Raw genomic sequence first — 230,686 nt, 5'->3', positions numbered from 1 at the left:
CGACACCAGTTTGGGTTTTGGGCAGGATATCGTTTTCAAGAACGGAAAACAGAACATCAAGAAGATCTGTCTGCGAAGGTTCATGTGACATGATGGCGGCCCCTGATGAAATGGATACTTCGTTTCATCCATTTCACCGCGTGTGGGCCGCCATGCCAACTGCTTTATTGCGTATATTTGGGGAAAACAGCGTCTTGCGCGATTTCATAATCGCGCTAAGCAGACACTAGTTGCCACGCAATATCCCATCATTCTCGGGCATTTGGTGGTTTTCGGGTGCGACCGGCACATAAAAATCGCGGTTCAACAAAGTGGTCACCGCGATAAGGGTCGGCGATCGCATATCGCGCACTTTGACGATCTGGGCATGATCAACTGGTTTCATTTCACGGATTTTAACCACCATGAAAACCGGGCCGTTCGGTGTTGCAAGTTTGAACTGATCGCCAACCGCGACCGGGCCAAGGGACTGTTTGACCATTTTGGATTTCACCTGAATGATAGACGTTTGCTCTGAAATGGGCCTGCCGCGAACCGGTCATGATCCGGTCGTTTATTATTGCTTGGCAGGTGCCGCTGAAATCGACCATGGCAGCCATATCCGGCAATTGTGTGACAGAAGTGGATCATTTGCGGGCAATTCACCGAATTCCGCGGTGTGACGTCCTAAATACCTGCCAAGTAACAAATAAAAACACCCCGCCGGTAACCGACGGGGTGTTTTAAATTTTGACCTGATTAGGAAGATCAATCGATATCTTCGATTTCACCTGCTGAACCGGTGACTTTTGCTGCCAGGGCGGCTGCCATGAAAGCATCAAGATCGCCGTTCAAAACGCCTTGCGTATCAGACGTTTCCGTACCCGTACGCAGGTCCTTGATCATTTGATAAGGCTGCAGGACGTAAGAACGGATTTGATGGCCCCAACCGATATCGGTTTTGTTATCTTCAACAGCCTGTGCTTCGGCTTCGCGTTTTTTCAGCTCGGCCTCATACAAACGGGCTTTCAACATCTTCATCGCCGTTTCGCGGTTTTTATGCTGCGATCGGTCGTTCTGACACTGGGCAACAATCCCGGTCGGAATATGGGTCATACGCACTGCGGAATCGGTCCGGTTAACGTGCTGACCACCCGCCCCAGATGCCCGGTAGGTATCAATCCGAAGATCCTTATCGAGAATTTCGATCTGGATATCGTCATCGATCACCGGATACACCCAGACGGATGAAAAGCTGGTATGGCGACGCGCAGAACTGTCATAGGGCGAAATACGCACCAGACGATGCACACCCACTTCGTTCTTAAGCCAACCATAAGCATTGTGACCGGAAATTTTATAGGTCACAGACTTGATACCGGCTTCCTCGCCATCGCTTTCTTCAAGCATTTCAAGCTTGTATTTCTTGGACTCTGCCCAACGATAATACATGCGTGCCATCATGCTTGCCCAATCCTGTGCCTCAGTGCCACCGGCACCAGCATGGATTTCAAGATAAGCATCGTTGGCGTCAGCTTCACCTGAAAGCAGACTTTCAAGTTCACGCTGGGCGGCGATTGCCTTGATCTTGCGCAGGCCTTCTTCGGCCTCGGTGACAGTATCTTCGTCGCCCTCGGCTTCGCCAAGTTCGATCAGTTCGATATTGTCATCAAGCTCCTGCGCGAGCTTTTTATAGCCGTTAATCGCATCATCAAGCTGGGTACGTTCGCGCATGACTTTCTGCGCATTGGCTGCGTCGTCCCAAAGGGTCGGGTCTTCGGCCAGTGCATTCAGTTCGTCTAGGCGCCTAAGAGCGTTATCCCAGTCAAAGATGCCTCCTCAGCAGTGCCATTGACTGCTTGATTTCATCGACCAATGCCTGTGCTTCTGCGCGCATTGATGTCTCCGTTACTCATATGAAATTCCGTTAGGCCATACGTGACATATGGCTATGTAGGCCGCGCTTATAACAGTTTTTGTCCCACTTGAAACCCCTGCAACCATGCAAAAACCCGGCACGCGAAATGTGCCGGGTTCTGCAACCAAGACAAAGCCAACAAATCAACGACCAGCTATAAACCGGATCAAGTGTGACGGTGTAAAGTTCTTCATCGGCAAAATCGCAAGTTGGCAGAACGTCGACATGTGGAATGCGTACCGAATTTTTAAATCCTTCGGTGGTGGCAATTTCATTCACCATACGCGATGCACGGTCGGCGCCCCCCCCATAGGCACGCCGTATTCGCGGTCACGTCCCCACTTTGCACACCATGCGTGATCATCGGGCGATCAGCTGCACGGGAAATTGACGGCATGAAAAAACCGCACATGGTCGTCGCTGCACCTGCTGTTGCGGTGGTGGTCTGAAACTTTCGGCGGGAAAGACGGAACGTCATTTTGAACCTCGTTAAGGCGTGAACTGAAATCCCGTCCATCATGACAAATTCACATGACATCGCGATGTCACCGCGTTGATGGTTATGTCACTGTTTCGTGACACTGCGCCTTAAAATTTCACACCAAATGAACGCCTAATTTTTCGGGTGAAAGGTGTCAGAAAACAAAAAAGCCGGATGTTTTTCACATCCGGCTTTTCATCTATCAACAGTCACAAAAATCAAATCTGCGACTTTGGTTGGCAACGATTAGTAAATGCCGCCCGGTCCCGGGACCGATCCGCTATTGCCAGTCGTTCCGCCGTCAAGGCCAGTAGTTTCGTTATCCCCACCATCAATGACATTGTCATTCGAAGCGGGAATTGTGCCAGGTTTAAAGGCCTCCCAAATCACGTCCTGATCGCCAGGGCGTGCTGGAAGACCGGTGCGGGCCTCAACCCGGACCATACGAATGCCCGGTGGCGTCCGGAATGGAATGGCTTTGGTGCCCGCAAGAGCACCGCGCATGAATTCCTTCCAGATCGGGGCTGCGGCACTTGCGCCCTGTTCGTGATCCCCCAGTGAGCGGTTATCATCAAAGCCGACATACACACCAACCGCAAGGTCAGGCGAGAAGCCAACAAACCAAGCATCACGGGAATCGTTCGTCGTCCCGGTTTTCCCGGCCAACGGATAGCCAAGATCGGCAATGCTACGACCAGTACCCCGCTGAATAACGCCTTCCATGATGTGGACCATCTGGAACGCACTGGCCGGATCTGTGAGCTGTTCACGGTTATCTGGCAATTCAGGCGGCATTTGATTGCGGAACACAACGTTTTGACATTCCGCACAATCGCGCTCATCCCGGCGGTAAATCACCTTACCGCGGCGATCCTGAATGCGATCGACCAAAGTCGGGGTGATTTTCTTACCGCCATTGACTATTTCGGCATATGCCGCCGTAAGGCGCATGACCGTGGTTTCGGCGGCGCCAAGCGACATGGACAGGACTTCTGGCATGTCATCGACAATGCCAAAACGTTCTGCGTAATCAGCAACAATCGGCATGCCAATGGTTTGCGCCAGTCGCACCGTCATCAGGTTTCGCGACTTTTCAATACCAAGACGCAAAGTCGACGGGCCATAGAACTTGCCGGTGTAGTTACCCGGTTTCCATTTACCAAGGCCCCGCCCCTGATCAATCACAAACGGTGCGTCAAGCACGAGGGTCGAGGGGGTAAAGCCCTCATCGAGTGCCGCAAGATACACAAACGGCTTAAATGATGAGCCCGGTTGACGACGCGCCTGCGTCGCACGGTTGAATTTCGACAAATCATGCGAGAACCCGCCCGACATTGCCAAAACACGCCCGGTATGCGGGTCCATCGCCACCAAGCCACCATTCACATTGGGGATTTGGCGCAGGCCATAGGTATTGGGCGGAAGTTTCTCGCCATCCAGTTCGGCAAAGTGCTTCACGTAAACAACATCACCCGCGTTAATCACATCCGACGGCTTATTTACGGTTGGTCCCAATGTCTGGCCTTTTTTCCATGGGCGCGCCCAAGTCAGGAAACGCAGGGGAATACGCCCCTGATCGCCTGATGAAAATCCAAGGACCGCTTCGCTGGCATCGGTCGACAGGACCACAGCTTTATCCCACGGGATATCGGCTGGGGTTTCGACTTCACGTAATTTCTGCTGCCAATCACCGGAAAGATCGATGGTCGTGATTGGACCGCGCCAGCCGTGACGGCGGTCATAATCAACCAATCCTTCGAACAGGGCCTTATCCGCAACCGTCTGCATGCGCGGATCAACGGTGGATCGTACAGACAAACCGCCATCATACAGCATGCCTTCACCGTAAAGGTCGACCAGCTGGCGACGGACTTCCTCGGCGAAGAAATCAGCTTGATAGGTATCAACCGATTCACGGGTTTTACCAATCAACGGGGCTGCCCACGCTTGTTGTGCTTCGGCCTCGGTGATGTAATTTTCTTCAAGCATCCGGCCGATGACCCAATTACGACGTGCTTTGGCTTCGTCGTGGTTCCGGACCGGATCGTAATTGGATGGTGCCTTTGGCAGGGCGCCAAGATAAGCGGCTTCTTCGATGTTCAGTTCATCAAGTGATTTATCGAAATAACGCAACGCCGCGGCGGCAACGCCATAACTGCCACTGCCAAGGTAAATTTCGTTCAGATACAGCTCAAGGATATGCTCCTTGGAGAAGGCGCGTTCGATACGGAACGAAAGAATAGCTTCCTTAATTTTCCGCTCGTACGAAACTTCGTTGGTCAAAAGGAAATTCTTTGCGACCTGCTGCGTAATGGTCGAGGCCCCAACAGGACGGCGCCCGGTCCCCAAATTAACCACGTTGGTAACAGCCGCACGCAAGACCGATGCGAAATCAATACCCGGATGAGTCCAAAAGTTCTTATCCTCGGCCGCGACAAAGGCATCAATAACCTTGTGCGGGATGGCGGTGATCGGAACAAACACACGTTTTTCACGGGCGTATTCCGCAATCAATGCACCATCGGCGGCATGGACACGTGTCATGACCTCCGGCTCATAGTCTTCAAGCTGGGTATAGTCAGGCAAATCCTGACCATAGTACCAGAAAATCCCGGCAATACCGGCTACCCCGGCAATCGCCATCAAAAACAGAAAGCCGAAGATAATCGCTAAAATTCGCATATAAACAGGTCTTTTTCGTGTTGTTGGCCTGATGGAAAAGATCGCGCATCATTGTGCACAATCTATCCAAATGCAATCATCCCACAGGACGAAGCCACTGTTAAGGGAATCCCCACATACTTGCCGACATTATATTGGTGGAAAAGTGACAAGGTTGTGACGAACCTTACCACCGGTTATTTTTTCGCGTCCGCCCCCATGATACCGCAAAATACTGGGGAATTCAGGCAAAAGAAAAAGCCCAAAACGTATTGCTTTTGGGCTTTTGCAATCGCGATTGCATACGACGGAAACGGTTGAACCGATCAGAATTTGTGTTTCTCAAAGTAAATATCGATCGCACGCATGATTGCCTCGGCAATCTTTTTGCGATGTGCCGGGCTTTGCAGAAGCTTGGCGTCCGTTGCGTTTGAGATATAGCCCATTTCAAACAATGCTGACGGAATATCTGGCGCCTTAAGAACAGCAAACCCGGCAAACCGATGCGTTCTGCGTTGCAATTCAATGTTCCGCGCCAATTCACTGACCATATTCGCCGCTAGTGTTGCCGACAAATTCATGGTTTCGCGCTGTGCAAGATCGATCAGGATGCTTTGCACCAAGGAATTTTCCTCAGACAAATCCACCCCGGCAATCACGTCGGCCTTGTTTTCTTTTGATGCCAAAGCAGCGGCTTCTTTATCCGATGCATTTTCAGACAAGGTATAAACCGACGCACCGCGATGTTTTGGATTACCAATGGAATCGGCGTGCAACGATATGAACAAATCAGCACCGTTTTTGCGCGCAATTTCAACGCGCTGACGCAGTTTAAGAAAAACGTCCTTATCGCGCGTTAACAACACGCGATAGCGCCCTGATGCGGTCAGGGTATCGGCCAGTTGCCGCGCCGCTGCCAAAGTCAGGTTTTTCTCGTAAACGCCGTCGACACCGATTGCACCGGGATCAACGCCACCATGACCCGCATCAATCGCGATAAGGGGCTTGTTATCCCCAGGGCGACCGGACTTCACCGCCACGTCCGCACTTTGTTCGGTGGCACTGGTATCGTTACGGCTGCGCGCGGAATACGCCACCATGCTTTCGCGTGAGGCCTCCATAAAGGCTTCGCGCTTGGCTGGCTTTAAATCAACGACAAGTCGGTTCGGTTTATCGCCCGACGCGGGAAGCGCGAAAATCTTTGACACCAAGGATGGTTTGGCGACATCCAAGACAACGCGGAAGGTCCCCGGCTTAAACAGGCCATAGCGCAATCCGGAAATAAGCCCGCCGCCCGATGTGACATTGCCGGGAGGCGCGCTCCAATCGATTTCAGGTAGATCAATGATGATGCGATAAGGGTCAGGCAGCAGGAAATACGTAAAATCAACATCCCGATCCAGATCGATCACAAAACGGGTATAATCGGGATAAACGCCAAGGCGTGCGCCGAGCACTTTTGCACTGTCAGCAAACGCTGTCCCCATGGCAAAATAAAGCGAAAACAGGAACAAAAACAGCAGCGTAACCACCTGCCCGACTTTACGAGCAGCGTAAGTTAATCGTCCATTTTGTGCCGTGCACTGCACGTTTACTACTGATGATGCCATTTATCCTGCTGAGCCCATTTGCGCGGTTGGAGCCGATTGATAAGCGCTTATAGCAACGCGTTGGTTAACGGGCAATTGACCGAAGACGGAGTTTAAGCAAGTTGGTGATCACGCTTTCGCGAACAGTATGTTTTTAAAGCGTCCGATAAAAACTTCGCGTTTTCATAGATTTGCCTGACATTGGCAGCATGCCGCGAAATCCTGCGGAAATCCTTTGGGATTTTAAACAAAACACTAAAAACTCAACATAGGATGTAACAAAACTGTTTGTCGCAGACGCATAAACCAGATATGTTGCTCCCGAGATTCCTAATGCTTTGTGGTAAGACACTAAAAATCCACCAAGTTGAGGACGCGACTAGAGCAGTTCTTACGGTCGGTGTCTCGGTGACGCGGCAATTCCCGCTCCCGATAGAGCCCTCCTAAAAAAGGCTGTCTTGGCGCGCTCGAGAATACGCAACCAAGTTTTTTTTTAACACCAAGACCAGGTCCGAACCGGAAGAGCAGCCGACACGCGATGAACCAGAGACATACAGGACATATCGCGGACTTAACGTACGGCGCCTCCGGTCACGCCGGTTTGTTTGCATATCAGCACAACTACGCTTTAGGCATTGAACTGGCGGGGCCTCCAGGAACAGGTTCCGAATGGTTAAACGCATGCTCATCGATGCAACGCACGCGGAAGAAAGCCGCGTCGTTGTTATTAACGGAAATCGCTTAGAAGAATACGACGTCGAAACTTCGACGAAGAAACAGATCAAAGGTAACATCTATCTCGCGAAAGTGACGCGCGTAGAACCGTCATTGCAGGCGGCCTTTGTTGACTATGGCGGAAACCGCCATGGTTTCCTTGCTTTTAGCGAAATCCACTCCGATTATTATCAAATTCCGGTTGCCGACCGTGAAGCATTGACCCAAAGTCATGCGCGCCCGGTCAAGGATGCCGAAGTCGTCGAAGACACTACCGACGACAGTGAAGACAGCCCGAAAAAAGAAAAGAAACCAACGCGCTCTCGTTCGCGCCGCAAACCGCGCGCGAAAGACAAGGACGAGGCAACCGACAGCAACGAAGTCGCTGCCGACGCCACGGATAATTCCGATTCCGGCGCGTCTGATATCCCTGCCTCGGCAGGCGGCGCGCAGAACACCACTAATGGAACCGACGAAGAAGACGCCAAGCCACGTCGTCGTCGCACCCGCAATCGTCGCAAAAAATCCGATGAGACCGATGCGTCAACGGCAGATGCGAATGATGCATCTTCGTCCGACGATAACGCATCTGACACAAATTCCGGTTCTGATGGCGATGACACCCCGACGGGTGGCAATGCGGCCATGTCAGCCGAAATTACCGAGCTGACAGTCGACATTGATGACGACGCTGCTGACGGTAATGCGGTTGCAGAAATCGATGCCAAAACCGTCGAAGAAGACATCGAAGACATTGGCGGCGATGATGCCGACGAGTTTGTGGAATCGCACAGCCGTCAGCTTCAGAAACGCTACAAGATCCAAGAAGTCATCAAACGCCGCCAGATCCTTTTGGTACAGGTTGTTAAGGAAGAGCGCGGCAACAAGGGTGCTGCTCTTTCGACCTTCCTGTCGCTGGCCGGTCGTTATTGCGTTCTGATGCCAAACACCCCGCGTGGTGGTGGCATTTCGCGCAAGATCACCAATGCACAAGATCGTAAGCGTCTGAAATCCATTCTCGCCGAGCTGGAAATTCCAGATGGCATGGCTGTGATCGTTCGTACCGCTGGTGCAGAACGGACCAAAGCCGAAATCAAACGCGACTTTGATTATCTGATGCGTTTGTGGGATCGCATCCGCGAGACCACACTTCAAAGCCAGGCACCTTGCCTGATTTATGAAGAAGCCGATCTGATCAAACGGTCTATCCGTGACCTTTACGCACGCGATGTTGATGAAGTTTTGGTTGAAGGTGACGAAGGTTACCGGATCGCCAAAGACTTCATGAAAATGTTGATGCCGTCACATGCCAAACGTGTGCAGCCATACAAAGATCAGGGCGTTCCGCTGTTCCACCGTTTCCAAGTGGAAAGCCAGCTTGACGCCATGCTCAACCCGGTCGTTCAGCTTAAATCTGGCGGGTATATCGTTATCAACCCGACCGAAGCCTTGGTCGCGGTTGACGTGAACTCTGGTCGTTCGACCCGTGAACGCAATATCGAAGAAACCGCTTATAAGACCAACCTTGAAGCCGCAGAAGAACTGGCACGCCAGCTTCGTCTGCGCGATCTGGCCGGTCTGATCGTTGTCGATTTTATCGACATGGAAGACCACCGCAATCAGGGTGCTGTTGAACGCAAGCTTAAAGAAGCGATGCGCAATGACCGTGCCCGTCTTCAGATTGGCCGCATCAGCCCGTTTGGCTTGCTTGAAATGTCGCGTCAACGCCTGCGTCCGTCGCTGGTTGAAAGCGCATTTGAAGTTTGTAAGCATTGCCGTGGCGTTGGCCTTGTTCGCTCGGTCGAAAGTGCCGCCCTTCACTTGCTGCGTGTTCTTGAAGAAGAAGGCATGCGCCGCCGGTCGGGTACGCTTACGGTTCATGTCGCAAGCGAAGTCGCCCTTTATATCCTGAACCGCAAACGCGATACGCTTGCCGAGATTGAGCAGCGCTATGGCTTTACGGTGATGATCTTTGGTGATGACAGCCTGATTTCACCGGATCACCGCATCGAACGTTCGCGTGCGAAGAAAGGTGACGAGGTCGAAGATACCCCGGCTGTTCTCAATACCGACAGTGTATCGCTGACCGCGATTGAAAATCCGGTTGATACCGATGATGTCGAGGACGATGACGACGAAGACTCCGGCGCATCGGCCAAAGACAATTCGCAGGATGACGATGAACAGGGCGGCAAACGTCGCCGTCGCCGTCGTCGCCGTCGTGGTCGCAACGATGATCGTGATGACCGTAACGACGCGCAGCAAGATACCGCCAATACCGATGCCGGTGCTGACGATACTGCCGATCAAAACGGCGATAACGACGATGATGACGATGAAGAAAGCCAACGCAAACGCCGCCGTCGCGGCAAACGTGGTGGCCGCCGTCGTTCACGCCGTCAGGATTTTGAAGCCAACCGTACCCGTTCGCCAAATGATGATCCGGCATTGACCGCCGCACGTCGTAACCGTGATCATGAGGCACCTGACGGTGCCAATGAAAACACGGTGATCGACGCCGAAAGCGACGGTCAGGACGCGGACAGCTTTGATCAGGACGGTGTCCGCGAAGCACGCAGCCGGAGCACAACCGCACCGGCCCCTGCCCGCCCACGTCGGGATCGTCGCGACCGAAACGACAACCGTCGTAACCGTCGTGATCGCAATGACCGTCAAGGCAACAAGGATGACAACGCGGATCGCGCAGATGTGAAAAACATCCCGATCCAAACGGGTCCGGCACCAAAAGCCGACGCTGACAGCAAACCAGAAGCCAGCGCAGCAGCAGCAACACCAGCCTCTGCCCCGGCCGAAGTAACCGCCCCTGCCCCCAAGGAAGCCACACCGGCACCAAAGGCAGAGGAAAAAGCTCCGGCCAAAGCAGATAAGCCAGCGGAAACGCCGAAGGCCGCTGAGCCGAAGGCTGAGCCAGTTGCGGCACAGGCCTCTGCACCGGCACCAACGCCCGCAGCCGAGCCGGCAAAGGATGAAAAACCCAAGCCGAAGAAACGCGGTTGGTGGAGCCTGGGTCGTTAAGACCTTTGAGCTTGATACAAAAAAGGGCTGCCCATTGGGCAGCCCTTTTTCATTTAGTGCTTTCGCGTATGGGGCTTAACGCTTCCAGTTCTGCAATGCCTTAACTGCGCCGATCATGGTTTCTTCGCTGTGGGCAAATGAAAACCGCACATAGCCCTTACCGCGCAGCCGATCAAAATCGGTACCAGGCGTGGTGGCAACACCGGTTTGATCAAGCATCTGCTTACAAAATGCTTCGCTGTCATCGGTCAGGTCGCGGACATCGGCATAAAGGTAAAATGCGCCGTCTGCCGGGGCGAATTTATTAAAGCCAGCCTTGGGCAAACCATCCAACAGGATTTCACGATTGCGGGCGTAAGCCGCAATATTGGCCTGAAGTTCATCTTCACAATCAAACGCCACAACTGCCGCAATTTGCGACAATGCCGGGGCAGAAATGAACAAGTTTTGCTGTAAGCATTCCACCGCGCGCATCAAATCGGGCGGTACAATCGCCCAGCCCAGACGCCATCCCGTCATCGAAAAGTACTTGGAAAAACTGTTGATGATGATGGCCTCATCGCCAAATTCAAGGGCAGTACATTCCTTGACATCGCCAAAGGAAATCCCCTGATAGATTTCATCTGAAATCAGACGGATCCCATTTTCCCGGCAATAGGTTGCCAGTTCCCGGTAGGTGTCGACATCAATCATGCTGCCCGCCGGGTTGGATGGGCTGGCAACGATCAAACCATCGATTGGCTGATCAAGGTCACGCAGCATCGCAACCGTTGGCTGATAATGGGTATCTGGCCCGGCCGGAAGATTGACCGTCTCGATCCCAAGTGCACTTAGGATATTGTGATACGCTGGATAGCCCGGTGCAGCCATCGCCACACGATCGCCGGCATCAAATGCCGCCAGAAACGCCAAAACAAAAATCGACGACGACCCACTGGCAACACAAACCCGCGCCGGATCCACAGATACATCAAACTTGGTTTTGTAATGCCCTGCAATGGCCTCGCGCAGCGGATCGATGCCCATGGCGTTGGTATAGCCGATCAAATCGGCATCAAGCGCCTTGGCAGCGGCCTCGCGTACTTTGCGCGGTGCGGGTGTGCCCGGCTGACCAACTTCAAGATGATAGACAGCCTTGCCTTCTTTTTCGCGCGCATTGGCCGCACGCATCACGTCCATAACGATGAAGGGTGAAATTGCACCGCGAAGTGACTGTTTCAAAGCCATGTGTGAGGTCCTGCATTATCGTGAAAAGCAACAGGGCAAGAACGATGCCCTGCCCTGTGGTCTTATCTCTTTGTTTGTGTGGTTACCGCGTTCCCGCCATACCGCCGCCTGCCGGATCGGCAATGAAACGGCAACTTTCGGGATGGGGTGGTGTACCCTCAAGACAGCGGATGACATTCACAGAAGACTTGCCATCAGAATTCATCGCGATCCCGGATGCGGCATCTTCATCAATTAAATCCATCGCCATTGTGGCAATCTGTTTGGTCGCACCGGCGGGCGTTCCCGTGCCAGCAATGCCGTAATAGTATTCCCAAACATACGGGTTCACCATCAAGGCCGGGCCCATCAACGGCGTCGCGGCATGCGCCGGATCACCGGCCGCAAGATCAAGCCCAAACGACGGCGCACCGACCCCGGCACCAAACGGCTTATTCATCGTGGTCATGCAAGCAACTGCATTCGCCAAACGATCCATCACAACAAAACCGCTGCGCCCTGATTTTGCCTGTGCTGACGTATCACCCTTGGTGATATCGGCAAGGTAACGGTCCAAGATGGCGCCCAGTTCATCGCCCTCGGTGATGATTGATGCACCACTTTCTGAGCGCGGCGGATAGGCAAGATAAAGTGTTTCGTTACCGACTTTTACCTCGGTCGCGGTTTTCCATTGCGGGCGATAATTGCGCAAATCATCGGCGGTCAAGGTTCCGCCAGCGGCCTGAACCTCGTCTGCGACGCGCGCGCCAAGGGCACTGTTATAAAACTCACCTGGCCCCTGAACACGCAGAGATGTCAGCAATGCCGCAAGATTGACCGACTGGATGCGGTCACCGACCTTTAAAACCTGGCCGTTGGGGATAAACGCATCGCGCAGCATTGGGCTTGTGTTGATGTCATCGGCGTTGGCCTTAATGTCATTCACCAAGGACCGCGACACAGGCACACCAAGACGGGCATATTGTTCGGCTGAGCTCAGTAACGAACGCCATTCAAGACGGCCATAGCGCGCGCTTAAGGCATAAAGCCCGCGCGGCACGGCCGGAATGGTGGTTGCAGTTTGACTCGGCGCCGTTCGGGTGCCCGGACGCGGCCAGAAATCAAGAACTTCGACCTTTTTGGATTTCCGGTCATGCACAACGCAAACGCCACCGCCGCCGATTCCGGCAACGGATGGCTTGGTCACGGTCATGGTCGCATACAGCGCCACCGCCGCATCCGCAGCCGTCCCGCCAGCAGAAAGAACATCACGCGCATCGCGCACCGCACGTGGCTCGTCGGCGACCACGCCACCAAGAAAACCACTGACTGCCCCGATTTGACCAAGATTTTCCGGTTCATTCGAAGTACAAGCTGTCATACCAGCGGCCATTGCGATTGCGACCGCGATCCGCCATGATGGCTTGCCCGTCGGACGCGAACCGACATCAGATGCACGAAAAGATGGAACGCACATTTTGCTCAGACGCATTGTAACTCTCACTGCCATTTTCCTTGTTGCCCTGCCTAGCACGGTTTTCGCACAAGGTCGTTCTTTTATCCGCGATACCGAGATCGAGGAAACCCTTCGCATGTATGCGACGCCAATTTTTAAGGCCGCGGGTCTCGATCCAACTGGTGTTTCTGTTTATATCGTGTCTGATAACAGCCTGAACGCATTTGTCGCAGGCGGCCAAAAGCTTTTTATCAATACTGGGCTGCTGTTAAAAGCAGATACTCCAGAACAGGTTATGGGCGTCATGGCCCACGAGAGTGGCCATATCGCGGGCGGCCACCTTTCGCGCGTTCATGATCAACTTCGCAATGCATCTGCAATCTCCATTCTTTCGACCTTGGCGGGTGTTGCGGCCGGTGTTGCGGCCGGGCGTGCCGACGTGGGTGCCGCGGCGATCATGGGCGGCCAAAACGTTGCCCAACGTAATTTCCTGGCCTATTCGCGGACTCAAGAAAGCAGTGCCGACCAAGCTGGCGTCAAATTCCTGACCGAAGCCGGTATTTCATCGCGCGGGATGCTGAACTTTATGAAAAAGCTCGAAGGCCAAGAACTTCTGAGCACCTCAAGCCAGGATCCCTATCTGCGCAGTCACCCTTTGACCATGGAACGTGTTGATTTTTTGGCAAACTTTGTTGCCAATTCGCCGCTGAAGGACGCAAAAGTCTCGGCCAATTTGTATGAGCGTCATGCCCGAATGCGCGCCAAGCTTTACGCATTCACCAATCAGCTTCGAAATACGCTGCGGGCCTATCCGGAATCGGACACCAGTATCGCCGCACGCTATGCACGTGCGATTGCTTATTTCCGCGATTCGCAGCTTGAACCATCGCTTAAAATCATCGAAGGCCTGATCGCGGAAGAACCCAAAAATCCTTACTTTGAAGAACTTAAAGGTCAGGTCCTGCTTGAATTTGGTCGCGCTGCGGATGCGGTTCCCCCATTAAAAGAATCCGTTGAACTTTCCGGTGGTGCGCCGCTGATCCGCCTTTTATTGGCGCATGCGATGATTGAAACCGGTGATCCGTCACTTCTCGAAGATGCAAAAAGCAACCTGATCGGTGTCTTGTCGCGTGAACGTGGCAATTCATCCGCGTGGCGGTTCCGGGCGATTGTCGAAAACCGCCTTGGCAACGAAGGCGAAGCATCGCTTTCGCAGGCTGAATACAGCCTTCTGTCCGGTGACCGACAAGCTGCCAGCTATCACGCGGTTCAGGCAGAACGGAAACTAAAAAAAGGCACCGCCACGTGGCTGCGCGCGCAAGATATTCTGAATGCCACCAACCCGGAAGCCCAAGACAAGCAAGACGCCGCAACGGAAGCATCGCAGTGATGAATTCCATTGACCTCCAAGTCACCAACCATCCTTGGAGATCAGCATTCAAAGCAGGCTATCAACGCTTTTGCGTTTTTGGCCTGCTCCTTGCCGCAAGCATCCATTTGACCGGCTGTTCTTTACCCGGGTCCGGGGTTGATGTCGGCGGGGATCTAAAGCTTCTTTACGCGCCATTTTCGCTGACCAATCCGCCGCGATATTGGCATTACAGCGTTAAGCCACAAAATTCATCACCATCTAAACAGCCGCCCATCCCCGCCCTTGAATGGCAGGACAAAGATGGCAAAATCGCACTGGCTGCACACCCGGCTGCGGGATCGTTTGAGCTGGGGCGGCGCACCAATATCCTTGTGCTGGCCTCGCCCTACCTTTCGTTCGACTGGCAACAAAACAGTTCGGCCCAAACGGGCGATATCGAACTTGTTCTGGGCTTTCGCCGCCAAGATCAAGGCGACTGGCAGGAAAGTGATTTTGGCAGCGGCAAGCCATCAATAGACCAAACTGTGCGCATCCCGATCGGCAACCCACAGGTTACGTACGGCCAGTGGCAACGCGAATATTTTGATTTAGCAGGACTTTACCGCCGCTATTGGCCAGATGCCGAAAGTGACGAAATCAGGCTGGTCTGGATCGGCATCGCGTCTGGCAAGAACAAACCGGCGGCTGTGAATGGCATTACATACCTAACGCAGATTTTACTTTCCCGTTAGCAGCATGATCTCGTATCACAACAGCATGACCTCAAACGTCGGGTACGAATGCACCCTACTGACAAAAAGGACGTCCTATGAATTCTATGCTCATTAAACGCTTACTTGCCGGTACGGGTATTGCAGCGGCAATGCTGTTTACAGTTCCTTCCGCACAGGCCGATGAACAATTCAGCGCGGCGCAAAAAGCTGAAATCGATGGGATCATCGAAGAATATCTGATTAAAAATCCCGATGTTCTGTTGCGCGCAATTCAGAACGTCCAAAGCTGGCAAGCAGCCGAAAAATCACGCCAGCAATCAGAAGCCATCACCCCGGTCTGGGATGCACTGGTCGCAGATTCGTCTGTTCCGTCCGTCGGGCCTGCCGATGCACCTGTCACTGTGATTGAGTTCTTTGATTATCACTGCGGCTACTGCAAGCGCGCCCTTGATGGCGTGATGGAGATTGCCGAAAATTCAGACGGCAAGGTCCGCACCATTTTCGTCGAATTCCCGATCCTGCGTGAAGAAAGTGCGACTGCTGCACGCGCCGCCTTGGCTGCTTCCAAACAAGGCAAATACCTGGAAGTCCATCAGGCCTTCATGGGCAACCGTGGTTTGCTCGACGAAGAACGTATCAACGAACTGGCAGAAGCTGCCGGCGTTGATGTTGATCAGATGAACGCGGATATGAAATCGCCTGAAATCAACGGAATGCTGGCGCAATATTCCGCCATGGCGCGATCCGTTGGGATCAGTGGCACGCCAGCCTTTATCATTAACGGCACCCTGGTTTCCGGTGCGGATATGGAACGGGTCGATTCACTGGTGCAAGCTGGCCTTGAAAAGGCATCTTGATCAGAAGTCCAAAACGGCCTGACTACATTTGCAGTCAAACCGTTTCGTGAAGACAATAAATGCCAAAAGGCCGTTTCGATAATGAAACGGCCTTTTATTTGCCTAGCTCAAAGCACAAGAAATGCGATCAGATAATGCCGACCAACGGGGATGATGGGTCTGCATATTGTTTCTTTGGCATACGTCCGGCCAAGAACGATTCACGTCCGGCAATGATCGCATGTTTCATGGCCCGCGCCATCCGGACGGGATCTTTGGCCCCGGCGATGGCGGTATTCATCAAAACACCATCACAGCCAAGTTCCATCGCGAACGCAGCGTCCGACGCCGTGCCGACCCCGGCATCGACCAAGACCGGCACGCTGGCATTTTGCTTAATCAACGCAATATTCACCGGGTTAAGAATACCCATGCCCGACCCAATCAATGAACCAAGCGGCATGATCGCGCAGCAGCCCATATCTTCAAGCATTTTGGCCTGAATAGGGTCATCGCTGCAGTAAACCATGACATCAAAGCCATCCTTAATCAGGGCTTCGGCGGCCTTTAGCGTTTCAGGCATATTGGGATACAACGTTGCCTGATCCCCCAGAACTTCCAGTTTGACCAAGTTCCAACCGCCTGCTTCGCGCGCAAGTCGCAAAGTCCGCACCGCATCATCGGCGGTAAAGCAGCCCGCCGTATTGGGCAGATAAGTGTATTTTTTCGGATCGACATAATCGACCAGCATCGGCTGGTTCGGATCGCTCAAGTTCACCCGGCGTACAGCAACCGTGACAATTTCGGCACCGGATTCTTCGATCGCAATGCGGGTTTCGTCGAAATCTTTGTATTTTCCGGTCCCAACCAGCAAACGCGACGAGAATTTTTTACCCGCAACGACAAACCCGGCATCATCGGCAGCCGCCAGATCCGCTTCTTGTGACCCTCCGCCAATAAAATGGACGATCTCGAACTTATCGCCTTCCATTAGAGGGGTCTCGTCATACGCTGTTTTGGGAACGATTTCCAAATTGCGTTCGACTGCAACCTTGGTCGAGGCAATGCCAAGTTCGCCAAGAAGTTCGGAAACAGTACCAGCCGTTTCGATAGTGCGGTCTTCACCGTTGATGGTCAGGCGCATCTTTTCGCTCAATCCCTATGGTATCAAAATATTCACGATTGCCGCGCAGTATGCGCAGCAGGCAGGCCTGAGGCAAGCTGCGTTCCATGGTTTTTATCCAAGATCGCGTGCAAAGTTTCGTAAATGACGAAATACAGTTATTTATCAGCTGCGCACGCCCACCATATCGGACCAATGCAACGTTGCGTCAGAGTTTGCGCGTGGTATAAACGCACCACTCAATGTTGGACATGTGGGAACGAATGACGAAACCCGTCTACATTCTAAATGAGCCGAATTTGAACCTGCCGACCAATGTCGGTAAGGATGCCGATGGCACGATAAAATGCAATCAATCTGGAACGGCTGCAAAAACAGCTGCAAATCCCCTACTGATTGCAAAATTACGCTTTTTGACATCCCGAAATGGGGTTCGGTTGACGGGAATGAGCACGTCCAACAAGAAGATTCTGGTATTCTTAACCTTGCTGAGGCATATACGCACATATCGAATGCGCCCCTTGATGTATTTTGGGCATCAAAATTGCCGATCATCAGGGGCCATCTGTACAATATTTAAACGCGGGATGCCTTCAGACATCTTTATTACGTCTCGAAAGCTGCAAACGGCATGATCTACGGGTTTGGCTCCCAGAGCTATATACACGCTATATCCACGCCCTGGATGCCATGCGCGGATTGATCCACTCACCATCATAAAAGATATCGAAATGAGCAAGTTCAACATCGACAATGACGCCATTCGCCAGCTCGCAGAGCTGCTGGACGACACCAAGCTGACCGAAATTGAAGTTGCCGCTGGTGACAACCGCATTCGTGTTGCCCGCCAGGGCACCATGGTTGCCGCTGCCCCGGCACAAGCCGCAGTTTCTGCGCCCGCCGCACCAGCTGCCGCTGCTGCCGCCGCTCCGGCTGATTTGGGTGCCCATCCGGGTGCTGTTAAATCGCCAATGGTCGGCGTGGTTTATTTTGCGCCGGAACCAGGTGCAGCACCGTTTGTTTCTGTCGGCTCTACCGTTGCCGAAGGTCAGACCGTTATGCTGATCGAAGCGATGAAAACCTTCAATCCGATCCGCGCGCCGAAATCTGGTAAAGTGACGCAGATTGTCGCCACCGACGGCCATCCGGTTGAATATGACGAACCGCTGATCATTATTGAATAAGCCAGGGTAAGAACCGCATGTTCGACAAAATCCTGATTGCCAACCGTGGTGAAATCGCGCTCCGCATTCAGCGCGCCTGCCGCGAAATGGGCATCAAAACGGTTGCTGTGCATTCGACCGCTGACGCGGACGCCATGCATGTGCGACTGGCGGACGAATCGGTCTGTATTGGCCCGCCCTCGTCCAAAGACAGCTATCTGAATATTCCGGCCATTCTGTCTGCTGCCGAAATCACCGGCGCAAACGCCATTCATCCCGGATATGGCTTCCTGTCAGAAAGTGCTGACTTCGCCTCGATGGTTGAAGAACACGGCTTTGCCTTCATCGGCCCGACGCCGGAACATATTCGCACGATGGGTGACAAAATCACCGCCAAACAGACCGTCGAACGACTTGGCATCCCAGTCGTTCCAGGGTCTGACGGCGAAATCACCGACGTCGAAGAAGCCCGTAAGTGCGCCAACGATATTGGCTATCCGGTGCTGATTAAGGCATCTGGTGGTGGTGGCGGTCGCGGCATGAAAGTCGTGGAACGCGACGAAGAGCTTGCCGAAGCCTTTTCCATGACCCGCAAAGAAGCGTTGCAGAACTTTGGCAATGCAGCGGTTTACATTGAAAAATACCTTGGCAAGCCGCGCCATATCGAATTGCAGGTGATTGGCGACACCCACGGCAATGCCGTGCATCTGTTCGAACGTGACTGTTCGTTGCAGCGTCGCCATCAGAAGGTTCTTGAAGAAGCCCCTTCGCCGACCTTAACGGCTGAAGAACGCGAACGCATCGGCTCGACCGTGGCGAATGCCATGATCGGTATGGGCTATCGCAATGCTGGCACCATCGAGTTCCTGTATGAAAATGGCGAGTTCTATTTCATCGAAATGAACACCCGTTTGCAGGTCGAGCATCCGGTTACTGAGATGATTTCCGGTGTTGACCTTGTACGCGAACAGATCCGTGTCGCGGCGGGTCTTGAGCTGTCCTTTAAGCAGGAAGACCTTGAAATTCACGGTCATGCGATTGAATGTCGTATCAATGCTGAGGATCCGGAAACCTTCGTTCCGTCACCGGGCAAGATCACCGAATACCATGCACCGGGTGGCTTGGGCGTGCGCGTCGATAGCGGCATTTACACCGGCTATTCGATCCCGCCCTATTACGACAGCATGATCGCAAAATTGATCGTGCATGGTCGTGATCGCGAAGAATGCATGATGCGCCTGCGCCGTGCGCTGGCTGAATATGCAATTGGTGGCATTAAAACCACCATCCCGCTGCATCAGGAACTTTTGGCGAACCCGGACATCCAGAAAGGGGATTACGACATCCACTGGCTGGAAAAATTCATGGGCATGAAATAAGCCGTCACATGACTGCACGAAAAACGGGGACCTTTTCTGGTCCCCGTTTTTTTTATACCCACTGCACCGATATCAACGCCAAAACAACAGATCATGCAAATTTCATTTGTGTTACGGGCATTTGGGATCAACTATTTAATCAAACGCGCGTAAGATGATAATTCACGCTGACCAAACACTTAGGCGGCCTTGTCTGGCCGGTGTGACACCACATATGTACAGTGTCGTCAGATAGACAGGACGGAAAAGATTATCACTGCGATCATGTCAAACCAGCTGACCCCTGATTTATTGATCCGGGCATATTCTGTCGGGCTTTTCCCCATGGCCGAAAGCCATGACGATCCGACGCTTTATTGGATCGATCCGGAATGGCGCGGCATTTTGCCGCTGGACGATTTTCATGTTCCACGTTCTTTGCGTAAAGCAGTGCGCAAAGGCGGCTTTACAATCCATGTCGACAAAGCCTTTGCCGACGTCATTCGCGCTTGCGCAGAACAAACCGATGATCGTGATGACACATGGATCAACGACAACATCCAAGAAGCCTATTGCGCACTTCACAAAATGGGCTGCGCACATTCCATCGAAGCCTGGAAAGACGGCAAACTTGTCGGCGGCCTTTATGGGGTCAGTCTGGGCAAGGCTTTCTTTGGTGAAAGCATGTTTTCGCGCGCCACCAATGCATCCAAGGTTGCGCTCGTACATCTGGTCGCGCTGATGCGCCAAGGCGGCTATAGCCTACTGGACACCCAATTCGTCAATGATCACCTTAAACAGTTCGGGGTGCTTGAAATCCCGCGCGAACGTTACCGCAATGAACTGGCCAAGGCCTTGGCAGGGCGCGCAAACCTGCCCTTTGAAGTCGATCAAGAAATTCTTGAACAAACCCTGACGGGCGGCGATAACGCGCCACACATTCAACGAAGCCCAACATCCTAGAAGTTTGAGTTCCCATGCATATTCGCAAAGCGACCCCAAAGGACAAAGACGCCATTCTGGCCATTGTCGAACCGATCCTGCGTGCCGGCGACACCTACGCGATTGATCCTACCCTGACGCGCGATCAGATTGCTGATTACTGGCTGGGTCCGGACAAGGTCGCTCTGGTTGCAGAAGAAGACGGCAACATCGTTGGCACCTATTACATCCGGACAAATCAGGCCGGTGGCGGCGCACATGTGTGTAATTGCGGCTATATGGTTGCCCCAAACGCCAGCGGGCGCGGTATCGCACGTAAAATGTGCGAAGAATCTTTGATCCGCGCCAAGAACCTTGGTTACCGTGCGATGCAGTTTAATTTTGTCATCGCCAGCAACGCGGCCGCTGTCCATCTTTGGCCGACGCTTGGTTTTGAGATTGTGGGCCGCCTGCCCGGTGCGTTCATGCACCCAACATTGGGTGAAACAGACGCACTCGTCATGTATCGCAAGCTTTGACATTTTCCTGTGTGCCAAACGAAAACTGACGCCACACGGGCGTCAGTTCGTTAGATTGTCTGGCGTTTTGAATTGTACGACTATTGTTGCAAGCCCGGAAACGCCCAAATGCCCGATACACGCAGCATATCGCGATAGACGACAAGCTTTTCGCTGTCGCTAACTTTCGATGCTTCTTCGATGCTATCAAAATCAAGTGCGATCAATGGATGAACCGATGCATCCAGACCATATTGATCGAGCGCGTCCTGAAGCACCGTTTTGGCGCGGCGCATGTGGCTAGCACTGGTGACCAAAATGATGTCATCGGTCGTATGTCGGTTCAAAAGGTTCGCGATATTGAGCATGTTTCCGACGGTGTCTTTTGACTTGTCCTCGAGCATGATGCGATCTCGATCAACGCCCTGCTCAACCAGCCAGCGCATCATCATATCGCCTTCGGTGACGCCAGATTTCGGCTGACCGCCAGTGACCATCACACGCGCAGTCGGGTTTGCTTTGGCTGCTTTCAGCCCGACTTCAAGACGCTGCATCAAGGGATCTCGCATTGTGCCGTCGTCGGCAAGTGCATAGCCCAGAATCACGATGGTCGGTTTTTCACCGAGAACCGGTACGTCCTGATTTGGGGCTTCGGCCATGTTGGCATCAGCGCGCAAGAAGCGTTTACGGTAATCATCCGCCTTGTCGCGATCAATTCCGGCCATCGCGTCCATATAGTTGCGATACTGATCATCTTCGCCACGGATATGCGCCAACGCCGCCAACCACGTATAAGCATCAAAAGCATGCGGATCGACACGGGTAATACCGATATAAGTTTCCGCCGACTCATCGAGTTTCTTTTGCAGAATGCGCGCTGACGCAATCGCGTAACGCAAATCAATCCGTTCTGGTGCGAGCTTGGATGCCTCGGCAAAGGCCTGTTCGACGACATCGTATCGACCGTGCAGGGTGATGCCCTTGAACACCTCGGCCTCGGCCTTTTTGATGTCACCACCCGACCAGTAATAGTGCATCCCCGTATCGACCAGTTCGCGGATACGCGCGCCGTCCGTCGCATCCGCCGCCATTGCCGGTGCAAAGGCTGTCCCTGCCAAAATCAGCGAGACACCCAAACCGACGACCATTCTCTTTATTTTCATTTTTCTTCTCCTACTGTGAAGCCAACTAAACGTAGTTGGGCAATCCAAGCACGAAAGATACCTTTTGAATACCACAATGTTGAAAATATACGAAAATCCCCGAAATCTAGCATAATTGGTATTGTATGCTGTCACTTTTAGAATACCAAATTGACCCGGGCATAGAAAAAGGGCGGGTACCATATGGCACCCGCCCTTCTTAATTCAATCTATTACCCTTGCCCGATTAGAACAGGAAGCGAACCCGCAAGGTGCCGTCGATGGCTGCAAGTTCTTTACGAACACCAAGGCCCGGTTTGATTTCTTCGTCAACTTCAACGACCACATAACCAACCCCGCCCTCAGAGCGCAGATACTGGCCACTGATGTTCATGCCGCGTGTCGAGAATACATCGTTGATTTTCGACAAAACGCCCGGAACGTTGCGGTGAATGTGCATAAAGCGCGTATGGGTGCGATCCTTGACCGGCAGGGAAACTTCCGGGAAGTTCACAGCGCCCAAGGTCGAGCCGTTATCAGAATAAGTGATCAGCTTGTCAGCAACTTCAAAGCCGATATTTTCCTGCGCTTCCTGGGTCGAACCACCAATATGCGGCGTCAGGATAACGTTGTTCATACCACGCAGCGGGCTTTCGAATTTCTCATCCTTGCCTGCCGGCTCAACCGGGAACACGTCAAGTGCCGCACCAGCCAAATGACCGCTTTCAAGGGCGGCTGCCAGATCTTCGATCACGATGACATTGCCACGTGCAGCGTTAATCAGATGCGCGCCCGGCTTCATTTTGGCGATTTCTGCCGCAGTGATCATGTTCTTGGTCTGATCATTGGCCGGAACATGCAACGAAACCACGTCAGAGCTTGCAAGCAGCTCATCCATCGAACCACAGGTGGTTGCATTACCCATCGCAAGTTTGTTGATCACATCATAGTAAATGACGTTCATACCAAGCGATTCGGCCAGAACCGAAAGCTGTGAGCCGATATGCCCATAACCAATAATACCAAGCGTCTTACCGCGCGCTTCGTAAGAGCCCTTGGCATTTTTAAGCCAACCACCGTCATGGGCAGCAGCGTTGCGCTGCGGAATACCGCGCAGCAACATAATGACTTGACCCAAAACCAGTTCAGCAACCGAACGGGTATTGGAATACGGTGCGTTGAAGACCGGGATACCGCGCATCGCAGCAGCCGTCAGATCAACCTGATTGGTCCCAATACAGAAACACCCGATCGAGGTCAGCTTAGGCGCCGCATCAATCACTTCCTCGGTCAATTTGGTGCGAGAACGGATGCCAAGAAAATGCGCGTCTGCAACAACGGACTTCAATTCGTCCGCGTCGAGCGCAGCAGGGTAATGGTCGACATTTGAGTAGCCGGCCTGTTTGAACATCTTTACAGCGTTTTCATGGATACCTTCGAGCAGGACGATCTTGATCTTGTCCTTCTCCAACGAAAGTTTGCTGTTCACGGCGCACCATCCTTTTCTTCGCGAGGGCGACACGGGATTATCCCGAGCCGTTCATTGGAACCATTTCCTTATGGTCCGTGGCCCAATGAAATAGGACCTTGAAGCGCGTCCGTCAAAGGCTTTCCCTTGCGTAAATGCGCAATGCGCCTATCTTTTGAACGCATATACCGGCTACTGCGTATAAAAAAGGCCAACAGTGGCCATCCGAACGAAATCAGGGGACCGCACCTTGCCCGCCGAAATCAAGACCGTCACCGATATTCATGAGATTGGCCAAACCCAGTGGGACAAATGTGCTGGGTCAGATAATCCGTTTGTCAGCTTTGCCTTCTTATCGGCAATGGAAGACAGCGGCTCAACCCGCGCGGAAAATGGCTGGCAGCCCTTTCATCTTCTGCTAAGCGGCGATGATGGAAACGTTGCGGGAGTCGTGCCGCTTTACATCAAGGCCCACTCTTATGGCGAGTATGTCTTTGATTGGGCTTGGGCTGAGGCCTATGAACGTGCGGGCGGTCAATATTACCCAAAACTGCAATCAGCTGTCCCCTTCTCGCCGGTGCCCGGGCCCCGATTGCTGGTATCGCCCGATCATCCGGATCCCGAAAGCGTGCGCCGCATGCTGATCGAAGGTCTTTCGATACTCCCCGAAAAACTCGGCATGGCAACGTTACATGTCACGTTTTGCAGCGCGGATGAAAGCACGCAGATGCAAGATTCGGGGTTTCTAACCCGCACAGGCCTGCAATATCACTGGCATAATCGCAACTATCAGACATTTGATGATTTTTTGGGCGCGCTCGTTTCACGCAAACGTAAAAACCTGCGCAAGGAACGCAAACAAGTTCTCGAAGCTGGCTATACGTTCAAGGCCCTTCGCGGTGATGACCTTAAACCGGAACATTGGGACCGATTTTATCATTTTTATCGCGATACATCAGACCGTAAATGGGGCCAAGCATACTTAACCCGGCAGTTCTTTGAATTGCTGCATGAAAGACTGCGCGACAGAACCGTTTTGGTATCTGCCTTTCGCGATGGTGAAATGGTTGCCGGTGCGCTTAACCTGATCGGGTCGGAAACGCTTTATGGGCGGAACTGGGGTTCAGTGGACCGCACGCCGCTTTTGCATTTTGAAACCTGCTATTATCAGGCCATCGACATTGCCATCGAACATGGCCTTAAAACGGTGGAGGCCGGCGCGCAGGGCGAACATAAAATCCAGCGCGGCTATGAACCGGTCATTACCCATTCCGCCCATCTGATCAATGATCCTGGCCTGCGCCGTGCGGTTGCGCAATTCCTGCAACAGGAACAAGACCACATCACGCAGGACCAAGAATTCATCCAATCTGAACACAGCCCTTATCGCCAGGATTAACCCCACCACCGAAACGGGTTGATCGGCATAAGAAAAAGGCGCGATCCGAAAACCGCGCCTTTGTTGTGTTTAGGTCACATTCATCAGACCGTGCGGACATCCTCAAGGAAGCCATTCACGTGGGTCCGCAATTCGTCATTGGCCGCGGCCAATCGTCCCACGCTATCAAGCTGCCCGTTCGACAGATCGCCACTTTCGGTGGTTGCAACCGCAACATTTCGTACAGCATCTGTAATCGCCATGTTGCCATTGGCGGCACCTTCGACGCTGCGTGAAATTTCCTCGGTTGCAGCCCCCTGCTCTTCAACGGCACTGGCGACGACCGACATCAATTCATCGATTTTGTGAATGGTGTCAGCAAAGCCACGAACGGCCTCAGACGCCGCACCGGTTTCACTTTGCATCTCGGAAATCTTCGCCGTGATCTGTTCGGTTGCCTTCACGGTCTGCGATGCAAGGTTTTTGACTTCACCGGCAACAACCGCAAAGCCCTTACCGGCCTCACCGGCACGAGCCGATTCAATCGTCGCATTCAAAGCCAGAAGGTTGGTTTGATCCGCAATGTCGCTGATCAGGTTGACAACTTCGCCAACACTTTGTGCTGCTTCATTAAGCTTTCCAACCCGCTCGTTTGTACGTTCGGTTTCACCCACTGCAAGCTGGGTAATTTCGGTAACACGGGCGATTTGGGCCGAAATTTCTGAAATCGACGACGACAGCTGTGCAGTCGCAGATGCAACCGTTTCAATGTTGGTTGACGATTCTTCGGCCTGCTCGGCAACATTCTTTGCATCGCCATTTGCGCGTACCGCATGCGATGAAAGCGTTTCAGATGCAGATCGAACTTCATCAAGTGCCGCATTAACCGAAACAAGAACATCTTGAATTTTCTCGTCAAAGCCAGCTGCCAGAACGCCCATGCGTTTGCTGCGTTCGACCTGACGCTGGGCTTCAACTTGTTCTTGCTCGGCCATTCGGGCACGTTCACGGGCATTTTCACGGAACACTTCCAACGATTTGGCCATGGCACCAACTTCGTCTGCACGCTTCATATCGTGGATTTCAATATCAAGGTTGCCCGATGCCAAACTGCCCATCGCATCCGTCATTTTGCGGATTGGTGTTGCGATCATACGCGACAAAGTTCCGCCGAACAGCGCCGCCATCGCGATCAACAAAATGACCCCAAAGCCAAGCGTGATTTGGAAAATATTCATCGCCTGATTAACTTGCGCCTGAACATCCGCCACCATTCCATCAATAATCGCTGAAAGCTGATTGGCGATCTTGCTGACTTCGTTGGACAACGCACGTGGCTCGCCTGAGGCCTCGATCGCGCGTGCATGGTTCACCGTCAAATAGTGGCGCATCAAAGTCGCCTGCTCCTCGGCGATCGCTTCCCACTTATCAATCGCCGCATCCATATGCTCAATCAAGGTGGCGACTTCTGGACTGATGGAGCTGTAGCTCTTTAAGACATCAGTACGCGTATCAATCTCGGTCAACGCTTCTTGATAACTTTTCAGACCATTGCGATCCCCGGTGGTCAGGAAATAGACCAATTCCTGGCGCGCCTTAAGGTATGAACGATCAAGGCTGCGATAATCGCGTTCAAAATCCGACAAATAGTTACGTTGCTGGTTAGCCCCCTCTACCTTCATCGTCGAGAACATACCCGCGGCAGCAACCATCAAAATCACGACAATCATCACAGCAAAACAGGTCATCAACTTGGCTGGGATGGAAAGGTTCTTGAAGAAATTCATGGCACGTCTCCCTACTGGCTGCTGCGACGAGCAAGTTCTGTTAGATTGATTTCGATGGTCACAGCGCCGATTGGCTGACGATCTTCATCGCTCATGGTCATGCTGAGCTGCGAGCGCCAGGTATCAGAGTCTTCGTTATACTCTGCCTCATCGATAAAGACGGCGTTGGGGCCGTTCGGGAACGTCTTCTGGAATTTGGCTTCATCGCCCTGCCAGAAATCTGACGTGATTGAACTTTGTCCAACATTTAAGCCAACAGCATCCATCACAAAGATTTCGGCAAACAGTCCGCCGGACTGCGCCTGCACCTGCGTGAGGTACCCCGACAGCGGATTGGTGACGATGGCCGCGACTAGCGGCTGGTCATCAGCTTCGCGTTCAGCCCGCCACTGTTTATCGGCAGCGTCAATCGCATCCTGCGTCATATCTTTCCGCAGAAGGTTCTGCGAGGTGATCGACAAAGCCACAACAGGATTTGATAGCCACTCACGAACGCCTTGAATCATCTTATTGGTGATGAGTTCGGAAGGATCGCCCGGTAATTGCGATTTTGCCGTCGCAACCTGCGGCAAGAGGAGGGTTCCAGATGCCAAAACCCCTAAGCAAAGCACGTTTCTAAGAGACTTCATCAGCCCCACTCCTACTGCATATCGACGAAAAGCGAGAGAAAACTAACTTAAAGTATAGGTATCTATACCAAAGAAATATAATATCTACAACTTTTTTGCGAAATTTCGCAGGCAGCCCCGCCAAAAGGATAGTATCCCGCACTTCGCGTATATCGTTACGCGCACGCAGAAGAACCGGATAATCTCGTATTTTTTGGGGGATTTTGGGGAGCCGAATTTAGAATTCAGGCAAGAAAAAAGCGGCGGATAAAACCGCCGCTGAGTTTGGTTGGGACACGAGCAAACTGCAGAAGATAATGTTGTTCCAGGCGCGATACGCGCCCCTGCAAAGAACAACTGTCCACTCCACTATAAGCATGAAGCGTGCCAACTTTTAACATGGTCAAAAAACCCCTTATTTCTGGGGTTTTGGCCCTTTTATAATTTTGCTTTCAGCCGCACGCGCCGATTGCATTTTCATTTTGCAAAAAAATTATTTGCGTTTTGCAATTTGCAATCTTTGCATTTTGCAAAACGCAACATGAATAAAAATTCGCCCCTGTCTCAGACAAGGCCGGGCTGGTTACTTCTTCTTTTTCTTAGAGTCGCCGAAATTAAGCAAAGCTGGTGCGTGCTCGATGATTTCTTCGAGAATTTCCTTGGCCATTTCCAAGTCGTCCCGCGCAGACTCGTCAAGCTGACTGATATATTTCGGATCAGAAATCATCCGCTCAGCCTCATACAACGTGCGAAGTTCGCTCTGAAACATCTCACGCGCGCCCAATGGCAATACAGTCTTTGCACTCATCACAAAGAAGAATTTCATGCTGGTTTTGATCACAATGCGCAGCATCACAACTTGCAGCTTATGAAACTGCGCTTCCAGCTCTTCTTTTTTGGGATGTTTATCAAGCTTGGCGAAACGCTCTGAGATGACCAGCGACAGCGCCTTGAAGTTATCGACCTCTTCGCGGAACGGGCGATAACCAGTGACATCCGATGTATCAGCCTGCACTTCAAGCTCATCCGCCAAAGCCACCAGTATTCTTGCCCTGTGCTCAAGCCGAGACAGAAACTCTTCCACCTCTTCGCGGTATCGTCTTTGGGTAGATTGATTCATTTTACAATGGCGTCTTCATAAATTGGTGCCCGGGGCTATATCCCGGGCACCAACGTAACCTGCTATTTATTAACAACAAGCACAAAAAGTCTTCAAGCGTCGATCAACCCGCAAATTCTGGGTCTTTTTCCTCAAGCTTGCCGCCCTCGGTATGGTCAGGATACTTAAAGACAACGGCGTCATCTTCGATATCAACCAAGACAGCACCGCCTTTCGACAGCTTGCCAAACAAAAGCTCCTCGGCCAGCGGCTTTTTGACGTGCTCCTGGATAACCCGCCCGAGTGGACGCGCCCCAAAGGCAACATCATAGCCACGATCCGCAAGCCATGTCCGCGCGGCTTCCGTCAGTTCGATGGAAACATTTCGATCCTCAAGCTGCACTTCGAGCTGAAGAATGAATTTGTCGACAACCATCTTAACGACGTCAGCTTTAAGGTTGGCGAATGGAATAACCGCATCAAGACGGTTTCTAAATTCCGGACTAAAGGTGCGTTTGATCGCCTCTTCATCCTCGCCAGTACGCACATCGCGCTTAAAGCCAATCGGCGGCTTGGCCATATCCGATGCACCGGCATTGGTGGTCATCACCAACACGACATTACGGAAATCGACCGTTTTGCCGTTATTGTCGGTCAGCTTGCCGTGATCCATGACCTGCAACAGGATGTTGAACAAATCTGGGTGGGCTTTTTCAATTTCATCAAGCAACACAACCGCATGCGGGTGCTGATCAACAGAATCGGTCAACAAACCACCCTGATCAAAGCCAACATAGCCCGGTGGTGCACCAATCAGACGTGAAACGCTATGACGCTCCATATATTCCGACATGTCAAAGCGGATAAACTCAATCCCCATGACATTCGCAAGCTGCTTGGTAACCTCGGTCTTGCCAACACCGGTCGGGCCTGAGAACAGATAACTCCCAATCGGTTTTTCCGGTTCGCGCAACCCGGCACGCGCCAACTTGATGGCACTGGCAACTGATTCGATTGCTCGATCCTGGCCAAACACCACGGTTTTCAGGTCGCGCTCAAGATTGGCAAGTGCCTTACGGTCATCGGTGGAAACCGATTTTGGCGGGATGCGGGCAATCTTGGCGACGATTTCTTCGACGTCACGCTTGCTTACGGTCTTTTTACGCTTACTTGGCGCGACCAGCATCCGCGATGCCCCGACCTCGTCAATCACATCAATCGCACTATCTGGCCGCTTACGGTCACTGATATAGCGCGTGGCCAATTCAACGGCCGAGCGAATCGCCTCGTTGGTGTATTTGACCTTGTGATGCTCCTCGTAATAGGGCTTGAGGCCCTTAAGGATTTTGATCGTATCTTCTGGGGATGGCTCTTCGACGTCAATTTTCTGGAACCGACGCACAAGTGCCCGGTCCTTTTCAAAGTGACCTCGAAATTCCTTATAGGTGGTGGAACCAATGCAGCGCAGCGAACCGCTGGCCAATGCCGGTTTAAGCAAATTGGACGCATCCATTGCCCCGCCGGACGTCGCACCAGCCCCGATTACGGTATGGATTTCGTCAATAAACAGAACAGCCCCATCGTAATCTTCAAGCTCTTTGACGACCGCTTTCAGGCGTTCCTCAAAGTCACCGCGATAGCGGGTACCTGCCAGAAGTGCGCCCATATCAAGAGAGAAAATCGTCGCATCGGCCAGAACTTCAGGAACGTCACCGTCATTGATCCGGCGCGCCAGACCTTCGGCGATGGCCGTTTTACCAACACCAGGATCCCCGACATAAAGCGGGTTATTTTTCGTGCGACGGCACAAAACCTGAATGGTGCGTTCAATCTCGCTATGGCGACCAATCAGCGGATCAATCTTCCCGCCTTGGGCTTTGACATTCAGGTTCACGCAATAGGCCTTAAGCGCTTCACCTTCTGCCGCAACCGGCTCATCACTTTCGGGCGCCATACCAGAAACGGCTTCTTCATCAGCACCGCGCGGAATGCGCCGCTCATTAAGCTCGGACGCCTTGGCGATGCCATGGGAAATGTAATTGACCGCATCAAGACGCGTCATGTCCTGAAGCTGCAGGTAATAGACCGCATGCGACTCGCGCTCGGAAAACAGGGCGACAAGGACATTTGCGCCCGTGACTTCTTCGCGACCAGATGATTGAACGTGAATGGCAGCACGCTGAATAACGCGCTGGAAACCGGCTGTGGGTTTGGGATCAATAAGACGCGCACTGATCAAACCGGAAAGCTCGCTATCCGCGAATTCCAGCAAATCTGAACGCAGGCGATCAACATCCACCCGGCAGGCTTTCAGAACGGCAAGCGCGTCCTGATCCTCGGTCAGTGAAAGAAGAAGATGTTCAAGCGTAGCATACTCGTGTCGGCGCTCTGACGCATAAGCGAGCGCTCTATGCAGGCTTTCCTCAAGATTGCGCGATAACATACGTCACTCCTTCTCTAAGGTGCACTGCAGTGGATGCTGGTTTTGACGCGCCAGATCCATAACCTGATTTACCTTGGTTTCAGCGATTTCGTAGGTAAACACTCCGCATACGCCAACGCCCTTTTGATGGACCTGGAGCATGATCGCAGTGGCTTCTTCACGACCCTTTTCAAAAAACCGTTCCAGTACATGAACAACAAATTCCATCGGTGTGTAATCGTCGTTCAGCAATAACACCTTGTACATGGCCGGTTTTTTCGTTTTGGGCCGCGTTTTTGTAACGATCCCAGTGTTGGGCAGATCGGTGCCTTCGTTATCCTGTTCAGTCATCGTTTAATTACCGGAACCCTTATTTCCTGCGTTAACTCCATGATAGGTCATTGCCAGTCTGTTTCAAAGGCCGCAGCACAAATTGTGGCGACTAAATTACTGTTCATCCAGAATTTATGTAAGCCGTGAATACCCCACTGCAAGATCGGCGAACAAACTTCGTTGCTTTATCCTGATCAATACGGCGCAAAACGGCCAAAAGATTTAGACCGCGCACAAATAAAAAGGGCGGACATCGCCAAATGCCACGCCCACCCTTTTTGACAATACGTCGAAGACAGATGCTATTTCATCGCGGCATTGGCGGCCTTGGTCATCGCAGAAAAGCTATCGGAAATTGCCGCGAACATCATGTTCTGCATTTTCTCGCTTTCGGCGACACTGCTTTCAACGCAGCGGCTTAGAATGCGGGCATTGACCTCTTGGATGTCAGAAAGGCTTTCAACTTTTGAAAGCGCTTCGATATCAGCCTGTGATGCATCCATCTCACGCTGTGCCCACGCCACAAGCTCTGCACTCATGCCGCCACTTTTTTCCACCAAGTCCGATGAGGCCTGCCAAACGTCTTCCAGTTTCTTCTGCTGGATTTCGACCAATTCTTCATATTGGGCCACAACCCGAGAGCCAGCACCCGAAAACACGTCAGCCTGCCCGGTCATGGTTTCAAACCATTTGGCAAAGGCATCATTCGCGACCGACACACTTTCTTCCATGGCGTCGTTGCTCGCGGTGAAAATCGCGTCGACTTCTGGCGTCTTCCAAAGATCAAAGAACTGCTCCATCTTGCTGGGGTCCATAAACATGGCCCCCATCCCGAACACGTCATTTGACGGAATATTCGCCGCTGGTGCAGGCGATGATGAGACCTTTGGCGCAGGCGATCCCGCAGGTTTGGCTTCTGCTTTTGGTGCTGCTTTCGGCGCGGATGCAGGCTTCACCTTTGCTTTGGCTGCTGCCGATTTTGGAGAGGGCGTCGTTTTTTTGACGGCGGTCTTCTTGGCGGCGGCTGGCTTAGCCGAGGCCGCAGATTTAACTTTCTCTGTCACACTACTAACCTTTTCTGCTTTCGGGGTCGTTTTCGGGTCAACGGCCTTTGGCGTCGCAGCTTCCTTCGCGGCGACACTTTGGACTGGGCCCGGTTTTTCCGACGCGGCTAAAGCCGCTGACTTTGGCGCTGCGGGTTCCACTGCCTTTTTGGCAGGTTCTGCTTTGCCGGGTTCCTTTGCCTCCGAAACCACCTTCGTGGATGAGGATGACTTAGACTCGGCTGGCGTCGACTTCTCAGTCGCAGCCACAGATGACGACGATGCCACCGCCCCGCTTCCAGCAGATTTTGCTGGCTCAGCTTGCGGCGCATCCTTGGACGGCGGCGCAGCAGCTTTTTCGCCAGTGGCATTTGCTGACTTGGCGGCATCTCGGCTCTTGGCAGCCGCTTCAATTTCGGAAGATGTCATTACCGTGCGCTTTGCTGCGGCGGGCTCAGATGCCTTAGGCGGCGGATTACCCGGAGCCTGTACAGATTTACGCGCAGCGTTAGAGGGATTCCGTTTTTTCCCAGAAGCCTTCGGTTTGGAAACAGCCATTGCACCAACCTCCTGCTTATCGGGCTTCGCTGCCCAATATTATGTTGCATTGCAGCATAACCCTAGATGGAATACCCTTCCAACGTCAAGAACACTTTAGTGATAGTTTTCACAGCCGCAGTTTGAAAACTGTACATCGCGGAATAATTCGGAAACCGCATCTCCAAATGGCTTTCTAAAACGCTACCGATTACAAAACCTTAGCGATCTTTGTTTGAACCATAGACACGCAAAAAGGGCGCACCATCACTTGGCACGCCCTTTCAAAAAATCTTTGTTTGCCGACCTGATTTATCCAGAAATTCGATAACAAAGGCCGCAAACGGTGCTTAACGCAACGTATTGCCGCGCACTGTGCGATAGAAATGTCGGGAGTCGGAATTCCGTTCCTTGCTGCTCGAAACAGGATACGGGTTTGCCGGTGCCCCTGCTTCTGGCGGTTCCGGCAAATAGCGTTCGATACTCGAAAGAGACTGAAGAACAGCTGGGAAACCCAACGCGCTTAGATCGTCTTTCGCCGATGTCCAAGCCGCCAGCGTGATGTTCTTTGATGAACAGCCAATCGCGACCCAGTAGTAATCATCGGAATGAAGACGCAAACCATCGCGATCCTGATACCCAAAGCCATCTGCCTGAAGCGCGTCAGTGAGACGCAAGTAAGACGCACGGGTCAAAATGTCAGTAGCTTCCTGACCACCAAAAGCACCCAGTGGCGCATTTATATCAACATTGATCTGACTAACTTCAGCCGGACCAAATACGCGCGACACCATGTCAAATTGATCAAACCCGGCGATTGGCCGAACTTCATAACTACGCACTTCTTTGTAATAATTCGCATTGTATATCATACGAATCTGACCTTCGGCCTCTCCGGCAGAACAGGCAATACGCATGTCATCTGCATTAAGATATGAGAACCAAGATGCCTTACGTGTAAGGGGGTTTGAGATATCGCTTGTCTGCGTAAAGGCACAGCCCGCAAGCAAAGATGTGGCCAAGGTCACACCGGCAACACGGCGGAAAACGGCGGGTGCGGTTGCTATCTTATTGACAAATGGGGAAATTATTTTGCGCATTCAATCCTCGATTTTTTTCCGTTACACGGATATAACCTAAGACTGATGTAGAAATATGGCCAACTCAAGGCCACATATAAAATGTCATGTACTCTGACATTTGTTAAAGGTTTGTTTAAGCCTGTGATGCGACAATGATCGTATTTAGTTCTTGGGGACGATCAAAAGCCGAGTCCAATATAATGCATTTTATGACCCTTTCGGGGACTACCGCACTGGCCAAATCAATTCGATCACGCAGCCGTTTCCGACTGCGGGGCTTTGTTGTGGCGTTTATGTGCCTCACGGTACTGGCGCTCGCAGGCATCGTCACCCCGACAAATGCAGTCGCGCGAACGTATACAGCGATGGTCATTGATGGCGATACAGGCGAGGTTCTTCATCAATATCGCGCCGACCACAAAGTGTATCCGGCATCGCTGACGAAGATCATGACGCTTTATATGCTCTTTGATGCGCTTGATAATGGCAAAGTATCACTTTCGACCCGGATGAAAGTATCGAAGCGCGCCTGGGGGCAGGCGCCGTCGAAGCTGGGCCTGTCCCCAGGTTCAAGCATTACCGTAAAAGATGCGATCCTGGCCTTGGTCACCAAATCAGCGAACGACATTGCTGTTGTCGTGGCCGAGCATCTTGGCGGTTCGGAAGTGAAGTTTGCCCAGATGATGACCGCCGAGGCGCGGCGCATTGGCATGAAACGCACCACTTTCCGCAATGCATCTGGTCTTCCCAACCGTGGCCAGATGACCACGGCACGCGACATGATCACGCTGGCTGTGGCGCTGCGTAAAAACCATGCCAAATACTATCACTATTTCTCCACCCAGAAATTCCGCTATGGCAACCGGACCTATGGCAACCATAACAATCTTCTGGCGTCCTATTACGGAACGGACGGGATTAAGACCGGCTATATCAATGCATCGGGCTTTAACCTTGTCGCCTCGGTCAACCGTAACGGCAAACGACTGATCGCGGCCGTGTTTGGCGGTCGCACCGCCCGCACCCGCGACGACCAGATGAAGAAACTGTTGGACCGCGCATACTTGAAACTCAAAGAGGATGGCGAAATGGCGCCGCCACGCCCGCGTTTCAGCCCGGAAGACAAAATCTTGCCTGCGGATGCACAGCTTTTGATGGCCAAGCGCGAAACCAGACGCGAAGCAGAACAGCCAGGCCGCATCGACACCGAAACCGTCGTGTCGCGCATTAAGCCAGAAGCAAGTTCTGGCTGGGCCATTCAGGTTGGCGCCTTTAGCGATCAACGCCGCGCACAAGAAGCCGTCCTTGCCGCCGCGCGAACAGCGCCAGAGGTACTTCGGCTCACCCGTGCTGCTGTTGAGCAGCAAGCAAGCGAAACCGGTGTTCTTTACCGCGCCCGCCTGCTTGGCTTTGAGGGTGAAAACGATGCCCGGGCCGCCTGCGCCGCCCTTCGTCGTGAAAAGGTTGCTTGCATCCCGATTAACGCCGGTGGCGCTGGCTAATCCGCCAAACCATACAGATACACAAAAGGCCGTCAGAACTTTCTGACGGCCTTTTTTAATGTCTTATCGATCAAGGGATGACCGAAGTAACGGACTTAGTGTCCCCCACCCGGGGCAAAGAAATCATCCGATGACAGTCCGCTTTTAACCAACTGATCGGTGACCTGTGCCTTAAGGCGGGTCAATCCAGCCTCATCCGCCGCTTCACAGCGCGCAACGATCGCTGGCTGGGTGTTTGATGCACGCAGCAACCACCAACCATCGTCGGTGCTGACACGCACGCCATCGATGCCACTGACTTCTGCGCCAGCCTCGGCCAGACGGCCACGAACTTCCTCGATCAAATCGAATTTGCGATCATCTGGGCATTCAATGCGGGTTTCAGGCGTATTAACCGCAACGGGCATCGCGGCACGCCAATCGGCAAGGCTTTTGCCGCTTTGAACCAGAATGCGATACAGACGCACAGCCGCATAGGTCGCATCGTCATAGCCGTAATAACGCTCGGCAAAGAAAATGTGGCCACTCATTTCACCAGCAATCGGTGCTTTTTCCTCGATCATTTTGGTCTTGATCAGGGAATGACCGGTTTTCCACATGATTGCCTTGCCACCAAGCCGTGTCACTTCGTCAAACAAAGTCTGGCTGGCTTTAACGTCCGCAATGATTGCTGCACCAGGTTGGCGTTGAAGAACGTCTGCCGCAAAGATCTGCAACAACTGATCGCCCCAAAGCACATTGCCCTTGCCATCAATGACTCCAATACGGTCTCCATCACCGTCAAACGCAACGCCCCAATCGGCATTGTGTTTGGCGACTTCGGCCTTAAGGTCCACCAGATTGGCTTCAACCGTCGGGTCAGGATGGTGGTTAGGGAACGTTCCGTCGACCTCATCAAAAAGCAAATAATGGGTACCCGGAAGCTGCGCGGTTAGTTTGCGAACAACGTCGCCCGCAGCACCATTCCCGCAATCCCAAACAATGGTCATCGGCTTTACTACGTCGCAATCCAGCTCCTTCACCAGACGCTCAACATACCGGTCTTCGACATCCACATCGATTACCTCACCAGCACCGGTTTCAAAATCACCCTTTGCGGCAATCTGGCCCAGTTCCTGGATGGCCTCACCAAACACCGATTTCCCGGCATTTAGCATCTTAAAGCCATTATAGTTTGATGGATTGTGCGACCCGGTCACCATGATGCCGGCATCGGTTTTCTCGTCATAAACCGTAAAATACAGCATCGGGGTCGGACCACGCCCGATCCGCACCACATCACACCCGGTCGACAGAATGCCATCAATCAGGGCTTCGGCCAATTCCGGCGAACTGATGCGGCCATCGCGACCGACAGCAACCTTTTTCCCGCCGGACCGACGCACCATAGTACCAAAGGCCTTGCCAAGTGCATTGGCGTCCGCCGCATGCAAGGTTTCCCCCACAACGCCGCGCACGTCGTATTCACGCAGTACCGAGCTGTCAAATGTATGTCTGGCAGATAAACTCATGTTGGTATTAGCCTCCAATTGATGCACGTCCGACACAGGAATAGCTGAACCCGCTCGCAGCCATTTCGGCAGGATCATAAACGTTGCGCAAATCGACAACGATCGGGTGTTTGAGCAATTCCTTGATACGGTCAAGGTCAATGCCGCGGAACTCGTTCCATTCGGTCAGAACGACCATGGCATCGGCGTTTTCGATGGTATCATAGGCATTTTCACAATAGTTCAGACCATCAAGAAGCTTCTTAGCTTCTTCCATGGCTTCGGGGTCATAGGCCTTAACCGTTGCACCCGCCGCGATCAGGGCCGGAACGATATCAAGGCTTGGCGCATCACGCATGTCATCGGTATTGGGCTTAAAGGCCAGCCCCAAGATACCGATTGTTTTGCCTTCAACCGATCCGCCGCAGGCAGAGATAATGCGATCAGCCATTGCTTTTTTGCGGTCGGCGTTAACACTAACCACGGTTTCAATAATCCGAAGCGGGCTGTCATACTCCTGCGCCGTCCGCACAAGAGCGAGCGTATCTTTTGGGAAGCAAGACCCACCATAGCCCGGCCCAGGATGCAGGAACTTTTTGCCAATACGGCCATCCAGTCCTATGCCGCGCGCTACGTCATGCACGTCTGCACCCACTTTTTCACACAGATCAGCAATTTCGTTGATAAAGGTGATCTTTGCCGCCAAGAACGTATTGGCCGCATATTTGATCATTTCCGATGTTTCACGCGTGGTGAAAACAATCGGCGTTTCGATCAGATACAGAGGACGATACAGATCGGACATCACTTCGCGTGCGCGCTCATTACTCGTGCCGATGACGACGCGGTCCGGACGCATGAAATCGCCAATTGCCGATCCTTCGCGCAGGAATTCCGGGTTTGAAACCACCGCAAATTCCGCATCCGGGCGTTTGGCACGAATGATGCGTTCAACTTCACGCCCCGTTCCAACTGGAACTGTCGATTTGGTAACGATGACCGTAAAGCCTTCCATCGCCTCGGCAATTTCTTCGGCGGCGGCATAGACATAACTTAAATCAGCGTGACCATCCCCACGACGGGTCGGCGTGCCAACCGCGATAAACACCGCATCGGCATCCTTGACCCCTTCTTTAAGGTCAGTGGTAAAGGTCAGGCGGCCAGCTTTAACGTTGTTTTCGACCAGAACATCCAAACCAGGTTCGTAGATCGGCATGATGCCGTCTTCGAGGCGATTGATTTTTTCAACATCTTTATCGACACAGATTACGTCTGTGCCGAATTCTGAAAAACAAGCACCGGACACAAGTCCAACATAACCGGTGCCAATCATTGCTACGCGCATGGATGTTTATCCTAGTAAGGAGATTAGCAGCCGGGATGGAATGCCCCATCCCGGCTTAATATCATTGATTTAAAATATTATTCTGCGGCTTCGCCGTCGGCGAAGTCGCGAATAAGTTGACGTACATCGTCACGCATATCTTCGCGTGCCAAGGCAAATGACATGGTGGCTTTCAGGAAGCCAATCTTGTTACCGCAGTCAAAACGATGACCTTCGAAACGGTATCCATAGAACGGAACTTTGCCGATCATCGCAGCCAAGGCATCGGTCAGCTGAATTTCATTACCAGCTCCGCGCGGGATATTTTCAAGAACCTCGAAAATACCCGGGTCCAAGATGTAACGACCAATTGCCGAGAGCGTCGACGGAGCTTCTTCGGGCTTTGGCTTTTCAACCATGCCACATGCACTAACCAAACGGCCATTTGTACCTTCGACTTCAAGCACACCATAGCGCGCCGTCTCTTCGCGCGGCACATCCATAACAGCAACCATGTTGCCGCCCGTACGACCGTAACTTTCGACCATTTGCTTCATGCATGGCGTCTGCGACTGAATAAGGTCATCTGCCAGCAGAACGACAAATGGTTCATCACCAACAAGCGATTTGGCGCAAAGTACCGCATGGCCAAGGCCCAGCGGATTTCCCTGACGGGTATAGGTCACGCGACCATGATCAGGGATCATTTCAAGCGCCTTGGCCAGCGCGTCTTCTTTTCCGCGCTCGGTCAGGATGGCTTCAAGTTCGGCAGACCGGTCAAAGTGATCTTCGATCGCACTTTTGCCGCGGCCCGTAACAAAGATGAATTCTTCAATACCCGCAGCAATTGCTTCTTCGACAGCATATTGAATCAGCGGCTTGTCCACGACAGGCAACATTTCTTTCGGCATTGCCTTGGTTGCAGGCAAAAAACGTGTCCCCATACCTGCCACCGGGAAAACAGCCTTTTTGATTCGTTTCGACATTCAAAAATTTCCTTTTTCAACCGCTGCAGGCCAGTTCTTTCAAGAACTGTCTGCATAAATGCTTTTGCCACGATTCCAGAACGGTGATCAAGCAAGCGTAAGCATAATTCACGCTATTCTTTACATAGCCGTAACAAAAGGCTTCGTGCCGCATTAAGCCGCGATGCCAGATAGTCCGATCCCCCATGATCTGGGTGCACCGTCTTGATCTGTTCTTTATAGGCCCGGTTGATCTCCTTGCGGGTTGCATTTCTGCCAACCTTAAGGATTTTACGGGCCACATCGGCCGTCATGTCATCGGCGCCAGAAGTCCGTCTGTTATTCTGACCACTGTCGTTTTGGGTGCGGTCGCTTCCCCCTGCATAGGTGCCATTATCGCCCGGGTCTGTTTTGGGCCATCCCTGCCAATCAGCGCAATCTGGCCGACGGTCAAGATAAGCTTCCAAAACAGCCTGACTTTGATCAGTTGCACCGCAACATTGAACATAAAGCAACCGCAGGTCGTCAAGCCCCAAGCTGTCAAGATCGGCACCGGCATATGGTCCGTTATGCACGGAACCTTGCATTTGGCCGGTTTCAAGATCAAGCAGCATGTAAAGATAGTCCGTTCTGATTTCTGACTTTTTGCCGGCACCACCCCCGTGCTGACCAAAACCACCAGGGGGTGCTGTCCGACGCGACCAACCGAATATCTTGCGTAATAATGGCAACAAAAAGCCAATTTTAAGAAGACGTAACAGAAACGGAACGGCCGCTGCCAAAGCCCCGGCCATCACCGCAAGTTTGCCCGTCAAAAGCATCCAACCAGCGAAAATCACCAGCAGCGAGATTGCCACAATCATACCGATTTTTCGGATATCTTTTGGATCGGCTTCGGTCATCCAGCGGATGAAAAAACTAACCCCAACAAACAGTGCGATGCCAACCAGCAACCATTGCATTACGATTTTTTCCGCAATTTATTGCCCAGCAAAAGCACGTCTTTTGACCCTGTTTTTTCTTGATAAACCGACAGACCATTTTGGCCACCAACGGCGTAGCTTGCGACAGCGCCAAGCAAATCACGCAGTTTTTTGGCAGCACTGGCGTCAAACTGCATAAAGGCACCACCCGTAATACGGGCAATTTCCTCGAACGCAAATTGCGCAGTGCGGTCATGGCCTTCTTGGAACATGAATGCCTTCACACCCTTTAACGCCAATTCACCGGCTATCGGGGCAAGAATATCGGGGCTTTCTTCAATGCAGTCACCGACATAAATCAAGGCATCGATTTTCTTGCCTGCGGCTTCGCGTTCGACATGCGCCAAGACACGTTCAATCTGGGTATGCCCCGCCTGGCAGGTAACTTTGGTCATATAATTGCCAAGTGCCTTGGCATCTCGGCACCATGCACTTGCCTTGCATTCAGACAAACCGCGAAAGAACACAAGCTGGATATCAAGCGCGCCGAGCCCCGATACCGCGTCAAACATTTCTGCCTGAAGCATTGCGGCATTGTCCCAGCTTGGCTGGCGGCTGGCCGTGGCATCCATGGCAAAGATCAACCGCCCCTGTGCCGGGCCAGAGGCAGGCGCGCGCACCGACAGGTCGCGCGCCTTGCTTAGGAACTCTGCGACGTCCTGACTATTTGATGTATCCGAAACAATGTTTTTGCGCGCCAAGTAAATCTACCTGTTCAGCTTTGTGGTCAGGCACCATGATGTACCCTTACAGATATAGGCTGCAACAGGTCAGATCGGCAACTCTTCGCCTTCGGATGGTTTGAACCCGATCACTTCAAGCAACGAACGCACTTCCTGACGCGCCGCCATATGAGACATGCTCATTGGGATACCAACACCTTTTTCGCGCAAGTCCAAAAGGGTCAAGCCCTTTAGGAACAGTTCACGATAAATCACGCGTTCACCAAAGCCAGGTGCGGAGCGGAAGCGAATGCGATCAGCCAGCTTTTCCACGATTTCGGCGATATCGCGTTTGTTTCGGGCATCCAAATGTGACAATCGATTGCGCATGACAATCCAATCAATCGTCCCCCCATCGACACCTGCACGCCGCTTGCGCGCATCCCACACCATTTCGGCATAGATGCTTGGTCCTTTGATATCCAAGTTATCTGGATCAATCCGGGCCAACATATCAAGGTCGATGAAACTGTCATTGATCGGCGTAATCAGCGTATCCGCACAGGCATGCGCCAAACGTGACAGGTAATTGTCACTGCCGGGGCAATCCATCACAACGAAATCACATCCGACAACCATTTCGCCCAATGCGTTGGTAAATCGGTCGCGCTCATCAAGTTTGGCCTCATTGCCGTCCGAAACTTCACTGCGATAAATCGGACGATGATCCGGCGTCGGCAGGTTCAACCCTTTTTTGGCGTTAAACGCGACGCGGTTCTCGATATAACGGGTCAGCGTTCCCTGCCGGGCATCAATATCAAGCGATCCGACCTTGAACCCCATTTTCATCAGGGAAACAATCAGGTGCATCGCTGTTGTTGATTTGCCCGACCCGCCTTTTTCATTGCCAATGACAATCACATGGGCGCGGTTGGATTGCGGCTTTTTATCCGTTGCGGTCTGTTGGCCTGCGCTATCCCCGCCTGCGCTGGTCTCTTGCACCGTCATGGCTATTTGCTCCGTTCTTCAGGCATCTTTATATTGTCCCCAGGACCCGTCATTCCCAATGAGCCACTTTATCCCCAAAAATCAAGTTCAAAGGAACATTTTCGTCGTGGCGTCGTTTAACAAGTCCTCACGGTCAAGCCGCAAGCACATATGTATACCGACTTTCGGCACGCTTATGTAGATTGCGTCTTTACCCTAGGCAACTTACCATCGCAAAGGTAAACATAAGGGTAGCGCAAATCATAAATGCGCCTGAAAAACATAAAGAAAGGACGACAAGTGCAATATCGGGCGGCATTGATGAGTGGGGTTGTTGGGGGCCTCCTAATTGCAACAGTGCAATGTGCATCCGCACAGCAGGTCGGCGGGTTCGAACAAGTCCCTGCAGATCAAAGCCCAATGTCCTTTGCATCCGAAAATGACAGCCAAGCCGTATTTTTGCGTCAATACCGCGATAACACCACGGTTTTCGTCGGCCGCTGGTTTGCCCCGCGCGCAGAAAACGCCCCCGCACAATCGGGCAGTGATTTATTTTTGGAAACGGTTTTCACCACGTCATCAGCTGGTTTTAAGTTTAGCACCGCCATGGCGCCAAGCCAGCTTTTAAGCATGTTTGACGCGTTGGAAACTGGCACCCAGACCAATGGGGCGAACTTCGTACAGCAAACATCAATCGGTCCGATTTCAATGGTGCCGTTTATCCGCGACGGGTCACAATGCGTTTCGTTTGTGGGCCAGTGGGATCCGCAAACACAAACCGAACGCGCGAGCCGTCTGCTTGGATATTACTGTAACCCGGCTTCGCAGCAGGGTGAAAATGGTGCGATTGAAGCATCACCGGCCATCAGCATGATTGACGCCCAGGAATTCGGCGCGTCCTTTATCAAACGGTTCACCGTTCAACTGCCCGACGGCGTTGCAAAACCATCCCTCGCCGCGGCCAGTGCCCAACAACCCGAAGGCGAAGCAACAATCCCGCCGGAAGACGGCATTGCAATCACGACCAACTGGCAAGGTGTACGTGGTACCGGTGCTTTGAATTTCGACAAGCCATCAGGCGAAGGCACAATGGTTGTCGATGACGATCAGCGTCATTGCGAAGGCACTTGGCGCCACGAAGGTGGCTCCTATAACAGCGGCACCTTGCCGTTCGGCAGCTGGTATGTCTATTGTAATGACAGCAGCTTCGCGCGTGGCAATTACACCAGCGAAAATGCGTCATCAGTCACCGGCGACGGCAAAGACAATAGTGGACAGGCGGTTTATTTCCGCCAGCGCAACTAGTTAAACACGTCGTCGTAAGCCCCACCAAGAACACGACGAAACACACCAAATGACCACAGATATCCAAACCATTGTTATTGGCGCAGGCGTTGTCGGACTGGCCTGCGCCCGATCGTTGGCGCGCACAGGGCGCGAAGTTCTGATCATCGAACGCCATGACGCCATCGGTACCGAAACCAGCGCGCGCAACAGCGAAGTCATCCATGCCGGGATTTATTACCCCAAAGGAAGCCTGAAAGCACAATTGTGCGTCGAAGGCCGCGAACTTCTGTATCGCTATTGCGCTGAAAATGGCATCGATCACAAACGTACGGGCAAACTCATTGTCGCCACCAGCGATGAGCAAATCGACGCCCTGCGCACGATCGAGAAAAAGGCACGGGAAAACGGGGTCGATGACCTTGTCTGGCTAAGCAAAGCCGAAACCCTTGAGCGTGAACCAGCATTAAATTGCGTTGGCGCTTTGTACAGCCCATCCACCGGCATTGTGGATTCCCATCAATTGATGGTGACCCTGTTGGGGGATGCGGAAAATAACGGCGCCACCTTGGCGCTTAATACCGATGTGATTTCGGTGGATCACGAAAACGATGTTTACACCGTTCACACCCGCGATGCCGACGGCGAAGAAATGAGCCTGACCTGTGCGGAACTGATTGTAGCCTGTGGATTGCACAGCCAGACACTGGGCCGCAATTTTAACGGTATGGACGCAGCAACCGTTCCGGCGCAGCATTATGCACGGGGCTGTTATTTCACCCTGTCGGGCAAGGCACCATTTTCAACCTTGATCTACCCTGCCCCGGAACAAGCCGGGCTTGGTATCCATTTGACCCTTGATATGGGTGCTCAGGCGCGCTTTGGCCCGGATGTAACTTGGGTTGATGCACCAAACTATGACGTTCCAGAAGAAAGACGTCGTGATTTTGCCGATGCCATTCGCAAATATTACCCCGACCTTGACGAAGATGCCCTTCAGGCTGGCTATGCTGGCGTGCGCCCGAAAATTCAGGCACCGGGCGAAGCGGCACATGATTTCATGATTGCTGATGCAAAAACGCACGGCCTTAATGGACTTGTAATGCTCTATGGTATTGAATCACCGGGATTGACCGCATCGCTTGCGATTGGCGCATTGGTCTGTGACCGCATCACAGGCCAAAGCGATATGAGCATCGCCTCCTGATGGGCGCATCAAAAAGTCATTAAAGGCTTGCTCTGTGCGGGATGTATCGCGACAAGGCTCAAGAAAACAGCATGGGTAAGGAACGTCAAATGACGGCAAGAAACGGCAAAAAGGCGCACAACAACGCAGCGGCGCATACCGCGGCAAATGGCCTATCGCGCCGCCGTTTCATCGAAGGCGGCATCGCCGGACTAAGTGCCGCGTTGCTATCAGGAAGCCCAATGCTTGTCCATGCGCAAGCACTTGAACCCTTTACCCCACCGCCCAACAGCCTGACCGCGCCCAAAGGACTTGGCACTGACGATAACAAGCCAAAAGTCGACTTTACCCAAGCCATGCGCGATTACGTCATCGGGCTAAGCCGCTGGGCCAAGGGATATCGCAGTGATTTTTCGATCATTGCGATGAATGCGCTTGAATTGACCGAGTTTTTGGAAACCACATTGTTTGCCGCACGTGGCACGGCCGAACCAGCACGCGACTATCTGCGCGCGCTTGACGGCATCTTGGTCGAAGCACCGTTTTACGGTTACGACACCTATGGGGCGGCCACCGACAGCGAAGAAACCAAATACATTCTGGGCTATCTCGAACGGATAAAGCTTGAAGGCCTGCAGTATCTGATCGTCGATTACACCAATAAGACCGCCGACATGCAAAAAGCGCGTCGTCAGCTAAGCGATCTTGACGCGTTGTATTACGCGGCCCCACCGCCAGATAAACAATTATCATCGCTGGCATCGGTCCCAAGTAATCCGATTGGGTCCAACCCGCACATCATCGACAATATTCGCAATTCCAAGAACTTTGCCATGGTGCTCGACAGTTCGCCCTATGGAACGAAGGCTGCCTATATTGATGCGCTCACCGCGACCAATTACGACACCCTGATCATTGATCCATTCCACCGTGGCACCATCCCGCTAACCTATGACGATATGAAACGTCTGCGTTATAAACGGGTCGGTACACCACGGACCATTCTGGCCTATATCAATGTCGCAACGGCTGAGACATATCGTTATTACTGGCAAAGTGCATGGCGTGCCGGATCACCTGATTTCATCAGCGAAGGCAATTTGACAGCCCGCTGGGGCCAAGAACATCACGTTCAATATTGGTCCCCAGAATGGCAACGCCTGATTTACGGCAGCGAAGGAAGCTACCTTGGCGGCATCATGAAACTTGGCTTTGATGGTGTGGTTCTTGGCGGACTTGATGAATATTCATGGTGGTTGGATTACTAATCAAATACACCTAAAAGTTACCCAAAATTCACGGCGCCATTTGACGCCCCCTGTTGGCTCATGCACTGTAATAAGCAGCTAAAAACAAAATGCTGCCTATACAGCAACAGGAGGCCGAATTGTCTGGACCGATTATTCATTACTTCTTTGTGCAATCCCCATGGTCGTTTTTTGGGTTCCGTCGTGCGGTTGATATCGCCAAGAAAAACGGGGTGGAGATTATCCACAAACCGTGCCGCGCCGCAGACGTCTGGCAACATGGTGGCGGTGTTCCGGTTTCAAAACGCCCCAAACCGCGTCAAGACTACCGCCTGGTGGAGCTAAAAAGATGGTCAAAACACCTTAAAATCCCAATCCATCTGCATCCTGCCCATTTCCCAATCGATGAAACATTTGCCGCGCGCACCATTATTGCCGTTCAAGAAGACGGCAAAGACGTGACCGGCCTGACCGACACACTAATGGGCGATGTGTGGTTACGCGAACGCGACATCAGCGATCCCAACACCGTGCGCGAAGCATTGGTGTCAAACCACCTTTCTGTCGAATATCTTGAATATGCCGACATGCCCCATACCGCACAGATTTACGACGAAAACAGTCAATCCGCGCGTGAACGAAATGTTTTTGGCGTGCCGACCTATTTTGTTGGCGATGAAATGTTCTGGGGACAAGACAGGTTGGCCTTCGTCGATATGGCCCTTCGCACATGAGCACCAACTGCCAAATAACCCGTGGTGCTCTTGGCTGGCACCAGACGATCTTGGCACTTTTCCTTGTCTGATGCGTTCAATAGACACACAGACACAGGAAAAGACGCGAAAACATGACCAAAAAATCAGCCAAGTTCCGTGAAGAATTCCTCGCCCAACTCAAAGAAACCAATCCCAATCAGCCAGAGTTTCATCAAGCCGTCGGCGAAGTTCTTTGTTCGGTAACAGACTGGTATCTTGATCAAACCGATATGCGCAAAAATGCGGTCTTGGAACGGTTCACAGAACCAGATCGCAGCATCAAGTTTCGCGTCGCATGGGAAGATGACGACGGCCAAATTCAGGTCAACCGTGGTTGGCGTGTACAGTTCAACCAAACCATTGGCCCGTATAAAGGGGGCCTGCGTTTTGCCCCGTCTGTCAATGAAAGCGTTTTTAAATTCCTTGGGTTCGAGCAAACCTTAAAAAACAGCCTGACCCGCCTGCCGATGGGCGGCGCAAAAGGTGGGGCGGACTTCTCGCCAAAAGGTAAATCAAGGCGTGAAGTCGGTCGTTTCTGCCAATCGTTCATGCAGGAGCTTTATCGTCACATCGGAACGGATATCGATATCCCTGCCGGTGACATCGGTGTCGGCGCCCGTGAAATCAGCATCCTGTTTGGCCATTATCTGAAACTGACCAATAAATGGACCGGCGTTTTGACCGGCAAGGGATGCGATTTTGGCGGCAGTGCCGGCCGAACAGAGGCAACCGGATATGGATGCATCTATTTCCTGTGTCACATGCTTGAAGAAGCCAACTGCGAAATCGCCGACAAACGCATCGCCATTAGCGGTGCGGGCAACGTTGCCCTGCATGCCGCAAGCAAGGCCATCGAGCTTGATGCCAAAGTCATCAGCTTAAGCGACAGTTCTGGCACGCTTCATATCAAAGACGGTCTTGATCACGAAATGCTTGATAAGATCGAAGAATGGAAAACGACTAAGCGTGAATCCTTGGCTGATTTCAAAACCGGCAAAGGCGTAAAATTCCTATCCGATGAAAAGCCATGGTCGCTGGAATGTGACATCGCCCTTCCCTGTGCGACCCAGAATGAGCTTGAAGAAAAAGACGCCAAAAAGCTGGTTGAGCAGAAAGTCATGATGGTCTGCGAAGGGGCCAATATGCCCCTGACAGCCGACGCGCAGCAGGTTTTGCGCGATGCTGACATCCCGCATGCGCCGGGCAAGGCGTCAAATGCCGGTGGTGTCGCCGTAAGCGGCCTTGAACAAAGTCAAAATGCTCAGCGTTTGCGCTGGGATGCGGACATGGTCGACAAGCGCCTACGTGAAATTATGAAAACCATCCATGCCGACTGTGTCGAAAACAGTCCAAAGCGGAAAATTATCGATTATCGCGATGGCGCAAATCTTACCGGCTTCCGACGTGTTGCCGATGCCATGAATGCGTTTTGGCATTCCTGATCCGCAGATATATGAAAATAAGGAAATCACCATGAAAGTTGCTGACCTGACGATCAATTTATTGCGCGATTTGGGTGTGCGGCACGTATTTGGCATCCCCGGCGACGCCATCAATGATCTGACCTTTGCGCTGCGTGACAAAGATGACATCGATTTTGTTCTGGTCCGACACGAAGAAGCCGGTGCCTTCGCCGCATCGGCACAAGCCAAATTGTCGGGTAAAATTTCGTGCTGTGTCGGCACGGCTGGTGGCGGTGCGATCCATCTTTTGAATGGCCTATATGATGCTCGGCATGACCATGCACCGGTTCTGGCCATTACCGGCCAAGTCGATTCCGAATTTATCGGTACCGAATACCATCAGGAAGTCGATCTGGAAGCCTTATTTGGCGAGGTTGCAGTTTATTCACGCACCATCATGGATCCAGCACAGGCCCGACGTATCTTAAAAGAAGCCTGCAAGGCGGCGATTGAAAACAATGCCCCTGCCCATGTGTGTATCCCCAACAATATCGCAGGTGTCGATTGCGGCAGCGATGCGGTGAATGTCGCAACCTTACTTGCGACGTTGGAAACAGTACCATCAGACAGCGATCTTGATCGTGCTGCCGAAATTCTAAATGGCGCGATAAATCCGGTCATTTTGGCAGGCATTGGTGCGGCCGATGCCGCCGATGATGTGATTGAACTTGCCAAGCGGATCGACGCCCCCATCGTGCGGACGCTGCGCGCCAAGGATTGGATCGACGATGACCACGAAGGATGTATTGGTGGCTTGGGGCTTTTGGGCGGCAAACCTGGGCAAGATGCCATTGCCGACTGTGACGTTCTGTGTCTGATCGGTGCGGATTTCCCGTATATGGACTTTTATCCGAAACACGCGAAAACCATTCAAATTGACAGCAAACTGACCCAGATCGGCAAACGTCATGATATTGACGCCCCGCTGGTCGGCACGGCAAAGCAATCGCTGCGTGGCCTGCTTAGCCGGGTCAGTCAAAAAGACCACGATAAAAACAGAGTACACTGGGCAGACAAGGCGCAAGAACAGCGCGATGATTGGGCAAAGCTTGAAACATCTGACGATACGCCGATGCACCCCGCACGTGTCATCCGCGAAATCCAAAACCATGCGCCGGACGATACGATTTTCGTTGTTGATACCGGCACCACAACGGCGTGGTCAGCACGCCACCTTCACGTCAAAAAGAACCAGCGCCTGACCCTGTCATCGGGCCTAGGCACCATGGCCTTTGCCTTTTCTGGTGCCATGGGCGCGCAGCTGGCCCATCCCGACAAACCTGTGATCGCGATTGCAGGCGATGGTGCCTTTAACATGATGATGGGTGAACTTCTGACTGCGGCGAAATACAAGTTGCCGCTAACAGCCGTCATCTTTGACAACAGCGAACTTGGCTTTATCGCGCTAGAGCAAGAAGCAAAAGGCCTGCCCAAACATTCAATCGACTTTAACAACGCCGATATGGCCGCCGTCGCACAGGCCTGTGGGTGCCTTGGGCTTCGCGCCGACACACCAGCAGACTTGCAGTCTGCCTTAACTCAGGCGATGGCAAGTGACAAACCAAGCATCATTCAGGCGCGGGTCGATCCCGACGCCCTGATCATGCCGCCCAGTGTCACATTTGATCAGGCCCAGAAATTCGCCATGGCAAAAGGCCGGGAAATGTTTTCAAAGCTGCGCTAACCGGCACTTTGATCAACCCAAGAAAAACGCGGCGGGGATAACGCATCCCCGCCGCGTTTTTAAATCTTTGGCTGATTGGTGACCTTAAAAAAGGCGTTTGACCTGATCGACAACAAATCCATCACATGACGGATAGGTGTTTTCGATCATGGCAAGAGCCTTCCCTTCGTCACTTGCAGCAACTTCGTGGGTTTGTACATCGGCCCAACGATCGTCAAAGATGTCGTGGGAACGGTTTTCTTTGACGCATTCGCGAACGTCTTGATTGTGAAGTTCAACCTCGAACACTGTCTGGCTGTGATTTGTAAACGCAGACATTCCCCCGGTCTCCTTACTTTTTGTCCGGCGGCGCCACCCCAGACGCCGTCGTGTCCTGAACTGGGAATCTCAACCACAAGATACCCAACCATCACTCTACGTTTCGCGCCTTAACGAGCCGTAAATTATCCGGTTATTTTGACTTTCACGGTTAATTGCTCCGGTTTCAAGTCCAAATCTGTCATAGCGCCATACGCAAAACGCAGCCAACACCCCGTAGCAGGACAAACACAGGCAATTGCGCGCTGGCTCAGGATAAAGCACCAGAACATCGCGAACTTTCAGATTGGCGGTTTGTTTAGCGCAACCACAGCCGATTTAAAAAACTGAAAAAAGAATCACTTTGGCCACCTTTTTCATCCCAAATCACCTTTGGCAGCCATGGTGCAGCGCACAGGCCGCGCAATAATATTTCAAAGCACACTGTGGGGGATCATAAAGTTCCACGCCAATCATCCCCACCCAACCGAAACGTTCTTTTTATCTTCTTCCGTAAATTTCGAATTGATCAATTCGCCCGACAGTCAAACATAAAAGGATAAGCAAGCCCGTCTTGCATCAGAACAATTACGCCGCAAGGAGGCTTCTAAGGATGAACGTGTTTTCCGAAAGCGCATTTGATGGCCACGAACAGGTTGTCTTCGCCAGTGATGATGCCACCGGCCTGAAAACCATCATCGCGGTCCACAACACCAACCTTGGCCCGTCACTGGGCGGGTGCCGCATGTGGCCATATGCAACAGAACAGGAAGCCATTCACGACGTCCTGCGCCTATCACGCGGCATGACCTATAAATCAGCCCTTGCCAACCTGCCTTTGGGTGGTGGCAAATCAGTGATTATTGGTGATCCCCGCACACAGAAAACGCCGGAGCTTTTCCGCGCGATGGGACGTGCTGTCGAACAGCTGGGCGGGCGCTATATCGTGGCCGAAGATGTCGGCACCAGCACCGACGATATGGCCCAAATCGCAAGCCAAACAAAACATGTCGGCGGGATCAATGACGGCAAGGATCCCGAGCGCACCGGGGATCCTTCACCCTTTACGGCCTATGGCGTGTTTATTGGCCTAAAAGAAGCCGCACGGTTTGAAAACGGCCATAATGACCTAGCCGGTCTTCGGGTCGCAGTACAGGGGCTTGGACATGTCGGATACCATCTGTGTAAGATGCTCCATAACGCCGGGGCGAAGCTTATCGTGGCCGACCTGAACCCGGCGAGTGTTTCAAATGCCGTTACGGAATTTGGCGCGACCGCCGTTTCAGTTGATGAAATTCTGTCGGTTGATGCCGATATCCTTGCCCCCTGCGCACTGGGCGGCGTCATCAATGACCGCAGCATCGAAACCATGCGCGCAACGATCATTGCCGGGGCGGCCAATAATCAGCTTGAAGATGCCCGTCACGGCGACATGCTGCGCGAAGCAGGCATTTTATATGCCCCTGATTACGTGATTAATGCCGGTGGCGTGGTCGAAGTCCATTATTGCCGCAACGGCAAACCGGCCTCTGAGACCAACAAACATATCGAAGGCATCGGTGCGACAGTGCGCGAAATCTTTGAACGGGCCAAACAACAAAACCGATCCACAAGTTTTGTTGCCGATCGACTGGCCGAAGAACGGTTTGGTCCCCGCCAACACGCGGCTTAAAACGCAGCTTCGAAACCGCAGACAAAATAAAAGGCGAGGCCCATGATGGCTTCGCCTTTTTGCATTGATGTAAGTATCTGGAAAAACCCGGCGCGTTATTCCGCGGCAATCGGATTATAATTTGCCGTAACAGCTGCTGCATCATCGCAATCACAGTTGCCACAGGTTTTCGCCTGCGCGAGTTCAGCACGCATATGGCACGCGCATTTGCCACATTGCGGCGCACAGCCATGAAAGCGGAAAACTTCAGACGGACGTGTCGCCCCACCTTCTTCGGCGGCCCGACGGACGTCTTTTTCTTTTAACGCGTTACAGACGCAGACATACATGGTGCAAATGCAATCGGTTATTAATTACAACACGAAATCCTTACGGCAAATGCGAATAGTTTTCAAACACTTTTAGCATGATCCGAACAAAAAAATTCCCCGCGAACCGCCAGATTTGCAGGGAACTTCAAAAAAGTCGTTTAATCAGAAGGAGATCAGGCAAGCTTGATATAGCTTACAACGCGTTTAACACCCTTGATACGGCGTACAATCGAAAGCACCTTTTTAAGCTCAGGATCGGTTTGCGCTTCGCCCATGATGTAGACGATGTTGTTTACCGACTGCCAGCGGTAGTTCACCGAACTGACGCCTTTTTCCGCCAATAACAATGCTTTGATCTGCCCTTCGATCCAAACATCGGATACCGACTGTGTCGCCGAATCGGTTGGGACAGCATTTTTGCCGTGCTCGTCTTCAGCTTTACGGTACGCCTCGATCTTAGCGGCGTCGGCGACCTCAAGATGATCATGGATGGTTTTGATCCGCTTATCCTGCTTAATCAATGACATCACGTCATAATATTTTGCCTTGGAATCCACCATGCCGGTGACCAGAACTTCTTGTTTCCAGATATCGACATTCACATCCATCAGATAGGTGTGATCAAGCTTGGCAAACTCGCCAAGGATGCCGGACTTGATCTGGGTATCAAGCCACTGGTCGTTGCCTGTGCGGTCTTCAAGCGGCATCTGAAGCGGCCCACAAGCAGCCAAAGGTGTCGCTAGCAGCATACAAACCGAAACCGTTTTAAAAACACTGCGCCAGCCTTGGGAAACCTGAATCATTTAGGGACTCCTCATAATGCCCATCGGGCAATTTCAATTGTTGTTCGGATCATCGAACAGTCATGTTTTCGATAAACGCCATACCAACTGCTCTGTTCCGAGCCTTATCTATCGCAGTGAATTTTGACGAAAAAAAGCCCGAGACAGCGCAAAACCGCGCCAAGCACGCGAAATAAGCACGGCGGCACAAAAAATGGACCGGAACTTTCATTCCGGTCCATCGCAGAAACGTTTTCGAATGGGCACACTATCACCGGATTACACGGCATCGTACCCACTTCATCAGATCAATTTTCATCCATCGACATCAGGGATGCGTTACCACCCGCCGCCGTGGTGTTGATCGTGATGGTTTTTTCCGTTGCGAAACGGTGCAAGAACGCTTCATCGGGCAACGCACCATCATCCTCAGCTCCGCTATCAGAAATCAACGACAAGATCGCCCCATCGCGTTTGGCCAAAAGCTGCTTAAACGATGTCACCCGATCAAGCGACGCAATGCACGAAACACCGGCAATATCGCCATCATACATGGCACCAAGGCCCGTATTACCGCCGACCACTTTCACAAGTTTCTTGGGCAATCCAGCATCCGCCGCAAGCCCCGGAAGATCCACGAACCATTTATGGTCCCCCGCCAGAATGACCGCATTCCCCGCCGCAAGTGCTGCACCAACATGGCGGATCACACGTGCCGGTTCGGCGTCCTTATCGGCCTGCACCAGATAAACACCACGACCAAGGCAATAAAGGTCGTTGGTTTCACCCGTTGGTCCAGGCATCCGTTTTGGCGCGACAAAGCCATTTTCCGAAAGCGCGGCAAAATCAGCAACGTGGTCTGCGCCCGCAGCCAATTCTTGGTTTGACGACGCCGAAAGCCTCGATGCCAGCTTTTCAAGAATACCGACACGCGCATTACCATCAACCGCCTGCCATTCTTCCTGTGCTTTAAGCATGTCGGCATATTCGGCTTTGGACAGAACATCTTTCACAATGATCGGGGCGCGATCATCATCAATGGCAACGTCAGATGCGCTGTTTGCCGTAGAAATTGGTTTGGCAAAACGTTCGACATAGTGCGGGCCACCGGCCTTGGGACCGGTTCCTGATTTGCCCTGCCCGCCAAATGGCTGAACACCAACAACAGCACCGATCTGGTTTCGGTTCACATAGCAGTTCCCGACCCGCAGCTTGTGCGAGATTTCACGCACGGTGCTGTCGATCCGCGAATGAATACCAAGTGTCAGGCCGTAACCAGACGCATTGATCTGATCAAGGATCTTATCCATGTCACGCGCCTTAAAGCGCACAACGTGAACAACCGGCCCAAAGACTTCGCGTTCCAGAACGTCAATCGACGGAATTTCAAAGCAATGCGGCGCAAAGAATGTACCGTCCTTGCATTCCGGCAAGGTATCGCAAGCATGAAGAAGCTTGGCTTCTTTCTTCATCCGCTCTGCATGGTCTTGCAGGGTTTTGCGCGATTTTTCGTCAATCACCGGTCCGACATCGATATCAAGGAACTTCGGATCACCGACCTTAAGCTCCTTCATCGCACCGACCAGCATGTGACACAGCTTGTCGGCAATGTCTTCTTGGACAAACAGAACACGCAAGGCCGAACAACGCTGACCCGCCGATTGGAAACCGGAAATCACGGCATCCTGAACCACCTGTTCTGGCAAGGCGGTCGAATCAACGATCATCGCATTCTGACCACCGGTCTCCGCAATCAGCGGCAACGGAACACCCGGGCGCTTCGCCAAGGCCTGATTGATCAGCTGTGCGGTTTCCGTCGATCCGGTAAAGGCAACACCGGCAATCCGCGGATCATTGATCAACTTGTTACCAATGACACGTCCCGGTCCGGGAACAAGATGGAATGCCGATCCCGGAATACCTGCCTCAAGGATCAATTCGGCGGCACGCGCGGCAATAAGTGATGTTTGCTCCGCCGGTTTGGCGATTACCGCATTCCCGGCGGCAAGGGCAGCTGTCACCTGCCCCAAGAAAATCGCAAGCGGGAAGTTCCATGGACTGATGCAAACAAACACCCCACGCCCTTCAAGCGCACCCCCCTCGCGGAAGGTTTCTTCGGCACGGTTGGCATAATAGCGGCAGAAATCGACAGCTTCGCGGACTTCAGCAACACCATCGGAATAAAGCTTGCCTGCTTCGCGCTGACAAAGGGCGATGAACTCGTCCATATGCGCTTCAAGCAAATCACCAAGACGGCGCAAGGCCGCCGCGCGGTCAGCACCCGATGTTGCGTTCCAACCTTCATACCCCTTAAGGGCGGCAACAACGGCGGCCTCGATGTCGGCCTCGGTTGCCTGCACAAGGTCACCGACCTTTTCATCAAGCTTGGCCGGGTTCATCACGTCAATCGGCGTACCCGACACCAGTTTACCGTCAATCAACGGGGCTGCGTTCCACGTTTTACCCTGCATCGCGGCCAGCTTTTCACTCAGCGGCAAAAGCTTATTGGTATCGGTCAGATCGATGCCACGTGAATTAACACGCCCTGCGCCATAAAGGTCGACCGGTGCCGGAATTTTTGGATGGGCTTTACGCGGAAGGGCCGCCATTTTCTCGACCGGATCGGCGATCATTTCTTCGATCGGCAGCTGTTCATCCTGAATACGGTTTACAAAGCTGGTATTTGCACCGTTTTCCAACAGACGGCGCACCAAATACGCCAACAGGTCTTCGTGACTCCCGACTGGCGCATAAATGCGGCACGGTACATTTTCACCTTTTTCATCAACGATCTGCTCATACAGGGCTTCGCCCATGCCATGCAGGCGCTGGAATTCAAATGTGCGGTCATTGCCGGCCATCTCAAGGACGGACGCAACCGTGTGCGCATTGTGGCTGGCGAACTGGCAATAAAACGCATCGCGGCGCGACAACATAAATTTCGCACAGGCCAAATAGGAAACGTCAGTCGATGCCTTACGGGTAAAGCACGGATAACCGTCAAATCCGTTTTCCTGACTGAATTTAACTTCGGTGTCCCAATAAGCCCCTTTGACCAAACGCACCATCATCTTGCGGCCAACCTTGGTCGACAGGTCTGCCAACCATTCAAGAACGTAATAAGCACGCTTCTGATAGGCCTGCACCGCAAGTCCATATCCTTCCCACCCATCAAGGTCGGGATCAGCAAAAACAGTTCCGATCACATCAAGCGACAGGTCAAGACGGTTGGCTTCTTCAGCGTCAACGGTAAAGCCAATGTCATATTTTTTGGCCAACAGGGCCAGTTGCTTTAACCGCGGGGTCAGTTCGTTCATCACCCGATCATAATTGGCAAAATCATAACGCGGATGAATGGCCGAAAGTTTGACGGAAATGCCCGGGCTATCAATCGGACCACGTCCCTTGGCAACGCGGCCAATATCGTGAATGGCGTCTTCGTATGATTTGTAATAGCGATCAGCATCTTCCATGGTGCGGGCGGCTTCGCCCAACATGTCATAAGAATAGCGATAGCCTTTTTCTTCGTTTGCCTTGGCGCGCTCCGATGCCTCGTCAATGGTGCGGCCCATGACAAACTGACGGCCCATGATGCGCATGGCATGGTTGAACGCCTTACGAATAACCGGCTCGCCGGAACGTCCAATCATGCGTTTGATCAACCGGCCCGGATCAGCTTTTTCCGCCTTGCCAAATTTGATCACCTGCCCGGTCAGCATCAAACCCCATGTCGACGCATTGACAAAGAAGCTATCGGAATGGCCTAGATGGCTTTGCCAATTTGCATCAAACAACTTGTCCTGAATAAGCTTGTCGGCTGTTACCGCGTCGGGCACACGCAAAAGTGCCTCGGCAAGGCACATCAAAATGACGCCTTCCTTGCTCGACAGTTCATATTCATGCAGCAATGCATCAATACCGCTTTTGCCATTATCGGCCTTACGAACACGCGCAACCAATTGATACGCACGATCTTGAACACGTGCGGTTTGCTCTGGCGACAGGCGGGCTTTTTCGATCAAGCGCGCGACGGCTTCTTCTTCGTCGGCACGATACGCATTGCGAATTTCAGTCCGGATCTCGTTTGGTTGAGGCAATTGGGTGCGGAACATTGTGCTTATTTCTCCCTGCGGTTCGCATCCACGGTTTCCAGAGCGCCAATACAGTGATTTCGTCTCCAGAGCCTAATGGCACATCTATGGCAACAAAGAATAAGTGCGCTTAAGAAAAATGTGCTGCCATTTTTTCCGAAAATACGATATATCATCCATCAACTTGATGGTTTCATAGTTTTTAATACTGGCTTAGACCAAAAAATGCAGAAGAATCAAAAGCACCTCGACAAGATCGACACGCAGATCCTCAAAGAACTGCAAAGTGATGGCCGCATGTCGAATGTCGAACTGTCACGCCGCGTGAATCTAAGCCCGACCCCCTGTCTTGAACGAGTCCGCCGACTTGAACAGAACGGCTATATCACCGGCTATATGGCGATCATTGATCCGCGCAAGTTAAACCAATCATTGGTGGTGTTTGTCGAAATCACGTTGGATCGCACCACCCCGGATGTTTTTGACGTCTTTGCCGTAGCAATCCGTAAATTGCCCGAAATCGAAGAATGTCACATGGTTGCCGGTGGCTTTGACTATCTTGCTAAACTAAGGGTTGAAGACATGTATGCCTACCGTGAATTCCTTGAACGCTTGTCATCAGTCCAAGGGGTTAGCCAGACTCATACATATGTCGTTATGGAAGAAGTAAAAGTCCGCCCGGGCATCTCAATCCCCTAACCATCTGTTTTTAATTGCGTTTCAATGGTGCAACCGGCACTATCAAACACGGTTTAAACAGGCACCAGACCTGCACGACCAAGCTTTTGCGAAATGGCAATTAAAATCAATCAGGTGCAGGAACATGGCGGAAGTCCGTTTTTACTTCGATTTTTCGTCCCCATACGGCTACCTCGCGGCAGAACGGATGGATGAATTCGAATCGCGCGTGGGTGTTAAAGTCCTTTGGCGACCCTTTATGATTGGCGCGGCGTTTAAGCAAACCGGTCAAACCCCGCTTTTAGATCAACCGATCAGGGGACCGTATTTCCGCCACGACATGGAACGCTGTGCCCGGGCGCAAAACACGCCATTCTGCATTCCCGATAAATTCCCCTATGCAGCACTGATGCCCACCCGCGCATTTTACTGGCTGGAATCCCAATCACCGGCCTTGGCGCGCAAATTCGCCAAGGACATCTATCGCGGCTATTTCGCAGATGGATTGGACATGTCCAACCCTGAAAATGTTCTGGCCGCCGCCACACGTCATTCAATCAATGCATCGGAAATGCGCGTCGCTGTGGAACACGATCGCTGGAAAAGCCATACCCGCGATATCACATCCGAGGCCATCGAAATGGGTGCGTTTGGTTCCCCCTTCTTTTTCTATGAAGGCGAACCGTTCTTTGGCAATGACCGCCTTGATCAGCTTGAACAGTGGATTGCCCGAACCGAAAGCTAATCTGCGCAAAGCAGCGCAAGCATCCGTGTCGTCAACGGATTAACATGCCCCATTGCACAGCCATCTAGCACCCGATTACCGAACAATACAAAACGGCTCAGAACAGCCTCGAACCGGGTGTTGCTGGGAACCCACAGGCCATATGGATAATTTCGGTACTGAAATACCTATTTAATGTTGACGCTTACGTAAACTTCCCCCATAACAACAGCCATAACGTCATTCAACTCGGGCCCAAAACCCGCAACAAAATGGTGTAGCTGGACAATGACGGTACTGAAATCTGCGGTCAATTCACGCTCTGAAGACTTCCGCAACAATGCCGAACATATGGAAAAACTGGTTGCCGATCTGCGCGATCAAATATCGCAGGTAAAACTGGGCGGCGGCGACCGGGCGCGCGACCGACATACCGGGCGCGGCAAGCTTCTTCCGCGCGAACGCATTCGCCAATTGCTTGATGTCGGTTCTCCATTTTTGGAGCTTTCCCAACTGGCAGCGTACGGGATGTACGGCGACGAAGATGTCCCGGCCGCAGGCATCATTACCGGCATCGGGCGGGTTTCGGGTGTTGAATGTGTGATTGTCGCCAATGATGCGACGGTCAAGGGCGGCTCGTACTATCCCATGACCGTCAAAAAGCATCTGCGTGCGCAGGAAATCGCGCTGGAAAACAACCTGCCCTGCATTTATCTGGTTGATAGTGGCGGTGCCAACCTGCCGCGTCAGGATGATGTTTTTCCCGACCGCGACCATTTCGGACGGATTTTCTTTAATCAGGCCACCATGTCATCCAAGGGCATTCCACAAATTGCGGTTGTCATGGGGTCTTGCACTGCGGGCGGCGCCTATGTCCCTGCAATGTCGGATGAAAGCATCATCGTCCGCAAGCAAGGCACGATTTTCTTGGGCGGCCCCCCACTGGTTAAGGCCGCGACTGGCGAAGTTGTCTCGGCAGAGGATTTGGGCGGTGCCGATGTCCATTGTAAAACATCCGGCGTGACCGATCATTATGCCCAGGATGACACACACGCCCTGTCCATTGCGCGCGATGTGGTGAAAAACCTGAACTGGCATAAGAACCCCGGCCTAACTTTGACCAAGCCACAGGCCCCGGCCTATGATCCACGTGAAATTTATGGCGTGGTGCCAAACGACAGCAAGAAACCTTATGACGTGCGCGAAATCATTGCCCGCATTGTCGACGGGTCTGACTTTGATGAGTTCAAGGCACAATACGGCACCACCCTTGTCACCGGCTTTGCCCGCATTTTCGGATATCCGGTTGGCATCATTGCCAATAACGGCATTTTGTTTTCCAAAAGCGCGCTTAAGGGCGCACATTTCATTGAGCTTTGCGCCCAGCGTGGCATTCCGCTGGTATTCTTGCAAAACATCACCGGCTTTATGATTGGCCGCAAATATGAAAGTGGCGGCATCGCCAAGGACGGCGCCAAGCTTGTCACCGCGGTTGCCACGGCCAGTGTCCCAAAATTTACCGTCCTAATTGGTGGATCATTTGGGGCGGGTAATTACGGCATGTGTGGCCGCGCCTATGGCCCGCGTTTCTTATGGATGTGGCCCAATGCCCGTATTTCGGTAATGGGCGGCGAACAGGCTGCCAATGTCTTGACCCAAATTCGCGCCGATGCCGCCGAAAAACGCGGCGAAACATGGCCCGAAGAAGACCAAGAAGCCTTTAAGGCGCCGATCCGCGATCAATACGAAGAACAAGGCCATCCCTATTACGCGTCTGCCCGTCTTTGGGATGACGGCGTGATTGATCCGGCCGATACCCGCATGGTTCTTGGACTTGGTCTGTCCGCAGCCCTGAACAAACCGGTCGAGGAAACCCGGTTTGGCGTCTTTAGGATGTGAGGCCGTCATGAATAATGTAAACACCAATAACATTTCAGATGCCGCCATCTGCGCAATCGACACCGATGGCATCGCACGCATCACATTGAACCGTCCTGATATCCATAATGCCTTTGACGACGCCCTGATTGCCGACCTGACGGCCAAGATCGAAACACTTGATGCCGATCCGGCGGTGCGTGTTGTGATCCTGACCGGTGCAGGCAAAAGCTTTTCTGCCGGTGCGGACCTTAATTGGATGAAGCGCATGGCGAGCTATAGCCACAGCGAAAATTTGGCAGACTCTCGCGCACTGGCAAAGCTGATGAAGGTTTTGAACTTTACCTCAAAACCAACCATCGCGTTGGTCAATGGCGCGGCTTTTGGCGGCGGGGTTGGCTTGGCGGCATGTTGCGATATCGTGATCGCATCCGAACGCGCCAGCTTCTGCTTATCGGAAGTCAAACTTGGCCTGATCCCTGCTGTAATCTCCCCCTATGTGGTTGAGGCCATCGGGGTTAATCAGGCACGCCGATATTTCCTGACCGCCGAACGGTTTGACGCCCAAACCGCCAAGGATATTGGTCTTGTTCATGACATTGTGCCGGGTGATGACCTCATCACGCACGGCGATAATATGGCAAAAATCCTGCTGGCAAACGGGCCAATGGCAATGCATGCCGCCAAGGAACTGATTTACGCCGTCGCCAACACACCGATTTCCGATGCCGTGATTGATGACACTGCGCACCGCATTGCCGATCAACGCGCAAGCATTGAGGGCCGCGAAGGTGTCAGCGCCTTTTTGGAAAAACGTCCCGCGAACTGGAGCAAGAAATAACATGCCGCGCAAAATTCTGATCGCCAATCGCGGTGAGATCGCCTGTCGTGTGATCAAAACCGCCCGTCGCATGGGCATCCAGACCGTTGCCGTTTATTCCGACGCAGATGCCAATGCCCTGCATGTCAAATCCGCGAACGAGGCTTATCACATCGGCGCCCCCGCCCCCAAAGACAGCTATCTTCGCACCGACCGCTTGCTTGAGGTCATTGCCCAATCGGGGGCGGACGCCGTCCATCCGGGCTATGGCTTTTTGTCGGAAAACGCGGCATTTGCCGACGCCCTTGAAAAGGTCGGCTGTGTTTTTGTTGGCCCACCGGCAAGTGCGATCCGCGCCATGGGATCAAAATCCGAAGCCAAGAAAATCATGAGCAAAGCCGGTGTGCCGCTCGTGCCGGGCTATCACGGCACGGACCAAGACCCGGACGTCCTTGCGGCCGAGGCCGAGAAAATCGGCTATCCGGTATTGATCAAGGCATCGGCGGGCGGTGGCGGCAAAGGCATGCGCGCGGTTGAAAACGCATCTGATTTCAAAGATGCCCTGATAAGCTGCAAACGCGAAGCCGGCAGCAGCTTTGGCGATGACCATTGCCTAATAGAAAAGCTGATCACAAAACCACGCCATGTCGAAATTCAAGTCTTTGCCGACAGCCACGGCAACGCCGTTTATTTGTTTGAACGTGATTGTTCGCTGCAACGTCGCCATCAAAAAGTAATCGAAGAAGCCCCCGCCCCAAACATGAGCGCCGAATTGCGCGCCCAAATGGGCAAGGCCGCCGTCGATGCCGCCAAGGCAATTGGCTATCAGGGGGCTGGTACGGTTGAATTCCTGCTTGATGCGTCGGGTGCATTCTATTTCATGGAAATGAACACCCGCCTTCAGGTCGAACACCCGGTCACTGAAAAAATCACCGGCGAAGACCTTGTCGAATGGCAGTTGCGCGTTGCCGATGGGGAACATCTGCCAAAATCGCAGGACGAACTGACGATCACTGGTCACGCGTTTGAGGTCCGTATTTACGCCGAAGACCCACAGAACGATTTCCTACCGGCAACCGGCAAGCTTGTGCATATGCGCATGCCCCATGAATCCGATCATGTGCGGGTCGATACTGGCGTTTACGAAGGCGGCGAAGTCTCCATCCATTATGATCCGATGATCGCCAAACTGATCACGTGGGATGTCGATCGTACATCCGCACTGCGCCGCATGGCATCGGCCTTAAATGATGTGCAGATCGTCGGGGTCACCACCAATACCCGCTTCCTGGGCAACATTGCCCGCCATCCAGCGTTCGAAGCGGGCGAAGTCGAAACCGGCTTTATTCCGATGTATCATGACGATCTGATCCTGGCATCACTCAAGCCTGATAACGACGCATTGGCGTTTGCCGCCCTTAACATCCTGCGCAACCGGGATGCAGAGGCCGCCCGCTTTGCCGCACAAAGCAACGATCCCTATTCTCCTTGGCACAGCACGGCTGGTTTCCGACTTAACGACGACAATCATCATGACCTGATCTTACGTCATGACGGGGATGATCTTGCGGTCAAAGTCCATTATCGCGATCACGGCTATGTCATGGATATGCCCGATGGTAGCGCGATCATCGCCCATGCCGACCATGATCAGAACGGCGCCATCCACGCCAGCCTGAACAATGCACGCAAACGTGCCACCGTTCTGCGCGACGGCAATCGTCTGACGATTTTCCGTGATGGTTGCACCGACCAGCTTGAAATCTTTGATCCACTTGCCGCTGCTGGCGCGGTTGAGGGAACCGGGGGTGGCTTAACCGCCCCAATGCCGGGCAAGATCATTGCCGTCATGGCCGAAATGGGCCAATCTGTGACCGCAGGGGACAAGCTTGTAGTGATGGAGGCGATGAAAATGGAACACACCATTTCCGCACCCGTATCGGGCACCATCAAGGAAGTTTTCTTTGGCGTAGGTGATCAGGTCGATGACGGTGCCGAACTGATTGCGATTACGGAGGCCGAATAATGGCGCCCCTTTCCGGTTTACCATCGCAGGTCAAAATCGTTGAAGTCGGCCCACGCGACGGGCTGCAAAACGAAAAGACAATGGTGCCAACTGACACCAAAGTTGCGCTAATTAACCGTCTAAATGATGCGGGTCTTTCCGTGATTGAGGCCACCGCCTTCGTCAGCCCCAAATGGGTGCCACAAATGGCCGATGCCAGCGATGTGATGTCCAAAATCACCCGCAAATCCGGCGTAACCTACCCCGTCTTGGCCCCCAACCTTAAGGGCCTAGAAGCCGCCATTGCTGCTGGTGCGACCGAGGTTGCCGTATTTGGCGCCGCATCAGAAAGCTTTTCGCAAAAAAACATCAATTGTTCGATTGCCGAAAGCCTGGATCGTTTCCGCCCGGTGGTCGATGCTGCGCGTGACGCCGGGCTTTCGGTGCGTGGTTATGTGTCCTGCGTGCTCGGTTGCCCATACGAGGGCGACATCGCCCCCCAAAAAGTCGCCGAGGTCGCTAAGTCACTTTATGACATGGGCTGCTATGAAATCAGCCTGGGTGATACGATCGGCACTGGCACCCCGGCCAAGGCACAGGCGATGATTTCCAAAGTCGCCGCCCATGTGCCCATTGAAAAACTCGCCGCCCACTTCCACGACACCTATGGCCAGGCACTTGCCAATCTGTTGACGGCTATGCAAATGGGTGTTGCGACAATTGATAGCTCGGTCGCGGGGCTTGGCGGCTGCCCCTATGCCAAGGGGGCCAGTGGCAATGTCGCCACCGAAGACGTTGTTTACATGCTAAACGGGCTTGGAATTGAAACCGGTATTGATCTTGAAAAACTGGCCGCGACAGGAAGCTGGATTTGTGATCAAATCGGACGATCAAGCGCATCAAAGGCCAATTTGGCCCTTGCAGCAAAGCGCGAAAGCAATAAGGAATAGCGCATGAAGGGCCCGTCAAATTATAGCTTCCGACGGGCCACACCAAGCGACCTTTCCATGATCCGCCGCTGGCTATATTTGCCCGAAGTCACCCGCTGGTGGGGCGACCCGGTTGAGCAAATTGAAATCATCACTGAAGACATCGAACTGGCCGAAATCGCAACGTTGATTGTGTCTTATCGCAATCGGCCCTTTGCCTTTGTGCAGCATTACGACGCCCATCAATGGCCACAAGCCCATTTTGATCCCCTACCCGAAAGCACCCGGTGTCTGGATGCCTTTATCGGCGTGGCTGACATGATGGGCTGCGGCCATGGACGCATGTTTCTGCGCTTGCTTGTGGATATGCTGATTGAACGGGGCGCGCCCCTGATCGCAATTGATCCCGATCCGACCAACGAGGGAGCCATTCGCTGCTACGAAGCCATCGGCTTTGTCGGCCACCGCGAATATGAAACCAGCGAAGGGCCCTGCCTTTTGATGACCTTTGATCCCAAAAGGCAGGGATAGTTTATCTGACCTAAGCAGCCCGAACGTCGCTAAGGAACTGCGCAACCTTCTCGCGCAGAAGTTCTGATTGCTCCGACAGTTCGCCCGATGCGGCCAAAACCTGTTCGGCGGCGGCACCGGTTGATGCCGATGCCTCATTCACCCCAAGGATGTTTGACGACACTTCGCTTGTACCCGTCGATGCTTCTTGCACATTTCGGGTGATTTCGGCGGTTGCGGCCCCTTGTTGTTCAACCGCGCTGGCAATCGTTGATGCGATCTCGCTGATTTCGGCAATGGTTTCTGAAATCGCCCCAATTGCGCTAACCGCCCCCTCAGTTTCTTGTTGGATACTCGTGATTTGCGCGGTGATATCTTCGGTTGCACGTGACGTCGCGGTTGCAAGGTTTTTTACCTCGGCGGCAACAACCGCAAAGCCCTTGCCGGCATCCCCTGCACGTGCCGCCTCAATCGTTGCGTTCAGTGCCAAAAGGTTGGTTTGCTCGGCGATATCGCTGATCAATCCGACAACATCGCCAATCTTCTGTGCCGCCGCCGCAAGGCCACGCACCTGTTCATTGGTTTGCTCAGCATCGGCAACCGCGCGGCTTGCAACGGTGGACGATTGGCTGACCTGATGGGTGATTTCCGCAATCGATGCGCTTAATTGCTCTGCCGCACTTGCGACCGTTTGCACGTTGTTTGACGCCTGCTCTGCGGCGGCGGCAACGATGCTCGACTGTCGGCTGGATTCCTCTGCCGTGCTGGTCATGCTTGTGGCGGTTGCCTGCATTTCATTTGACGCGGATGCGACCGCCTCAAGGGCGGTGGAAACTTCCCGGTCAAAGCTTGACGTCAATTCGCCAATTTTCAACGCTCGGCGTTCACGCCCTTTAACGGCCTCAACCTCTTGGGCGGCCAGTTCTTCTGCCTTGATCATGTTTTCTTTGAAAACCAAAACAGCCGCGGCCATATCACCGATTTCATCGCGATGATCCTGTCCGGGAATTTCAACCTGCTTGTTACCAGCGGCAAGTTCATTCATGGCGTCGGTAATCGCGCGGATTGGACGCGAAATACCCACACCAATCATCCACGCAGCCGCAATCCCAAAGATAATCGCGACACCCGCGACAATCTCCGTCGTCAGAACCGCATTTCTCGCCTCTTTGGTTGCTCTTGGGCCAATTTCGTCCTGCTCGGCTTTGATCTCAAGCTTCATGTCTTCAAGCTCATGGGCGACCGCAGGACCAATTTCATCGAGGGTACCGGTAACAAGCTCGGTACGCGCCGGATCGCCCACCGGAAGCGCAACGACCGTCGCAAAGGCCTCAAGATACGCCTGAAGCTGGGAAGCAGATTTTTCCGCAACCGCGACATGCGCGGGATCAGAAAGCATCCCAACCAATTGATTGTTCAACTTAAGTGCGGTCTCAATGCGCTCTTGCACGTTCGCCGCAGACGTCGGGCTATTGCTTAACAGATAGTCTTTTACAGAAACACGTGCCTCAAGAAGGTTGGCCTGAACACGCCCGGCCTGATTGGATTGCAAGGCGATCTGGCGATACCTTACGAAATCATCACCAACATCACTGATCGAAATCACCGCCATCAGCGACATAAACGCCAGCAACACAAGTACAACGCCAAAACCGCCATACACCTTTGCCGAGATTTTCAAACGCTTAAACAAAGATCCCATGGTACCCCTCATCAGAAAAGCTGTGACTTTCTGATATGGGCACCGCGACACAACTTACTAGATATATGTGTAAAATAAATAAACCCAAAGTAGGCAAAGGCTTATTTTAAGAAGCTTTTCCGACCCAAGTACACGTTTTGCGGACAATAACCGCGAGGGCAAAGACCGAATTAGGCGTGCTAACCACCCAAAACAAAAGCAGCCCTGGAAACTTCCAGAGCTGCTTTGATCAACATCCAGCTTAGCAATATGTTGGAGTTTTTTGCGGCGCTAAGAGGCGCTTTTGTTTTGGCCGACGGTTAAGCTGCCGGGTAATCAGCAGCCACTCAAAATGCCTTTCCCGTCGCATTTGCGCGGCGTTCACGCAGCGATGCGGCGGTTGCCCGGCCATCGCCAGTTGGCTGGTAATAAACCGACATTTCCTTTAACGCGGCCCGAACCTTGGTCAAGGCCGTCTCGCCATCAACATTCAGATCATAAGAATCAAAACCGCAGCGATGCATATAAAGCAACTGATCACGCAACACGTCACCGACCGCACGAAGTTCGCCTTTGAACCCCATTCGTTCACGCAAAACACGGCCATAGGAATAGCCCCGCCCGTCGGTATAGGCCGGGAAATTCACCGTAATGATCGAAAGACGGTCAAGGTCATCGGCCAAATCTTCTGGGGCATCCCCGGGATTAAGCAAAACACCCAACCCGCCATTGCGACCGATTAGGTCTTCGCGCTGCTCCTTGAACCGTGCCAACGGCACAATCAGGTTTTCATCACTGGCCGGAAGGTCACCCTCGGCATCGACCGTAATCCATTCCTGTTCGATCACGGTGTCATTCTTAACGATCGCCATAAAGCACCTCTTTGAACGGGTCCATGCCAACACGGCGATAAGTATCGATAAAGCGTTCACCAGGGTCGCGAGTATCAATATATTTGGTCACCAAACTTTCAATGGCATCGACTACTTCCGCCTCAGAAAAACCAGCACCGGCAATCTTACCAATTGCGGCATTTTCGCTGGCGTCACCGCCAAGGGTAATCTGGTAAAATTCCTTGCCGCGCTTATCGAGACCAAGAATACCAATATGCCCGACATGGTGATGCCCACAGGCATTGATGCAGCCAGAAATCTTGATTTTCAGTTCGCCAATATCATGCTGACGATCCATATCACCAAAGCGTTCTGAAATACGCTGCGACAATGGGATTGAACGCGCAGTTGCCAGCGCACAATAATCAAGCCCCGGGCAGGCAATGATATCCGTCACATAACCAAGGTTGCCGGTCCCAAGACCAGCTGCATCCAATTCCGACCAAAGCGCAAACAGATCGGCCTTTTTAACATGCGGCAGAACAAGGTTCTGTTCGTGGGTCACACGCACATCGCCAAAGCTGTATTTTTCCGAAAGGTCGGCCACTAATTCCATCTGGACATCAGTGGCATCGCCTGGAATACCGCCAATCGGTTTAAGCGATACGTTGGCAATCGCGTAACCAGGCTGTTTATGAGCAATCACATTTGACTGCACCCAGTTGGCAAACCGGCGGTGCTCCGCCTTATGAAGCGCCAATTCCGGGCTGTCATCGGACAAGTCTTCAAACGCAGGCGGTGCGAACTGTTCGACATATTGCGCGATTTCTTCATCGCTAACACGCAGCGAACCGTCTTTAATCTGCGCCCATTCTTCTTCGACAAGGTCGCGGATTTTTTCGATCCCTTCTTCATGCACCAGGATCTTGATACGCGCCTTGTATTTGTTATCCCGTCGGCCAAAACGGTTATAAACCCGCAAGATGGCTTCGAGGTAGGAAAACAAATCATTCTTGCCGATGAAATCGCGCACAGTTTTGCCAACGAATGGCGTGCGCCCAAGGCCCCCACCAACGACAACCTCAAACCCGGTTTCGCCCGCTTCGTTGTGATGCATGCGAAGACCAATATCATGCACCTTCACCGCAGCACGGTCGTTGGGTGAACCGGTTACGGCAATTTTAAATTTGCGCGGCAAATAGGTGAATTCCGGGTGGAATGTCGACCACTGGCGGATCAGTTCGCAATAAGGACGCGGATCTTCGATTTCGTCCGCCGCGGCACCGGCATATTGATCGGTCGTGGTATTGCGAATGCAGTTGCCTGATGTCTGGATCGCATGCATTTCGACCTTGGACAGATCAAGCAACGCATCGGGAATTTCATCAAGTTTCGGCCAGTTATATTGAATATTCTGGCGCGTGGTGAAATGGCCATAGCCCTTGTCATACTTGCGTGCAATCCCGCCAAGGGCGCGAAGTTGATCCGCGCGCAGCGTGCCATAAGGAATGGCAACACGCAGCATATAAGCATGCAATTGCAGATACACACCATTCATCAGCCGCAACGGACGAAACTGTTCCTCGGTGATATCCCCGGCCAGTCGGCGCTGAACCTGTTCACGGAACTGTGCGGTGCGCTCTTCGACAAGCTGGCGGTCAAAATCGTCATAACGATACATCGGTCGTCTCCCTATACCGCCTGATAGCCAAGGTCTTGGCGGACACTCGGACCTTTGGTGCGCAGAACTTCACGGTATTTTGTCGGAACCAGCCCACCATCCTGCTGTTCCACATCGATCAAATATGGCCCAACGATCACAACGTCGAGTTCAGGTGCGCTGGCTTCTTGCAAAAGAACAGCCGCAGCTTCTTTTCCGTCTGCGACGCGGGAATCGTTGATGTTTTCGCTCCAACCGCCATTGGCCGTCAGGAACACAACCAACCCGTCATCCAGACGGTTTGCCGTGGCAACTTGCAGGGACATTCGGTTCTCTCAGCGTTTAAATCTCTCGGGTTTGATCCTGCGGGCGGACCAATTCTGCATAAGAATTTGGATGATTACCTATTATTGGTCAAGTTTTTTTGTTAATTAACATAAATAACACAAATATATGTGTTTAATAAATCCAGCCTTGACCATTGGCCGTACTGGACCTACGTCAAGTCACCTCGATCACCACCACAATAAAAAGCCTGCTTAAAAAATGTCGCTGAACATCATCAAGTTAAGTGTTGGAACCGAAACGCCAGACGGATTGCGCGAATGGCAATCGTCCTTTCAGGCCATTTATGGCCGCGTCTATCACACCACGCGGATGACGCCGAAGCGCAAGGACGAAATCCTTGCGGGCGGATCGATTTATTGGGTGATCAAAGGGGCAATACGCTGCCGACAGCAGGTGATCGACCTTGAAGAGTTCGTCAATGAAGAAGGCACGAAATACTGCCGCATTGTCCTTGATCCCGAAATCGTCGACACCCGCCCCTATCCGCACCGCGCATTTCAGGGATGGCGCTACCTGACCGAGGACAAATGCCCGCCAGACGACAAACAGGGTGGCGGCACCGAAGCCCTTCCTGATGACATGGCAGATGAGTTACGCAACCTTGGCCTGATCTGACCTAATCGGATGTGGACGAATGGGCTCAGAGGCGATGTGATTTCTTCTGAGCCAGCGCCCAAGCCAAAACTCCGCCCCTTCGCGCGGACATAGGGATTAAAGCTTTTCACAGCAGCAGTTATCTCTGCCTAAAACTATACTCATTTCATATTATGATATTGGCTGAGCCGGGGCAGAACCGTCTTCGTCGATTTCCTGCAGGGTCGCGGCAACCTCATTTTTAAGCCAATTCACAAACGCCAAAACCCGCGGTCGTTTAAGGTGATCTTCGGGATAAACAAGATAGTATGCCCCATTTGACGCGACACTTTGCGGAAATGGCCGAACAAGGTTGCCTGCCTTAAGGTCCAAGGCAGCCAAACTGGTTCTGGCCATCGCAAGACCCTGCCCGATCAGGGCTGCCTGAATAACCATATCGCCGGAATTAAACCGCAAACCCCGACTGACATCGACATCAGGTTCGCCAACAGCTTTTAACCAAAACTCCCAATCAGCTGCGTGTGGGTGGTCCATGATCAGTGTCGCATCATGCAGCAATTGATGCCCGACAATATCGGACGGCGTCTTTAGCTCTGGATGCGCATCAAGATACGCCGGACTGCAGACCGGAAATGATTCATCATGCATCAGCAATTCGCAATGAAGATTGGGGTATTTCCCGCTCCCAAACCGCACGGCCAGATCGATACTTTCGGTATGTAAATCCACAAGCCTGTCATCGGCGTGAATGCGCACATCGATATCCGGATATGCTTCGCGAAAATACCCAAGGCGGGGCACCAGCCATTTCACGGCAAAGCTTTGCAGCACACTGACCGTCACAACGCCAGTTTCCTCCACCGCCTTTAATCGTTCGATTTCATCAGCAATCTTTGAAAATCCAGCACTGGTCGCACGCGATAACCTTGCCCCTTCTTCGGTCAAATGGATTTGACGTGGTAATCGGTGAAACAACCGAAATCCAAGATACTCTTCCAACTGTCTGACCTGCTGACTAATCGCCCCTTGGGTGACAAACAGCTCCTCAGCCGCCCGGGTAAAGCTGAGATGGCGTGCTGCGGCGTCAAAGGCCCGCAATGACTGAAGTGGGGGTAACCGCATGACACGCTCCTTGGCAGAAATGAATTAGATTAACTAATACATATCGCCAGAATTAGTCGTTTGTCACGCCCTTCTTTTGCGGTGAACATGACATCAATGCGAAACAACGCATTAGATGAATTACACCAAGGAGGTTCAAATGGCACATATCGCAGGTCAAACGCCGTCCCTTTTGGAATGCTGCGAAAACCAGATTTCGTCACACGCGCAAAACGCGGTAAAAAGGCAGACAAACTGGGTAAAACACATCACCCATTTTGCCGACTTTATCGCAGGCATTTTACAACGTCGTGCTCAGCGCCGTGCATTAATGCGCCTGAGTGACAGCGCCCTTTCCGATATCGGGCTCTCACGCGCAGATGCCTACGACGAATATCAAAAGCCGTTCTGGCGGCCTTAAAAACCAATCACCAAACGCAAAATGCCCGCTCGCCCGACCAACCGCCATGCCCCACAGCACATTGCCAAGACAGCGCTAGGTCAATGAATGCCCCTTGCGCCGCCCGCAATCATCGCGCACTCTTGTCATTGAAAATTCTTTATAAGCTGCAGGGGCATGGCGGAATGGCATCGGACGAAAAATCAAACAAAGAAACGGATGACAAAGCTGATGAAGCGGGCAAAAATGGCGACACGATAGCAACCCTGCCATCCAGCATTGCCGACCAGCTTTCTGCCCAGCCTGAGACGTCTGATCTTCCGCCTGACGTCAGCCTTGATCCGCAAGAACGCGCGCCAAAGATGCGGTCAAAACAGTATCTGGAACTGATCACCCCCCTGCATATCCAGCTTTTGCGCCTTCAGAACTGGGTTAAGGAACAAAACATCAAATCGCTGGTGATCTTTGAAGGCCGTGACGCAGCAGGCAAAGGCGGCACCATCAAACGCTTTACCGAGCATCTTAACCCACGTGGTGCGCGGGTCGTTGCACTGGCAAAACCCAACGACAGCGAAGCAACGCAATGGTATTTCCAACGCTATATCGAACATCTGCCAAGTGGCGGGGAAATCGTGCTTTTTGACCGGTCATGGTATAACCGGGCAATGGTCGAACGGGTGATGGGGTTCTGTGACATGTTCGAAGTGACCGAGTTCTTACGATCCGCACCGGTCCTTGAACGCATGCTGATCCGGTCAAACATTCACATGACCAAGTTCTATTTTTCGGTCAGTAAAAAAGAACAGGCAAAGCGCTTTAAACAGCGCAAATCCGATCCCCTAAAACAATGGAAATTAAGCCCTGTGGATCTGGCATCCCAAGACCTTTGGGATGATTACGCTGACGCCAAGCGCGACATGTTTTATCACACATCAACCGCCGACAGCCCGTGGGTGATTGTTAAATCCGATGACAAGAAACGCGCGCGCCTCAACGCCATTCGCTATTACCTGTCAGGTTTCGACTATCCGGGAAAGCAGCCAGAACTTCTGACATATGACCGTCGGATCATCCACAGTGCCGCCGAAGAACTTGAAGATCATTGATTTTTCCCAAAACGGACGTTTAGGGCAAAATCCTTCCAGATCGTGAAAACATTGTCATGGTGGCACCTGTGCTCATTGACATTGCGCGCCTTGCCACCTTTACTTGCATCATCAAATAATTGGGAGGCAAACAATGGCTAAATGTGCATTTATCGGTTTAGGCGTCATGGGGTATCCCATGGCCGGTCACCTGCAAAAAGCAGGTCACGAGGTTACCGTCTATAACCGCACGACCGCAAAAGCAAAAAAATGGGTTGCTGAATATGGCGGGGCATCCGCCGCCACCCCGGCAGAGGCCGCCAAAGGCGCCGAATTCGTCTTTTGCTGTGTTGGCAATGATGACGACTTGCGCAGCGTAACCACCGGTGACGACGGCATGCTGGCAACCATGGACAGCGGCACCGTCCTGATTGATAACACCACCGCATCTGCCGACGTTGCACGCGAAATCTATGCGCAGGCAAAAGACAAGGGCATTTCGTTTATTGATGCCCCTGTATCTGGTGGTCAGGCTGGTGCTGAAAACGGCGTTTTGACGGTGATGTGTGGTGGCGATCAAGATGCCTTTGATCGCGCCGCCCCAGTGATTGACGCCTTTTCAAAATCCTGCAAATTGATGGGCGAAAGTGGTTCTGGCCAACTGACCAAAATGGTCAACCAGATTTGCATCGCCGGCCTTGTTCAAGGCTTGTCCGAAGGGGTTAATTTCGGGGTCAAAGCCGGGCTTGATATGTCAAAGGTCCTTGATGTGATTTCCAAGGGCGCGGCTGGCAGCTGGCAAATGGAAAACCGTGGCAGCACCATGGTTAAAAACGAATTTGATTTCGGCTTTGCCGTTGATTGGATGCGCAAAGACCTTGGCATTTGCCTTGAAGAATCCAAACGCAATGGCGCCCGCCTGCCCGTTACGGCATTGGTTGATCAATTCTATGCCCAGGTACAGGAACGCGGCGGCAATCGTTGGGATACCTCAAGCCTGATTGATTTGCTGTCTCGCGGCTAAGCTTCGCCGGACCGAACAAAAACAAAAAAAAACGCGGCACATTGGCCGCGTTTTTTCTTTTTTACTTACCTTCATCAGCATCCTCACCGATGAAGTGACGATGATTACAGACCTGCGCGCAAAAGCGGCTCAAGCTGATTGCGGTAATTGGCAAGTGAACCGCCTTCAAAATACCCGACAGCACATTCAAGGACGGAATCGCGGAATGCTTCTGCATCCGTCTCTTTGCCATCCTCGGTTTCTGCTTTTGCCTTTTCACGCTCCGCAGCACCACCGAACCGATCCATGGTGATGTCACGTTCACAACTTTTCGCGTCCACCGATGCCAATGACTGACGCGGATCACGGCGACGGGATGGCAAGGCATGGGCGAGGTCAATTTCGCGTTCGAACTCTTCTTCATCCGCACGCAAGACTTCGATATCTGGCACCACACCATTGCCCTGAACAATATGGTCTTCCGGGGTGGTGTAATAACCGGTGGTAATTTTGACACCACCGCCAGATGTCAGCGGCATGATGCGCTGCATTGATCCTTTGCCAAATGACCGTTCACCAATGATCACGCCACGTCCGTTCTCTCGCAACGCTGCGGCCATCAATTCCGCACCCGATGCCGATCCACGATCAAGCAGGATCACCATCGGAACACCGTCAAAGTAATCCGATACATCCGCTTCGTAGCGACGCAATTTGCGTTCGCCGCGGCCTTCGGTGGCAACAATCAAACCACCCGTCAGGAACTGATCTGCGATATCGGCAGCACTATCAAGCAGCCCACCGGGATTCCGGCGCAAATCAACAACGATCCCGCGCGGTTTCGCAATCTTGCTTTGCAATTGGGATAGATAGTCTTGGGTTTGCTCAAGCGTTGTCGCATCAAACCGCGACACACGGATATAGGCAATATCATTGTCGATTGTTGCAGCGGTGACAGATGGCACTTCGATGCGGGCACGCTTTACAGTAACATCGAAACTTTCTTTCCCGCGCATAATGGTCAAGGTCACCGGATCGCCGACACGCCCGCGCATGCGTCGAACGGCCTCGGATATCGGTTCCCCATTCATCTCATATCCGTCGATATGGGTAATACGGTCGTCTGGCTGCAGGCCTGCACGTGCTGCTGGGGTGTCATCAATCGGCGAAACAACGCGAATACGTTTTTCATCATCAAGTGAAATGACAATCCCAACACCGGCAAAGCTGCCTTCGGTGCTTTCTTGCAGGCGACGGAACATATCGGGCGTCATATAGGCACTGTGCGGATCAAGCGCATGCAAGTTTTCATCCAAAACCGCACCGACGACACCGGTTGGCGACGGGTCCTCGACCTCAAGGCCATCAAGTTCGGCAATGCTATTTTGAACAAAGACAGGAACATCAATCTGTTCGACATAGGTTTCAGACAAAACCTTTACTGCTTCTACATAAAGCTTGTCGGCACGCGCAAACTCATCATCGGTTGCATCAACCTTTACGTGATCGCGGTACGCATCAAGAAACAGTTGCTCTTCATGACTTGGCCATACCGGCCCAGCGCAGGCGACCAATCTTGTCCCGGCAAATGAAATCAGCACCGCAAACAAAATCGGTAATATTCCTTTGCGCAGCAATAGCCCACTCCTGTCTTGTCTTTTGGATTTTCGATTGAAACTCAGTTTCGCGCCATCCAAGTTTAGCTTGACCAGCGAAGGTTGGCGACCCCCTGACTGGATTTATCATCAAATTAATATGGACGCGCGCGCCTGCTTTGCCAGTGCTAACGGTGGTGCGGCCCATCGAACCAAGGCTGCGACCAATGTATGCGGCCCGTTTAAGGCCTATTTTACGAAACGGGCTGGTACTTCGCCGGTTGCGCGGTTATGGTGTTAGTTAACAAACAAAGTTGGCAAAAAGCTGACACTTCCGAGCGGGCGCCTCACATTTCAGGGAGACGTCTTTTTCCATGACTGACTTTACACCCCCACTACAAGATTTCCGTTTTCTGATCCATGACGTGATCGGAATAGACACCCTCGCCTCCTTGCCGGCATTTACCGAAATCAGCCCGGACCTCGTCGATGCCATCCTTGAAGAAGCCGGAAAGTTTGCTTCATCGGTGCTAGCTCCCCTGAACCGTGTTGGCGATCAAGAAGGTGCCACCCTTCTTTCTGATGGCACCGTTCGCACACCAACGGGCTGGAAAGAGGCCTATGCACAGTTTTGCGATGGCGGATGGCAGGGAATTTCCGCCCCAGAGGCCAACGGTGGCATGGGGCTTCCGATCCTTTTGGGCGCGTGCGTTGCCGAAATGTGGCAGTCGGCAAATATGGCCTTTGCGCTTTGCCCGATGCTGACAGCCGGCGCGATAGAGGCGCTTACCATTCATGGGACTTCTCAGCAGCGCGCCCTTTATCTTTCGCGCCTCGTCAGCGGCGAATGGACAGGCACTATGAACCTGACCGAGCCACAAGCGGGATCGGATCTGTCAAAAGTACGTACAATGGCCGTTCCGCAAAATGATGGAAGCTACGCCATTAGCGGGCAAAAAATCTACATTACCTATGGCGATCACGAGATGACCGAAAATATCGTCCATCTTGTCTTGGCTAGAACACCCGGCGCGCCAGATGGGGTTAAAGGCATTTCCCTGTTCATTGTGCCAAAGTTCCTTGTTTCCGAAACCGGCGAAATCGGAAAACGCAATGACGTTTCATGTGTCTCGCTTGAACATAAACTTGGAATTCACGCCAGCCCCACGGCGGTTTTGTCCTTTGGCGACCAGAGTGGCGCGATTGGATATCTTGTCGGCGAAGAAGGCAACGGCCTCGCCTGCATGTTTACCATGATGAACAACGCACGTCTGGCGGTTGGCCAACAAGGCGTTGCGATTTCAGAACGCGCTTATCAACAGGCGCTGGCATACAGCCATCAACGCAAACAGGGCAAAGCCAGCACCGGCGATGATGCACCGATTATCATGCATGGCGATGTTCAGCGGATGTTGATGCGCATGCGATCCTCGACCGAGGCCGCGCGCGCCCTTTCGCTCTATGCTGCAACCCAGCTTGATATTGCGCATCACGAGATCGATGAAAACCTCCGCACGGCAGCCAAGGCTCGTGCGGACCTTTTAATCCCGCTGGTAAAGGCATGGTCGACCGACCTTGGCGTCGATAACGCTTCCCTTGGCATTCAAGTGCATGGTGGGATGGGATTTATCGAAGAAACGGGTGCAGCTCAACATCTGCGCGATGCCCGTATTGCACCAATTTATGAGGGCACAAACGGCATTCAAGCCCTTGATTTCATCGGCCGAAAAGTACTGCGTGATCAGGCGCACGCATTAAACGCACTAATTTCCGATGCGCGCGCTACTGTCGAAACCGCACTTTCAACCGAACCGAACAACCGCCCCCTAAAAACTGCTGCAAACCAACTGAAAACTGCCCTTTCGCAGCTTGGTGAAAGCACCGATCTCGTTCTTGATCGCTGCAATAAAGATTCCGAAATGGCGCAAGCTTTGGCATCGCCTTATTTGCGTCAGGCTGCTCTTTGTATTTCTGGTTGGTTGATGCTTCGCGCCCTGATGGCTGCAAGCAACGCGCCGGAACCAAGCGATTTTCTCTGGCGCAAGATCTCGTCCTGCCACTTTTTCTTTTCTCAATTGCTGCCAGAGGCGGCATTTGTGGCGGCCCAAATTGCCAATTGTGACACGGCTGAGCTTCACGAAACGCAGCCACTATTTTGACAAACTCGATACCGAAAGTGCGTCCGCGCTGACACCTTACTGAGGTTTGACCAAAAGTGTCACAGTACGTTCGTTTCACCGCCCGATTTTCACCCCCAGATGAAACAGCTTGCTTAAACTGGCAACATTCGTAAATTCCGCACGATTTGCACGCTTTTAAAAGCAATTTACTGTTTCGGTTTCTGATTGCTTGTCTATAATCCGCCCGATGAATCGCTTAACCAGATATATGCTCAAGCAGCAGCTGATTTTGATGGTCTTTGTGACACTGGGTCTTCTCTGTGTCATTTGGCTATCGCAAAGCTTGCGTTTTGTGGAAATGATTGTGAACCGGGGCCTGTCGGTCTCGGTATTTTTGCAGCTAACCTCGCTGCTTTTGCCTAGTTTCCTTGCGATTATCCTACCGATCTCGCTGTTTTTCGTTGTGGTGTTTACCTACAACAAGCTTATTCAGGATCGTGAGTTGATTGTAATGCGCGCTGCGGGGTTAAGCCAATGGGCCTTGGTCAAACCGACCCTAATACTCGCGCTTATGACAGCGGCATTTGGTTATTTTTTGACCCTGTTTTATTTGCCTTATAGCTACCAACAGTTCAAAGAACTGCAATTTTCAATCCGAAATGATTTTTCATCGGTACTTCTGCAAGAAGGCAGCTTTACCGATTTGGACGGATTGACCGTCTATGTCCGTGAAGTTGGGCGCGACAACGAACTGCTCGGCATTCTGGTCCATGATGCACGTGATCCCAAAAATCAAAGTACCATGATGGCAAAACATGGTGCTCTGGTTCGTACCAACGAGGGTCCGCGCATTGTGCTTCTTGATGGAAATCGTCAGGAAGTAAATCCGGATGATGGCACAATGTCGATCCTCTATTTTGATCGCTATGCCGTTGATATTGCGCACACAGCTGAAGACCCAACATTGCGGTACCGCGACGCACGTGAACGCAGTGTCTTCAATCTGTTGACAGGTACGCCACCAGACATTTCGGCAAATGATATTGGCGCATTTCGCGCTGAGGGGCATGATCGCTTGATCTCACCCTTATATGCGATTGGTTTTGCCAGCATTGCTCTTGCTGTCCTTGTTTCGAGCAGTTTTTCAAGGCGCGGTCAAACCGGCCGCCTTTTGGCCGCGATTGGCGTTATGGTGATCAATCAGGCGATCGCGATTGCGATGAAAAACCTTGCGGCAAAAAACCCGGCCCTTATTCCCTTAATGTATATCAACGTCCTCCTGCCAATTGTATTAGGCCTTTACTGGACTCTCCGCGGACCACAAATCCGCGCTAAGCGCGCTACCAGTGAAGAGGCGAAAGCATGAGAATTTCTCCGACACTGACCTGGTATTTCGGCAAACATGTCCTAATTTCGATCTTAGGCATTTTGGCCCTTCTAATCGGCCTGATCATGATCGGTGACAGCATCGAATTGTTGCGCCGAGCGGCTGGAAAGCCAAATGCAACTGTAAGCATCGTCTTTCAAATGGCTGCTGGCCGCATTCCGTTCATGACGGAAAAGGTTTTGCCGTTTGCTGTGTTGTTTGGCTCGATGTTTTCCTTCTGGAAGCTCACGGGCAATCAAGAACTAATTGTCACCCGTGCGGCGGGAGTTTCAGCATGGCAGTTCCTTTTACCACCGATTGCGTGCGCACTGATCCTTGGTATTCTTCAGGTCACCGCACTGAACCCGCTATCGTCCATATTGCTTCAGCGATACGAAACGCTTGAAGCACGCTACCTTCAAAACAAAGTCAGCGTGATGAACCTATCATCAAGCGGGCTTTGGCTGCGCCAAGGGACACAAGACGGCCAAGCTGTGATTTATGCCCGCGATGTGCGTAGTCAGGAAAGTGACAGAATCGATCTGCGTAACGTAACTGTGTTTCGTTTTGAAAATTCTGATGTCTTCACCAAACGCCTGGATGCCAAACGCGCAATTTTGGAGCCGGGGATCTGGCACTTTTATGATGTCTGGACCTTTAACCCCGGTGAAGCCAGCACATTTTCCGACGAAGTCACGCTGCCAACAAATCTTACAGCGCGGAAAATTCAAGATAGCTTTGCCTCACCAGAATCCATGTCATTTTGGGACTTAAAGCCGTTTATCAATTTACTGGAACGCGCTGGTTTTAATGCCACCCGTCATCGTATACATTTCCACAGCCTGCTGTCTCGCCCTCTTCTTTTATGTGCGATGGTCCTGATCGCGGCGGCCTTTTGTCTTAAATTTTCTCGACGCCGACGCGCGTCTATTGTTGTCGGTGGTGGGGTTGCTACCGGTTTTATTTTATATTTTTGCACCGATGTCATTTCAGCGCTCGGCGTATCTGGCGGCATACCTCCAATTTTGGCGGCATGGGCACCAGCGGGTATCTCTTTATTGCTAGGGGTTTCAACATTGCTACATCTTGAGGATGGCTAGTTCGATGGCTACGACGGGGGACATGATCAAAAAACTCGCCACCAGCACTATAATGGGATGCGGCCTGCTATTCATTGGATACGGCATTAATTCAGCAAACGCACAGACTTCGTCCACTCAAGCAGAGCAAGACGAACAGGCTCTTCTGTTTAGCGCTGATGAAGTTGATTACAATCGCGAGCTCCAAACAGTAACCGCGCGCGGCAATGTCGAGATTTCACGCGACGGTCGCATTCTTTTGGCCGATACGGTCAGCTACGACCAATCACAAGACGTGATGACCGCGTCAGGCAATGTCAGCATTACCGAACCTAACGGCGAAGTGACATTTGCGAGTTATGTCGAACTCAGCGGCGACTTCAAAAATGGGGTTGTGAAAGACATTTACGTCCTGCTTGATGAGCACACGCGCATCGCGGGCACGGGGGCACGTCGCAGTAATGGCAATTTCACCGAAATTGCCAAAGCAGTCTATTCACCCTGCGAAGTCTGTGCGGACGATAGCGACCGTGCACCGCTTTGGCGCATTCGCGCCGCACGCGTTATCCATGACGCCGAGGCCAAAACAGTTGAATATAACGACGCCCGTCTAGAGCTGGGCGGCATCCCCGTGCTTTACTCACCTTATTTTCAGCACCCAGACCCTAGCGTCAAACGCCAGTCTGGCCTTCTTGCGCCAACATTTGGTAGCACGAGCTACGTTGGATCATTTTTTGCTCAACCTTACTACTGGGCAATAGACGACAGTAAAGACGCGACCTTAACACCGATCTATACCGTAGGTGAAGGCCCCGTACTCTCGGCTCAATACCGCCAAAGATTTGACAGTGGCAAAATGGAGTTCGATGTGAGTGCTACACAAGATAGCGATGATGACTTCCAGGGCCACATTGATGCAGAAGGCCGCTTTGACATAGATGAAACTTGGCGCTGGGGTTTTGATGCTGAACAAGCCTCAGAAAAGACCTATCAATCTCGTTATGGATTTGCTTCCCCATCTGTTTTGACCTCCAATCTATTCACAGAAGGTTTCCGTGGCGCGAGCTATACACGTGTTGACGGGTATTATTTCCAAGGTCTTAAAGACGATGACCGTAGAGACACTACGCCGGTTGTCCTGCCACATATGCAGTTCCATGGCCGGACAGAACCCGCTAATTACGGTAGCTACTCGACGCTCGACATAGACGGTCTCTCTTTGACTCGAGACGTGGGTGCTGACTCGCATCGCCTATCCGCCAAAGCCGGCTGGACCCTGCCTTATATCGGATCAATGGGGGATGTAACGAAGCTCAGCTTGTCTCTTCGCAGTGACAATTACATTGTTTCCGATGTCTCTCGAAACGGCAAAAGTGACTATAGCGGTTACACAGGACGTCTGTTGCCTTTAATCGCACTTGACTGGAACATGCCCTTTGTCAGCGATCAAGGCGAATATCACCAGATTATCAAACCGATGGCCATGATGGCCTGGTCCCCGAATGGCGGAAACCCCGACGAAATATCAAACGAGGATTCACAATCGTTTGAATTTGACGACATCAACCTAATGTCTCATGACCGCTTCGGGGGACTTGACCGAGCAGAAGATGGGTTTCGTGCCAGTTATGGTTTGGAATGGGGCATTTACGGGCAATCAGGCGGCTACACCAGCGCGATGTTTGGCCAAAGCTACCGTGCGAATGACAACGATACTTTCGCACCAGGATCGGGACTTGACGAACATTTGTCAGACTATGTTGGCCGCGTAACGGTATCACCAAACGAGTATCTTGATCTTACGTACCGCTATCGCCTCGATAGTGAAGACTTCTCCGCACGTCGAAACCAAGTATCGGCAACCGCCGGATCACTCAATACATTGCGCATCAACACCACATATGTTCATTTTACCGACGACGCAGGCAGCGAAGAGTTCAATGAACGCGAAGAACTGTACTTTATAGCTGAGCGCAAATTTAGCGATTTTTGGTCTGGCATGGCATATGCGCGTTATGACATTGATCAGTCTGCCCCACTTGAGTACGGTGCAGGGTTTGTATACGAGGATGAGTGCTTCCTCTTTGATGGTCAGGTCCGCCGTACCTTCTATCAGGATCAGGACTTGGGCCAGTCTGACGAATTTTTGTTCCGCCTCGTGTTTAAGTCATTGGGCGAATTTGCATCTGCAGCCGGATTATAAGATAGAATGATTTCAAAACTTTCGACTTTCACACTCAAGAACGTCTTTGTCATTCTAAGCACCATTATAATGGTGTCGGCAGTCGGCACTGCGCGTGCGCAGTCGCCAGTCGGTGTGGCAGCGGTGGTGAATGACGAGCCGATTTCGATTATTGATCTTGTCGAGCGCCTCAAACTCGTTGCCGTGTCGTCAAACATCGAGATGACAGCACAAAAAAGCAATGAAATGGCGCCGCAGATCCTGCAGCAGTTGATCAACGAAAAGCTGCAAATGCAAGAAGCCGAGCGACGCGGCATTGAGGTCAAGCAGAGCGATATTGACGTCGCAAAAGCGACGATCGAAAAAAACGCTGGGCTGCCAGACGGTATGCTCGATCAGTTTCTTGAGCAACGCGGGGTCGCACCTTCCACTATTGAAGAGCAGATCAAACCGCAAGTCGCATGGCAGAAGCTCCTTGGAACAATGCGCCGCGACGTTGAAATTTCTGATGCCGAGATCGATGAGAACCTTGCACGGATCGAAAGCAACCAAGGGAAACCGCGCAACCGCGTTCAGGAAATATTCCTGCCTGTTGATAATCCACAAGACAGTGCAAAGGTGTATCAGACCGCGCAAGAAGTTCTGCAAGCCCTGTCAAAAGGCGCTGATTTCGGTGGTCTCGCGCGACAAATTTCAGCAAGCACAAGTGCCGCAACCGGTGGTGACATGGGTTGGCTATATGCCGGCGAAATTTCAAGCGAGCTGCAGCAAGCCATTAACCAGCTTGAGCCCGGACAAGTCAGTGCGCCGATCCAAACCATCCGCGGATATTATATCATTAAGCTACTCGACCGTCGTCGTGGTGACGCGGCCGCCATTACCGACACCCGACTAGACCTTTATCAGCTGTTTGTTCCCGTTTCAGAGAGCGAGAGCGAAGAGCAAATAAAGGCAAAGCTTGATGTGCTTAACAACACCAAGCAAACCGCGGATAGCTGTCAGGCCCTGGCAAATGTTGCCGTAGACCTTGGTTCGGAACTGAGCGGCGAGATGAAAGGCATTTCGCCAAATGATCTGTCTGGTCCCGTAAGCCGCGCGGTCAGCGGTCTGGAAAAGGGGCAGGTTTCCGATATTATTCGTGTTGATGGTGGCGCGCTCCTGGTGATGGTTTGCGATAAAACCGAAAAAAGCAACCTGCCCGATCGCAAAAGCGTTGAAAACAGGCTGCTGATGGAGCGGCTCGATATTCTCGCACGCCGAAAACTCCGTGAGCTCCGCCGCGAAGCCTTCATTGATATCCGCATATAATAATCGGTTCAGAGGGGCAGTCACATGACCAAGATCGCGCCAATCGCCTTAACAATCGGCGAGCCTGGTGGCATCGGGCCGGAGCTCGCCCTTAAGGCATGGCTGCGCCGAACAGAAGACGCTCTGTTACCGTTTTGCCTTCTGGCCCCGATGAGGATCATCGAACAGACTGTCAAACAAACCGGGTTCAATGTCCCGGTTGTTTGCGTCTCCGATATTTCTGAAACGCATGACGTGTTTGCAAACGCGTTGCCGGTTCTGGATTTGGATGACGTCGATGCCCCGATTATCTCTGGCACGGCGTCCCCCGCAACAGCACAGATTGTCATTGATAGCATCACCCATGCGGTCACATTGACCAACGAAAACGCGGCCAGTGCAGTTGTCACCAACCCGATCCAGAAAAGTGCCCTTTATGCCGCCGGGTTCAAACACCCTGGCCATACAGAATTTCTTGCGGAATTGGCCGGTCCCGGCACAATCCCCGTGATGATGCTGGCCAATTCAAAACTTCGGGTCGTGCCGCTGACAATCCACATCGCCCTGTCTGAAGTCCCCAAACAACTCACCAGCACACTGATTGGACAATTGTGCCATATCACAGCGGACGCCATGAAACGCGATTTCGGGGTGGCAAACCCGCGCATCGCCATTGCTGGGATCAACCCGCATGCGGGCGAAGACGGCACCATTGGCCTTGAAGAACAGACCATTATGATCCCGGCGATCAAAAAGCTGCGCGACGAAGGGCTGAACGTGATCGGGCCCATGCCCGCCGATACCATGTTCCATGACGAAGCCCGCGCGGAATATGATGTCGCTCTGTGCCCCTATCATGATCAGGCACTCATTCCAGTTAAGACGCTTGATTTTCATGGTGGTGTCAATGTCACCTTGGGATTACCTTTTATCCGGACATCCCCCGATCACGGCACAGCACTTAACATCGCGGGCAAAGGCATTGCCCGCCCCGATAGCCTGATCGGCGCCCTTAAAATGGCGTCCGATATGGCCCATAAACGCCTTTCAACAGGAGCCTGACCGAACGTGTCAGAAGACAATTTCCCATCGGGCAAGCTCGCCAATGACGGTCTGCCGCCGCTACGCGACGTAATCGCGACCCATGATTTGTCGGCACAAAAGAAATTCGGCCAAAACTTCTTGTTTGACCTGAACTTGACCGGGCGCATTGCACGTGCGGCAGCACCGCTTGACGATGCCACTGTCATCGAAATCGGACCGGGACCTGGCGGCTTGACCCGGGCACTTCTGTTTAATGGTGCCAAAAACTTGACCGTGATTGAACGCGATCCGCGCTGCCAGCCTGTGCTCGCGCAGATTAGCAATCATTATCCCGGCGCCTTACACGTTATTGATGGCGATGCGTTGGAGGTCGATGTCACAACACTTGGCCCTGCCCCGCGCAAGATTGTCGCCAACTTGCCCTATAATGTTGGAACACAATTATTGCTGAACTGGTTGATGCAAATTGATCAGTTCGCCAGCCTGACCTTAATGTTCCAAAAGGAAGTCGCCGAACGCGTCGTCGCAAAGCCCAAAAGCAAAGCCTATGGCCGTCTTTCGGTGATATGCCAATACCTATGTGACTGCGATATCCTGTTTGACGTCCACCGAAGCGCCTTTACTCCGCCACCAAAAGTCACATCAGCAGTTGTGCAACTGCGGCCTAAGGCAGATCGCGGGACACAAATTAACCTTGCTAGCCTCGCCAAAATCACCCAAGCCGCATTTGGTCAGCGCCGCAAGATGCTACGCGCCAGTCTCAAGTCTCTCAACATAAATGTTGGGCGTCTGCTTGAAAGCACCGGTATTGTAGAAACAGCAAGAGCAGAAGAATTATCTGTCGAGGATTTTGTCCTGCTGACTGATTGTTATTCAAGACTATCGGCCAGTGAAGATAAGCAGTAATTCAGTCTCAAATAATACTTTAGAGGCGAATTAAAAGCCTATCTCCACAAACACTTTTTGGGCCTTATGAGATCATTCTGGTTTGATCCCAATTACTGACACGTAGCAGATGGATACTTTTCTAAGTAACTTTTCACGATGCGGTTTTCGAGATCTGTGTCCGTATGCTGCCACCATTCAAGCCCGAGACTACTACAACCATCTATAATATCTATGCCATTCAAGTTGTATTTGTTTTTGATTTCGACCAAATCGGATTTTTTAGAATCTCCCTCAACACGCATCAACATAGGGAGAGCATCGGCGTGTATACGACCGACATAGGTCGCTTTTCCTGATTCTACATTATAGGTTGGATATACTTCTTTTGGAGTACTTTGACCTTCAAAGAAACGATACCCCCACTCCTTAATCGAGTATTTTCCTGCTGGAATCTCTAAAGCAAAATACTTCCCGACCCTGTGTGCTTCCAAGATATCATTTGGCTGAGACATCAAGCCTCTGTCATATGTAGACAGTGCGGCTTCACGCTTGCCGGTGTTTTCATTAAAGAACAACACGTACAATCCGTGGGGTTGCGTCAAAAAATTCTCTACGACGCTTCCGACGAGCAGCCCACTTCCTCCACTCCGAGTTGCCTCAAATTTAGCGTCCGAGTCAGACATATGTGTTGGCGTGGTACACGCTGCCAATAGCAAAACTGACAAGCCTGAAAATATTTTTTTAAACAATTTAAGCCTCTTTCCTTCAAACACACAGAACAATCTAAGATTGTATTTCCATGCGCTCAGTCCGTCAAAAGCTTTTTAACAAAGTCCGGCAGGCCTGTCTGGCGTTCGCGTTTCATCCGCTCCGCCCCGATGATATGTTCAACATCGGCCAAACACCGATCAAGGTCATCATTGATCAGAACATAATCGAATTCTTCCCAATGGCTGATTTCAGCACCGGCCTTGGCCATACGTTTCATAATCACATCATCGGCATCCTGTCCGCGATCACGCAAACGGCGTTCCAGTTCGCCAGATGAAGGTGGCAAGACAAACACCGAAACAACGTCGTCACCGCCCTTTTCGCGCAACTGACGGGCACCTTGCCAATCAATATCAAACAGCACGTCACGCCCTTCTGAAAGGGCCTTCTCGACCGGGGCAGACGGCGTGCCATAGTAATTGCCAAACACTTCCGCCCACTCAAGAAGCTCATCATCGGCAATCATGTGCTTAAACGCATCGACCGACTTAAAGAAATAATGCGTACCTTCATCCTCGCCGGGGCGCGCTTCACGCGTCGTTGCTGAGACCGACAACGAAATCTTATGATCTTTTTCAAGAAGCTGACGGGTAATGGTTGTTTTACCAGCCCCTGACGGCGCACAGAAAACCAGCATCACACCACGGCGGTTATGTGGATCAATCATATCGCGTTTCCTTCCCTGCCCGCTTATTCGACGTTCTGAACCTGCTCACGGAGCTGATCAATGATCACTTTAAGCTCCATACCGCAATTGGTCAGTTCAATATCATTGGCCTTTGAACACAGGGTGTTGGCTTCGCGGTTAAATTCCTGACACAGGAAATCAAGCTTCCGGCCAATCGCCCCGCCTTTGGTCAACATGTCACGTGCGGCGATGATATGGGCTTTCAGGCGATCAATTTCTTCGCGAATGTCGGCCTTGGTGGCCAAAAGGGCGGCTTCCTGATGCAGGCGTTCTTGGTCAAATTTGCCCGCATCCATCAATTCATCGATTTGGCGTTTTAGGCGTTCCTTGATGGCATCGCCACGCGCTGATGCACAGTTTTCCGCCCGGGTCACAGTTGCTTCGATGTTATCGACGTGCCCACGCAGCATCGCGTCAAGCTTTGCCCCCTCCTCATTACGATGCGCGACCATCTGATCAATCGCATCATTCAGGCTGGCAAGAACCGCCCGATCACGGGCGTCGCGGGTGGCCTCGTCTTCCTGGGTTTCGACGGTTTCAAGCACACCGCGTACATTCATCAAATCAGCAATGGTCCCGGCCGAAAGGCTGGTGGCGCCGTCAAATTCCTGGGCGATCGAAACCAATTCAGTCAATAATTCGCGGTTCACCTGATAGGAGCCGCCCTCAGCCGCGCGCACAACATTTAAGGTAACGCCAATATTCCCGCGCTTGAACCGCTTTGACACGGCATCGCGTACCTTGGCTTCAAGGCGTTCAAAGCCGCCGTTTAAACGCACACGAACATCAAGGCCCTTGCCATTAACGCTGCGCAGTTCCCAGGTCCAGCCAAAGCCGTCCGCCGCACCATCAGTGCGCGCAAAGCCGGTCATGCTTGATACGGTCATATTTTCATCCAATTCGATTTCATGTTTGCGCGTTTATAACGGTTGTGCCCCATCACGCCAAGGCCGAACACCGATCAAGCATTGGCGCATCAAGGCATTTTCAACAATATGGTATCTGTGATGGCGTGGTTGGTCGACATTTCATAATGCTGCCCCAATGCTGCAGCATGGTCCGCGAAAATCATCCATCGACAAACAGAACTGCGTACGAGCAAACATGTCATTTCAATACCATGCGATCCTGATTACCGGTGCCAGTTCCGGTATTGGTGCCGCCCTTGCCCGCCAATTCGCCCGAACGGGTGTCACCCTGTTCATCAGCGGCCGCGATCAGACACGTCTGCGCTTGGTCGAAAATGAATGTCGGGCTGCCGGGGCCAACGTTTTTGCCGATGTGCTTGATGTCACCGAACGCGAAACCATGGCGGCTTATGTATCGCAGTGCGATGAAATCGCGTCCTTAAGCCTTGTCATTGCCAATGCCGGCATCTCGGCGGGCACGGGCGACGCAGGCGAAAGCCCCGATCAAGTCCGCGACATCTTTGCGACCAATGTCGCCGGTGTTCTAAACACCATCGACCCGGCAATTGAAAAGATGCGTGTACGCGGCCACGGTCAAATTGCGCTGGTATCGTCACAGGCATCCTGGCGGGGCTTGCCATCCGCCCCGGCATATTGTGCCAGCAAGGCCGCTATTCGCACCTATGGCGAAGGATTACGTGGTGCATTGGCACCCACCGGGATCAAGGTAAATGTCGTTTGTCCGGGCTTTGTCAAAAGCCGGATTACAGATGCCAATGATTTCCCCATGCCGTTCTTTATGCAGGCGGACAAAGCCGCACACAAAATCACCAAGGGCCTGACCCGCAACAAGGGCATGATCGCCTTCCCGTGGCAAATGAACATCATTGTCGGGATGCTTAAAATGACCCCGCAATGGCTTTTGGATTTGGCGGCATCACGGATCCCCAAAAAGTCATCTGGCATTAAGCAGCTCGAACATCGGGGCTAAACACAAAAAAAGGCGGTCGCGTTTAAAACGACCGCTTTTTTTTATTTAAATCACTACATCGCCAACGACGCTGAAACGCGAATGACCTTACTGGCTATCGCGCAGCCGCCGCCATTTGGCGACATTGCGATTATGCTCGTTTAGGGTCCGCGAAAAGGCATGCCCGCCCGTCCCATCGGCGACAAAATACAGTTCATCCGTCGGGTCTGGATGCAAAACCGCATAAATCGCATCGCGGCCCGGATTGGTGATCGGTGATGGCGGTAAGCCTGCCGTCACATAGGTGTTAAACGGGCTTTTGAACTGAAGGTCCTTACGCGTCAAAGGCCGATCAAGCCGTTCTTTCGGACTAACCGCATAGGCAACCGTCGGATCTGATTGCAGCCGCATGTTCCGGTTAAGCCGGTTAACAAACACGCCCGCAACACGCCCGCGTTCGGCGGCAACGCCTGTTTCGCGTTCAACGATTGACGCCAGAACAATGGCTTCTTCGACCGTATCAAATGGCAGGTTGGGCGCGCGACCGGGCCACAAATCACTTACCAGCGCATCATGAGCATCGCGCATACGATCAAGGATACCTTGCTTCGTATCGCCATATGAAAACTGATAGGTTTCGGGCAACAATGTGCCATCAGCCGGGATTTTGGTGATCTCGCCGGTTAAACCATCCACCAGATTGATCCGGTCAATGATTTCGCCAGAACGCAGGCCTTCTGGGATGGTGACGAACCGTCGCACGGTTTCACCATTCGCCAAAATTTCGGCCGCATGACGCGGGCTGACCCTTGCCGGGAAGGTGAACTCACCCGCCCGCAAAGACCGATCCAGGCCCGACGCACGAACGCCAGCCAAAAAGATCAGCGGCTGATCAACAATCTTTTCACGTTGGAAAATTTCGGCAATGCCGCGCACACCCGTCCCTTTGGGGATGATGATGTCGCTGCTTTGCGCAAGCTTACTGGGGGATGTGTATTGCACATAAACATACACCGCCGCCCCACCAATGGTGAGCGCGGCGGTGATGCATAAGACCCCAACAAAAAGCAGAAAACGCTTCAAGGGATGGCTCCCGTTAGGTTGGATCTGCTGTTTTAGACGCCTTTGAAGACCAAGGATGCGTTGGTACCGCCAAAGCCGAACGAATTCGACAGTGCGACGTTGACCTTACGCTGTTTGGCTTCAAGCGGAACCAAGTCGACACCTTTGCATGCTTCAGACGGATTTCGCAGGTTCAAGGTCGGTGCAACCGCACCTTCGTAGATCGCAAGGATCGAGAACACAGCTTCAATCGCGCCAGCCGCACCCAAAAGGTGACCGGTTGCTGATTTGGTCGAAGACATTGAAAGTTTAGATGCGTGATCGCCAAACAGACGCTTGACCGCACCCAACTCAATCTCATCACCCAGCGGAGTCGATGTACCATGTGCGTTGACATAGTCGACATCTTCCGGGTTCACACCAGCATTGCGCAAAGCATTACGCATCGAGCGGAAACCACCGTTACCATCAGAAGCCGGAGCCGTGATGTGATAAGCGTCGCCCGACATGCCATAGCCTGCAACTTCGGCATAAATGCGTGCACCACGTGCTTTGGCGTGTTCGTATTCTTCAAGAACAACACAACCCGCACCTTCGCCCATGACGAAACCGTCGCGCCCTTCGTCCCACGGACGGGATGCTTCGGTCGGGGTGTCGTTATAACCGGTCGACAATGCACGTGCCGCAGCAAAGCCAGCCATGCCAAGACGGCAAACAGCAGCTTCTGCACCACCTGCAACCATCACGTCGGCATCACCTAGCATGATCATGCGCGATGCATCGCCAATGGCGTGTGCGCCGGTCGAACATGCGGTCACGACTGCGTGGTTCGGGCCTTTAAGGCCATGCTTGATCGATACCTGGCCAGAGACCAGATTGATCAGGCAAGACGGAATGAAGAATGGGCTGACACGGCGGGTCTTGCCATTGTTAACCAAGTCGGATGCTTCGGAAATTTTTGGCAGTCCGCCAATTCCCGAACCAATCAGAACACCAGTGTTTTCCTGATCTTCATCGGTTTCAGGTTTCCAACCGGAATCGGCAAGAGCCTGATCAGCAGCGGCAATACCATAGACGATAAAATCGTCCATTTTTTTCATGTCTTTAACAGAAACATGATCTTCCGCGTTGAAAAGTCCGTCCCCTTCGCCGCGCGGCACAAGGCCCGCGATCTTCGCAGGGATGTCGGACACATCGAACGTGTCGATGTTCTTGATTCCAGATTGGCCAGCAAGCAGTTTCTGCCACGTATTCTGTGCGCCGCTAGCAAGCGGTGTAACAGCACCAATACCGGTAACAACTACGCGTCTCATCCCGCACTACGCCTTTATTTTATGAATAATCCAGCAAAGACGAAAAGGGCGCCTGAGGATGCCCTCTGGCGCCCATGTCTCACAGCAAAATTAGCTGTTAGCTTTTTCGATGAAGTCAATCGCGTCTTTGACGGTCAGAATTTTCTCAGCTGCGTCATCAGGGATTTCGCAACCAAATTCTTCTTCAAACGCCATAACCAGCTCGACAGTGTCCAGGCTGTCTGCGCCCAGATCGTCGATGAAGCTGGCGTTTTCAGTGACCTTGTCTTCTTCAACACCAAGGTGTTCGACAACGATCTTCTTCACGCGATCTGCGACATCACTCATAGTTCAAATCCTTCAATAGGTTTTCTGTCAGTTATCGTTTGCGTGGTCCCGGTCTGCTCCCCCTATTGAAGGAACTTCCTGGGACCGGAAACCGACAATACCTATTGCCGGTTTCAAGATTTTTTATAGCGGCCTCTTTTAAACAGAAAAGCAAGCAACCCGCAACGGGTTAAATCATCGCCATTCCGCCATTCACATGCAAGGTCTGTCCTGTGACATAAGAAGCTTCGTCACTGGCAAGAAACAGAACCGCTGCTGCGATCTCTTTGCTGTCGCCCATGCGACCGGCAGGAATACCTGCCAAAAGTTTTTCTTTCTGCGCGTCACCGATCTCATCGGTCATGGCCGTCGTAATAAAGCCCGGTGCCACACAGTTAACAGTAATACCGCGCGCCGCAACCTCTTGGGCCAATGATTTTGACCAACCGATCATACCGGCCTTGGCTGCTGCATAGTTCGTCTGGCCCGGATTACCGGTCACACCAACGATCGACGTGATGTTAATAATACGTCCGTGACGACGCTTCATCATGCCACGCAAAGAATTACGTGCAAGCTTGAATGCAGACGTCAGGTTCACATCCAGAACCGCCTGCCAATCGTCATCTTTCAAACGCATGGCAAGCTGGTCACGGGTGATGCCCGCATTATTAACCAGAATATCAAGCTGACCACCAAGCGCTTCTTCAGCAGCTTTGATCAAACCGTCAACCGATTCTGTATCGGCAAGGTTCGCCGGAACAACAACAGCATTTTCGCCGATTTCGGCGGCAACGGCTTCAAGACGTTCCGCACGGGTTCCCGACAGAGCTACCTTCGCACCGGCCTGCGCCAAAACTTTGGCGATTTCGCCACCAATACCACCTGTGGCACCGGTTACAAGGGCAGTTTTCCCTGCAAGATCAAACATAAATTTTCTTTCCCTTTTTGGGTTCTTAATCGTCACGCCACACTTACAACGCGGCGAGGAATGCTTCAATATCGGCCGGGCCGTTAACCGCAGTCCCTGTCAGGTCGCGATCAATACGGCGAACCATACCGGTCAAAACTTTGCCTGCGCCAATCTCTACAAGATCGGTAATACCCTGTTCTTTCATATAAAGAACAGACTCGCGCCAGCGCACTGTCCCGCAAACTTGCTCCACAAGGAGTTTACGAATGGTTTCCGGATTGTCAGTTTTTTCTGCAGTGACGTTGGCAACAACCGGTTTACCCGGCGCATTCATCGTTACTTCTGCAAGCGCTTCGGCCATACGATCGGCTGCTGGCTGCATCAAAGAGCAATGGAACGGTGCGGATACCGGCAAAAGAACGGCGCGCTTGGCACCTTTTTCTTTGGCGATGGCAATCGCACGCTCAACAGCGTCCTTATGACCAGATACAACAACCTGACCATTCGCATTATCGTTGGCCGCGGTGCAAACTTCACCCTGTGCCGCTTCTTCGGCAACCGCAACGGCATCAACGAAATCCAGCCCCAAAAGGGCGGCCATCGCGCCAACGCCAACCGGAACGGCGGCCTGCATGGCCTGACCACGGATTTTCAAAAGACGCGCTGAGTCAGAAACGGAAAAAGTACCCGCTGCACAAAGGGCTGAATACTCGCCAAGCGAATGCCCCGCAACAAGATCACACTTGTCGGTCAGGGCAAATCCGCCTTCATTTTCCAAAACACGTGCAACGGCAAGGCTGACAGCCATCAGTGCAGGCTGCGCATTTTCCGTCAGGGTCAGTTCGTTTTCCGGCCCTTCGAACATCAGCGCGCTTAATTTCTGCGAAAGCGCGTCATCAACTTCTTGAAAAACTTCGCGGGCAATCGGAAAGGCATCTGCCAGTTCCTTGCCCATACCTACCGCTTGCGACCCCTGACCGGGGAAAACGAGTGCGCGTGTCATTATACTTAATATACCTTTGTCAGCTTATGCGAAGGCTGCGCCGAATATCGGCCCCTCAAATTTGCGGCCACCTTGATACCGCGCCCGCTCCCACTGTCAAGAACAGATACGTATTTTTACGCTGTTGCTTCCGGCTCTGCCCCCGAAAGTGGCACGAAAAATCGTTATTTCAAGTTAAAAAGGCAGTGGGCATATATGACATGCCCACTGCCTTTCCCGAAGGATTTCTTATCATGCAGCGCACAAATTCGCACACGCTATGGATGTGTTAGCCAATATAATGCTGCATGCTTGAAACCACGCTATCGGCGATATGCGACTTCGTGATTACGCCCTGAACATCTTCCTGACGCGGCACACCGCGGCACGGACGGACCACAACCGCGGCCCTTGCCTTACGGCGCTCCATGCGTTTGATCACGTCATACATGTTCATATCATCGACCACGACGACGAAGTCCTCTTTGATCACTTCCTTAAGCGCCTTTTGCCCCTGATCCCCGGCAATCGAATAAAGCGCGGTCACATCAGGAATAACACCGGCAATACGGTCACCCGCCATCACAACAAGGGGCTTTGCCGCCGGTGATGGGCCGATTTTTTCAATCGCCTCGGAAACGCGCAAAGACGCATCAATATAGATCTGCTCGGATGTCATGATTTCACGCACCGGATGCACCATGAACATATTGCTGTGACGTTCTTTGGGGATATTACGCCCGCGCAACACCAGTTTCGACGTATAGATCGTCTCGCTGATGATCATGCGACGGAAACCAAGCGCAATCGCAACCGCCACAACCAGCGGCACAATGATATTATAGTCACGGGTCATCTCGAAAATCATGATGATTGCCGTCATTGCCGCACCAGTCCCTGCCGCAACAACACCGCCCATGCCCACAAGCGCAAACTCAACCGGCGTAATGCCAGCATCCGGGAAAATCAAGTTCCCGACAATACCGACAACCGCGCCAAGGGTCGCCCCAACAAACAGCGACGGCGAGAAAACGCCACCAGATGCCCCGGACCCGATACTGACCGACGTGGCATAAAGCTTGGCAAAGAACAGCATAATCAGCAACGGCAAGGACGTCATCGTCCCGCGCAGGATTTCCTGAATAACGCCGTACCCGACACCATCGACATAGTAATTGCCACCGGTCAGCAGCAAAACATACATCAGGATGCCGATCGACAGCATGCCAACCGCATGGCGGGTGTAATCATTGCCCGGCATCTTTTTAAACAGCGTGCTGGTCACCAGCATGGATCGGATCAAGGCCCATGCCGCAACACCACACAAAAGTCCCAGAACCACATAGACAATAAGCGCCTGAAGATCGACAGCCGATACTTGCGGCACGGCGGCCAAGGGCACTTCAAATGCAGGTGCCAAACCAAACGAAATGCGCCCGATATAGGTCGCCGCACCCGTTGCAATGACAACCGGCAAAAAGGTCCGTGTTGAAACTTCTGGCATCATAAGTTCGATGGCAAACAACACTGCACCAAGTGGGGTATTAAAGGTCGCGGCAATCCCGGCCCCTGCCCCGGCGGCAAGCAATGTAATGCGTTGTCCGGTTTGCAAATTAAACATTTGCGCAATGCTTGAGCCCAACGACGACCCGATCTGAATGATCGGCCCTTCGCGGCCCACCGATGCCCCGGTGCCAATCGACAGCGAAGATGCAACCGACTTGACCAACGCCACCATCGGGCGAATACGGCCCTGTTCGAAATAAATGGCGTTCATCACCTCGGGCACCCCGTGGCCTTTGGCTTCGGGTGCGAACGTGTTGACAAGGAAAACAACAAACATGCCACCGATCACCGGCACCAGAATAACCAACGGGCCCCAGGTGCTGGGCGCGGTCAGCAAGTTTGCATCATAGTCGATGGAAAAAACGCCATAAAAGGCGACGTTATGAATAAGGGCAACCAGCGCACGGAATGCGACCGCGCCGTAACCGGTGACAACACCAACCACAAGCGCCAACAAACAAACTGTTAGCATGGATGCCCTGCGCGAAGACGCAGCATCAATAGAAGGTTCTACCATTACAAAACCACAGGTAATAAAAGACAGTGTTTTGGTTCGCGATAAGAACACAAAAAGCCCGACGGATTTTGCCAGAAATTCACCCGCGATTTAAACGGGAAAACCAAGCAACAACCGGGCATTATCGAACCAACGAATGCTAACAGGCGTACTCTCTTGAACTTTTTGTTTCAAGTGTGAACCACTTCACGCATAACCGACCTTTGAAAAGTGCAACACTTAAAAACACGCTGATAATGGCCTGAAACAGATCAAAACCAACGCATAGCGCGCATTTGCACGGAAATGCGCCCGCCTGTGGAAAACATGCATTTGGCGTTGCACTAATGGGCGAAAAGTGTATATTCCGCCGTCTCACGGCTCCTTGCCGGGATTGCCCGGCTATGCCTGCATGACATGAGGTCATGTCAGGAAGAGATAAGCCAAAAGGAGTGATTAGGAGTATTATGAGCAAGTACGAAAGCGTGTTCATCGCACGTCAGGACTTCTCGACCGCACAGGTCGAAAGCCTGAACGAAAAGCTGGTCCAGACCGTTGAAGGTCTCGGCGGCAAGATTGCTAAAACCGAATATTGGGGTCTGCGTTCCCTGACATACCGTGTCAAGAAGAACCGCAAAGGCCACTATACTCTCTTCCAGATTGAAGCCGATCACGCAACGATCGCGGAATATGAGCGTCAGATGCGCCTGAACGAAGACGTTCTGCGTCAGATGACTGTCAAAGTTGACGAGTTCGAAGAAGAGCAGTCAGCAATTCTGCGTAACCGCGACGAGCGCGGCGGTCGTGGCGGTAATCGTCGCGGCGGTCCCCGTCAAAACGGCTAACAGATAGCGAGGAGATTATATCATGGCTGGACGTCGTCTGTTTTTCCGTCGTCGCAAAACCTGCCCGTTCTCGGGTGCGGATGCGCCGAAGATTGACTACAAAGATGTCAAACTGCTGCAGCGTTTCGTTTCCGAACGCGGCAAAATCGTTCCGAGCCGTATCACTGCGGTTTCGGCCAAGAAACAGCGCGAACTGGCAAAAGCCATTAAACGTGCACGTTTCCTGGCGCTGCTGCCTTACTCAGATCAGGTCTGAGGCAGTCGGCAAGAGACCCGTTTACTGGTCTCGGGCCGGGAGTAAATGATGCAACGTGACACCCTAATAGCTATTGGCGCAGGACTAGGCAGTGCCGTCCTGTTTCTTCTGGTTCTTTCGGGTAACCCGGTTGCGCTTTTGCTCTCATATTTCGGGCATCTGCCACTTCTCCTTACGGGGTTGTGGCAAGGGCCCAAACGCCTGCTGGTTGCGGCATTTGCCGCATGTAGTGCCCTTATTCTTTTGGGGGGATTACTGCCTTTCACGGTCTTTTTGGTCGTGTTTGCCGGACCGGCGATGTTGTTGACCCGCATGGCGCTGGTCATTCGGAAGGATCAAAATGGCAAAGTTGCCTTTCTGCCTTCCGGAATTGTCGTAAGCGTCATGGCCGTCATGGTCGCGACGGTGATGATTTTCATTACCGGAACACTGACGGCGGAAGGTCTGGATATTCAGGAATTCATTTCGCAATTCCTAAACCAGATGTACTCGGAAATGGGCGTCCCTATGACGTCCGATGTTCAGGGTCTGATTGGGATGTTCCAGACGTATTTCCCGGCGATTGCTGCGGTAAGCTGGCTTTTAATGCTGTTTGCCAATGCCGCAATCGCACAGGCAATTTTGGTACGTGCAGGCAAAAACCTGCGTCCGACACCAAAATTATCGGCTTTTGCCTTGCCTGGTTGGTCATTATTTGCGTTTGCCTTGGCTGGTTTTACGGTCGGCTTTGCCGATGGTTCACTGGCTTATGTGGCGCGAAACGTCGCGGTGGTACTGGCGGTGCCGTTCCTGTTTCAGGGATTGGCACTGGTACATGGGCAGGCAGCCCGATGGCCGCAAAAACGTATGATTCTGACGGTGTTTTACATCGTCGCGGTTCTGTCTAGTTGGTCGTTTGTTGCGATCACCGGACTTGGAATTGTTGAGCATTTAATCAGGCTGCGGGGGAAAGAACCGATGACCCGTAGCAATGAGGAGGATCGGTGATGGAAGTTATTCTGCTCCAGCGGGTAGAAAAACTCGGTCAGATGGGTGACGTAGTCACTGTCAAGCCGGGCCACGCCCGCAACCGCTTGCTGCCGCAGGGCATGGCCCTTCGTGCAACCAAAGCAAACCTTTCGGTGTTTGAAGCACAGAAAGCACAGCTCGAAGCTGACAACCTTGACCGCCGCAAAGAAGCCGAAGCGGTTGCCTCGAACATGGGTGAACTTGCTGTTACCCTCGTTCGTCAGGCATCCGACGTTGGCCAGCTTTACGGCTCGGTAACCGCGCGTGACATTTCAAACGCAGTAACCGAAGCAGGCTTCACTGTTGCCCGTACCCAGGTTGTTCTTGATCAGCCGATCAAAAACCTTGGTCTGCACCAGGTAAAAATCAACCTGCACCCGGAAGTCGCTGTTGAAGTGACCGCCAACGTTGCACGTTCCGAAGAAGATGCCGCTGAACAGCTCCGTAAAGGTTCTGCTGTCCTTGGCACCATCGAGGAAATGGAAGCGGAAGAAGAAGAAGCTCTTGAAGCTGCTGAAGAACTCTTCGAAGGGGAAGTCCCTGAAGAAGCGTCTGCAGATGCTCCGAACGAAGAACAAACCAACGCCTAAGCGCTGGTCTTTTTCGACGGCTTTTGGGAAACGGCATGTCCTAACGGATGTGCCGTTTTCTTTTGCCCGAATTTCACTGTATGCAAACAACCGGCGATCTGCCTGACATATCTCAAGACAAGGAAAATTGCTGAATGTATTTCGAAATGCGAACCTATACGATCCGGCCCGGCTGGATCGGCGCCTATATGGACCATTTTGAGTCCGTAGGCCTGCCGATCCTCAAACGTTACGCTGAACTGGTTGGTTACTGGTTTACCGATATCGGCGAGCTCAATCAGGTCATCCATATTTGGCGCTACGATAGTCTTGATCAACGCGCTCTCAAACGAAAAGCGCTCTATGATGACGCGGAATGGAAAACTGATTTTCTGCCCAAGGCCCTGGAGATGCTTGAAAAGCAGGAAACAAAAATAATGTATGCAACCAACTTCTCTCCAATAAAATAATTAACAATACCTCTCTCTGCATCAGGAAGCAGACACAGCACCTACTGTCTCAATTTCAGGAAGTGCTGGTCTGTGTTCAGATCCCTCGGTTTCACCGAGGGATGCAAAAGACAGTTGTCACGAGCAGCTATCAGACATAGACCAATCCTGCCCGGATTTTGCGTCCCATTTCGGTTAAAGGCAATTTGACGGTGCCTCTTATTCCCCTGTTTATTGCGCGGTCCATATCAATTTTCAGCGCTGAACCCGCCAAACAGATTATTCGATTGCGTATTCCAGGATTGTTTAAGAGTTGTTTTTCTATTTGCGACCCCTGCGCTGGCGGAATACCGGCTATGAGCAAACGCGATTAGCACTTTCCGGCCATGCGGATGCCTGCTACCTTTTCAGCCCATGACAGATCCCAACCTAGATGCCCTATTCGCGCCTCTTGATGTAGACCACGGTGACAGCTCCGATATGGTGCTCGAACGCATGGCGCCGCACAACTTCGAGGCAGAGGCAGCCCTGCTTGGCGCTGTGCTAAACAATAACGCCGCCTATGAGCGCGTTTCAGACATCCTGCGCCCGGAACATTTCGCGGATGCCCGCCACGGCCGCATCTTTGAGGCCTGCGGCAAGCTGATCGAACGTGGCCAACTGGCCAACCCGGTCACGCTCAAAGCCTTTTTCAAGCAGGACGAACACCTTGCTGAAATTGGCGGCGCGCAATATCTGGCCGAACTGTCAAACAATCTAGTGTCCGTGATCAACGCTGCCGATTACGGCAAGCTGGTCTATGACCTTTACCTGCGCCGCGAGCTGATTGAGCTTGGCGAAGACGTGGTCAATGACGCCTACCAATACGAACTTGATACCGACGCCACAAACCAGATCGAAAAAGCCGAACAAAAACTGTTCTCGCTTGCGACCTCTGGCTCGTCAGAATCGGGTTTTGTCGCCTTTGGCCCTGCCCTTGCCAAGGCGTATGAAAATATTGACCACGCCTATAAAAATGCCGGGCGTGTTGTCGGTGTGACCACCGGCTTGCGCGATATCGACCGTAAGCTTGGCGGTTTGCACCCATCAGATTTGCTCATCCTTGCGGGGCGTCCGTCGATGGGGAAAACCGCCCTTGCGATGAACGTCGCGTTTAATGCCGCGATTGCATCCCATCAAAACCGCGCACAAGGCGAAGATACCCGCGATGAGACCCGTACGGGTGCCGTTGCCGTTTTCTCGCTTGAGATGGCCGCAGAACAGCTTGCTGGTCGTTTGCTATCCCAGGCCGCCGAGGTTTCTGGCGATAACATGCGCCGTGGTGACCTTAACGAGCAGGATTTTGAACGCCTGCTTCTGGCGACCCAGGAGCTCAACACCGTTCCGCTATATATCGATGATACACCGGCGCTTCCGGTATCGACCCTGCGTACGCGTTGCCGCCGCCTAAAGCGTCAGCACGGCCTTGCCATGATCGTGGTCGATTACCTTCAGCTTCTAGCCCCACCGACCAACTTCCGCGGCGATGGCCGTGTTCAGGAAGTCTCGGAAATTACCCGTATGCTTAAGGCCATCGCCAAGGAGCTTGAAGTTCCTGTCCTGGCCCTGTCACAGCTTTCACGTGCCGTCGAACAGCGCGACGATAAACGTCCGCAGCTTTCTGACCTTCGTGAATCCGGCTCGATCGAGCAGGATGCCGACGTTGTGATGTTCATTTATCGTGAACAATATTATCTCGAACGTGCCGAACCGGCCCAACGCCCAGAAGAAGCGACCGATAAATTCGGCGAACGCTATTCGCAATGGCAAGAACGGCTGAACCACGTTTATAACACAGCAGAACTAATCGTCGCCAAGCAGCGTCACGGCCCGGTGGGTAACGTGCGCCTGTTCTTCGATGGTAACTATACGAAATTTGGCGATCTCGATCACATCGAAGAAGAATATGAATAAGGATAGTTTTTCTCAGTAATCTATCCATAAACGGACTCCACGGGGTAATTCGAATGACTGTTCTTCCCGCCGTCGGCCGTGCTGCCGAGTGTGCGGAACTGCAAATCAATATGAAAGCAGTTGCCGACAACTATAAAACTCTGACCAAGCGTTATACCGGCCGCACCTGTGGTGCCGTCGTAAAGGCCGATGCGTATGGGCTTGGCGCAGAAACGATTGTTCCCGTCCTCAAAAAGCAGGGCTGCCGACTGTTCTTTGTGGCACAAGCCAACGAAGCCGCCGAGCTGTTCCCGGTTTTACGCGGCGGCGGTCGCATCGCGGTGCTAAACGGCGTTTTACCCGGTGACGAAGAATTCTTTATTGAAAACGATGTCATCCCGGTCCTGAACGATCTTGAACAGATCGAACGGTGGTCGAACCTGTGCCGGAAATACGAACGCCCGGCCCCGGCATTCATCCATCTTGATACCGGCATGAGCCGCCTTGGCCTGTCGCCCCAAGATGTCAGCGATCTGGTCGATCGGTATTCATCGCTGCTGTATGGCTTTGAAAAAGCCGGTTACATGACCCATCCGGTCGCCGCGGACGAACATGGCAACCCGGTCACCAAAGAACAGTACGACCTGTTCATGAAATGGTATCGCCGTCTGCCGCCGTCACCGCGCGGTTTTTGTAATTCCTCGGCCATTTTCCGCGACGATGATTACCATCTGGAATTCTGCCGTCCGGGCTATGCCCTTTGGGGGGGCAATCCAACGCCCGAGACCGACAACCCGATGCGCGCGGTCGTGACACTAAACGCCAAGGTTTTACAAGTTCGTGAAATCCCGGCGGGTCAAGCCGTTGGCTATGGCGGGTCTTGGACCGCAAACCGTAAAACACGCATTGCCACCATTGCGGTTGGTTATGCCGATGGTTGGCTTCGTTCCTTGTCGAACAATGGAAAACTGCGTATCAAGGGACATGAAGTGCCCTATACCGGGCGCGTATCGATGGATGCCATCACGGTTGACATCACCGATGTGCCGGGTAAGCCGCTGAAAAGTGGGGACATGGTATCGCTGCTCGATGACGACATGACGGTTGACGATGTTGCATCTGCTGCTGGTACAATAGGGTATGAAATTCTAACTTCTCTTGGACATCGCTATCGTCGGGTCTATACAGAAAGCTAGATGATAAAAAACGGCCATCCGGTATCGGCGGGCCAATAATTAGGGGTAATCAAGGTTCCAATGCCGATCTTTGCGCCGGTTGGCCATATGTTTCTGTCGTTTTTGGCTCTTGTCGGGCGCGTAACGGTTTTTGCCGGGCGCACGATTGGTCACATGATTGCCCCGCCGATCTATTTCCGGCTTATTTTCAAACAGATGCGTGAAATCGGCTATTTCTCGTTGCCGGTTGTCGCCATGACAACGCTGTTTGCCGGGATGGTTTTGGCCCTGCAGTCTTATTCGGGCTTTTCGCGGTTCTCTGCCGAAAGTGCGGTTGCGACCGTTGTCGTCATTTCAATGACCCGCGAACTGGGCCCGGTCTTGGCTGGCCTGATGGTTGCAGGGCGCGTTGGTGCGGCAATTGCGGCTGAAATCGGCACCATGCGTGTCACCGAACAGATCGACGCGCTGGTCACCCTTTCGACCAATCCGTTTAAATATCTGGTGGTCCCGCGCGTTATTGCCGGTCTGCTTACCCTGCCCATCCTTGTGCTGATTGGCGATATTCTGGGTGTTCTGGGCGGCTATATGGTCGGCGTGAACAAACTTGGCTTTAACGAAGCCTCCTATATCCGAAGCACCTTCCAGTATCTTGAACAGCTTGATGTGGTTTCGGGTCTGGTGAAGGCGGCTGTGTTTGGCTTTATCATCACGTTGATGGGTTGCTATCACGGGTATAACTCACGTGGCGGCGCACAGGGTGTTGGTCAGGCGACGACGAACGCGGTCGTATCAAGCTCCATCCTGATCTTGATTGCCAACTATATCGTCACCGAACTGTTCTTCTCACGCTAAGGACAGCAAACAGATCATGAGCACCCCTGCCAAAATATCCCTGCGCGATGTCCACAAGGCCTTTGGCACCAAAAAGGTGCTGCAAGGTGTTGATCTTGATATTGCCGCGGGTGAATCTGTCGCCATCATTGGGGGGTCGGGCACGGGTAAATCCGTTACCCTGAAATGCATTCTGGGGCTTCTGACCCCCGATAAGGGATCGATCATGGTCGATGGCGTCGATATGACGCAGGCCAGCCGATCCGATCACGAAGACATGCTGGCAAAAACCGGCATGCTGTTTCAAGGCGCGGCACTGTTTGATTCGCTGTCTGTTTGGCAAAACGTTGCCTTTGGCCTGATCGAAGGCAAAGGCATGAAGCCAAAAGTCGCCCGTGATCTTGCGATTGCGCGCTTGTCTGATGTCGGCCTGTCGGCTGATGTTGCCAACCTGTCACCGTCATCCTTGTCGGGTGGCATGCAAAAACGTGTTGGCCTGGCGCGCGCGATTGCCACCGAACCGGAAATTCTGTTCTTTGACGAACCGACCACGGGCATTGATCCGATCATGGGCGATGTCATCAATGATCTGATTGTCAAATGTACCCGGGATCTAGGGGCCAGTGCTGTAACCATCACCCATGACATGGCCAGTGCACGCAAAATTGCCGATCGGGTCGCGATGCTCTATCAGGGCAAAATCATTTGGGATGGCCCGGTTTCGGAAATTGACCAGACCGACAATCCCTATTTGCAACAGTTCGTTGCCGGTGACATCGAAGGCCCGCTTGACCTTGATCTTAAGCACCTGTGATCTTAAACAGGTCGGATCTGGTCGGATCGGTTACACCTTACATCCACCTGACACCACGTTTTCACATGATTTGCGGAGCATTCAGTGGCCAAAACCCAAAGCCGTTTCGTCTGTACTAACTGCGGTGCTGAATACCGCAAATGGACCGGGCATTGTGACGCCTGCGGTGAATGGAACACCATCGAAGAAGAACGCGTGGAAAAAGGCCCCAAGGCCACCGGCGGCATTTCCGGCGGGGCCAAGGGAAAAACCATCGATTTTGTCGCCCTCGAAGGCGAAAGTGCCAGCCCGCCGCGCATGATCAGTGGCATTACTGAACTTGATCGCGCCTGTGGCGGCGGTCTTGTGCCGGGATCGGCCCTTTTGGTTGGCGGTGATCCGGGGATCGGTAAATCGACCATTCTTTTGCAAGCCGTCGGTGCGATGGCCGCAAAACATAAATGCGCCTACATCTCGGGCGAGGAAGCCATCGATCAGGTGCGCATGCGCGCTGCCCGCTTGGGCCTTTCCAAAACCAAGGTTGATTTTGCCGCGGCCACCAGCCTGCGCGACATTATCACAACCCTGGAAGCCAGTTCGCACGACGTCGTGGTCATTGACTCGATCCAAACCATGTATGCCGACACCCTTGATAGTGCGCCGGGCACCGTGTCGCAGGTTCGTGCCTGTGCGCTTGAACTGATCCGTCTGGCCAAACGTCGTGGCTTTGCCGTGCTTCTGGTCGGCCATGTCACCAAGGAAGGCCAAATCGCCGGCCCGCGCGTGTTGGAACATATGGTCGATACGGTCCTGTATTTCGAAGGCGAACGCGGCCACCAATTCCGTATTTTACGTGCGGTGAAAAACCGTTTCGGCGCGACCGATGAAATCGGTGTCTTTGAAATGGGCGATTCCGGCTTGGTCGAAGTCCCCAATCCATCTGCCCTGTTTTTGGCCGACCGCGACAGCCCGGTCAGTGGCACCGCCGTTTTCGCCGGGCTTGAAGGCACCCGCCCGATGCTTGTGGAAATTCAGGCGCTGGTCGCACAATCAGCCTTGGCAACCCCGCGCCGTGCGGTTGTCGGCTGGGATTCGGCACGTATGAACATGATCTTGGCCGTGCTTGATGCCCGTTGTGGCCTCGCCCTTGGTCAGTTCGATGTTTATTTGAATGTCGCTGGCGGATTGCGCGTGGGCGAACCTGCGGCCGATATGGCGGTTGCCGCCGCCTTGATTTCGGCGGTCGCCGATAAACCCGTCCCCAATGAAACCGTGATTGTCGGTGAAATTGGTCTTTCGGGTGAAGTCCGCCCGGTTGGTCAACTCGAATCGCGCCTCAAAGAAGCCACCAAACTTGGCTTTGGCAACGCATACACCCCTAAAACCGGCATGCAGGCCAAGAAAAAGATGTCGATTAAGGGCCTTAATCAGACCGAAATCGCTCATCTTCAGGATTTGGTAAACCTCTTCGGCGACGATGTGCGTGACAAAGTACGCCCGCGCGAAGGCATGTATTAACCGGCCTTTCGTCCTGTGACGTAACCGGGCATCAACCCCAGACAAAGACTGACAAGGTTTACCGATAGATGGATTTCTCCGCCCTTCCCGATCTTGGTGCACGTGATGTGTTTGACCTTGTGATTGTCGCCATTGTGCTGATCTCGGGGGTTTTTGCCTTTTTCCGCGGGTTTATCCACGAAATTCTGTCGATGATGGGCTGGCTTGGCGCCGCACTGTGCGCGCTTTATGGCTATCCGGTTGCCCGTCCCTATGTCCGCGAATTGATCCCGTCTGAACTGATTGCTGATCTTGCCACCGGCATTGGCCTGTTTTTGATTTCCTTCCTGATTTTCTCGTTCATCAGTGGGCGCATTGGCCGGGCGGTTCAAAATTCCGGCCTCGACAGCCTTGATAGTACGCTTGGCTTTGTCTTTGGCTTGTTGCGCGGCGGTGTGCTGGTGTGTGTGGCGTTTTTGGCGCTGTCATGGCTTCTGCCGCCGACATCCCAACCTGATTGGGTGCGCGATGCCCGAACCCGCCCGGTTCTCGAAGAAGGCGCGTTCCTGATTATGCGCCTCGCACCTGACGAAATGTTCGATACCACGGCCCAAGAACTTGAACGCGCACAGCGTGAAGCCGATGCAAACGAACAAACCTATCGTCAACTTCTGGGCCCGGAACCAAAAGGGACTGGACCCGCGCCCCTAAACGGGTATACAAGGCCCTCGCGCGATGATCTGGATCGCCTGATTGAGGCGACCACTAACGAGTGAGGCGTGTGGGTATCGCAAAGCGTGCGGCATCCCTGCGCCACCGGCGAGAGAGCGGAACCCACTCATGCTGACCACCAATCCATTTGATGACGACAAGCTGCGTGAAGAATGCGGCGTTTTCGGTGTTTTCGGATCCCCTGATGCCACGGCATTGACGGCCCTTGGCCTGCATGCCCTACAGCATCGTGGACAAGAAGCAGCCGGTATTGTGTCCTATGACGGCGAAGATTTCCCGGCACATCGGGCATCTGGCCAAGTCGGTGACATCTTCGGATCAGAAGATGTGATCAAAAGCCTGCCCGGCCACCGTGCTGTTGGCCATGTGCGCTATTCCACGGCGGGCGGTAAGGGCCTTCGCAATGTTCAGCCGCTATTTGCGGATTTTGAATTTGGCGGCCTGGCCATTGCCCATAACGGCAATCTGACCAATGCCCTTGCTGTGCGTGACCGTTTGGTCAAGCGTGGCTCGATTTTCCAATCCACGGCCGATACAGAAACCTTCATTCATCTGATCGCGACCAGCCTGTACGAAAAGATCGTTGACCGTCTGATTGACGCGATCCGTCAGGTCGAAGGGGCTTACAGCCTTGTGGTCATGACCCAGAAGAAATTGATTGGTGTGCGTGACCCGCTTGGTGTCCGTCCGCTGGTTCTGGGCAAGCTGAATGACGCCTATATCCTGTCGTCGGAAACCGTCGGCCTTGATATCGTCGGTGCTGAGTTTATCCGCGACGTCGAACCGGGCGAGATTGTCGAAATTACCGACGATGGCGTGCGGTCGATCAAACCGTTCAAACCACAGAAATCCCGTTTCTGCATTTTTGAACATGTCTATTTCGCCCGCCCCGACAGCATCGTCGAAGGTACGAGCGTTTATGACGTGCGCAAAAACATTGGCCGTGAACTGGCCCGTGAATCCGCGATTGATGCCGACGTTGTCGTGCCGATCCCCGATTCCGGTGTGCCATCCGCCCTTGGATACGCCGAAGAAAGCGGTATCCCGTTTGAGCTTGGCATTATCCGTAACCATTATGTTGGCCGGACTTTTATTGAGCCGACCGATCAGATTCGCCACCTTGGGGTAAAGCTGAAACATAATGCCAACCCGGGTAAGCTAAAGGGCAAACGCGTTATTCTGGTCGATGACTCGATCGTGCGTGGCACCACCTCGACCAAGATTGTTGACCTGGTCCGCAATGCCGGTGCCGCCGAAGTCCATATGCGCATCACCAGCCCGCCGACCATGAACCCGTGCTTCTATGGCGTTGACACCCCGTCCAAAGACAAATTGATGGCGGCCAATCACGACATCGAAAGCATGGCAAAGCTTATTGGTGTGGATAGCCTTGCCTTCGTTACCATTGATGGCCTGTATCGCGCGACCGGTCTTCCCGGCCGTGACGCCGAAAGCCCAGCTTTCTGTGATGCCTGCTTTACCGGCGATTATCCGATCCGTCTTAAGGATCATAATGCTGAAAACAAAGGCCGCAAGCTGAGCCAGTTGGTCGAAAGGCAGTCCGCATGAGTGACGCCAAACGTCTTGAAGGACGCGTCGCACTGGTCACCGGTGCGTCGCACGGGATCGGTCGCGAAATCGCCAAGCGTTTTGCTGCCGAGGGTGCACAGGTTGTTGCGGTTGGCCGCAATGTCGGCGCACTTGAAGAACTTGATGACGAAGTCCGCGAAGCCGGTGGCAAGCTTACCTTGCTGCCGCTTGACCTGACGCTGTTTGAAAAGATCGATATTCTCGGCCCGTCGCTGTATGAAAAGTTCGGCAAGCTCGACATCGTTGTTGGCAATGCCGCCCTTTTGGGCGAATTGGCCCCGGTCGGTCACATCGATGCGCAGATCTTCCAAAACACCTATGCCACCAACGTCACAGCGAACTTCCACCTGATCCGCACCACGGACAAGCTTTTGCAGCTTTCTGACGCGGGCCGGGCAATTTTCGTCACATCCAATGCCGCGGCCAAGGGCCGTGCCTTCTGGGGGCTTTATGCGTCCACCAAGGCCGCATTGGAAAGCTTGGTGCTGTCCTATGCCCAAGAAATGGAAGAAACGTCTGTACGGGTAAATTTGGTCAATCCGGGACGCGTCCGCACCAAGATGCGTGCAGAAGCCTATCCGGGCGAAGATCCCCAGACCTTAAAAGCCCCCGAAGACATCATGGATGTCTTTGTCGATCTGGCGGCAAGCGATTGCACCAAACATGGCGAAGTTGTCGACGCGTACTAAACACGCACACGTCACCAAACGCATCAAAGGCCGGGTCTTCCCGGCCTTTTTTATGTCAGATCGACGCACCAATCACGTGATGCATCCTGAAACGACATATCGGTGCATCCCCTACCCGACATCCAAGTCGACCAAAACGCTGGAACAACTGTTTGTTGCTGCTACCCTTTGGGCTTAATTTCTGTTAGCACAATCAATTAATTGCTTTCAGCACCTTCGGGTCGGTAGCATGCGCTTTCTGCCCACCACTTCGTCAAAGGGACGTCATATGAAATCGGCCATTCATCGCAAACAGCTTCTCTCACTTGCAGCCTTTTGCACGCTCGGTTTTGCGGCCCTAACCGCGCCTGTGACAGCCTCACACGCGGCAGAAGATGATTTGGGTCTGGTGCTCCCCAAAATGAGTTCAGAACGCGGCAAGGACCTGTTTACCGAACGCGGCTGCGTTGTCTGTCATTCGGTCAACAACGTGGGCGGCGATATCGCGCCCAGCCTTGATGCATCCAACCTGAACCAGTCGCGCAACCCGTTTGAATTTTTTGCCCGCATGTGGCGCGGCGCGGATGCAATGCTGCATCTTCAGCAGGCCGACCTTGGCTATCAGGTTGATTTCTCCGGACAGGATTTGGCCGACATCTTTGCCTTCACGCAAGATGCCGATATGCAAGAACGCCTCACCCAAAGCGACCTGCCCGAACATATCCGTGAAATCATTGATAACGGACCATCGATCCCGGGGCAGTAATCCCCGCAATCCGCTCAAAATTAATCCTCATACAAAACAAAACCGCCCGCGGAAACATCCGGGGGCGGTTTTGCATTGGGTCGAAAAGAACGACGCGCTTAGCGCTTCTTTTTCTTTTTGGCAAACGGGTTATCACTGCTGCGCAAATTGATGCGGATCGGCACACCCGGCATATCGAAATCTTCGCGCAACCCATTAATCAGGTAACGCGTATAGCTTTCGGGCAACTCAGCCGCCTTGGAGCAGTTGATAAAGAAGCTTGGCGGACGTGATTTCGCCTGGGTCATATAGCGCAGACGAATACGACGCCCGGAAATAACCGGCGGCAAGTGACGTTCGCTGACAACTTCAAGCCAACGGTTCAGCTTGGATGTCGGGATGCGGCGGCTCCAGATATCGTGAATATCCATAACCGTCGGCATCAAACGCTCGGTCCCGCGCCCGGTCAAGGCCGAGAAGGTCAGAACCGGAATGCCTTTGGCCTGCGCAAAGGACGTATCAAGCTTATCGCGCAGCGCCTGCATGACACCGGATTTATCAATCACGGTGTCCCACTTATTGACAGCAATGATCAAGGCACGGCCTTCTTCAAGCACCATACGTGCAATCGTCAGGTCCTGCTTATCAAGCGTGTTGGTCGCATCGAGCATCAAGACAACCACTTGCGCATAACGGATCACACGCAGAGTATCTGCGACTGAAAGCCGTTCAACGCGGTCATCAATCTTCTTCTTACGACGCATGCCCGCCGTATCGACCAGGCGAATAGGACGCCCCTCATAGGCCCAATCAACCGCGATCGAGTCACGGGTCAAACCGGCCTGCGGGCCTGTCATTACGCGGTTCTCGCCCAAAAGCTGATTAAGCAGGGTCGATTTACCGGCATTTGGACGGCCAACGATGGCCAACTGGATTTTCGAATTGTCGCGCGGACCTTCGTCAATCAGTTCGCCATTTTCATCTTCGTCATCTTCAAACAGCTCGATCTCGAACGACGGGAAGGTTTCACCATCATCATCAGGGAAATCGTCTTCGTGGTCGAAATCATCAAAGCTGTCATCGTCCTCGCCGGCTTCGGCGGCTGCCTCTTTTTGGGCATCAGCTTCGGCCTGCTTGGCTTTTTTCTTTTCTTCGCGAACGCCGTCTTTCCATTCTTTCCAGTGCGGTTCAAGAATGTCATAGAGCAATTCGATACCAAGGCCATGCTCGGCCGAGATTGGTGCAACATCGCCCAGACCAAGGCCATATGCCTCGTACAGGCCGGGGTCCTGCGCCACACCTTCGTGCTTGTTGGCAATGACATAGACCGGCTTGTGGCGCTTGCGCAGCCAATCGGCAAAGTGGTTATCAAGTGGGGTCAAACCCGCACGGGCATCAATCAGGAACAGCGCAACGTCGCATTCCTCAAACGCCATTTCACTTTGCTGGCGCATCATGCCTTCGACGGAGTTATCGAACACTTCTTCCAGACCGGCGGTATCAATGATGTCAAATGACATATGGCCCAAACGGCCCTTGCCATAGCGACGGTCACGGGTCACACCGGGTTGATCGTCAACCAAGGCCAGTTTTTTACCGACCAGACGGTTAAACAAGGTCGACTTCCCAACGTTGGGGCGACCGATAATGGCAACTTTTAGCGACATCTGACTTTCAGACTCTCGTTATAAACGGCGATATGCGCCGAAGGCATCAAGCCCACGGCGCACCGCAAATCTTGCAAGGAAACCTTGCGGAAAACTTCTGTTCTTACCTGATCAGCGATACGCGATAAGATCGGCATCCGCGGTCAGGAAGTAAAGGCTGTCACCGGCAACAGATGGCGGCAAAGTAATCGGTCCGGAAACTTCGTCCTTACCGATGATTTCACCGCTATAGGGGGAAACAGTCATTACCTCGCCCTGCTCGTTACCCACGATCAACCTGTCACCGACCAGCACCGGACCTGTCCACACAATCGGCTCATCCTGGTCTTCGGGATCGACAAAACGCGGCAGAACTGTGACCCATTTAACCTGTCCGGTCTTCCGACGCAAGGCAATCAGGTCATTTGTGTTGGTCAGGATATAAATATAATCCCCGGCAACCCAAGGCGATTGAATGCCACCGGCCTCCAATTCCCAAACCCGGTACCCGGTGCGAAGGTCAATCCCCACGGTCAGGCCAGAGTTACTGGTCGCCACCACAAGGTCATTGTCAATCACCGGCAAGCCCCGAATATCGGCAATTGCCGACACCGCATCGGTCCGCCCGGCTGATGCCAAGGCATCCGACCAAATCACCTGACCATTTTCAACACGAAGGGCATAAAGCTCCCCGGTGGAATAGGCCGAAATCACAACGCCCTGATCAACGGCCGGGCTTGCCCCACCGATAAAGGATGCGCCTTCGGATGCGCCGCGATGGCTCCAAAGCGTTTCACCGGTCCGGGCATTAAGCGCCACGGTCTGGTTATCAATCGTAATCGCAAAGACGCGCCCGCCGCGCACCGTCGGTGCCGACCGCATCGGCGCACTGACTTGCTGACGCCACAGAACCGTTGCACTTGCCGCATCAATCGCAATCACTTCGGCAAAGCCGGTGGTTGCGTAAATCACGCCCTTTTCATAGGCAAGACCACCGCCGAGCAACGTGCTGTCTTCATCCTCGTCCGAGGCCAGTTCAAGCGACCAGATTTCTTTGCCCGATGTCGCGGCAAAGGCACGGACCTCGGCACTGGCATCAATGGTAAAGATCACGCCACGTGCGACAATCGCCTGATTAAGCAACAGGTTATCATCCATCGACCCATCGCCGATGCTGACCGACCAGTCTTGTTCCATGATGTCATTATCAATGGCAACATGGCCAAGTGCGTGGCTTGCCAAACCGCCATTTTGCGGCCAATCGACCATCGGCTCGGGTTCTGGCAGGATCACGCGCTGATCGCTCAGGTCCAGATCAGGCTGAACCGTGCTTTGCAACGCCAGAACAGAGATACGCTCGCCCGGTAACGGTGGCGCTTCGTCTTCCCCAAGCCAGCCAGAACAGCCCGCCAGGAAAGTCGAAAGACCCATAACACAAACAAGTGACTTTAAAGCGCGTGACGTCAAAACCGTATCCTCTAGTTCAAGCTCGCATCGCATTGGCCCGTATATCGTCGGACCAAACCCGGCTTAGATCTGATTAGGCACCAATGGCCTTGAGAATTTCGTTTGCCCGTGCCCGCATGCCTGACGGTGCTTCGCTATCATCAGCAATATCGGTCAGAAGCGGCTTGGCAGCATCGATCTCGCCAGCGGCAACATGCAACATGGCAATCAGTTCACGTGCCGAATAATACCATGCATTTTCCGGAACCGCGATGGGGTCAAGACGCTTGATCAGGTCTTTGGCATTGCTTTCGGTCGCGCTGTTCATGGCGATTTCAACAACGGCAAGATCACGGTAAACCTGATCGATGTCGTCGTTGCCAGCAACCGCTTCAAGTTCGGTCACAGCCGACTCTTTGGCACCTGCACGCAGATAAACAGCAGCCTTTTGGAAATGACCAAGGGCAACAAAACCAGCGTCGCCATCGGCAATCACGCCATCAAGGGCGGCCAAGGCGGCGTCTTTGTTTTCGTCACCCGATTGGGCAAGTTCAATGGCATTGGCGAAACGCGTACCATTTTCGATGCTGGTGCTGTGTTCGTATGTTTTCCAGCCTTCGCGACCGGCCACACCCAGCACGATGACTGCGGCGACACCAATCACGTATTTACCGTATTTGCGCCACAGCGCTTCGCTGCGTTCACGCTTCAGGTCTTCTTCGACTTCCTGGAAAATATCAACCACGAAAACGGCTCCAATCCGGTCACAAGAAAGCGGGCAACTTGCCCGCTTATCAGAATTCATTCCGGAAAGGATTTAACGCGCCAGCATACAAGGGGTCAAGTCTACTCGACACCAATCACAGCTTTATGCCGATTATTTTCCCGCCTGGATGTTTTAAGCCCCGCAAATGCACGCTCTTTGCCCCGGTGACGGCGTTCACAAAGGCCCGGTAAGAATTGCCTGATCAGACGCAGAACGCGCGTTTACAGGGATGCTTTTCGCCCGATCGATCGTATTTTTCAAACTGATTCTAAGTCTGAGCCTCGACCATGTGTGCCCCCGCCGTCGTGCCAATACACCAACGCCCCCGCCGCCGCCCCTGCCCTTGACGGCTAAAAATCGTGTCATTGCCAACCATATGCATAACAGCATACCAAATACCGATCATTTCGGCACGCTACTTGCTTTGATTGGCGACAAGGGAACAGATTTTTAAATGTCATCGGTCAAAATTGCCCGGTGATCGGACGGAGACCACCATGAAACGTCGTGAAATTGTCCACAGCCGGACCGGTGCCAAGCGCGTCATTCGCCAACGCATCCTTGCCGGATTGTTTGCCACGCTGCTGGGGGGCGGCTTAACGGGATGTGGCACGACCATGTCTGACATTACGGGCACCCACGTCCTGACCGGCGCGGAATGGTATCTGGCGTTTGATGTGATCAGCATCATCAACAGTGACAAAACGCTGGTCGATCACGCGGTATCGCTGTCGACAGGCCGGGATTGCTCCACCATTCGCAAAATTGACGGCAAATCCTATTGCAAAAAAGATCCGGTGCCTGAGCCGCCACTTTATTGCTATCGGTCCTTGGCCGCGGTCAGTTGCTACCGCACGCCAGACCCGTATAACACCGGCGCACAGACAATTGATTGGCCGCCCACCCGGTCGCGCAGCCTGTAACCCGGTGCGAAAACAAAGGTCATCTGACTGTCATCTGGCCGTAAAACTGTTCATTGAAACTTGAGGCCCCGGCAAATCCGCGCTACCGTGTTAGACAGGCACTAAAACCAAATACCTCTATAGGTATCGGTATTGGGATTAGTTCTCGCCTAAGGTCAACGTCGCCGGAGAATAGCATGGTCGCATTGTTCGATTTGGCAAAATACCGCAAAGCCAAAAGCTTTGTTCATTTTGACCGAGCTGAACTGATGAAACTCATGAACACCTATTCCCGCCAAGTCGCCAGCGGCGCATGGCGCGATTATGCCATTGATCACCTTGATGGCATGGCCATGTTTTCCATCTTCCGTTCCACCCATGAAACCCCACTGTTCCAAGTCATCAAACTTGGCGCGGAACATAAAAACGCCGGGCAATATCTGGCCCTGCATAGTGGTGAACGGATCAAACAAAGTTCCGACATTGCCAACGTGATCGATGCCATCGAAAAACGCGCGCGCAAGGTCGTCCCACTTTTCAAATCCAATTCCTGATCGGTTAATTTATTGAAGTCCAGCCCCACTGAACGCCGCGGCATTATCGCGTCGGCCCTGACCGTAAGCTTATTGCTTTTTACCCCGCTGCTCGCCCCCTCTGCGCACGCCAACACGGCCACCCAAGACAGCGCCACCGAAGGCGACTACCAATTGGGGTACCGCGCCTATAAGGCGGGCAATTATGAAATGGCGCGCGCCCAATGGCGTTTGGCCGCACAGAAAGAAGACCCGCGTGCGCAATATGCGCTGGGGTTACTGTATTATCGCGGCAACACCGGCCCAGCCGATTACGAAGAAGCCGCCAAATGGTTCATGTATGCCGCACAGGCAAATCATGCGGGTGCGCTGTATTATATCGGAATTCTGTATTTTAACGGCTGGGGTCTAAATTACGATCAGTTCCGCGCGACCGAGTATCTGAAACGCGCGCTGCGCGCAGCCCCCAACAACAGCAACGCGGCCTATTTGATCGGATCACAGTATTTCCACGGGCGTGGCGCACGGCAAAACTACGCCGAAGCCGCCACCTATTTCGAACGGGCAGCAAAAAACAACATGCACGCCGCCCAATTTATGCTGGGTGCGATGTATGAACGTGGCTGGGGTGTAGCGCGCAATTACGAACAATCCTATTACTGGATCAACCGTTCGGCACGCGGCCCAATCACCTTCCCGCCCGGCGCCGAAGAAAAAGAAAAAATGGATCCCAAAAGCGCCCTTAAGGCCCTTGAAGATCGCCTCCGTCCCGAGGAAATCAAACGTGTCAGCGACCGTTTAACACGGGAATACGCGGGCTAAACCCAAGCGAAATACAATCATCAGACGAAACAAAGGCACCTGCGTTCACAGGTGCCTTTGTTGTTTCAAGTCATATGTACTGGGTTTATTTGGCCAGCTTATAGGCAATCACATAATCACCCGGCGTGGTTCCGATTGATCCATGCCCACCGGCAACGATCAGCACATATTGCGTCCCGTCATCGGTTTCATAGGTCATCGGGGTCGATTGACCACCCGCAGGAAGGCGTGCTTCCCACAACTGATCGCCCGTCGAAAGATCATAAGCCCGGAAATAGTTATCCACGGCCGCCCCTAGGAACGCGACACCACCCTTGGTGATGATCGGCCCGCCAATGCCGGGCACGCCCAGTTTAATTGGCAAGGGCAACGGGGTCATGTCTTCGACGGTGCCGTTTTTATGCATGTAGGCAATCTCGCCGGTGCGCAAATCCGCCCCCGCAACATAACCCCATGGCGGCGCCTGACACGGCACACCAAGTGGCGACAGGAATGGTCCCATGCTCACCGCATAAGGCGCACCTGTATTCATGTTGATGCCCATTTCGCTGGCTTTTTTCGAACCTTGCGGCGGCACCTCATCACGCGGGATCAGCTGCGATGTAAAGGCAAGATAGGTCGGCATGCCAAACATCACCTGGCGTTCCGGATCAACCGCGACACTGCCCCAGTTAAATGTCCCGAAATTGCCCGGATAGATCAGCGACCCTTGCAAGGATGGCGGCGTATAGCGTCCTTCATATTTAAGCTGATGGAACGCGATGCGACATGCCAACTGATCAAACAGGGTCATGCCCCACATGTCCTTTTCGGTCAGTGGGTCGGGCATAAAGGTCAAATCAGAAACCGGCTGGGTTGGCGATGTATGATCTTCGGGGATCGCCCCACCGGGTGCAGGTACTTCTTTGACCGGAATGATCGGCTCGCCCGTTTCGCGGTTAAGCACGTAAATATCACCCTGCTTGGTCGGACCAACAAGGGCCGGAACCGTTTGACCATTCGCATCGGTGATATCAAGCAATGCCGGTTGGGCCGGCACATCCATATCCCAAAGGTCATGGTGCACCGTCTGACGGACCCATTGGACCTGCCCGGTTTCAAGGCTTAGCGCAACGATCGAGGATGAATAGGTTTCGACATTCTCGCTGCGGTTCATGCCCAACTGATCAGGCACCTTGTTGCCCAGCGGCACATAAATCATGCCAAGTTTTTCGTCCGCACTGGATACCGACCAGCTATTCGGTGAATTGGCGGTATAGGTCTGGCCTTCCGGGATGGGCTCTGTCTGCTCTGGGTTGCCAGAATCCCAGTTCCAGATCAGCTCCCCGGTGTCAATGTCATAGGCGCGAATAACCCCTGACTGCGATTTCGTGGAATAGTTGTCATTCACGGCCCCACCAATAATGATCTTGCCTGCGGCGGCGACCGGCGGGGATGTTGAATAATAATAGCCCGCCGGGGTATAGGGCATCCCCTGTTCAAGATGGACCGTGCCCTCATCGCCAAAGGACGGGCAAATTTCACCCGTATCGGCATCCAGTGCGATCAAGCGCGCATCAGATGTCGGCAGGAAAACACGTGCGGTGCATTTGCCATTTTGGCTGACACCCGGGTCTTTGTAATAGGTTACCCCACGGCATGTCTGGTGCTGACGATCCGTGTTATCGGGAACCTGTGGATCGAATTTCCATTTTTCCTGACCGGTCTTTGCATCAATCGCAATCGCCCAGCTGTGCGGCGTACACAGATACAGTGTTTCACCGATCTTAAGCGGCGTCACCTGATAGGTGGTTTCGGGCACATCATCGACGCGCTTCATATCGCCGGTCTGATAAACCCACGCCTGTTCAAGGGTGTCGACGTTATCAACAGTGACTTGATCAAGCGGCGAATAACGCTGGCCATAAGGGGTGCGTCCATAATGGTGCCATTCATCGTTTGGCACAGTACCGCCATAGGACGGATCACTGACAACCGTCTCGGTTGGCAACTGCCCCTCAATGTCATGGGGATCATTAAGCATCGAAAAGACCGCGACGATGATCGCAATCACGACACTGCCTTCAAGTACAAATGACCGGGTTGGTTTGACTTCTGGTGCCGGTCTTCCCGACGTCAGGGTTTTGCGGAACATTGGCGTGATCAGCCACAAGCCGATTAGAACCGTAATGCCGCCGCGCGGTGCAAGTTGCCACCAGTCAAACCCGATTTCCCAAACAGCCCAAACCAGACTGACCAAAAGAAACACGGCATAAAACGGCAAAAGAACAGGTTTGCGTTTAAACGATAAAAAGGCGGCGACCAGAAAAGCCAGTCCCGCCAGCGCATAGTACCAGCTGCCCCCCAGCACAATCAGCCACACACCACCACCGGCAAGTGCAAGACCAATCAGCGCAAGAAGCCCTGATGTCAGGAAATTAAGCATGGAGTTCGCCCTCGTTTTGATTGAGGTCTATAAACGCAAATACAGTCTTTGCACTGTAATATGGCGCTTAAAAAGGCCTTAGCGATTCAACGCTCTATAAACCATCCGGTTCCATACAGCGCAAAACAAAAACCACCGGTTACGATAACACGGTGGTTTCAATTTCGAAATGTCGCGATTTTTTTTGATCAGTGATGGGTTTCGATGATCGTGCCGGTTTTCACCACTTCGGTAATGGTCACACCCAAATTATCATCGACAACAACCAATTCGCCGCGGGCGACCAAACGGTTATTGACGTAAATATCAACCGGCTCACCCACCCGTCGATCAAGTTCAAGCACGGCCCCACGCGTTAAGCGCATCAGTTGCGCCACCTGAATTTGGCTTTTGCCAATCACGGTCGATACGCGCACAGGAACGTCATAGGCCGCCCCTATTTCAGACCCATGACGGGCAGCAAACGGATCATCTTCTTTGTCAGCCATGATTTGAAAATCGTCCAATCAGATCGGTGAAACGCAAAGCATACCATATCAGGTTAACTTTGAAAAAAGTGTTAGCAAGCCTAATCTATTTAATTCGTGCGTTTTGCCAAAATGTATCGAGACAATTTCACGCTCGTTTTTTGTATTATAATCCCCTATCTAGGGTCAGAATCGACCGAGAAACCACCTCTCACCCCAAAAAACATTGTCTGGACGTTGCATGACATATGACTGCCAATGGGTTGCCGAAGCCATCAGCACCATCGAAGCCGACTTTAACCGTTCGGCCGACACCCATCTGATCCGGCTTGATTTGCCGCGCCTTGATGGAATTGGATTGTATCTTAAGGATGAATCCACCCACCCGTCCGGCAGTTTAAAGCACCGTCTGGCCCGGTCTTTGTTCTTGTATAGCCTGTGCAATGGCTGGATCACCAAGAACACCCCGGTGATCGAAGCATCAAGTGGATCAACCGCCGTCTCAGAAGCTTATTTTGCGCGCCTGTTGGGACTTCGCTTTATTGCTGTGATGCCCAAATCAACGTCCCAGCAAAAAATCGATCAAATCGCGTTTTATGGTGGCGAAAGCCATCTGGTTGATCACAGCGGTCAGATTTACGAAGAATCACAACGTTTGGCCCGTGAACTTGGTGGCCATTACATGGACCAGTTCACCTATGCCGAACGCGCCACTGACTGGCGCGGCAATAACAACATCGCCGAAAGCATCTTCGAACAGCTTAAACACGAACCGTTCCCTACACCGCGCTGGATCGTTGTTGGTGCGGGCACCGGTGGCACATCATCGACCATTGGCCGCTATATCCGGTATGGCCGCATTTTGGGTCAGGGCTGTGAACTGTGCGTCGCCGATCCTGAAAACTCGGTTTTCTATGATGGCTATGAAACAGGTGACTGCAGCGTCACCGGCGACAAGGGATCACGTGTCGAAGGCATCGGTCGCCCCCGTGTGGAGCCAAGCTTTAACCCCAACGTCGTCGACCGCATGTATCGCATTCCCGATGCTGCAAGCTTCGCCGCCCTGCAATATCTTGAAAAGCATCTGGGCCGTCGCTGTGGTGGGTCGACTGGCACCAACCTGATTGCGACATTGTCGCTGATCAACCAGATGAAAAAGGCCGGCGAAAAAGGCACGGTCGTCACCCTGCTGTGTGATGGCGGGGACCGGTATCGCGACACCTATTACAACCCCGATTGGATCAAGGCACACGGTTTCGACCTGACACCGTGGCACGACGCACTCAACCAGTTCGATCAAACCGGCATCTTTGACATGCCGCTTGAAAACTGTGCCCGTCATCCGTCGGTTTGATGGGTTTACGCGCCGGTTACGGGCTGCGCCAAACCTGATTGCCACACAAAAAAAGACGGGCGGTAAAAACCGCCCGTCAGGCAACACAGAGAAGACAAGTTTAGGTCGGATCAGGTAAGGCTTAGCCGCTAACGGTAATCTTGCGCGGCTCAGGCTTCTCTTCCACAACCTTTGGAAGAGTAAGTGTCAGAACACCATTTTTAAACGAAGCCGCGATTTTATCGGCATCAATGGTTTCTGGAAGACGGAAAGACCGTTTGAAGTGGCCATAGCTGCGTTCAACAACACGGGCCCCGTCATTGCTTTCACGGGTGGATTTCTTTTCACCGGTGACGGTCAAAACACCTTCAAGAACCGATACATCGACGTCGTCCTGTTCAACACCGGGAAGTTCGGCGGAAAGTTCAATGTGATCTTCGGTCTCATGAACATCGATACGCGGGCTTAAGAAGGTTTTCGCCTCCTGCTGCGCATCATCTGCCAACCGTGACGATACCGCGCGATCACCAAAGATCGAACCGATCATCTGGTCAAAATCGCGGCCCAGGCCACGGGAAATCAGGGTGAAAGGATCGGCACCGACCGGCACAGAAGAAAGACGGCGTGCGGAACCATTAAGATTTTGAAGTCCAGTCATAATAACCCTCCATTACAGACGAGTATTCTTGCGTCGTTGGTCCAGACCAGGCTGCAACCGTGACGCGTATCGGGGCACCATGCCCCTTTGCACCCTTGAGATAGATCGGCTGAAAATTTCTGCAAGTGATCGCATGCTTTTTTTTGAAATTTTTTCGAAAAACTTTTGCCCACCTTCCATTCCTTGAAAAAACACTTCTTGGGGCTGGCGCCGCTGCCGACGGGGGACTAGCTTCTTTTCATTGCTTGGCGGGACCTCCGCCGTCTTCATGATATCAAGGAACAGCTATGAGCACTTTATTCTCCCCCCTGTCGCTGGGGAAACTCACCCTCGACAACCGCATTATCATCGCCCCCATGTGCCAGTATTCCGCCGATAACGGCAACACCACGGCCTGGCACGACATGCATCTGGGCAACCTTGCCCAATCGGGTGCGGGCCTTTTGATTATCGAAGCCAGCGCTGTCGAACCCGACGGCCGCATTAGTTACGGCGATGTCGGCCTGTGGGACGATGAAACCGAGGCCAGCCTCGATAAGACCCTCAAGGCGGTCCGCAGCCACTCAGACATGCCAATCGCCATCCAGCTGGCCCATGCGGGCCGCAAAGCATCAACCCAAAAACCATGGGACGGCGGCGGTGCCATTGACCCGGACCACAAAAATGGCTGGCAGGTGGTTGCCCCATCGGCGATCCCGTTTCGACAGGGCGATCCAACCCCCGAAGCACTTTCAAAATCACGCATCGCCGAAATCGTTCAATCCTTTGCCGAAAGCGCAAAACGGGCGGTGCGTATCGGCTTTAACGCCATCGAACTTCACGGTGCGCATGGCTATTTGATGCATCAATTCCTGTCACCACACGCCAACAAGCGTGATGACGAATATGGTGGATCGCTTGAAAACCGCATGCGCTTTGCCATCGAAGTTTACGACGCGGTGCGTGCAGAAGTCGGCACCGATTTCCCGGTTGGTATCCGTATTTCGGCCAGTGACTGGGTCGATGATGGCTGGGACATTGATCAAAGTGTCGAACTTGCCAAGGTCCTGAAAGAACGCGGCTGCGATTTCATCCATGTGTCATCGGGTGGCCTGCATATCGATCAGAAAATCCCGGTCGGTCCGAACTATCAGGTCCCGTTTGCCGATCGCATTAAATCGGAAACCGGCATGACCACCATTGCGGTTGGCCTGATCACCGAACCAGAACAGGCAGAAGCCATCACCTTTACCGGTCAAGCCGATGCAATTGCCTTGGCACGCGGCATTCTCTATGACCCGCGCTGGCCATGGCATGCGGCGGCAACGCTTGGCGCTGAGGTCAAAGCCGCCAACCAATATCTGCGCTGCCAGCCAAGAGCGCTTAAAAAGCTGTTTGGCTGATCTGACAAAAATCAGCGAAACCAAAACAAAGCCCCGCCCAACATCGTTTGGGCGGGGCTTTTTGTGTCTGCCATTTTACTTTGCCAGTCAGGCAAAACAAAAGAGGCCCCGCAAATGCGAGGCCCCTTCCGTAGTCAGTAGGTCGGTTGGTTGGTAAGGCTTAGAAGCCCATACCGCCCATGCCGCCCATACCACCCATGCCACCCATGTCAGGTGCGCCGCCGCCAGCAGATTTCTCTTCTGGTTTTTCAGCGATCATGCATTCGGTGGTGATCAGAAGACCAGCAACAGAAGCTGCGTCCTGCAGAGCAGTACGAACAACTTTGGCCGGGTCAATGATGCCAGCTTTGATCAGGTTGGTGTACTCGCCTTTCTGGGCGTCGTAACCAAACTCAACGTCATCCTGCTCAAGCAGTTTGCCGGCAACAACTGCGCCGTCAACACCTGCGTTCTGAGCAATCTGGCGAACCGGAGCCTGAAGCGCACGGCGAACGATGTCCACACCGATGGTCTGGTCGTGGTTTTCGCCTTCAAGACCTTCAAGAGCACGGGTCGAGTACAGCAGAGCCGTACCACCGCCAGCAACGATGCCTTCTTCAACAGCAGCGCGGGTCGCGTGCAGAGCATCGTCAACGCGGTCTTTACGTTCTTTAACTTCGATTTCCGAAGCGCCACCGATCTTGATGACAGCAACACCGCCAGCGAGTTTCGCCAGACGTTCCTGCAGTTTCTCACGATCGTAATCAGAGGTGGTTTCTTCGATCTGTGCGCGGATCTGAGCAACACGTGCTTCGATCTGTGCTTTCTCACCAGCACCATCAACGATGGTGGTTTCTTCTTTGGTGATGGTGATCGATTTCGCGGTACCAAGCATGTCGAGCGTTACCGACTCAAGCTTGATGCCGAGGTCTTCGGAAACAACCTGACCACCGGTAAGGATCGCGATGTCTTCAAGCATTGCTTTACGACGGTCGCCGAAGCCCGGTGCTTTAACAGCAGCGATTTTCAGGCCACCGCGCAGCTTGTTGACAACCAAGGTTGCCAGTGCTTCGCCTTCGATGTCTTCAGCAATGATCAGAAGCGGTTTGCCCGACTGAACAACGGCTTCGAGAAGCGGCAGCATCGGCTGAAGCGAAGAGATTTTCTTGTCGAAGAGCAGGACATAAGGAGAGTCCATTTCTGCGATCATTTTCTCAGGGTTGGTCACGAAGTAAGGTGACAGGTAACCACGGTCGAACTGCATGCCTTCGACAACGTCGAGTTCAGTGTGCAGGCCTTTGGCTTCTTCGACGGTAATAACACCTTCGTTGCCAACTTTTTCCATGGCTTCAGCGATCATGTCGCCAACTTCACGGTCACCGTTTGCCGAAATGTTACCAACCTGTGCGATTTCATCGCGGCCGGAAACTTTACGCGAACGGCCCTGGATCGCTTCGATCACTTTGCCAGTTGCCAGATCGATACCGCGTTTCAGGTCCATCGGGTTCATGCCAGCAGCAACAGATTTGTTGCCTTCACGCACGATCGACTGAGCCAGAACGGTTGCAGTGGTGGTGCCGTCACCCGCCAGATCGGCGGTCTTGGAGGCAACTTCACGCAGCATCTGCGCGCCCATGTTTTCGAACTTGTCTGAAAGTTCGATTTCTTTGGCAACCGAAACACCGTCTTTGGTCACGCGCGGTGCGCCAAAGGATTTTTCGATAACAACGTTACGACCTTTCGGGCCGAGCGTTACCTTGACAGCATCTGCCAGGATGTCGACACCGCGCAGCATTTTTGCGCGCGCATCGGTCGAGAATTTTACTTCTTTAGCAGCCATAATATTCTTTCCTCTCTATGAGACGGATGAACGTGGAACAAAAGTCACCCAAAGGGCTGACTTATTCCATGATGCCCATGATGTCGGACTCTTTCATGATCAACAGCTCTTCGCTGTCAACCTTGACTTCGGTGCCTGACCATTTGCCAAACAGGACTTTGTCACCTGCTTTGACGTCAAGCGCGACGACAGAGCCGTCATCTTTACGCACGCCAGAACCCACAGCGACGACTTCGCCTTCCTGCGGTTTTTCTTTCGCGGTATCCGGGATAATGATGCCACCAGCAGTCTTGGTGTCAGATTCGACACGACGTACCAGGACGCGATCATGCAGCGGACGGAACTTCATTTTAGACAACTCCGTGTTAAAGCTAAAGGCTCGTTTAAAACTACGACTAACCGGGATGAGCCCGTATTAGCACTCACCCCCGGCGAGTGCTAACAGGATGTATTGGAGTGGGTGATTTTTGTCAATAGGATTGGCAACATCGTCGCAAAAATATCATGAATTCCGCGACATTGGGCAGCATTGGCCACATTCGGCCAGAGTTGCCTTAACCGTGACACAAACGGTCCGAAACAGGGCATCATGGGTAACACGCCCGGCCCAAATGGGCAAAAGGCAATAATGTGGCACGACAATCGCCGGTTTATCTCCGGTTTATCTGGGGCTGGAATAAAAAAGATTCGTTCGAACCAAATCATGCCAATACCAACGCCCAAACAGCCGACGCGCCAAATTTGCGCTGCATGACCAACCGCGCCGTGTCGTCACCGCACTGGCAACCACGCCCCTCGCCTGCCCGAAACCAACCCGCAAAATTACTCTGCCGCTTGGGCCAGTCTGGATGATGTTTGTTTATAAAGTGCCTGATGAATTCCCGATAACATCGACAGCGCGATGCTTTCAGGAAGCTGCCCGCCAATATCAAGTCCCGCCGGGCTAGAAACCGGGAATGGCAGGGCGTGTTCGCGCAGGCCCGCATGATCAAGCACATTGGCAAACCGATGGCGCGGCCCCAGTGCCGAAACATGCCTGATGTTTGATGCGCTAATGGCCTTTAACGCATCCGCATCAATCGAAACGCTGTGCGCCATCAAAACCACCGCGTCGACGCGCCGTTCATTGGCATAAACACCAAGCGACGCCACATCGCGGACGATATTGCTGACATTTGGGAAATGTTCCGGGCGCGCATTGGCCGGCCGTGGATCGGCCAAGCTGACTTTCCAACCCATTTCATGGGCGATATTGACCACCGGGCGCGCATCCAGACCACCACCCACAATCAGAATATGCGGTTCTGGCCGAATTGGGGTCACCAACCAATCATTGCCCTTTTCGTCGGGCATAAGGCGCGCAACCTGCTGCCCCGGCAGCACGTTTTCATCACTGCTAAAGCTTGCGACACATTCGCCAACCTTTTGGCGGTAATAGCCCGTTTGACGGGCGTGCAAGGCGTGGCGCAATTCACCAAGGCCAAGGTCATTGTCCGCACTTAACGGCTGCAACATGATGTACACCTTGCCACCACAACCAACGCCAAGCTTAAAGAACACGTCGTCTTCATCATTACCGTCATATTCAAGCATGACGACCTTGCCCATCACCATGGCTTTGCGGGCATTGCGCACAATGTCGGCCTCAAGACAGCCCCCGCTTAGCAAGCCATGCTGTTGGCCATGCCCATCGATCAGCATCATGGCCCCTGCCTTGCGATAGGCGGAACCCTCGGTCCGGTAAACCGTGCCAAGGACCCATTCCGTCTCGTCACGGCCGGACCACCAAATATTTAACATCTCGGATAATTGATGGCTCATATCCGGTTTCCTTTGGAACAATGATGCTGATCTTTGATGTGCATAGCTTTTCCGATCAACGCATCTGCAAGATGATCACATCGATGCTGGCCGGGTCTGTGTGACCACGCAGTTCGGCAACTTCATCCGCCGTGACCGCATCCCCGTGATTGCCCCAGGCTGACCGCGCATAGGTCAGAACATCTGCCATCTGCGCATCCGAAAGGTGCTCACGATAAGGGGGCATACGGTACGAATCCGGCACACCGTTCGACACAACACGGGTCGAACCGTTCAGGGTGACGTTGATGGCCGATTGCGCCTCTGGCGCAAGCATCGATGACACACCTGCAAGTGGCGGGATCCATTCGTTTTTGCCAAGGCCATCACGGCCATGACAGAACGCGCAATTGGCGGCATAAGTCTGTGCACCCGGCACCTTATCGGCCACGTCGCGGGTCAACTCATCTGCTGTGTCCGGATCATAGGACCAAACAGGCCCATCGTAATCCGGGTCGGCGGGCAGTGATTTCAGGTAATGGGCAATCGACATCAGATCATCATCGGTCATGAATTGGGTCGAATTGTTAAAGGCCTCGACCATCGAACCAAACACGACACCGTGCTGGTTACGACCGTTTTTCAGATACGCATAAACGTCTTCTTCGCTCCAACGGCCAAGACCAATATTCGGATCATTACGAAGGCTTGGCGCGTACCACCCGTCCAAAAGTGCACCGGACAGATACTCTTCGCTGCTTTCATCCAGCGCGACCTCGTTCATCGCCGGGCCACGCGGGGTGTGGCAACTGCCACAATGCCCCGGCCCCTGCACAAGGTAGGCCCCACGATTCCACATTTCATCATGGGCTTCTTTGGCTTGGTAAACTTCGCCCTCGGTAAAGACCACATTCCAAAGTGCAAGCGGCCAGCGCATATTCAGCGGCCATTCGATTTCACTTGGTTTGTTGGCCTGTTTCACCGGTTTCACTTCCGTCATGAAATAGGCATACAGCGCTTCGATGTCTTCATCGGGCATCTTGTCATAAGACGGATAAGGCATCGCCGGATACAGACGATGTCCATCTGCCGCGACACCTTCACGCAGGGCGCGGTCGAAATCGGCAAGGGTGTAATTGCCAATACCCGTTTCCGGATCCGGCGTAATGTTGGTGGTAAAGATGGAACCAAGCGGCGTGCCCATTTCAAGCCCACCGGCAAACGATTTACCACCCGGCACCGTGTGACAGGCAACGCAATCGCCAAGCCGCGCGACATATTCACCGCGCTTGACCAAATCAGCAGACGGCGGTGTCGCCGCCTTTTTATCGTCGAAGGGGGACGAGGGTGTATGCGTTGCAATCAATGCAACACCGGCCGCGCCAACAACACCTAGGCCCAAAACAGTCAGAAGAAACTTTTTCAACGGAAAACCCCGTTTTTGTTTAATTGCGTTTTTTGTTCAATACCCGAACGCAGATCCGATAACGGCGGGATGGACGACCCCATATTTTTATGGGATCGCCCCGTTATCTGCGTCTTGGGCCTAACTTTCGAAGCGAAGGTTCGACAGCGGCATGCTGCGGACACGTTGACCAGTAAGCGTCGACACCGCATTGGCCACCGCCGGCAGAACTGGCGGCAGGCCGGGTTCGCCAATGCCACCCATTTTCGCACCACTTTCGATGATGCGCACATGGATTTGTGGCATCTGATCGGGTCGCAGGATCGGATACAGGTCATAGTTCCGTGCGGTCGGTTCACCTTTTTCATAGATGACCTCTTCCATCAGGATCTGTGACAATCCCAATGCCGCCGCCGACTTCACCTGTGCCTCGATAATCGCCGGGTTCACGATGCTGCCCGGATCGATGGCTTCCCAAACGTCATGAACAATGACTTCGCCGTTTTTCATGGACACCTCGGCAATGGCCGCGGATTCTGTCCCAAACGGTGATGCCATACCAACACCACGTGCGCGCTGGCTGCCATCATCGGCGCTAAACGGCCCGCGTTTCCAGCCACCGGACAAGTCGACAACCGACTTAAGCAAGGTCGTCAGACGTTTATTGTCTTTAAGCAGCGCCAACCGCATTTCATACGGGTCCTGACCGCCTTTATCGGCCATTTCATCCAAAAACGTTTCATAGAAGAAATCGTTCATCGAATGGCCGACAGACCGCCAATAGGCCAACATCGCTGGCATTTCGACATAGTTTTGCGCGATCCGACGGTTGGCAATCGCATAGGTTTTCCCCGTCAGGCCCTCAACGGCAAAGGAATCCACCTTGTCCGGATCATGCCCGGAATTTGCTTCGCTCGGCCCTTCTGTCACGCTGATCGCCTCAAGTGCGACCGGCATGCCATCGGCGTCAAGACCACCGCGGAATTTCACCGCCGCCATTGGGCGCAATGGATCCCGCAGGAATTCTTCTTCGCGGCTCCAAATCACCTTAACAGGACGTCCGACTTCCTTGGCCAACTGGATGGCCTGCGGATACGGATTGGCTTCCGGATACAGGAAGTGACGACCAAAGAACCCACCCAACATTGGGGAATGCACTTTGATCTGCTCTGCGCTAAGCCCGGTCAGTTTTGCAATCTGTGCCTGGAACTGTTCGGGTGCCTGGTTTGGCATCCACATATCAAGCGTGCCATCGTCATTAAACCGCGCAAGGGTCGATGCCGGTTCAAGTTGCCCGTGATGAAGGAACTGACTGTGGTAGGTTGCCTCAACCGTGGTGGTCGCATCCGAAAAGGCCGATTTAATATCGCCTTCTTCTTCGGCGGCTTTGCCGTCGCCCGGCTCGTTGGCTAGGCGGTCAGAAAATGCCGCGGTCGAAAAGTCATCGGGCATATAGCGGAACTTGACACCATCCATGTCACGCTTGTTCCACTCAACCTGAAGCGCCTCTGCCGCAACTTTAGCATGCCACCAACGTTCGGCAACAACCGCCACCGCACCGGGCAGGCGATGAACCGACATCACACCCTTCATCGCGCGAACATCGGCCTCGTTGGAAATGCTGGCAACATCAAGGCCAAGGCGCGGCGCATGTTGAACCGCTGCATGCACCATGCCCTCAACCGAAATATCGATGGTGTATTCCGCCTTGCCGGTGGATTTCACATAGATATCCAGACGGTCGACGGGCTTGCCGATCCAGCGGAACGTGCTGGGATCGCGAAGCTTGACGCTGTCTGGATCGGGGGTTTCCAAATCAAGCGCATCTTTGGCCAAGCTGCCATAGGACGTTTTTTCGCCGGAACTGGTATTGATAACATAGCCAGGCTCGGTCGAAAGCTGCTCGACAGGAACGTTCAAACGGGTTGATGCCGCCTGAAGCAACATGTGGCGCGCCATCGCACCCAACTTACGCATGGTGGTATAGCTGCTGCGCACCGAGTTACTGCCACCCGTGATGCGCATCACGTTATTGATCACCAGATAATCTTGGCCCGCCGGGGCACTTTCGACCACAAAGCTTTTCGGGTCGGCATCCAGTTCTTCACCAACGATCTGCGCCATTGCGGTCCAGACACCCTGCCCGCCTTCAACGAACGGGCTTTGCAGGCGCACAGTGTTATCAGGGCGAATTTCAAGGAAGGCCGGAACACGGGTTCCCGGCGTTACCTTACCGCCATCCTGCGCACGCGCCTTGCCAAGCGGCAAACCAAAACCAAGAACAAACGCCCCTGCAGTCACCCCGGCTGACGACAACAGAAAACGACGACGCGAAATGTTTACCGGTTCACCGTTTGGAAAGCTGTCTTCGACTTTGTTTGAAAGCTTCTTGCTCATGACGCATCCCCTTCGTTCCCTGACAGGTCTTTAAGGGCGGCGTGAATGGCATTATAGGTCCCGCAACGGCAAAGATTGACCATTGCCGCATCGACATCATCCTGCGTCGGATTTTCGATTTCTTTTAGCAACGCGGTTGCCGCCATCACCTGACCAGACTGGCAATAGCCGCACTGGGGAACTTGATGCTCGACCCATTTTTCAACGACACGTTTGCCGACCGGGTCATTTTCAATCGCCTCAATCGTCGTGATTTCCTGACCTTCGACACTGTCGACCGGGGTGACACAGGACCGGGTCACAACACCGTCAACCATCACGGAACACGCACCACACTGCGCAAGGCCGCAGCCATATTTGGTGCCCGTCAGGCCAAGATTGTCGCGAATAACCCAAAGCAGTGGCGTATCGCCTTCTGCATCGACGTCATATGTCTTGTTATTGATGCTTAGTTTCATGGTTCTCTCTAAGTTCGGTAATTTTGGCTCTGCGACGGGACCGCATGCTTTTTACGCCACGCCCTATTTGCGGATCAGTTGTCTGATCTCTCCGAAAGGACAGCAGCATGTATTGATGAGTTTCTCATTTTGGATGGGATGAACGCGAACGCACGACGTCATAATTTTCCTCGCATTTTTACGCAAAGTTTTTTGACCGACCGCCGGCGTTCAGACGTTTCGAGGTTGGCGTTTTAGAATTAGTAAAAGATATAAGCACTCAACGCGCCTGCCACAAGCCCAACAAACCACAAACCAAGGCACAATCAGCGTCCTGACCAACAGACATGGCGTCACTCTCCAGCGTATTTCGTGTTGTCATCAACGCCCGAGCCACACCAAAGTTCCGGACAAAAACACCCTGTCCTAAGCACACCAATACGGCAGTTTTAGGCGGTCAATAAACGCATCCAAGCCATCCCTTCCCAGCACTGGTTCGTAAACCACTCAGAACACTCAGTGTTTGACGAAGTACCGATCCAAAAGGGCCGCTTCATCAAAATGGCGTCGTCCGACAAACGCGGTCGCGTGATGCCCCCATTGGCGCATAGCGCCGGGCTTATCCACGCCCATCGGCCACAGGATAAATCGCTCCATCCGCTCCGTACCGGGCACAAAACCATCTTCGTCATAAAGGCTTGCAGTACCCTGCCCATTTTGCAGCGGCAAATGATCAAGATCCTGTGCCCGCCGAAGGATTGCGGTGTGCTTGGTCATCTCGGTAGCAACTTTATCGTCCGTCGCAAGATCCGTGACATTAAGCAGATAATGGCTTGTTTTATCGATCCACAGCACCGGGTGGCTCAAAGTGGATGACGCGACATAGCCGGCGGGCATTTCCGCGGTTTCGCGAATGTCGTGATCCTCTGGCGCGCTGATCCGTTTCAACGCGTTGCTTGGGAAAAACATGTGATAACAGCCGCAGCCATGTATCGTATCGGCAATCAACGGCACCCCAGCATCATCTAACGTCACCCGCCAAATCACCGCATCCAGATGCCCGGCCAGAATATCAAACCGGCTTTGGGCCGGACGTTCCGGGAACCAGATTTCATAAACGATTTGTGGTCGCCACCGCCCGGCAAAATAGGTGTGGCTTAGTCGGTAATACACCGTCGGATTTTCTGTATCGATCTCGGACAATGCATCGCGCGATGGCAGAACTGGCCGACCAATCTTGTCACTTTCACTTAACGCACTTCCCCCACTTCCCGCACTTCCCGCCCGTACGCGAAATATCGGGGCATAGGCCTGTGCAAGTTGTTTAAGCTCAGCATCGCTTATCCGCAGTTGCCCAAAGGCGTTGCGGTCCATATCCGCAAGGTTTGCACGACCCGTATCTGGCGCCGCGACCGCATAATCGCGCCATGGCCCGGACGGCATAGCATCCTCGTCTTCAAAGCTTGCGAAATTCTCCTGCTTCCATCCCTCATACCCGAAATAGGCCGGAAAGGCGGTTATCGGATACAGCCCGGCAATACGTTGGAAATCAAGGTAATCATCGGGCACAAAGATCGCGGGTAAAAGGGTGCTGTATTGATCCGGCGTCAAGGACGCGGCCATGTCATTGGCACAGGTTTCCACCGCGTCAAACGAAACACCCGACGCTGCTGGAAGGTTGGCAATTTCGCTTTGCCGTGCGTCCCGATCAAGGCCGCGCATTTGCGAAATCAGCGCATCCCATTGATCAACCCGATCAACCTGCCCATCACCATCCGCATCAAGCTGGCGCGCCATTAAGACAGAATTTCGGTTGGCCCGAAGGAACGAATATCCAGCCACACGCGATGCGGACGCACTGTGCACCGCCCTGTCATCGACCAAGCGATCGACATCGGATAATCGCTGCGCGCAGGTCACATTATCGTGATTGCCCCTTTCCGGCAGCGACCCGGCACAGCCGCTTAAGCCCGCGATAAAAACAGCAAGGGCAGGATACAAAACGCGCTGCATGCTTACGAAAAACCTTCTATCTGGCCAATATCCCTACATTTTTTAGGGATAAAGACATTTGCGAAAGGCGACATCGTAATCGCCGTCCCGCAGAAGCCGAAGTCACCTTTCCGAGAGCAGTCTAGAAAACCCATAAAGTCGCCACCAAATAAAACCAGACAATCAACATCAAAATATTGTATGTCCCCGCATTCAACCACAACCTGGACTTTATAACCGGCCCTTAAACGGGGGTATGAAACGGCATCGCATGGGATGTCCGTGCTCGGAAGTGAAAGCATCGACAGGCACTAAATGACGTCACTCTCTTTTCGTAAACGCTGTCTTGGCGCGATTATTACACTGCTGATATGCCCAACAATGGCCGCCGCACAATCAGCGGACGACTGCCCGTCCACGCTTGCTTCCGTGTCAAACGACATCGACATCAATCCCGCCCCCCAGATTTTCACCGAGATTTATGAAAAGCTTGGCTGCCAGGTTGAAATCGTAGAACTGCCAACCCGACGCAGCGTCTATGCCTTCAATCATTCGACCGTCGATGGCGAGTTACTGCGCCGCGAGATTGTCGAACGGTTTTATACCCGCCCACTCGTGCGCTCGGAAACGCCGGTTTATACATTTGCCAACAGTTTGTGGGTTGCACCCGCAAGGGCACCGGATCCCAATGCACCAATTGGCTATGTGCTGGGTGCTGTGTGGCAGGAAGGATATATCAAGGATCGCAATCTGACGGGTCTGTCGTTTCGAAACATTGGTGAAATGTTTGACAAATTTTCCAACGGCGAAATTTCACGTTTCATCGCTGCGGACAGTACCGTCCACCAAGCAATCGCAGCAGGCGTGTTTCACAGGGGCGTCTACCCCACCAAGCTCGAAGCGTTACAAAGCGGCAAACTCTATCACTATCTGGGGGCTGAATTTGCGCCTTTCATGCAACGCTTTTCGGCATTCATCGCCACGAACGAAACCTTCCCCGACCTGTCCAATTAGATTAGGTCACGTCAGGACGCCTCAGCGCCCTGCTTGAACTCAGCGGGACAAACACCCCAAAAACAAAAAGCCCCGCCATCATAAGATGCGCTGGGCTTTGTAATGTTATGGTTCCGCCCTATTCCACCGTCACCGATGTGGCCAAGTTACGCGCTTCGCTTTCTTTATCCCGAAGGGCAAGATCAACGTGACAAAGGGTAGGCATAACGCCATCACATCCGTGTAGAACCAACCGCAATAGGTATCAGATTTATAGCCCGTTCACGGCGTCTTTATCATAATGTGCAAATGCTATAGGTCTTTTCAGATGATTGCTGTCATCTCAATTAATTACCGTCGCTGCATAAGGCCCAACTGATGAAGTTTGAAGCCCTCGAAATCCCAGATGTAAAACTTCTATACCCACGAAAGTTTGGTGACGAACGCGGTTTCTTCTCAGAAACCTATAGTCAGTCAACGTTCGCCGAAGCAGGAATTGACCAAGTCTTTGTTCAAGACAATCATTCGCTATCACGTTCGGTCGGCGTTCTGCGGGGCCTTCATTATCAGCGCGCCCCTTATGCGCAAGACAAACTTTTGCGCGTTGTGCGCGGCCGCATACTTGATGTCGCCGTAGACATTCGAAAAAGTTCGCCAACCTTTGGCAAATGGGTATCTGCCGAAATCAGCGCAGACGAATGGAACCAAATTTTCATCCCAAAGGGTTTTGCGCACGGATATCTCACCCTCGAACCGGATACTGAGGTTCACTACAAAGTGTCAGCACCCTATGCGCCAGATGCCGAAAAATCCATCATGTGGAACGATCCCGATCTTGATATTCAATGGCCTGTCACGGAAACTGCGGTAACCTTATCGCAAAAAGATCAGCACGCAATTAGCTTCGACGAATACCGCCATAATCCAGATTTTTAATCAGAATTTACATTTGATCATAGGTCCGCACGACAGTTTGCAGGTACGCGCGATAAGAACTTGCACCAAAGTCATCAATAAGCTTTTCAAATTGCGAAAGCGAAATCATACCGGTCCTCAGAGCGATTTCTTCAGGGCATGCGATTTTAAGACTTTGCCGACTTTCAACTGTTCGCACAAAATCGGCAGCATCAAGCATGGCTCCGTGCGTACCGGTATCCAGCCAAGCATATCCTCGCCCCATTTTTTCGACGCGCAGTAATCCACGCTGCAGATACGCCTTGTTTACATCCGTGATTTCAAGTTCACCACGCGCTGACGGTTTGATCGAACGCGCGATGTCAACGACGCTGGAATCATAAAAATACAATCCAGTAACCGCATAATTGGATTTTGGCTCTTGTGGCTTTTCCTCGATATCAAGAGCAACGCCCTGCCTATCGAATTCAACCACGCCATACCGTTCGGGGTCCTGCACGAAATATGCAAATACTGTTGCCCCAACCGTTTGCGTCATGGCATTGCCGAGCAACTCGGTCAAACCATGGCCGAAATAGATATTGTCGCCTAGAATCAAACAACAGGCGTCATCCCCGATAAAATCGGCGCCGACGATAAAGGCATCCGCCAAGCCACGCGGCTCTGTTTGAACTGCATACTCCAAACGCAAGCCCCACTGTGAACCGTCCCCCAACAATTCGCGGAAAAGCGGAACATCTCGTGGCGTGCTGATGATCAGAATATCTTTGATGCCTGCCAACATCAGTGTCGTCAGCGGATAATAGATCATCGGCTTGTCGTAAACCGGCTGAAGCTGTTTGGAGACAACCAGTGTTGAGGGATACAAACGCGACCCGGTGCCACCGGCAAGGATAATACCCTTACGCATGCGCATCCCCTTCTGCGAGATTTTGCAAAACCGCCATCAAACTCTGATCAAACTCGGGTAAACCAAACCCGAAAGTCGCCCTGAATTTTTCCGGCGCCATCACAGAATAGCTTGGTCGTCTTGCCGCCGTCGGGAACTTATCACTCGTAACCGCTTGGATCTCGCACGTTGCGCCAGGCCATTGCGCCCCAAAAATCTCGATCGCCTTTGCCTGTATTTCACTGCTAAAAGCGCACCATGTCATCTCGGCACCTGAAACCAGATGATAGGTGCCAAATTGATCAAAACCATGGCGGACAATGTCGGGCACGATGCGCAAAATGGCCGTCGCGAGATCAAGCGCACTTGTCGGACACCCTTGCTGATCATCCACCACAGAAATATGTGTTTGATCGCCCAACAACCGCAGCATGGTTTTGACGAAATTTTTGCCAAACGGGCTATAGACCCAGGACGTTCGCAAAATAAGATGCCGGTTCGTGATCGCCCGAATAGCCTCTTCGCCCGCCAGTTTCGTCGCACCATAGACACCCAGCGGTGCCACAGGATCTGTTTCACGGTAAGGTTTCTTTCCCTCACCGTCGAAAACGTAATCTGTTGAAATATGAATAAACGGTACCGAATGCCGCGCCGCGTTTTCAGCCATCTCCCGGACGGCATCACAATTTACACGCCGCGCCAGTTCAGGTTCATTCTCCGCAATATCCACGCCTGTGTACGCCGTCGCGTTAATGATGATATCGGGACGATATAGATCGACGACCTTGGTAATATTGCCTGACTGCGCAACGTCGCATTCATTGCGATCAAGGAACTGTATGCTTAAACCCGCAAAGGCCGAGCTTCGCCACGCAAGGCTCCGCGCCAATTGACCGTTCTTGCCAAAGACCAGAACCTTGATCATGCGACAGTCCCCCGGCCAAGCCGTTTTCCTGCATATTTTTCCGTAAGGATCGGATCCCACCACGCACGATGATCGACATACCACGTTACGGTTTGTGCAAGACCGGTTTCAAAGCTGTATTTCGGGCTCCAGCCAAGTTCGTCGCGCATTTTTGACGGATCAATCGCATAACGCCAATCATGCCCCGGACGGTCGTCAACGAAATCAACAACCTCATCGAATGACTTCCCCGCTGTTTCAGGGACAAGGGTCGTCACCGTGTTAAAAATACTTCGGACCACATCAATATTGGCAACTTCGTTACAGCCACCGACGTTGTATTTTTCGCCAATCCGGCCCTGTTTCAGGATGGTGAAAAGGGCCTCTGCATGGTCCTCGACATGCAACCAGTCGCGGGTATTGCGCCCATCACCATAAACTGGCAATTTTTTACCCTGAAGAACGTTCAGGATCATCAGCGGGATCAGTTTTTCAGGGAATTGATAGGGCCCGTAATTGTTCGAACAATTACTGATAATCACCGGCAGGCCATAGGTGTGATGCCACGCCCGCACCAAATGATCGGCGCCGGCCTTTGTGGCCGAATAAGGTGAATTCGGTGCATAGGCTGTTTGCTCGGTAAACAACCCTTCATCGCCAAGACTTCCATACACCTCGTCGGTCGAAACATGATGAAACCGAAAGGCCTGTTTGCGCGCATCGTCAAGACCATTGAAATAGTCCCGCGCAACTTCAAGCAGCGTAAAGGTTCCGACGATATTGGTCTGAATAAAATCCGCGGGGCCATCAATCGAACGATCAACATGACTTTCAGCCGCCAGATGCATCACCGCATCAGGCTGAAAGTCCGAAAGCACCGTCGCAACCGCATCCTTGTTGCAAACATCGACTTTCGCGAAACTATAGTTCGGTAAACCAGAAACAACCTCAACCGTGCGCAAATCGGCTGCATAGGTCAATTTATCGAGGTTAAGAACCTCGAAACCCTTTTTTCGAGCAAGTAGTCGACAGACAGCCGAGCCGATAAACCCTGCCCCTCCGGTCACCACAACCTTCATCGCAAACTCTTTCGATTTCAGTGTTCCGAACGCAAGAAATCACGCCCGACAGTCGACACCGAAGCAGGCGTCGAAAACAGCATCGTCGATTTTTGGTATGCAACTTTGGCGTTGATATGTCGTCTTTGGGGCAAAATGCTCTAAAACAGTTGTGGCCGCCAGAATGCCTCACAACATTCTGGCGGCCACAATAAAAAGCGCGAACTGTCTTATTCGACAGTCACCGACTTGGCCAAGTTGCGCGGCTGGTCAACGTCCGTGCCTTTATGCACCGCGACATGATACGCCAGCATTTGCACCGGCATGGTGTAAAGGATCGGTGCGACGAAGTCCGCGACCTTTGGCAGTTCAACTGTGGCCGACGCCATATCACCCAATTTCGAAAGTCCCGGCCCGTCAGAAATAAAGATCACCCGGCCCCCGCGTGCGGCGGCTTCTTGCATGTTCGATGCGGTTTTTTCAAACAGCTCGTCAGACGGTGCGATCACAATGATCGGTACGGACTGATCAATCAATGCAATCGGGCCATGCTTCATCTCACCCGCGGCATAGCCTTCGGCGTGGATATAGGAAATTTCCTTAAGCTTAAGCGCGCCTTCCATGGCAATCGGATAGCCAAGGCCGCGTCCCAGATACAAAACATCGCGCGCATCGGCGATATCAAGTGCCAGCTTTTTAATCGCTTCATCGTGATGCAGAACTTCGGCCGCATGTTTGGGCACTTCGATCAGCGCATTCACAATGGCGGCTTCTTCTTCCTTGTCCAATGTGCCGTTGTCGCGACCAATGGTTACGGCAAGGCAGGCCAGAACGGTCAATTGCGTGGTAAATGCCTTGGTCGATGCCACGCCGATTTCCGGCCCGGCATAGGTCAAAAGCACAACATCACTTTCACGCGCAATCGTGCTTTCGGGCACATTGACGATGGAAACGATTTTCTGGCCCTTTGACTTGGCATAACGCAGTGCCGCCAAGGTATCGAGGGTTTCACCAGACTGGGAAATAAACAGCGCAACACCACCCTTTTGAAGCGGCGGGCAGCGATAGCGGAACTCTGACGCCACATCAACATCCACGCCCAAACCGGCATAGCGTTCAACCCAATGCTTGGCCACAAGCCCGGCATAGAACGACGTGCCACAGGCAACAATCGTCAGGCGCGTTGCATCGGCAAAGGAAAACGGCATATCGGGCAGTTTGATGGTCTGGGTTGCCGGGTTGATAAACGCGTTTAGCGTATCGCCGATAACGGCTGGCTGCTCAAAGATTTCCTTTTGCATGAAGTGGTTATAGTTGCCCTTGCCCATCATCGCGCCCGAAACGGCCGACAATTTGGTTTCGCGGGTGACATCCACATCATTTTCATCACGGACCTGAACGTGATCGCGGGTCATTTCAACCCAGTCACCTTCTTCAAGGTAAATCAGCTTATTGGTCAGATGCGACAAGGCCATCGCGTCCGACCCCAGATACATTTCACCATCACCCAAACCAACGGCAAGCGGCGTTCCTCGGCGCGCGCCAAAGATCACGTCATGCTGCCCGGCAATCATGATCACCAAGGCAAACGCGCCTTCGATACGATGAAGCGTCGCACAGACCGCTTCGCGCGGTGACTTGCCCTGATCCAGGAAATCAGACACCAGATGAACAACCACCTCGGTATCGGTTTCGGTGGCAAATTCGCGGCCCTTTGCGGCAAGCTCTGCCTTGAGTTCCTGATAATTTTCAATAATGCCGTTATGAACAACCGCGACCTTGCCATCGGTATGCGGGTGGGCATTGTTTTCGGTCGGCACACCGTGGGTTGCCCAACGGGTATGACCAATCCCAACATCACCAGAAAGCGGGTTTTCGTCCAGACGGTTGGCAAGATTGATCAATTTGCCTTCGGCCCGGCGGCGTTCGATATCGCCATTCACAAGTGTCGCAATTCCGGCACTGTCATAGCCGCGATATTCAAGGCGCTTAAGCCCTTCAAGAATACGCTCGCTTACACTTTCCTTGCCGATAATCCCGATAATGCCGCACATATTCGCTGTCTTTCCCGCTTGTATTGTCTTGGCTTGTCACTGGTGCTGCCCGAAATGCTTTGCGCATCCTAGGGCCGCAAATTCGATTTATCTCTTTGATCGGTTATTTCTTGCCGGTCAACGCACGCATCTTTTCGCGAAACACTGCCGCCCAACCGGGTTTTTCGGTGCGCGCCGCACGGGTCAGGACAAGGGCATCTTGATCAACCTTGCCGGTCACTGTGCTGCCCGCCCCAACAATTGCGCCATCCCCGATTTCCACCGGCGCGACCAAGGATGAGTTTGATCCGATAAACGCACCCGCACCGATGTCGGTATGCTGTTTGCGATACCCATCGTAATTACACGTAATCGTGCCTGCACCGATATTGGCCTTGGCCCCAACCCGGGCATCACCGATATAACTCAGGTGATTGACCTTGGCCCCGTCTTCAACAATGGCCTTTTTAATCTCGACAAAGTTGCCAACCTTGGCGCCCGCGCCAATATCCGCACCCGGGCGCAGTCGTGCATAGGGCCCAATATCGGCCCCTGCCCCAACGACACAACTTTCAAGATGACTAAATGCCTTAATCACCGTGTTATCGCCAACCGTAACCCCCGGTCCGAACACAACATTGGGTTCAACAATCACATCGCGCCCCAATTTGGTATCCGCACTTAAAAACACGGATGCCGGATCAATCAGGGTCGCCCCCTCAACCATCGCATTGGTGCGCAGACGGTCCTGCAAAATTGCTTCGGCTTCGGCCAATTGGGTCCGTGAATTCACACCAAGGGTTTCGGCCTCGTCGACTTCGACCGCGACACAGGTTTTGCCGTTTTTACGCGCCACTTCAACCGCATCGGTCAGGTAATATTCGCCTTTGGCATTGACGTTATCAATCGCATCCAAGGTCGCGATCATGTCTTCGGCGCGGAAACACATCACGCCCGAATTACAGAAAGTAATCTGACGCTGGGCATCATCACATTCCTTATCCTCGACAATGGCGCTAAGCATCCCGGTTTGATCATCGGTAACAAGACGGCCATAGCCGCTTGGATCTTCGGGGCGGAATCCCAGAACTGCGACACAATGATCGCCCTCTTCGCGGGCCGCGACCAACCGTTTTAGGGTTTCCGCGGTAAACAGCGGACTATCGGCATACAAAACCAACACATTACCACTAAGGCCGGTCAGCGCGTCTTTGGCAGCCAGAACCGCATGCGCGGTGCCCAGACGATCGGTTTGTTCAAATGTTGGATGGGGGGCCACAGCTTCAATCAGTTTGGGCATGTCGGGCCCAACCACAACCATGGTTTTCACTGCATCAAGTTTGGCCGCGGCATCAATCACATGATTGACCATCGGCTTGCCGGCAACTTTATGCATCACCTTGGGCAATGCACTTTTCATGCGCGTGCCCATACCCGCGGCTAAAACAACAACACTTAGATCAGTCGACATTTAGTACCCTTTTGGCTGCACGTTACGTACAGCACCCCCTATTGATGCGGTCTGCAAAACCTTCTGCGCCGCAGATGAACCAATTTGCAGCAAGTCTTAGAACATATTCTTTTGCAGCAAAAGCCCATAAAGAATCACGTTTTGTTACCGCGTGTTAGCAGATGTTACCGTTTGTTAATGACACAAATTGGGTTAAGTTCCCCTAAAGCCCGCCCGCCTTGCGCGATGCCCCCTTCTTTCCATCTTCTCGGAGCCCCGATTTATGGCAAAATTCATTATGTTCGACCTTGACGGCACCTTGATTGACGGGGTGGATGATCTGCTTTATGCGATGAATGGATTGCTGGGTGCGCATGGCCTTGCACCGCTATCGCGTCACGACCTTGAAGCAATGTTGGGCGATGGCACATGGATGCTGACAAAGCGCGCCTTTGCCGCGCGTGGCAAAACACCAGACGACGCAACGCTTGATGAGCTGAATGTCGATTTCAATGCGCGCTATGTCGCCACCGATTACGCCCACACGCGTCTTTATGACAATGCCGAAACCACCCTTCGTGCTCTTGCCAAAGACGGCTGGACCATTGCGCTGGCGTCTAACAAGCCAACCGCCCCGTGCGAACGTATTCTTCATAATCTTGGGATTTCGGATTTATTTGCCGTCATCGCCGGTGGGGATGCCACCACGGTCAAAAAACCCGATGGAGGTCATCTACGATTTGTACTGGATAAACTTGGCTATGATGCCGGCAAGGGTGACATCGCGGTGATGGTCGGCGACCACGCCAACGATATTAATGCCGCACGCGATGCGAACACATACGCCATTGCGGTCGCGTTTGAAATTTCACCGGATCACGCCCACACATTAAATGCCGACGCGGTTGTCACCGACTATTGCGACCTTATGACCGCAATTGACACCGTCATCGCGCCAAAAGACTAAGGCCCATTGGCCCCAGCCTTTTCACGCCTGTAAACTTAGCCACCTATTTAATCGCCACCGCACCGGTATTGACGATTTCAAACGCCCAGTTTTCGGCCGCGGTGTCGTCAAGGTTTAAGTGCTCCACCAAATATGCAAGCCGTTCGGTATCATCGCCCTTGGCCGTGCAGAAACGATCCTGCTGGTAAAATGGCGGTGTCGCCTGATAGGAAACTTTCGCCCGGACGGATGCCGGTTTCCCCGACATATCCGAAAGCTTGATTTTATAGGTGACGTGATCCCCACCGGTCGGGCTTGGTTTGGTGTAATCGGGATCGTTATCGATGGCGGTAAACCCGGCATCTTCGGCCAAGTCATCCCCCGCGCCGAGCGCCTTGGCAATTGCTTTACGATCCTTCACATCAAGGTATCCTGCGGGCGGCAATCGGTTGTCTTTGACCTCCGCACAAATCGAAAGGAAGCTCGTGGTAAGTTGCCCTTTGGGCGCAACATTGTGGCCACAGCTATAGTTTTTGCTGTCATCAAGGGGCGGTGTGCTGACCAGTTCCTGATAAATCTGGGCCTGGTCTTGCGCGGTCACGGTTTGGTAATGGGGCTGATGGGCGCGTGTAAGCGGATCAATCCGTGCTTTGCACTGATCATCCCACCAAAGTTCGCCGTTAATCGGCTTATTATTTTCATCGACAATCACCCCGGCACCATTCACCCGGCCTGATGCCCAGATCACCTTTTCATCCTTATCAAGCACTTCAAAGGTGACAAACGCGCGCCGGAACCCAACACCGGATGGGAATTTATGACCCGTCAGGCTGGCAATCGCGACGGTGCTGGTCAATTCGCCGCCTTTAATCACAGTGTCTTTGATATCAATATTGACCGTATCGCTGCGCGCCTGTTTGACCATGGCGCGTTCGGTATAGGCCAGCGGATCAACACCCTTTTTGCCCAGCATCGGGTCCGCCGTTGGAATGCCCATGACCTCGGGGAATTGCTGGAACATTTCCACAAGGAACAGGTTCAAACCCACCAGCGTATGACGGGCAAACCCATCACGTTGCTCAAGATCAAGAAGCTCTGGCCCAAATGTATTGGCCGCTGCCGGGAAGTTTGAATATTCCTGGATCGAGGCAATCTTGCTGCGGAATTTGGCTGTGTCATCGCCCGATGGCATGTGACATTCCTGACAGCTAAGCGCCATTTTCCCCGGCCCGACGGGCAGTTCGCCATCAATGGTGTAGCCGGTGCGAAATGCACTAAACGCCCATTCGGCATAGGTTGTCTGTTCATAAACCGTACCAACGTTTTTGCCATCTTTCAGCACAGGCAAATGCACGGTATGGCACGTCCCGCACATTTCCGATGTTTTGATCGCATCGCCTTTGGCAGGTGTAATGCCAAGGGTATATTCCATCGGATGTTTTTGCGGTTTTCCAAACGGCCCATACAGTGTGTTGGCGTCACCCACAAGGAAACTGCCCGTAAAGGTTTTGGCAAAACCCTTTTCGTTGGGATTAAGCGTTGCTTGGCGCTGCAAGACGCAGGCATTTTGCGGTGCGTCTTTAAACTGCGCGGTTGCATCCTCACCCAGCACCATCTGATGGCAGGCCATGCACGAAATACCATCGCGCGCCAACGCCCCATAGGATGCATGCCCCGCCGCCGGATTGTTCGCCGGATAGGGAATCGCATTCACAATGTCGCGGGTAAAGTTACCGCAGGCATCCGCAACCTGCACGCCAGCATCACCCGTATCGCCCGTATTTTTGCCGCTGGCTGATTGCGACGCACGCGTGCCTTCGACCTTGGCCATATTGTGGTCAATCTGGAACTGTCGCTGCCCCATGATCCCATGACAGCCAAAGCAGGTATTTTGCACAAGGTCGGCACTATCACTGTGGAATGTTTGCACCTCGCTCGCCATTTGGGCAAAGAAGATCGGGTCACGCCCGGCAAGCCCCATCGGGGATGACCGCCACGTGGCATAGGGCGCCATGCTCAGCAACAAGTCGCCATCCGGACCGGGATACGGATCGGACATCGCCATATCAAACTGCAACCCGGTACTGCCCGCATCATGACACCCAACGCATTGATCACTTGTCATAAACTGGCTGTGCGGGGATGGGCCATCCGCATCCATCCAGACATTGTCATAGGTCTGCGATGGCATATCGACGGGCGATGGCAGGTTATAGTCAAACGGACTGCCTTTTTTGGCAAAGGCGGTTAAAATTGCCGCCATATCAGGATCCGCTTTGTCCCGTGGGGTGCCCAACGGTTCTGGCACTTTTTCAAACTGTGCGCGCAAACTGTGGATATCCGTCGGCGTCCCATTTGATGCCGCAATCTTTTTGACAGAGGGCGCAACGCCCCCATCTTGGCCGAGATACTGCCCGGCAAAGAAATCTTGCGACAAAAAGACTTCCGGCTGTCCTGGCTTCCCTTTAAGGTTCCGCAACTCGGCAAAGGTCATATCCTTTGCCGACCCATGGCAATTCACACAATATTGCCCAAAGCCCATATTGGGCGGACCGTTACTGGTCCCCGCGGGCCAATCCGCTGTCCATCCCGACGTCGGCCAGCCATACCAGCCCCAAAACCATCCATCAAACGACGCATCACGATCGCGCACCATGATCGCCGCACCGCTGGTCGGCCAAAGCTTGAGGGGATTTTCCTTGGCACAGGCGGCGGCGGGTTGCGGATACATTTCCTTGACCATGATCGCGCCGTCGGGGATTGCGGTCGGTTTGGCGGGGCGGGTTGCCTCGGCCCCGCGGTTTTTGGATAACCAGTCGACCATTTTTGGCGAATACCAAATCACGACGGGCGAATGCGTCCCGTGATAGGTGCCAACCCATTCGCCGTTCTTGCCCACTGTATCGCGGCTGGCGGTATAAGGGCCGGTATCGCGGACAAATTTGTCGCGCACCCAACCCGAACCGGTATCGCGGTGGCACCAGTTATCAAAGAATTTCGAAAGCGCATCTTCATATTCATTCAGCGGCAAGCCCGACGGATCGGCCACCGTCGCGCTAAGCGACTTACACAAGGCGGTATCGGTCGGAACAAGGGGTTTATCGCGTAACGCCGAACATGATTGCGCCCAGACCGCACCTGAAACGCAACAGCCCATCCCCGCCAAAACCAATGCACGCACAATACGGCTTACTGACCAGTCAAACATGGATCGCCCCCCATTTGCGTCTGCCCCCAAACGCGTTTTAACCTTACGATCAGTATGGTCTTTGACGATAAATACTCAACCCCTAATTGCTCAAAATTACCATAACTCACCCTTATGGATAGGCGATTTTCAGCTACAAAAAAACAAACCGGCTGGCAATTGCTTGCCAACCGGTTTGTATTGTGTCGGATGCCATGGCCCCCCAATTACATCCGACCGTTATTTTTAGATTTATCCGTGATCAATGGCTGTCTTTGGGGATCGCCTTGCCCCGATGCCCGACCAAGAAGTCGAAATCGGCCCCTTTGTCTGCACCAATGACGCTTTTATAATAGAGCGACGCATATCCGCTTTCCGGGACCGGAACGGTGCTCTGCCAATCGGCCAAGCGCTGCTTAAGCTCTTCATCGCTGATATCAAGATGCAGTTTGCGGTTGGGCACATCCAGCTCGATGATGTCGCCATTCTTCACCACGGCCAACGGACCACCGGCTGCTGCCTCGGGCGAGGTATGCAGAACAACCGTGCCGTATGCCGTGCCGCTCATGCGGGCATCGGAAATACGGACCATGTCGGTAATGCCCTTACGCAGCACTTTGGGCGGAAGGCCCATGTTGCCGACTTCGGCCATCCCCGGATAGCCTTTCGGACCACAGTTTTTAAGCACCATGATGCAGTTTTCATCGATATCAAGATCTTCGTCATAGATCTTGGCTTTGTAATCATCGATGTCTTCAAACACCACGGCACGTCCGCGATGGGTCAAAAGCTCCGGCGTTGCGGCGGATGGTTTAAGCACCGCACCATTCGGGGCCAAGTTGCCCCTCACCACGGCAATACCGCCACTTTCGGTCAGTGCTTTGTCGAACGGACGAATAACGTCATCGTTCCAATTGCGTACTTCTTTGACCTGATCCCACATGGTTTCGCCCGACACGGTCAACGCATCATTATGCAGCTTCCCGGCCTCGGCCAGCGCCTTGATCACCACAGGCAACCCGCCGGAATAGAAGAATTCCTCCATCAGGTATTTGCCTGATGGCTGCAAGTTGACAATCGTTGGGATATCACGCCCCAAACGATCCCAATCATCCAGGCTAAGATCAATTCCGACACGTCCGGCAATCGCCAACAAATGGATTACCGCGTTGGTCGATCCACCGATTGCGCCATTGACCCGAATGGCGTTTTCAAACGCTTCCTTGGTCATCACGTCAGATGGTTTGAGGTCTTCTTTGACCATATCAACAATCCGACGCCCGGTGATGTGCGCCATCACGCGACGGCGGCTATCGACCGCTGGGATCGCCGCATTGCCCGAAAGCGCCATGCCAAGCGCCTCGGCCATGCTGGCCATGGTCGATGCGGTGCCCATCGTGTTGCACGAACCGGGCGAACGCGACATGGCAATTTCCGCTTCAAGGAAATCTTCGGTGCTGATCTTGCCCGCCTTGCGGTCCTCGGAAAGCTGCCAAAGCGACGTGCCCGACCCAATATCCTGACCACGCCATTTACCATTGAGCATCGGGCCACCGGTGACCACAATCGCCGGGATATCGACACTGGCCGCCCCCATCAAAAGGGCCGGGGTGGTTTTATCACAGCCCACCATCAGAACCACACCGTCAAGCGGGGTACCACGAAGGGCTTCTTCGACGTCCATGGCGCACAGGTTGCGGAACATCATTGCGGTCGGGCGCAGCGTGCTTTCGCCCGGCGAGAAGACCGGGAATTCAAGCGGCAAGCCGCCTGCTTCGTAAATGCCGTGTTTAACCCGCTCGGCCAAATCGCGCAGATGCGCATTACATGGGGTCAGTTGCGACCATGTATTACAAATACCAATCACCGGTCGACCATCGAACAAATCAGATGGCAGGCCCTGGTTTTTCATCCAGCTGCGGTGATAGATGGCGTCTTTACTGCTGCCACCAAACCAGCCTTCTTGCGAACGCAGCGTCCGTGGCCATTTTGCCGGTTTAAACTTGGTCATGCCCGTTCTCCTTTTGGATTTATTATCGAGACGGGTCCTGTCACGCACAGATACGGGGCAAGTGCGCGGGACTGTAAAAGACGCAAATATCCGTGCCACACCGATTTAACTTGGCTGTGCCGTTGGATATCTGCGCCCTTTCTCGTCATCGTATTGTTACGCTTTGTTTTTGTTATAGACGTCAAAGATCACCGCTGCGAGCAGCACCAAACCTTTGATCACTTGTTGCCAGTCAATCCCGACACCAACAATCGACATGCCGTTATTCATCACGCCCATAATAAGCGCGCCAACAACAGCACCAATCACTTTACCAACACCGCCCGACATCGATGCACCGCCGATAAACACAGCCGCGATCACATCAAGCTCAAACGCAAGACCGGCTTTTGGCGTCGCCGTGTTCAAACGTGCGGCAAACACCAACCCGGCAAGGGCGGCCAACATACCCATATTGGCAAAGGTAAAGAAGGTCAGGCGTTTGGTATTAATACCCGAAAGTTTGGCGGCCTTTTCATTCCCGCCCAGCGCATAGATACGCCGGCCAAGGGTGGTGCTGTTGGTGATAAAGGTAAAGATCGCAATCAACACCGCCATAATGATCAAGATGTTTGGCAAACCGCGATAGGTCGACAAAAGATATGTCACAAACAAGATCGCCAAACCGGCAACCGCATGCTGGGTGACGAATACCGCCATCGGTTCATCAACAGCGGCAAACTTCGCCTGCTTGGCCCGCGACCGCAGGCCAAGGATCGGCAACAGTGCGGCCAATGCCACGCCAAGCGTCATCGAAAAGACGTTAAAGCGTCCTTCGAACAAACCGCCCATCAAGTCTGGCAAAAAGCCCGACGACATTGCCTGGAAACTATCGGGGAACGGACCAACCGACGCCCCGCCCAAAAGCGCAAGGGTCAGCCCCTTAAACACCAGCATCCCGGCCAAGGTCACGATAAAGGACGGAATGCGCCAATAGGCCACCCAATAGCCTTGCGCGGCGCCAATAATCGCACCGACCACAAGGCAGGCTGGAACAACAAACACGGTCGGCAAGTCCCAATGGACAATCATCACCGCGGCAAGCGCACCGATAAAGCCAACGACCGAGCCAACCGAAAGGTCAATATTCCCCCCGACAATCACCAGCAACATGCCAACGGCCATGATGATGATATAGCTGTTCTGAAGGAACAAGTTCGTCAGGTTGACGGGTTTGAGCATAATCCCGTCGGTAACAACCTGGAAGAAGGCCAGAATGGCGACCAGCGCAACAACCATGCCGTATTCACGGATATGGGTGCGCAAATAGTAACCAATTGATTTGTTTTCAGTATCCGTCATTCTCTGTTCCTCACGCCTTCAGGATCATGCGCATGATTGCTTCCTGACTTGCATCTTTTGCTGCAAGTTGCCCTTTGATCTCACCCTCGTTCATCACGTAGATGCGATCGCACATGCCCAGAAGCTCCGGCATTTCCGACGAGATCATAATGACCCCCTTACCGTCGGCTGCCAGTTGGTTGATAATGGTATAAATTTCGTATTTGGCCCCGACATCGATACCGCGTGTCGGCTCGTCCAAAATCAGAACTTCGGGGGCCGCAAACAGCCATTTTGACAAAACGACTTTCTGCTGGTTCCCGCCGGAAAGATTGACGACCTTTTGTTCAACATTCGGGGTCCGAATATTGATTTTCTGTCGGTAATCCTCGGCAACGGACCGTTCAGCCCCTTCGTTCAAAACACCGTGCTCAGACACGCCGCCCAAATTGGCAAGGGTGATGTTGGTCGTGATGCTTTCATCAAGGATCAGACCCATTTCCTTACGGTCTTCGGTGACATAGGCAAGCCCGGCCGCAATGGCCTTTTCCACGGTTGAAACATCAACCGGTGCGCCATTGATCAAAACTTCGCCGGAAATCTCGGTGCCATAGGATTTGCCAAAAATGCTCATGGCAAGTTCGGTACGCCCCGCCCCCATCAGGCCCGCAATCCCCACAACTTCGCCCGCGGCAACGTCGATATTGACGTTATCAACGACCTTACGTTCAGGGTGCAACGGGTGGGTGGCCGACCAGTTGCGCACTTCCATCAGCTTTTTCTCGCCGATATTGGGGGTACGTTCCGGGTACCGATTGGCCATATCACGGCCAACCATGTCTTTGACGATGTCGTCTTCGGTAATTTGGCCACCGCGCGCATCCAACGTCGAAATCGCCTTGCCATCACGGATCACGGTGATGCGATCAGCAACACGGTTAATCTCGTTTAGCTTGTGCGAAATCAGGATCGATGTGATGCCCTGCGCCTTAAATTCCAACAACAGATCAAGTAGCTTTTGACTGTCATTTTCCTGCAAACTGGCGGTCGGCTCGTCCAAAATCAGAAGTTTGACCTTTTTTGACAGCGCCTTGGCAATTTCCACCAGCTGCTGTTTCCCGACCCCGATATTGGTCACCAATGTCGCCGGGTTTTCTTTTAGGCCAACTTTTGACAGCAACTCGCCCGTGCGCGCAAAGGTCGCAGGCCAGTTGACGATGCCGTTTTCCGCCACTTCGTTGCCCAAAAAGATGTTTTCGGCAATCGACAGAAGCGGCACCAAAGCCAGTTCTTGGTGAATAATGATAATGCCGCGATCTTCGCTGTCGCGGATATCTTTGAATTCCTGCACGCCACCGTCATACAGGATATCCCCGTCATAGGTGCCGTGCGGATAAACCCCACTTAACACCTTCATCAGGGTCGATTTACCAGCACCATTCTCGCCGCAAAGTGCGTGGATTTCACCACGTTCAACCTTCAGGCTGACATCATCCAGTGCCTTTACCCCAGGAAAGGTTTTGGTGATGTTCTTCATTTCCAGGATGGTATCCATCCGGTCCTCCAACTGCCGCGGATAAACGGCGAAGCTTCTAGATACGTGTCGTATAAGTGTCTGGGATAAATTCTTGGCGGATCGTGCCCGGCCTTAAACCGCGTTAAGGCAACGCCTGCGCTTTGTGGGAAGGCACCCGCATCCGAAAATGTTCAGACATTGGAACCTGGCCAATCCGCCAATGACAGATCGCCAGGTTCCATTGCTAAAGCGTTGGCTTACTTCACTTCATCTTCGGTGTAGTAACCAGAACCAAGGATGATTTCTTTCCAGTTGGATTTATCAACCATCACCGGCTCAAGCAGGTAGGCCGGAACGACCTTCACGCCATTGTCATAGGTTTTGGTGTCGTTGATGGTCGGCTCGCGACCGGCAAGGACATCGTCAACCATCGACACGGTGACGCGGGCAAGTTCACGGGTATCTTTAAAGATCGTGGAATACTGTTCACCAGCAATGATCGATTTGATCGACTGCAATTCAGCATCCTGACCGGTTACGATCGGCATCTTCATATCGCCAGAACCGTAACCAACACCTTTGAGCGACGACAGGATACCAATGGAAATGCCGTCATACGGTGACAGAACGCCATCGACTTTGTCGTCGGTGTAATAGGCCGACAGAAGGTTATCCATACGTGCCTGTGCAACCGCACCGTCCCAACGCAGGGTACCGACTTTGTCCATGCCCATCTGGCCGGATTTAACCACAACCGTACCTTCATCGATCAGCGGCTGCAGGATCGACATTGCACCGTTATAGAAGAAATATGCGTTGTTATCGTCTGGCGAACCGCCAAACAGTTCTACGTTAAACGGCGGTTCACCCGATGCGAGCAAACCATCAACCAACGAGGTTGCCTGCTGAACGCCGACTTTGAAGTTATCAAAGGTCGAATAGTAATCGACATTGGCACTTTCGCGGATCAAACGGTCATAGGCAAAAACCTTAATGCCCGCTGCTTTGGCGTTTTCCAGCGCGTTTGAAAGGGTCGTGCCGTCAATTGCGGCGATCACCAATACATCAACGCCTTTAACGATCATGTTTTCGATCTGGGACAGCTGATTGGGAATATCGTCTTCTGCATATTGAAGATCGGTTTTGTAACCGGCATCTTCGAACTGCTTGACCATGGAATTACCGTCAGAAATCCAACGTGCCGAAGATTTGGTCGGCATTGCGATCCCGACATAGCCTTTTTCGTCGGCATGTGCGTAGCCGCCGGAAATCATCGGGCTCATCATTGCGGCCGCGCCAAAGGCGACCCCTGCCATTACGGCACCGAGACGTTTCATTGCTATCCTCCCTAAAAGACACGGCACAACAGCCATTTCTTTTGCCCGACTTTTCTCAGGCGTTTTTTTGCCTGCGCATGTCGTGTCTTTGTTTTCACTTAAATAATGTGCCCCATTTCCCAAAGGACACGGCCAGCATTATTCAGAGCATCAACATAACAATCAAATAACTAATTTCGAAACTTGCATATCAAAACTGATATATTAAAATCCGTGGCAAGGGAGAAACCAGCATGACCGAAACACGCAACAGCCATCCTCTAAGCTCTGCCAAATCCTTGTTATTTAGGTCTGGCAACCTGTTTCAGCGCGGATTAAAGCTCAGCCACCTGCGCATGATTGTCGCGATGGAGGAAACCGGTCAGATCAGTTTGGCTGCGGATATGCTGAAAACATCCCAACCGGCGGCGTCACGATTACTGTCGGAAATGGAAACGATCCTTGAGGTGCGCCTTTGTGTCCGCAGTCCGCGCGGCATTGAAATGACCAATGCCGGGCGCGCCCTTGCACGGCGTGCGCGCAGCATGTTGATCGAAATCCGCGAAGCCGAACGCGAAATCGAAGACATCAAACATGGCGGCGGCACGGTGTTTATCGGGGCGGTCACGGCGGCGGCGGTTGATTTGGTTGTCCCGGCCATTCGCACGGTTCAATCGGTCAATGCCCTGCTTGAAGCACATGTTGCCGTGGGGCCATCGCATCAGTTGATCAAGGATTTGCTGGCCGGTGATCATGACTTTGTCATTGGCCGTGTGCCTGCCGACATGAACCCGCGCCAATTTAACATCCGCGAAATCCGAAGCGAGAAAATCCGACTGATGGTCCGCTCTGGTCATCCGCTTTTGAATGGCAACAAACCGGTATCCCTGGAACGGCTTGCGATGTTTGAATGGATCTTGCCGCCACCGGGCAACTTGATGCGCCGAACCATCGAAGATGGCTTTATATCGCGCAATTTACCCCTGCCCCATTCAAGTTTGAACTCTGCGTCGCTTTTGGTTACACTGGCGACATTGGCCGATACCGATGCCATCGCCCCGATGGCCGAAGAAGTCACAAGCCTTCTTTCTAGCGGCGGGCTGATTACCGAACTTCCCTTTGACGGCTCCATCGAAATCAAACCTTACAGCCTGATTACCGCGCGTGGTCACCGATTGTCGCCATCGGCCCAATTGGTATCTGATCACATCTTGGCACGGATTGAAAAACCGGCTTTGGTGTCGGGCACTTAACGGCAATCAAACCGGGCGTCACATGGGCGCAGCATGGTTTTGGGCGCTCAGTTGCAGATGCAAGATGGGGAACGGACGACCTTCGCCGTCGGTTTCGGACCGGCCAACCACCTTAAACCCGACCTTTTGATAAAATGCCAAGGCACCGGGATTTTGTGCGTTCACATCAACCAACTTGGCACCGTGGTTTGAAATCGCAAAATCGATTAATGCCCGGCCAACGCCCTGTTTCATGGCCTTTGGATCGACAAAAAGCATTTCGATCTTTTGACCCTGCAGGCCGATAAAACCAACGATATTAAGGCCTTCATCGCGCCAAACATATAGATCCACCGCTTCGAAATACTGATCCAGGATCAGGGCGCGCAGGCCGGTGATATCATCCTGCGATAGAAAATCATGGGTCGCGCGAACCGCATTTTCCCAAATCTTGATCAGGCGGGGATAATCATCCTTTGTCGGCCTGTTGATCTGCATATTGACAGCCACTTTCGTTCTATTTATTCCCCGGCGTCTTACTACCCGCCTGACGGCCTCCTGAACAATAAAAATTGCCCCGATTGTGCCATCAGCGTGCCGCAAAGCCCGATCAGAAGGTCGGACTTCGCGCAGGAAACACGAATGCAAACGCCTTATACATCCAACCTTATTGTCATTACCGGGGGTCCCGGTGCTGGCAAAACCACATTGATCAATCATCTTAACCAACGCGGCTATGACACCAGCCCGGAGGCCGCACGCGCCATCATCGAAGAACAGCTCGAGCGCGGTGGCAACGCTGTGCCGTGGGAAGATAACGAAGCCTATGCCGGTTTGATGGCTCGGCGCTCCATCCGCGATTGGAAAAACGGCATGGAATGCCATCCGCGCACGGTGTTTTGTGATCGCGGCCTACCCGATACGCTGGCACACCGTTTGTTGTCAAAACTCCCGGAAGACAAGGGGCTTTTGAGTGCGATCAACACGTATCGCTATCGGCGCACGGCCTTTATCCTGCCGCCATGGGCGGAAATTTATAAAACGGACGATGCGCGAACACAAAGTTTCGCCGAGGCCGTCAGAACATATGTCGTTCTGTGCCGGACCTATCACCAATGCGGTTACGAACTGGTCGAAATCCGCAAAGGCCCGGTCGAACAACGTGCCAGTCAAATCCTTACACGGCTAAAGCTTTAGGCCGAGAAACGCCGCGTCCAACAACAAGACGGCCCAGACCATTCTTTAAAAACCGCGCACACACCCCAATTAGAAGTGCCCACCCAAAGACGAGTGACCCGAATTTATGATCTCCTGCCCCCGCAAACTTAAAACAACCAGTGCTGCTGCCCTTGGCCTTTTGTCGCTGATCACAACAAGCCTTCCGGCAAAGGCCGCGTGCTATGGCTGGCCGCTGCGTGAATATCGCGGTGAATATGCCTATGACGGGGATACGATTTATGTGGCTCTTCCGGGACTTCCGGGTGAAATCGCCAAGATGTCGGTCCGCGTGCGCGGGGTGGATACCCCCGAAATTCGTGGAAAATGCGAAAGCGAAAAACACCTTGCCAAACAGGCCCGCGATTATGCGCGTAACCGGCTGAAATCCGCCAAATCGGTGGAGTTTTGCGAACCCGAGTGGGGTCGCTATGGCGGGCGTGTTGTTGCATCCGTGCGCATTGATGGCAGCCCGCTTGATGTCGAGTTGATCGATAATGGGCTGGCACGCGCCTATGACGGCAAAACCAAACGCCAGCCTTGGTGTAACGGGTAGTCGCACCCCATCACTTTGATGTGTAGACCACATATCTATGCCGTGCTTGGGCTGGACAAATGCGATATTGCCGCCATCTTTTGGGCAATGACCTTTTACGGTGCCAAAAGACGGCAAGAGGATACGCATGAGCAAATACACCAAAGACCCCGACGCAATCGCCAATCTGTCATCAGATCAGTATCACGTCACCCAGGAAAGCGGCACAGAACCGCCGTTTCGCAACGATTTCTGGGATCATAAGGACGACGGGCTGTATGTCGATATCGTATCGGGTGAACCGCTTTTCACATCAAAAGACAAATTTGATTCCGGGTGTGGCTGGCCGAGTTTCGTAAAGCCGGTCGATAAGGACTATGTGGTTGCGCGCGAAGACAATACCCACGGTATGCGCCGCATTGAGGTGCGATCCAAGCATGGTGATAGCCATTTGGGCCATGTTTTCCCCGATGGACCGCAGGATCGTGGGGGTTTGCGCTATTGCATCAACTCGGCAAGCTTGCGGTTTATCCCGGTCAAAGACCTTGAGGCCGAAGGGTATGGCGATTACGCATCCCTTTTTGAATAATCACCGCGATTATTCATTTTAAGCGAAAAATCAAAAAGACCGGCGCATGGGTGATCATGGCCGGTCTTTTTTGTGGATTTTTATTTGTATGAGGATTTGAAACCGGACCCGAAAAATCCATGCCAAAGGCAGCAGGTTTTCAAACGCAATTTTTAAGCCCCAAAATCACGTTTGAGAAATCGCGTTTCAAATTCGCGTTTAAGAAATCCCGTGTAAGAAATCCGGTTTCAAAATCCGATTTACGAAACCCGGTTTGAGAATTCCGATTTACGAAACCCGGTTTGAGAATTCCGATTTGCGAGATCGCGTTTGATAATTCCAGTTTGATAATTCCGATTTGCGAAATCGAATTTCAAAATCAAGCTTGGACGTCTAGGTTCAAAATGCCGTCCCCAAATCCAGTTTCAAAATTCGGTTCCAGAACTCGGTTCCAGAACTCGGTTCCAAAGTTCGGTTTCAAAATTGGGTTTCAAAAGCGGCTTTTTGGAATTCCATTTTCTGAAACGCCGGTTTCTCGAATTCTGTTCTCTGAAACGCCGCTTTTGGGAATTTCGGTTTTGGGAATTCTGGTTTGCCGCCGGATCGGGAATTGGGGATCAGGCGGCATGCCCCCACATCACCGGTCCGACGTGTTTTTCGGGCGTTGCAGATTGAGTTGCCTAATCCAAAATCGCTGGTCAGAAATCGCCGCCGAGAACCCAACATCAAAACCCAAAAATCGCGGTTTAAAAATCGCCGGGGGCGCATTGCAGGCAGGTTAGGCCCATCTCGCGCCATTTATCGACGACGCGGCTGCGGTCATCGACGACCAGCCATGGGTCAAAGCCATCGGCACGGATTTGGGCCAGAAGGTCTTCTTTGACGTCTTCGTCGGTGCGGTGATCAGCGTCCTCTGGGCGCAGATACATGCCATCAAACGGGATGTTGTGCGCACGCAGCCATGCTTCGGAGCGGTGTTGCCAGCCGGCTGGGCGGCCAGAGCAAATGACGATGGCGTGGCCGGAGTCATGCAAGATGCGCAGCAAGCGTTCGATATTTTCAATCGGCTTGGCCAAATCCATTTCGTCGAAAAACGCGTCCCAGTGTTTTTCCACACCATGAACCAGATGCCCTAAACGGTCGGCATCAAAATGCGCCAAGGTGCCATCCATATCAAAGACCACCGCCTGTTTTGCAGGGGCAGCATCGGATGCCGGTCGGTTCGAGGCCGACGGGTTCAGTGACGGCGCATGGGTTTGCGGGTTCACGCAGAAATCTCCTTCATCAGTGTTTCGGTCAAATTTTCATAGTCCCAACCGTCTTTGGTCGGGCGGAACAACATCGGGGTGGCGTTGGGCACACGCGGCCCATCGGCATCAAAACCGGTCATATAGAGAATGCAGCGCGCCACACCGGAATGGGCGACGATGACGTTCAGATGGTCGGTGACCTCGGCCAGGGCCTGTTGCATGGCAAAGGAAACGCGCTGACACATGGCATCGAACCCTTCGCCGTTGGGCGGGGTGTCAAAGCGCGGGCACAATTCATCAATCGAGCGGCCTTCAAGATCGCCCCAATGACGTTCGCGCAATCCATCCAAAACGTGGGCGGTGTAATCAGGCAAGGCCAATTGCGCGGTTTTACGCGCACGGTCCTGTGGACTGACATAAACCGATTGCCACGTGCCTTTTGCCATAAGCGGCGCAATCGCAGCCGCCTGTGCGCGGCCGGTGGCGTTCAAAGGTGGTTCACTGGACCCGGCAATGATGCCCGCCAGATTGGCATCGGTTTCACCGTGGCGGATGAAAACAAAGGGCACCTTGGGAAATTCAAATTTTTCAGCGGCATAAATCATGACCGGGCATCACCGTTTTTGGGGAAAGAAAGCACATGCATTACAAATAGAACCGATCTGCAAGCTGTAAACGGCCATCAAAGCCATCGACAAGGCCAAAATCCTCTGGCCGGCTGTTAAACAGCGGCACGACCTGCATGGCGTGGCAATCATTGGCAACATCCACCACATGCTGGGCCAACGGATGCACATTCCAACGGCGGAAATGGGCATGGCCCTTTTCGACCATTTTGCGCGCATCGAGCGGCATGAAACCGGTAAAGATCACATGCGCACTGGATCCCATCCGCCCGGCATCCTGCCAACGGTCAATCAATTCACGTGCCTTGCCAAAGGTGGCACAGGGCGCATGACACAGCAGCAACCGCGCATCAGGGTTAAAATGCTTTGCCTTGTCCTTAAGGGCGCGGAGCTGGCGAATGGCATCGGCGTCGACATAATCGCCGCCACGGGTATCGAGCACCTGTTTGACCTGCCCATAGCAACGATCATCCATCGACCAATCGGTCAATCCATGACGTTCAAACAGCAAGGCCATTTCCGCCGCCCGGCCACTGGGCGGCACGGGAAACAGGATTTGACCATCCAGTTTGGTCATGGTGGTCAGCAAGCTGTCGATGCGGACATTTTGGGTAAGCCCCTCCATGCCATAAGAGGCATCCAGCAACACGGTGGCGGCATCGGGTGGCGCGTCATACAAAAAGTAGTTTGATTCCTGGCAATAATCGCCGGAATACAAAACCCCACCGGCAATTTCAAAATGTAGCCACACCCCGCCAAACGAATGGCCGGTGCGCCCGGTGGTGACGGTAACACCATCAACCTGTATTTCCCCATGGGGCGGCAAGGGAATAACATTCGCCCCCTTGGGCAGGGAGCGTGCGGTGACTTCGGTGCAGTAAATCGGCAATCCGGCGGCAATGATTTCATCGGCCGCACCAATATGGTCGATGTGATCGTGGGTGATGAAAACAGCGTTAACTTTGTTCAGCCATGCCGGATCAAATCCCTGATCACTTTCGGGGCCGACACCACAATCAAGCAACCAGCGCCGGTTAAAAAATTCAAGTCGCAAGCAAGCCGGGCCTTTTTCGCCCAAGCCAGACAGAATACGCATCCGGGCTGACATCAGGCGGCCTCGTCTTGCATGCGGTCAAATACCCAGCCGTCGGAAACCTTTAAGCCGACCTGTTCGCCGATGCGCGCCCGGCGATTGGCATAAACCGGCAAGGATTGATCCCGCCCGATCCGAACCGACAGCCGGAACCGCCCACCGAGATAAACGCAATCTTCGACCGAGCCGCGAAGCGCGCCCGCATCATCGACCCAGACGTCTTCGGGGCGCAGGCAAATGCCCGCCTGCCCGAGTTGTGCCGTATTGGATTTGCGCACCAGATTGGGGCAAATGCGGGCGGCGACATCGGCATCGCCCAAACGCACCGAACAGGTGCGGTCGTCATGGATCGAGACATTGCTGATCGGCAAAACCGCACCCGCCCCGACAAAGCCCGCAACCATCAAATCCGCCGGTTCACGGTACAGGGTTTCAGGGGCGGCCATTTGGCGAATATGGCCCTTATCCATCACGGCAATCCGGTCGGCCATTGCCATGGCTTCGGCCTGATCGTGGGTAACGTAAATCATGGTCGCCCCGGTGCGGCGATGGAAATCAAGAAATGCCTGCTGCATGGTTTCGCGCAAATGCACGTCCAAGTTGGCCAGCGGTTCATCAAGCAATACCGCGCGCGGTTCCATCACCAAGCAACGCGCCAAGGCCACACGTTGGCGTTGACCGCCCGATAGTTCCGACGGGCTGCGGTCGGCATAAGGACCAAGGGCAACGGTATCAAGGGCAGCCTTGATTTTGCAGTCGCGTTCGGCCCGGCCCAAACCGCGGACTTCGAGCGGATAACCGACATTGCGCGCCACCGACATATGCGGCCACAGGGCATAGGATTGAAACACGATGCCCAGATTGCGCATTTCCGGGGTGACCATGATGTTGCTTTGCGGGTCGGCAACCACCTGCCCGCCCAGCGAAATCACCCCATCATCGGGGGCCTCGAACCCAGCCAACAGGCGCAGCAATGTGGTTTTGCCACATCCTGACGGCCCAAGCAGGGCAACAAATTCACCATCGGCAATATCAAGCGAGACCTGATTAACCGCGCGATAATCGCCAAAGCATTTGCTAATGCGCGAAAGATTTATGTCTGCCATGGCACAACTCCCTTGGGCAGGCGACGTGATGCCAGTTGGAAACCAGTCATCAACGCAATCACCACCAGAACGACCAGTACCGCCACGGCCGAGGCCAGAACGGTGTCGCCACTGTCATCAAGATTGAAAATCAAAACACCGAGCGTTTCATTCCCCGCCGACCACAACAGGGCCGAGACGGTGAGCTCGTTAAAAGCAGTCAAGAACACCAAAAGCGCACCCGCCGCGGCCGCCGGGGCCACCAACGGCAACAAAATGTCGCGCAAGCGCCGTCCAAGCCCGGCGCCGCAGGCCTGTGCGGCTTCTTCCAGCGCGGGGTCAAGTTGGCTGAAACTGTTCATGACCGGACGCAGCGCAATCACAAGGAAGCGTGCGAGATAGGCAATGAATATGATGCCAAGCGTGCCATACAAACTGACATCCAAAAGCGGAATGCGGATGAACAGCAAGATGCAGGCAATCGCCAAGACCACGCCGGGCAAGGCATAGGGAACTTCGACCATCAGATTGATCAACTTGGTCAGGCGCGACGGACGGCGCACCATCACGTAGGCCAGTGGCAAGCAAACCAAAATCAAGGTCAACGAGGCCCCCACCGACAGCATGAAACTGTTTTGGAAGGCGCGCATGGTAGACGGTTGGACAAACAACACTTCGCGGAAGGCTTCGAAGCTGTAATTGTCGAAATTGAGTTTTACGCCAAAGGCCGGAACCAGCGAGGTCGCGATCAGGGCGAGTAACGGCACCACCAAAATGGCGACCAGAACCGCCCACAGGATGGCCTCGACCAAGGGACGGCGCGCACCAAGCGAGATATCAAGCGGACGGCCAACCATGCCCATCAAACGATAGTCGCGTTTGGACACAAGACGGTGATGCAGCGCCACGCCGCAAATCGCAATCGCGCCAATCAGCATGGCAAGAACAGAAACCTCGCCCAGAACGGACGGGCCAAAACCGGCCAGCTTTTGATAAATCAAGGTCGGCAAGGTCGCGTAATTTGCCGGAATGCCCAGCATGGCGGTGATGCCGAAATTACCAAGGGCGGTGACAAAGGCCATGGCGGTGCCGGCAATCAGGCCGGGGCTGGTCAGGGGCAAGATGATTTGCCACCACAAACGCCCACCGCGTGCGCCGGCCAAACGGGCGGCTTCGATTTGTTCGCGGGGTAACATGCGCAAATTGGCGCGCAAGGTCAGAAAGACGATTGAGGCATGCTGAATACCCAGCAGCAAGGCAATGCCTTCGGCGGAATAAAGCGGCTGGGGCGCGCCCATGGCCGGTGCGATGCCAAACGCGTTTAAAAGCGCGCTGCTCGGCCCGGTCAGCTGCACCCAGCTTAATGCGGTGATCTGTGGCGGGATCATCATCGGGATCATGAAGCAAAAGACCAATGCCGCCTTGGCCCGAACATCGGTCAGGGCCACCAAAAAGGCAAATGATCCGCCAATCAAAAGGGAAATAACGGTGCCAAGGCCCGCAGTATAGAGGCTGTTGGCGGTTGCCTGCCAGGTTGTGCTATTGCCCAGCACATCCTGGAAATAGCCCAAAGACGGCACGCCACCGACCATGACACCTTCGAAGCCAAGACGCATAATCGGCAAAATGGATACGACAAAGACCGGCAGAAGCAACCAGTACAGCAACCGGTCCGAAGACCGATTGCTGCTTGTGCTGGCTGTCATGCCGGGCAGAAAGCCGCGAAGGCGACCTGTTGCCTGCATTACTCAGCCCCAAAGATGTCTGCGAATTTCTTTTTGTTGGCATCGGCCTGTTTCAGCGCGTTTGCCGCATCGAAATCCATCAGTTTAATGTCTTTGCGGGCCGGGAAGCCGTCTGGCAGGTCCATGCCATCGCGTGCCGGGATATAGCCCATATCAAGCACCAGTTTCTGACCAGCGTCCGAGAGAACAAAATCAACAAACTTGTGCGCGGCATCGACGTTTTTGGCGTCTTTCATGATCGCGACCGGCTCGGTCACGTAGGTCACACCCTCGGTCGGGAAGACGAAATCAACCGGCGACCCTTTGGCCTTGCCACGGATGGCAAGGAAATCAACAACCACACCATAAGGTTTTTCACCCGACGCGACGGCCTTAAAGGTGCCGCCATTACCGCCCTGTGCGCGGGCATCATTATCGGCCAGTGCCTGATAGTAATCCCAACCAAGATCCTTGTTTTCGGTCAAGGTCGACAGGTGAATAAGGGCCGCACCGGAATAAAGCGGGCTTGGCATTGCGACCTGATTTTTAAGGGCCGGGTCGGCCAGATCTTCCCACGAGGTCGGGGCTTTGACACCGGTATTGTAAACGATGCCCGTCGTGATCAGTTTGGTCGAATAGTAATAGCCATCCGCGTCATAAAGCGCCGGGTCAAAAGCCGATGCTTCGTCGGATTTATAGGCCTGTAACTGACCGTCTTGTTTCATCCCTTCGAGGGTGACGGTATCAGCGATCAAAAGAACGTCAGGGCGCGGATCGCCCGCCGCGATTTCAGCGCGCAGCTTGGCCATCAGTTTGGTGGTGCCGTCACGGACCCATTCAACCTCGACATCGGGGTTGGCGGCCATGAAGGCATCAATCGTGGTCTGGGCATCTTTGGTTGGTTGGCTGGTATAGACAACCAGCTTCTCGGCGGCGTAACCGACAACCGGCAACATCATTGTGGCCGTTGCCACCGCAGCAAGAAGAACTTTACGCATGTTTGACATCCCTTGATCGAAAAGAAGGTTTCGTTCGAAAACTGTTCGATCGGGAAGCTATCGGGATTTCCGTAACAGTTGTGTGACAACACCAAGAATTAAATGTTTCAACAGGTGTAACGGGGTTCCCAGCCACAATCAGGCCTGTCTATACTCCGGCCAGAAACGAAACCGTACCTTTCGAACGAAAGTATTTGATGTGACTGAAATGCCCGATGCCGTGCCGCTTGACCGGCGACGTGACCGTATAGTGGCACTTGTAAAATCGTGTGGCTTTATGGCGGTCGAAGAACTGGCGCGCCGGTTTAATGTATCTGTTCAGACGATCCGGGCGGACCTGCGCGATTTGCAGGAACAGGGACGCGTGTTTCGCCGCCACGGGTTGGCGGGCCCCGCCCCTGATCCGGATAATTCGGCCTATGAAAAACGCGAAGTCTGGAACCGCACCGGCAAGCAGGCGATTGCGGCCAAGATCGCCGAGCTGATCCCAGAGGGCTGCACGATTGCGATTGGCACCGGCACCACCGCCGAACTGGCCGCCCAGCATTTATCATCGCACCGCAATTTAACCGTGCTGACGAATAATTTGCATGTGGTGATGACATTGCAAAACGCGCCCAACGTGACCCTGCGACTGGCGGGGGGCACGGTGCGCACCCGTGATCTTGATATTATCGGGGCCGATAGTGCCGATTTCTTTGCCAGCATGCGGGCGGATTTTGGCATTGTAAGTGTCGGCGGGATGTCAGATGACGGCGATCTTTTGGATTTCAATATGGATGAAGTCCGCGCGCGCCGTGCGCTTGTATCGTGCTGCGATCATGCGATTTTGATGGTCGATGAAAAGAAAATGGGCCGCAAGGCGCTGTGCCGTGACGGGCACGCCAGCGATTTTCAGACCGTGTTGCTGAATACTGCGCCGGGGGATGCGTTGCAGCGTGCATTGGTCAAGGCGCGGTGTCAGATTGTGGTGGTGTCCTAAACCCCAACGCCGTCAACGATCACACAGCCAGCGTTGCATCCTCGGTCACGGTCAGATTGGCATCGACATGCAGGGTGTGGTTTGGCGCGACGGCGACCCAGCTGTCGGTTTCGGTATCGAGCGGTTCGGAGACAATGATCACCTGATCGCCGCGTTTGCGCCAATAAAGCGAGGGCGGTTTATCGTCGCTGGCGTGGCGGATCGCACAGATGCTGTTGCCGTTGGAAAGGCAGGCGGTAAAGCGAAATGGCGCGGTTGCGCCGCGGGTTTTCATTTCGTTTTCGACGACTTCAATCGTGCGGCGGATGGCGCGGTGCGGATCATCCATCAAGCCAAGCGTCAGCATCAGGCAAAAGATCAGTTCACTGTCGGTTGAGCCGTGCCGTGCGTCATAATGCACATCGTCAATCATTGCTTCGAGGGCGCGGCGGACCAGCGGGTAATCGCCGATTTGACCGTTATGCATGAACAGATATTTATCATGAGAAAAGGGATGGCAATTGGTGCGGCTGGTATGCGTGCCGGTTGAGGCGCGGACATGGGCAAAAAACAGCCCCGACTGAATATGATGGGCAAGCGATCGCAGGTTTGGATCGTTCCAAGCGGGCAGGATTTCGCGGTACAGCCCCGGTGTTGGGCGGGCATCGTACCAGCCAATGCCAAAGCCATCGCCGTTGGTCGGTGTTTTGGCCTGCTCGGCATGCAAGCTTTGATCGACCAGGGAATGGCGTGGTTCAAACACCAGTTTTTCGAGGTAAACCGGCTCCCCGATATAGCTTAGCCAACGACACATGCGCGATCCTCAAAAAACGGTTTTGCCAAGAACGGTCATCTAATCGAGATATTACAGTATGGTCAATGTGATACTCTGTTGCGCGCTTTGGTTTTCATCCTATGGGGTGCATATGGCCTTTGTTGAGAAAAAGAACAATAACCTCTTGCCAACCGGGATGTTTGACCGTATTTTCCGCGCCACAAAATGAGTCGTGCTGGTGTAGCTCAGCTGGTAGAGCAACGCATTCGTAATGCGTAGGCCGTAGGTTCGAATCCTATCACCAGCACCATTTTGTTTTACAAAAAACCCCGTCGGGCTTCGTGCCCTGCGGGGTTTTGTCTTTTGGGCACATGCGCGGCTTTGCGTATCGTACGTCAAAAGTTTTCACATCCCCGATCCCGGTACGTCTGTTTGCAAGGAACTGTTCAATCCTTGCAGCGCATGAAAGACAGTCTGGGCGACAGCGCAAGCCCCCCGTCCGATTGCCATTTGCAAGGGCCACACTGGGGAATGCATCAATGTCAGACAGTGAAAAGCCCACAAATACCGCGAAACCGACAGCGCAAAACCCAAAAGCCGATGCCAGCAGCAAAAAGCCCGGCACGGCAAGCACCGATGCGCGCGCGGATGACGCCAAACGCATCCCCCCGGAGCATCAAGATGCGCTGGATGTCATGGCGGCGTTGTGCCGGGAATACGGGCTTGAGGAACTGGCACCGGATCTTTTGAACAGCAGTTCGATTTATACCGGCCATACAGGCAGCGGCCCCAGCGCCAGCCCTAGTCCGGGTACAAACCGCAACGAGCCGACCGAAACGGCGTTTTCGATCCTTCAGAAGTTTCTGTTTGAAGGCGATGCGGGCATGGCATCCGCACCGCAATCATCGGGGCTTGATGGGCATATTCCCGATCCGGTCAGCGTTCTGGCCAAATCGATGCAATCAAACACCACGCAACGTGCACATCAGCAGCCAGATCAAAAGCCAGATCGGCAGGCGCACCAGCACGCGCACAATCAAAAGGGATCCGACATGAACCAGTCTTCCGAGGCCGCAAGCACCCCTTCTTATGACAGTGCCAATGCGCAATGGCGCCTGACGACGACGCAGCGTGATGGCAGTGAAACCGATCTTGCCGGGGCGGTGATCAGCGATGACATGTTCCGCACCGCCATGCCGCACCTTCGGGGCAAGAACGGTGGTGTTACTGGCGATATGAATGGCGCGGATCGCGAGAACACGACCGATGCCGATCAGCCCGATTGGACGATTGATCTTGCCCAACGTCGGCCCCTGGCCGCCGCGCGAACCCATGCGCAAACGGCAATCGGTGCCAAACTTACCGCCACCGATACCCCGACCATGATCCAAGATTGGTCGTTAAGTGTTGGCGAAAAGGCAAGCCCGCATGCGGAACTTGCGACCGGCGTACCAGCATCCGCACCATCGCATTTGCGCGCCTTGTTGTTTGACACCACCGTGACCGATCCGGCGCATGAAACATATTCGGAAACGGCCAGTTATGGCGGCGGACCTTATGCGCTTCATATCGAGCAATCGATTGGCAGCGTGGCGCCCGATACCCTGCCCAATTTGGCGTTGATCCGGCTTATTTTTGCCAACCGCCCGGCGATCCCGGCCCAGTTGGAATATATCGGCCCCCTGCCCAGCCCGATCTTGCGCGGGGTTATTCCGGTATCGGCAAGCCTTTGCATTCCGTTTTGGATGCAAATCACCCCGCCCAGCGAAGGCGATAAGGGGGCGGCCTTGGTGATTTTGGTCGAGTATAATCAAGAAACCAGCTTTAACGTCACAGCCCAGCTTTTGACATCGAGCAAATCCTGCACCCCGACGGCGATTTTAAATTGCACCGGACAAAGCGACAACAGTGCGTGCCGCGCAGCCAGCATGGTCGCCAATAGCAATGGGCGGCTTGAAACCAGCCTGACGGGCTTGGCCAACGCCCCGAGACCGGCGGAATTGGCCGAGTATGGGTTTCGTGTCCCGGTGGTGAAACCAGTGGTGACAACGGAGCCAACCGTGCCAAATGCACAACCAACCGTGATGCCGAATGCGGATCAGAAAACAACTGGCAAACCAACCGGTAAAACAACGAGCAAACCAACTGGCAAAACAATCGACAAATCCACGGGCAAAGCGGATGGGTCGGTCGGCACAGACAAAGGAGAGGACTAATGTCAGGTCCGGCGCAAGCGGGCATTGATACGGCCAGCAATCGCAAAGACGCGGTCAGAAAGGCGTTTAATCAGGAATATATGGCCACCCAAGAAGCCATGACCCAAGCGGCCGAACGGGCCCGCGCCCAGGTTCTTGATCAGCGCTATACCATCAGTGCGCATGCCGACAGCGTCAAAGCCGGCACGCAGGCCCCGTTGGGGGCGCCCAATCGTGGGGGCGCGAACCCGGCTGCTCAGCCGCATGCCCAGCCGCAAACACAGCCACCAGCACAGGGAGCACCCTATATGAATGCACATCCGGCGGCCGGTGCGGCCAATCAGGTGATGTTTGATATTGCCAATGAACTTCGCAACATCATCAATCAGGAAATCGAACAGCGCATGCAGGTTCTTGCAGCGCGCGTGGAAGAAGCGATTTTGCAGTCCCTGCCCCGCGATGACGAAACCAACGAGACGGCGGAAAGCCAAGATGGCGCGGCGGGAAGCGATGGTGGTGCCAATGCCGGGGCGAACGGACATGCGAACGTGGACGCGAATGGCAATGTAAACGGCAATGCCAATACACACGTAAAGGGTGGCGGCGCGTAATCGACGGCCCGGACATGCACGACGCCGACGCACTCGCACGCCATCGCCTACACCGATCCAGCCCATAGAATGCTGGTCGGAATGCCCGGAAAAAAAGGGACGTTACACCTTTACCCCTCTGCCCCGTGATCGGCAGGCCGAGGGGAAGGACCGGGAAAGACTGGGAAGGACCGGCAACGACCGGCAACGACCGGCGAACTGCGGGCTTATGCCCGACATCACAGAAACCGCCACTTAAAACGTCCTCGCCCCTGATGCTGAGACGGTCACTTTGGCCGCTTGGGCTGTTTGGGCCGCGTGCGCCTGATCTGGATGCGTTCTTAAACTACAACCTTAAATAGTATTTAAATATTATGTTCACAATTTTTCAGATCACGCGTCATAATGGTTACGATAACCATCAATCAGCCTAAGGTTGCAATCGTCAACTGGAGGGATCCAACGTGCAAAATGAAAAGAATACGCGACAGGATGAGGTGAACTTCACAGAGGCAGAACTGCGGTTTGCGCGCAGTCTTGAGGAAACCTTGAATCACGCGCTGGGCGACGATGACAAAGTCACCCCGATTTGGTCACGCCTGAAACCTGACCAGCGCGCCCGCGTCGCCGAAGATTATCTTAGCAAGCTTCAGCACCTTAAAGCGCAACCCGATCCCGACATTGAAGACCTTTTGGCCGCCCCCGCACACGACGTGCCCCAAGCGCCCGAAATACCCAATGCGCCAAACACAGCCAAAACCGCGGATGCCGCGCCTGATTTTAAGGCGTCTTTGAACGCCCCGGCGCAGCCAACACCCGCACCACATTCTGCCAGCCCGCAGGCGCATCGCGGCCCACCGCCGGGCTATCCGGCCGATTTTAATCCGCTGGCGGGTTTTCCGGGACTGGAGCCATCACGCGGCGGTCCGCGCCCGGAAGACATCATTGCCAGTGCCCTGCCGGGCTATCAGGATGGATCGCAGGTCAGCCCGCTTGATGCGCTGCGCGGTTTGTTGCCGGGTGGATTGGGCTATGGCGATGTTTCGGCAACGCCCACGCCGCCGCAGCCAACTCAACCAAGCCAACCAAATAACCGCGCCCCATGGCCGAGCCAACCGACCACGCCGAACCTTGACCCGGATGGTGGCCGTGATGCTTTTTCCGATTTTGCCGACGAGCTTGGCGCGGAATTGGCGGCAGATTTGGCCGTCGAACTCGGACCGGCAGCGCCGAATTTCTGGCCACTTTGGATTGAGCAGCAGGATGTTTTGCTAAAACAGTGTTTGAAACTGATGTCGGGCAATATGGATGATGCGCAAGATGCCCTGTCCGAAGCGATGGTCAAAGCATCGACCAAGTTCGAAGCATCAATGGATGAAATCCGCAATCATCGCGCCTGGTTGTCGCGCATCGTGCACAATGCCTGCATTGATTTGCACCGGCAAAACCGCCGCAAAGCCGAATATAAAGAAGAAACCCACGGCGCCACCGAGGCCCCGGCATCGCCGATCAGCCCGCCCGTGGTCCCCAGCCCCGAAGAATCGTTTTTGACCAACGAGAAGCTGGATCAACTTGATACGGTTTTAGGGGATCTTCCGGAGAAATTACGCAAGCCGCTTTTGATGCGGTGCGTGCAAGATCGCAGCTATGACGACATCGCCAAGGCGTTGGGTCTAAGCAATTGTGCGGTCCGTAAACGCGTCCAACTGGCGCGCGACCACCTAAAAGATGCCGACATCCAATAAGGCACAAATAAATTTAAAAGACGCGTCACAACCCCAAACACCAAGCGTCTTAGTACTGAAAACGGGACGGCGAAACCCCGTCAGGATCACAACCCCGCAGCACACACAGCACAGTAGACGAAGGAGACTTTACAATGGCGATTCCGACCCCCGTAAATGGTCAGATCACTGATGCGGTCACGCAGGCAAATGTGAAAGTTTTGGGCGATGCGCCGGCAATGGCAATGGGCTCAATCTTCCAGTCTTTGGCCCACTCGACCGGCATCCTTTATGAGAACTCTGTCAGCGCACAGCAGCAGCTTGGCATTACGTCCCAGGCCGCAACCAACCAGGGCGTCATCCAGATCTATTCGGTCGATACGATGGCAGATTCGGTTGCAACCGCGAAAATCGCGAAAAGCGACGTGCCCGACAACATGCTGTCGCTTCTGACCGCGCTTCAAGCGACCAAAGGCTAATCGCGTTTCTGGGCCCGGCTGATGCCAGGGTGATCGCGAAACGGATTTCCCCCCAATGGATGAGCTTGAATCGGGCGGTCGCCTTCCATCAGCGACCGCCCGATATTCGTTGTCGACAGGCTTAAACGTCGACTGGCTAAAATCGCAAAGGCAAACGCCATATCGGCGAAATCGCACCGATCAGGTTTTTGCAAAGTTCCGTCACAACAGATCAGGCCCCCCGTCATCTGACTGATCCCGCAAACCAAGCGGAAAAGGGCCGGATTCCGGCACTTCTTTAGGCAACCAGGAGATACAAAATGGCTGATAACACTCCGGTCAATGGCATGATCACGGATGCAGTAACCCAGTCCAACGTTAAGGTCTTGGGTGATGCACCTGCCATGGCCATGGGCTCGCTGTTCCAGTCGCTGGCGCATTCACATGGCATTCTTTATGAGAACGCCGTCAGCACGCAGCAGCAGGTCGGCATCTCGTCACAGGCCGCAACCAACCAGGGCGTCATTCAGGTTTATTCGGTCGATACCATGGCCGGTGCCGTTGCCACGTCCAAACTCGCCGCAAGCGACGTGCCTGACAACATGCTTTCGCTGTTGTCAGCACTTAAGGCAACGACCGGTACCGCCGTGTCGTAACACCACATTGGGTTTCGCCGCCATACCGCCCGGCATGCGCAAGCTTGCCGGGCTTTTTTCATCACAAAACAACTGCGCGCGCGTCATATCGATAAGACCCAATTTCGCCAGCCAAGGAGAGGGCCATGCCATCCGCATCATCGGGCAAACCAGCGCGTAGCGGCACGCGCGCAAAGAAGACGCAATCGCCAAAATCCGCACCACCCCAGCAGCATGAGCACCACGAGGTGCACGAGACCTATGAAGCCCATGAGGGCCACCCAGCACAACCCCCAGAGTATCATTACGACTATGGTGATGAGCATCGTCATGAGCAGGAGCATTTCGAGCATTCTCATGCGGCGCACCCGCAAGAACATTATCCGCATCAGGGGCATCAGGCACATGCGCAGGGGCAATACGGGCAACACGGACAACATGCCCCACACCGCCAATCTGCACCGCCGCCCGAACAATCTTTTGGTCAGGGCCAGGGGGTAGAATTTTTGCCATCGCAGGTTTCAAGCCAGATCACCGATAGCGTCGCGCTGACCAGTGTTTCGACCATTGGGATCGGGCCGAGCTATGCGGCACTTCAATCCATGCTGGGACAAGTCCAATCACAAAGCGTTCTGATGGCCAACATGGTGTCTGGTCAAAAGCAAAACGCGATGATCGGCATGACCACCATGTCCAAAAGCATCGAGCAAATCATGAACCGGCGTAACCAGTAAGGATCACGACCATGTCACATCCCGATAAAGTCGACGAACAAATCACCGACAGCGTCACACAGACCAACACCACAATCATCGGATCTGGTGCGGCCATGGGCGCGATGCAGTCCTATCTGTCGCAAGCGCAAGCCCAGGGCATCTTGTTTGCCAATATGGTCAACGAGCAGCAGCAGCTGGCTGTGGCAAGTCTTGCCACCACCATGGAATGCGCGAAATCAACGCTTTCGATCCAGGAAGGTCAGCCAAATTTTTTTACCGAAGCGCCGATGAACGTGCGTCAAAAGACGACACGCGGCTCGGAGTAAATTTAAAAGGCAGCGCCTCGGTGGTGGCGGAAACGCAGGGCGAGGACGCAGACGAAGAAGTCAATTGGTATGACGGCCTTGACGCCCGTTTCATCGGTGACGGTACCGAAATTAGCGAACAAGCCGTAATAGATGCCGAAGGGGCCGACGGAGGTTAACCATGAATGACATCGTCAATGCACAAATTACCGACGCGGTGACCCAAACCAACGTCAAGGTTCTGGGCGAAGGCCCGGCCCAGGCGGTGGCCATGGCGTTGCAATCGCATTCGCATGCCACCGGCCTTGCGATGGAGAATGCATCGCTTGTGCAAGGCAATATGCAGCAAGTCGTCAACACATCGACATCCAAACTGGTTGCCTTGATCACGGCACAAGCAGGCTAGCGGCCGATCGGCACATAACCCGGCGAAATTTGATCACAATTCTTCTTAATTTGCGTCAAAAGATGTGCGGTCACACGGACCGCTTATTCGGAGGATAAAATGGCTATTCCAACCCCGGTAAACGGTCAAATTACCGATGCAGTTACGCAAACTTCGGTAAGTGTTCTTGGATCGGCCCCAGCCAATGCGATGGGGGCGATTTATCAAAGTGCTGCGCATTCGACATCCATTCTGTTCCAGAACGCAGTCCAGGCCCAGCAACAGTCATCGATCTGTTCGCAGGCGGCGACCAATCAGGGCGTCATGCAGCTTTATTCCGCCAACACCATGGCCGGTGCAATGGCGACAAAGAAGCTGGGGTCTTCTGATAACAGCAATACGCTTTTGCCCCTTTTGATTATTTTGGCAGCAACCCGCCGCTAGGCACCTGACCCGTCCGATCCATCATCGGGCCATGGTCACTTAAACTGAGGGCGTGCAGATGGCAGACAACACCCCTGTAAATTCACAAATCACGGACGCCGTGACACAAACCAACGTCAAGGTTCTGGGCGAAGCCCCAGCCCAGGCGATGGGACTTGTGTATCAAACAATGGCGCATTCCATCAGTCTTTCGATGCAAAACGCCATGCAAACACAAGGCGGCCTGCAACAGATTGGCAATGCCGTGACATCAAGCGCGTGCAAGATGATCCTTGATACATCGGGCGGCGGCATGGGCGGTGGCGGCAAGGAATAAGCCACTTGCCCCAACACCCTGATTACCCCAGCACGTAGACAGGCCAGACACCCCATTGCGGCCGGTCAGACAAAACGTTGCACGTAAAAGTGCCCACCTGCAAAGAGGTCCATTATGGCAGACGAAGAATCCGAAAACAAAACGCCCCCAAATAATCCGGCGTCCGCAGGTAATACCGGGGACGGAGACGCGGGAAACTCAGATGCGTCCGGCGCAGCAAGTGCAGGCGGCGCGTCAGGGTCGACAGAGCCAAAGTCAGCCGATGGTGGTTCGGATGCAGCCAAAGACGGTGGCGATGCGGATGGGGATGATGGCGGCAGCAAACCGGCAGCAGATAACAGCCCGCCGCTGAGTACCGCGTTGAACCCGCAAATCGTTCAAGCAGTTGGCACCACCAACCATGCGGTATTGAACGGTGCCATTCCGGGGGCCAACGGGGTTGCCTATCAAAAGGTGGCGCAAGCGTCAGCCTATGCAGTGCAGGATTCAACCGATTATTTGCGCAGCATCATGTCGATGGCGTCCGCCACAACCGGTGTCGCCATGCAAAAGATGCTGGCGACCAAGGAAGTCGAACCCTATAGCGACATCATCGCCGCCGCCGCCAAGGCGGTTGCGGATGCGCAGGATACGTTTACCAAGGTCGGGACCGCGGCAAGCAGTGTTGTGAAGGATTTTGACAGTATGGCGTGATGGCCTGATCGCATTGATCATGTGCCATCTTAGAGCCTGCTCGATGCTAATAGGCGGCTGGGGTTAGCCCGCACGCATCAGTTCAAGTCGATGACAGGCTTCGGAGAAGTCGGGGGCAAACAGTTTTACACTGACCCCGGTGCCATGCAGTTCATGCGCGCCCATTTCCGTGGTCGGACAGGAAATGAAATTCGCCACCGCCTGGCTGACCAACACGCGTTTCCCCAGTTGTTTGGTAAGTTGTTCGATGCGGGCGGCTTCGTTGGCCGCCTGCCCGACCACGGTAAAATCAACCCGGTCTGGCACGCCGACATTGCCGTAAATCACATCGCCCACATGCATCCCAAGCCCATAATCAAAGGCAGGTTTGCCAACTTCTTCGCGGGCGGCGTTGAGTTTATCGATATTTATCTGGGCCTCAGCCGCGGCATACAGGGCGGCAAGACAGGCGGTTTCAAGATTGCCGTCATCATCGCCAATCGGGAAAATCGCAAGTGTGGCATCGCCGATATAGCGCAATACCTGCCCGCCATGTTTGAGCACAGCCCCCGCAGTTGCCGAAAAGAAATCATTCATTTCGCCAAGGAACGCATCATCGCCGACATGGGTTGCCACCGAACTTGAATTGCGCATGTCCGAAAACCAGATGACGGCACGGGTTTTGGTACTGTCGCCCAATTTGATCTGACCGTTGCGCACGCGACTTCCGGCGTCTGAACCCAGATAGGTTTGCAGAATGGTTTTGGTTTCTTCGTGGGTGATACGCATTTTGCACGACACGGCGAAACGACGCTGAATGCCCGCAAGCGTTGCGAGGTCTTCGTCGGAAAAGCCACTGGGGCGGCGCGTCATATAGGTCATGAAAATGCGGTTGGCCCCCATGGTGCTGTCACGATCCGTGACAAACGGGGTCATCAAGGCATAGTAATCCGTGCCGCGATTGCGGCGAAAACTTTCAAGGATCGGAAAATCAAGAACAGCGCCCGGACCAATCAAATGGCGGCGCATGAAATTGATGTCTGAATCCGACATCCATTTAAGCGGGCTGTCTTTCCAATCCGGGTCATCTTCGCGCACCCCCATATGAGTCGCACGTTCGATCGAGTTGGTATCTTTGGACCAGACGTAAGAAATGCCTTCATAGAGCGGATGGAGGGTTTTAAACGCCACCATCACCCGATCAACCGGAATACCCGCCGCGACCAGACGACGGACCATGCCCGTCAGGATTTCGGAAATGTCGGTATCGTCAAGCGCGCATTCCATCAGCCAGTCATTGACCGAGCGCACAAATCCGCGCGCCGCCTGGGCCGAATTGGTCCCGGGCAGTGATGTGACCACCGATGATGGTTCTGGGGTATCGGCCATTGCGCGCTCCGTCGAAAGATGGCCCTAAGTATCGCATTGCCGCGATAGAACAGCAATAAAATACAACAATCTCAAATTGGGAAAGGGCACGGTTCCCGCCCACAAATGACTACTAGTCATCAGAAGCGCAAGGGCGAAGTTTAAAAAAACTGTCACACGGCGTGTTTTAATTCCTTATGGCCGATAAGGTTAGCTGGCAACGGGGGGAAGATATATCCGTGCGCGCAAACCGCCCATCGAAGAATCATCAAGATAAATTTCCCCACCATGGGCACGGATGGCGGTGCGTGCGATGGCCATGCCAAGGCCAATGCCGCCGGTATCGCGGTTGCGTGATTCTTCAAGGCGGAAGAACGGTTCAAACACCTGTTCGCGCTGATCGGATGGGATGCCCGGGCCATCATCGGATATTTCGATCCAAAGCCCACCATCATCGGCATCAAAAAGGGTCACATCGACATTGGTGCCATATTTAAGCGCGTTGGAGACCAGATTGCCAAAGGCCCGCTTGATCGACAGGGGCCGGCATGGATAGACCCGTGTGCGCACATCCCCGGAATAGGCAATCGGGCGGCCGGTTTCAGCCAAATCTTCGACTGCGGATTCCACCAAGGCGGCCAGATCGATTTTGCGGGTGTCCTCGTTGGCGGTTTCTTCGCGGGCAAAGGTCATGGCCGCTTCGACCATTTGTTCCATTTCATTGAGCGTTTCAATGATCCGGGTGCGGTTTTCGGGATCTTCGACAAATTCGGCGCGCAACCGCAACGACGTGATCGGGGTGCGCAGATCGTGCGAAATCGCGGCCAGCATTCTGGTGCGGTCTTCGACGAAGCGTTTAAGGCGTGCGGTCATGCGGTTAAAGGCCTTGGCCGCGCGGCGAATTTCAAGCGGCCCGGTTTCCGGCACGGGTTCGGGATAATCGCCCCGCCCGACCCGATCCGCCGCCCGGGTCAACACCGCCCAAGACCGCGCCATGCGCCGGGCCAAGATGAAGGTGATGATGACAATGACAAGGGCGGAAATGCCCACGCGGATTGTGGTATCAAACACAAACCACGGTGGGGGCGTGACGCCGCCAATGACGGCCTCAAGCCAGATATTGGGACGCCCATCGTTGGAAACCTGACCCGGTACGGTGGAAAAGATCGGCACGGCAAGCTGCATCACCGGCGCGCCGTTGCAATCAAACCGATCAAGGTAACGCAATTCCCACGGTGCTTTGTGGCGCGCATGATGGTGTTCGTGATCGGGTTTTTCACCGGGTTTCGCATCCGGTTTTGCATCAGGTTTGCGCGGGGCATCAGCGAGGTTTTGTTTATCAAAATCCTTGCGCAGGTCTTTGAGCGTACGCTTTTGCGCGTCACAGGTGTCCTGTGACAGGATATCGACCCTGGCCTGGGCGTTTGGCGATGTTTCAAGGAAGCCGTTTAACCGGTCCGTCAGGCCCTTGGCCATCAGGGTATCGGCATTGACAACGTTTGAGGTTTCAACCAAGCGCAAGCGGGTTTGCGGCGATTGCGCCACGCGCAAAACATCGCCCCAACTATCCGAGGTGGTGGTGGATAAAATGCGTGAAATCGCCGCCACACGCCAAAGCGCATTGCCGCGCCGTTCGGATGCGACCGCATCACGGCGTTCCTCGGCCAGCATGAGGCCCAAAACCACATGGGTTAAAATGATCGCGCCCAACAATAAGCACACCAATTGCCCGGTCAGGGTACGGGGCCACAGACGCAGGGTGAACGGGCGGCGTTTCGTTTTCGGGTTACTCATTTCGGGCTACTCATTTCGGGTTACCCATTTCGGATCATTCATTTTCCGGTCACCTCGCAGGTGAACATATAGCCCCCACCCCAGACGGTTTTAATCAGGGTTGGATTTTTTGGATCGTGTTCGATTTTCTTGCGCAGGCGGCTGACCTGATTATCGATGCTGCGATCAAAGGGAATGGCATCACGCCCACGTGTCAGGTCCAGCAGCTGATCGCGGTTCAGGACCATATTGGGATGTTCGACAAAGGCACTGAGCAAGCCGTATTCGCCGGCACTGAGCGGCAAGACAACATCGGTATCATCGCGCAATTCATGTCGGGTGCGGTCGAGCACCCAGCGATCAAAGGCAACTTCGCCCAGTGCCGAAGGCCCCTTACGCCCGACGGGAAGGCTTTGCGCGCGGCGCATGACGGCCTTAATGCGGGCAAGAAGTTCACGCGGGTTAAAGGGCTTGGCCAGATAATCATCGGCCCCCATTTCCAAGCCAATGATGCGGTCGGTTTCTTCGCCAAGGGCGGTCAGCATGACGACGGGTACATCATGATTTTCGCGCAACCAACGGCACAGGCTGAGCCCATCTTCGCCGGGCATCATTAAATCGAGCACGATTAAATCGGGATGCAGATTATCGCCCATCAGGCGGCGCAATTCGCGGCCATCGGATGCCAGTGTGACACGGTATTCATGTTGGCGCAGGTACCGTCCGATCAAATCACGGATATCGCGGTGGTCATCAACAACAAGAATGTGGGGCTGATCGCTCATGAAGAACTACCGATGTTTAAAAGATATGGTTCCCAACCTATCGCGTTGGCGGGCATAGCTAAAACCTGAATTTGTATCAAATTGTCGCATTTGGCCGTTTTGATAATTCTTGCGACCAATTTAGCCGAAATTTGGGATCATTTCGCGACAAACAGGCGTCATAACGGACCTCAGAACATAACGCATCTTGGATTTATCTGATGCTTTCCCCACCCAAGCGAGGTTTACGATGAAACGCAAAACGACCCTTAAACTTGCCACGGCCTTGATTGCATCCTCCTTGATTGCGATGCCAATCGCATCGGCCTATGCCCAACCCGATGGCCCGAAAGGCCAAAGAATGTCCGAGCATGGCGATTTCAAAGATTGCCAGTTTGGCGGCAAACATCACGGCCCCGGAAAACACGGCAAACATGCTAAATGGGGAATGCGCGATCATGACCGCGCCCGTTCGACCCCGCTTAGCGTCGATGAAGCCCGCACCCTGATCGATAGCATGTTGATCCGATCAAACGCAGAGAACATCAAGATCAGCGATGTGACCGCGTCCGAAGACGGTGAAAAGATCAATGTTGTGGTCGCCAACAAAGCCGGCGATGTGGTTGAGGTTGTCAAATTTGACGCCAAGAACGGCCGTCTGGAGCGTGGTGATCGTTGGTCGTTGCGCAAGCTGATGCCGCGCCCGGACAAGAAAGCACGGCTTGAGCGCGCCTTTGACGATGCGCAGATGAAAACATTGGCGCAGGCGATGGTGATCCGATTTGGCCAGGGCGACCTTAAACTTGGCGAGATTTCCCAAACCAAGCGGGGCACGTATCTTGCGACGGTGACCAATTCCAAGGGCGACATTGTGCGCGAAATGGAACTGAGCCGCGTGACCGGCCGCCCGATCAGCTAAGCGCGTTTTTACGATACCACCCAAAGGTTCGGGGACTTTCTTTTCTGGTCCCAACAGATACCCCGAGCCTGATTTGCCCCCTTAAGGTGATCCTTAAGGGGGTTTTCGTTGGTGGGTTATGAGTGGTTTTAAGGGGGGCCGTTCGGACATGGCAGAGGGTTGAGAAACATATCGATTTGTCTGAATTATTTCGATTTGACCAGCCATGAGGCGCGCCGCATTGTGTTTGGCTGTTTCACCTTAAAGACGCTGATCATGACGCATTCGAACACACAGCCTTCTGCATCCACATCCTCCGCCACCGCCGCCAAGGCAGCACCGCGGACCGCAACCAAGGATGATATTCCCGCCATTACCAAAATTTGGCAGGAAACCGGGCTTTATCGACCGTATAATCCGCCGGAATGGGATGTGACATTTGCCCTTTCATCCCATGACGCGACCTTGTTCGTTTGGGAAGATAACAGCGATAACATTATCGGATCGGTGATGGCCGGGTTTGATGGCCATCGGGGGTGGATTTATTATGTTGCCGTCGCACCAAGTTTGCAGAAAACCGGGCTTGGCCGGGCCTTGACCGAGGTTGGCGAAGGGTGGCTTCGCGATCATGGAGTGTGGCGCATGCAGTTGATGGTGCGGTCCGAAAACAGCAAGACGCAGGATTTTTACCGCAATATGGGCTATCGCGCTTTGGATGTGACGGTGATGCAAAAAGACATCGCCACCCCACCCGCCGAGCGCGAGGAAAGTGCGTGATCTTTAAGGGGTTTGGGCAGCGCTTTGCAGCGACTTTCCCGCCATGACGCGGGATGCCGGTTATGGCACCTCGCGCAGGACAGGTTTGGGGCAATAGCGTAAGGGCTTAGGGCTTGGCCTATGCCCTACGCGGCGTTGCTCGCCATTACTCGGCGGCAATCTTGTTGTGGGTTTCGTTGGCGAGACGTTGTTTCAGGGCATCCTTTTGATCCTGAGTTAACCGCAACCCCAACTTGGAACGACGCCAGATCAGGTCATCCAGATCCCGCACCCATTCCTGATCAATCAGGTAGCGAAGCTCGGCCTCATACAGGTCATGGCCATAGCAGGTACCAAGATCGGACAGGCCCTTTGCCGTGCCCAAAATCGCCTCGATCCGGGTGCCGTAGCACCGCAGAAGACGCTTGAGCATCTTGGCGGGTACCCAGTCATAGCGTTTGGCATAGACACTTTGGGCGTCATCGGCGGATGCATTGGGGAAATCACCCCCCGGAAGCGGTGCGGATGCGGTCCAAGGTTGATCATCGCGGCCAAGCTGGTCGGTGATGATTTGAAGCGCGTGTTCGGCCAATTTGCGATAGGTGGTGATTTTACCGCCAAAGACATGCAGGGCCGGTGCATCGCCGCTGTTGGCTTCGAGTTTGAGGGTGTAATCGCGTGAAATTTTCGACGCGTTTTGCGTTTCGCCATTGCCGGCATAAAGCGGACGCACCCCGGAATAGGTCCAGACAACGTCATCGCGACGGACCGGCTTTTTGAAATAGCCACTGGCGAGTTTGCACAGATAGTCGATTTCATCCTGATCGATTTTGACCGAGGACGGATCGCCGTTGAAATCCACATCGGTGGTGCCGATCAGTGTAAAGTCATCTTCATACGGAATGGCAAAGACAATCCGGCCATCGCCGTTTTGGAAGATATAGCAATATCCATGATCAAAGATTTTCGGCACGACGATGTGGCTGCCCTTGACCAGACGAATGTTGGCCTTGGTTTTGGATTGCACCACGCCGCCATCAGATTTGATCAAATCCGCACACCACGGCCCGGCGGCATTGATCAGCATTTTACCGGTGACAATCCGGTCGTTCTGATCGCCGTGATTATTGGCCCCGCGCAGAGTCACGTTCCATTGCCCCTTGGTTTGGGTCGCACCAACGCATTTGGTGCGGGTCAGGATTTCGGCGCCTTTTTCGCGGGCATCCATGGCATTTAACACCACCAAGCGCGCATCATCGACCCAGCAATCGGAATAAACAAAGCCCTTGGTCATGTCGCTGCGCAGCGGATCGCCCGCCACGTGGGAGGCAAAGGAAATGCCCTTGGACGCCGGGAGTTTTTTACGCCCGCCCAGATGGTCATACAAAAACAGGCCCAAACGGATCAACCATGCCGGACGCAAATCTTTGCGATGGGGCAAAACAAAGCGCAGCGGCCAAATGATATGGGGCGCATTATCCAACAGCACTTCGCGTTCGGTCAGGGCTTCGCGGACCAGACGGAACTCATAATGTTCGAGATAGCGCAATCCACCATGGATCAGTTTGGTACTGGCTGAGGAGGTTGCACTGGCAAGGTCGTTTTGTTCACACAGCAAGACTTTAAGGCCCCTGCCCGCCGCATCGCGCGCGATCCCGGCACCATTGATGCCACCGCCAATCACGATCAGATCATAATTGGATGTGCCTGAGGCTGATGTATCCGAATGTGATGAAGCCGACATTGCGATTCTCGCTGTGTTTGAAGGGTGCGTACCCTTAAAATAGTTCATTTGCGAAAATTTACAAGTTTCAAATTATGACATTTTTACGATCCGGCATGCGATACCGAACGCACACAGATGCCTAGTGCGCGATAAATGCGGCACCTTTTTTGAATTTCGCGAATGAAAAAATGCAAAAAAACCCGCCTGAAAAACAGACGGGCTTGAACGCACATCAGAGATGGATAAGTGATTAGGTGGTTATTTCAGCCAGCGTTGCTGCCAATCAGACAACATCGAAATGGTCCAAAGCTGATGGCCCCAATTGCGCCGCCCTGACATATGTTCTTGATGCAGGCGGTCAATATATTGGCGATCGAGCCCCAAATCAGTATAGAGCGCCTCGTTGGCCAGAAGGTCGCCCATCCATTCACGTAAGGGCCCCCGCAGCCATTGCGCCAAAGGCACACCAAAGCCGGTTTTGGGTCGGTCGATCATTTCGCGCGGGACGTATTTATACAAAATCTGACGCAGGGCGTATTTGCCAACCGATCCATTGAGCTTGAGATGGGCCGGAAGACGCCAGCCAAATTCAATCACCCGGTGATCAATCAGCGGGACGCGGACTTCAAGCGAATTGGCCATCGAAGCGCGATCAACCTTGGTCAGCACGTCATCGACCATATACATCATGGTGTCCATGACCTGCATGGACGACACGTAATCGAGATTACGGTTGCGGCAGAATTTTTCACCCGGCACACGGATCTGTTTGCGGCCATTGCGTGCGCCCAGCAACTTATCGGTATCAAACAAGGACAGCAGCGCGTGATAGCGTTCCAGATCATCCTTGATCGCCAAAAGTGGTGCGGCCTTATGGATTTTATCGCCAATCGCACTGGTGGCGTGCTTGCCCGGCATCAGCCCACACAGCTTTTCCCACTGTTCGGGCGAAAGTGCGGTCAGCATGCGCGCAACCATGGAGGCGCCAAACGGAATGCAGCCCGCCGCCTTGCTCAGTTGCTTGGCCCATAAATAGCGGGTATAGCCGCCAAATGTTTCATCGCCACCATCACCCGACAGGGCCACGGTGACTTCCTTACGCGTTAAGGCCGAAATCAAATAGGTCGGAATGGCGGAGCTGTCAAAGAACGGCTCGTCATAGGTTTCCGAAAGCTTCGGCACCAGATCAAGCGCGTCCTGCGGGCTGACATAAAGCTCGGTATGATCAGTCTTAAGGTGCTTTGCCACATCGCCGGCAAAGGTCGCCTCGTTAAAGGCGGCATCATCAAAGCCGACAGTGAATGTTTTCACCGGCCGGTCCGAGACCGATTGCATCAGCGACACGATCAGCGAAGAATCAATCCCGCCCGACAGGAACGCGCCCAATGGCACGTCAGCAACCATGCGCCGTTCAACCGCGTCGCGCAGCAAATCTTCGAGCGCGTCAATCGCACTTTGGTCATCGCCACTCCAGGCGTGGTTCTGCGCGGTGAGGACCGCATCCTCGACCGACCAATAGGCAAATTCGGATGCCTGATCATGGGCGGTGATTTCAAGAATATGACCGGGTTTGAGCATTTTGGCGTGGGCATAGATCGAATGGCCCGACGGCACATAGCCAAACCGTAAATAGGCCTCTAGCCCGGAATGATTGACTTCGCGTGAAATTGCATCCCCGGCGAGCAATCCTTTGACCTCGGACGCGAAGCCGATATTGCCGTCATAGCGCGACCAATAAAGCGGCTTGATGCCCAGACGATCGCGCATGAGGGTCAGTTTTTTGGCGTGCCGGTCCCAAAGGGCAATGGCAAACATGCCGATCAAGCGTTTAAGCGTTTCGCGCACGCCCCAATGGGCCATGCATTCAAGGATCACTTCGGTGTCGGAATGGCCGCGCCACGCGATATTGGCCCCGGAAAGCTTTTGACGCAGTTCTTCGGTGTTATAGATTTCGCCGTTATAGACCATGACATAGCGGCCATCGGCCGAATGCATCGGCTGTTTACCGGCATCTGTCAGGTCAATAATCGCCAAGCGGCGCTGACCAAGGCCCAGCCCGTTTTCAGAATCACACCAAACATCGCCGCCATCCGGCCCGCGATGATGCAATGCAGTGTTCATGCGCGATACGGTATCGTGCAATCGGCTGGCATCGCTCTGTTCAGAAAGCCATAAACCGGCAATTCCACACATAAAATAATCCTGTAATTTCCTCAGGCTACTTAAAACAATATCGACCTATTCTACAATGAAAACATTCGCAAACCGGCAATAAACCGTACCCAAAACGCGCTTTTTGTCCATACCACCGAAAAGTCGCAAAAACCGGCAGCAGGCCGCCAACACAAACGCAAACTGCCACGCACCAAGGCGTGGCAGGGCAGATCATAGATCAGAAGGCGTTAGGGTCGAAGTGGCGACAGAGACGCGGTGACGGCACCCCGGTGATGGCAATCCGGTGATGGCACCCCGGTGATCGCAACCCGGCGATGGCAAAGCGATGATGGCAACGCGGGAGCGGGAACGCGGGGGCGGCAATTGGATAGCGTGCCTAATGCCGCCGCGCGGTTGGGGTCTTTTCAATGCCAAGCCGGGCCATGCGGCGATAGAGCGTATTGCGGCCAATTCCGAGTGCCTTGGCGGTGTTGCTGATATGCCAATGATGATCTTCGAGAACTTGGCGCAAGGCGGCCCCTTGGGCGCGTTCCATGGTTTGTGCCGATGTCATCGGGCCATCGTTATCGTTATTATCATCGCCATAGCCCGTCTCAGTGCCGGTGTCATTGCCGTTGCCGAAAGCATCCCCCTCCGCGACCGTAAAATCATCGGGCAAATGATGGATGCCGATCACGCCGTTTTCGGCAAAGACGCAGGCATATTGCAACACATTGAGCAATTCCCGCACATTGCCGGGCCATTGATGGGCGGACAGCATGGCAAGTACATCGTCATCAACACCAATGCCCGGCCCCATGACATGCAGTAAGCGCGCAATCAAATCAGGCAGATCGATGCGGTCACGCAAGGCCGGAACGGCAAGACGTGCGCCCTTGATCCGATAGAGCAAATCTTCGCGGAAGGTGCCATTTGCCACCGCCTTGGTCAGATCGACATTGCTGGCACAGATCAGGCGGAAATTCACCGGCACGGATTTTGTACTGCCGAGCGGTTCAATCGTGCGGTTTTCAAGCACCCGCAACAGACGGCCTTGGGCGGAAAGCGGCATGTCGCCAATTTCATCAAGAAACAGCGTGCCGCCATTGGCTTCGCGGATGCGCCCGCCAAACCCGTCCCGCGCAGCCCCGGTAAATGCCCCACCGGCATGCCCAAACAATTCGTTTTCAATCAATCCTTCGGGCAAGGCCGCACAGTTGATCGCAACAAAACTGCGCGATGTGCCGATTGCGGCATCATGGATATGGCGTGCGAGATATTCCTTGCCGCTGCCGGTTTCGCCCGACATCAGAATATTGATGTCACGCGCATGCAAGCGCGACCCGATGTCAAAGATGCGGCGCAAAGCCGGATCCCGGTCGGCCAGTTCAACAGTCGGCGCAGGTGTTGCGGGGGGCGTCGCACGGGTCACAGTCGGTTTTGACATGCGCGTGCCCGGTACGGACAACTTCGGCGGGGTTGCCCGGCCAACGAATTGTCGGCGGAGCTTTTCGGGCAAAGTGATGCTGCCAAACAAAACGCCGCCGCCGGCAATATTCACCGCCAAGGCCGGATCGCTTTGCGACCCCGAACTGTGCGCATGGGGATCGGTGCGGCCATGATTTTGATCGGTAAATTTCGCCAGTAAGCTGTCGACATCCATTTCAAAAATGTCGCGGATATCGTGGATATCCCCCGATTGCCGCGCGGCATTTAAAATGCGCCGCGCCATGGATGTCGCACCACTGATTACACCATCCGGGGTGATGGAAATCATCGCATCGCGGGTGGAGCCAACATGCTGGGCATCGGGGTGCAGATGCAAAATAATGTCGCCTGCCCGTTCATCAAAAAACAGGATGCGTTCAAGCGCGTCGGCATAATCGGCAATCATACCGCGCACCCGCAGGCAATCAGTGCGTTTGATGTCTTCGCGCACGGCGGAAACATCGAGCACCGAACAGACTTTGCCATCGGGGCTAAAGACCGGGGCGGCCGTACAGGTCAGGACAGAATGCTGGGAAAGGAAATGTTCATCCTTATGGATGGTGATCGCGCGGCCTTCGACCAGACAGGTGCCAATGCCGTTTGTGCCTTCGCGTTCCTCGGTCCAGACGGCACCGGGTAACAGGCCGTTGGTTTGAAAAGACGGCAAGAGGGAATGGGCGGCAACACTGTCGAGAATGACGCCCTTATTGTCGGTTAAAAACACCGCATAGCCCGATGCATCAATCTTGCGATAGAGGGTGCGCACAAGATCGTGGGCATGATGATAAAGCCGTCCATTGCGGTCACGTAACCGCCGGGTTTGGCTTTCGGGCATGATTTCAGGTCGGCGAAATGTATCGTGGGCCAGACCAAAGCGTTCTTCACAACGCTGCCAGCTTTCAAGGACTGCGCGGTTTTGCGCAGCACCGCTTAACTGTAAGGCGGCTTCAATCCGTCCGCCGGGAAAGTTTCCAGACATTGACGCTATCTCCCTTGTGTCGGCGTTTTAACCCGGATTTTCCGGTGTGGGGCTTGTGCCCCGTCCGATCACAATCATCATCGTATCACATCGGGCCCCGGTCACACCAACCCGTTTCACCGCCAAAAGCCTGCGTCCTTTGAACTGTTCCAAAAATTGAACAGTTTGCGCCACATGCGCCAGAAAAACCAAAAGGCCGGGCAAAGCCGACCATAGATCCCCCGCCCTCCAGCTTTTTGAAATCATGGTGCTTTTTGCGCACCCAAGGACGCCCCGCCAAATTGGCATGACCTTTGCGGGTGTTGGAGCGTCACAATCAAAAACCGGTGAGAAAATCACCCGTCGATCTCGGAGGAAGCGAAATGATCTATAAGAATCCAAATGATGCTGGCAGCGTGGTGAGCTTTAAATCCCGCTATGACAACTTTATTGGCGGTGAATGGGTTGCCCCGACCAAAGGCCAATATTTTGAAAATGTATCGCCGGTCAATGGCAAGAAATTCTGCGATATCGCCCGGTCGACAAGCGAGGATATCGACAAGGCGATTGATGCCGCCCATAGCGCAGCAGACGCATGGGGCAAAACGTCCGTGACGGAACGGGCCAATATCCTTAATAAAATTGCCGACCGCATGGAAGACAACCTTGAAATGCTGGCCGTTGCCGAAACATGGGACAATGGCAAGGCGGTGCGCGAAACAATGGCCGCCGACATTCCGTTGGCGATTGATCATTTCCGGTATTTCGCCGGTGCGATCCGTGCACAAGAAGGATCATTGGGCGAGATTGACGACAATACGGTTGCCTATCACTTCCACGAGCCGCTTGGCGTGGTCGGGCAAATCATCCCGTGGAACTTCCCGATCTTGATGGCGGTTTGGAAACTTGCCCCGGCCTTGGCCGCCGGCAACTGTGTTGTTCTTAAACCGGCCGAACAAACCCCCGCATCGATTTGCGTGTTGCTGGATCTGGTCGGCGATTTGTTGCCCGCAGGTGTGTTGAACGTTGTGCAGGGCTTTGGTGTGGAAGCCGGTAAGCCGTTGGCGCAAAGCAACCGGATTGCCAAAATTGCCTTTACCGGGGAAACCACCACGGGCCGTTTGATCATGCAATATGCCAGTGAAAACATCATCCCGGTGACCCTTGAGCTTGGCGGTAAATCGCCAAACGTGTTCTTTGAAGATGTGATGGCGCAAGACGATGATTTCCGCCAAAAAGCTGCCGAGGGCCTGACGATGTTTGCCCTTAATCAGGGGGAAGTGTGCACCTGCCCGTCGCGGGCACTTATTCAAGAAAGCATCTATGACAAGTTCATGGATACGGTGCTGAGCCGTGTGGCCAACATCAAGCAGGGCAACCCGCTTGATACCGACACCATGATCGGCGCGCAGGCATCGACCGAGCAGATGGAAAAAATCCTGTCTTATCTGGATATCGGCAAACAGGAAGGGGCGGAAACCCTGTGTGGTGGGGATCGCGCCGACCTTGGCGGCGATTTGTCCGACGGGTTCTATATCCAGCCGACCATCTTTAAGGGCCATAACCGCATGCGGATTTTCCAAGAGGAAATCTTTGGCCCGGTGGTGTCGGTCACGACCTTTAAGGACGATGACGAGGCGCTGCATCTTGCCAATGATACGCTTTATGGACTGGGTGCTGGTGTGTGGACCCGTGATGGGACACGCGCATATCGCTTTGGCCGCAATATCAAGGCCGGGCGTGTTTGGACCAACTGTTATCACCTGTATCCGGCCCATGCGGCGTTTGGTGGCTACAAACAGTCCGGCATTGGGCGTGAGAACCACAAGATGATGCTGAACCATTATCAGCAGACCAAGAACCTTTTGGTGTCTTACGATCCCAAACCAATGGGCTTCTTCTGATCTTACGGGGATTAACACGGGGATGACGTGAAGTATCCCCACATGACCGGGCGGGTATCCTCCCTGTACGCGTCCGGTCACCTTTCCCGATCAAGGCGGTAAAGATGACACGATCAGAGCCAGACCAAATACCCGATAGGGTCACGGCAACCGATGCGGCCATTGCCCTTATCGATAAGCTGAAATCACTTCATGGGCCGGTGATGTTTCATCAATCGGGCGGTTGTTGTGATGGCAGTGCGCCGATGTGCTTTCCCGATGGCGAGTTTAAAACCGGCGATCAGGATGTGTTGCTGGGTACGATTGATGGCTGTCCGTTTTATATCGGACGCGCCCAATTTGAATATTGGCGTCACACACAGCTGATCATTGACGTCGTAGAGGGACGTGGCGGCATGTTTTCGCTTGAGGGCCCGGAAGGCAAACGCTTTTTGACCCGATCACGCGTGTTTAGCGACGCGGAATGGCAGGCCTTAAAGACCGCCGAGGAAAAGGAACCAATAGAACCTGTACAGCCCAAAGCAGGAGAAACGTAAACAGCCGTGATCCCAGCCGGATATGACGGCACCGGATTTTAGAATTTTCGGTTAAACCGACTTTTTGGAAAACCTCCCTACCCACGGCGTTGTGCCGGTATCATTGCTACCCCGATGATATCAAGCAATGCCAGAAGATGCTGCTTGGTGTTTCCGTGGCATCTTCTTCCTTGCTCGCTGCCTCCCCCCGGATTGGCAGCGGGCATTTTTTTATGCGCTGCCCAGCAAGGCCAGCACCCCGGCACTGAGCGCACATAAAAACATCAAGGACAGCAAGGCGGCGATAATCACCCGCCCGCCGACATGCAAAACATGACGTACATCGACACTAAGCCCCAAGCCCGCCATGGCAAGGATGGTCAAAAATGATGATGTGGTTTCCATGCCGCCATGAATAACGTCGGGGATCAGGCCAAATGACCGGGCGGCCATCATCGCGATAAAGCCAATGATGAACCACGGCACGACCTGGGCGATGGGCAGTTTGGTTTCCCGCGCCCGCCCGCCAATCAGGGCCAAGGTAAAGATCACCGGCCCCAACATCAAAACACGGACCAATTTGACCAAGGTGCCGACCTGTACGGCCAACGTCCCGGCAGGTGCGGTTGCGGCCAATACCTGTGGCACGGCGTAAACGGTTAAGCCCGAAAAGATGCCATATTGGGTGGCAGATAAGCCAAACCCGGCATAAAGCATCGGCAAGATGAACACGAACACCACGCCCAAAACCGCGGTAAAGGAAATTGCCGCGGCGACATCATCGGCATCGGCATCAATCACAGGTGCGGTTGCGGCAATGGCCGAGTTGCCGCAAATCGAATTGCCGCACGCCACCAACATCGCCAAATGTTTTGAAAGTCCAAGGGCGCGGCCGATATGGAAACTGAAAAACAGGCTGATACAGACGGTTGCGATGATCGCCGTGATCAATCCACCGCCCGCATTGCCAATGGCCTGCGCGCTGATCGACGCGCCGAGCAACACAATGGCGACTTCCAAAACGGTTTTGCCACAGAACTTCACCCCGGCGCAAAAATGCGGCGCCAAGCCAAACAGGGAGCGCACCACCACACCGATCAAAATCGCAAAGACCAAACTTTCGATCCAGCTGCCGCCCAGCCAGACATGTTCAGCGTGTTCGGCCAGTTTGGCGGCAACAGCGACCAGAAGTGTGACCAAAAGTCCGGGCAGGATGGATTTAATGCGTGCGGTAAAAAACATGTTTTGCCTGTGATTTAACAACAGGCGGAAAATCACACAGCCGACCATTTACTTCCATCGAATAAAAATGCACATTTCATTCGATTAAATCGTACAATTCATCCGTGATGCAAAAACCAAGCAGGCCCCTGTCATGATGACGCTTGAACAGCTTCATATCTTTGTCGCCGTGGCAGAGCGTGAACACCTTACCCGCGCGGCAGAGGCGATTGGCCTGACGCCATCGGCGGTAAGCTCGGCGATCAAGAACCTTGAAGGGTTTTACGGCGTGGCGCTGTTTCACCGGGTTGGGCGGCGGATTGAACTGACCGAAACCGGGCGGTTGTTTTTGGATGAAGCCAAGGCAACCTTGGCCCGCGCACGGGCGGCTGAATTAACATTGGCCGAGTTGGGCGGCATGCAGCGCGGCGAGCTTAATGTCTATGCCAGCCAGACGATTGCCAGTTATTGGTTGCCGCCGTTTTTGATGAAATTCCATGATCAATATCCCGGCATTGAAATCCACCTGACGATTGGCAACACCAAAACCGTGTCCGACGCGGTGCGCGGCGGGGCAGCAGATATCGGCTTTATCGAAGGCGATATTGATGAACCGATTTTGGCCAAGCGCGAAGTGGCCGAAGATGCCCTGATGATTGTGGTTGGGCCGCGCCATCCGTGGGCCGATGGTCGCCCGTTAACACCGCAAGCATTGGTCACCCAATCAAGCTGGATTTTGCGCGAAGCCGGATCTGGCACACGATCAGAATTTGAGGGTGCCTTGCGTGATTTGGGGGTTGATCCCGCCCGATTGAAAGTCGCCCTGACCCTGCCCAGCAACGAAGCGGTGATTACCGCGGTTGAAAGCGGATCGGGGGCGACGGCGGTATCGCAATTTGCGGTCAGTTCCCTGATCGCCCAAGGCCGTCTTGCACGTGCGGGATTTCATATCCCACCGCGCAAATTCATGGTCCTGCGCCACAAAGAACGCCAACAGACGAAAAGTTCTTTGGCGCTTGAAAAACTCTGTCTTTCAGACCGGCGAGATTAGATCGCAAAAGGCATTTCTTGAAGTGGTATTCAATCAAGTCTTTTCAGCAGGGCCGACGCGGCGGAACTCAGCTTGGCTGTGAACATTTCTGCAATGATGGACTTTGGCCGATGAGCCGGTGTCATCAGCGACATATTCAGGGTTATTCTTGGCTCAAACGGCTTGAAAACAACGTTGGACTGGCTCCCCATGCTCTGCTCGTAACTGTGCACGGTAAATCCATCGCAAATCGTATAGCAAAGACCGCCTTCGACCAGATGCAAAGAAGGCAAGAACGTCTGCAACTCGAAACGCTTCACCAGGCGTGCGCCTGAATCCTGGAACGCCTTTCGTGTCTGGATCGTCGTCGTGTGTTCTTCGTAAAGCAGGGCAGCCGACCGGCCGTCAAGATCGTGCGGTGTTATGACAGGTTTCAGAGCAAGCGGATCGTTTTTTGGCAAGGCGCAAATACAAGGGAGCGCAAAATCCTCAGACAGGATTGTCGATCGCGGCTCTGAAGATTCTGCAAAACCGATGTCATATTGTTGCGAGGCAATCCAGTCGGTCACGATCCGAGAGGACCGCATCATGAGGGATGCCTCGATTTTCGGTTTGCCCTTCAAGAATTCCGCAAGCAGCTGTGGCATGAAAAAATTCGACGAAGCCGGGTTACAGGCAATTCTAAGCCTGCCCTTTTCAAGGTTGCCAATTTCCCGAAGAGTCCGCGACGATTGCGTCAATCGGTCAAGCACGTGCTCGGCTTCTTCCATGAAATAATGTGCTTCTGGTTTGGCAACCAGACGCCCGCGTTCGCGCTCAAACAAAAGAAAACCAATCTCGTTTTCGAGGTTGGTGATCATGGCGCTGATTGCAGGCTGGGTTCGCCCCAAAGAACGACCTGCTTCCGAGACGGACCCGGTGCGCATGACTTCAACAAATGTCTGCAATTGGCGGAATGTGAGATTCATGATCAAAGCTATAAAGTAAATCTATGGGTTCAACAATATTTCTAATTTGCCTTTATGTACTACCAAAATCAATATCGGCGTCATAAAAATCACAAATCTATGCTCTCAGGGAGCTGCACATACAGGGGGCCCCGTTTTGGACCGAATTGCGCAGTACTTATTGGCTGGGCTTATAAGCATCGTTGCGCTCAGCCAATTTGTTCAAGTTGTCACACGTTATTTCCTTCAGGTTCCCGTTATGGGGCTTGAAGAAAGCATCCTTTATCCCACGCTTTGGCTCTACATACTGGGTGCTGTCAATGCCTCGCGCGAAGACACCCATATCCGGGCCAACGTGCTGGAAATCTTCCTTAAAACGAGACGGCAGCACACCATCCTCGCTATCGTTGGGGAATTGATCAGTCTGGTGGTCGGGCTTTGGCTTCTGTACTGGGCATGGGACTTTACCAGCTACGCTTGGCGGGTGTGGAAAGAAAGCCCAACCCTTTATATCCCTACATTTTATTCGGATGTCGCACTGATGATCGGCATCATTCTGATGATGATCTATACGGTCGTTCATCTTTCCCGACATGTTCGGAAACTATCCGTCGGGAGCCAGAAATGATCGAAATTGCACTTCTTGCGATTGCCGTACTCGTACTCACCCTGACACTCGGCGTGCCGTTGCCATGGTGTTTTGGCGCCTCATTGATGGTGATGTATTTCGTCGGTGGCGTTCCGATGAAAGGCATGATGCTGTGGGGTTTCCAGCAACTTGGTAATCCGGCCCTTCTGGCTATTCCTCTTTTCGTGCTTGCCGGCACAATTATGTCTGAGAGCGGCATTGCAGCGTCGTTGTTAAGGCTGGTCAATGCGTTCATCGGGCATGTGCGCGGCGGGCTTGGGATTGTTGCCGCCATCAGCTGTGCTCTGATCGGGGCTATTTCCGGGTCCGGCCTGACAGGGGTTGCTGCCATTGGTCCACTTCTGATCCCTGAAATGGAAAAACGTGGTTATCCACGGGAATATGCAACCGCGCTGATTGCCAATTCTTCCATTCTCGGCCTGCTCATTCCGCCGTCAGTGACGATGATCATTTACGGCTGGGTCACAGATACATCGATCCTGGCCTGCTTCCTTGCGACGCTTGGCCCGGGCCTGCTGATCATGACGAACTTCTCGATCGTCAATCTTTGGATGTCGCGCAAATTCAATCTTATTCTGGATGACAAGCCGACAATTACCGAGCTTGGCAGCGAAGTCACAAAGCGCGGCATTCATGCATTCCCGGCACTTCTGATGCCGGTCATGATCCTGGGCGGCATTTACGGCGGCATCATGACGCCAACAGAGTCCGCAGCGCTTGCATTAATCTATGCTGTCCCAATTGGCTTCCTTGTTTATCGCGGTTTGCGCTGGAACAACTTTTTGAGCGCATGCAAAGAGGCCGGCACGGCTGTCGGCACGATCATGTTCATGATCCTGTTTTCGATGATCCTTGGCCAAATGTTCGTGTTCGAGGGCATCCCGCAAAAATTGGTCGGTGCGATCTTTGGCATTACTGAAAACAAAGTTCTGCTGCTGATCTTCATCAATATCCTGCTGTTTCTGGTTGGCATGGTTGTCAATGACGCAACCGCAATCATCCTGGTTGCCCCGTTGCTGTTGCCCCTTATGCAGGCCATTGGCGTCGATCCCATTCAGTTTGCGGCAATCATGGGCGTTAACACCGCAATGGGCGGGGTAACGCCGCCATATGCCTCAATTCTGTATCTCGGGGCCCGGATCGGGAATGTGAAAGTCACCAAAGTGATCCCGCCCGCAATGATCCTGATCGTGACCGGGTATCTGCCGGTCGTGTTCCTGACATCGTTCTGGCCGGACCTTTCACTCTATCTGCCCAGACTATTTGGCTACTGATTCTCACAAACGAAATCATAAGGGAGACTTCAAATGAGAAAACTACTTGGTATGACTGCGGTTGCAGCAATTCTTGGCATGGCAAGCTATGCACAGGCAGCCGATCTTAAAATGAGCCACGTCCGCCCTCAGGGTGCGACCATCGATGTTGAACTCCGTGCCTTTGCCGATGAGATAAAGTCGGCAACAGGTGGCGACGTAAATATCGAAATTTTCCCGGCATCGGCACTTGGTGACTATACCACGGTGCAGGAACGGGTTTCTGTTGGCATGGTTGATATGGCGACACAGCCAGTGGCGACCGGCGTAGACCGCCGCATGCAGATATCTTCGCTGCCCTATCTGGTGACAAACTGGGAACAGGCCCAAAAAGTTTATGGCCGCGGCGGTATTCTTCACAACACCATGCAAGAGCTCTATGCCGAGCAGGATATCACAATGCTGGCAGCCTACCCTGTTTACTTCGGCGGAATTTCGTTGAATGTCGACCCGATTAATCCGGGTGACCCGAGCAAGTCGAACGGCATCAAAGTACGTGTACCGGGTATCAAGGCATTCCAGCTCGAAGGTGAGGCACTTGGTTACATTCCGTCACCACTTCCGTTTTCAGAAGCCTTCTCGGCAATTCAGATCGGCGTTGTCGATGGGGTTATGGGTTCCGGTGCGGAAGGCTATTACGCCTCCTTCCGTGATGTAACCAAATCCTACATTCCGGCAAATACCCATTTTGAAGTTTGGTACATGCTGATCTCGAATGAGAGCCTGAACCAGCTTGATGCGGATGACGTTGCTGTACTTGAAAAAGCGGCAGAAGCGTTCGAAACCAAGCGCTGGGAAGTTGCCAAACAAGACCAGGCGAAATGGGAAAAACGTCTTGCAGACGAACTGGGAACCAATGTCGTCAAGTTGACCGACGATCAACTGGCCGCAATGAGCGCAAAAGTTCAGAAGGAAGTCTGGCCGGAAATTCTCAATGACCTGGGCCAAGAGTGGGGCCAGGCAATTCTCGACAAAGTCAGCCAGCAATAGGTTTCGCGACGGGTGGCATTCGTCACCCGTCTTTCCTGAAAATGTCGAGAACGGTTATGGAATCTGATTACGTTATTGTGGGTGGCGGTGTTGTCGGGCTGTCTGTTGCCTGGGGACTGCTCAGTCGCGGGAAATCCGTCACAGTAATTGACGGTGATGATGGAAGTTTCCGCGCAAGTCGTGGAAATTTTGGTCTTGTATGGGTTCAGTCCAAAGGCCTCAATCAACCAAGATATGCCCAATGGTCGCAGCAATCAGCAGCAATCTGGAACAGCTTTGCCGACGATATTCATGGCAATACCGGGCACCGCGTGGCTCTGGAGCAAAAGGGTGGCTACAGCTTTCATTTCAGTGAACAGGACCTTTATGAAACAGTAGAACAATATAACCGCCTCAAAAGTCAGCTTGGCGGAAACTACCCGTTTGAAATATTGGGCCACAACGAACTGAAAAAAGAAGAACCGGAAATCGGTCCATCGGTTGCCGGTGCCATCCTTCACCATCAGGATGGGCACGTTAATCCGCTTAAACTTCTAAAAGCACTTGCGCAGGGCGTGCGCAATCAGGGTGGACACATTGTAAATGGCCGCAAAGTTCAGTCTGTTACCCATGACACAAGCTTTCGGCTGCGCTGCGACGATGGATCGGTCATTGAAGGCAGCAAAGTCGTTCTTTGTGCCGGATTGGGAGCAGCGGAACTTGGCCCTCAATTGGGGTTCAAGGCGCCCGTGCGCCCGCAACGCGGGCAAGTGATCATTACGGAAAAACTTCCGAAATTCATGAACCGTCCGTCCCTGATTGCCCGCCAAGTTGATGAAGGCGGCATTCAGATCGGGGCAACCAATGAAGAAGTCGGATACCAGGACAATGTGACAGGGGGCGGTATTGCCGAGATCGCTGAACAAGCGGTGAAAACCTATCCCATACTTTCGCGCGCTCAGATTGTCCGCACCTGGGGGGCTCTGCGTGTGCTTTCCCCGGATGGTTTGCCGATCTACCAGAAAAGTAAAACGATGCCCGGTGCTTTCCTTGTGACCTGTCACAGCGGTATTACGCTTTCGGCAGCGCACGCAAAAATTCTTCCCGATTGGCTCGAAGGTGCGTCCGACGCCCCCGATTTGGAGGTCTTCAATGAAGATCGCTTCTGATTTTCGGGCATTGGAACCGTCAGATACCACGCAGGTCGCGGTTCGCTTCAACGACGCGCCCCTAAAACTCACAAAAGGTGAAAACCTTGCGGCACAGCTTCTGGCGGCCGGTGTGCTTCAGTTCCGTAAAACAGCCGTTTCCGGAAAACCACGCAGCCCCTATTGCATGATGGGAGCCTGTTTTGAGTGCCTCGTTTTTGTCAATGGAACCGCGCGTCAAGCCTGCATGACGGAGGTAACAGAAGGAATGGAAATTGTCATGCACACGGTCGGGAATGGTGATGATGCGTGATTTTGATCTTGTTGTCATTGGCGCGGGACCAGCCGGGATCTCCGGCGCGATAACCGCTGCGAATGAAGGCCTTTCGGTTTTGCTGCTCGATGAACAGCCGCGCGCCGGTGGTCAAATTTACCGCAATGTGGAACGCACAAACCAGTCACGCTCAGAAATACTGGGATCGGATTACACAAAGGGGCTTGGACTTGTTCAATCCCTTAATCGTGCAGATATCGAGCATATCCACGGTGCAAATGTTTGGCAGATCGAAAACCAAAACACGGTTTACTATTCGGTCAACGGCACCGCTTCGGTCTGTCGAGCCAAATGCATCCTTTTGGCGACCGGAGCGATTGAACGGCCAATGCCTGTTCCTGGCTGGACATTGCCCGGGGTCATGACGGCCGGTGCAGCGCAAATTTTGCTAAAGCAATCTGGCATTGTCTGTGAAAACGCTGTCATCGCCGGATCAGGACCGCTTTTATATTTGGTGGCCGCACAGATGGTTCGTGCAGGGACGCCACCACTGGCCCTTTTGGAAACACAAACCAAGACGGATTTCCTTGCCTCCATGCGTTACGTCACAGGGGCGCTGCGCGGTGCAAGCTATCTGGTGAAGGGACTTTCGCTGTTGGCGGAAATTCGCAAGGCACGCGTGCCGCGTTACGTCGGCGTGACAGATATCGCCATCGACGGACACGACAAAGTCGAAGGCATTTCCTTTAACGACGGCAGGAAAAAACACACTATTCCCTGTGGCACGGCGCTTTTGCACCACGGTGTTGTGCCCAACACCCAGGCGGCACGTTCGGTTGGTGTTAAACACCAATGGAATGATCAGCAGCACTGTTTCGTGCCGGAAGTCGACCTGTGGGGACACACCGCGTCGGACGGGATTTATGTTGCAGGCGACGGGGCTGGCATCGGCGGCGCCAACGTCGCAGCGTTAACAGGTGAACTGGCAGCCTTGGACATTGCGCGCACACTGGGGGCTTTGTCAGAAAGCGAACGTGATAAAAAAGCCGCCCCCATTACCCAAAAACGCAACCGCGAACTGGCGGCACGTCCCTTCATAGATCGGGCATATCCGCCATATGCCAATGCCCTGGCACCAGAAGACAGCACGATTATTTGCCGCTGTGAAGAAGTCACCGCTGGCGACATCCGGCAATATGCCAAACTTGGATGCATCGGCCCTAATCAGACCAAGGCATTTGGCCGCTCAGGCATGGGCCCCTGTCAAGGACGTTACTGCGGGCTGGCTGTGACAGAAATTCTTGCGGCGGAAAATCAAATATCGCCAGACCAGACTGGCTACTACCGCATTCGTCCACCAATCAAGCCGGTCACCCTTGGTGAATTGGTCGGACTGGAACTTACTGAGGAAAAGGAATCAGCTGAATGATAGAGCGTATCGAGACCGGAACGCGAATGAGCAAAATTGTCAAACATAACGGGACCGCTTATTTATGTGGTCAAGTTGGCGACGGCGATACGGTTGCGGCTCAAACACGCGATTGTCTTGCCCGAATTGATGATTTGCTGGTTAAAGCAGGATCTTCGCGCAAACAACTTCTTCAGGTCACGATCTGGTTAGCAGATATGAGCGACTTCGCAGAAATGAACGAAGTGTGGGACGCATGGGTTCCAGAAGGATGCGCCCCGGCCCGCGCCTGTGGCGAGGCCAAACTCGCCCGTGAAGCGCTCAAGGTGGAAATGATCGTCACCGCAGCTTACGACTAAGCGGTGGCCTTATCCGTTAATATTTGACGATCTTCAAGCTTGATTTTGCGCGAAGCCGGGTCCGGCACACGACCAGAATTTGAGCCAGAATTTGAGGGCGCCTTGCGTGATTTGGGTGTTGATCCCGCCTGACTGAAAGTGGCCCTGACCCTGCCCAGCAACGAAGCAGTGATTACTGCGGTTGAAGGCGGATCGGGGGCAACGGCGGCATCGCAATTTGCCGTCAGTTCCCTGATTACCCAAGGCCGTCTTGCGCGTGCAGGGTTCCCGACCCCACCGCGCGAGACGCCCCTGCGCCACAAAGAACGCCAACAGACGAAAAGCTCATTGGCGTTGGAGAAGCTTTGTCTGGCGTAATGGTCGCGTGCCCCCTGCCCCTGTTTCCTGGCCCTGTTTCCTGGCCCCGTTTCCTGCCCCAAGTTACCTACCCTGAATGCGTGGTGGGACTTGGCAGCTTGAACTATTTTATTCTTTTCCAAATACAAATTGCGATTACGCAATGCACAATTTCCCATTCGGTTTTAGAAGGCCTCCAACAATGCAGGTCGCGGCTGACGGTGATTGTGTTAGGATAGAGCACGCATAAAAAGCCGTTGTGATACGCACACGCCCATTGGGCGACGGCGATATCCATCAAGACCGATGACCGCATGTGGGGCTTCGCCACCGTAAAGGATCTTCGCCAATGCTTGATGCAGAAATATTGGCACGTATACAGTTCGCCTTCACCGTTTCATTCCACATCATTTTCCCGTCCTTTACCATTGGACTGGCCAGCTATTTGTTTGTGCTTGAAGCGATGTGGCTGCGCACACGTGATGAAACATATCTTTCGCTGTTTAAATTCTGGCTGAAAATTTTCGCGCTTGCCTTTGGCATGGGCGTGGTATCGGGCATTGTGATGTCCTATCAGTTCGGGACCAACTGGGGCCCGTTCGCAGAATTTAGCGGCGGTGTTTTGGGGCCACTTCTGGCTTATGAAGTGCTGAGCGCCTTCTTCTTGGAAGCCGGTTTTCTGGGCATTATGTTGTTTGGCCTTAACCGGGTTGGACCCAAATTGCATTTCACCGCGACCATAATGGTTGCGGTTGGGACGCTGTTTTCGGCGTTCTGGATTTTGTCTGCCAACAGCTGGATGCAAACCCCTGACGGGTTTGTCATCGAAAATGGCCGTGCGGTTGTGACATCGTGGATTGATGCGATCTTTAATCCAAGCTTTGGCTATCGCCTTGTTCACATGGTTCTTGCGGCCTATTTGACCACCTCGCTTGTTGTTGGCGCGGTTGGGGCGTGGCATTTGCTGCGTGATCGCGATAACCGGGCGGCACGGATCATGTTTTCCATGGCAATGTGGATGGTGGCGATTGTTGCCCCGATCCAGATCATTGCAGGTGACATGCATGGGCTGAATACCCTTGAACATCAGCCCGCCAAAGTGGCGGCGATGGAAGGGCATTTTGAGACCCAAAATGGTGCGCCGCTGATCCTGTTTGGTTGGCCGGACATGGACGCGCAAGTTACCAAATACGCCCTTGAAATCCCCAAACTTGGGTCGCTGGTTCTGACCCATGATTGGGATGGCAAAATTACCGGGCTGAATGATTTTGCCCCGGAAGACCGGCCCAATTCCACCATCCTGTTCTGGACGTTCCGGGTGATGGTTGGCATCGGTATTTTGATGGCGTTGCTTGGCTTTGCCAGCCTGTTTGGTCGGTGGCGGAAGTCGCTCTATAGCTGCACATGGTTGCATCGGTTTGCGCTTGTCATGGGGCCAAGTGGCTTTATCGCCATTCTGGCCGGGTGGTTTACCACCGAAATCGGGCGTCAGCCGTGGGTGATTTATGGCGTCATGCGCACATCAGAAGCCGGATCGCCGATTTCGATGACCATGATTGCCGGATCGCTGGCAGCCTTTGTTGCGGTCTATGCCATCGTGTTTGGTGTCGGGACGGCTTATATCTTCCGCGCCATGGCCAAAGACCCGCGTTTTGCCCATTCGCCCAAGGGTGAAGTCCTTCGCGCCGGGAGCCGCCCGGTTGCCGACAGCACCAATCAGGCAGGAGAATGATCATGGATTATCAATTGATCTGGGCGCTACTGATTGCCGTTGCCGTGTTTGCCTATGTCACGCTTGATGGCTTTGACCTTGGCATTGGCATTCTGTTCCCGTTCATCAAAGACCCGGCAAAACGTGGCCGGATGATGAACACGGTCGCACCGGTTTGGGATGGTAATGAAACCTGGTTGGTTCTAGGGGGCGGTGGTTTATATGCCGCCTTCCCGCTGGCCTATTCATTGCTGTTGACCGCGTTTTACATTCCGGTCCTGACCATGTTGCTGGCACTGGTGTTTCGCGGTGTTGCGTTTGAATTCCGGTTCAAAAGCATCAAGCATCAAAAACACTGGGACTTTGCCTTTTCCACCGGATCGATCATTGCCGCAGCCATGCAGGGTGCGATGCTTGGTGCCTTTATCGAAGGGATTGCGGTTGAAAACGCCAAATTCGTTGGTGGTCCGTTTGATTGGCTGAGCCCGTTTTCGATCTTTTGTGCGTCGGCGGTTGTTGTCGGATATGCGCTTTTGGGGACCGGCTGGTTGATCATGAAAATGGAAGGCAACTTCCAAGGAAATTTGCGCCGTTTGGCCAAACCGGCCGTGATCTGGATGGCGGCCAACCTTGGCGTGGTGTCGCTGATGACAAGCTATATCAATCCAAGCTATGCCGCGCGGTGGTTTGATATGCCAAACCTGCTTTATCTTGCCCCGATCCCGATCATTACCGCCGGGTTGCTGTTTTGGCTTTGGCATGCGGTCAAGCACCGGGAAAAGACGGTCTTTGGCATTACGCTTGGTATCTTTTTCCTGAGCTACCTTGGGTTTGGCATTACGCTTTATCCCAATATCGTGCCGCCGATGATTGATTTTAGAACGGCTGCCGCACCGGAAAACAGCCTGGCCTTTATGCTGGTGGGGGCGGCGATCCTGCTTCCGATCATTTTCGCCTATACCGCTTATGCCTATTGGGTATTCCGGGGCAAAGCCAGCGATGAAGGGTATCATTGATGGCCTTTAATCCCTCCCCCAAAAGCCGACGGGTCCTTTGGTTTATTGGGCTTTATGTTGGCGGTGTTGTGGTTCTTGGGGCGGTGTCGCTTTTGCTGCGCAGCCTGATGGGAACCGCGTGATCCCCTGATCAAGTCCCCCCTTGATCATGGAAAAAGCCCGGCAGATGGTTTTCACCGCTGCCGGGCTTTTGCATTAACAGGACTTGGGCCAATCCGAGACTGATTACGCCTCAGTCAGGTAATCGGCGTCAGAAACATGCTCCAGCCAGTCTACGGCTTTACCGTCGACAGCCTCGGCAATGGCGATATGGCTCATGGCGGTGGTGGCCGTGGCCCCGTGCCAATGCTTTTCCCCCGGTTCGAACCACACCACATCGCCGGGGCGGATTTCTTCGCGCGGGCCGCCGTCGCGCTGTGCCCAGCCAAGGCCGCTGGTGATAATGATGGTCTGCCCCAGCGGATGGGTATGCCATGCGGTGCGGGCACCTGGCTCAAAGCTTACGGTTGCGCCGCCGACCCGTGCCGGGGCGGTGGTTTGAAACGGGTTATCAAGGCGCACCGATCCGGTGAAATAATCGGCATTTCCGGGGGCGGATGGCTTTGCGCCATTGCGCTGGATGTTCATAGTGCTTCTCCGATTGCCGAAACTTGGGATTTCTTACTGATTGTGCACACGCTTGATCAGCAGTGCCAAGCGTTCAATCCCATCACGGATGCGTTCGGGCTTTTCGGTGGCGAAGCTCAGCCGTGCGGTGTTGCAGCCCGTATGATCACAAAAGAACGCCTGCCCGGGGACAAAGGCGACCTTGGAGTCTTGCAGGGCCAGTTCAAGCAACTGGCGGCTATCGATATTCTCGGGCAAGGTCAGCCAGATGAACATGCCGCCTTCGGGCCGGGTATAAGACACGCAATCGGGCATGAATTCATCCATCGCGGCCAGCATCGTATCGCGTTTATGGCGATACGCATCGCGCAGGGTTTCCAGATGGCCCGGAAACAGATCGCGCGCGGCACGATAGGCGACTTCCTGATTAATCGTCGACACGTGAAGGTCGCTTGCCTGCATCATCAAAACCAACCGTTCGATCACCGAGCGCGGCGCACAAACCCAACCAATTCGAAGGGCCGGTACGAGCGTTTTGGAAAAGGTGCCGAGCTGAATAACGGTTCCGGCATCTGGATCGCCATTAACTTCATCAAGGGCCAGCAAGGATGGCAAGACGTCCCCTTCGTAAGCCAGTTTGGAATAAGCGGCATCTTCAAAGATCACCGCGCCATATTTGCGCGCCAGCTCCAGCACCGCCAAACGACGTTCAAGCGAATAAGACCGACCGGTCGGATTTTGAAAATCCGGGGCCAGATAGGCAATGCGTGCGCCGCCCGCAAAGGCCGCGTCAAGCTCTTCCAAAACCGGGCCTTCTTCATCCATATTCACCCCGACATAGGTCGGACGGCGCATGGAAAAGGCCTGCATCGCGCCAAGATAGCTTGGCTTTTCGACAATGATCTCACGCCCTGGTTCTAGGAACATGCGCGCCAGCATATCAAGCCCTTGCTGCGCACCTGATGAAATCAGGATGTTCTCGATGCCGCGTTTTGCGCCGGATGCGGCCAGATCATCGACAATCCACTGGCGCAGGGTCGGCAAACCCTCGCTGATGGAATATTGCAGGCTGCGACGGCCAGCGGCCTCATCCGTGGTTAGGTCGGCATAAATCGTCTTAAAGGCATCAAGTGGAAATAACGAAGCGTCGGGCACCCCACCGGCGAATGACGTAATTTCAGGGCGGTCCGTGACTTTAAGCAAATCGCGAATTTCAGATGCGGTCAGGGCACGGGCATCACGAACAATCAGGTCATTCCATTGAACAGTCATCATACTTCTCTTTTAGGTCAGCTTCGTTGCCCTTATTTGGCAAGTAACACTGACCTAAATCAAGTTTATTTTATTAAATTTGTTAATTTTGAAATAAAATTACCCAAAATAACCCCTGCTGCAGTCAGAAGAGGCGCGTCCTCAACGAGGCGCACAATGCTGATTTTCAGCTTTGAGATAAGCGCGTGAAATAATGACCGAGACCAGCAACAACGTCCAAATGCCCACGACACTTCCGACAAGGGCCCCCACAAATGCAATCAACACAAGCAGCCCTTCCCCAACGCCGCCCAATGCGCCCAGAAGGTAAATCAGGGTCTCGATCGATAGCATCGCGAGGACTGAATATAGAATCCAAACCGGTACAGGACCGATCATGGATCGGGACGCCACATACCAGATCGTGCGCCATCCTCGGCGCAAAGCTTGAACAATTCCACCGCTGTCTGAGGTTAAAGCAGCGGGTAGCCATGTTGCGAACAACAGGATCACCACGCACCTCAGCGCCCCGTCCGTCAGGGCCTTAATCCAATAGATGGACTTTTCGACTTCCACATCGCCTTGCGAAAGGATTGCGACATGACTGGGAAGCAACGCAAGGGAACCAATGTCCGCAAGGAAATAAAGCTGCGCAGGAAGAATGATCAACAGTTGTAAGATAAATGCCCTCAGCACAAATTTCAGTAGGTTGGGCAGGTCAAACCTGATGGCACCGTAGAGAGCCCAGCAACACCCGACATACAGAACTAAAATTTGTAGGGTGCCCAAAATGAACATCGTCACCCAATCCAAGTCCACCCCGGTCGTCATTGAAAACAGAACTAAAACTTGCAGGGTGCCAAAAATTACCGTCTTCACCCAATCCACGTCCACCCCGGTCATCATTGAAAGCGGCACCTTCAGACAGGTCTCCGTCAGCACCAAAATCAACATGATGCGCCAGTTTTGGCGCAGAACCTGAAAGCTTTCTTTCCATATTCCGAACGGGCTATTGGCAATCGAAACGCCGGACACGTTCAGGTGGCCTCCGGCTGTTGGGCCTCTGCATCGGGGGCGCTGTCGCTCGGCAAGCGCGCCTCGCCAAGTTGATAGGCGCGCGACAGAACAACGGCGATCAGGACGGTTCCGGTTGCCCAAACCACATTGCCAAACCCGTTCAGCAGAATATCAAACGGCACGAACTGCAAATAGCCAACGTGTATCGTGTAGAAGAGAACGGCGTCGGGAATCTCCAGCGGCAAGAGAAAAAGGCTGATCAAGAACAACGCAACATTCGCACCCGGACCAATGATCAGGCGCGACACCGCATAGCCCATTGTTTTACGCCCGCGCGCCAAGGCACGCCCGATGGACGAACCATCCCCAACCACCGCCGCAGGCAACCAGGTGCCAAATAGGCCCAGCGCCACCAGCATGACAATCCCGTATGCCACCGCGGCAATCAGCATTGAGAAAATAAATCTGGCGTCTTCGCCATATGCTTTGACTTCCGGGGAGCTCATGACCGCGATCATCGCGATAACGGCGGGGACAAAGCCCATCAATGCAATGGCCCCGGTACGCAATAAGAAACGCGGCAAGGTTTTGTTTTCCAGACTGCCGATTGCCTTAAAGCCACTGATGTTTCGCAACACTGTCGCGTGGGAGGCAACAGCCAAATAAGCCCCGGCAATAAATGTCAGATAGATCGGCGTTTGTCCGTCGGGATCAAAGGCCATGATCATGGTATCGACAAGCCATATTGCGATGACGACCGTCGCAAAGATGTTTAGGTTTTGGCGAATGACACTCACCGCCCCGCCCCAGATACTTTGATCGAATTTCATGCCATTCCTTCAAGCCGGTTCAAAATCACATCCTGTTGGACAATGCTGCTTTTGGGCGCACCATCTTACATGTGATAGCAACCACATCTTTCGGGCGGAGTAAACGGCCAACCGACGAACCGTTTGCAGCACGTATCTTGAGGCAGCTTTGACTTTGACTTGCCTTATCTTTACGAACAAATTAAACACCCCCTGAATGTATAATATTATTCGACTACAAAAATTTGTGTAAATATAGAAATCACACTTGCCTTGCGGCTCATTCCGCATTACCCATCAAAGACAAGTGAAATACTTTTATAAACACAAAATTTTGTGTTGATTGATCATCAGGAAAGAGAATGCAGCCTAATCTGACCCATCTTCGCCAGCTTGAGGCGGAGAGTATTCATATCATCCGCGAGGTGGCGGCATCGTTTGAACGTCCGGTGATGCTTTATTCCATCGGCAAGGATTCGTCTGTTTTGCTGCATTTGGCGCGCAAGGCCTTTTACCCGGCCCCACCGCCCTTTCCGTTAATGCATGTCGATACCACCTGGAAATTCCGCGAAATGATTGAGTTTCGCGATAAGGTGGCGGCCGAGTATGGCTTTGAGCTGATTGTTCACATCAATCAGGACGGTGTCGATCAGGGCATTGGTCCATTCACCCATGGGTCGAGCCTGCATACCGACGTCATGAAGACCCAATCGCTGAAACAAGCACTGAACAAATACAAGTTCGATGCGGCCTTTGGCGGGGCGCGCCGCGACGAAGAAAAAGCGCGCGCCAAGGAACGTGTGTTTTCGTTCCGCACAGAAAGCCATCGTTGGGACCCGAAGAACCAACGCCCGGAATTGTGGGATATCTATAACGCCCGGATCAACAAGGGGGAAAGCATCCGTGCTTTCCCGATCTCGAACTGGACCGAGCTTGATATCTGGCAATATATCTATCTTGAGCAAATTCCGATTGTGCCGCTGTATTATTCGGCCAAGCGCCCGGTGGTTGAGCGCGATGGCACGCTGATCATGGTTGATGATGACCGTATGCCGCTTAAGCCAGGTGAAAAGCCCGAAATGAAATCGGTGCGGTTCCGGACCCTGGGCTGTTATCCGCTGACCGGGGCGGTTGAGTCCGAAGCAACCACGCTTCCCGACATTATTCAGGAAATGCTGCTGACCCGATCCAGCGAACGTCAGGGTCGCATGATTGACCATGACGAAGCCGGGTCGATGGAAAAGAAAAAGCAGGAAGGGTATTTTTAGATCATGGCACATCAATCCGACCTGATTGCCGATGACATTCTCGGCTACCTGAAATCCCAGGAAGAAAAAAGCCTGCTGCGGTTCATCACATGCGGCAGTGTTGATGATGGCAAATCCACCCTGATTGGCCGTTTGCTTTGGGATTCCAAAATGATCTTTGAAGATCAATTGGCGGCCCTTGAATCTGATAGCCGCAAAGTCGGCACCCAAGGCGGGGAAATTGATTTTGCCTTGCTGCTTGACGGGCTTCAGGCCGAACGCGAACAGGGCATCACCATTGATGTCGCCTATCGCTTTTTCTCGACCGATAAACGCAAATTCATCGTCGCCGACACGCCCGGTCATGAGCAATATACCCGCAACATGGCAACCGGTGCATCGACCGCCGATGTCGCGGTGATCCTGATTGATGCGCGCAAAGGCATTTTGACCCAGACGCGCCGCCACAGCTTTATTACCTCTCTTTTGGGGATTAAGCATGTGGTGCTGGCGGTCAATAAGATGGATCTGGTCGATTATGATCAGGCAACATTTGATGCCATCGTTGCCGAGTATCAGGAATTTGCCAAAGACCTTGGCTATGCCTCGATCACGGCCATTCCGTTATCGGCCCTTCGCGGCGATAACATGATCGATGCCAGCCCGAACACCAGCTGGTATGACGGCCCGACATTGCTGGCCCATCTTGAAACGGTTCAGGTCGAACAAGATGCGATTGACAAGCCATTCCGCCTTCCGGTGCAATGGGTCAATCGTCCGAACCTTGATTTCCGGGGATTTTCGGGCACCATCGCGTCGGGCAGCATCAAGCCGGGTGATGAGATTATTGTCACCGCATCGGGCCAGACCAGCACGGTCAAAGAGATCGTGACCTATGATGGCAACCTAGACCAAGCCATTGCCGGACAAGCGATCACCCTGACCCTGACCGATGAAATTGATATTTCGCGCGGTGATGTTTTGGCCCAAGCCGATGCCAAACCCGATTTTGCCGATCAATTCGAAGCGCGCATCATCTGGATGCATGAAGACCATTTGCTGCCTGGGCGCCCCTATTTGATCAAGATGGGCGCACAGGTCACCAATGCGCAAATCAGCGACCTTAAATACAAGGTCAATGTGAATACGCTTGAACATATGGCCGGCAAGACGCTTGAGCTTAATGAAGTTGGCATTGCCAATATTTCAGCCGATAAGGCGCTGGCGTTTGATCCCTATGACGAGAACCGCCATTCCGGGCGTTTTATCATTATTGACCGCTTCACCAATGCGACGGTTGGGGCGGGCATGGTCAACCATTCCCTGCGACGTGCGACCAACATCAAATGGCAGGAAATGGACATCAACAAGGGGGCGCGGGCCTATCAGAAAGGTCAGAAATCGGCCATCCTGTGGTTCACCGGCCTGTCGGGTGCGGGGAAATCAACCGTCGCCAACCTGGTGGAAAAAAAGCTGCATGCGATGGGCAAGCACACCTATACGCTCGATGGCGATAATGTCCGTCATGGCCTGAACAAGGATCTTGGCTTTACCGATGCGGACCGGGTGGAAAACATCCGCCGGGTTGGCGAAACCGCCAAGCTGTTTGTCGATGCAGGCGTGATCACATTGGTATCCTTTATCTCGCCGTTTAAAAGCGAACGTCAGCTGGCGCGGAGCCTGGTCGAGAAAGGCGAGTTTATCGAAGTCTTTGTCGATACCCCGCTTGAGGTGTGTGAGCAGCGTGATGTGAAGGGCCTTTATAAAAAAGCCCGTGACGGAGAAATCACCAACTTTACCGGTATCGACAGCCCCTATGAGCGGCCCGAAAATGCTGAGATCGTGGTGAACACCACCAATCAAAGCGCAGAACAAGCCGCCGAAACCATTGTCACCAAACTCGAAGAATTCGGTGTTTTGGGTGCGTGGTATCCGGAAATCTGATCCCGGATCAGATCCCGTTTTAGAAAACCCGGCGTTTGCGAATGTCGGGTTTTCTTTTATCCCAAACACCTAGCCGATCTTTCGCCAAAATCCTCCGCCTGCACCTTACCGATACACCTTGACTCCCGTTCCTGTTTGACCACATAAAAAGAACAAATCAGGAACATTGGTGATGTCAGACAGACGTATTCATCAGGCCCGTGCAGCATTGGCCCGGGCCGAGCAGCAATGGAAAATACAGGTTTCCTGTCTTTCGGGCGGGATTGATGGGGTGATTGCGCGTGGATTTGGCGGGGTGCCGTTGGCCAATCATATCAGCATCGGGGGCATTGCACCGGTGGGGTTGCATGAAGTGATTTGTGGTCATGATGATTGCGCCGCGTCGCTTTTGGCGTGGTATTTGGCCCATCTTGATGCGCCGGGTCATCGTCCTGCGCAAAAGCCGATTTTCTGGGTGCGCCAACGCAGGGCACTGGATCAGGGCGGGTTTTATGCCCTGTCGACGCCGCACGGTGTGTCGGGTCATGAGACGTCAGATCGCGACATGTCGGGCAGTGACTTGTCGAATAGTGACAGGCCCGGCGGTGACATGCTTGCCGGTGACACGGCCACTGATGCGGTTCATTCGGGGCTTTCGGGTCATTCAGGCCATCGCCCCAATCCGTTGATGATGGTGGTCGATCAGCAGATGACCGCCCTTTGGACCGGGGAAGAAGTCGCCAAATCCGGGCAGGTTCGATCGATCATTATCGAGACAACCGATTATGACCTGACCACGGCGCGCCGGCTGCAACTGGCCTGCGAGGCCGGGGGGACGCGCATGATCATACTGCGCCCGGCATCGCGCCAAGGGCGTCTGCCACCATCAAGTGCCTGGACCAGATGGCAGATTACGCCGACCGCGAAACCCACTGAACCTGAAAATGTAAACAGCGAAAACATCACAACACGAGCAGATCAAAACGATCCAACAGGAAATCACCATTATCTCAGCCTGATCGGGGGACGCGGGGTCCGACCGGGAAGCTGGAAAGTAAAGACCGATGCAGCAACGTTTTCTTTATCTATGGCTGACCCATTGGAAAAGCGATTGTCAGACGATCAGCATATCCACGCCTGATCATCCCCGTACGTCTGATGCAACAGGCACATCATCCGCCCACGAGGTGCCGGAGGTGATTACCCGTGCGGATCATAAAGGAGTTCTGGTGTGTGGGGTGAATGAAAGCGCACAACAGGCCGGGCTTTATGGCGGCATGCGGCTGTCAGACGCGCGCAGCATTTTGCCGGACCTTAAAAACACGCCCGAAGACCCCGATCTTTATCACGCCCATCTGGCCCGCATGATCCGGGCGATGGACCGTTATAGCCCATGGGTCGCGCCCGACCGAACCTTGCAAACGCAAAGTTTGGAGGGCGATACGGGCATGTGGCTTGAGATCACCGGGGGCAGCCATTTGTTTGGCGGCGAAGGCCAACTGATTGCGCGCATCCTGCGCGATGTTACAGAGCGCGGATATCGCGCGCGCGCCGCCATTGCTGATACCGCCGGCGCGGCATGGGCAAGTGCGCGCTGCCATCGGGCCCCGGATGAAGACCGCCGTTTGTCCCTGCCCGCCGATCACGCCATTGCGGCGGGGTTTCCTGTATCGGCCTTGCGGTTGTCCGAAGATATCATCGCGGTTTTATCGCGATTGGGACTTAAACATATTGGGGATATTACCCCGCTTCCACGGGCAAACATCACAACCCGACTTGGGCCGGATGTGTTGCACCGCCTTGATCAGTTTTATGGCCGCCTGCCCGAACATCTTAATTTCGAGTTGCCCGATCACCCGTGGCTGATCCGTCAAAACTTTGGCGAGCCCTTGGGCGATGCGGCCAATTTGGCACATGCCATAGAGCGCATGATGGAAAAGCTGTGTGCCGATCTGCGCGCCGAGAACCTTGGCCTGCGGCGGTTGATCCTGCGCTGTATTCGGGTTGATGGCCACGCCCATACCATCACCACGACCACCGGCACCCCATGCCAGTCCGAGGCGCATATCCTGCGTCTGATGGCGGAAAAAATGCCCGGTGTGGATACCGGATTTGGTATCGAGCAGGTGATTTTATATGCGCCGTGGGTCGAGCATGTGGCCTTTCGTCAGGCCCGGCTGGACCGGCAGCAAAATGACACCCAAGACGATGTTGCCCTGGCGCAATTGCTGGATCGGATCAGCCATCATTTGGGGCCGCGCGATGTTTTGTTTCGCCCGGCCCATCACGCCAGCCACCTGCCCGAACGTGCCGCCATTCGCCAAGCGCCAACAGGGCCAACAGGGCCAAGTGCCCAAACCAAACCGGCCCGGCTGGATGACATCAAGCTGCCCCGTCGCCCGGTCCGCCTGATTGATCCGCCAGAACCGGTGGATGTGGTGGCGCGCAACGCGGCAGGGGCACCGACCAAGCTTCGGTGGCGGAAAATGCTGATTGATGTGCTGCGGGCCGATGGGCCCGAACGCATTTGCCCGGAATGGTGGGATCATCTGGATCGGGATAATTATGCCCTGTCGCAGAATACCCGCGATTATTTCCGCATCTGTGATCAAAAAGGCCGGATGTTATGGCTGTTTCGCAGTGGCCATAGCGGGCAGGATATCTGGTCGGTGCATGGATTATTTGCCGGATGAGCCAGCACATGCAGAACACCCAAAGCCCCAAAATCCCCCAAAGTGCGCACACCAGCGCACCAGATGCGCAGAATGCACAGATGGATACCCAGCCCGACATCGCGGTCGGACCACCCCGCTATGCCGAATTGCAGGTCAGCAGCAATTTTTCATTCCTGCGCGGTGCATCCCATGCCGAGGAACTGGTCCTGAGTGCGGCGACCAAGCAATTGCATGCCATTGCCATCACCGATCGCAATACGGTGGCCGGGATTGTGCGCGGCCATACCGCCCATGCCCCTTATAAAGACCGGCTGAACTATGTGGTCGGATGCCGGTTGGACCCGATGGATGGGCCGTCGCTGTTATGTTATCCGACGGACCGGGCGGCTTATGCCCGGTTATGTCGGCTTTTGACCCTTGGCAAACGCCGCGCGCCCAAAGGATCGTGCGAGATTTATCTGACCGATATTTTTGAACAGGCCAACGGGTTGCTGTTTATCGCCGTGCCGCCCCAAGTCCCCGATGAGACGTTTCGAGAACAGCTTGTGCAGCTTAAAACGCATCTTGATGGGCAATTGTGGCTGTCGGTCGGACGGTTCATGGATGGGTTTGACAGCGAAAGATTAAGCTTTGCCGAAACCATCGAGGCGGAACTTGGCATTCCGGCAGTTGTCACCAATGATGTGCATATGCATCTGAGGTCGCGCAAACCGTTGCAGGATGTCCTGACCTGTATTCGGCATCATTGCACGATTGAGGATGCCGGGTATCGGTTGTTTCCCAATGGCGAACGCCACATCAAATCACCGCGCGAAATGGCGCGTTTGTTTCCCGATCATCCGCACTGGTTGGCGCGGACAGTGGAGATTGCCGATCAATGCACATTTGATCTGAGCGAGCTTCGCTATGAATACCCCGATGAAAATGATGGGTCGGGCGAAGGCACGCAAGAACGCCTGATCCGCCTGACATGGGAAGGGGCGCAAAAACGATACCCGAACGGCGTGCCCGAGAAGGTTAAAAACCTGATCGAGACCGAACTAAAACTGATCGACGAGCTGGGCTATGCGCCCTATTTCCTGACGGTGCATGACATTGTTGCCTTTGCCCGGTCGCGCGGCATTTTGTGCCAAGGGCGCGGATCAGCAGCCAATTCATCGGTGTGTTTTTGCCTGCATGTTACATCGGTGGACCCGGCCAAGGTGGAATTGCTGTTTTCACGCTTTATCAGCAATGCGCGCAGTGAGCCGCCCGACATTGACGTTGATTTTGAACATGAACGCCGCGAAGAAGTCATTCAGTTCATCTATGAACGCTATGGTCGGGAGCGCGCCGGACTGACCGCGACGGTGATTTCATACCGATCACGCAGTGCCATGCGCGATGTTGGCAAGGTGTTTGGCCTGTCAGAAGACACCATTGTCAAATTGACCAAAACCATTTGGGGATCAAGCAGCAAGGGCGCGCATGACAACATGATGCGCCAATCGGGCATCCATCCCGATGAGCCGCGCCTTAAAGCGGTGTTGGATTTGGCGGGCGCGTTGACCGGTTTCCCGCGGCATTTATCGCAACATGTTGGCGGTTTCGTCATTACGCGCGGGCCGCTTTCGGAATTGTGCCCGATTGCCAATGCGGCCATGGCGGACCGCACCACCATTGAATGGGACAAGGACGATATTGATGCGCTGGGCATTTTAAAGGTCGATATTCTGGCGCTTGGCATGTTGACCTGCATTCGCAAGGCGCTTGATGAACTGCGCGATCATAAGAACATTGATTATGATCTGGCGACCCTGCCCCAACGCGATAAGGCGACCTATCGCATGTTGGGCAAGGCCGATAGCATCGGCACGTTTCAGGTGGAATCACGCGCCCAAATGAGCATGCTGCCGCGCTTAAAACCCCAATGCATTTATGATTTAACCATTCAGGTGGCGATTGTGCGCCCCGGCCCCATTCAGGGCGGCATGGTGCATCCGTTTTTGCAACGGCGCATGGGCCGCGAAAAGGTGGCCTATCCGTCCAAGGAACTTGAAGCGGTGTTAAAACGCACCTGTGGCGTGCCGTTATTTCAAGAACAGGCCATGCAAATCGCCATTGTTGCGGCGGGATATTCCGGCGGCGAGGCCGATAACCTTAGACGGGCCATGGCAACCTTTAAGCGCACCGGGACCATTGGCGAACACCGGGATAAATTCATCAATGGCATGCTTAAAAACGGCTATGAGATGGAATTTTCCGAACGGTGTTTTAAACAGATCGAAGGGTTTGCCGATTACGGTTTTCCCGAAAGTCACGCGGCGAGTTTTGCCATTCTGGCCTATGCGTCATCCTGGCTGAAATGCCATCACCCGGATGTGTTTTTATGCGCGCTTTTAAATTCCCAACCGATGGGATTTTACGCCCCGGCGCAATTGGTCAATGATGCGCGCAATCATGGGGTTCGGGTCACCGAAATCGACATCAATTACAGTTTCTGGGACAACCGGCTTGAACGCGAACAGGGCCGTTCAAGCGGGTATCTTTCCGTCCGGCTGGGCTTTCGCCAGATTAAGGGATTTGGCGAGTTGGATGCGCTGGCGTTGATTTCCAATCGCCCGATTGGCGGGTTTCAGGATGTGTATCTGATGGCGCGTCAAACCGGGCTTTCGCCCAGTGCGCTTGAAAAGCTGGCCGAGGCGGATGCATTTGGCAGCCTTGGCCTTTCGCGGCGCGAAGCGTTATGGGCGGTGCGCCGGTTTGGCAAGGGCCGCAAAGCCCCCGCTGCCCTGCCCTTGTTTGAAGCCGCCCAGAACTTTAACCACAATATGGGGGTGTCAGCCGAATTTGGCGCCGAAGCCCCGGTGGATTTGCCGATCATGGGACCGGGCGAAGAAGTCATCGAAGATTACGCCAGCCTGCGCTTGTCACTTAAGGGGCATCCGATGGCGATGATCCGTGATGCGCTGAAACTGGCGGGGGTGTGCTGTGCCGGGGATCTTGCCAATATCCGTGATGGGGAGAAGCTTACCCATGCGGGATTGGCGATTGTTCGCCAGCGTCCGGGTACCGCATCGGGGGTGGTTTTCATCACGCTGGAGGATGAAACCGGTGTCGCCAATTTGGTGGTCTGGAGCAAGGTGATGGAAAAATACCGCCGCGAGGTTATGACCGCCACGGTCCTGGGTGTGACCGGCAAACTGCAACGCGAAGACGGTGTAACCCATATCATTGCCGATAAACTGGTCGATCTGACCCATATGTTACAGGCACTCAGCGACAACACCAAAATCGCCCGTGATGCCAACAACCATCCGCGCAACCTGCGTTGGGCCAGTGCGCGCAATGCGTTGCCGCCCCAAAACGCGCAAAATCCGCAATCGCCGCAAGAAACCCAAGCCGATCCGCTTGAAGATTTGGGACGGGGCAACGACAAAGCCCCCCACCGCCAAAAGCAGCTTAAGATCGACAGTCATGATTTCCATTAATGCGGATGTATCGCGCACGAAAAAACACCCGGTCAGAAGCGAACGCCAAAACAGGTGATTTCGTATTTTTAAGGCTTAAAAAAATTTCGAGGACCGATCAAAACCCCATCAAAAACGCACCTGATCTGACGGGCAAACCAAGCACGAATGGGAGGGTGCGAACCAATTTTTGCTATAAATAACCGTAGGATAGCGGGAAATCATATCCGACATATTGCCCGCAAAACGGCAGAAAATTCGACAGATCGTTGATTAGATGTCGAAACGTTGACAAAACGTCAAATAAATGATGATAATATGTATAAATTATAAAACAAAAAGCCGTCATCAGGGTCGTTCATCGTTCTCGCCTACAAATCTAGCCTGACGCGTCGTGTGCCTGCACGCGATATGTTCGGGTTTCTTGTACAGACGACTGCGAACCCGATTCCGGCCAGCCCGGACGCGCCACCCCGCGTTCCGACACTTGATAGTCGAGGATAATCGCGTGACTGAACATGCCCCGATCCTGCGTATTGAGGATCTGTCTGTCGAGTTTGGCGCATCGCGCGTCATTGAAAACCTGAACTTCTCTGTTGCGCCGGGCAAGACCCTTGCCATTGTTGGCGAGTCAGGTTCGGGCAAATCCGTAACATCGCTTTCGGTGATGCGTCTGGCTGAAATGGTCGGTGCCACCTACCCATCGGGCAAGATCATTTTTGATGGCCCGGACGGCGAAACCGATTTGCTGTCGCTTCCGCAAAAGAAGATGCGTGCGATCCGTGGCCGTGACGTCGCCATGATCTTTCAGGAGCCGATGACGTCGCTTAATCCGGTTTTCACCATTGGCGATCAAATTGCCGAAACCCTGATTTTGCACGAAGGCATGTCAAAGGCCGACGCCCTTAAAGAGGGTGAGCGTCTTTTGGATATGGTGCGTTTGCCCGATGCCAAGCAGCTTTTGAAACGCTATCCCCATCAGCTTTCCGGGGGGATGCGCCAGCGCGTGATGATTGCGATGGCGCTTGCCTGCCGTCCGAAAGTTTTGATTGCCGATGAACCAACCACCGCCCTTGATGTGACCATTCAGGCGCAGATCCTGAACATCATTCGTGATCTGCAGGCCGAACTTGGCATGGCGGTGATTTTCATTACCCATGACATGGGGGTTGTTGCCGAAGTCGCCGATGACGTCGTTGTCATGTGGAAAGGCAAAAAGGTCGAAGAAGGTCCGGTCAAAGACCTGTTTGCCAATCCAAAGCATCCCTATACGCAAACGTTGCTTTCGGCTGTTCCGCAACTGGGATCGATGAACGGGGAAGAATTCCCCAAACGCTTCCCGGTCGTGATTATGGACGGCGAAACCCCGCGTCTTGTCGGCAGCGAAGAAATCCAGAACACCGCACATTATGACGCGGAGCCGCTGTTAAAGGTCAATAACCTTGTCACCCGATTTGATATCAAAAAGGGGATTTTTGGCGGGGTTACGCACCGGGTGCATGCGGTCGAGAATGTCAGTTTTGATATTTATCGCGGCGAAACATTGGCGTTGGTTGGGGAATCCGGATCGGGTAAATCGACCATCGGGCGCACGATCCAGCAATTACAAAAAGCCACCAGCGGCGACATCACCTTTAACGGGCGGACCTTTGCCAGCATGGGCAAAGGCGATCAACAACGGTTGCGTCAGGAAATTCAGTATATTTTCCAAGACCCGTTTGCGTCGCTGGACCCGCGTAAAAAGATCGGTTTTTCCATTGCCGAACCGATCCATACCCATGGTTTGATGGACAGTTCCAAGCAGATTAAAATCCGCATTGATCAGTTGCTTGAGCGTGTTGGCCTGACATCGGCACATGCGGATCGTTATCCACATGAATTTTCCGGTGGGCAGCGCCAGCGTATCTGTATCGCGCGTGCATTGGCATCGAACCCGAAACTGATCATCGCCGACGAAGCGCTTTCGGCCCTTGATGTGTCGATCCAGGCACAGATCATCAATCTGTTGATGGAACTGCAAGAAGAACACGGTCTGGCCTATTTGTTCATCAGCCACGACATGGCGGTTGTTGAAAAAATGAGCCACCGGGTCGCGGTTTTGTATCTGGGGCAAATTGCCGAACTGGGATCGCGTCAGCAGGTTCTGGAAACCCCGACCCATCCATATACCAAACGTTTGTTAAGTGCCGTTCCGGTTGCCGACCCGACGCGCGAACATCACCGCGTCATGCTGGACGGCGAAATTCCAAGTCCGGTCCGCCGGGTTGGGAATGAACCCGCCCTTCTCACCTATCAGGAAATTGCGCCCGGTCATCTTGTCGCGGACGCTGTCTGAACCGGCTTTGGGGCATCCCACACCCGAGAAACCGACGCATAAGAACACCGGTTTTTCGCACCAACCCAAACGCCACACGACCAACAAAAACGGAGAAAACTTTATGATTAAACAGGGAATGCGTACGGCTTTCATGGCACTGGCAGTTGCCGGTGGCATGCTGGCAGCTTCGCCGGCATACGCAGATGGCACATTGACCGTATCCTCGCCGCAGGATCCGGGCAGCTGGGATCCGGTTGATACCTTTTTGGTTAACTGGTCATCGGTTGCAACCAACATTTTTGATGGCCTGACCTATCGCGGGCCGGATGCGAAACTGGTACCTGGTTTGGCAACGTCGTGGGAAGTGATGGATGAAGGTACGCGCATCCGTTTCAAACTGCGTGAAGGTGTGACCTTCCACAATGGTGAGCCGTTCAACGCCGACGCGGTGAAATTCACCTTTGACCGCCTGATGGGCGAAGAAGGTAAAAAAGGCCCGCAGCGTTCAAACTATGCCGCGATTGATCATATCGAAGTGATCGATGACAGCACCGTCGACATGCATTTGACCCAGCCCGACCCGGTTCTTTTGACCAAGCTTGCGGGTTATGGCGCGATGATCGTGCCGCCAAAATACATCGCGGAAAAAGGCGAAGACTATTTCAACGCCCATCCGGTTGGCACCGGCCCGTTCAAAATGGTTTCCTATGAACCAAAAGTGGGCGTCAAACTTGAAGCCTATGACGGGTTCTGGGGCGAGAAAGCCAAGCTTTCCAATCTTGATTATCGCTTCATCAGCGAACCATCAACCGCGGTTGCCGAATTGCAGGCCGGTCGTGTTGATCTTGTGATCCCGCCGACCATTCCAATTGGCATGATCCCGACAATCGAAGAAGCCGACAACATCAAGGTTGTCACCACCGCAAGCCCGACGGTTTATGCCCTGCGCTTTAACACCGCAAACGGCATCACCAAGGATGAACGCGTCCGTAAAGCAATGATTTACGGCGTTGACCGTAAGGCGATCATTGACGCGGTTCTGGGCGGCCAGGCAGCCGAAATTGCAAGCTTCCAGGGTGAATTGTCATTTGGCTTTGACCCGGACATGAAGCCGCTGCCGTATGATCCGAACAAAGCCAAGGAACTGCTGAAAGAAGCAGGCGTTGCACCGGGCACCAATATTCAGATCGATATTCGCGGCAACAACGCCACCTTTAACGAGGTTTCGCAGGCCGTTGCCAGCTATCTTCAGATTATCGGCCTGAACGCGACCATTAAGCCGTATGAAACCAACGTGATGCTGAACGACATCATCCCGCAGGGTAAAACCGGCGAGATGTTCCAGCAGTCTTGGGGCGGTTGGACGCTTGATTTCGATAACACGGCATATTTGATGTATCACACGGGCGAAAAATGGAACCCGTATGACAGCGATGAAAAATTGGACGCGCTTCTTGAAAGCCAGCGTGCCATTACCGATCAGGCCAAACGCGAAGCAATCCTCCAAGACATCGCGAAATACGCCGCTGATCGTGCGCTTGAAATGCCGCTTTATAACCTCAATGCCATCTTTGGCGTGTCTGACCGGGTCAAGAACTTTACCCCGGTCCCGGACAGCCGTCTGCGTCTGAACGAAGTTTCGGTAGACTGATCTAGCAGGGGATGCCGCCTGCCCCAAACACGGGCGGCATCCCACCTTCTGTTTGCTTAAGGAATTAAGACCTTGGCCGGATTTCTGATTAAACGCTTTTTACAAGCCGTCTTTGTGATCGTCGCCGTCACACTTGTGGTGTCCTTTGCCATTCGCCTGACCGGTGATCCGGCATTGATGCTTGCGCAGGGTGCAGGCAGCATCACCGAAGATGACCTTGCCCGTATTCGCGAAGCACTGGGCGTCAACAAGCCATTTTTCGTGCAATATGCCGACTTTTTCATTGGCATTTTCACGCTTGATTTCGGGCGTTCATTTTTGGGCGGCACCCCGGTTATCGACCTGATTAAAAGTGCGCTGCCAGCCACATTGATGCTGGCCTTTGCGTCGATGTTTGTGTCAATCGTGGTTTCGATCCCGCTTGGCATCAAGGCAGCTGTTTCGCGCGGCAAATGGGCCGATCAGTTCATCCGGATTATTTCGCTGGTTGGGCTGTCATTCCCGAACTTCTGGCTGGCGATCATGCTGGTTCTTTTGTTTTCCATTACCTTCCAGTTGTTGCCGCCAAGCGGCATGGATGGATTTGCAAGCTTCTTGATGCCGGCCCTGACCATGGGCATCATCCTGACCGCGACCAATGTGCGCCTTGTTCGGACATCGATGCTTGAAACCATGCAATCGCAATACATCATGGTCGCGCGCGCCAAGGGGCTTTCGGAAACGACGGTGCTGTATAAGCATGCGTTGCGCAACTGTGCGATCCCGCTGATCACGTATTTCGGCCTGCAATTTGGTGGGCTTTTGGGCGGCATTGTTGTGGTTGAGCGCGTGTTTAACTGGCCGGGTCTTGGCACGCTTGCCTTTGACGCGGTTGGCGGACGTGACTATCCGGTCTTGCAGGCCGTCATTACGGTTCTGTCCTTGTTGATTGTTGGTGTGAACCTTCTGGTCGATATTGCCTATGGGCTGATCGATCCGCGGATCAGAACGGAGTAACCCCGATGACAGCCATTGCCAAATCCGCGCGTTTCAAGCGGTATAAAAATCTGGAATTCATTCTTGGTGTGTTGCTGACCGGTGGGATCTGCCTTGCGGTTTTGTTTTCCGGCCTTCTGTTCCCAGATGGCGGCGACAAAATCAATCTGATGGCCCGGCTGACCGCCCCCTTTACCGATCCGGCCCATATTTTTGGCACCGATCCGCTTGGCCGCGATGTTTTGGCCCGTGTGGTAATGGGCGGTAAAATATCGCTTCAGGTCGGCGTTTTGTCGGTTGCGGGTGCCGTTGTGATCGGTGTGATCATGGGGCTTGTCGCGGGCTATTACCGCGGGTTCTGGGACATGATTGTCATGCGCTTTGCCGATGTGCAACTTGCCCTGCCCTTTATCCTGCTGGCGATTACGTTTATCGCCATTGTCGGGGGCGGTTTGACCAACATGATCATTTTGCTGATCATTTCGCAGTGGGTGCAATATGCGCGTCTGGTGCGTGGGTCGGTTTTATCCCTTCGTGATCGGGAATTTATCCAGTCAGCACAGGCGATCGGGGTTAAGGATATTCATATCCTGTTCCGTCATTTGCTACCGAACTTGATCGGGCCGGTGATTGTTTTGATGACGCTGAATGTCGCCAATAACATCCTGCTTGAAAGTAGCCTGACGTTTTTGGGTCTTGGCGTTGATCCGCTTATTCCAAGTTGGGGCGGCATGCTGGCCGATGGTCGGACCTATTTGCAAAATGCGTGGTGGGTTTCGGTATTCCCCGGCCTTGCCATTCTTTTGACGGTGCTTGGCCTGAACCTTTTGGGGGATTGGCTGCGCGATAGTCTTGACCCGACTGGCAGGACATCACGATGACCCGTATTTTCGCCACCAGCCTACCACGGACCATCGACATCCTGATCAGTGACCTTTCAACCCCGGCCCATCAGGGCTGGGGGATTGAGGCATGGGTGTTTAACGATGCCCCGACTCGCCGTGCCGCCGAGGCCGCCTTTGCCAAGCACGGGATCAAGGCGCAGATCAGAAGTGCCTATAAGCCGCTTTTGCATTTCTTCCTCGAAGAAATTGATATCGCGGCCCAATCTTATACCGACATCCGGGTGACCTATCCGCGCAATGATGCGGCGGCCGATAATCGGTTTTTGCTTGAAACCTATCCCTTGGCGGCCCTTGTTGGGGATGCCAAGATCACGTTCGTCGCCGGAACGCGCACCGATGGTATTTATGATGTCAGCCTGACACAGGCCGATGGCACAACCACCACCCACGAGGTGTTTGCACCAAACCGCCTGCATCAAGACGTCATCAATGAAACCCACCTGTCGCCGACCGGCTGGCTTCGGATGACCGATAGTGATGGCACGGTTATTCGTGATGATCAGATTGATACGGATTACGAAACCCTGTTTGCCCAAACCATGCAGGCGATTGCGGCGCACGATTGGGGATCAACCGAGCCGTATTTTGATGAACTAAACATCACGGTCGAGCTGCCCGGTCAGGATCACGTCATCGCCCATGGGCATGAAGAAATCAGCCTGCACGAAGCCCTGCATGAAGATTTCTATTTCGCGCTGCTTGAACTGTTTCAGGTAAAATCAGGTCGTCCGCTGGGCGATCGTGGTTTGCAGCCCGGTCAGATCGTACCGGAAATCAAAACCGGCACAGACCAATTGACCGTCACGGTCGAAAACCGCCCGCTTGTCACCGGTGAAATCACAGGTCCGCGTCAAGACCTTGATACCGCGACCGATCCGTTGACCAGCGCACAGATCGCCGAAGAACTTGGCAAAATTGACGGCGAGATCTTTAGCGCCCAATCACGATCCGGGCGCATCATCAATGCCCGTTACCGAACCGGGACCGATATCCCGATCATGATCAGTGGTGGGCAACATCCCAACGAAATCACCGGCCCGTCCGGTGCGCTTCGCGGGGCGCAGAAACTGGCCCTGCGCGATGGGGCGCATTTCACGATTTCGCCATTGGAAAACCCGGATGGCTATGCCCTGCATCAGCGCCTGATTGTTGATAACCCGCGCCATATGCATCATGCGGCACGCTATACAGCGCTTGGCGATGATCTGGAATACCGAACGGCGGCCAACAACAAGCCGCTGTTGGAAAAGGAAATCCGCCAAAAGGCGCAGGACATCAGCAAGGCGCAACTTCATGTCAACTTGCATGGTTATCCATCACATGAATGGACCCGTCCGTTGTCGGGGTACGTTCCGCGTGGCTTTGGCATGTGGACCCTGCCCAAGGGGTTCTTCCTGATCATGCGGCACCATGAAGCATGGACCGATCATGCGATGGCATTCATTGATCTGGTGACCAAGCACCTTGCAACCGTGCCGGGATTGCTGGATTTCAACAATGCCCAGATTGACCTGTATCGCACCCATGCGGGCGACACCGGCTTTGACATCATTAATGGTTTCCCATGCATGATTTCGGTTGATGATCGTCATGATGTTCCGCTGACGCTGATTACGGAATATCCAGACGAAACCATCTATGGCGATGCGTTTATCGCCGGGCATACCGCACAGATGGAAACCGTTGTCGCCGCCTATGACGCCCATCAAAAATTGATGGCGGCATCGGCCTGATCGATTAGGTAACCGGACGCTTCGCACCCACCATATCGGCCCCCGCATTACACAATGCGGGGGCTTTTTTGTGGGCACATTTTGTACGCACCTTTGATCGGCCGTTTTTATTGGACCGATGATGTTTGCAAAACTGGTACTGGATTAGGTGGGCGATTTTCATCATGCTGATCACATTGCCCCAACAACCAGAAAAAGTGCGCCCCATGACCACGCCCCACAAAGACGAATTTGGTAACCCAGTTGGCCATCCGGTTGAAAACTGGCACGGCTGTGAGACGCCACCCCGCAGCGACATGGTTGGTGATCATGTGATTGTCAGCCCGATTGATGTGGCACGCGATGCACGGCATCTGTTTGAGGCCAACAAGGTGGCCACGGATGGCGGTCGATTTACCTATCTTTCGACATCCGCGTTTGACGATTTTGAGGCTTATAAGGCATGGCTTGAAGGTATGGCAGCAGGGAATGATCCGATGTTGCATGCGATTATTGACAAGGCCAGCAACAAGGCCGTGGGGCTTGCCGCCTTTATGCGCATTGATACGACCAATGGCGTGGTTGAGGTTGGCAACATCAACTATGCCCTGGCCCTGTCGCAGACCATTGGCGGGACAGAGGCCATGTATCTGATGATGAAACGGGCCTTTGATGAGTTGGGCTATCGTCGGTACGAGTGGAAATGCGATGATCAAAATGCCCCGTCACGGGCGGCGGCGACGCGATATGGCTTTACCTATGAAGGGACGTTTCGCAACGCGATTGTCTATAAGGGGCGCAACCGCGACACCGCATGGTTTTCGATCATCGACACCGAATGGCCCGCAATCCGCGCGGCGTTTGAAGCCTGGATGGCGCCGGACAATTTCGATGAAAACGGCAAACAGCGCCAACGATTGCAAGATCTACGCGGATAAAGCCATTCGTTAAGGTACGGGCTTATATCTTTGGGGGCATCCGCCCGGACATGCGTTCGTTTATACCCCAAGCCGTCCGATGTTTGGCGTGATCACGGCGCAGTTACATCCTGTCATTTTCAATTCGGTTGCGTTGCGCTTATAGTCGCGCAGCAAATGGTTTAACCGGATGATATTTTGATGTTTGATGCCCGTCTGCGCCCACTGATTGATAAGCCGCTCAATGCGGTTGCCAGAACCCTGTCGGGGACCGGCATCACGCCAAACATCGTAACGGGTTTTGGCTTTTTCCTGGGCCTTTTGGCGGCCTGTGCGCTGGTGCTTCAGCTTGATTACGTTGCCCTTGGGCTTATCCTTGCCAGCCGTATCATGGATGGGTTGGATGGGGCGGTTGCGCGCCATGCGGCCCCGCGGTCGCGCCATCCACAGGCCAAAAGCCAGGAAAGCGATCTTGGCGGCTATTACGACATTGTTGCCGATTTCCTGTTTTATTCGGGCATCATCCTTGCGTTTGCCATTGGACGGCCCGAACACGCGCTTATGGCGGCGTTTTTGATTTTCTGTTTTGTCGGCACGGGATCAAGCTTTTTGGCCTATGCGATTGTTGCCGCCAAACAAGGCCGCAATCACGACGCGCAAGGCAAAAAGAGCTTCTTTTACCTGACCGGGATCACCGAAGGCAGCGAGACCATCCTTGTTTTATGCCTGATCTGTGTGTTTCCGAAATGGTTTCCGCAGATTGCCGGGGTGTTTGGGGCTTTGTGCCTGATGACGACATTTGGCCGCGTATTACAAGCCCGCCGTGATTTTGGCTAAGCCGTGTTTGGCACTATTTCTGCCACGATCACCCTTGAACCACCCAAGGTAGAATGCCATATCGAACAACTGTCGGGTAAAAGAAACATTGCAGATTACCCGACAGCATCCTGATGGGGATTGGGATGCAACAACAATAACAACGATAAGTGTAAGGCGTGGAATGAAGTTTATCAGGAACGTGGTTGCCCTTTTTATCGGGTGTTTTCTTGTTACGGCCTGTGATGAGTCCGGGCCGATTAAAATTGGTTTCATTGCCGAATTAACCGGTGCGGGTGCCGATACCGGAACGACGTCGTTAAACGCGCTGAAACTCGCGGCGGCACAGATCAACGATGACGGCGGCATTGATGGCCGGATGATTGAAATTTTCCCACGTGATGACCTTAAAGACCCCAAAGAAGCACAAAAAATTGTGCGGGAATTTAAGGATATTGGCGTTGATGCGATTGTCGGCCCGATTATCAGCTCCATCGGGATGGCGATGCTGCCGGTGATTAACGAGCTTGATATCGTGACCGTGTCGCCCACGGTTTCGGCCGCCGAATTTGCCGGTTACCGCGACAATTTGTTTCGCATGAACACGACAACCCGTGAAAATGCCCGCGCCTATGCAAGGCGCAATATCGCACTTGGCCGCGAACGGGTTGCCACGGTGCTCGATGGCCAGAACGAGGCCTTTACCGAAAGCTGGTATCAGGAATTCTTGCTTGAATTTGATGGCCTTGACGGGCGGGTGATTTCCAAAATCTGGATCAACACCGATGACACGCCGCTTTCCGATGTGGCGCGCGACCTTTTGGCGGATGATCCCGATGCGATTGTGCTGATCACCAATGGGGCCGATAGCGCAAAACTTGCCAAGGAAATCCGCAAAATTTCACCTGATATCCCCCTATCCGCAGCCGAATGGGCCGGAACAGAGGGGCTTATTGCCCAAGGTGGCGAAGCGGTCGAGCGGATGGAACTGGTTCAGGCCTATGACCGATATGATACCAATCCGCGTTTTCAGAAATTCATTGCCGATTACAAAGCGATGTTTGATGAGGTGCCGGGCTATACATCGGTTTTGACCTATGACGCGGCAACGGTTCTGTTTGCGGCGATGAAAACCAAACATCCTGATCAAACCCTTGCCGATGCGCTTGAAAAACTGCCTGCACAACCGGGTCTTAATCAGGACTTGGAATTTGATCAGTTTGGCGATGGCAACCGCGATATCTATTTCGTGACCATCCAAGACGGCAAATTCATTCGGGTGAAATAACATCCCCCCTTCCCGTTAGACCCGTTACGCAAAAAGCCCCGCAACTGCGGGGCTTTGTCGTATCAGAAACCGGCGTGATCGGCTTAGTGATCGCTTTCTTCGAGGAAATGATCGCCAAGGCCGGTGTCATATTCCATGCCTTCCTTGGTCAGAACGAGGCTGCCCGGATAGCCTTCCTTGACCAGACCTTTGCGGGTCAGGGCCACCCAAACGGCCGGGTTTTCAAAACCGCTGGCGTCGCGGGCAGAAACCGTGAACTGCCCCACATGGACGTGATCGCCATGGGCATGGGGAACACGCAACAGGGTGCCTTCGCCGGTGGCCTCGTCAATCTTGCCTGAATTGGGATCCTTGGCGATGATCTGTGCCAGCACAAGAGTACGAAGCTGCAGCTTGTTGAGTTTCAGCGGATTTTTACGAACGATGGCCATGACGGATCTTACCCTAGTTAAAAGACGATATTTGCAAGGACATATCTGTTAGTTGGCGCGATGATGCAAGTCCTGATTTGAACGACGGTTTGAATGACAGTCGCGCGCTCCGTTTTGTAAAGCGGTTTAACCGCCTGCCAGCACCTTGCGCAATTTGCGATCGCGTTTTAGGTGCCATTCGCGGCTCATGGCTTGCCCGAACGTTCGGAACCGCTCGACATAGACCAATTCCCATTGTCGCCCCCGCGTGGTTTTCGCCCCCTTGCCGCTGTTATGGGTGGCAAGGCGCGCCTCGACATCGGTCGACCAGCCGACATAGGTCCGGGGCAATTTGGTGCGGCGGTTTGCGGGATCAAAGCCCAATTCACGCAGCACATACACAAAAGTAAAGGACGCCATGCTAGCCCCACCCTTTGTGTTGGGTACATGATGATGTGTTGGATTTCGTTACAGGACGTGTCGAAAACGCGTATTTGCGAGAACCGGCGCGCAGCGTACTTAATGTACGTGAGCACCGGAAGCGCAGAAAATGGGCGTTTGCAGACCGCCCTGTGACGAAAGGCGACATATCAGCCCATGGTGGAATTAAACGCACCGCCGTCAAGCAACACATTCTGCCCAACCATGAATTTCACATGCTCGCTGCACATAAAGGCACAGGTCGCGCCAAAATCAACTGGATCACCAAAGCGCCCAGTCGGAAGGCCGGCCTGAGTTTTCGCACGGGCTTCATCAAGGCTGATATTTTCGGATTTGGCGCGATTGGTCATCAGCGCATTGATGCGATCCGTGTCATGCTGACCGGGCAGCAAGTTATTCATAATCACACCGTCCTTGGCGACCTGACGGGCAGTACCGGCGACAAAGCCGGTCAAACCCGCACGGGCGGCATTGGACAGGCCAAGATGGGGGATCGGTGATTTCACAGAACCAGACGTGATGTTCACGATCCGGCCCCACTTGCGCGAAATCATGCCGGGCAAAACGGCAGTTGCCAGCAAGATCGGCGTCAGCATGTTAGATTGAACGGCGGCTTCCCATTCGGCCTGGCCCCAATCGGACCAGACACCCGGGGGCGGACCACCGGCGTTATTGACCAGAATATCAGGCGCGCCTTCGGCGGCGAGGACCTTGTTACGGCCATCTTCGGTGGTGATGTCGCACGCGACCGTGGTGACATTGACGCCAAAGGTATCGCGAATATGTTCCGCCGTTTCATTAAGCGGCCCTTCGGAACGCGCATTAAGCACAAGGTCAACACCGGCTTCTGCCAGCTTGATCGCACAGCCGCGGCCAAGCCCCTTGGATGACGCACAAACGATGGCCTTGCGGCCCTTGATTCCAAGATCCAATGGATCCTCCCATTTTCAGGAATTCAGACAATGGCTGGAATTTAGCCCGCACCGAACCGCCCGGTCAAACCCGATCGCGGTTCTTTTTCATGAAATGGGGCATACGGTCTTTTTGCGGCAGGGCATACCAGAGCACATCACACCCCATACGAACATGCTATTGGTAGATGTTGCCATAACACTTCCTCTACTATAGAGAGTTTATTCTAAACAAATGCTCTGGCAGGATATCAGGGCTGGGGAACGTCTTTTAGCCTTTTGGAGACGGCAAAGACGAATAGGAGGGATTTGTATTTGAACAAGCAAACTCTAAGCTGCGTGGTGATTGCAACATGTGCTGTGTTTTTGATGACCGCAGACAAATGCCATGCACAGGATAACAGCCGCCAGAAGTGGGGCGCGCATCTTGATGTCGAAGGCAAAGCTGGCACCGACCGTTCCCTTGGTGAGGCGGATTTATTCGTCCCGATGCTTCAAAACGACGACACATTGCTGTTTACCAGTCTGCGGACCCGATTTGATGACAGCAACAGCCGCGAAGGCAATTTCGGCCTTGGCGTCCGACACATGCATGAAAGTGGCTGGAATCTGGGTGGCATTGCCTATTTTGATCGCCGTCAAAGCGAATGGGGCAATCACTTCAATCAAGTAACAATTGGGGCGGAAGCGCTTTCAACCGACTGGGATTTTCGTACCAACGCCTATATCCCGCAGGGCAGACGTGTTCGCAACGTTGACGCCTTGAGCGAAGCCAGCCTGTCGGGCACAACCATCAGCTTCCGTGGCGGCGAAGAACGCAGCATGGCCGGCTATGATGTTGAAATCGGCTGGCGTCTTCCGGTCTATGAACCAGAAGAACCGCGGCAAATCCGGTTGTTTGCCGGGGGATATCATTTCTTTGCCGACAAAGTCGCCGACGTTACCGGCCCGCGATTGCGATCTGAAATGACATTCGACGAGGTACCCTGGCTTTGGAACGGATCGCGCTTTTCCATAGGCAGCGAATGGCAACATGACAAACCACGTGGCTCTCAGGGATTTGTTACAGCACGCTTGCGCATTCCGCTGCAATTCTTTGGCGCAGGCCGCAAACGCCTTTCACCGATGGAACGGCGCATGACCGATCCGGTGGTCCGCGATATTGATGTTGTCACTCAGGCTGGCGCGTTTGGCCCAACTGAAACCGCAACCGGAACCGCCGATGGCCAAGCTTTGACGGTTATCACCGCATCATCGGTGGCCGATACAGATGACTTGAATAATGCCCTGACGACAGCAGGTGCCAGCACGGTTATCATCGGCGGGGCAATTGCTGTAGATGATCAGGTAAATATGGTTGCCGGTCAAACTCTTGTCGGGTCCGGCAATATCACTGTTAAATCCCCTTCCGGTCGGGAAGCGGTCCTGACCGTCTCTGGCGGCAAAATCGCGGCGACGAACCAAAATAACCCCTACACACTGCTGATGAGAGATAATACCAAACTGATCGGCATGACCGTCAGCAATTCGAATAATGGGATTGGCACTTTTGCCGTTCGCGCTGACAACACAACCGGTGTCACAATCGAAAACAGCACACTTACGTCCTTTGATGGGACAACGAGTAGCGTTGCCATCGCAGCCAGTGGCTCAACAAATCTGGTCGTTCGTAACAACACGTTATCGGCATCATCCAATACCGCCACTACGAGCGGAATTGTTGTTGGAAACGCCACCAATGCGACCATTGCCAACAACAGGTTTTCAGTTTCAACCGCCGGCACCAACAGAGTTATTACCGGTAACGGAGGAACAAGTTTCAACGACGCATCAACCGGGAACACGACCAATGATGGTAGCTGTTTCTTTTCTGCGGCACCGACAGGTTCTGTAGGCTTTAGCACCATCAATTGCCCTTAGAATAAGCGGCGAATTGACAGCAAAAACCTCAGCCAAACACCGCATCATGTGCGGTGACATAGGCGACGGCGGCGTTTGACACGTCATCGACGGTCATGCCCGGTTTAAAAATGCCTGAGCCAAGGCCAAAGCCATCGCAGCCCGCCTTGGCGTAGACGCTAAAATCATCCGGACCGACACCGCCAACCGCGTAAACCGGGGTTTCTTTGGGCAGAACCGCGCGCATGGCCTTGATGCCCTCTGCCCCGATGATGCTGGCCGGAAAAATCTTAAGGCCATCTGCACCGGCCTTGATCGCGGCAAAGCATTCGGTGGGGGTCAAAACACCCGGCCAAGAGCCCATACCAAGTTCCTTGGTTTTTTTGATCACGTCGGTATCGCAATTGGGCGAGACAACAAATTCGCCGTTGGCGGCTTTGACATTGGCAACGTCATCGGGGGTAAGGACTGTGCCAGCACCAATCATCGCCGCGTCGCCAACTGCCTCTTTCATCGCGGTGATGCTTTTCAGCGGTTCCGGCGAGTTTAGCGGTACTTCGATCATGGTGATGCCAGCCGCAACCAACGCACGCGCCATGTCAGCGGCCTCATCCGGGGTGACCCCGCGCAAAATCGCGATCAGGCTGCGATGGCGCGTCGGGGCAACCGCATCTGTGATCTGCCCATTAACCGGTGTTGGAATTGCCATCGTCATTGTTCCTTTTGTGACTGCGCGGCCCTGTTTTGGGAAATCGCGCTGGAATAAGTATCAACCTATTGCGGCACTTTTTATGCCAGACATGTTTATGCCGGTCCTGTAGGTCGCACATTTACAAATCGCATTTATCCGCCCGACCCCGGACGGTCTTTAACCCTTGCCTTGCGCCGAAAGCACCTCATGCGCCTGCGTTAAGCCGGCCAGTGTGATGGCTTCGCCGTCAACCGCCTTGGCTTCTATGCCATGCACGGCCAAGGCCGCACGATACAGCCCGGCAAGCTTGCCATCGCCGACCAGTGCAATCGCCTCGTTGGGTTTTAGCATACCAATCACATCCGCGATTTCCGCACCGATCACCGTGCCCGACAGAACAGACACACCAGACGGCACTGCATGGCCATTGGCCACCAATCCCGCCGCACGCACGGTAAAGAGGGTATGTAAAAATCCATTTGGCGCGGCATGGGCGGCGCGCACCGCATCGGCAAAGGACGCGTCATCCCAAGCATCGTCTGTCACCGAATGGCGCAGGATCGAGTTTTGCGACAGCAGAGCAAAGACCTCCCCGCTCATATACGTGCGAAAACCGGTGATTTGGCCCGCATCAATCCGCGCCCATTTTGAATGGGTGCCGGGCAGGCAAACCCAACCGGCGAAATTGCGGTGTGCAGCCATAAAGCCGACAAGCTGGGTTTCCTCGCCGCGCATCACGTCAGCATCGTCGCGCTGACACAAGCCGGGCAGGATCGATACGGCAATGCGCGGATCGGATGTTTTGGGGGCTGCGGCACCTTGTGCCAAATCAGATGGGCGGGCGGGCACATCGCAATAGGGTGCCTCAACCCAGCCTTGCTTTGCCCCGGCCATGCCGCAGATAACGACGGAAATTGGGGCGGCCTTGGCGGCATCCGTTTCCTTTGGCAGCCAATCGTCGATCAAGCCGATCAGAACCCCTTCGAAAGACAGGGCATCGTCACCGGCAATCGCGTTCATGCCAAGCGGGCTGCTTTGGGTAGCAAGGATGTTCGCGTTGTCATCCATCGCCCAAACCCGAAGGTTCGACGTCCCCCAATCAACGGCAATCCATGTGGGTAATGTGGCTACTGTGTTGATATCCATATCCGATCGGCCCACCCTTGCGATGTTTTTGTTTGTCTTTTCATTCCTCATACTATTGCAAAGGCGGGTGGTCAATCACCCGCCCTGCAATAATCGGAAATGTTATGAAGCCATCCTTTTTTGGCATGTGCCCAGCCGACATGCCGGGCACTGCCGCAAAGGGAAGACGGCAGATTAGCTAGGTGCTTGTGCCTCTGTCTGGGCCTCTTTGGCTTGGCGGACTTGATCAAGCAAATCCTGATGCGACAGCCAGTTTTGCGCTTCGATAAAGACCTTGGACACTTCGGGCACGGCCTTACGGATATCGGTTTCAATCCGCGAGACGGATTCCTCTACCTGCGGGGAATTGAGCTTATCGAGGAAATCAAGGCTAACACAGACAATCAGGTCCTTGGGACCAAGATGCAAGGTGATGATCTCGTTGACGCGCGATACACCGGGGATCGCGGCAACAATCGCATCGATCTTTTTACGGCTTTGGGCATTGGCACTTTCGCCAATCAAAAGGCCCTTGCACTCGACCGCCAGGAAAAAGGCCGTGATTGCCAAAATAATCCCGATCAAAATCGAGGCCACGCCATCCAAAACCGGCATTTCCAAAATATAGGCCGCGGCAATCCCGATACAGGCCACCATCAGGCCGAGCAACGCCGCCGAATCTTCGAACAAAATTACGAAAACCGTCGGGTCCTTGCTGCGATGGACCGCTTCTATGATCGGCATATTCGGATGCTGTGCGCGGAACGTGATATAGGCCGTGCGGAATGCCGCCCCTTCAAGGCCAATGGCAATCAGAAGGATCGAAAACACCACGTGATAGGTGCGGATATCAAACCCGAAGAATGTCGCGACCACATGCACATCAAGTGCGTGGGGATGAATGACCTTATCCACCCCTTCCCAGATCGAAACCCCAGCACCGAGACCGAAAATCATCACCGCGACCAGGAACGACCAGAAATAGGTTTCCTTGCCATATCCCAGCGGATGTTTTTCATCGGGTTCTTTGGTGGAAAGTTTCAACCCCAGCAGCAACAGCCCCTGATTACCGGTATCGACCAACGAGTGAATGCCTTCTGACATCATCGCCGCCGAGCCCGTAATCATTGCACCGCCAAACTTTGCCACAGCAATCAACAGATTGGCCGCGGCTGCCATATAAATGGCCCCCTTGGAAGAATGAGACATGCGTTAATAATATCCGTTTTGTGCCGTGTACGGCCAAAGGCACGCACCCAGCGAAAATAAAAAAGCCAACAGGCAAATGAGTTAGCCAGCAGTCTAAACGGTTTTGCAAAAAAGTCACGTGGCAGCACTGGAGCAGCACTGTGGCAACGCTCCCCCTCCCCGCACTAACTCCCCAATAAACGCAACGCCGACCCATAAATCGACAAAAACTATTAAAAATACAAAAAATAACTATTTCAACTATCACAGGCCCAGCTGCTACCTTTACTCATCGATGGCATACACCATCGACACAAGATTTAAACAGCCGTGCCTCGTTGCACTCTTTGAGTTGATGATTACCTTTTAGGATAAGGCCTGTTGCGTGCGCTGATCGGGTTTTGCACCAAAATTTGCGATCCCCGACCGTGCCGCTGCGCAATCAGGCCCAAGTCCAAACATCCGCGCCCGCCAAAGGGTCACGCAATCGCCTTTGACGCATATAGCAGCAAATAAACCGCTTGAACCATCCAAGCCACGACGGAGAGAGAAAAATGGACGGAAAACAATCAACAGGGAAATGTCCGGTCATGCATGGCGGTCAAACCGCCTTGGGCACCACGGTGACCGATTGGTGGCCCAATTCGCTGAATTTTGACATCCTGCACCAGCATGACACCAAGGTTAATCCACTTGGCGAAGATTTCGATTACGCCGAAGAAGTCAAAAAGCTCGACGTTGAGGCGGTTAAAAACGATCTCCGCGCGCTGATGACCGAAAGCCAGGATTGGTGGCCCGCCGATTGGGGCAGCTATGTCGGCATGTTTGCCCGCGTTGCGTGGCACGCCGCAGGCTCCTATCGCTTGGCTGATGGCCGTGGTGGTGGCGGTACTGGCAATCAGCGCTTTGCCCCGCTGAACTCCTGGCCCGATAACGTCAATACCGATAAGGGCCGCCGCCTTTTGTGGCCGATCAAAAAGAAATACGGCAACAAAATCTCTTGGGCCGATTTGATAATTTTGTCGGGCACGATTGCCTACGAAGTGGCCGGCCTTAAAACCTTTGGCTTTGCCTTTGGCCGTAAAGACATCTGGCACCCGGAAAAAGACATTTACTGGGGTGCGGAAAAAGAATGGCTCGCGCCAAGTGACGAGCGCTATGACGATGTGTCCAAACCCTCAACCATGACCAATCCGCTTGCCGCGGTTCAGATGGGCCTGATCTATGTGAACCCAGAAGGTGTCAACGGGCAGCCAGACCCGGCCAAAACCGCCGAGCAAGTCCGCGAAACCTTTGCCCGCATGGCAATGAATGACGAAGAAACCGCGGCCCTGACCGCCGGTGGTCACACCATTGGTAAATGTCACGGCAATGGCGATGCGGCGAACCTGAGTGAAGAACCAGAAGCCGCCGACGTCACCGCCCAAGGCATGGGCTGGATGAACACCAAGGGCCGTGGCATTGGCCGAGATACCGTGGTGTCTGGCATCGAAGGCGCCTGGACCAAAAACCCGACCCAGTGGGATATGGGCTGGTTTGACCTTCTGTTTGGCTATGAATGGGAATTGAAAAAAAGCCCGGCTGGCGCATGGCAGTGGGAACCGATCAACATCAAAGAAGAAGACATGCCGGTTGACGTCGAAGACCCGTCGATCCGCAAAACCCCGATCATGACCGATGCCGACATGGCGATGAAGGTTGATCCGACCTATAACGCGATCTGCCAGAAATTCATCCAGGACCCGGAATATTTCTCCGAAACCTTTGCCCGTGCTTGGTTCAAACTGACCCACCGTGACCTCGGCCCGAAAGCCCGCTATATCGGCCCGGACGTGCCGGCAGAAGACCTGATTTGGCAGGACCCGATCCCCTCGGTCGATTACACCCTGTCAGATACCGAAATTGCCGACCTTAAGGCGAAATTGCTCTCCTCTGGCCTTTCCTCGGCGGAGCTGATTGCAACCGCGTGGGACAGTGCGCGCACCTATCGTGGTTCTGACATGCGCGGCGGAGCCAATGGCGCACGGATCCGCCTCGCCCCGCAAAAAGATTGGGCGGGCAATGAACCCGACCGTCTGGCGAAAGTCATCAAAACCCTGGAAGGCATCCAGTCTGGTCTGGCCAAGAAAGTCTCGATCGCTGATTTGATCGTCCTTGGTGGCTCGGCCGCGGTTGAAAAGGCCGCCCATGATGCCGGTGTCACCATCACCGTCCCGTTCGCACCGGGTCGCGGGGATGCCACCGACGAAATGACCGACGCCGACAGCTTCGACGCCATGGAGCCTTTGGCCGATGGCTTCCGCAACTGGGCCAAAGAAGACTATGTCGTCAGCCCCGAGGAAATGATGCTCGACCGCGCGCAGCTCTTGGGCCTCACCGCGCCTGAAATGACCGTGCTGGTCGGCGGCATGCGTGTGCTTGGCACCAACCATGGCGGCACCAAACACGGCGTCTTCACCGACCGTGTCGGCCAATTGACCACCGACTTCTTCGTTAATCTGACCGATATGGCCTATAGCTGGAAACCGGCGGGGCCGAATGCGTATAACATCGTGGATCGCAAATCGGGCGACACCAAATGGACCGCAACGCGCGTTGATCTGGTGTTTGGCTCAAACTCGATCCTGCGGTCTTATGCCGAGGTCTATGCCCAAGACGACAACCACGAGAAGTTTGTCAAAGACTTCGTGGCCGCGTGGACCAAGGTGATGAATGCGGATCGGTTTGATCTCGCCTGAGGTGATGCGCCTTTAGGATGGTTTTGAAAGGAGCTTTTGGGCTCTGAGATGGGAACACCCCCGGTTTTTTTGGCTGGGGGTGTTTTTTTGGGGCTACAGCTCCTGAACAACTTTTTTCCATTGCTCGTTTTCCAGCAACGTGGACCTGTAAACTCTCAAACCTGCACATCCATCAATCTGCTCTAATGTTTTCTTAACAGAATTTTTTAATGGCACGGGAAGCCAAGGACTCAGAGTAATTCGCTGTATTGCTGATAACTCAATTGGCAGATCAAAAGTGGGAAATTTTTCTTTTTCGCTCTCATAAATGATCCTAATTTCTTTCTCCGCATTATACGGATATCTTTTGGTAAAGGGGAGTTGATCAAGTTCTGGAGGGAATTTCCTAGCATCTTTGATCTGAACATAGTTCACAGGAGAGATCTGTATTCCCGTCACTTTGCTTGCAGCATCGTCTAGGGCACCTCTATTGAATTCGATACAAACTCCCTCTCCCCCTGATGAAAACACTTTCCAGTGATGGAAGGTTTCACTCTCTTCACAAAGGCACAGCGCGACTAAGGTCTGCAGTCTTTTCTTTTTCTTATACATTTCCATGAAGTATCGGTCATTACGATCATCCCATCCACTTGGGTCTAGCAGAGTTAACTTTCGTTCGAGCAATATGTGAACCAGTGATGCCAAACTTGTGTACCGGCGTAAACTCTTTGTTCCCATTTTATAAAACTCCCCCTCACGACACTTAAAAGTTGCTTTCTGGCAATAATTGCATGCAAAAATAGACATCATTAGTCCAATACATCAATCTTGGTAGCCCCCTGCCTAATGACGCTTTAAAAAGGATGCATAGTCTTGCCTGATAAAAGGAAGCATCGTGTCAGCCCTCCTAAATCGGTGGTGTCATCTGTATTGATAAAAGCATTCTACCGATGTGCAGTTTGTCCTGAACACCGTAAAATTGCCGACATACACCACATAGACAAAGATCCATCTAACAACGATGAGTGCAACCTAATTGGGGTTTGCAAAGAGTGTCATGCCGACATCCATGAAACTTCAACTATGCGTCGTAAAATCGCTCATGGTGATCTGATAATAATGAAGGAAAACTGGCAAGAAAAATGCACGAGCTTGGCAAATCTAATAAGCAGAGACCTAACTCCCCATCAATGGTTATATGCACACCTTCATCGCCTAGGGCCACTATACAAGCAGATCACCGGTAAGAATATATTGAGCGCATTAAGCCATCGATTTAAGAGTAATGGCAAATGCCTAAACACCCTTTGGCACAATGAAAAAAGTTCGATTTCTTGGACAGATCATATGGAAATGCGGGATTCAATAGATGACTGTATATCTATTGTGATTAATTCCACCCAAACGATTGACTTAGCACTTATTGAGACTGGCGCAGTTGATCCTCGCTCCCATTTAGGTAGCTATGTTTGTTTTACAGGTGAGTTTAGTGGGAAAGATATTCCTGACCAAAATGAGTTCGTTGAAAGTGATGGGCAAATTTTTGGCCCTCAACCAACTTTACGGCGCGAAGTCTACGATGGAGAAGACCCATACGAGAAAATATACATTGAAACCTGCCTACTACTCGATGCGCGCTATTTTTATAGCACTAGTGCCTTTCTTCATTTGGGAGAAAGAGGTCGCTGGACAGGAATTGGGCTTTTACACTCATATCAGAGTATAAACTCAGAAAACGGAATACACATACGTTACCAACTAAACATAACCCCACTTTGTATCGGCTCCACGGCACAGACCCCTGCTATTCCAGACAATGGAGATCTTTATACCTTCTTTCAAACAAACAATTCCGACTTCAATTACAGGGAACTTTTAGACCCCATACGAAATGATATTTAAGTAATTTTAGATACGAAAAGATATGACTATTGCACCCGTAAAAAAGCCCGTCACAAGGGCGAGCGGATGATGATGGATGTTTTGGAGTATGCGGCGTGACGCAGTCTGCGCGCGGCTTCGCCGTGCTCGACCTTCGGCTTAAAATCGCTCCACTGGAGCGATTTCTTAACAGCCTCAGCCTTCAAGTTATGAGCACAGGCTCATAACGCAGGAAGATCGTAGGTTCTTTGCGAAGCTGGCGTAAGCCTAAGACTATCGCTGCGGGCAATAAAAAACCCTGCCACCGAAGGTGACAGGGTCTTTTTATTGGTTGCGGGGGTAGGATTTGAACCTACGACCTTCAGGTTATGAGCCTGACGAGCTACCGGGCTGCTCCACCCCGC

201 protein-coding genes, 1 tRNA gene and 1 pseudogene (1 of these 203 cut by a window edge) are annotated in these 230,686 nt (G+C 53.4%); 110 read left to right on the top strand and 93 right to left on the bottom strand.

The features are described 5' to 3' along the window. The 5 genes from HCZ99_RS17675 to HCZ99_RS17655 form a co-directional block, all read right to left on the bottom strand. Window positions 1-91: the 5' portion of a nucleoside deaminase gene (locus HCZ99_RS17675; RefSeq protein WP_167448327.1), read on the bottom strand. Its footprint begins 515 nt before the window's first position; the window shows 91 of its 606 coding nt (coding positions 1-91); the start codon lies at window positions 89-91; its stop codon lies beyond the left edge, outside the window. 135 nt (window positions 92-226) lie between these two features. Next, window positions 227-481: a hypothetical protein gene (locus HCZ99_RS17670; RefSeq protein ID WP_167448326.1), complete on the bottom strand. Its 255-nt coding sequence runs from the start codon at window positions 479-481 to the stop codon at window positions 227-229. A 266-nt stretch (window positions 482-747) separates the two neighbouring features. Then, window positions 748-1,876 (bottom strand): peptide chain release factor 2 gene (gene prfB / locus HCZ99_RS17665; RefSeq protein ID WP_167448325.1). Its coding sequence is split into 2 segments (ribosomal slippage): window positions 748-1,806 and window positions 1,808-1,876, totalling 1,128 coding nucleotides; the frame shifts between segments, so codons are not numbered across the junction. 748 nt (window positions 1,877-2,624) lie between these two features. Beyond that, on the bottom strand, window positions 2,625-5,060 hold the full coding sequence (locus tag HCZ99_RS17660) for a penicillin-binding protein 1A (RefSeq protein WP_167448324.1): 2,436 nt from the start codon (window positions 5,058-5,060) through the stop codon (window positions 2,625-2,627). 305 nt (window positions 5,061-5,365) lie between these two features. Next, window positions 5,366-6,649, bottom strand: coding sequence for an N-acetylmuramoyl-L-alanine amidase (locus HCZ99_RS17655; protein WP_167448323.1), 1,284 nt, complete (start codon window positions 6,647-6,649; stop codon window positions 5,366-5,368). Window positions 6,650-7,297: 648 nt separating this feature from the next. Here HCZ99_RS17655 and HCZ99_RS17650 point away from each other — a divergent pair. Further along, window positions 7,298-10,378 carry an Rne/Rng family ribonuclease gene (locus tag HCZ99_RS17650; RefSeq protein ID WP_167448322.1) on the top strand — a complete coding sequence of 1,027 codons (3,081 nt, stop codon included), beginning with the start codon at window positions 7,298-7,300 and terminating at the stop codon, window positions 10,376-10,378. Between the two features lie 75 nt (window positions 10,379-10,453). On the opposite strand, the gene HCZ99_RS17645 is transcribed toward HCZ99_RS17650, so the two are convergent. Continuing rightward, window positions 10,454-11,605, bottom strand: coding sequence for a pyridoxal phosphate-dependent aminotransferase (locus HCZ99_RS17645; RefSeq protein WP_167448321.1), 1,152 nt, complete (start codon window positions 11,603-11,605; stop codon window positions 10,454-10,456). 82 nt (window positions 11,606-11,687) lie between these two features. Then, a complete protein-coding gene (locus tag HCZ99_RS17640; protein ID WP_254869712.1) occupies window positions 11,688-12,965 on the bottom strand; it encodes a gamma-glutamyltransferase in 1,278 nt (425 codons plus the stop codon). Window positions 12,966-13,062: 97 nt separating this feature from the next. Here HCZ99_RS17640 and HCZ99_RS17635 point away from each other — a divergent pair, with 97 nt between their 5' ends. The 3 genes from HCZ99_RS17635 to HCZ99_RS17625 all read left to right on the top strand — a co-directional run bounded on the left by HCZ99_RS17635 (window position 13,063) and on the right by HCZ99_RS17625 (window position 15,982). Next, window positions 13,063-14,430: a M48 family metalloprotease gene (locus tag HCZ99_RS17635; protein WP_254869711.1), complete on the top strand. Its 1,368-nt coding sequence runs from the start codon at window positions 13,063-13,065 to the stop codon at window positions 14,428-14,430. Further along, window positions 14,430-15,143, top strand: a complete 714-nt coding sequence (locus HCZ99_RS17630; RefSeq protein ID WP_254869710.1) for a hypothetical protein — start codon at window positions 14,430-14,432, stop codon at window positions 15,141-15,143. The genes HCZ99_RS17635 and HCZ99_RS17630 overlap by 1 nt, the downstream gene beginning before the upstream one ends. Before the next feature lie 77 nt (window positions 15,144-15,220). Beyond that, entirely contained in the window at window positions 15,221-15,982 is a 762-nt protein-coding gene (locus tag HCZ99_RS17625; protein WP_167448319.1) for a DsbA family protein, read from the top strand. Window positions 15,983-16,109: 127 nt separating this feature from the next. On the opposite strand, the gene thiS is transcribed toward HCZ99_RS17625, so the two are convergent. Then, window positions 16,110-17,105, bottom strand: a complete 996-nt coding sequence (thiS, locus tag HCZ99_RS17620; RefSeq protein ID WP_167448427.1) for a sulfur carrier protein ThiS — start codon at window positions 17,103-17,105, stop codon at window positions 16,110-16,112. A 574-nt stretch (window positions 17,106-17,679) separates the two neighbouring features. Between thiS and HCZ99_RS20945 the strand changes: the two are divergent. The 5 genes and pseudogenes from HCZ99_RS20945 to HCZ99_RS17595 all read left to right on the top strand — a co-directional run. Continuing rightward, a pseudogene (locus HCZ99_RS20945) lies at window positions 17,680-17,787 on the top strand (hypothetical protein); the annotation flags it as partial. 28 nt (window positions 17,788-17,815) lie between these two features. After that, a complete protein-coding gene (gene accB / locus HCZ99_RS17610) occupies window positions 17,816-18,268 on the top strand; it encodes an acetyl-CoA carboxylase biotin carboxyl carrier protein (RefSeq protein ID WP_167448318.1) in 453 nt (150 codons plus the stop codon). Window positions 18,269-18,285: 17 nt separating this feature from the next. Further along, the gene (accC, locus tag HCZ99_RS17605) at window positions 18,286-19,626 is read left to right on the top strand and encodes an acetyl-CoA carboxylase biotin carboxylase subunit (RefSeq protein ID WP_175581569.1); all 1,341 of its coding nucleotides are present in this window, start codon (window positions 18,286-18,288) and stop codon (window positions 19,624-19,626) included. Between the two features lie 264 nt (window positions 19,627-19,890). Next, entirely contained in the window at window positions 19,891-20,568 is a 678-nt protein-coding gene (gene aat / locus HCZ99_RS17600) for a leucyl/phenylalanyl-tRNA--protein transferase (RefSeq protein ID WP_167448317.1), read from the top strand. A 14-nt stretch (window positions 20,569-20,582) separates the two neighbouring features. Next, complete coding sequence (locus tag HCZ99_RS17595) at window positions 20,583-21,065, top strand: GNAT family N-acetyltransferase (RefSeq protein ID WP_167448316.1); 483 nt, start codon at window positions 20,583-20,585, stop codon at window positions 21,063-21,065. An 80-nt stretch (window positions 21,066-21,145) separates the two neighbouring features. On the opposite strand, the gene HCZ99_RS17590 is transcribed toward HCZ99_RS17595, so the two are convergent. Next, a complete protein-coding gene (locus HCZ99_RS17590) occupies window positions 21,146-22,207 on the bottom strand; it encodes a YdcF family protein (RefSeq protein ID WP_217701524.1) in 1,062 nt (353 codons plus the stop codon). Between the two features lie 226 nt (window positions 22,208-22,433). After that, complete coding sequence (serA, locus tag HCZ99_RS17585; protein WP_167448315.1) at window positions 22,434-23,675, bottom strand: phosphoglycerate dehydrogenase; 1,242 nt, start codon at window positions 23,673-23,675, stop codon at window positions 22,434-22,436. 229 nt (window positions 23,676-23,904) lie between these two features. Between serA and HCZ99_RS17580 the strand changes: the two genes are divergently transcribed. Continuing rightward, window positions 23,905-25,053: a GNAT family N-acetyltransferase gene (locus HCZ99_RS17580; protein ID WP_167448314.1), complete on the top strand. Its 1,149-nt coding sequence runs from the start codon at window positions 23,905-23,907 to the stop codon at window positions 25,051-25,053. An 83-nt stretch (window positions 25,054-25,136) separates the two neighbouring features. Here HCZ99_RS17580 and HCZ99_RS17575 read toward each other — a convergent pair whose 3' ends face one another. The 6 genes from HCZ99_RS17575 to HCZ99_RS17550 form a co-directional block, all read right to left on the bottom strand. Then, complete coding sequence (locus HCZ99_RS17575) at window positions 25,137-26,819, bottom strand: methyl-accepting chemotaxis protein (protein WP_167448313.1); 1,683 nt, start codon at window positions 26,817-26,819, stop codon at window positions 25,137-25,139. Window positions 26,820-26,830: 11 nt separating this feature from the next. Beyond that, complete coding sequence (locus tag HCZ99_RS17570; RefSeq protein ID WP_167448312.1) at window positions 26,831-27,448, bottom strand: hypothetical protein; 618 nt, start codon at window positions 27,446-27,448, stop codon at window positions 26,831-26,833. Between the two features lie 562 nt (window positions 27,449-28,010). Further along, window positions 28,011-28,547 carry a hypothetical protein gene (locus HCZ99_RS17565; RefSeq protein WP_167448311.1) on the bottom strand — a complete coding sequence of 179 codons (537 nt, stop codon included), beginning with the start codon at window positions 28,545-28,547 and terminating at the stop codon, window positions 28,011-28,013. A 103-nt stretch (window positions 28,548-28,650) separates the two neighbouring features. Beyond that, window positions 28,651-30,969, bottom strand: coding sequence for an ATP-dependent Clp protease ATP-binding subunit ClpA (gene clpA, locus HCZ99_RS17560; protein WP_167448310.1), 2,319 nt, complete (start codon window positions 30,967-30,969; stop codon window positions 28,651-28,653). A 3-nt stretch (window positions 30,970-30,972) separates the two neighbouring features. Then, a complete protein-coding gene (gene clpS / locus HCZ99_RS17555) occupies window positions 30,973-31,299 on the bottom strand; it encodes an ATP-dependent Clp protease adapter ClpS (protein WP_167448309.1) in 327 nt (108 codons plus the stop codon). Window positions 31,300-31,583: 284 nt separating this feature from the next. Continuing rightward, the gene (locus tag HCZ99_RS17550) at window positions 31,584-32,102 is read right to left on the bottom strand and encodes a phasin family protein (protein ID WP_167448308.1); all 519 of its coding nucleotides are present in this window, start codon (window positions 32,100-32,102) and stop codon (window positions 31,584-31,586) included. Between HCZ99_RS17550 and HCZ99_RS17545 the strand changes: the two genes are divergently transcribed. Continuing rightward, window positions 32,101-32,982: a hypothetical protein gene (locus tag HCZ99_RS17545; RefSeq protein ID WP_167448307.1), complete on the top strand. Its 882-nt coding sequence runs from the start codon at window positions 32,101-32,103 to the stop codon at window positions 32,980-32,982. The two genes, HCZ99_RS17550 and HCZ99_RS17545, sit on opposite strands and share 2 nt — an antisense overlap. Before the next feature lie 229 nt (window positions 32,983-33,211). Here the strand turns inward: HCZ99_RS17545 and HCZ99_RS17540 are convergent, their stop codons facing one another. Further along, complete coding sequence (locus tag HCZ99_RS17540) at window positions 33,212-33,961, bottom strand: hypothetical protein (RefSeq protein ID WP_254869709.1); 750 nt, start codon at window positions 33,959-33,961, stop codon at window positions 33,212-33,214. A gap of 182 nt (window positions 33,962-34,143) precedes the next feature. On the opposite strand from HCZ99_RS17540, the gene HCZ99_RS17535 reads away from it, so the two are divergent. Next, window positions 34,144-35,445, top strand: a complete 1,302-nt coding sequence (locus HCZ99_RS17535; protein WP_254869708.1) for a D-alanyl-D-alanine carboxypeptidase family protein — start codon at window positions 34,144-34,146, stop codon at window positions 35,443-35,445. A 95-nt stretch (window positions 35,446-35,540) separates the two neighbouring features. Here HCZ99_RS17535 and pgmG read toward each other — a convergent pair whose 3' ends face one another. The 6 genes from pgmG to HCZ99_RS17505 form a co-directional block, all read right to left on the bottom strand. Further along, entirely contained in the window at window positions 35,541-36,956 is a 1,416-nt protein-coding gene (gene pgmG / locus HCZ99_RS17530; RefSeq protein ID WP_167448306.1) for a phosphoglucomutase/phosphomannomutase PgmG, read from the bottom strand. A 7-nt stretch (window positions 36,957-36,963) separates the two neighbouring features. Beyond that, a complete protein-coding gene (locus tag HCZ99_RS17525; RefSeq protein WP_167448305.1) occupies window positions 36,964-38,280 on the bottom strand; it encodes a UDP-glucose dehydrogenase family protein in 1,317 nt (438 codons plus the stop codon). Between the two features lie 77 nt (window positions 38,281-38,357). Beyond that, the gene (gene galU / locus HCZ99_RS17520; RefSeq protein WP_167448304.1) at window positions 38,358-39,245 is read right to left on the bottom strand and encodes a UTP--glucose-1-phosphate uridylyltransferase GalU; all 888 of its coding nucleotides are present in this window, start codon (window positions 39,243-39,245) and stop codon (window positions 38,358-38,360) included. A 113-nt stretch (window positions 39,246-39,358) separates the two neighbouring features. Further along, window positions 39,359-40,186 (bottom strand): molecular chaperone DnaJ, encoded by an 828-nt coding sequence (locus HCZ99_RS17515; RefSeq protein WP_167448303.1) that lies wholly within the window; start codon window positions 40,184-40,186, stop codon window positions 39,359-39,361. Then, window positions 40,186-40,908, bottom strand: a complete 723-nt coding sequence (locus HCZ99_RS17510) for a VWA domain-containing protein (protein WP_167448302.1) — start codon at window positions 40,906-40,908, stop codon at window positions 40,186-40,188. The genes HCZ99_RS17515 and HCZ99_RS17510 overlap by 1 nt, the downstream gene beginning before the upstream one ends. A 69-nt stretch (window positions 40,909-40,977) precedes the next feature. Further along, the gene (locus HCZ99_RS17505; protein WP_167448301.1) at window positions 40,978-41,877 is read right to left on the bottom strand and encodes a division plane positioning ATPase MipZ; all 900 of its coding nucleotides are present in this window, start codon (window positions 41,875-41,877) and stop codon (window positions 40,978-40,980) included. 399 nt (window positions 41,878-42,276) lie between these two features. On the opposite strand from HCZ99_RS17505, the gene HCZ99_RS17500 reads away from it, so the two are divergent. The 6 genes from HCZ99_RS17500 (at window position 42,277) to HCZ99_RS17475 (ending at window position 49,475) form a co-directional block, all read left to right on the top strand. Next, window positions 42,277-43,161, top strand: a complete 885-nt coding sequence (locus HCZ99_RS17500) for a hypothetical protein (RefSeq protein WP_254869706.1) — start codon at window positions 42,277-42,279, stop codon at window positions 43,159-43,161. A gap of 49 nt (window positions 43,162-43,210) precedes the next feature. Next, a complete protein-coding gene (locus HCZ99_RS17495; protein WP_167448299.1) occupies window positions 43,211-44,347 on the top strand; it encodes an NAD(P)/FAD-dependent oxidoreductase in 1,137 nt (378 codons plus the stop codon). Between the two features lie 89 nt (window positions 44,348-44,436). Continuing rightward, the gene (locus tag HCZ99_RS17490) at window positions 44,437-45,594 is read left to right on the top strand and encodes a hypothetical protein (protein WP_254869704.1); all 1,158 of its coding nucleotides are present in this window, start codon (window positions 44,437-44,439) and stop codon (window positions 45,592-45,594) included. Window positions 45,595-45,713: 119 nt separating this feature from the next. Further along, a complete protein-coding gene (locus tag HCZ99_RS17485) occupies window positions 45,714-46,307 on the top strand; it encodes a 2-hydroxychromene-2-carboxylate isomerase (protein WP_167448297.1) in 594 nt (197 codons plus the stop codon). Between the two features lie 113 nt (window positions 46,308-46,420). After that, window positions 46,421-47,770, top strand: a complete 1,350-nt coding sequence (gdhA, locus tag HCZ99_RS17480; RefSeq protein ID WP_167448296.1) for an NADP-specific glutamate dehydrogenase — start codon at window positions 46,421-46,423, stop codon at window positions 47,768-47,770. 31 nt (window positions 47,771-47,801) lie between these two features. Continuing rightward, window positions 47,802-49,475, top strand: a complete 1,674-nt coding sequence (locus HCZ99_RS17475) for a thiamine pyrophosphate-binding protein (protein ID WP_167448295.1) — start codon at window positions 47,802-47,804, stop codon at window positions 49,473-49,475. Between the two features lie 84 nt (window positions 49,476-49,559). Here the strand turns inward: HCZ99_RS17475 and HCZ99_RS17470 are convergent, their stop codons facing one another. Then, window positions 49,560-49,793: a hypothetical protein gene (locus tag HCZ99_RS17470; protein ID WP_167448294.1), complete on the bottom strand. Its 234-nt coding sequence runs from the start codon at window positions 49,791-49,793 to the stop codon at window positions 49,560-49,562. 592 nt (window positions 49,794-50,385) lie between these two features. Between HCZ99_RS17470 and HCZ99_RS17465 the strand changes: the two genes are divergently transcribed. After that, a complete protein-coding gene (locus HCZ99_RS17465; protein WP_167448293.1) occupies window positions 50,386-51,444 on the top strand; it encodes a Glu/Leu/Phe/Val dehydrogenase in 1,059 nt (352 codons plus the stop codon). Between the two features lie 95 nt (window positions 51,445-51,539). Here the strand turns inward: HCZ99_RS17465 and HCZ99_RS17460 are convergent, their stop codons facing one another. The 3 genes from HCZ99_RS17460 to putA form a co-directional block, all read right to left on the bottom strand. After that, window positions 51,540-51,773 (bottom strand): (2Fe-2S)-binding protein, encoded by a 234-nt coding sequence (locus HCZ99_RS17460; protein ID WP_167448292.1) that lies wholly within the window; start codon window positions 51,771-51,773, stop codon window positions 51,540-51,542. Between the two features lie 155 nt (window positions 51,774-51,928). Further along, window positions 51,929-52,558 carry a BON domain-containing protein gene (locus tag HCZ99_RS17455; protein ID WP_167448291.1) on the bottom strand — a complete coding sequence of 210 codons (630 nt, stop codon included), beginning with the start codon at window positions 52,556-52,558 and terminating at the stop codon, window positions 51,929-51,931. Window positions 52,559-52,845: 287 nt separating this feature from the next. Beyond that, a complete protein-coding gene (gene putA, locus HCZ99_RS17450) occupies window positions 52,846-56,649 on the bottom strand; it encodes a bifunctional proline dehydrogenase/L-glutamate gamma-semialdehyde dehydrogenase PutA (protein ID WP_167448290.1) in 3,804 nt (1,267 codons plus the stop codon). Window positions 56,650-56,853: 204 nt separating this feature from the next. Between putA and HCZ99_RS17445 the strand changes: the two genes are divergently transcribed. The 7 genes from HCZ99_RS17445 (at window position 56,854) to HCZ99_RS17415 (ending at window position 64,193) form a co-directional block, all read left to right on the top strand. Further along, complete coding sequence (locus HCZ99_RS17445; RefSeq protein WP_167448289.1) at window positions 56,854-57,327, top strand: Lrp/AsnC ligand binding domain-containing protein; 474 nt, start codon at window positions 56,854-56,856, stop codon at window positions 57,325-57,327. A gap of 124 nt (window positions 57,328-57,451) precedes the next feature. Then, complete coding sequence (locus HCZ99_RS17440) at window positions 57,452-58,051, top strand: 2-hydroxychromene-2-carboxylate isomerase (RefSeq protein WP_167448288.1); 600 nt, start codon at window positions 57,452-57,454, stop codon at window positions 58,049-58,051. Between the two features lie 267 nt (window positions 58,052-58,318). Next, window positions 58,319-59,929 carry a carboxyl transferase domain-containing protein gene (locus HCZ99_RS17435; RefSeq protein WP_167448287.1) on the top strand — a complete coding sequence of 537 codons (1,611 nt, stop codon included), beginning with the start codon at window positions 58,319-58,321 and terminating at the stop codon, window positions 59,927-59,929. Window positions 59,930-59,936: 7 nt separating this feature from the next. Beyond that, window positions 59,937-60,749: an enoyl-CoA hydratase/isomerase family protein gene (locus HCZ99_RS17430; RefSeq protein ID WP_167448286.1), complete on the top strand. Its 813-nt coding sequence runs from the start codon at window positions 59,937-59,939 to the stop codon at window positions 60,747-60,749. 1 nt (window position 60,750) lies between these two features. Then, complete coding sequence (locus tag HCZ99_RS17425) at window positions 60,751-62,754, top strand: acetyl/propionyl/methylcrotonyl-CoA carboxylase subunit alpha (RefSeq protein ID WP_167448285.1); 2,004 nt, start codon at window positions 60,751-60,753, stop codon at window positions 62,752-62,754. Beyond that, window positions 62,754-63,683 (top strand): hydroxymethylglutaryl-CoA lyase, encoded by a 930-nt coding sequence (locus tag HCZ99_RS17420; RefSeq protein ID WP_167448284.1) that lies wholly within the window; start codon window positions 62,754-62,756, stop codon window positions 63,681-63,683. Before HCZ99_RS17425 ends, HCZ99_RS17420 begins: the two co-directional genes overlap by 1 nt. Before the next feature lie 3 nt (window positions 63,684-63,686). Then, window positions 63,687-64,193, top strand: coding sequence for a GNAT family N-acetyltransferase (locus HCZ99_RS17415; protein ID WP_167448283.1), 507 nt, complete (start codon window positions 63,687-63,689; stop codon window positions 64,191-64,193). A 10-nt stretch (window positions 64,194-64,203) separates the two neighbouring features. On the opposite strand, the gene HCZ99_RS17410 is transcribed toward HCZ99_RS17415, so the two are convergent. From HCZ99_RS17410 to HCZ99_RS17395, 4 genes are all read right to left on the bottom strand, one after another. Next, the gene (locus tag HCZ99_RS17410) at window positions 64,204-65,874 is read right to left on the bottom strand and encodes a methyl-accepting chemotaxis protein (protein WP_167448282.1); all 1,671 of its coding nucleotides are present in this window, start codon (window positions 65,872-65,874) and stop codon (window positions 64,204-64,206) included. A 326-nt stretch (window positions 65,875-66,200) separates the two neighbouring features. Continuing rightward, window positions 66,201-66,725, bottom strand: a complete 525-nt coding sequence (locus HCZ99_RS17405) for a DUF934 domain-containing protein (protein WP_167448281.1) — start codon at window positions 66,723-66,725, stop codon at window positions 66,201-66,203. Further along, a complete protein-coding gene (locus tag HCZ99_RS17400; protein ID WP_167448280.1) occupies window positions 66,712-68,367 on the bottom strand; it encodes a nitrite/sulfite reductase in 1,656 nt (551 codons plus the stop codon). The genes HCZ99_RS17405 and HCZ99_RS17400 overlap by 14 nt, the downstream gene beginning before the upstream one ends. An 11-nt stretch (window positions 68,368-68,378) precedes the next feature. Next, window positions 68,379-68,672: a DUF2849 domain-containing protein gene (locus HCZ99_RS17395; RefSeq protein WP_167448279.1), complete on the bottom strand. Its 294-nt coding sequence runs from the start codon at window positions 68,670-68,672 to the stop codon at window positions 68,379-68,381. A 220-nt stretch (window positions 68,673-68,892) separates the two neighbouring features. Here HCZ99_RS17395 and HCZ99_RS17390 point away from each other — a divergent pair, with 220 nt between their 5' ends. Then, entirely contained in the window at window positions 68,893-69,309 is a 417-nt protein-coding gene (locus HCZ99_RS17390) for a DUF1489 family protein (protein ID WP_167448278.1), read from the top strand. Window positions 69,310-69,459: 150 nt separating this feature from the next. On the opposite strand, the gene gcvA is transcribed toward HCZ99_RS17390, so the two are convergent. Beyond that, complete coding sequence (gcvA, locus tag HCZ99_RS17385) at window positions 69,460-70,410, bottom strand: transcriptional regulator GcvA (protein WP_167448277.1); 951 nt, start codon at window positions 70,408-70,410, stop codon at window positions 69,460-69,462. Window positions 70,411-70,549: 139 nt separating this feature from the next. Here gcvA and HCZ99_RS17380 point away from each other — a divergent pair, with 139 nt between their 5' ends. From HCZ99_RS17380 to HCZ99_RS17370, 3 genes are all read left to right on the top strand, one after another. After that, the gene (locus HCZ99_RS17380; RefSeq protein WP_167448276.1) at window positions 70,550-70,810 is read left to right on the top strand and encodes a DUF1127 domain-containing protein; all 261 of its coding nucleotides are present in this window, start codon (window positions 70,550-70,552) and stop codon (window positions 70,808-70,810) included. A 164-nt stretch (window positions 70,811-70,974) separates the two neighbouring features. Then, a complete protein-coding gene (gene ppk2 / locus HCZ99_RS17375) occupies window positions 70,975-71,895 on the top strand; it encodes a polyphosphate kinase 2 (protein WP_254869702.1) in 921 nt (306 codons plus the stop codon). Window positions 71,896-71,998: 103 nt separating this feature from the next. Next, window positions 71,999-72,898 carry an NAD(P)-dependent oxidoreductase gene (locus HCZ99_RS17370; RefSeq protein ID WP_303047859.1) on the top strand — a complete coding sequence of 300 codons (900 nt, stop codon included), beginning with the start codon at window positions 71,999-72,001 and terminating at the stop codon, window positions 72,896-72,898. Window positions 72,899-73,002: 104 nt separating this feature from the next. Here the strand turns inward: HCZ99_RS17370 and HCZ99_RS17365 are convergent, their stop codons facing one another. After that, a complete protein-coding gene (locus HCZ99_RS17365) occupies window positions 73,003-74,514 on the bottom strand; it encodes a S41 family peptidase (RefSeq protein ID WP_254869701.1) in 1,512 nt (503 codons plus the stop codon). 332 nt (window positions 74,515-74,846) lie between these two features. Here HCZ99_RS17365 and HCZ99_RS17360 point away from each other — a divergent pair, with 332 nt between their 5' ends. The 7 genes from HCZ99_RS17360 (at window position 74,847) to rsmA (ending at window position 84,456) form a co-directional block, all read left to right on the top strand. Beyond that, a complete protein-coding gene (locus HCZ99_RS17360) occupies window positions 74,847-76,631 on the top strand; it encodes an acyl-CoA dehydrogenase (protein ID WP_167448274.1) in 1,785 nt (594 codons plus the stop codon). 229 nt (window positions 76,632-76,860) lie between these two features. Beyond that, window positions 76,861-77,958 carry an LPS export ABC transporter permease LptF gene (lptF, locus tag HCZ99_RS17355; protein ID WP_167448273.1) on the top strand — a complete coding sequence of 366 codons (1,098 nt, stop codon included), beginning with the start codon at window positions 76,861-76,863 and terminating at the stop codon, window positions 77,956-77,958. Then, window positions 77,955-79,058 carry an LPS export ABC transporter permease LptG gene (gene lptG / locus HCZ99_RS17350; RefSeq protein WP_167448272.1) on the top strand — a complete coding sequence of 368 codons (1,104 nt, stop codon included), beginning with the start codon at window positions 77,955-77,957 and terminating at the stop codon, window positions 79,056-79,058. Before lptF ends, lptG begins: the two co-directional genes overlap by 4 nt. 22 nt (window positions 79,059-79,080) lie before the next feature. Then, window positions 79,081-81,240 carry an LPS-assembly protein LptD gene (locus tag HCZ99_RS17345; RefSeq protein ID WP_254869700.1) on the top strand — a complete coding sequence of 720 codons (2,160 nt, stop codon included), beginning with the start codon at window positions 79,081-79,083 and terminating at the stop codon, window positions 81,238-81,240. 6 nt (window positions 81,241-81,246) lie between these two features. Next, window positions 81,247-82,527, top strand: a complete 1,281-nt coding sequence (locus HCZ99_RS17340; protein WP_167448270.1) for a peptidylprolyl isomerase — start codon at window positions 81,247-81,249, stop codon at window positions 82,525-82,527. 24 nt (window positions 82,528-82,551) lie between these two features. Further along, on the top strand, window positions 82,552-83,568 hold the full coding sequence (pdxA, locus tag HCZ99_RS17335; protein WP_167448269.1) for a 4-hydroxythreonine-4-phosphate dehydrogenase PdxA: 1,017 nt from the start codon (window positions 82,552-82,554) through the stop codon (window positions 83,566-83,568). Between the two features lie 6 nt (window positions 83,569-83,574). Continuing rightward, window positions 83,575-84,456 (top strand): 16S rRNA (adenine(1518)-N(6)/adenine(1519)-N(6))-dimethyltransferase RsmA, encoded by an 882-nt coding sequence (gene rsmA / locus HCZ99_RS17330; RefSeq protein ID WP_167448268.1) that lies wholly within the window; start codon window positions 83,575-83,577, stop codon window positions 84,454-84,456. Between the two features lie 92 nt (window positions 84,457-84,548). Here the strand turns inward: rsmA and HCZ99_RS17325 are convergent, their stop codons facing one another. The 3 genes from HCZ99_RS17325 to HCZ99_RS17315 are packed head-to-tail and all read right to left on the bottom strand — an operon-like array spanning window position 84,549 to window position 86,784. Next, a complete protein-coding gene (locus tag HCZ99_RS17325; protein ID WP_167448267.1) occupies window positions 84,549-85,211 on the bottom strand; it encodes a hypothetical protein in 663 nt (220 codons plus the stop codon). A gap of 32 nt (window positions 85,212-85,243) precedes the next feature. After that, window positions 85,244-85,876, bottom strand: a complete 633-nt coding sequence (gene gmk / locus HCZ99_RS17320; protein WP_167448266.1) for a guanylate kinase — start codon at window positions 85,874-85,876, stop codon at window positions 85,244-85,246. Between the two features lie 23 nt (window positions 85,877-85,899). Beyond that, window positions 85,900-86,784 carry a YicC/YloC family endoribonuclease gene (locus HCZ99_RS17315; protein WP_167448265.1) on the bottom strand — a complete coding sequence of 295 codons (885 nt, stop codon included), beginning with the start codon at window positions 86,782-86,784 and terminating at the stop codon, window positions 85,900-85,902. 217 nt (window positions 86,785-87,001) lie between these two features. Here HCZ99_RS17315 and HCZ99_RS17310 point away from each other — a divergent pair, with 217 nt between their 5' ends. Beyond that, on the top strand, window positions 87,002-87,796 hold the full coding sequence (locus HCZ99_RS17310) for an SDR family NAD(P)-dependent oxidoreductase (RefSeq protein WP_167448264.1): 795 nt from the start codon (window positions 87,002-87,004) through the stop codon (window positions 87,794-87,796). A gap of 87 nt (window positions 87,797-87,883) precedes the next feature. Here the strand turns inward: HCZ99_RS17310 and mltG are convergent, their stop codons facing one another. The 6 genes from mltG to HCZ99_RS17280 form a co-directional block, all read right to left on the bottom strand. After that, entirely contained in the window at window positions 87,884-88,858 is a 975-nt protein-coding gene (mltG, locus tag HCZ99_RS17305; protein ID WP_167448263.1) for an endolytic transglycosylase MltG, read from the bottom strand. A 32-nt stretch (window positions 88,859-88,890) separates the two neighbouring features. Continuing rightward, the gene (gene fabF / locus HCZ99_RS17300) at window positions 88,891-90,150 is read right to left on the bottom strand and encodes a beta-ketoacyl-ACP synthase II (protein ID WP_167448262.1); all 1,260 of its coding nucleotides are present in this window, start codon (window positions 90,148-90,150) and stop codon (window positions 88,891-88,893) included. 90 nt (window positions 90,151-90,240) lie between these two features. After that, entirely contained in the window at window positions 90,241-90,477 is a 237-nt protein-coding gene (locus HCZ99_RS17295; RefSeq protein WP_022730267.1) for an acyl carrier protein, read from the bottom strand. Window positions 90,478-90,646: 169 nt separating this feature from the next. Continuing rightward, the gene (gene fabG / locus HCZ99_RS17290) at window positions 90,647-91,387 is read right to left on the bottom strand and encodes a 3-oxoacyl-[acyl-carrier-protein] reductase (protein WP_167448261.1); all 741 of its coding nucleotides are present in this window, start codon (window positions 91,385-91,387) and stop codon (window positions 90,647-90,649) included. Window positions 91,388-91,430: 43 nt separating this feature from the next. Further along, window positions 91,431-92,372, bottom strand: coding sequence for an ACP S-malonyltransferase (fabD, locus tag HCZ99_RS17285; protein WP_167448260.1), 942 nt, complete (start codon window positions 92,370-92,372; stop codon window positions 91,431-91,433). Between the two features lie 268 nt (window positions 92,373-92,640). After that, the gene (locus tag HCZ99_RS17280) at window positions 92,641-94,434 is read right to left on the bottom strand and encodes a chloride channel protein (protein WP_167448259.1); all 1,794 of its coding nucleotides are present in this window, start codon (window positions 94,432-94,434) and stop codon (window positions 92,641-92,643) included. A gap of 446 nt (window positions 94,435-94,880) precedes the next feature. Between HCZ99_RS17280 and rpsF the strand changes: the two genes are divergently transcribed. From rpsF to HCZ99_RS17210, 14 genes are all read left to right on the top strand, one after another. Next, window positions 94,881-95,258, top strand: a complete 378-nt coding sequence (gene rpsF, locus HCZ99_RS17275) for a 30S ribosomal protein S6 (RefSeq protein WP_167448258.1) — start codon at window positions 94,881-94,883, stop codon at window positions 95,256-95,258. Between the two features lie 22 nt (window positions 95,259-95,280). Beyond that, window positions 95,281-95,514: a 30S ribosomal protein S18 gene (rpsR, locus tag HCZ99_RS17270; RefSeq protein WP_007090355.1), complete on the top strand. Its 234-nt coding sequence runs from the start codon at window positions 95,281-95,283 to the stop codon at window positions 95,512-95,514. A gap of 48 nt (window positions 95,515-95,562) precedes the next feature. Next, the gene (locus tag HCZ99_RS17265) at window positions 95,563-96,501 is read left to right on the top strand and encodes a DUF2232 domain-containing protein (RefSeq protein WP_167448257.1); all 939 of its coding nucleotides are present in this window, start codon (window positions 95,563-95,565) and stop codon (window positions 96,499-96,501) included. After that, entirely contained in the window at window positions 96,501-97,112 is a 612-nt protein-coding gene (gene rplI, locus HCZ99_RS17260) for a 50S ribosomal protein L9 (RefSeq protein ID WP_167448256.1), read from the top strand. Before HCZ99_RS17265 ends, rplI begins: the two co-directional genes overlap by 1 nt. A gap of 134 nt (window positions 97,113-97,246) precedes the next feature. Beyond that, window positions 97,247-97,561, top strand: a complete 315-nt coding sequence (locus tag HCZ99_RS17255; protein WP_167448255.1) for an NIPSNAP family protein — start codon at window positions 97,247-97,249, stop codon at window positions 97,559-97,561. Between the two features lie 393 nt (window positions 97,562-97,954). Beyond that, window positions 97,955-99,493, top strand: coding sequence for a replicative DNA helicase (locus tag HCZ99_RS17250; protein ID WP_167448254.1), 1,539 nt, complete (start codon window positions 97,955-97,957; stop codon window positions 99,491-99,493). Window positions 99,494-99,546: 53 nt separating this feature from the next. Then, complete coding sequence (gene alr / locus HCZ99_RS17245) at window positions 99,547-100,668, top strand: alanine racemase (RefSeq protein WP_167448253.1); 1,122 nt, start codon at window positions 99,547-99,549, stop codon at window positions 100,666-100,668. 60 nt (window positions 100,669-100,728) lie between these two features. Continuing rightward, window positions 100,729-101,502: an MlaE family ABC transporter permease gene (locus HCZ99_RS17240; protein WP_167448252.1), complete on the top strand. Its 774-nt coding sequence runs from the start codon at window positions 100,729-100,731 to the stop codon at window positions 101,500-101,502. A gap of 16 nt (window positions 101,503-101,518) precedes the next feature. Next, window positions 101,519-102,295, top strand: coding sequence for an ABC transporter ATP-binding protein (locus HCZ99_RS17235; RefSeq protein WP_167448251.1), 777 nt, complete (start codon window positions 101,519-101,521; stop codon window positions 102,293-102,295). Window positions 102,296-102,379: 84 nt separating this feature from the next. Further along, window positions 102,380-103,792, top strand: coding sequence for a DNA repair protein RadA (gene radA / locus HCZ99_RS17230; RefSeq protein ID WP_167448250.1), 1,413 nt, complete (start codon window positions 102,380-102,382; stop codon window positions 103,790-103,792). A 68-nt stretch (window positions 103,793-103,860) separates the two neighbouring features. Further along, window positions 103,861-104,547, top strand: coding sequence for a CvpA family protein (locus HCZ99_RS17225; RefSeq protein ID WP_167448249.1), 687 nt, complete (start codon window positions 103,861-103,863; stop codon window positions 104,545-104,547). Window positions 104,548-104,611: 64 nt separating this feature from the next. Then, window positions 104,612-106,072, top strand: coding sequence for an amidophosphoribosyltransferase (purF, locus tag HCZ99_RS17220; RefSeq protein WP_167448248.1), 1,461 nt, complete (start codon window positions 104,612-104,614; stop codon window positions 106,070-106,072). Further along, on the top strand, window positions 106,069-106,782 hold the full coding sequence (locus HCZ99_RS17215; protein WP_167448247.1) for an SDR family NAD(P)-dependent oxidoreductase: 714 nt from the start codon (window positions 106,069-106,071) through the stop codon (window positions 106,780-106,782). Before purF ends, HCZ99_RS17215 begins: the two co-directional genes overlap by 4 nt. A gap of 229 nt (window positions 106,783-107,011) precedes the next feature. Continuing rightward, the gene (locus tag HCZ99_RS17210; protein WP_254869697.1) at window positions 107,012-107,527 is read left to right on the top strand and encodes a c-type cytochrome; all 516 of its coding nucleotides are present in this window, start codon (window positions 107,012-107,014) and stop codon (window positions 107,525-107,527) included. A gap of 98 nt (window positions 107,528-107,625) precedes the next feature. Here HCZ99_RS17210 and der read toward each other — a convergent pair whose 3' ends face one another. The 3 genes from der to HCZ99_RS17195 form a co-directional block, all read right to left on the bottom strand. Then, window positions 107,626-109,173: a ribosome biogenesis GTPase Der gene (gene der / locus HCZ99_RS17205; RefSeq protein ID WP_167448246.1), complete on the bottom strand. Its 1,548-nt coding sequence runs from the start codon at window positions 109,171-109,173 to the stop codon at window positions 107,626-107,628. 111 nt (window positions 109,174-109,284) lie between these two features. Beyond that, window positions 109,285-110,619, bottom strand: a complete 1,335-nt coding sequence (locus tag HCZ99_RS17200; RefSeq protein WP_254869696.1) for an outer membrane protein assembly factor BamB family protein — start codon at window positions 110,617-110,619, stop codon at window positions 109,285-109,287. Between the two features lie 73 nt (window positions 110,620-110,692). Next, complete coding sequence (locus HCZ99_RS17195; RefSeq protein ID WP_167448245.1) at window positions 110,693-111,343, bottom strand: tetratricopeptide repeat protein; 651 nt, start codon at window positions 111,341-111,343, stop codon at window positions 110,693-110,695. A 518-nt stretch (window positions 111,344-111,861) separates the two neighbouring features. Between HCZ99_RS17195 and HCZ99_RS17190 the strand changes: the two genes are divergently transcribed. From HCZ99_RS17190 to HCZ99_RS17180, 3 genes are all read left to right on the top strand, one after another. Continuing rightward, window positions 111,862-112,287 (top strand): hypothetical protein, encoded by a 426-nt coding sequence (locus tag HCZ99_RS17190; protein ID WP_167448244.1) that lies wholly within the window; start codon window positions 111,862-111,864, stop codon window positions 112,285-112,287. A gap of 176 nt (window positions 112,288-112,463) precedes the next feature. Beyond that, window positions 112,464-112,820: a DUF2794 domain-containing protein gene (locus HCZ99_RS17185; RefSeq protein ID WP_167448243.1), complete on the top strand. Its 357-nt coding sequence runs from the start codon at window positions 112,464-112,466 to the stop codon at window positions 112,818-112,820. Between the two features lie 12 nt (window positions 112,821-112,832). Continuing rightward, on the top strand, window positions 112,833-113,621 hold the full coding sequence (locus tag HCZ99_RS17180; RefSeq protein ID WP_254869695.1) for a tetratricopeptide repeat protein: 789 nt from the start codon (window positions 112,833-112,835) through the stop codon (window positions 113,619-113,621). Window positions 113,622-113,706: 85 nt separating this feature from the next. Here HCZ99_RS17180 and HCZ99_RS17175 read toward each other — a convergent pair whose 3' ends face one another. After that, the gene (locus HCZ99_RS17175) at window positions 113,707-116,046 is read right to left on the bottom strand and encodes a glucose/quinate/shikimate family membrane-bound PQQ-dependent dehydrogenase (RefSeq protein WP_167448242.1); all 2,340 of its coding nucleotides are present in this window, start codon (window positions 116,044-116,046) and stop codon (window positions 113,707-113,709) included. A 188-nt stretch (window positions 116,047-116,234) separates the two neighbouring features. After that, on the bottom strand, window positions 116,235-116,534 hold the full coding sequence (gene fliN, locus HCZ99_RS17170; protein ID WP_167448241.1) for a flagellar motor switch protein FliN: 300 nt from the start codon (window positions 116,532-116,534) through the stop codon (window positions 116,235-116,237). Window positions 116,535-116,754: 220 nt separating this feature from the next. Between fliN and HCZ99_RS17165 the strand changes: the two genes are divergently transcribed. After that, complete coding sequence (locus HCZ99_RS17165) at window positions 116,755-117,867, top strand: PLP-dependent cysteine synthase family protein (RefSeq protein ID WP_167448240.1); 1,113 nt, start codon at window positions 116,755-116,757, stop codon at window positions 117,865-117,867. Between the two features lie 121 nt (window positions 117,868-117,988). Here the strand turns inward: HCZ99_RS17165 and HCZ99_RS17160 are convergent, their stop codons facing one another. Further along, on the bottom strand, window positions 117,989-118,504 hold the full coding sequence (locus HCZ99_RS17160) for an Hsp20/alpha crystallin family protein (RefSeq protein ID WP_167448239.1): 516 nt from the start codon (window positions 118,502-118,504) through the stop codon (window positions 117,989-117,991). Between the two features lie 287 nt (window positions 118,505-118,791). Here HCZ99_RS17160 and HCZ99_RS17155 point away from each other — a divergent pair, with 287 nt between their 5' ends. After that, the gene (locus tag HCZ99_RS17155; RefSeq protein ID WP_167448238.1) at window positions 118,792-119,886 is read left to right on the top strand and encodes an NADH:flavin oxidoreductase/NADH oxidase; all 1,095 of its coding nucleotides are present in this window, start codon (window positions 118,792-118,794) and stop codon (window positions 119,884-119,886) included. 160 nt (window positions 119,887-120,046) lie between these two features. Here HCZ99_RS17155 and groL read toward each other — a convergent pair whose 3' ends face one another. From groL to HCZ99_RS17120, 7 genes are all read right to left on the bottom strand, one after another. Further along, window positions 120,047-121,705 carry a chaperonin GroEL gene (gene groL / locus HCZ99_RS17150; RefSeq protein WP_167448237.1) on the bottom strand — a complete coding sequence of 553 codons (1,659 nt, stop codon included), beginning with the start codon at window positions 121,703-121,705 and terminating at the stop codon, window positions 120,047-120,049. A 61-nt stretch (window positions 121,706-121,766) separates the two neighbouring features. Further along, the gene (groES, locus tag HCZ99_RS17145; protein WP_167448236.1) at window positions 121,767-122,054 is read right to left on the bottom strand and encodes a co-chaperone GroES; all 288 of its coding nucleotides are present in this window, start codon (window positions 122,052-122,054) and stop codon (window positions 121,767-121,769) included. Between the two features lie 473 nt (window positions 122,055-122,527). Continuing rightward, window positions 122,528-123,526, bottom strand: a complete 999-nt coding sequence (locus HCZ99_RS17140) for an XdhC family protein (RefSeq protein WP_167448235.1) — start codon at window positions 123,524-123,526, stop codon at window positions 122,528-122,530. 55 nt (window positions 123,527-123,581) lie between these two features. Beyond that, window positions 123,582-124,931: a c-type cytochrome gene (locus tag HCZ99_RS17135; RefSeq protein ID WP_167448234.1), complete on the bottom strand. Its 1,350-nt coding sequence runs from the start codon at window positions 124,929-124,931 to the stop codon at window positions 123,582-123,584. Between the two features lie 120 nt (window positions 124,932-125,051). Next, window positions 125,052-127,307 (bottom strand): xanthine dehydrogenase family protein molybdopterin-binding subunit, encoded by a 2,256-nt coding sequence (locus HCZ99_RS17130; protein WP_167448233.1) that lies wholly within the window; start codon window positions 127,305-127,307, stop codon window positions 125,052-125,054. Then, entirely contained in the window at window positions 127,304-127,765 is a 462-nt protein-coding gene (locus HCZ99_RS17125) for a (2Fe-2S)-binding protein (RefSeq protein ID WP_167448232.1), read from the bottom strand. The genes HCZ99_RS17130 and HCZ99_RS17125 overlap by 4 nt, the downstream gene beginning before the upstream one ends. A gap of 495 nt (window positions 127,766-128,260) precedes the next feature. Beyond that, window positions 128,261-129,757: a hypothetical protein gene (locus tag HCZ99_RS17120; protein WP_167448231.1), complete on the bottom strand. Its 1,497-nt coding sequence runs from the start codon at window positions 129,755-129,757 to the stop codon at window positions 128,261-128,263. Window positions 129,758-130,051: 294 nt separating this feature from the next. On the opposite strand from HCZ99_RS17120, the gene HCZ99_RS17115 reads away from it, so the two are divergent. Both HCZ99_RS17115 and rfbC read left to right on the top strand, forming a co-directional pair. Further along, on the top strand, window positions 130,052-130,750 hold the full coding sequence (locus tag HCZ99_RS17115) for a hypothetical protein (RefSeq protein WP_167448230.1): 699 nt from the start codon (window positions 130,052-130,054) through the stop codon (window positions 130,748-130,750). 357 nt (window positions 130,751-131,107) lie between these two features. Further along, window positions 131,108-131,665 (top strand): dTDP-4-dehydrorhamnose 3,5-epimerase, encoded by a 558-nt coding sequence (rfbC, locus tag HCZ99_RS17110; RefSeq protein WP_167448229.1) that lies wholly within the window; start codon window positions 131,108-131,110, stop codon window positions 131,663-131,665. Between the two features lie 7 nt (window positions 131,666-131,672). On the opposite strand, the gene rfbA is transcribed toward rfbC, so the two are convergent. The 5 genes from rfbA to glmU form a co-directional block, all read right to left on the bottom strand. Next, window positions 131,673-132,554: a glucose-1-phosphate thymidylyltransferase RfbA gene (gene rfbA / locus HCZ99_RS17105; protein WP_217701523.1), complete on the bottom strand. Its 882-nt coding sequence runs from the start codon at window positions 132,552-132,554 to the stop codon at window positions 131,673-131,675. Continuing rightward, window positions 132,547-133,458: a dTDP-4-dehydrorhamnose reductase gene (rfbD, locus tag HCZ99_RS17100; RefSeq protein ID WP_167448227.1), complete on the bottom strand. Its 912-nt coding sequence runs from the start codon at window positions 133,456-133,458 to the stop codon at window positions 132,547-132,549. Before rfbD ends, rfbA begins: the two co-directional genes overlap by 8 nt. After that, complete coding sequence (gene rfbB, locus HCZ99_RS17095; protein WP_167448226.1) at window positions 133,455-134,516, bottom strand: dTDP-glucose 4,6-dehydratase; 1,062 nt, start codon at window positions 134,514-134,516, stop codon at window positions 133,455-133,457. Before rfbB ends, rfbD begins: the two co-directional genes overlap by 4 nt. A gap of 209 nt (window positions 134,517-134,725) precedes the next feature. Further along, window positions 134,726-136,549, bottom strand: coding sequence for a glutamine--fructose-6-phosphate transaminase (isomerizing) (glmS, locus tag HCZ99_RS17090; protein WP_167448225.1), 1,824 nt, complete (start codon window positions 136,547-136,549; stop codon window positions 134,726-134,728). A 103-nt stretch (window positions 136,550-136,652) separates the two neighbouring features. Next, a complete protein-coding gene (gene glmU, locus HCZ99_RS17085; RefSeq protein ID WP_167448224.1) occupies window positions 136,653-137,999 on the bottom strand; it encodes a bifunctional UDP-N-acetylglucosamine diphosphorylase/glucosamine-1-phosphate N-acetyltransferase GlmU in 1,347 nt (448 codons plus the stop codon). 262 nt (window positions 138,000-138,261) lie between these two features. Between glmU and HCZ99_RS17080 the strand changes: the two genes are divergently transcribed. Next, on the top strand, window positions 138,262-138,945 hold the full coding sequence (locus tag HCZ99_RS17080) for an HAD hydrolase-like protein (RefSeq protein ID WP_167448223.1): 684 nt from the start codon (window positions 138,262-138,264) through the stop codon (window positions 138,943-138,945). Window positions 138,946-138,988: 43 nt separating this feature from the next. Here HCZ99_RS17080 and HCZ99_RS17075 read toward each other — a convergent pair whose 3' ends face one another. The 5 genes from HCZ99_RS17075 to chvE form a co-directional block, all read right to left on the bottom strand. Continuing rightward, window positions 138,989-142,132, bottom strand: a complete 3,144-nt coding sequence (locus HCZ99_RS17075; RefSeq protein ID WP_217701522.1) for a hypothetical protein — start codon at window positions 142,130-142,132, stop codon at window positions 138,989-138,991. Window positions 142,133-142,373: 241 nt separating this feature from the next. Further along, complete coding sequence (gene araD, locus HCZ99_RS17070) at window positions 142,374-144,122, bottom strand: L-arabinonate dehydratase (RefSeq protein ID WP_167448222.1); 1,749 nt, start codon at window positions 144,120-144,122, stop codon at window positions 142,374-142,376. A 156-nt stretch (window positions 144,123-144,278) separates the two neighbouring features. Then, complete coding sequence (gene mmsB, locus HCZ99_RS17065) at window positions 144,279-145,463, bottom strand: multiple monosaccharide ABC transporter permease (protein ID WP_167448221.1); 1,185 nt, start codon at window positions 145,461-145,463, stop codon at window positions 144,279-144,281. A 10-nt stretch (window positions 145,464-145,473) separates the two neighbouring features. Beyond that, window positions 145,474-146,997 carry a multiple monosaccharide ABC transporter ATP-binding protein gene (gene mmsA, locus HCZ99_RS17060; protein ID WP_167448220.1) on the bottom strand — a complete coding sequence of 508 codons (1,524 nt, stop codon included), beginning with the start codon at window positions 146,995-146,997 and terminating at the stop codon, window positions 145,474-145,476. Between the two features lie 218 nt (window positions 146,998-147,215). Further along, window positions 147,216-148,295, bottom strand: a complete 1,080-nt coding sequence (chvE, locus tag HCZ99_RS17055; protein WP_167448219.1) for a multiple monosaccharide ABC transporter substrate-binding protein — start codon at window positions 148,293-148,295, stop codon at window positions 147,216-147,218. Window positions 148,296-148,528: 233 nt separating this feature from the next. On the opposite strand from chvE, the gene HCZ99_RS17050 reads away from it, so the two are divergent. Further along, window positions 148,529-149,527 (top strand): LysR family transcriptional regulator, encoded by a 999-nt coding sequence (locus HCZ99_RS17050; protein WP_167448218.1) that lies wholly within the window; start codon window positions 148,529-148,531, stop codon window positions 149,525-149,527. Between the two features lie 18 nt (window positions 149,528-149,545). Here the strand turns inward: HCZ99_RS17050 and HCZ99_RS17045 are convergent, their stop codons facing one another. Then, entirely contained in the window at window positions 149,546-150,004 is a 459-nt protein-coding gene (locus HCZ99_RS17045) for an acetyltransferase (RefSeq protein ID WP_167448217.1), read from the bottom strand. 144 nt (window positions 150,005-150,148) lie between these two features. Between HCZ99_RS17045 and HCZ99_RS17040 the strand changes: the two genes are divergently transcribed. From HCZ99_RS17040 to msrB, 3 genes are all read left to right on the top strand, one after another. Next, a complete protein-coding gene (locus HCZ99_RS17040) occupies window positions 150,149-150,703 on the top strand; it encodes an AAA family ATPase (RefSeq protein ID WP_167448216.1) in 555 nt (184 codons plus the stop codon). A 106-nt stretch (window positions 150,704-150,809) separates the two neighbouring features. Beyond that, window positions 150,810-151,277: a thermonuclease family protein gene (locus tag HCZ99_RS17035; protein ID WP_167448215.1), complete on the top strand. Its 468-nt coding sequence runs from the start codon at window positions 150,810-150,812 to the stop codon at window positions 151,275-151,277. A 127-nt stretch (window positions 151,278-151,404) separates the two neighbouring features. Continuing rightward, a complete protein-coding gene (gene msrB, locus HCZ99_RS17030; RefSeq protein WP_167448214.1) occupies window positions 151,405-151,845 on the top strand; it encodes a peptide-methionine (R)-S-oxide reductase MsrB in 441 nt (146 codons plus the stop codon). A 725-nt stretch (window positions 151,846-152,570) separates the two neighbouring features. Here msrB and HCZ99_RS17025 read toward each other — a convergent pair. The 6 genes from HCZ99_RS17025 to HCZ99_RS17000 are packed head-to-tail and all read right to left on the bottom strand — an operon-like array spanning window position 152,571 to window position 158,600. After that, complete coding sequence (locus HCZ99_RS17025) at window positions 152,571-153,092, bottom strand: phosphatase domain-containing protein (protein ID WP_368484278.1); 522 nt, start codon at window positions 153,090-153,092, stop codon at window positions 152,571-152,573. Then, window positions 153,089-153,679: a histidine phosphatase family protein gene (locus HCZ99_RS17020; RefSeq protein WP_167448213.1), complete on the bottom strand. Its 591-nt coding sequence runs from the start codon at window positions 153,677-153,679 to the stop codon at window positions 153,089-153,091. The genes HCZ99_RS17025 and HCZ99_RS17020 overlap by 4 nt, the downstream gene beginning before the upstream one ends. 40 nt (window positions 153,680-153,719) lie before the next feature. Continuing rightward, window positions 153,720-154,808: an MBL fold metallo-hydrolase gene (locus HCZ99_RS17015; RefSeq protein ID WP_167448212.1), complete on the bottom strand. Its 1,089-nt coding sequence runs from the start codon at window positions 154,806-154,808 to the stop codon at window positions 153,720-153,722. Then, window positions 154,808-155,899, bottom strand: a complete 1,092-nt coding sequence (locus HCZ99_RS17010; RefSeq protein WP_167448211.1) for an ABC transporter ATP-binding protein — start codon at window positions 155,897-155,899, stop codon at window positions 154,808-154,810. Before HCZ99_RS17010 ends, HCZ99_RS17015 begins: the two co-directional genes overlap by 1 nt. After that, a complete protein-coding gene (locus HCZ99_RS17005; RefSeq protein WP_167448210.1) occupies window positions 155,887-157,623 on the bottom strand; it encodes an ABC transporter permease in 1,737 nt (578 codons plus the stop codon). Before HCZ99_RS17005 ends, HCZ99_RS17010 begins: the two co-directional genes overlap by 13 nt. Further along, a complete protein-coding gene (locus HCZ99_RS17000; protein WP_175581567.1) occupies window positions 157,623-158,600 on the bottom strand; it encodes an ABC transporter substrate-binding protein in 978 nt (325 codons plus the stop codon). Before HCZ99_RS17000 ends, HCZ99_RS17005 begins: the two co-directional genes overlap by 1 nt. A gap of 208 nt (window positions 158,601-158,808) precedes the next feature. Here HCZ99_RS17000 and HCZ99_RS16995 point away from each other — a divergent pair, with 208 nt between their 5' ends. Next, on the top strand, window positions 158,809-159,582 hold the full coding sequence (locus HCZ99_RS16995; RefSeq protein ID WP_167448414.1) for a DeoR/GlpR family DNA-binding transcription regulator: 774 nt from the start codon (window positions 158,809-158,811) through the stop codon (window positions 159,580-159,582). A 19-nt stretch (window positions 159,583-159,601) separates the two neighbouring features. On the opposite strand, the gene HCZ99_RS16990 is transcribed toward HCZ99_RS16995, so the two are convergent. Beyond that, window positions 159,602-160,375 carry a class II glutamine amidotransferase gene (locus HCZ99_RS16990; protein ID WP_167448209.1) on the bottom strand — a complete coding sequence of 258 codons (774 nt, stop codon included), beginning with the start codon at window positions 160,373-160,375 and terminating at the stop codon, window positions 159,602-159,604. Between the two features lie 195 nt (window positions 160,376-160,570). Between HCZ99_RS16990 and HCZ99_RS16985 the strand changes: the two genes are divergently transcribed. The 13 genes from HCZ99_RS16985 (at window position 160,571) to HCZ99_RS16930 (ending at window position 168,797) form a co-directional block, all read left to right on the top strand. Next, a tRNA-Thr gene (locus HCZ99_RS16985) sits at window positions 160,571-160,646 on the top strand. A 229-nt stretch (window positions 160,647-160,875) separates the two neighbouring features. After that, entirely contained in the window at window positions 160,876-162,552 is a 1,677-nt protein-coding gene (locus HCZ99_RS16980; protein ID WP_167448208.1) for a hypothetical protein, read from the top strand. Then, a complete protein-coding gene (locus tag HCZ99_RS16975; RefSeq protein WP_167448207.1) occupies window positions 162,552-163,142 on the top strand; it encodes a hypothetical protein in 591 nt (196 codons plus the stop codon). Before HCZ99_RS16980 ends, HCZ99_RS16975 begins: the two co-directional genes overlap by 1 nt. Window positions 163,143-163,585: 443 nt before the next feature. Continuing rightward, a complete protein-coding gene (locus tag HCZ99_RS20940; protein WP_167448206.1) occupies window positions 163,586-164,866 on the top strand; it encodes an RNA polymerase sigma factor in 1,281 nt (426 codons plus the stop codon). Between the two features lie 134 nt (window positions 164,867-165,000). Then, window positions 165,001-165,324: a RebB family R body protein gene (locus tag HCZ99_RS16965; protein WP_167448205.1), complete on the top strand. Its 324-nt coding sequence runs from the start codon at window positions 165,001-165,003 to the stop codon at window positions 165,322-165,324. 299 nt (window positions 165,325-165,623) lie between these two features. Next, window positions 165,624-165,959: a RebB family R body protein gene (locus HCZ99_RS16960; RefSeq protein ID WP_167448204.1), complete on the top strand. Its 336-nt coding sequence runs from the start codon at window positions 165,624-165,626 to the stop codon at window positions 165,957-165,959. A 125-nt stretch (window positions 165,960-166,084) separates the two neighbouring features. Further along, window positions 166,085-166,672: a RebB family R body protein gene (locus HCZ99_RS16955; RefSeq protein WP_167448203.1), complete on the top strand. Its 588-nt coding sequence runs from the start codon at window positions 166,085-166,087 to the stop codon at window positions 166,670-166,672. Window positions 166,673-166,683: 11 nt separating this feature from the next. Beyond that, window positions 166,684-166,980, top strand: coding sequence for a RebB family R body protein (locus tag HCZ99_RS16950; RefSeq protein WP_167448202.1), 297 nt, complete (start codon window positions 166,684-166,686; stop codon window positions 166,978-166,980). A 23-nt stretch (window positions 166,981-167,003) separates the two neighbouring features. Next, window positions 167,004-167,138: a hypothetical protein gene (locus HCZ99_RS20850; protein ID WP_303047857.1), complete on the top strand. Its 135-nt coding sequence runs from the start codon at window positions 167,004-167,006 to the stop codon at window positions 167,136-167,138. A gap of 2 nt (window positions 167,139-167,140) precedes the next feature. Further along, window positions 167,141-167,365, top strand: a complete 225-nt coding sequence (locus HCZ99_RS16945) for a RebB family R body protein (RefSeq protein WP_167448201.1) — start codon at window positions 167,141-167,143, stop codon at window positions 167,363-167,365. A 99-nt stretch (window positions 167,366-167,464) separates the two neighbouring features. After that, window positions 167,465-167,788: a RebB family R body protein gene (locus tag HCZ99_RS16940; protein WP_167448200.1), complete on the top strand. Its 324-nt coding sequence runs from the start codon at window positions 167,465-167,467 to the stop codon at window positions 167,786-167,788. 58 nt (window positions 167,789-167,846) lie between these two features. Further along, window positions 167,847-168,104 carry a RebB family R body protein gene (locus HCZ99_RS16935; RefSeq protein ID WP_167448199.1) on the top strand — a complete coding sequence of 86 codons (258 nt, stop codon included), beginning with the start codon at window positions 167,847-167,849 and terminating at the stop codon, window positions 168,102-168,104. Between the two features lie 114 nt (window positions 168,105-168,218). After that, complete coding sequence (locus HCZ99_RS16930; protein WP_254869690.1) at window positions 168,219-168,797, top strand: hypothetical protein; 579 nt, start codon at window positions 168,219-168,221, stop codon at window positions 168,795-168,797. 63 nt (window positions 168,798-168,860) lie between these two features. On the opposite strand, the gene HCZ99_RS16925 is transcribed toward HCZ99_RS16930, so the two are convergent. From HCZ99_RS16925 to HCZ99_RS16915, 3 genes are all read right to left on the bottom strand, one after another. Next, window positions 168,861-170,165 carry an adenylate/guanylate cyclase domain-containing protein gene (locus HCZ99_RS16925; RefSeq protein ID WP_167448198.1) on the bottom strand — a complete coding sequence of 435 codons (1,305 nt, stop codon included), beginning with the start codon at window positions 170,163-170,165 and terminating at the stop codon, window positions 168,861-168,863. 189 nt (window positions 170,166-170,354) lie between these two features. Beyond that, window positions 170,355-171,938, bottom strand: coding sequence for an ATP-binding protein (locus HCZ99_RS16920; RefSeq protein ID WP_167448197.1), 1,584 nt, complete (start codon window positions 171,936-171,938; stop codon window positions 170,355-170,357). Window positions 171,939-171,976: 38 nt separating this feature from the next. Next, on the bottom strand, window positions 171,977-172,702 hold the full coding sequence (locus tag HCZ99_RS16915) for a response regulator (RefSeq protein ID WP_167448196.1): 726 nt from the start codon (window positions 172,700-172,702) through the stop codon (window positions 171,977-171,979). Window positions 172,703-172,931: 229 nt separating this feature from the next. On the opposite strand from HCZ99_RS16915, the gene HCZ99_RS16910 reads away from it, so the two are divergent. After that, window positions 172,932-173,600, top strand: a complete 669-nt coding sequence (locus HCZ99_RS16910) for a hypothetical protein (RefSeq protein ID WP_167448195.1) — start codon at window positions 172,932-172,934, stop codon at window positions 173,598-173,600. A gap of 255 nt (window positions 173,601-173,855) precedes the next feature. Then, entirely contained in the window at window positions 173,856-174,356 is a 501-nt protein-coding gene (locus HCZ99_RS16905; protein ID WP_167448194.1) for a GNAT family acetyltransferase, read from the top strand. Window positions 174,357-174,501: 145 nt separating this feature from the next. On the opposite strand, the gene glpD is transcribed toward HCZ99_RS16905, so the two are convergent. From glpD to HCZ99_RS16890, 3 genes are all read right to left on the bottom strand, one after another. Beyond that, window positions 174,502-176,079, bottom strand: a complete 1,578-nt coding sequence (gene glpD / locus HCZ99_RS16900) for a glycerol-3-phosphate dehydrogenase (RefSeq protein WP_167448193.1) — start codon at window positions 176,077-176,079, stop codon at window positions 174,502-174,504. Between the two features lie 240 nt (window positions 176,080-176,319). After that, window positions 176,320-178,254, bottom strand: coding sequence for an asparagine synthase (glutamine-hydrolyzing) (gene asnB / locus HCZ99_RS16895; protein ID WP_167448192.1), 1,935 nt, complete (start codon window positions 178,252-178,254; stop codon window positions 176,320-176,322). Window positions 178,255-178,612: 358 nt separating this feature from the next. Beyond that, a complete protein-coding gene (locus HCZ99_RS16890; RefSeq protein WP_167448191.1) occupies window positions 178,613-180,682 on the bottom strand; it encodes a sigma-54-dependent Fis family transcriptional regulator in 2,070 nt (689 codons plus the stop codon). A 362-nt stretch (window positions 180,683-181,044) separates the two neighbouring features. On the opposite strand from HCZ99_RS16890, the gene adh reads away from it, so the two are divergent. Beyond that, window positions 181,045-182,565: an aldehyde dehydrogenase gene (adh, locus tag HCZ99_RS16885; protein WP_167448190.1), complete on the top strand. Its 1,521-nt coding sequence runs from the start codon at window positions 181,045-181,047 to the stop codon at window positions 182,563-182,565. 104 nt (window positions 182,566-182,669) lie between these two features. Further along, complete coding sequence (locus HCZ99_RS16880; protein ID WP_167448189.1) at window positions 182,670-183,101, top strand: DUF779 domain-containing protein; 432 nt, start codon at window positions 182,670-182,672, stop codon at window positions 183,099-183,101. A 210-nt stretch (window positions 183,102-183,311) separates the two neighbouring features. Here the strand turns inward: HCZ99_RS16880 and HCZ99_RS16875 are convergent, their stop codons facing one another. Further along, the gene (locus HCZ99_RS16875) at window positions 183,312-184,322 is read right to left on the bottom strand and encodes a YeiH family protein (RefSeq protein ID WP_167448188.1); all 1,011 of its coding nucleotides are present in this window, start codon (window positions 184,320-184,322) and stop codon (window positions 183,312-183,314) included. 133 nt (window positions 184,323-184,455) lie between these two features. Between HCZ99_RS16875 and HCZ99_RS16870 the strand changes: the two genes are divergently transcribed. Next, window positions 184,456-185,352 carry a LysR substrate-binding domain-containing protein gene (locus tag HCZ99_RS16870; RefSeq protein WP_368484277.1) on the top strand — a complete coding sequence of 299 codons (897 nt, stop codon included), beginning with the start codon at window positions 184,456-184,458 and terminating at the stop codon, window positions 185,350-185,352. A gap of 29 nt (window positions 185,353-185,381) precedes the next feature. Here the strand turns inward: HCZ99_RS16870 and HCZ99_RS16865 are convergent, their stop codons facing one another. Beyond that, on the bottom strand, window positions 185,382-186,299 hold the full coding sequence (locus HCZ99_RS16865) for a LysR substrate-binding domain-containing protein (RefSeq protein WP_167448187.1): 918 nt from the start codon (window positions 186,297-186,299) through the stop codon (window positions 185,382-185,384). Window positions 186,300-186,435: 136 nt separating this feature from the next. On the opposite strand from HCZ99_RS16865, the gene HCZ99_RS16860 reads away from it, so the two are divergent. The 11 genes from HCZ99_RS16860 to HCZ99_RS16810 all read left to right on the top strand — a co-directional run bounded on the left by HCZ99_RS16860 (window position 186,436) and on the right by HCZ99_RS16810 (window position 195,583). After that, window positions 186,436-186,906, top strand: a complete 471-nt coding sequence (locus tag HCZ99_RS16860; protein WP_167448186.1) for a TRAP transporter small permease — start codon at window positions 186,436-186,438, stop codon at window positions 186,904-186,906. Beyond that, complete coding sequence (locus tag HCZ99_RS16855) at window positions 186,903-188,201, top strand: TRAP transporter large permease (RefSeq protein ID WP_167448185.1); 1,299 nt, start codon at window positions 186,903-186,905, stop codon at window positions 188,199-188,201. Before HCZ99_RS16860 ends, HCZ99_RS16855 begins: the two co-directional genes overlap by 4 nt. Window positions 188,202-188,234: 33 nt before the next feature. Then, entirely contained in the window at window positions 188,235-189,230 is a 996-nt protein-coding gene (gene dctP / locus HCZ99_RS16850; protein WP_167448184.1) for a TRAP transporter substrate-binding protein DctP, read from the top strand. Between the two features lie 56 nt (window positions 189,231-189,286). Beyond that, window positions 189,287-190,378, top strand: coding sequence for an NAD(P)/FAD-dependent oxidoreductase (locus HCZ99_RS16845; protein ID WP_167448183.1), 1,092 nt, complete (start codon window positions 189,287-189,289; stop codon window positions 190,376-190,378). Next, entirely contained in the window at window positions 190,362-190,670 is a 309-nt protein-coding gene (locus tag HCZ99_RS16840; protein WP_167448182.1) for a (2Fe-2S)-binding protein, read from the top strand. The genes HCZ99_RS16845 and HCZ99_RS16840 overlap by 17 nt, the downstream gene beginning before the upstream one ends. Beyond that, window positions 190,660-192,060, top strand: coding sequence for an NAD(P)/FAD-dependent oxidoreductase (locus HCZ99_RS16835; RefSeq protein WP_217701521.1), 1,401 nt, complete (start codon window positions 190,660-190,662; stop codon window positions 192,058-192,060). Before HCZ99_RS16840 ends, HCZ99_RS16835 begins: the two co-directional genes overlap by 11 nt. After that, on the top strand, window positions 192,057-192,398 hold the full coding sequence (locus HCZ99_RS16830) for a RidA family protein (protein ID WP_167448181.1): 342 nt from the start codon (window positions 192,057-192,059) through the stop codon (window positions 192,396-192,398). The genes HCZ99_RS16835 and HCZ99_RS16830 overlap by 4 nt, the downstream gene beginning before the upstream one ends. A 138-nt stretch (window positions 192,399-192,536) precedes the next feature. Beyond that, a complete protein-coding gene (locus HCZ99_RS16825; RefSeq protein ID WP_254869685.1) occupies window positions 192,537-192,755 on the top strand; it encodes a hypothetical protein in 219 nt (72 codons plus the stop codon). Window positions 192,756-193,083: 328 nt separating this feature from the next. Then, entirely contained in the window at window positions 193,084-194,466 is a 1,383-nt protein-coding gene (locus HCZ99_RS16820) for a cytochrome ubiquinol oxidase subunit I (protein WP_167448180.1), read from the top strand. Window positions 194,467-194,468: 2 nt separating this feature from the next. Further along, the gene (gene cydB, locus HCZ99_RS16815; protein WP_439654661.1) at window positions 194,469-195,461 is read left to right on the top strand and encodes a cytochrome d ubiquinol oxidase subunit II; all 993 of its coding nucleotides are present in this window, start codon (window positions 194,469-194,471) and stop codon (window positions 195,459-195,461) included. After that, window positions 195,461-195,583, top strand: a complete 123-nt coding sequence (locus tag HCZ99_RS16810; RefSeq protein ID WP_167448178.1) for a DUF2474 family protein — start codon at window positions 195,461-195,463, stop codon at window positions 195,581-195,583. The genes cydB and HCZ99_RS16810 overlap by 1 nt, the downstream gene beginning before the upstream one ends. 103 nt (window positions 195,584-195,686) lie before the next feature. Here HCZ99_RS16810 and HCZ99_RS16805 read toward each other — a convergent pair whose 3' ends face one another. The 4 genes from HCZ99_RS16805 to HCZ99_RS16790 all read right to left on the bottom strand — a co-directional run bounded on the left by HCZ99_RS16805 (window position 195,687) and on the right by HCZ99_RS16790 (window position 199,165). Then, window positions 195,687-196,088, bottom strand: coding sequence for a (R)-mandelonitrile lyase (locus tag HCZ99_RS16805; protein ID WP_167448177.1), 402 nt, complete (start codon window positions 196,086-196,088; stop codon window positions 195,687-195,689). Window positions 196,089-196,121: 33 nt separating this feature from the next. Then, window positions 196,122-197,339: a PLP-dependent aminotransferase family protein gene (locus tag HCZ99_RS16800; RefSeq protein WP_167448176.1), complete on the bottom strand. Its 1,218-nt coding sequence runs from the start codon at window positions 197,337-197,339 to the stop codon at window positions 196,122-196,124. Between the two features lie 141 nt (window positions 197,340-197,480). Further along, a complete protein-coding gene (locus HCZ99_RS16795) occupies window positions 197,481-198,353 on the bottom strand; it encodes a hypothetical protein (RefSeq protein WP_167448175.1) in 873 nt (290 codons plus the stop codon). 2 nt (window positions 198,354-198,355) lie between these two features. Next, a complete protein-coding gene (locus tag HCZ99_RS16790; RefSeq protein WP_167448174.1) occupies window positions 198,356-199,165 on the bottom strand; it encodes a hypothetical protein in 810 nt (269 codons plus the stop codon). 353 nt (window positions 199,166-199,518) lie between these two features. Between HCZ99_RS16790 and cysD the strand changes: the two genes are divergently transcribed. From cysD to HCZ99_RS16760, 5 genes are all read left to right on the top strand, one after another. Next, window positions 199,519-200,412 carry a sulfate adenylyltransferase subunit CysD gene (gene cysD / locus HCZ99_RS16785; RefSeq protein WP_254869732.1) on the top strand — a complete coding sequence of 298 codons (894 nt, stop codon included), beginning with the start codon at window positions 199,519-199,521 and terminating at the stop codon, window positions 200,410-200,412. Window positions 200,413-200,415: 3 nt separating this feature from the next. After that, window positions 200,416-202,335: a sulfate adenylyltransferase subunit CysN gene (gene cysN, locus HCZ99_RS16780; RefSeq protein WP_167448172.1), complete on the top strand. Its 1,920-nt coding sequence runs from the start codon at window positions 200,416-200,418 to the stop codon at window positions 202,333-202,335. Window positions 202,336-202,507: 172 nt separating this feature from the next. Beyond that, window positions 202,508-203,455 (top strand): ImuA family protein, encoded by a 948-nt coding sequence (locus HCZ99_RS20520; RefSeq protein WP_175581566.1) that lies wholly within the window; start codon window positions 202,508-202,510, stop codon window positions 203,453-203,455. Next, window positions 203,379-205,007, top strand: coding sequence for a Y-family DNA polymerase (locus HCZ99_RS16765; RefSeq protein WP_175581565.1), 1,629 nt, complete (start codon window positions 203,379-203,381; stop codon window positions 205,005-205,007). Before HCZ99_RS20520 ends, HCZ99_RS16765 begins: the two co-directional genes overlap by 77 nt. A gap of 80 nt (window positions 205,008-205,087) precedes the next feature. Next, the gene (locus HCZ99_RS16760) at window positions 205,088-208,459 is read left to right on the top strand and encodes an error-prone DNA polymerase (protein WP_167448410.1); all 3,372 of its coding nucleotides are present in this window, start codon (window positions 205,088-205,090) and stop codon (window positions 208,457-208,459) included. Window positions 208,460-208,817: 358 nt separating this feature from the next. Here the strand turns inward: HCZ99_RS16760 and HCZ99_RS16755 are convergent, their stop codons facing one another. Beyond that, window positions 208,818-208,958 carry a hypothetical protein gene (locus tag HCZ99_RS16755; RefSeq protein ID WP_167448171.1) on the bottom strand — a complete coding sequence of 47 codons (141 nt, stop codon included), beginning with the start codon at window positions 208,956-208,958 and terminating at the stop codon, window positions 208,818-208,820. On the opposite strand from HCZ99_RS16755, the gene HCZ99_RS16750 reads away from it, so the two are divergent. The 8 genes from HCZ99_RS16750 (at window position 208,947) to HCZ99_RS16715 (ending at window position 219,019) form a co-directional block, all read left to right on the top strand. Continuing rightward, window positions 208,947-210,773: an ABC transporter ATP-binding protein gene (locus tag HCZ99_RS16750; RefSeq protein ID WP_167448170.1), complete on the top strand. Its 1,827-nt coding sequence runs from the start codon at window positions 208,947-208,949 to the stop codon at window positions 210,771-210,773. The two genes, HCZ99_RS16755 and HCZ99_RS16750, sit on opposite strands and share 12 nt — an antisense overlap. A gap of 103 nt (window positions 210,774-210,876) precedes the next feature. Further along, entirely contained in the window at window positions 210,877-212,406 is a 1,530-nt protein-coding gene (locus HCZ99_RS16745; protein ID WP_167448169.1) for an ABC transporter substrate-binding protein, read from the top strand. Between the two features lie 72 nt (window positions 212,407-212,478). Then, entirely contained in the window at window positions 212,479-213,402 is a 924-nt protein-coding gene (locus HCZ99_RS16740) for an ABC transporter permease (protein WP_167448168.1), read from the top strand. A 5-nt stretch (window positions 213,403-213,407) separates the two neighbouring features. Further along, on the top strand, window positions 213,408-214,262 hold the full coding sequence (locus tag HCZ99_RS16735; protein ID WP_167448167.1) for an ABC transporter permease: 855 nt from the start codon (window positions 213,408-213,410) through the stop codon (window positions 214,260-214,262). Continuing rightward, window positions 214,259-216,019 carry a M14 family metallopeptidase gene (locus HCZ99_RS16730; RefSeq protein WP_167448166.1) on the top strand — a complete coding sequence of 587 codons (1,761 nt, stop codon included), beginning with the start codon at window positions 214,259-214,261 and terminating at the stop codon, window positions 216,017-216,019. The genes HCZ99_RS16735 and HCZ99_RS16730 overlap by 4 nt, the downstream gene beginning before the upstream one ends. Before the next feature lie 206 nt (window positions 216,020-216,225). Continuing rightward, window positions 216,226-216,936: a GNAT family N-acetyltransferase gene (locus HCZ99_RS16725; RefSeq protein WP_167448165.1), complete on the top strand. Its 711-nt coding sequence runs from the start codon at window positions 216,226-216,228 to the stop codon at window positions 216,934-216,936. 180 nt (window positions 216,937-217,116) lie between these two features. Beyond that, window positions 217,117-217,752: a CDP-alcohol phosphatidyltransferase family protein gene (locus HCZ99_RS16720; protein WP_167448164.1), complete on the top strand. Its 636-nt coding sequence runs from the start codon at window positions 217,117-217,119 to the stop codon at window positions 217,750-217,752. Between the two features lie 163 nt (window positions 217,753-217,915). Beyond that, window positions 217,916-219,019, top strand: a complete 1,104-nt coding sequence (locus HCZ99_RS16715; protein WP_167448163.1) for an ABC transporter substrate-binding protein — start codon at window positions 217,916-217,918, stop codon at window positions 219,017-219,019. Between the two features lie 83 nt (window positions 219,020-219,102). Here HCZ99_RS16715 and HCZ99_RS16710 read toward each other — a convergent pair whose 3' ends face one another. The 3 genes from HCZ99_RS16710 to HCZ99_RS16700 form a co-directional block, all read right to left on the bottom strand. Further along, a complete protein-coding gene (locus HCZ99_RS16710) occupies window positions 219,103-219,450 on the bottom strand; it encodes a hypothetical protein (RefSeq protein ID WP_167448162.1) in 348 nt (115 codons plus the stop codon). A 126-nt stretch (window positions 219,451-219,576) separates the two neighbouring features. Next, entirely contained in the window at window positions 219,577-219,849 is a 273-nt protein-coding gene (locus HCZ99_RS16705) for a GIY-YIG nuclease family protein (RefSeq protein WP_167448161.1), read from the bottom strand. A 170-nt stretch (window positions 219,850-220,019) separates the two neighbouring features. Beyond that, window positions 220,020-220,802 (bottom strand): SDR family oxidoreductase, encoded by a 783-nt coding sequence (locus HCZ99_RS16700; protein WP_167448160.1) that lies wholly within the window; start codon window positions 220,800-220,802, stop codon window positions 220,020-220,022. A gap of 294 nt (window positions 220,803-221,096) precedes the next feature. Between HCZ99_RS16700 and HCZ99_RS16695 the strand changes: the two genes are divergently transcribed. Beyond that, complete coding sequence (locus HCZ99_RS16695) at window positions 221,097-222,701, top strand: inverse autotransporter beta domain-containing protein (protein ID WP_254869680.1); 1,605 nt, start codon at window positions 221,097-221,099, stop codon at window positions 222,699-222,701. 28 nt (window positions 222,702-222,729) lie between these two features. Here the strand turns inward: HCZ99_RS16695 and HCZ99_RS16690 are convergent, their stop codons facing one another. From HCZ99_RS16690 to HCZ99_RS16680, 3 genes are all read right to left on the bottom strand, one after another. Then, window positions 222,730-223,389, bottom strand: a complete 660-nt coding sequence (locus tag HCZ99_RS16690) for a 2-dehydro-3-deoxy-6-phosphogalactonate aldolase (protein ID WP_167448159.1) — start codon at window positions 223,387-223,389, stop codon at window positions 222,730-222,732. Between the two features lie 159 nt (window positions 223,390-223,548). After that, window positions 223,549-224,517: a 2-dehydro-3-deoxygalactonokinase gene (locus HCZ99_RS16685; protein WP_167448158.1), complete on the bottom strand. Its 969-nt coding sequence runs from the start codon at window positions 224,515-224,517 to the stop codon at window positions 223,549-223,551. Between the two features lie 174 nt (window positions 224,518-224,691). Next, window positions 224,692-225,705, bottom strand: a complete 1,014-nt coding sequence (locus HCZ99_RS16680; RefSeq protein WP_167448157.1) for a cation diffusion facilitator family transporter — start codon at window positions 225,703-225,705, stop codon at window positions 224,692-224,694. 533 nt (window positions 225,706-226,238) lie between these two features. Between HCZ99_RS16680 and katG the strand changes: the two genes are divergently transcribed. Continuing rightward, window positions 226,239-228,422, top strand: coding sequence for a catalase/peroxidase HPI (gene katG, locus HCZ99_RS16675; RefSeq protein ID WP_167448156.1), 2,184 nt, complete (start codon window positions 226,239-226,241; stop codon window positions 228,420-228,422). A gap of 93 nt (window positions 228,423-228,515) precedes the next feature. On the opposite strand, the gene HCZ99_RS16670 is transcribed toward katG, so the two are convergent. Next, window positions 228,516-229,019: a DUF2971 domain-containing protein gene (locus HCZ99_RS16670; RefSeq protein ID WP_167448155.1), complete on the bottom strand. Its 504-nt coding sequence runs from the start codon at window positions 229,017-229,019 to the stop codon at window positions 228,516-228,518. Window positions 229,020-229,274: 255 nt separating this feature from the next. Between HCZ99_RS16670 and HCZ99_RS16665 the strand changes: the two genes are divergently transcribed. After that, window positions 229,275-230,303, top strand: coding sequence for an HNH endonuclease signature motif containing protein (locus HCZ99_RS16665; protein WP_167448154.1), 1,029 nt, complete (start codon window positions 229,275-229,277; stop codon window positions 230,301-230,303). Window positions 230,304-230,686 lie beyond the last annotated feature (383 nt).

It is taken from the genome of Thalassospira lucentensis, from assembly GCF_011806425.1.
Classification (GTDB): Bacteria; Pseudomonadota; Alphaproteobacteria; order Rhodospirillales; family Thalassospiraceae; genus Thalassospira; species Thalassospira lucentensis_B.
This window is presented reverse-complemented; position numbering and strand designations above follow the sequence as displayed.

What these genes read in the sequence shown, in the direction of transcription:
- HCZ99_RS17430 (WP_167448286.1), top strand. Translation starts at nt 59,937, where the DNA reads ATGAATAATGTAAACACCAATAACATTTCAGATGCCGCCATCTGCGCA.
- HCZ99_RS17280 (WP_167448259.1), bottom strand. Translation starts at nt 94,434, where the DNA reads ATGGTAGAACCTTCTATTGATGCTGCGTCTTCGCGCAGGGCATCCATG.
- HCZ99_RS17080 (WP_167448223.1), top strand. Translation starts at nt 138,262, where the DNA reads ATGGCAAAATTCATTATGTTCGACCTTGACGGCACCTTGATTGACGGG.
- HCZ99_RS17295 (WP_022730267.1), bottom strand. Translation starts at nt 90,477, where the DNA reads ATGAGTGATGTCGCAGATCGCGTGAAGAAGATCGTTGTCGAACACCTT.
- HCZ99_RS17550 (WP_167448308.1), bottom strand. Translation starts at nt 32,102, where the DNA reads ATGTTTATGGACCCCAGCAAGATGGAGCAGTTCTTTGATCTTTGGAAG.
- HCZ99_RS17250 (WP_167448254.1), top strand. Translation starts at nt 97,955, where the DNA reads ATGACAGATCCCAACCTAGATGCCCTATTCGCGCCTCTTGATGTAGAC.
- pgmG (WP_167448306.1), bottom strand. Translation starts at nt 36,956, where the DNA reads ATGAGTTTATCTGCCAGACATACATTTGACAGCTCGGTACTGCGTGAA.
- msrB (WP_167448214.1), top strand. Translation starts at nt 151,405, where the DNA reads ATGAGCAAATACACCAAAGACCCCGACGCAATCGCCAATCTGTCATCA.
- HCZ99_RS16855 (WP_167448185.1), top strand. Translation starts at nt 186,903, where the DNA reads ATGATCGAAATTGCACTTCTTGCGATTGCCGTACTCGTACTCACCCTG.
- HCZ99_RS17215 (WP_167448247.1), top strand. Translation starts at nt 106,069, where the DNA reads ATGAGTGACGCCAAACGTCTTGAAGGACGCGTCGCACTGGTCACCGGT.
- HCZ99_RS16905 (WP_167448194.1), top strand. Translation starts at nt 173,856, where the DNA reads ATGACGCATTCGAACACACAGCCTTCTGCATCCACATCCTCCGCCACC.
- HCZ99_RS17340 (WP_167448270.1), top strand. Translation starts at nt 81,247, where the DNA reads ATGATTTCAAAACTTTCGACTTTCACACTCAAGAACGTCTTTGTCATT.
- mmsA (WP_167448220.1), bottom strand. Translation starts at nt 146,997, where the DNA reads ATGGATACCATCCTGGAAATGAAGAACATCACCAAAACCTTTCCTGGG.
- HCZ99_RS17395 (WP_167448279.1), bottom strand. Translation starts at nt 68,672, where the DNA reads ATGTCCCTGCAAGTTGCCACGGCAAACCGTCTGGATGACGGGTTGGTT.
- purF (WP_167448248.1), top strand. Translation starts at nt 104,612, where the DNA reads ATGCTGACCACCAATCCATTTGATGACGACAAGCTGCGTGAAGAATGC.
- dctP (WP_167448184.1), top strand. Translation starts at nt 188,235, where the DNA reads ATGAGAAAACTACTTGGTATGACTGCGGTTGCAGCAATTCTTGGCATG.
- HCZ99_RS17570 (WP_167448312.1), bottom strand. Translation starts at nt 27,448, where the DNA reads ATGAAGTCTCTTAGAAACGTGCTTTGCTTAGGGGTTTTGGCATCTGGA.
- HCZ99_RS17310 (WP_167448264.1), top strand. Translation starts at nt 87,002, where the DNA reads ATGTCATTTCAATACCATGCGATCCTGATTACCGGTGCCAGTTCCGGT.
- HCZ99_RS17410 (WP_167448282.1), bottom strand. Translation starts at nt 65,874, where the DNA reads ATGGGATCTTTGTTTAAGCGTTTGAAAATCTCGGCAAAGGTGTATGGC.
- fliN (WP_167448241.1), bottom strand. Translation starts at nt 116,534, where the DNA reads ATGGCTGACAAAGAAGATGATCCGTTTGCTGCCCGTCATGGGTCTGAA.
- HCZ99_RS17210 (WP_254869697.1), top strand. Translation starts at nt 107,012, where the DNA reads ATGCGCTTTCTGCCCACCACTTCGTCAAAGGGACGTCATATGAAATCG.
- rfbA (WP_217701523.1), bottom strand. Translation starts at nt 132,554, where the DNA reads ATGCGTAAGGGTATTATCCTTGCCGGTGGCACCGGGTCGCGTTTGTAT.
- HCZ99_RS17390 (WP_167448278.1), top strand. Translation starts at nt 68,893, where the DNA reads ATGTCGCTGAACATCATCAAGTTAAGTGTTGGAACCGAAACGCCAGAC.
- HCZ99_RS16930 (WP_254869690.1), top strand. Translation starts at nt 168,219, where the DNA reads ATGGCAGACGAAGAATCCGAAAACAAAACGCCCCCAAATAATCCGGCG.
- HCZ99_RS20520 (WP_175581566.1), top strand. Translation starts at nt 202,508, where the DNA reads ATGTCAGACAGACGTATTCATCAGGCCCGTGCAGCATTGGCCCGGGCC.
- HCZ99_RS17455 (WP_167448291.1), bottom strand. Translation starts at nt 52,558, where the DNA reads ATGATTCAGGTTTCCCAAGGCTGGCGCAGTGTTTTTAAAACGGTTTCG.
- HCZ99_RS16745 (WP_167448169.1), top strand. Translation starts at nt 210,877, where the DNA reads ATGATTAAACAGGGAATGCGTACGGCTTTCATGGCACTGGCAGTTGCC.
- asnB (WP_167448192.1), bottom strand. Translation starts at nt 178,254, where the DNA reads ATGTGTGGAATTGCCGGTTTATGGCTTTCTGAACAGAGCGATGCCAGC.
- galU (WP_167448304.1), bottom strand. Translation starts at nt 39,245, where the DNA reads ATGTCGAAACGAATCAAAAAGGCTGTTTTCCCGGTGGCAGGTATGGGG.
- HCZ99_RS17155 (WP_167448238.1), top strand. Translation starts at nt 118,792, where the DNA reads ATGAGCACTTTATTCTCCCCCCTGTCGCTGGGGAAACTCACCCTCGAC.
- HCZ99_RS16690 (WP_167448159.1), bottom strand. Translation starts at nt 223,389, where the DNA reads ATGGCAATTCCAACACCGGTTAATGGGCAGATCACAGATGCGGTTGCC.
- HCZ99_RS16940 (WP_167448200.1), top strand. Translation starts at nt 167,465, where the DNA reads ATGGCTATTCCAACCCCGGTAAACGGTCAAATTACCGATGCAGTTACG.
- groL (WP_167448237.1), bottom strand. Translation starts at nt 121,705, where the DNA reads ATGGCTGCTAAAGAAGTAAAATTCTCGACCGATGCGCGCGCAAAAATG.
- HCZ99_RS16820 (WP_167448180.1), top strand. Translation starts at nt 193,084, where the DNA reads ATGCTTGATGCAGAAATATTGGCACGTATACAGTTCGCCTTCACCGTT.
- rpsR (WP_007090355.1), top strand. Translation starts at nt 95,281, where the DNA reads ATGGCTGGACGTCGTCTGTTTTTCCGTCGTCGCAAAACCTGCCCGTTC.
- HCZ99_RS17130 (WP_167448233.1), bottom strand. Translation starts at nt 127,307, where the DNA reads ATGAGCAAGAAGCTTTCAAACAAAGTCGAAGACAGCTTTCCAAACGGT.
- groES (WP_167448236.1), bottom strand. Translation starts at nt 122,054, where the DNA reads ATGAAGTTCCGTCCGCTGCATGATCGCGTCCTGGTACGTCGTGTCGAA.
- HCZ99_RS16880 (WP_167448189.1), top strand. Translation starts at nt 182,670, where the DNA reads ATGACACGATCAGAGCCAGACCAAATACCCGATAGGGTCACGGCAACC.
- rfbC (WP_167448229.1), top strand. Translation starts at nt 131,108, where the DNA reads ATGAAGTTTGAAGCCCTCGAAATCCCAGATGTAAAACTTCTATACCCA.
- HCZ99_RS17190 (WP_167448244.1), top strand. Translation starts at nt 111,862, where the DNA reads ATGAAACGTCGTGAAATTGTCCACAGCCGGACCGGTGCCAAGCGCGTC.
- HCZ99_RS16760 (WP_167448410.1), top strand. Translation starts at nt 205,088, where the DNA reads ATGGATACCCAGCCCGACATCGCGGTCGGACCACCCCGCTATGCCGAA.
- HCZ99_RS16720 (WP_167448164.1), top strand. Translation starts at nt 217,117, where the DNA reads ATGTTTGATGCCCGTCTGCGCCCACTGATTGATAAGCCGCTCAATGCG.
- HCZ99_RS17515 (WP_167448303.1), bottom strand. Translation starts at nt 40,186, where the DNA reads ATGCAATGGTTGCTGGTTGGCATCGCACTGTTTGTTGGGGTTAGTTTT.
- HCZ99_RS17670 (WP_167448326.1), bottom strand. Translation starts at nt 481, where the DNA reads ATGGTCAAACAGTCCCTTGGCCCGGTCGCGGTTGGCGATCAGTTCAAA.
- HCZ99_RS16685 (WP_167448158.1), bottom strand. Translation starts at nt 224,517, where the DNA reads ATGGATATCAACACAGTAGCCACATTACCCACATGGATTGCCGTTGAT.
- HCZ99_RS16845 (WP_167448183.1), top strand. Translation starts at nt 189,287, where the DNA reads ATGGAATCTGATTACGTTATTGTGGGTGGCGGTGTTGTCGGGCTGTCT.
- HCZ99_RS17040 (WP_167448216.1), top strand. Translation starts at nt 150,149, where the DNA reads ATGCAAACGCCTTATACATCCAACCTTATTGTCATTACCGGGGGTCCC.
- HCZ99_RS16945 (WP_167448201.1), top strand. Translation starts at nt 167,141, where the DNA reads ATGAATGACATCGTCAATGCACAAATTACCGACGCGGTGACCCAAACC.
- lptG (WP_167448272.1), top strand. Translation starts at nt 77,955, where the DNA reads ATGAGAATTTCTCCGACACTGACCTGGTATTTCGGCAAACATGTCCTA.
- rplI (WP_167448256.1), top strand. Translation starts at nt 96,501, where the DNA reads ATGGAAGTTATTCTGCTCCAGCGGGTAGAAAAACTCGGTCAGATGGGT.
- cysN (WP_167448172.1), top strand. Translation starts at nt 200,416, where the DNA reads ATGGCACATCAATCCGACCTGATTGCCGATGACATTCTCGGCTACCTG.
- HCZ99_RS16865 (WP_167448187.1), bottom strand. Translation starts at nt 186,299, where the DNA reads ATGAATCTCACATTCCGCCAATTGCAGACATTTGTTGAAGTCATGCGC.
- katG (WP_167448156.1), top strand. Translation starts at nt 226,239, where the DNA reads ATGGACGGAAAACAATCAACAGGGAAATGTCCGGTCATGCATGGCGGT.
- HCZ99_RS17075 (WP_217701522.1), bottom strand. Translation starts at nt 142,132, where the DNA reads ATGTTTGACTGGTCAGTAAGCCGTATTGTGCGTGCATTGGTTTTGGCG.
- gmk (WP_167448266.1), bottom strand. Translation starts at nt 85,876, where the DNA reads ATGATTGATCCACATAACCGCCGTGGTGTGATGCTGGTTTTCTGTGCG.
- HCZ99_RS17540 (WP_254869709.1), bottom strand. Translation starts at nt 33,961, where the DNA reads ATGCGCAAAATAATTTCCCCATTTGTCAATAAGATAGCAACCGCACCC.
- HCZ99_RS16965 (WP_167448205.1), top strand. Translation starts at nt 165,001, where the DNA reads ATGGCGATTCCGACCCCCGTAAATGGTCAGATCACTGATGCGGTCACG.
- HCZ99_RS17625 (WP_167448319.1), top strand. Translation starts at nt 15,221, where the DNA reads ATGAATTCTATGCTCATTAAACGCTTACTTGCCGGTACGGGTATTGCA.
- mmsB (WP_167448221.1), bottom strand. Translation starts at nt 145,463, where the DNA reads ATGACGGATACTGAAAACAAATCAATTGGTTACTATTTGCGCACCCAT.
- clpS (WP_167448309.1), bottom strand. Translation starts at nt 31,299, where the DNA reads ATGACTGAACAGGATAACGAAGGCACCGATCTGCCCAACACTGGGATC.
- HCZ99_RS16755 (WP_167448171.1), bottom strand. Translation starts at nt 208,958, where the DNA reads ATGTTCAGTCACGCGATTATCCTCGACTATCAAGTGTCGGAACGCGGG.
- HCZ99_RS16910 (WP_167448195.1), top strand. Translation starts at nt 172,932, where the DNA reads ATGAAACGCAAAACGACCCTTAAACTTGCCACGGCCTTGATTGCATCC.
- putA (WP_167448290.1), bottom strand. Translation starts at nt 56,649, where the DNA reads ATGTTCCGCACCCAATTGCCTCAACCAAACGAGATCCGGACTGAAATT.
- HCZ99_RS16730 (WP_167448166.1), top strand. Translation starts at nt 214,259, where the DNA reads ATGACCCGTATTTTCGCCACCAGCCTACCACGGACCATCGACATCCTG.
- HCZ99_RS17125 (WP_167448232.1), bottom strand. Translation starts at nt 127,765, where the DNA reads ATGAAACTAAGCATCAATAACAAGACATATGACGTCGATGCAGAAGGC.
- HCZ99_RS16735 (WP_167448167.1), top strand. Translation starts at nt 213,408, where the DNA reads ATGACAGCCATTGCCAAATCCGCGCGTTTCAAGCGGTATAAAAATCTG.
- HCZ99_RS16725 (WP_167448165.1), top strand. Translation starts at nt 216,226, where the DNA reads ATGACCACGCCCCACAAAGACGAATTTGGTAACCCAGTTGGCCATCCG.
- HCZ99_RS17545 (WP_167448307.1), top strand. Translation starts at nt 32,101, where the DNA reads ATGGCCCCCATCCCGAACACGTCATTTGACGGAATATTCGCCGCTGGT.
- HCZ99_RS16925 (WP_167448198.1), bottom strand. Translation starts at nt 170,165, where the DNA reads ATGGCCGATACCCCAGAACCATCATCGGTGGTCACATCACTGCCCGGG.
- ppk2 (WP_254869702.1), top strand. Translation starts at nt 70,975, where the DNA reads ATGGCATCGGACGAAAAATCAAACAAAGAAACGGATGACAAAGCTGAT.
- HCZ99_RS17400 (WP_167448280.1), bottom strand. Translation starts at nt 68,367, where the DNA reads ATGTATCGTTATGACGATTTTGACCGCCAGCTTGTCGAAGAGCGCACC.
- HCZ99_RS17630 (WP_254869710.1), top strand. Translation starts at nt 14,430, where the DNA reads ATGAATTCCATTGACCTCCAAGTCACCAACCATCCTTGGAGATCAGCA.
- HCZ99_RS17420 (WP_167448284.1), top strand. Translation starts at nt 62,754, where the DNA reads ATGGCGCCCCTTTCCGGTTTACCATCGCAGGTCAAAATCGTTGAAGTC.
- HCZ99_RS16790 (WP_167448174.1), bottom strand. Translation starts at nt 199,165, where the DNA reads ATGAAATTCGATCAAAGTATCTGGGGCGGGGCGGTGAGTGTCATTCGC.
- HCZ99_RS16960 (WP_167448204.1), top strand. Translation starts at nt 165,624, where the DNA reads ATGGCTGATAACACTCCGGTCAATGGCATGATCACGGATGCAGTAACC.
- HCZ99_RS17035 (WP_167448215.1), top strand. Translation starts at nt 150,810, where the DNA reads ATGATCTCCTGCCCCCGCAAACTTAAAACAACCAGTGCTGCTGCCCTT.
- HCZ99_RS17405 (WP_167448281.1), bottom strand. Translation starts at nt 66,725, where the DNA reads ATGGCGATCGTTAAGAATGACACCGTGATCGAACAGGAATGGATTACG.
- HCZ99_RS17460 (WP_167448292.1), bottom strand. Translation starts at nt 51,773, where the DNA reads ATGTATGTCTGCGTCTGTAACGCGTTAAAAGAAAAAGACGTCCGTCGG.
- der (WP_167448246.1), bottom strand. Translation starts at nt 109,173, where the DNA reads ATGTCGCTAAAAGTTGCCATTATCGGTCGCCCCAACGTTGGGAAGTCG.
- gdhA (WP_167448296.1), top strand. Translation starts at nt 46,421, where the DNA reads ATGACCAAAAAATCAGCCAAGTTCCGTGAAGAATTCCTCGCCCAACTC.
- HCZ99_RS17575 (WP_167448313.1), bottom strand. Translation starts at nt 26,819, where the DNA reads ATGAATTTCTTCAAGAACCTTTCCATCCCAGCCAAGTTGATGACCTGT.
- HCZ99_RS17505 (WP_167448301.1), bottom strand. Translation starts at nt 41,877, where the DNA reads ATGACGGTGCAAGAGACCAGCGCAGGCGGGGATAGCGCAGGCCAACAG.
- clpA (WP_167448310.1), bottom strand. Translation starts at nt 30,969, where the DNA reads ATGTTATCGCGCAATCTTGAGGAAAGCCTGCATAGAGCGCTCGCTTAT.
- HCZ99_RS16810 (WP_167448178.1), top strand. Translation starts at nt 195,461, where the DNA reads ATGGCCTTTAATCCCTCCCCCAAAAGCCGACGGGTCCTTTGGTTTATT.
- HCZ99_RS16995 (WP_167448414.1), top strand. Translation starts at nt 158,809, where the DNA reads ATGCCCGATGCCGTGCCGCTTGACCGGCGACGTGACCGTATAGTGGCA.
- fabF (WP_167448262.1), bottom strand. Translation starts at nt 90,150, where the DNA reads ATGAGACGCGTAGTTGTTACCGGTATTGGTGCTGTTACACCGCTTGCT.
- HCZ99_RS17225 (WP_167448249.1), top strand. Translation starts at nt 103,861, where the DNA reads ATGGATTTCTCCGCCCTTCCCGATCTTGGTGCACGTGATGTGTTTGAC.
- HCZ99_RS17345 (WP_254869700.1), top strand. Translation starts at nt 79,081, where the DNA reads ATGATCAAAAAACTCGCCACCAGCACTATAATGGGATGCGGCCTGCTA.
- araD (WP_167448222.1), bottom strand. Translation starts at nt 144,122, where the DNA reads ATGACCAAGTTTAAACCGGCAAAATGGCCACGGACGCTGCGTTCGCAA.
- HCZ99_RS16870 (WP_368484277.1), top strand. Translation starts at nt 184,456, where the DNA reads ATGATGACGCTTGAACAGCTTCATATCTTTGTCGCCGTGGCAGAGCGT.
- HCZ99_RS16955 (WP_167448203.1), top strand. Translation starts at nt 166,085, where the DNA reads ATGCCATCCGCATCATCGGGCAAACCAGCGCGTAGCGGCACGCGCGCA.
- HCZ99_RS16975 (WP_167448207.1), top strand. Translation starts at nt 162,552, where the DNA reads ATGTCAGGTCCGGCGCAAGCGGGCATTGATACGGCCAGCAATCGCAAA.
- HCZ99_RS17495 (WP_167448299.1), top strand. Translation starts at nt 43,211, where the DNA reads ATGACCACAGATATCCAAACCATTGTTATTGGCGCAGGCGTTGTCGGA.
- HCZ99_RS17010 (WP_167448211.1), bottom strand. Translation starts at nt 155,899, where the DNA reads ATGGCAGACATAAATCTTTCGCGCATTAGCAAATGCTTTGGCGATTAT.
- HCZ99_RS16890 (WP_167448191.1), bottom strand. Translation starts at nt 180,682, where the DNA reads ATGTCTGGAAACTTTCCCGGCGGACGGATTGAAGCCGCCTTACAGTTA.
- HCZ99_RS17380 (WP_167448276.1), top strand. Translation starts at nt 70,550, where the DNA reads ATGGCACATATCGCAGGTCAAACGCCGTCCCTTTTGGAATGCTGCGAA.
- HCZ99_RS17045 (WP_167448217.1), bottom strand. Translation starts at nt 150,004, where the DNA reads ATGCAGATCAACAGGCCGACAAAGGATGATTATCCCCGCCTGATCAAG.
- HCZ99_RS16830 (WP_167448181.1), top strand. Translation starts at nt 192,057, where the DNA reads ATGATAGAGCGTATCGAGACCGGAACGCGAATGAGCAAAATTGTCAAA.
- HCZ99_RS17640 (WP_254869712.1), bottom strand. Translation starts at nt 12,965, where the DNA reads ATGACAGCTTGTACTTCGAATGAACCGGAAAATCTTGGTCAAATCGGG.
- HCZ99_RS17160 (WP_167448239.1), bottom strand. Translation starts at nt 118,504, where the DNA reads ATGACTGGACTTCAAAATCTTAATGGTTCCGCACGCCGTCTTTCTTCT.
- HCZ99_RS17425 (WP_167448285.1), top strand. Translation starts at nt 60,751, where the DNA reads ATGCCGCGCAAAATTCTGATCGCCAATCGCGGTGAGATCGCCTGTCGT.
- glmU (WP_167448224.1), bottom strand. Translation starts at nt 137,999, where the DNA reads ATGTCGACTGATCTAAGTGTTGTTGTTTTAGCCGCGGGTATGGGCACG.
- HCZ99_RS17595 (WP_167448316.1), top strand. Translation starts at nt 20,583, where the DNA reads ATGCATATTCGCAAAGCGACCCCAAAGGACAAAGACGCCATTCTGGCC.
- HCZ99_RS17175 (WP_167448242.1), bottom strand. Translation starts at nt 116,046, where the DNA reads ATGCTTAATTTCCTGACATCAGGGCTTCTTGCGCTGATTGGTCTTGCA.
- HCZ99_RS17470 (WP_167448294.1), bottom strand. Translation starts at nt 49,793, where the DNA reads ATGTCTGCGTTTACAAATCACAGCCAGACAGTGTTCGAGGTTGAACTT.
- HCZ99_RS17020 (WP_167448213.1), bottom strand. Translation starts at nt 153,679, where the DNA reads ATGATTTATGCCGCTGAAAAATTTGAATTTCCCAAGGTGCCCTTTGTT.
- HCZ99_RS17185 (WP_167448243.1), top strand. Translation starts at nt 112,464, where the DNA reads ATGGTCGCATTGTTCGATTTGGCAAAATACCGCAAAGCCAAAAGCTTT.
- HCZ99_RS16990 (WP_167448209.1), bottom strand. Translation starts at nt 160,375, where the DNA reads ATGTGTCGTTGGCTAAGCTATATCGGGGAGCCGGTTTACCTCGAAAAA.
- HCZ99_RS17655 (WP_167448323.1), bottom strand. Translation starts at nt 6,649, where the DNA reads ATGGCATCATCAGTAGTAAACGTGCAGTGCACGGCACAAAATGGACGA.
- alr (WP_167448253.1), top strand. Translation starts at nt 99,547, where the DNA reads ATGACTGTTCTTCCCGCCGTCGGCCGTGCTGCCGAGTGTGCGGAACTG.
- HCZ99_RS17360 (WP_167448274.1), top strand. Translation starts at nt 74,847, where the DNA reads ATGACTGACTTTACACCCCCACTACAAGATTTCCGTTTTCTGATCCAT.
- HCZ99_RS17015 (WP_167448212.1), bottom strand. Translation starts at nt 154,808, where the DNA reads ATGTCAGCCCGGATGCGTATTCTGTCTGGCTTGGGCGAAAAAGGCCCG.
- HCZ99_RS17050 (WP_167448218.1), top strand. Translation starts at nt 148,529, where the DNA reads ATGACCGAAACACGCAACAGCCATCCTCTAAGCTCTGCCAAATCCTTG.
- HCZ99_RS17120 (WP_167448231.1), bottom strand. Translation starts at nt 129,757, where the DNA reads ATGCAGCGCGTTTTGTATCCTGCCCTTGCTGTTTTTATCGCGGGCTTA.
- HCZ99_RS16680 (WP_167448157.1), bottom strand. Translation starts at nt 225,705, where the DNA reads ATGTCTCATTCTTCCAAGGGGGCCATTTATATGGCAGCCGCGGCCAAT.
- HCZ99_RS16705 (WP_167448161.1), bottom strand. Translation starts at nt 219,849, where the DNA reads ATGGCGTCCTTTACTTTTGTGTATGTGCTGCGTGAATTGGGCTTTGAT.
- HCZ99_RS17465 (WP_167448293.1), top strand. Translation starts at nt 50,386, where the DNA reads ATGAACGTGTTTTCCGAAAGCGCATTTGATGGCCACGAACAGGTTGTC.
- adh (WP_167448190.1), top strand. Translation starts at nt 181,045, where the DNA reads ATGATCTATAAGAATCCAAATGATGCTGGCAGCGTGGTGAGCTTTAAA.
- HCZ99_RS16805 (WP_167448177.1), bottom strand. Translation starts at nt 196,088, where the DNA reads ATGAACATCCAGCGCAATGGCGCAAAGCCATCCGCCCCCGGAAATGCC.
- rfbD (WP_167448227.1), bottom strand. Translation starts at nt 133,458, where the DNA reads ATGATCAAGGTTCTGGTCTTTGGCAAGAACGGTCAATTGGCGCGGAGC.
- HCZ99_RS17500 (WP_254869706.1), top strand. Translation starts at nt 42,277, where the DNA reads ATGTCCTTTGCATCCGAAAATGACAGCCAAGCCGTATTTTTGCGTCAA.
- aat (WP_167448317.1), top strand. Translation starts at nt 19,891, where the DNA reads ATGTCAAACCAGCTGACCCCTGATTTATTGATCCGGGCATATTCTGTC.
- HCZ99_RS17000 (WP_175581567.1), bottom strand. Translation starts at nt 158,600, where the DNA reads ATGCGTAAAGTTCTTCTTGCTGCGGTGGCAACGGCCACAATGATGTTG.
- rpsF (WP_167448258.1), top strand. Translation starts at nt 94,881, where the DNA reads ATGAGCAAGTACGAAAGCGTGTTCATCGCACGTCAGGACTTCTCGACC.
- HCZ99_RS16670 (WP_167448155.1), bottom strand. Translation starts at nt 229,019, where the DNA reads ATGGAAATGTATAAGAAAAAGAAAAGACTGCAGACCTTAGTCGCGCTG.
- gcvA (WP_167448277.1), bottom strand. Translation starts at nt 70,410, where the DNA reads ATGCGGTTACCCCCACTTCAGTCATTGCGGGCCTTTGACGCCGCAGCA.
- HCZ99_RS17140 (WP_167448235.1), bottom strand. Translation starts at nt 123,526, where the DNA reads ATGAGCCATCAATTATCCGAGATGTTAAATATTTGGTGGTCCGGCCGT.
- HCZ99_RS17440 (WP_167448288.1), top strand. Translation starts at nt 57,452, where the DNA reads ATGGCGGAAGTCCGTTTTTACTTCGATTTTTCGTCCCCATACGGCTAC.
- accC (WP_175581569.1), top strand. Translation starts at nt 18,286, where the DNA reads ATGTTCGACAAAATCCTGATTGCCAACCGTGGTGAAATCGCGCTCCGC.
- HCZ99_RS17445 (WP_167448289.1), top strand. Translation starts at nt 56,854, where the DNA reads ATGCAGAAGAATCAAAAGCACCTCGACAAGATCGACACGCAGATCCTC.
- HCZ99_RS17590 (WP_217701524.1), bottom strand. Translation starts at nt 22,207, where the DNA reads ATGAAAATAAAGAGAATGGTCGTCGGTTTGGGTGTCTCGCTGATTTTG.
- HCZ99_RS17535 (WP_254869708.1), top strand. Translation starts at nt 34,144, where the DNA reads ATGCATTTTATGACCCTTTCGGGGACTACCGCACTGGCCAAATCAATT.
- HCZ99_RS17660 (WP_167448324.1), bottom strand. Translation starts at nt 5,060, where the DNA reads ATGCGAATTTTAGCGATTATCTTCGGCTTTCTGTTTTTGATGGCGATT.
- HCZ99_RS17255 (WP_167448255.1), top strand. Translation starts at nt 97,247, where the DNA reads ATGTATTTCGAAATGCGAACCTATACGATCCGGCCCGGCTGGATCGGC.
- HCZ99_RS16710 (WP_167448162.1), bottom strand. Translation starts at nt 219,450, where the DNA reads ATGGCCATCGTTCGTAAAAATCCGCTGAAACTCAACAAGCTGCAGCTT.
- HCZ99_RS16915 (WP_167448196.1), bottom strand. Translation starts at nt 172,702, where the DNA reads ATGAGCGATCAGCCCCACATTCTTGTTGTTGATGACCACCGCGATATC.
- HCZ99_RS17005 (WP_167448210.1), bottom strand. Translation starts at nt 157,623, where the DNA reads ATGCAGGCAACAGGTCGCCTTCGCGGCTTTCTGCCCGGCATGACAGCC.
- HCZ99_RS17435 (WP_167448287.1), top strand. Translation starts at nt 58,319, where the DNA reads ATGACGGTACTGAAATCTGCGGTCAATTCACGCTCTGAAGACTTCCGC.
- HCZ99_RS17265 (WP_167448257.1), top strand. Translation starts at nt 95,563, where the DNA reads ATGCAACGTGACACCCTAATAGCTATTGGCGCAGGACTAGGCAGTGCC.
- HCZ99_RS16935 (WP_167448199.1), top strand. Translation starts at nt 167,847, where the DNA reads ATGGCAGACAACACCCCTGTAAATTCACAAATCACGGACGCCGTGACA.
- HCZ99_RS16980 (WP_167448208.1), top strand. Translation starts at nt 160,876, where the DNA reads ATGTCAGACAGTGAAAAGCCCACAAATACCGCGAAACCGACAGCGCAA.
- HCZ99_RS16800 (WP_167448176.1), bottom strand. Translation starts at nt 197,339, where the DNA reads ATGACTGTTCAATGGAATGACCTGATTGTTCGTGATGCCCGTGCCCTG.
- HCZ99_RS16715 (WP_167448163.1), top strand. Translation starts at nt 217,916, where the DNA reads ATGAAGTTTATCAGGAACGTGGTTGCCCTTTTTATCGGGTGTTTTCTT.
- glpD (WP_167448193.1), bottom strand. Translation starts at nt 176,079, where the DNA reads ATGTCGGCTTCATCACATTCGGATACATCAGCCTCAGGCACATCCAAT.
- HCZ99_RS17650 (WP_167448322.1), top strand. Translation starts at nt 7,298, where the DNA reads ATGGTTAAACGCATGCTCATCGATGCAACGCACGCGGAAGAAAGCCGC.
- chvE (WP_167448219.1), bottom strand. Translation starts at nt 148,295, where the DNA reads ATGAAACGTCTCGGTGCCGTAATGGCAGGGGTCGCCTTTGGCGCGGCC.
- HCZ99_RS16920 (WP_167448197.1), bottom strand. Translation starts at nt 171,938, where the DNA reads ATGAGTAACCCGAAAACGAAACGCCGCCCGTTCACCCTGCGTCTGTGG.
- accB (WP_167448318.1), top strand. Translation starts at nt 17,816, where the DNA reads ATGAGCAAGTTCAACATCGACAATGACGCCATTCGCCAGCTCGCAGAG.
- HCZ99_RS17415 (WP_167448283.1), top strand. Translation starts at nt 63,687, where the DNA reads ATGAAGGGCCCGTCAAATTATAGCTTCCGACGGGCCACACCAAGCGAC.
- HCZ99_RS16875 (WP_167448188.1), bottom strand. Translation starts at nt 184,322, where the DNA reads ATGTTTTTTACCGCACGCATTAAATCCATCCTGCCCGGACTTTTGGTC.
- HCZ99_RS17115 (WP_167448230.1), top strand. Translation starts at nt 130,052, where the DNA reads ATGACGTCACTCTCTTTTCGTAAACGCTGTCTTGGCGCGATTATTACA.
- HCZ99_RS17475 (WP_167448295.1), top strand. Translation starts at nt 47,802, where the DNA reads ATGAAAGTTGCTGACCTGACGATCAATTTATTGCGCGATTTGGGTGTG.
- pdxA (WP_167448269.1), top strand. Translation starts at nt 82,552, where the DNA reads ATGACCAAGATCGCGCCAATCGCCTTAACAATCGGCGAGCCTGGTGGC.
- HCZ99_RS16835 (WP_217701521.1), top strand. Translation starts at nt 190,660, where the DNA reads ATGATGCGTGATTTTGATCTTGTTGTCATTGGCGCGGGACCAGCCGGG.
- HCZ99_RS17525 (WP_167448305.1), bottom strand. Translation starts at nt 38,280, where the DNA reads ATGCGCGTAGCAATGATTGGCACCGGTTATGTTGGACTTGTGTCCGGT.
- fabG (WP_167448261.1), bottom strand. Translation starts at nt 91,387, where the DNA reads ATGTTTGATCTTGCAGGGAAAACTGCCCTTGTAACCGGTGCCACAGGT.
- fabD (WP_167448260.1), bottom strand. Translation starts at nt 92,372, where the DNA reads ATGACACGCGCACTCGTTTTCCCCGGTCAGGGGTCGCAAGCGGTAGGT.
- HCZ99_RS17565 (WP_167448311.1), bottom strand. Translation starts at nt 28,547, where the DNA reads ATGAATCAATCTACCCAAAGACGATACCGCGAAGAGGTGGAAGAGTTT.
- HCZ99_RS17235 (WP_167448251.1), top strand. Translation starts at nt 101,519, where the DNA reads ATGAGCACCCCTGCCAAAATATCCCTGCGCGATGTCCACAAGGCCTTT.
- HCZ99_RS17315 (WP_167448265.1), bottom strand. Translation starts at nt 86,784, where the DNA reads ATGACCGTATCAAGCATGACCGGCTTTGCGCGCACTGATGGTGCGGCG.
- HCZ99_RS17645 (WP_167448321.1), bottom strand. Translation starts at nt 11,605, where the DNA reads ATGGCTTTGAAACAGTCACTTCGCGGTGCAATTTCACCCTTCATCGTT.
- HCZ99_RS17165 (WP_167448240.1), top strand. Translation starts at nt 116,755, where the DNA reads ATGACATATGACTGCCAATGGGTTGCCGAAGCCATCAGCACCATCGAA.
- HCZ99_RS17240 (WP_167448252.1), top strand. Translation starts at nt 100,729, where the DNA reads ATGCCGATCTTTGCGCCGGTTGGCCATATGTTTCTGTCGTTTTTGGCT.
- HCZ99_RS16950 (WP_167448202.1), top strand. Translation starts at nt 166,684, where the DNA reads ATGTCACATCCCGATAAAGTCGACGAACAAATCACCGACAGCGTCACA.
- rfbB (WP_167448226.1), bottom strand. Translation starts at nt 134,516, where the DNA reads ATGAAGGTTGTGGTGACCGGAGGGGCAGGGTTTATCGGCTCGGCTGTC.
- HCZ99_RS17490 (WP_254869704.1), top strand. Translation starts at nt 44,437, where the DNA reads ATGACGGCAAGAAACGGCAAAAAGGCGCACAACAACGCAGCGGCGCAT.
- thiS (WP_167448427.1), bottom strand. Translation starts at nt 17,105, where the DNA reads ATGCGCCTGACCATCAACGGTGAAGACCGCACTATCGAAACGGCTGGT.
- HCZ99_RS16765 (WP_175581565.1), top strand. Translation starts at nt 203,379, where the DNA reads ATGCAGCAACGTTTTCTTTATCTATGGCTGACCCATTGGAAAAGCGAT.
- HCZ99_RS16840 (WP_167448182.1), top strand. Translation starts at nt 190,362, where the DNA reads ATGAAGATCGCTTCTGATTTTCGGGCATTGGAACCGTCAGATACCACG.
- glmS (WP_167448225.1), bottom strand. Translation starts at nt 136,549, where the DNA reads ATGTGCGGCATTATCGGGATTATCGGCAAGGAAAGTGTAAGCGAGCGT.
- lptF (WP_167448273.1), top strand. Translation starts at nt 76,861, where the DNA reads ATGCTCAAGCAGCAGCTGATTTTGATGGTCTTTGTGACACTGGGTCTT.
- cydB (WP_439654661.1), top strand. Translation starts at nt 194,469, where the DNA reads ATGGATTATCAATTGATCTGGGCGCTACTGATTGCCGTTGCCGTGTTT.